General features: G+C 65.0%; 197 protein-coding genes, 12 tRNA genes and 1 pseudogene (2 of these 210 only partly in view). 146 read left to right on the top strand and 64 right to left on the bottom strand.

The genetic code is table 11. The features are described 5' to 3' along the window. The 5 genes from AC1G9C_RS14530 to rluB form a co-directional block, all read left to right on the top strand. On the top strand, nt 1–22 hold the final stretch of the coding sequence (locus AC1G9C_RS14530; protein WP_480410414.1) for a tryptophan--tRNA ligase. It extends 1,154 nt beyond the left edge of the window; 22 of the gene's 1,176 nt are visible here — the last part of the coding sequence; the start codon falls outside the window, past its left edge; its stop codon occupies nt 20–22. Between the two features lie 128 nt (nt 23–150). Continuing rightward, nucleotides 151–849: a segregation and condensation protein A gene (locus AC1G9C_RS14525; RefSeq protein WP_177342873.1), complete on the top strand. Its 699-nt coding sequence runs from the start codon at nt 151–153 to the stop codon at nt 847–849. Continuing rightward, nucleotides 846–1,637: an SMC-Scp complex subunit ScpB gene (gene scpB, locus AC1G9C_RS14520; RefSeq protein WP_457787457.1), complete on the top strand. Its 792-nt coding sequence runs from the start codon at nt 846–848 to the stop codon at nt 1,635–1,637. The genes AC1G9C_RS14525 and scpB overlap by 4 nt, the downstream gene beginning before the upstream one ends. 97 nt (nt 1,638–1,734) lie before the next feature. Beyond that, nucleotides 1,735–1,917 (top strand): DUF1289 domain-containing protein, encoded by a 183-nt coding sequence (locus tag AC1G9C_RS14515; RefSeq protein WP_021442447.1) that lies wholly within the window; start codon nt 1,735–1,737, stop codon nt 1,915–1,917. Between the two features lie 82 nt (nt 1,918–1,999). Continuing rightward, on the top strand, nt 2,000–3,157 hold the full coding sequence (rluB, locus tag AC1G9C_RS14510) for a 23S rRNA pseudouridine(2605) synthase RluB (protein ID WP_122108515.1): 1,158 nt from the start codon (nt 2,000–2,002) through the stop codon (nt 3,155–3,157). Between the two features lie 102 nt (nt 3,158–3,259). On the opposite strand, the gene AC1G9C_RS14505 is transcribed toward rluB, so the two are convergent. From AC1G9C_RS14505 to AC1G9C_RS14485, 5 genes are all read right to left on the bottom strand, one after another. Beyond that, nucleotides 3,260–4,186, bottom strand: coding sequence for a GGDEF domain-containing protein (locus AC1G9C_RS14505; protein WP_021444341.1), 927 nt, complete (start codon nt 4,184–4,186; stop codon nt 3,260–3,262). Nucleotides 4,187–4,428: 242 nt separating this feature from the next. Next, the gene (locus tag AC1G9C_RS14500) at nt 4,429–5,169 is read right to left on the bottom strand and encodes a YciK family oxidoreductase (protein ID WP_021444340.1); all 741 of its coding nucleotides are present in this window, start codon (nt 5,167–5,169) and stop codon (nt 4,429–4,431) included. Nucleotides 5,170–5,223: 54 nt separating this feature from the next. Continuing rightward, nucleotides 5,224–5,895 carry an N-acetylmuramic acid 6-phosphate phosphatase MupP gene (gene mupP / locus AC1G9C_RS14495; RefSeq protein ID WP_122108513.1) on the bottom strand — a complete coding sequence of 224 codons (672 nt, stop codon included), beginning with the start codon at nt 5,893–5,895 and terminating at the stop codon, nt 5,224–5,226. Next, on the bottom strand, nt 5,895–6,593 hold the full coding sequence (gene ubiG, locus AC1G9C_RS14490) for a bifunctional 2-polyprenyl-6-hydroxyphenol methylase/3-demethylubiquinol 3-O-methyltransferase UbiG (protein ID WP_122108512.1): 699 nt from the start codon (nt 6,591–6,593) through the stop codon (nt 5,895–5,897). Before ubiG ends, mupP begins: the two co-directional genes overlap by 1 nt. A gap of 159 nt (nt 6,594–6,752) precedes the next feature. After that, nucleotides 6,753–8,072, bottom strand: a complete 1,320-nt coding sequence (locus AC1G9C_RS14485) for a TRZ/ATZ family hydrolase (protein ID WP_457787455.1) — start codon at nt 8,070–8,072, stop codon at nt 6,753–6,755. 169 nt (nt 8,073–8,241) lie between these two features. Between AC1G9C_RS14485 and mtnA the strand changes: the two genes are divergently transcribed. From mtnA to AC1G9C_RS14315, 34 genes are all read left to right on the top strand, one after another. Continuing rightward, nucleotides 8,242–9,318, top strand: a complete 1,077-nt coding sequence (mtnA, locus tag AC1G9C_RS14480) for an S-methyl-5-thioribose-1-phosphate isomerase (protein WP_480407947.1) — start codon at nt 8,242–8,244, stop codon at nt 9,316–9,318. Between the two features lie 322 nt (nt 9,319–9,640). Then, nucleotides 9,641–12,409 (top strand): DNA gyrase subunit A, encoded by a 2,769-nt coding sequence (gene gyrA / locus AC1G9C_RS14475; protein ID WP_021445088.1) that lies wholly within the window; start codon nt 9,641–9,643, stop codon nt 12,407–12,409. A 122-nt stretch (nt 12,410–12,531) separates the two neighbouring features. Next, nucleotides 12,532–13,617, top strand: a complete 1,086-nt coding sequence (serC, locus tag AC1G9C_RS14470; protein ID WP_480407946.1) for a 3-phosphoserine/phosphohydroxythreonine transaminase — start codon at nt 12,532–12,534, stop codon at nt 13,615–13,617. Nucleotide 13,618: 1 nt separating this feature from the next. Then, nucleotides 13,619–14,713 carry a prephenate dehydratase gene (gene pheA / locus AC1G9C_RS14465; RefSeq protein WP_021445090.1) on the top strand — a complete coding sequence of 365 codons (1,095 nt, stop codon included), beginning with the start codon at nt 13,619–13,621 and terminating at the stop codon, nt 14,711–14,713. A gap of 97 nt (nt 14,714–14,810) precedes the next feature. Beyond that, the gene (hisC, locus tag AC1G9C_RS14460; protein WP_480407945.1) at nt 14,811–15,920 is read left to right on the top strand and encodes a histidinol-phosphate transaminase; all 1,110 of its coding nucleotides are present in this window, start codon (nt 14,811–14,813) and stop codon (nt 15,918–15,920) included. Beyond that, complete coding sequence (locus AC1G9C_RS14455) at nt 15,917–18,157, top strand: bifunctional prephenate dehydrogenase/3-phosphoshikimate 1-carboxyvinyltransferase (protein WP_480407944.1); 2,241 nt, start codon at nt 15,917–15,919, stop codon at nt 18,155–18,157. Before hisC ends, AC1G9C_RS14455 begins: the two co-directional genes overlap by 4 nt. Further along, a complete protein-coding gene (cmk, locus tag AC1G9C_RS14450; RefSeq protein ID WP_021445093.1) occupies nt 18,154–18,819 on the top strand; it encodes a (d)CMP kinase in 666 nt (221 codons plus the stop codon). The genes AC1G9C_RS14455 and cmk overlap by 4 nt, the downstream gene beginning before the upstream one ends. A 146-nt stretch (nt 18,820–18,965) precedes the next feature. Beyond that, entirely contained in the window at nt 18,966–20,648 is a 1,683-nt protein-coding gene (gene rpsA / locus AC1G9C_RS14445; protein WP_021445094.1) for a 30S ribosomal protein S1, read from the top strand. Between the two features lie 363 nt (nt 20,649–21,011). Next, a complete protein-coding gene (gene ihfB / locus AC1G9C_RS14440; protein WP_003243558.1) occupies nt 21,012–21,296 on the top strand; it encodes an integration host factor subunit beta in 285 nt (94 codons plus the stop codon). A 228-nt stretch (nt 21,297–21,524) separates the two neighbouring features. Then, entirely contained in the window at nt 21,525–22,829 is a 1,305-nt protein-coding gene (locus AC1G9C_RS14435) for a Wzz/FepE/Etk N-terminal domain-containing protein (protein ID WP_480407943.1), read from the top strand. Nucleotides 22,830–23,291: 462 nt separating this feature from the next. Further along, complete coding sequence (locus tag AC1G9C_RS14430; RefSeq protein ID WP_480407942.1) at nt 23,292–24,722, top strand: MBL fold metallo-hydrolase RNA specificity domain-containing protein; 1,431 nt, start codon at nt 23,292–23,294, stop codon at nt 24,720–24,722. Nucleotides 24,723–24,863: 141 nt separating this feature from the next. Next, nucleotides 24,864–25,928 (top strand): LPS O-antigen chain length determinant protein WzzB, encoded by a 1,065-nt coding sequence (locus tag AC1G9C_RS14425; RefSeq protein WP_480407941.1) that lies wholly within the window; start codon nt 24,864–24,866, stop codon nt 25,926–25,928. A 117-nt stretch (nt 25,929–26,045) separates the two neighbouring features. Next, nucleotides 26,046–27,350 carry a UDP-N-acetyl-D-glucosamine 6-dehydrogenase gene (wbpA, locus tag AC1G9C_RS14420; protein ID WP_480407940.1) on the top strand — a complete coding sequence of 435 codons (1,305 nt, stop codon included), beginning with the start codon at nt 26,046–26,048 and terminating at the stop codon, nt 27,348–27,350. Nucleotides 27,351–27,422: 72 nt separating this feature from the next. Further along, nucleotides 27,423–28,373 carry a UDP-N-acetyl-2-amino-2-deoxy-D-glucuronate oxidase gene (gene wbpB / locus AC1G9C_RS14415; protein WP_480407939.1) on the top strand — a complete coding sequence of 317 codons (951 nt, stop codon included), beginning with the start codon at nt 27,423–27,425 and terminating at the stop codon, nt 28,371–28,373. Between the two features lie 7 nt (nt 28,374–28,380). Beyond that, on the top strand, nt 28,381–28,965 hold the full coding sequence (locus AC1G9C_RS14410; protein WP_480407938.1) for an acyltransferase: 585 nt from the start codon (nt 28,381–28,383) through the stop codon (nt 28,963–28,965). 2 nt (nt 28,966–28,967) lie between these two features. Continuing rightward, on the top strand, nt 28,968–30,080 hold the full coding sequence (locus AC1G9C_RS14405) for a DegT/DnrJ/EryC1/StrS family aminotransferase (protein WP_480407937.1): 1,113 nt from the start codon (nt 28,968–28,970) through the stop codon (nt 30,078–30,080). Nucleotide 30,081: 1 nt separating this feature from the next. Then, on the top strand, nt 30,082–31,140 hold the full coding sequence (gene rfbB / locus AC1G9C_RS14400) for a dTDP-glucose 4,6-dehydratase (protein WP_480407936.1): 1,059 nt from the start codon (nt 30,082–30,084) through the stop codon (nt 31,138–31,140). 13 nt (nt 31,141–31,153) lie between these two features. Then, nucleotides 31,154–32,017: a glucose-1-phosphate thymidylyltransferase RfbA gene (gene rfbA, locus AC1G9C_RS14395; protein WP_480407935.1), complete on the top strand. Its 864-nt coding sequence runs from the start codon at nt 31,154–31,156 to the stop codon at nt 32,015–32,017. After that, entirely contained in the window at nt 32,014–33,039 is a 1,026-nt protein-coding gene (locus AC1G9C_RS14390) for a TDP-N-acetylfucosamine:lipid II N-acetylfucosaminyltransferase family protein (protein ID WP_480407934.1), read from the top strand. Before rfbA ends, AC1G9C_RS14390 begins: the two co-directional genes overlap by 4 nt. 4 nt (nt 33,040–33,043) lie before the next feature. After that, on the top strand, nt 33,044–33,616 hold the full coding sequence (locus AC1G9C_RS14385; RefSeq protein WP_480407933.1) for an acyltransferase: 573 nt from the start codon (nt 33,044–33,046) through the stop codon (nt 33,614–33,616). Then, nucleotides 33,603–34,733, top strand: coding sequence for a dTDP-4-amino-4,6-dideoxygalactose transaminase (rffA, locus tag AC1G9C_RS14380; RefSeq protein WP_480407932.1), 1,131 nt, complete (start codon nt 33,603–33,605; stop codon nt 34,731–34,733). The genes AC1G9C_RS14385 and rffA overlap by 14 nt, the downstream gene beginning before the upstream one ends. Beyond that, nucleotides 34,730–36,148 (top strand): lipopolysaccharide biosynthesis protein, encoded by a 1,419-nt coding sequence (locus AC1G9C_RS14375; RefSeq protein WP_480407931.1) that lies wholly within the window; start codon nt 34,730–34,732, stop codon nt 36,146–36,148. Before rffA ends, AC1G9C_RS14375 begins: the two co-directional genes overlap by 4 nt. Before the next feature lie 257 nt (nt 36,149–36,405). After that, nucleotides 36,406–37,398, top strand: a complete 993-nt coding sequence (locus AC1G9C_RS14370; protein WP_480407930.1) for an EpsG family protein — start codon at nt 36,406–36,408, stop codon at nt 37,396–37,398. Between the two features lie 92 nt (nt 37,399–37,490). Continuing rightward, the gene (gene wecB, locus AC1G9C_RS14365; protein ID WP_480407929.1) at nt 37,491–38,564 is read left to right on the top strand and encodes a non-hydrolyzing UDP-N-acetylglucosamine 2-epimerase; all 1,074 of its coding nucleotides are present in this window, start codon (nt 37,491–37,493) and stop codon (nt 38,562–38,564) included. 30 nt (nt 38,565–38,594) lie between these two features. Beyond that, on the top strand, nt 38,595–39,887 hold the full coding sequence (locus tag AC1G9C_RS14360; RefSeq protein ID WP_480407928.1) for a glycosyltransferase family protein: 1,293 nt from the start codon (nt 38,595–38,597) through the stop codon (nt 39,885–39,887). 10 nt (nt 39,888–39,897) lie between these two features. Continuing rightward, nucleotides 39,898–41,130 (top strand): glycosyltransferase family 4 protein, encoded by a 1,233-nt coding sequence (locus tag AC1G9C_RS14355; RefSeq protein WP_480407927.1) that lies wholly within the window; start codon nt 39,898–39,900, stop codon nt 41,128–41,130. After that, on the top strand, nt 41,130–41,987 hold the full coding sequence (locus tag AC1G9C_RS14350) for a dTDP-4-dehydrorhamnose reductase family protein (protein ID WP_480407926.1): 858 nt from the start codon (nt 41,130–41,132) through the stop codon (nt 41,985–41,987). The genes AC1G9C_RS14355 and AC1G9C_RS14350 overlap by 1 nt, the downstream gene beginning before the upstream one ends. Before the next feature lie 31 nt (nt 41,988–42,018). Continuing rightward, entirely contained in the window at nt 42,019–43,029 is a 1,011-nt protein-coding gene (locus AC1G9C_RS14345) for a polysaccharide biosynthesis protein (RefSeq protein ID WP_480407925.1), read from the top strand. Next, nucleotides 43,022–44,149: a non-hydrolyzing UDP-N-acetylglucosamine 2-epimerase gene (gene wecB / locus AC1G9C_RS14340; protein WP_480407924.1), complete on the top strand. Its 1,128-nt coding sequence runs from the start codon at nt 43,022–43,024 to the stop codon at nt 44,147–44,149. Before AC1G9C_RS14345 ends, wecB (AC1G9C_RS14340) begins: the two co-directional genes overlap by 8 nt. 19 nt (nt 44,150–44,168) lie before the next feature. Next, nucleotides 44,169–45,125, top strand: a complete 957-nt coding sequence (locus AC1G9C_RS14335; protein WP_480407923.1) for a UDP-glucose 4-epimerase family protein — start codon at nt 44,169–44,171, stop codon at nt 45,123–45,125. After that, on the top strand, nt 45,126–46,142 hold the full coding sequence (locus AC1G9C_RS14330) for an MraY family glycosyltransferase (protein ID WP_480407922.1): 1,017 nt from the start codon (nt 45,126–45,128) through the stop codon (nt 46,140–46,142). Next, nucleotides 46,139–46,726, top strand: coding sequence for an acetyltransferase (locus AC1G9C_RS14325; protein WP_480407921.1), 588 nt, complete (start codon nt 46,139–46,141; stop codon nt 46,724–46,726). The genes AC1G9C_RS14330 and AC1G9C_RS14325 overlap by 4 nt, the downstream gene beginning before the upstream one ends. 9 nt (nt 46,727–46,735) lie before the next feature. Further along, entirely contained in the window at nt 46,736–48,739 is a 2,004-nt protein-coding gene (locus tag AC1G9C_RS14320) for a polysaccharide biosynthesis protein (RefSeq protein ID WP_480407920.1), read from the top strand. 92 nt (nt 48,740–48,831) lie between these two features. Further along, the gene (locus AC1G9C_RS14315) at nt 48,832–49,155 is read left to right on the top strand and encodes a ComEA family DNA-binding protein (RefSeq protein ID WP_021445111.1); all 324 of its coding nucleotides are present in this window, start codon (nt 48,832–48,834) and stop codon (nt 49,153–49,155) included. A 471-nt stretch (nt 49,156–49,626) separates the two neighbouring features. On the opposite strand, the gene AC1G9C_RS14310 is transcribed toward AC1G9C_RS14315, so the two are convergent. Together AC1G9C_RS14310 and AC1G9C_RS14305 are read right to left on the bottom strand one after the other, a co-directional pair. Further along, nucleotides 49,627–49,702 (bottom strand) — tRNA-Asn (locus AC1G9C_RS14310). Between the two features lie 259 nt (nt 49,703–49,961). Further along, nucleotides 49,962–51,158 (bottom strand): amino acid aminotransferase, encoded by a 1,197-nt coding sequence (locus tag AC1G9C_RS14305; RefSeq protein WP_480407919.1) that lies wholly within the window; start codon nt 51,156–51,158, stop codon nt 49,962–49,964. A 236-nt stretch (nt 51,159–51,394) separates the two neighbouring features. Here AC1G9C_RS14305 and uvrB point away from each other — a divergent pair, with 236 nt between their 5' ends. Further along, on the top strand, nt 51,395–53,410 hold the full coding sequence (uvrB, locus tag AC1G9C_RS14300) for an excinuclease ABC subunit UvrB (protein ID WP_122108489.1): 2,016 nt from the start codon (nt 51,395–51,397) through the stop codon (nt 53,408–53,410). A 70-nt stretch (nt 53,411–53,480) separates the two neighbouring features. Here uvrB and AC1G9C_RS14295 read toward each other — a convergent pair whose 3' ends face one another. The 3 genes from AC1G9C_RS14295 to AC1G9C_RS14285 are packed head-to-tail and all read right to left on the bottom strand — an operon-like array spanning nt 53,481 to nt 57,004. Continuing rightward, nucleotides 53,481–54,371 (bottom strand): EamA family transporter, encoded by an 891-nt coding sequence (locus AC1G9C_RS14295; protein ID WP_397496840.1) that lies wholly within the window; start codon nt 54,369–54,371, stop codon nt 53,481–53,483. A 43-nt stretch (nt 54,372–54,414) separates the two neighbouring features. Beyond that, nucleotides 54,415–55,965 (bottom strand): MDR family MFS transporter, encoded by a 1,551-nt coding sequence (locus AC1G9C_RS14290; protein WP_480407918.1) that lies wholly within the window; start codon nt 55,963–55,965, stop codon nt 54,415–54,417. After that, the gene (locus AC1G9C_RS14285) at nt 55,955–57,004 is read right to left on the bottom strand and encodes an HlyD family secretion protein (protein WP_480407917.1); all 1,050 of its coding nucleotides are present in this window, start codon (nt 57,002–57,004) and stop codon (nt 55,955–55,957) included. The genes AC1G9C_RS14290 and AC1G9C_RS14285 overlap by 11 nt, the downstream gene beginning before the upstream one ends. A gap of 104 nt (nt 57,005–57,108) precedes the next feature. On the opposite strand from AC1G9C_RS14285, the gene AC1G9C_RS14280 reads away from it, so the two are divergent. The 10 genes from AC1G9C_RS14280 (at nt 57,109) to AC1G9C_RS14235 (ending at nt 62,080) form a co-directional block, all read left to right on the top strand. After that, on the top strand, nt 57,109–58,029 hold the full coding sequence (locus tag AC1G9C_RS14280) for a LysR family transcriptional regulator (protein ID WP_480407916.1): 921 nt from the start codon (nt 57,109–57,111) through the stop codon (nt 58,027–58,029). 33 nt (nt 58,030–58,062) lie between these two features. Then, entirely contained in the window at nt 58,063–59,544 is a 1,482-nt protein-coding gene (gene gltX, locus AC1G9C_RS14275; RefSeq protein WP_480407915.1) for a glutamate--tRNA ligase, read from the top strand. Nucleotides 59,545–59,721: 177 nt separating this feature from the next. Further along, nucleotides 59,722–59,797 (top strand) — tRNA-Ala (locus tag AC1G9C_RS14270). Nucleotides 59,798–59,857: 60 nt separating this feature from the next. Continuing rightward, nucleotides 59,858–59,933: transfer RNA gene (locus AC1G9C_RS14265), tRNA-Glu, on the top strand. A gap of 49 nt (nt 59,934–59,982) precedes the next feature. Further along, a tRNA-Ala gene (locus AC1G9C_RS14260) sits at nt 59,983–60,058 on the top strand. A 47-nt stretch (nt 60,059–60,105) separates the two neighbouring features. Beyond that, nucleotides 60,106–60,181 (top strand) — tRNA-Glu (locus AC1G9C_RS14255). Nucleotides 60,182–60,228: 47 nt separating this feature from the next. Next, nucleotides 60,229–60,304, top strand: a tRNA-Ala gene (locus tag AC1G9C_RS14250). A gap of 48 nt (nt 60,305–60,352) precedes the next feature. Beyond that, nucleotides 60,353–60,428 (top strand) — tRNA-Glu (locus AC1G9C_RS14245). Between the two features lie 261 nt (nt 60,429–60,689). Beyond that, on the top strand, nt 60,690–61,229 hold the full coding sequence (locus AC1G9C_RS14240; protein ID WP_397488467.1) for a TetR/AcrR family transcriptional regulator: 540 nt from the start codon (nt 60,690–60,692) through the stop codon (nt 61,227–61,229). An 11-nt stretch (nt 61,230–61,240) separates the two neighbouring features. After that, a complete protein-coding gene (locus AC1G9C_RS14235) occupies nt 61,241–62,080 on the top strand; it encodes an alpha/beta hydrolase family protein (RefSeq protein WP_021445406.1) in 840 nt (279 codons plus the stop codon). On the opposite strand, the gene AC1G9C_RS14230 is transcribed toward AC1G9C_RS14235, so the two are convergent. Beyond that, complete coding sequence (locus AC1G9C_RS14230) at nt 62,050–63,966, bottom strand: sensor domain-containing diguanylate cyclase (protein ID WP_480407914.1); 1,917 nt, start codon at nt 63,964–63,966, stop codon at nt 62,050–62,052. The two genes, AC1G9C_RS14235 and AC1G9C_RS14230, sit on opposite strands and share 31 nt — an antisense overlap. Before the next feature lie 203 nt (nt 63,967–64,169). On the opposite strand from AC1G9C_RS14230, the gene AC1G9C_RS14225 reads away from it, so the two are divergent. Then, complete coding sequence (locus tag AC1G9C_RS14225) at nt 64,170–64,619, top strand: acyl-CoA thioesterase (protein WP_397488463.1); 450 nt, start codon at nt 64,170–64,172, stop codon at nt 64,617–64,619. 7 nt (nt 64,620–64,626) lie between these two features. Here AC1G9C_RS14225 and AC1G9C_RS14220 read toward each other — a convergent pair whose 3' ends face one another. Continuing rightward, entirely contained in the window at nt 64,627–65,022 is a 396-nt protein-coding gene (locus AC1G9C_RS14220) for a hypothetical protein (protein ID WP_457787430.1), read from the bottom strand. A 93-nt stretch (nt 65,023–65,115) separates the two neighbouring features. Between AC1G9C_RS14220 and AC1G9C_RS14215 the strand changes: the two genes are divergently transcribed. Together AC1G9C_RS14215 and AC1G9C_RS14210 are read left to right on the top strand one after the other, a co-directional pair. Then, nucleotides 65,116–66,072, top strand: coding sequence for a tRNA dihydrouridine synthase (locus tag AC1G9C_RS14215; RefSeq protein WP_457787428.1), 957 nt, complete (start codon nt 65,116–65,118; stop codon nt 66,070–66,072). Nucleotides 66,073–66,274: 202 nt separating this feature from the next. Further along, nucleotides 66,275–66,724, top strand: coding sequence for an Hsp20 family protein (locus tag AC1G9C_RS14210; RefSeq protein ID WP_021445401.1), 450 nt, complete (start codon nt 66,275–66,277; stop codon nt 66,722–66,724). Between the two features lie 84 nt (nt 66,725–66,808). Here AC1G9C_RS14210 and AC1G9C_RS14205 read toward each other — a convergent pair whose 3' ends face one another. Together AC1G9C_RS14205 and AC1G9C_RS14200 are read right to left on the bottom strand one after the other, a co-directional pair. Then, nucleotides 66,809–70,105, bottom strand: coding sequence for a sensor domain-containing protein (locus AC1G9C_RS14205; protein WP_480407913.1), 3,297 nt, complete (start codon nt 70,103–70,105; stop codon nt 66,809–66,811). A 103-nt stretch (nt 70,106–70,208) separates the two neighbouring features. Beyond that, entirely contained in the window at nt 70,209–71,096 is an 888-nt protein-coding gene (locus tag AC1G9C_RS14200; protein WP_021445399.1) for a LysR family transcriptional regulator, read from the bottom strand. Nucleotides 71,097–71,317: 221 nt separating this feature from the next. On the opposite strand from AC1G9C_RS14200, the gene leuC reads away from it, so the two are divergent. From leuC to AC1G9C_RS14125, 15 genes are all read left to right on the top strand, one after another. Next, nucleotides 71,318–72,745: a 3-isopropylmalate dehydratase large subunit gene (leuC, locus tag AC1G9C_RS14195; RefSeq protein WP_480410413.1), complete on the top strand. Its 1,428-nt coding sequence runs from the start codon at nt 71,318–71,320 to the stop codon at nt 72,743–72,745. A gap of 11 nt (nt 72,746–72,756) precedes the next feature. Further along, nucleotides 72,757–73,404, top strand: coding sequence for a 3-isopropylmalate dehydratase small subunit (leuD, locus tag AC1G9C_RS14190; protein ID WP_457787424.1), 648 nt, complete (start codon nt 72,757–72,759; stop codon nt 73,402–73,404). A 100-nt stretch (nt 73,405–73,504) separates the two neighbouring features. Beyond that, complete coding sequence (leuB, locus tag AC1G9C_RS14185; RefSeq protein ID WP_480407912.1) at nt 73,505–74,587, top strand: 3-isopropylmalate dehydrogenase; 1,083 nt, start codon at nt 73,505–73,507, stop codon at nt 74,585–74,587. Between the two features lie 55 nt (nt 74,588–74,642). Beyond that, on the top strand, nt 74,643–75,755 hold the full coding sequence (gene asd, locus AC1G9C_RS14180) for an aspartate-semialdehyde dehydrogenase (protein ID WP_021445394.1): 1,113 nt from the start codon (nt 74,643–74,645) through the stop codon (nt 75,753–75,755). 179 nt (nt 75,756–75,934) lie between these two features. Beyond that, nucleotides 75,935–76,945 (top strand): aspartate-semialdehyde dehydrogenase, encoded by a 1,011-nt coding sequence (locus AC1G9C_RS14175; RefSeq protein ID WP_480407911.1) that lies wholly within the window; start codon nt 75,935–75,937, stop codon nt 76,943–76,945. A gap of 155 nt (nt 76,946–77,100) precedes the next feature. Then, a complete protein-coding gene (locus tag AC1G9C_RS14170) occupies nt 77,101–79,941 on the top strand; it encodes a motility hub landmark protein FimV (RefSeq protein ID WP_480407910.1) in 2,841 nt (946 codons plus the stop codon). An 8-nt stretch (nt 79,942–79,949) separates the two neighbouring features. Then, nucleotides 79,950–80,813: a tRNA pseudouridine(38-40) synthase TruA gene (gene truA / locus AC1G9C_RS14165; RefSeq protein WP_031303078.1), complete on the top strand. Its 864-nt coding sequence runs from the start codon at nt 79,950–79,952 to the stop codon at nt 80,811–80,813. Between the two features lie 43 nt (nt 80,814–80,856). Beyond that, complete coding sequence (locus AC1G9C_RS14160) at nt 80,857–81,492, top strand: phosphoribosylanthranilate isomerase (RefSeq protein ID WP_480407909.1); 636 nt, start codon at nt 80,857–80,859, stop codon at nt 81,490–81,492. Between the two features lie 117 nt (nt 81,493–81,609). After that, on the top strand, nt 81,610–82,494 hold the full coding sequence (gene accD, locus AC1G9C_RS14155) for an acetyl-CoA carboxylase, carboxyltransferase subunit beta (RefSeq protein WP_480407908.1): 885 nt from the start codon (nt 81,610–81,612) through the stop codon (nt 82,492–82,494). After that, entirely contained in the window at nt 82,491–83,768 is a 1,278-nt protein-coding gene (gene folC, locus AC1G9C_RS14150) for a bifunctional tetrahydrofolate synthase/dihydrofolate synthase (protein WP_480407907.1), read from the top strand. The genes accD and folC overlap by 4 nt, the downstream gene beginning before the upstream one ends. Before the next feature lie 15 nt (nt 83,769–83,783). Further along, the gene (locus tag AC1G9C_RS14145) at nt 83,784–84,401 is read left to right on the top strand and encodes an SPOR domain-containing protein (protein WP_122108469.1); all 618 of its coding nucleotides are present in this window, start codon (nt 83,784–83,786) and stop codon (nt 84,399–84,401) included. 82 nt (nt 84,402–84,483) lie between these two features. Next, on the top strand, nt 84,484–84,996 hold the full coding sequence (locus AC1G9C_RS14140; protein WP_021444698.1) for a CvpA family protein: 513 nt from the start codon (nt 84,484–84,486) through the stop codon (nt 84,994–84,996). A gap of 87 nt (nt 84,997–85,083) precedes the next feature. Further along, a complete protein-coding gene (purF, locus tag AC1G9C_RS14135; RefSeq protein ID WP_021444697.1) occupies nt 85,084–86,592 on the top strand; it encodes an amidophosphoribosyltransferase in 1,509 nt (502 codons plus the stop codon). 138 nt (nt 86,593–86,730) lie between these two features. Beyond that, the gene (locus AC1G9C_RS14130; RefSeq protein ID WP_021444696.1) at nt 86,731–87,942 is read left to right on the top strand and encodes an O-succinylhomoserine sulfhydrylase; all 1,212 of its coding nucleotides are present in this window, start codon (nt 86,731–86,733) and stop codon (nt 87,940–87,942) included. A 2-nt stretch (nt 87,943–87,944) separates the two neighbouring features. Further along, the gene (locus AC1G9C_RS14125; RefSeq protein WP_480407906.1) at nt 87,945–88,721 is read left to right on the top strand and encodes an SDR family oxidoreductase; all 777 of its coding nucleotides are present in this window, start codon (nt 87,945–87,947) and stop codon (nt 88,719–88,721) included. Nucleotides 88,722–88,808: 87 nt separating this feature from the next. Here the strand turns inward: AC1G9C_RS14125 and AC1G9C_RS14120 are convergent, their stop codons facing one another. Further along, nucleotides 88,809–90,473 (bottom strand): electron transfer flavoprotein-ubiquinone oxidoreductase, encoded by a 1,665-nt coding sequence (locus AC1G9C_RS14120; protein WP_480407905.1) that lies wholly within the window; start codon nt 90,471–90,473, stop codon nt 88,809–88,811. Nucleotides 90,474–90,797: 324 nt separating this feature from the next. Here AC1G9C_RS14120 and AC1G9C_RS14115 point away from each other — a divergent pair, with 324 nt between their 5' ends. Next, entirely contained in the window at nt 90,798–91,547 is a 750-nt protein-coding gene (locus AC1G9C_RS14115; protein WP_012018936.1) for an electron transfer flavoprotein subunit beta/FixA family protein, read from the top strand. After that, a complete protein-coding gene (locus AC1G9C_RS14110) occupies nt 91,548–92,477 on the top strand; it encodes an electron transfer flavoprotein subunit alpha/FixB family protein (RefSeq protein ID WP_021444692.1) in 930 nt (309 codons plus the stop codon). A 76-nt stretch (nt 92,478–92,553) separates the two neighbouring features. Here the strand turns inward: AC1G9C_RS14110 and AC1G9C_RS14105 are convergent, their stop codons facing one another. Then, nucleotides 92,554–93,486 (bottom strand): alpha/beta fold hydrolase, encoded by a 933-nt coding sequence (locus tag AC1G9C_RS14105; RefSeq protein WP_480407904.1) that lies wholly within the window; start codon nt 93,484–93,486, stop codon nt 92,554–92,556. 115 nt (nt 93,487–93,601) lie between these two features. On the opposite strand from AC1G9C_RS14105, the gene AC1G9C_RS14100 reads away from it, so the two are divergent. The 8 genes from AC1G9C_RS14100 (at nt 93,602) to AC1G9C_RS14065 (ending at nt 100,896) form a co-directional block, all read left to right on the top strand. Further along, nucleotides 93,602–94,435 carry a substrate-binding periplasmic protein gene (locus AC1G9C_RS14100; RefSeq protein WP_480407903.1) on the top strand — a complete coding sequence of 278 codons (834 nt, stop codon included), beginning with the start codon at nt 93,602–93,604 and terminating at the stop codon, nt 94,433–94,435. 9 nt (nt 94,436–94,444) lie between these two features. Next, on the top strand, nt 94,445–94,798 hold the full coding sequence (locus AC1G9C_RS14095; protein ID WP_122107137.1) for a DUF4398 domain-containing protein: 354 nt from the start codon (nt 94,445–94,447) through the stop codon (nt 94,796–94,798). Beyond that, entirely contained in the window at nt 94,798–95,610 is an 813-nt protein-coding gene (locus AC1G9C_RS14090; RefSeq protein WP_480407902.1) for an OmpA family protein, read from the top strand. Before AC1G9C_RS14095 ends, AC1G9C_RS14090 begins: the two co-directional genes overlap by 1 nt. A gap of 194 nt (nt 95,611–95,804) precedes the next feature. Further along, entirely contained in the window at nt 95,805–97,274 is a 1,470-nt protein-coding gene (locus AC1G9C_RS14085; protein ID WP_122107136.1) for an aminotransferase-like domain-containing protein, read from the top strand. Between the two features lie 66 nt (nt 97,275–97,340). After that, nucleotides 97,341–99,059: a vWA domain-containing protein gene (locus tag AC1G9C_RS14080; protein ID WP_480407901.1), complete on the top strand. Its 1,719-nt coding sequence runs from the start codon at nt 97,341–97,343 to the stop codon at nt 99,057–99,059. Continuing rightward, nucleotides 99,056–99,628, top strand: coding sequence for an RNA polymerase sigma factor (locus tag AC1G9C_RS14075; RefSeq protein ID WP_480407900.1), 573 nt, complete (start codon nt 99,056–99,058; stop codon nt 99,626–99,628). Before AC1G9C_RS14080 ends, AC1G9C_RS14075 begins: the two co-directional genes overlap by 4 nt. Beyond that, the gene (locus AC1G9C_RS14070; protein WP_480407899.1) at nt 99,625–100,308 is read left to right on the top strand and encodes a hypothetical protein; all 684 of its coding nucleotides are present in this window, start codon (nt 99,625–99,627) and stop codon (nt 100,306–100,308) included. Before AC1G9C_RS14075 ends, AC1G9C_RS14070 begins: the two co-directional genes overlap by 4 nt. A gap of 93 nt (nt 100,309–100,401) precedes the next feature. Then, entirely contained in the window at nt 100,402–100,896 is a 495-nt protein-coding gene (locus AC1G9C_RS14065) for a hypothetical protein (protein WP_480407898.1), read from the top strand. A 48-nt stretch (nt 100,897–100,944) separates the two neighbouring features. On the opposite strand, the gene AC1G9C_RS14060 is transcribed toward AC1G9C_RS14065, so the two are convergent. The 8 genes from AC1G9C_RS14060 to AC1G9C_RS14025 form a co-directional block, all read right to left on the bottom strand. Further along, a complete protein-coding gene (locus AC1G9C_RS14060) occupies nt 100,945–102,771 on the bottom strand; it encodes a long-chain-acyl-CoA synthetase (RefSeq protein ID WP_480407897.1) in 1,827 nt (608 codons plus the stop codon). Between the two features lie 291 nt (nt 102,772–103,062). Further along, nucleotides 103,063–103,887, bottom strand: coding sequence for an SDR family oxidoreductase (locus tag AC1G9C_RS14055; protein ID WP_480407896.1), 825 nt, complete (start codon nt 103,885–103,887; stop codon nt 103,063–103,065). A gap of 60 nt (nt 103,888–103,947) precedes the next feature. Then, nucleotides 103,948–105,936 (bottom strand): acetyl/propionyl/methylcrotonyl-CoA carboxylase subunit alpha, encoded by a 1,989-nt coding sequence (locus AC1G9C_RS14050; protein ID WP_480407895.1) that lies wholly within the window; start codon nt 105,934–105,936, stop codon nt 103,948–103,950. 165 nt (nt 105,937–106,101) lie between these two features. Beyond that, nucleotides 106,102–106,899, bottom strand: coding sequence for an isohexenylglutaconyl-CoA hydratase (atuE, locus tag AC1G9C_RS14045; protein ID WP_480407894.1), 798 nt, complete (start codon nt 106,897–106,899; stop codon nt 106,102–106,104). Nucleotides 106,900–106,909: 10 nt separating this feature from the next. Further along, nucleotides 106,910–108,070 carry a citronellyl-CoA dehydrogenase gene (gene atuD / locus AC1G9C_RS14040; RefSeq protein WP_129483337.1) on the bottom strand — a complete coding sequence of 387 codons (1,161 nt, stop codon included), beginning with the start codon at nt 108,068–108,070 and terminating at the stop codon, nt 106,910–106,912. 25 nt (nt 108,071–108,095) lie between these two features. Further along, on the bottom strand, nt 108,096–109,712 hold the full coding sequence (atuC, locus tag AC1G9C_RS14035; RefSeq protein ID WP_480407893.1) for a geranyl-CoA carboxylase subunit beta: 1,617 nt from the start codon (nt 109,710–109,712) through the stop codon (nt 108,096–108,098). Between the two features lie 4 nt (nt 109,713–109,716). Further along, a complete protein-coding gene (locus AC1G9C_RS14030; RefSeq protein ID WP_480407892.1) occupies nt 109,717–110,586 on the bottom strand; it encodes an SDR family oxidoreductase in 870 nt (289 codons plus the stop codon). A 17-nt stretch (nt 110,587–110,603) separates the two neighbouring features. After that, nucleotides 110,604–112,391: an acyclic terpene utilization AtuA family protein gene (locus AC1G9C_RS14025; RefSeq protein ID WP_480407891.1), complete on the bottom strand. Its 1,788-nt coding sequence runs from the start codon at nt 112,389–112,391 to the stop codon at nt 110,604–110,606. Between the two features lie 241 nt (nt 112,392–112,632). Between AC1G9C_RS14025 and AC1G9C_RS14020 the strand changes: the two genes are divergently transcribed. The 3 genes from AC1G9C_RS14020 to AC1G9C_RS14010 all read left to right on the top strand — a co-directional run bounded on the left by AC1G9C_RS14020 (nt 112,633) and on the right by AC1G9C_RS14010 (nt 115,176). Next, the gene (locus AC1G9C_RS14020; RefSeq protein WP_397496806.1) at nt 112,633–113,256 is read left to right on the top strand and encodes a TetR/AcrR family transcriptional regulator; all 624 of its coding nucleotides are present in this window, start codon (nt 112,633–112,635) and stop codon (nt 113,254–113,256) included. A gap of 243 nt (nt 113,257–113,499) precedes the next feature. Continuing rightward, complete coding sequence (locus tag AC1G9C_RS14015; protein ID WP_480407890.1) at nt 113,500–114,282, top strand: substrate-binding periplasmic protein; 783 nt, start codon at nt 113,500–113,502, stop codon at nt 114,280–114,282. A 138-nt stretch (nt 114,283–114,420) separates the two neighbouring features. Continuing rightward, nucleotides 114,421–115,176 (top strand): substrate-binding periplasmic protein, encoded by a 756-nt coding sequence (locus AC1G9C_RS14010; RefSeq protein ID WP_256217983.1) that lies wholly within the window; start codon nt 114,421–114,423, stop codon nt 115,174–115,176. Here AC1G9C_RS14010 and AC1G9C_RS14005 read toward each other — a convergent pair. Genes AC1G9C_RS14005 through AC1G9C_RS13985 form a run of 5 tightly spaced genes read right to left on the bottom strand, consistent with a single transcriptional unit; the run spans nt 115,127 to nt 119,696 of the window. Further along, nucleotides 115,127–115,885 (bottom strand): CPBP family intramembrane glutamic endopeptidase, encoded by a 759-nt coding sequence (locus AC1G9C_RS14005; RefSeq protein WP_480407889.1) that lies wholly within the window; start codon nt 115,883–115,885, stop codon nt 115,127–115,129. The two genes, AC1G9C_RS14010 and AC1G9C_RS14005, sit on opposite strands and share 50 nt — an antisense overlap. Before the next feature lie 30 nt (nt 115,886–115,915). Beyond that, nucleotides 115,916–117,298 (bottom strand): hypothetical protein, encoded by a 1,383-nt coding sequence (locus tag AC1G9C_RS14000; RefSeq protein ID WP_480407888.1) that lies wholly within the window; start codon nt 117,296–117,298, stop codon nt 115,916–115,918. Beyond that, nucleotides 117,282–117,449, bottom strand: a complete 168-nt coding sequence (locus AC1G9C_RS13995) for a DUF2897 family protein (RefSeq protein ID WP_021444814.1) — start codon at nt 117,447–117,449, stop codon at nt 117,282–117,284. The genes AC1G9C_RS14000 and AC1G9C_RS13995 overlap by 17 nt, the downstream gene beginning before the upstream one ends. A gap of 55 nt (nt 117,450–117,504) precedes the next feature. Then, nucleotides 117,505–118,302 carry an ethanolamine ammonia-lyase subunit EutC gene (eutC, locus tag AC1G9C_RS13990; protein ID WP_397496802.1) on the bottom strand — a complete coding sequence of 266 codons (798 nt, stop codon included), beginning with the start codon at nt 118,300–118,302 and terminating at the stop codon, nt 117,505–117,507. Continuing rightward, nucleotides 118,302–119,696 carry an ethanolamine ammonia-lyase subunit EutB gene (locus AC1G9C_RS13985; protein ID WP_480407887.1) on the bottom strand — a complete coding sequence of 465 codons (1,395 nt, stop codon included), beginning with the start codon at nt 119,694–119,696 and terminating at the stop codon, nt 118,302–118,304. Before AC1G9C_RS13985 ends, eutC begins: the two co-directional genes overlap by 1 nt. Nucleotides 119,697–119,895: 199 nt before the next feature. Here AC1G9C_RS13985 and fusA point away from each other — a divergent pair, with 199 nt between their 5' ends. The 4 genes from fusA to AC1G9C_RS13965 all read left to right on the top strand — a co-directional run bounded on the left by fusA (nt 119,896) and on the right by AC1G9C_RS13965 (nt 124,761). After that, nucleotides 119,896–121,935, top strand: a complete 2,040-nt coding sequence (gene fusA, locus AC1G9C_RS13980) for an elongation factor G (RefSeq protein ID WP_480407886.1) — start codon at nt 119,896–119,898, stop codon at nt 121,933–121,935. 192 nt (nt 121,936–122,127) lie between these two features. Beyond that, on the top strand, nt 122,128–122,829 hold the full coding sequence (gene pyrF / locus AC1G9C_RS13975) for an orotidine-5'-phosphate decarboxylase (RefSeq protein ID WP_021442191.1): 702 nt from the start codon (nt 122,128–122,130) through the stop codon (nt 122,827–122,829). Between the two features lie 151 nt (nt 122,830–122,980). After that, nucleotides 122,981–123,742: an SDR family oxidoreductase gene (locus AC1G9C_RS13970; protein ID WP_122107116.1), complete on the top strand. Its 762-nt coding sequence runs from the start codon at nt 122,981–122,983 to the stop codon at nt 123,740–123,742. Nucleotides 123,743–123,858: 116 nt separating this feature from the next. Further along, nucleotides 123,859–124,761 (top strand): bile acid:sodium symporter family protein, encoded by a 903-nt coding sequence (locus AC1G9C_RS13965; protein ID WP_480407885.1) that lies wholly within the window; start codon nt 123,859–123,861, stop codon nt 124,759–124,761. A gap of 84 nt (nt 124,762–124,845) precedes the next feature. Here the strand turns inward: AC1G9C_RS13965 and AC1G9C_RS13960 are convergent, their stop codons facing one another. Both AC1G9C_RS13960 and AC1G9C_RS13955 read right to left on the bottom strand, forming a co-directional pair. Continuing rightward, nucleotides 124,846–126,036: a benzoate/H(+) symporter BenE family transporter gene (locus tag AC1G9C_RS13960; protein WP_480407884.1), complete on the bottom strand. Its 1,191-nt coding sequence runs from the start codon at nt 126,034–126,036 to the stop codon at nt 124,846–124,848. Further along, nucleotides 126,036–126,647 (bottom strand): LysE family translocator, encoded by a 612-nt coding sequence (locus AC1G9C_RS13955; protein WP_480407883.1) that lies wholly within the window; start codon nt 126,645–126,647, stop codon nt 126,036–126,038. The genes AC1G9C_RS13960 and AC1G9C_RS13955 overlap by 1 nt, the downstream gene beginning before the upstream one ends. A 145-nt stretch (nt 126,648–126,792) precedes the next feature. On the opposite strand from AC1G9C_RS13955, the gene AC1G9C_RS13950 reads away from it, so the two are divergent. Beyond that, nucleotides 126,793–127,443 carry a hypothetical protein gene (locus AC1G9C_RS13950; protein WP_480407882.1) on the top strand — a complete coding sequence of 217 codons (651 nt, stop codon included), beginning with the start codon at nt 126,793–126,795 and terminating at the stop codon, nt 127,441–127,443. 166 nt (nt 127,444–127,609) lie between these two features. Here the strand turns inward: AC1G9C_RS13950 and AC1G9C_RS13945 are convergent, their stop codons facing one another. Further along, entirely contained in the window at nt 127,610–128,749 is a 1,140-nt protein-coding gene (locus AC1G9C_RS13945) for an alkane 1-monooxygenase (RefSeq protein ID WP_480407881.1), read from the bottom strand. Nucleotides 128,750–128,981: 232 nt separating this feature from the next. Here AC1G9C_RS13945 and AC1G9C_RS13940 point away from each other — a divergent pair, with 232 nt between their 5' ends. From AC1G9C_RS13940 to ligA, 4 genes are all read left to right on the top strand, one after another. Beyond that, entirely contained in the window at nt 128,982–129,641 is a 660-nt protein-coding gene (locus tag AC1G9C_RS13940; protein WP_021442184.1) for a GntR family transcriptional regulator, read from the top strand. Between the two features lie 6 nt (nt 129,642–129,647). Then, nucleotides 129,648–133,136, top strand: a complete 3,489-nt coding sequence (gene smc / locus AC1G9C_RS13935) for a chromosome segregation protein SMC (RefSeq protein ID WP_480407880.1) — start codon at nt 129,648–129,650, stop codon at nt 133,134–133,136. A gap of 203 nt (nt 133,137–133,339) precedes the next feature. Beyond that, nucleotides 133,340–134,167 carry a cell division protein ZipA gene (gene zipA, locus AC1G9C_RS13930; RefSeq protein WP_021442182.1) on the top strand — a complete coding sequence of 276 codons (828 nt, stop codon included), beginning with the start codon at nt 133,340–133,342 and terminating at the stop codon, nt 134,165–134,167. Nucleotides 134,168–134,225: 58 nt separating this feature from the next. Next, nucleotides 134,226–136,667, top strand: coding sequence for an NAD-dependent DNA ligase LigA (gene ligA / locus AC1G9C_RS13925; RefSeq protein ID WP_480407879.1), 2,442 nt, complete (start codon nt 134,226–134,228; stop codon nt 136,665–136,667). A 184-nt stretch (nt 136,668–136,851) separates the two neighbouring features. Here the strand turns inward: ligA and AC1G9C_RS13920 are convergent, their stop codons facing one another. From AC1G9C_RS13920 to AC1G9C_RS13900, 5 genes are all read right to left on the bottom strand, one after another. Beyond that, the gene (locus AC1G9C_RS13920) at nt 136,852–137,220 is read right to left on the bottom strand and encodes a glutaredoxin family protein (protein WP_480407878.1); all 369 of its coding nucleotides are present in this window, start codon (nt 137,218–137,220) and stop codon (nt 136,852–136,854) included. Between the two features lie 69 nt (nt 137,221–137,289). Further along, complete coding sequence (gene folE / locus AC1G9C_RS13915; RefSeq protein WP_021445284.1) at nt 137,290–137,835, bottom strand: GTP cyclohydrolase I FolE; 546 nt, start codon at nt 137,833–137,835, stop codon at nt 137,290–137,292. 92 nt (nt 137,836–137,927) lie between these two features. Beyond that, nucleotides 137,928–138,485 (bottom strand): Smr/MutS family protein, encoded by a 558-nt coding sequence (locus AC1G9C_RS13910; RefSeq protein ID WP_480407877.1) that lies wholly within the window; start codon nt 138,483–138,485, stop codon nt 137,928–137,930. Between the two features lie 198 nt (nt 138,486–138,683). Further along, complete coding sequence (locus AC1G9C_RS13905; RefSeq protein WP_480407876.1) at nt 138,684–139,004, bottom strand: hypothetical protein; 321 nt, start codon at nt 139,002–139,004, stop codon at nt 138,684–138,686. An 81-nt stretch (nt 139,005–139,085) separates the two neighbouring features. Continuing rightward, nucleotides 139,086–139,682, bottom strand: a complete 597-nt coding sequence (locus AC1G9C_RS13900; RefSeq protein WP_122107092.1) for a cysteine hydrolase family protein — start codon at nt 139,680–139,682, stop codon at nt 139,086–139,088. Between the two features lie 155 nt (nt 139,683–139,837). On the opposite strand from AC1G9C_RS13900, the gene AC1G9C_RS13895 reads away from it, so the two are divergent. Continuing rightward, the gene (locus AC1G9C_RS13895) at nt 139,838–139,972 is read left to right on the top strand and encodes a hypothetical protein (protein WP_021444180.1); all 135 of its coding nucleotides are present in this window, start codon (nt 139,838–139,840) and stop codon (nt 139,970–139,972) included. A 98-nt stretch (nt 139,973–140,070) separates the two neighbouring features. Here the strand turns inward: AC1G9C_RS13895 and nhaD are convergent, their stop codons facing one another. After that, nucleotides 140,071–141,270: a sodium:proton antiporter NhaD gene (gene nhaD, locus AC1G9C_RS13890; protein WP_177342899.1), complete on the bottom strand. Its 1,200-nt coding sequence runs from the start codon at nt 141,268–141,270 to the stop codon at nt 140,071–140,073. 265 nt (nt 141,271–141,535) lie between these two features. Here nhaD and prmB point away from each other — a divergent pair, with 265 nt between their 5' ends. After that, the gene (gene prmB / locus AC1G9C_RS13885) at nt 141,536–142,456 is read left to right on the top strand and encodes a 50S ribosomal protein L3 N(5)-glutamine methyltransferase (RefSeq protein ID WP_021444178.1); all 921 of its coding nucleotides are present in this window, start codon (nt 141,536–141,538) and stop codon (nt 142,454–142,456) included. Between the two features lie 117 nt (nt 142,457–142,573). Here prmB and AC1G9C_RS13880 read toward each other — a convergent pair whose 3' ends face one another. After that, a complete protein-coding gene (locus tag AC1G9C_RS13880; RefSeq protein ID WP_480407875.1) occupies nt 142,574–143,377 on the bottom strand; it encodes a hypothetical protein in 804 nt (267 codons plus the stop codon). A gap of 43 nt (nt 143,378–143,420) precedes the next feature. Further along, a complete protein-coding gene (locus AC1G9C_RS13875; protein WP_480407874.1) occupies nt 143,421–144,413 on the bottom strand; it encodes an alpha/beta hydrolase in 993 nt (330 codons plus the stop codon). Between the two features lie 123 nt (nt 144,414–144,536). On the opposite strand from AC1G9C_RS13875, the gene aroC reads away from it, so the two are divergent. From aroC to AC1G9C_RS13850, 5 genes are all read left to right on the top strand, one after another. Continuing rightward, entirely contained in the window at nt 144,537–145,628 is a 1,092-nt protein-coding gene (gene aroC / locus AC1G9C_RS13870; protein ID WP_480407873.1) for a chorismate synthase, read from the top strand. Between the two features lie 88 nt (nt 145,629–145,716). Continuing rightward, nucleotides 145,717–146,880, top strand: coding sequence for an MFS transporter (locus tag AC1G9C_RS13865; RefSeq protein WP_480407872.1), 1,164 nt, complete (start codon nt 145,717–145,719; stop codon nt 146,878–146,880). Beyond that, nucleotides 146,877–147,416 carry an acireductone dioxygenase gene (locus tag AC1G9C_RS13860; protein WP_457787384.1) on the top strand — a complete coding sequence of 180 codons (540 nt, stop codon included), beginning with the start codon at nt 146,877–146,879 and terminating at the stop codon, nt 147,414–147,416. Before AC1G9C_RS13865 ends, AC1G9C_RS13860 begins: the two co-directional genes overlap by 4 nt. A gap of 43 nt (nt 147,417–147,459) precedes the next feature. After that, complete coding sequence (locus AC1G9C_RS13855; protein WP_021444394.1) at nt 147,460–147,651, top strand: PLDc N-terminal domain-containing protein; 192 nt, start codon at nt 147,460–147,462, stop codon at nt 147,649–147,651. Then, nucleotides 147,651–148,205: a histidine phosphatase family protein gene (locus AC1G9C_RS13850; protein ID WP_480407871.1), complete on the top strand. Its 555-nt coding sequence runs from the start codon at nt 147,651–147,653 to the stop codon at nt 148,203–148,205. The genes AC1G9C_RS13855 and AC1G9C_RS13850 overlap by 1 nt, the downstream gene beginning before the upstream one ends. A gap of 19 nt (nt 148,206–148,224) precedes the next feature. Here AC1G9C_RS13850 and AC1G9C_RS13845 read toward each other — a convergent pair whose 3' ends face one another. From AC1G9C_RS13845 to AC1G9C_RS13835, 3 genes are all read right to left on the bottom strand, one after another. Further along, nucleotides 148,225–148,722 (bottom strand): methylated-DNA--[protein]-cysteine S-methyltransferase, encoded by a 498-nt coding sequence (locus AC1G9C_RS13845; RefSeq protein ID WP_021445731.1) that lies wholly within the window; start codon nt 148,720–148,722, stop codon nt 148,225–148,227. 5 nt (nt 148,723–148,727) lie between these two features. Continuing rightward, the gene (locus AC1G9C_RS13840; protein ID WP_480407870.1) at nt 148,728–149,606 is read right to left on the bottom strand and encodes a DNA-3-methyladenine glycosylase family protein; all 879 of its coding nucleotides are present in this window, start codon (nt 149,604–149,606) and stop codon (nt 148,728–148,730) included. 117 nt (nt 149,607–149,723) lie between these two features. Next, nucleotides 149,724–150,749, bottom strand: a complete 1,026-nt coding sequence (locus tag AC1G9C_RS13835; protein ID WP_480410412.1) for an AraC family transcriptional regulator — start codon at nt 150,747–150,749, stop codon at nt 149,724–149,726. A 102-nt stretch (nt 150,750–150,851) separates the two neighbouring features. On the opposite strand from AC1G9C_RS13835, the gene AC1G9C_RS13830 reads away from it, so the two are divergent. The 5 genes from AC1G9C_RS13830 to AC1G9C_RS13810 all read left to right on the top strand — a co-directional run bounded on the left by AC1G9C_RS13830 (nt 150,852) and on the right by AC1G9C_RS13810 (nt 155,423). Then, complete coding sequence (locus AC1G9C_RS13830; protein WP_480407869.1) at nt 150,852–152,327, top strand: flavin-containing monooxygenase; 1,476 nt, start codon at nt 150,852–150,854, stop codon at nt 152,325–152,327. Further along, nucleotides 152,311–153,240, top strand: a complete 930-nt coding sequence (locus AC1G9C_RS13825; protein ID WP_480407868.1) for an alpha/beta hydrolase — start codon at nt 152,311–152,313, stop codon at nt 153,238–153,240. The genes AC1G9C_RS13830 and AC1G9C_RS13825 overlap by 17 nt, the downstream gene beginning before the upstream one ends. Then, the gene (locus AC1G9C_RS13820; RefSeq protein ID WP_480407867.1) at nt 153,240–154,001 is read left to right on the top strand and encodes an SDR family oxidoreductase; all 762 of its coding nucleotides are present in this window, start codon (nt 153,240–153,242) and stop codon (nt 153,999–154,001) included. Before AC1G9C_RS13825 ends, AC1G9C_RS13820 begins: the two co-directional genes overlap by 1 nt. A gap of 266 nt (nt 154,002–154,267) precedes the next feature. Then, nucleotides 154,268–154,612: a ribonuclease E inhibitor RraB gene (locus AC1G9C_RS13815; protein WP_021442273.1), complete on the top strand. Its 345-nt coding sequence runs from the start codon at nt 154,268–154,270 to the stop codon at nt 154,610–154,612. Between the two features lie 103 nt (nt 154,613–154,715). Beyond that, the gene (locus AC1G9C_RS13810) at nt 154,716–155,423 is read left to right on the top strand and encodes a type 1 glutamine amidotransferase (protein WP_480407866.1); all 708 of its coding nucleotides are present in this window, start codon (nt 154,716–154,718) and stop codon (nt 155,421–155,423) included. A gap of 558 nt (nt 155,424–155,981) precedes the next feature. Here AC1G9C_RS13810 and AC1G9C_RS13805 read toward each other — a convergent pair. Both AC1G9C_RS13805 and acnA read right to left on the bottom strand, forming a co-directional pair. Beyond that, nucleotides 155,982–157,547 (bottom strand): methyl-accepting chemotaxis protein, encoded by a 1,566-nt coding sequence (locus tag AC1G9C_RS13805; protein WP_480407865.1) that lies wholly within the window; start codon nt 157,545–157,547, stop codon nt 155,982–155,984. A gap of 143 nt (nt 157,548–157,690) precedes the next feature. Beyond that, a complete protein-coding gene (gene acnA / locus AC1G9C_RS13800) occupies nt 157,691–160,432 on the bottom strand; it encodes an aconitate hydratase AcnA (RefSeq protein ID WP_480407864.1) in 2,742 nt (913 codons plus the stop codon). 192 nt (nt 160,433–160,624) lie between these two features. On the opposite strand from acnA, the gene rlmM reads away from it, so the two are divergent. Beyond that, on the top strand, nt 160,625–161,680 hold the full coding sequence (gene rlmM, locus AC1G9C_RS13795) for a 23S rRNA (cytidine(2498)-2'-O)-methyltransferase RlmM (RefSeq protein WP_480407863.1): 1,056 nt from the start codon (nt 160,625–160,627) through the stop codon (nt 161,678–161,680). A gap of 91 nt (nt 161,681–161,771) precedes the next feature. Here the strand turns inward: rlmM and AC1G9C_RS13790 are convergent, their stop codons facing one another. Further along, entirely contained in the window at nt 161,772–161,969 is a 198-nt protein-coding gene (locus AC1G9C_RS13790) for a hypothetical protein (RefSeq protein ID WP_480407862.1), read from the bottom strand. Nucleotides 161,970–162,250: 281 nt separating this feature from the next. Here AC1G9C_RS13790 and tusA point away from each other — a divergent pair, with 281 nt between their 5' ends. Next, nucleotides 162,251–162,490, top strand: a complete 240-nt coding sequence (tusA, locus tag AC1G9C_RS13785; protein ID WP_031302689.1) for a sulfurtransferase TusA — start codon at nt 162,251–162,253, stop codon at nt 162,488–162,490. 22 nt (nt 162,491–162,512) lie between these two features. On the opposite strand, the gene AC1G9C_RS13780 is transcribed toward tusA, so the two are convergent. After that, nucleotides 162,513–163,580: a DUF3080 domain-containing protein gene (locus tag AC1G9C_RS13780; RefSeq protein ID WP_480407861.1), complete on the bottom strand. Its 1,068-nt coding sequence runs from the start codon at nt 163,578–163,580 to the stop codon at nt 162,513–162,515. Between the two features lie 36 nt (nt 163,581–163,616). Further along, nucleotides 163,617–164,990, bottom strand: coding sequence for an MATE family efflux transporter (locus AC1G9C_RS13775; protein WP_397496771.1), 1,374 nt, complete (start codon nt 164,988–164,990; stop codon nt 163,617–163,619). A 149-nt stretch (nt 164,991–165,139) separates the two neighbouring features. On the opposite strand from AC1G9C_RS13775, the gene pdxB reads away from it, so the two are divergent. The 3 genes from pdxB to AC1G9C_RS13760 all read left to right on the top strand — a co-directional run bounded on the left by pdxB (nt 165,140) and on the right by AC1G9C_RS13760 (nt 167,378). Next, complete coding sequence (gene pdxB, locus AC1G9C_RS13770; protein ID WP_480407860.1) at nt 165,140–166,270, top strand: 4-phosphoerythronate dehydrogenase PdxB; 1,131 nt, start codon at nt 165,140–165,142, stop codon at nt 166,268–166,270. Between the two features lie 167 nt (nt 166,271–166,437). Next, nucleotides 166,438–166,923, top strand: a complete 486-nt coding sequence (locus AC1G9C_RS13765; RefSeq protein ID WP_021444509.1) for a glutathione peroxidase — start codon at nt 166,438–166,440, stop codon at nt 166,921–166,923. Beyond that, nucleotides 166,920–167,378, top strand: coding sequence for a MarR family winged helix-turn-helix transcriptional regulator (locus AC1G9C_RS13760; protein WP_021444510.1), 459 nt, complete (start codon nt 166,920–166,922; stop codon nt 167,376–167,378). The genes AC1G9C_RS13765 and AC1G9C_RS13760 overlap by 4 nt, the downstream gene beginning before the upstream one ends. A gap of 43 nt (nt 167,379–167,421) precedes the next feature. Here the strand turns inward: AC1G9C_RS13760 and AC1G9C_RS13755 are convergent, their stop codons facing one another. After that, on the bottom strand, nt 167,422–169,743 hold the full coding sequence (locus AC1G9C_RS13755) for a hybrid sensor histidine kinase/response regulator (RefSeq protein ID WP_122107068.1): 2,322 nt from the start codon (nt 169,741–169,743) through the stop codon (nt 167,422–167,424). A gap of 106 nt (nt 169,744–169,849) precedes the next feature. Here AC1G9C_RS13755 and AC1G9C_RS13750 point away from each other — a divergent pair, with 106 nt between their 5' ends. Together AC1G9C_RS13750 and AC1G9C_RS13745 are read left to right on the top strand one after the other, a co-directional pair. Further along, on the top strand, nt 169,850–170,740 hold the full coding sequence (locus AC1G9C_RS13750; RefSeq protein WP_480407859.1) for an ATP-binding protein: 891 nt from the start codon (nt 169,850–169,852) through the stop codon (nt 170,738–170,740). Continuing rightward, nucleotides 170,737–171,219, top strand: coding sequence for a GAF domain-containing protein (locus AC1G9C_RS13745; RefSeq protein WP_480407858.1), 483 nt, complete (start codon nt 170,737–170,739; stop codon nt 171,217–171,219). Before AC1G9C_RS13750 ends, AC1G9C_RS13745 begins: the two co-directional genes overlap by 4 nt. Nucleotides 171,220–171,308: 89 nt before the next feature. Here the strand turns inward: AC1G9C_RS13745 and AC1G9C_RS13740 are convergent, their stop codons facing one another. Both AC1G9C_RS13740 and AC1G9C_RS13735 read right to left on the bottom strand, forming a co-directional pair. Further along, nucleotides 171,309–171,965: a glutathione S-transferase family protein gene (locus AC1G9C_RS13740; RefSeq protein WP_480407857.1), complete on the bottom strand. Its 657-nt coding sequence runs from the start codon at nt 171,963–171,965 to the stop codon at nt 171,309–171,311. 40 nt (nt 171,966–172,005) lie between these two features. Beyond that, a complete protein-coding gene (locus AC1G9C_RS13735) occupies nt 172,006–172,773 on the bottom strand; it encodes a hypothetical protein (RefSeq protein WP_031303554.1) in 768 nt (255 codons plus the stop codon). Nucleotides 172,774–172,995: 222 nt separating this feature from the next. On the opposite strand from AC1G9C_RS13735, the gene AC1G9C_RS13730 reads away from it, so the two are divergent. The 10 genes and pseudogenes from AC1G9C_RS13730 (at nt 172,996) to AC1G9C_RS13685 (ending at nt 181,428) form a co-directional block, all read left to right on the top strand. Beyond that, a tRNA-Glu gene (locus AC1G9C_RS13730) sits at nt 172,996–173,071 on the top strand. Nucleotides 173,072–173,098: 27 nt separating this feature from the next. Next, nucleotides 173,099–173,174 (top strand) — tRNA-Gly (locus AC1G9C_RS13725). A 44-nt stretch (nt 173,175–173,218) separates the two neighbouring features. Then, a tRNA-Glu gene (locus AC1G9C_RS13720) sits at nt 173,219–173,294 on the top strand. 21 nt (nt 173,295–173,315) lie between these two features. Continuing rightward, a tRNA-Gly gene (locus AC1G9C_RS13715) sits at nt 173,316–173,391 on the top strand. 211 nt (nt 173,392–173,602) lie between these two features. Beyond that, on the top strand, nt 173,603–173,836 hold the full coding sequence (locus tag AC1G9C_RS13710; RefSeq protein ID WP_480407856.1) for a hypothetical protein: 234 nt from the start codon (nt 173,603–173,605) through the stop codon (nt 173,834–173,836). A gap of 252 nt (nt 173,837–174,088) precedes the next feature. Next, a pseudogene (locus tag AC1G9C_RS13705) lies at nt 174,089–174,432 on the top strand (Hsp20/alpha crystallin family protein); the annotation flags it as partial. A 98-nt stretch (nt 174,433–174,530) separates the two neighbouring features. Continuing rightward, the gene (clpK, locus tag AC1G9C_RS13700) at nt 174,531–177,374 is read left to right on the top strand and encodes a heat shock survival AAA family ATPase ClpK (protein ID WP_480410411.1); all 2,844 of its coding nucleotides are present in this window, start codon (nt 174,531–174,533) and stop codon (nt 177,372–177,374) included. A gap of 290 nt (nt 177,375–177,664) precedes the next feature. Further along, complete coding sequence (locus AC1G9C_RS13695; RefSeq protein WP_021441646.1) at nt 177,665–178,135, top strand: phosphate-starvation-inducible PsiE family protein; 471 nt, start codon at nt 177,665–177,667, stop codon at nt 178,133–178,135. A 322-nt stretch (nt 178,136–178,457) separates the two neighbouring features. After that, complete coding sequence (locus AC1G9C_RS13690; protein ID WP_480407855.1) at nt 178,458–180,239, top strand: monovalent cation:proton antiporter-2 (CPA2) family protein; 1,782 nt, start codon at nt 178,458–178,460, stop codon at nt 180,237–180,239. Nucleotides 180,240–180,459: 220 nt separating this feature from the next. Beyond that, the gene (locus AC1G9C_RS13685; RefSeq protein ID WP_480407854.1) at nt 180,460–181,428 is read left to right on the top strand and encodes an LLM class oxidoreductase; all 969 of its coding nucleotides are present in this window, start codon (nt 180,460–180,462) and stop codon (nt 181,426–181,428) included. 150 nt (nt 181,429–181,578) lie between these two features. On the opposite strand, the gene AC1G9C_RS13680 is transcribed toward AC1G9C_RS13685, so the two are convergent. The 3 genes from AC1G9C_RS13680 to AC1G9C_RS13670 all read right to left on the bottom strand — a co-directional run bounded on the left by AC1G9C_RS13680 (nt 181,579) and on the right by AC1G9C_RS13670 (nt 185,581). Beyond that, nucleotides 181,579–182,400, bottom strand: a complete 822-nt coding sequence (locus tag AC1G9C_RS13680) for a CmcJ/NvfI family oxidoreductase (protein WP_457787362.1) — start codon at nt 182,398–182,400, stop codon at nt 181,579–181,581. Nucleotides 182,401–182,572: 172 nt separating this feature from the next. Continuing rightward, on the bottom strand, nt 182,573–182,980 hold the full coding sequence (locus AC1G9C_RS13675) for a PA2817 family protein (protein ID WP_480407853.1): 408 nt from the start codon (nt 182,978–182,980) through the stop codon (nt 182,573–182,575). Between the two features lie 153 nt (nt 182,981–183,133). Continuing rightward, nucleotides 183,134–185,581: an acyl-CoA dehydrogenase gene (locus AC1G9C_RS13670; protein WP_480407852.1), complete on the bottom strand. Its 2,448-nt coding sequence runs from the start codon at nt 185,579–185,581 to the stop codon at nt 183,134–183,136. Between the two features lie 143 nt (nt 185,582–185,724). On the opposite strand from AC1G9C_RS13670, the gene AC1G9C_RS13665 reads away from it, so the two are divergent. The 5 genes from AC1G9C_RS13665 to AC1G9C_RS13645 all read left to right on the top strand — a co-directional run bounded on the left by AC1G9C_RS13665 (nt 185,725) and on the right by AC1G9C_RS13645 (nt 192,505). Next, a complete protein-coding gene (locus AC1G9C_RS13665; RefSeq protein ID WP_480407851.1) occupies nt 185,725–186,387 on the top strand; it encodes a transglutaminase-like domain-containing protein in 663 nt (220 codons plus the stop codon). A 157-nt stretch (nt 186,388–186,544) separates the two neighbouring features. Continuing rightward, a complete protein-coding gene (locus tag AC1G9C_RS13660) occupies nt 186,545–187,477 on the top strand; it encodes an ABC transporter ATP-binding protein (RefSeq protein WP_122107062.1) in 933 nt (310 codons plus the stop codon). After that, nucleotides 187,474–188,268, top strand: a complete 795-nt coding sequence (locus AC1G9C_RS13655; protein WP_021442092.1) for an ABC transporter permease — start codon at nt 187,474–187,476, stop codon at nt 188,266–188,268. The genes AC1G9C_RS13660 and AC1G9C_RS13655 overlap by 4 nt, the downstream gene beginning before the upstream one ends. Before the next feature lie 149 nt (nt 188,269–188,417). Beyond that, nucleotides 188,418–189,434 (top strand): efflux RND transporter periplasmic adaptor subunit, encoded by a 1,017-nt coding sequence (locus tag AC1G9C_RS13650; protein ID WP_480407850.1) that lies wholly within the window; start codon nt 188,418–188,420, stop codon nt 189,432–189,434. A gap of 2 nt (nt 189,435–189,436) precedes the next feature. Then, nucleotides 189,437–192,505 (top strand): efflux RND transporter permease subunit, encoded by a 3,069-nt coding sequence (locus tag AC1G9C_RS13645; protein WP_480407849.1) that lies wholly within the window; start codon nt 189,437–189,439, stop codon nt 192,503–192,505. A 92-nt stretch (nt 192,506–192,597) separates the two neighbouring features. On the opposite strand, the gene AC1G9C_RS13640 is transcribed toward AC1G9C_RS13645, so the two are convergent. From AC1G9C_RS13640 to AC1G9C_RS13615, 6 genes are all read right to left on the bottom strand, one after another. Continuing rightward, nucleotides 192,598–193,263 (bottom strand): response regulator transcription factor, encoded by a 666-nt coding sequence (locus AC1G9C_RS13640; RefSeq protein WP_021442089.1) that lies wholly within the window; start codon nt 193,261–193,263, stop codon nt 192,598–192,600. A 23-nt stretch (nt 193,264–193,286) separates the two neighbouring features. Next, entirely contained in the window at nt 193,287–193,865 is a 579-nt protein-coding gene (locus AC1G9C_RS13635) for a PQQ-dependent catabolism-associated CXXCW motif protein (protein ID WP_021442088.1), read from the bottom strand. 129 nt (nt 193,866–193,994) lie between these two features. Continuing rightward, nucleotides 193,995–194,786 (bottom strand): ABC transporter permease, encoded by a 792-nt coding sequence (locus tag AC1G9C_RS13630; RefSeq protein ID WP_480407848.1) that lies wholly within the window; start codon nt 194,784–194,786, stop codon nt 193,995–193,997. Beyond that, the gene (locus tag AC1G9C_RS13625) at nt 194,783–195,595 is read right to left on the bottom strand and encodes an ABC transporter ATP-binding protein (protein WP_480407847.1); all 813 of its coding nucleotides are present in this window, start codon (nt 195,593–195,595) and stop codon (nt 194,783–194,785) included. Before AC1G9C_RS13625 ends, AC1G9C_RS13630 begins: the two co-directional genes overlap by 4 nt. After that, the gene (locus AC1G9C_RS13620) at nt 195,592–196,557 is read right to left on the bottom strand and encodes a YVTN family beta-propeller repeat protein (RefSeq protein WP_480407846.1); all 966 of its coding nucleotides are present in this window, start codon (nt 196,555–196,557) and stop codon (nt 195,592–195,594) included. The genes AC1G9C_RS13625 and AC1G9C_RS13620 overlap by 4 nt, the downstream gene beginning before the upstream one ends. 70 nt (nt 196,558–196,627) lie before the next feature. Continuing rightward, nucleotides 196,628–197,803 (bottom strand): ABC transporter substrate-binding protein, encoded by a 1,176-nt coding sequence (locus AC1G9C_RS13615; protein ID WP_480407845.1) that lies wholly within the window; start codon nt 197,801–197,803, stop codon nt 196,628–196,630. Between the two features lie 158 nt (nt 197,804–197,961). On the opposite strand from AC1G9C_RS13615, the gene AC1G9C_RS13610 reads away from it, so the two are divergent. The 4 genes from AC1G9C_RS13610 to AC1G9C_RS13595 all read left to right on the top strand — a co-directional run bounded on the left by AC1G9C_RS13610 (nt 197,962) and on the right by AC1G9C_RS13595 (nt 200,941). Next, a complete protein-coding gene (locus AC1G9C_RS13610; RefSeq protein WP_480407844.1) occupies nt 197,962–198,399 on the top strand; it encodes a cupredoxin domain-containing protein in 438 nt (145 codons plus the stop codon). Beyond that, nucleotides 198,400–199,665: a HAMP domain-containing sensor histidine kinase gene (locus AC1G9C_RS13605; RefSeq protein WP_480407843.1), complete on the top strand. Its 1,266-nt coding sequence runs from the start codon at nt 198,400–198,402 to the stop codon at nt 199,663–199,665. Next, nucleotides 199,662–200,312 carry a response regulator transcription factor gene (locus tag AC1G9C_RS13600; protein ID WP_480407842.1) on the top strand — a complete coding sequence of 217 codons (651 nt, stop codon included), beginning with the start codon at nt 199,662–199,664 and terminating at the stop codon, nt 200,310–200,312. The genes AC1G9C_RS13605 and AC1G9C_RS13600 overlap by 4 nt, the downstream gene beginning before the upstream one ends. Nucleotides 200,313–200,536: 224 nt before the next feature. Beyond that, nucleotides 200,537–200,941, top strand: a complete 405-nt coding sequence (locus tag AC1G9C_RS13595) for a GFA family protein (protein ID WP_480407841.1) — start codon at nt 200,537–200,539, stop codon at nt 200,939–200,941. A gap of 260 nt (nt 200,942–201,201) precedes the next feature. Here the strand turns inward: AC1G9C_RS13595 and AC1G9C_RS13590 are convergent, their stop codons facing one another. Together AC1G9C_RS13590 and exaA are read right to left on the bottom strand one after the other, a co-directional pair. Beyond that, nucleotides 201,202–201,855: a pentapeptide repeat-containing protein gene (locus AC1G9C_RS13590; RefSeq protein ID WP_480407840.1), complete on the bottom strand. Its 654-nt coding sequence runs from the start codon at nt 201,853–201,855 to the stop codon at nt 201,202–201,204. A gap of 105 nt (nt 201,856–201,960) precedes the next feature. Continuing rightward, the gene (exaA, locus tag AC1G9C_RS13585) at nt 201,961–203,823 is read right to left on the bottom strand and encodes a quinoprotein ethanol dehydrogenase (RefSeq protein WP_480407839.1); all 1,863 of its coding nucleotides are present in this window, start codon (nt 203,821–203,823) and stop codon (nt 201,961–201,963) included. A 289-nt stretch (nt 203,824–204,112) separates the two neighbouring features. On the opposite strand from exaA, the gene pedF reads away from it, so the two are divergent. The 4 genes from pedF (at nt 204,113) to AC1G9C_RS13565 (ending at nt 207,387) form a co-directional block, all read left to right on the top strand. Further along, nucleotides 204,113–204,532, top strand: coding sequence for a cytochrome c-550 PedF (gene pedF, locus AC1G9C_RS13580; RefSeq protein ID WP_480407838.1), 420 nt, complete (start codon nt 204,113–204,115; stop codon nt 204,530–204,532). 148 nt (nt 204,533–204,680) lie between these two features. Next, complete coding sequence (locus AC1G9C_RS13575) at nt 204,681–205,553, top strand: substrate-binding periplasmic protein (RefSeq protein WP_480407837.1); 873 nt, start codon at nt 204,681–204,683, stop codon at nt 205,551–205,553. 21 nt (nt 205,554–205,574) lie between these two features. Next, complete coding sequence (locus AC1G9C_RS13570) at nt 205,575–206,324, top strand: quinoprotein dehydrogenase-associated SoxYZ-like carrier (protein WP_480407836.1); 750 nt, start codon at nt 205,575–205,577, stop codon at nt 206,322–206,324. Between the two features lie 136 nt (nt 206,325–206,460). Continuing rightward, on the top strand, nt 206,461–207,387 hold the full coding sequence (locus tag AC1G9C_RS13565; protein ID WP_480407835.1) for a quinoprotein relay system zinc metallohydrolase 1: 927 nt from the start codon (nt 206,461–206,463) through the stop codon (nt 207,385–207,387). 29 nt (nt 207,388–207,416) lie between these two features. Here the strand turns inward: AC1G9C_RS13565 and AC1G9C_RS13560 are convergent, their stop codons facing one another. Beyond that, entirely contained in the window at nt 207,417–207,803 is a 387-nt protein-coding gene (locus AC1G9C_RS13560) for a hypothetical protein (protein ID WP_122107050.1), read from the bottom strand. Between the two features lie 217 nt (nt 207,804–208,020). Between AC1G9C_RS13560 and AC1G9C_RS13555 the strand changes: the two genes are divergently transcribed. The 12 genes from AC1G9C_RS13555 (at nt 208,021) to AC1G9C_RS13500 (ending at nt 221,546) form a co-directional block, all read left to right on the top strand. Beyond that, nucleotides 208,021–209,796: a methanol/ethanol family PQQ-dependent dehydrogenase gene (locus AC1G9C_RS13555; RefSeq protein WP_480407834.1), complete on the top strand. Its 1,776-nt coding sequence runs from the start codon at nt 208,021–208,023 to the stop codon at nt 209,794–209,796. A 307-nt stretch (nt 209,797–210,103) separates the two neighbouring features. Continuing rightward, a complete protein-coding gene (exaC, locus tag AC1G9C_RS13550; protein WP_480407833.1) occupies nt 210,104–211,624 on the top strand; it encodes an acetaldehyde dehydrogenase ExaC in 1,521 nt (506 codons plus the stop codon). 291 nt (nt 211,625–211,915) lie between these two features. Next, nucleotides 211,916–211,987, top strand: coding sequence for a pyrroloquinoline quinone precursor peptide PqqA (gene pqqA, locus AC1G9C_RS13545; RefSeq protein WP_003243383.1), 72 nt, complete (start codon nt 211,916–211,918; stop codon nt 211,985–211,987). A 48-nt stretch (nt 211,988–212,035) separates the two neighbouring features. Next, nucleotides 212,036–212,950, top strand: a complete 915-nt coding sequence (pqqB, locus tag AC1G9C_RS13540) for a pyrroloquinoline quinone biosynthesis protein PqqB (protein WP_480407832.1) — start codon at nt 212,036–212,038, stop codon at nt 212,948–212,950. 29 nt (nt 212,951–212,979) lie between these two features. After that, nucleotides 212,980–213,732 carry a pyrroloquinoline-quinone synthase PqqC gene (gene pqqC / locus AC1G9C_RS13535; RefSeq protein ID WP_480407831.1) on the top strand — a complete coding sequence of 251 codons (753 nt, stop codon included), beginning with the start codon at nt 212,980–212,982 and terminating at the stop codon, nt 213,730–213,732. 85 nt (nt 213,733–213,817) lie between these two features. Then, the gene (pqqD, locus tag AC1G9C_RS13530; protein WP_021446380.1) at nt 213,818–214,096 is read left to right on the top strand and encodes a pyrroloquinoline quinone biosynthesis peptide chaperone PqqD; all 279 of its coding nucleotides are present in this window, start codon (nt 213,818–213,820) and stop codon (nt 214,094–214,096) included. Continuing rightward, nucleotides 214,068–215,222, top strand: a complete 1,155-nt coding sequence (pqqE, locus tag AC1G9C_RS13525; protein ID WP_480407830.1) for a pyrroloquinoline quinone biosynthesis protein PqqE — start codon at nt 214,068–214,070, stop codon at nt 215,220–215,222. Before pqqD ends, pqqE begins: the two co-directional genes overlap by 29 nt. Next, nucleotides 215,210–217,171 carry an alpha/beta hydrolase family protein gene (locus AC1G9C_RS13520; RefSeq protein WP_480407829.1) on the top strand — a complete coding sequence of 654 codons (1,962 nt, stop codon included), beginning with the start codon at nt 215,210–215,212 and terminating at the stop codon, nt 217,169–217,171. The genes pqqE and AC1G9C_RS13520 overlap by 13 nt, the downstream gene beginning before the upstream one ends. A gap of 76 nt (nt 217,172–217,247) precedes the next feature. Further along, nucleotides 217,248–218,411, top strand: coding sequence for an alcohol dehydrogenase-like regulatory protein ErcA (ercA, locus tag AC1G9C_RS13515; protein ID WP_480407828.1), 1,164 nt, complete (start codon nt 217,248–217,250; stop codon nt 218,409–218,411). Next, nucleotides 218,395–220,119: a hybrid sensor histidine kinase/response regulator gene (locus tag AC1G9C_RS13510; protein WP_480407827.1), complete on the top strand. Its 1,725-nt coding sequence runs from the start codon at nt 218,395–218,397 to the stop codon at nt 220,117–220,119. The genes ercA and AC1G9C_RS13510 overlap by 17 nt, the downstream gene beginning before the upstream one ends. Before the next feature lie 87 nt (nt 220,120–220,206). Continuing rightward, on the top strand, nt 220,207–220,608 hold the full coding sequence (locus tag AC1G9C_RS13505) for a PA2779 family protein (RefSeq protein WP_021441980.1): 402 nt from the start codon (nt 220,207–220,209) through the stop codon (nt 220,606–220,608). Continuing rightward, on the top strand, nt 220,593–221,546 hold the full coding sequence (locus tag AC1G9C_RS13500; RefSeq protein WP_480407826.1) for a PA2778 family cysteine peptidase: 954 nt from the start codon (nt 220,593–220,595) through the stop codon (nt 221,544–221,546). The genes AC1G9C_RS13505 and AC1G9C_RS13500 overlap by 16 nt, the downstream gene beginning before the upstream one ends. Before the next feature lie 48 nt (nt 221,547–221,594). Here AC1G9C_RS13500 and AC1G9C_RS13495 read toward each other — a convergent pair whose 3' ends face one another. Then, nucleotides 221,595–222,878 carry an NAD(P)/FAD-dependent oxidoreductase gene (locus tag AC1G9C_RS13495; RefSeq protein WP_480407825.1) on the bottom strand — a complete coding sequence of 428 codons (1,284 nt, stop codon included), beginning with the start codon at nt 222,876–222,878 and terminating at the stop codon, nt 221,595–221,597. 185 nt (nt 222,879–223,063) lie between these two features. On the opposite strand from AC1G9C_RS13495, the gene AC1G9C_RS13490 reads away from it, so the two are divergent. Continuing rightward, nucleotides 223,064–223,140: transfer RNA gene (locus AC1G9C_RS13490), tRNA-Val, on the top strand. Between the two features lie 282 nt (nt 223,141–223,422). Further along, nucleotides 223,423–224,054 carry the beginning of a threonine--tRNA ligase gene (thrS, locus tag AC1G9C_RS13485; RefSeq protein WP_480407824.1) on the top strand. The gene runs 1,291 nt beyond the window's last position, so 632 of the gene's 1,923 nt are visible here — the first part of the coding sequence; it begins with the start codon at nt 223,423–223,425; its stop codon lies off the right edge, out of view.

Genomic DNA, 224,054 nt, shown 5'->3' with positions numbered 1-224,054 from the left:
CATGGGCCTGAAGTACCGATGAAGGAGCCGCAGCCGATGAGCGAATCCGTCGACAGCCAGGCCGGCGCGCAGCAGGAACTGCCCTTCGCCCTGGTCTACGGCGAGGCGGTCACCGAGCTGCCGCTGGACCTGTATATCCCGCCGGACGCCCTGGAGGTGTTTCTCGAAGCCTTCGAGGGGCCGCTGGACCTGCTGCTGTACCTGATCCGCAAGCAGAACATCGACATCCTCGACATCCCGGTGGCGGAAATCACCCGCCAGTACATGGGCTACGTCGAGCTGATGCACACCGTGCGCCTGGAGCTGGCCGCCGAGTACCTGGTGATGGCCGCCATGCTCGCCGAGATCAAGTCGCGCATGCTGCTGCCGCGCTCGGCCGAGGCCGAGGAGGAAGAGGACGATCCACGTGCCGAGCTGATCCGCCGGCTGCAGGAGTACGAGCGCTTCAAGGCCGCCGCCGAGGGCCTCGACGAGCTGCCGCGGGTCGGCCGCGACGTCGTCGTGCCGCGCCTGGACGCTCCCGAGGCGCGTGCGCGCAAGCTGCTGCCAGAGGTCAGCCTGGAAGAGCTGCTGCTGTCGATGGCCGAGGTGCTGCACCGCGCCGACATGTTCGAGAGTCACCAGATCACTCGCGAGGCGCTGTCCACCCGCGAGCGCATGAGCGAGGTACTCGAACGCCTCAAGGGCGGCGCTTTCGTGCCCTTCGTCGAGTTGTTCGCCGCCGAGGAGGGGCGCCTGGGGGTGGTGGTGACCTTTATGGCGGTGCTCGAATTGATCAAGGAATCCCTGGTCGAGCTGGTGCAGAATGAGCCCTTCGCCGCCATCCACGTCCGAGCCCGAGCCGAATGAACCTGACCGACCCCCGCGAACTGGCCCAGTTGCTCGAAGCCTTTCTGCTGGCTTCCGGCAAGCCGCAGTCCCTGGAGCGCCTGTACGAGCTGTTCGAGGAGGGCGAGCGACCGGAGCCGGCGCAGTTCAAGGCGGCGCTGGAGCTGTTGCGCGATTCCTGCGAGGGGCGCGCCTTCGAGCTCAAGGAGGTCGCCTCGGGTTACCGCCTGCAGGTGCGCGAGCGTTTCGCCCCCTGGGTCGGCCGGCTGTGGGAGGAACGTCCGCAGCGCTACTCGCGCGCGCTGCTGGAAACCCTGGCGCTGATCGCCTACCGCCAGCCCATCACCCGCGGCGAGATCGAGGACGTGCGCGGCGTGGCGGTCAACAGCAACATCACCAAGACCCTGCTCGAGCGCGAGTGGATTCGCGTGGTCGGCTACCGCGACGTGCCCGGGCGCCCGGCCATGTTCGCCACCACCAAGGGCTTTCTCGACCACTTCAACCTGAAAAGCCTCGACGAGCTGCCGCCGCTGGCCGCCCTGCGCGAGCTGGAACCGGAGCCCGAGCTGGCCCTGGACGACGACGCCGAGGTGCCGGCAGGGCTGCAGGCGCGCGCCGACCTGGCGCTACAGGAAGGCGGCGAAGTCGCCGAACCGCGCGAGGAAACCAGCTTCCGTAGCCTGCTGGCCGAACTGGACACCATGGAGCAGGGGTTGAAGACCGATTTCGACGACCTGCGCCTGGTCGAAGACGAGGAGCAGGGCGACGAGCGTATGGCCGACCTGGATGCCGACGAGTCGTTGCATTGAGTCTGTTTAAGCGCGGCATGCAATTCTTCAATCCCGCCTAGGCGCCTGCTGTCTATATCCTTGCCCGCATTCGATCAATGCCCGCAAGGTGGCCGTCATGAGCAAGAGTCCCTGCATCAAGGTCTGCGAATTCGAGCAGGATATCTGCCTGGGCTGCGGTCGCAGCCGCCAGGAAATCAAGGGCTGGAAGCGTTTGGACAAGGCCGGGCGGCGGGCGCTGCTGGCCGAGGCCGACATGCGCCTGCTGGCGCTGCAGGCGACCGGCCGGCGCAAGTTGTAACTCTCGGCTACCCTAAGAGTCCTGCCGCGCGTATGATTCGCGCCCCTTCGATCATCCGTTACTACACCGGGAGGTGCCCAAGATGACAGAGCACGAACAACCGCGTCCTGCAGGCGAGAAACTGCAGAAAGTCCTGGCTCGTCTGGGCCTGGCCTCGCGTCGCGAGATCGAGACCTGGATCGGCGAAGGTCGGGTCAAGGTCAATGGCGCCACCGCCAGCCTCGGCCAGCGCGTCGACAGCCATGACGCCATCGCCCTCGACGGCCGCCTGCTCAAGCGCGAAGAGATCGCCGGCTCGGTGCGCCGCGTGCTGATCTACAACAAGCCGGACGGCGAAATCTGCACCCGCGACGATCCGGAAGGCCGGCCCACCGTGTTCGACCGCCTGCCGCGGCCGAAAGAGGGGCGCTGGATCAATATCGGTCGCCTCGACATCAACACCACCGGGCTGCTGCTGTTCACCACCGACGGCGAACTGGCCAACCGCCTGATGCACCCCTCCTATCAGATGGACCGCGAGTACGCCGTGCGCGTACGCGGCGAAGTCACCGAGGAGATGCTGGAGAACCTCAAGCGCGGCGTCATGCTCGAGGATGGCCCGGCCAAGTTCACCGACATCAAGGAAGCGCCCGGCGGCGAGGGCTTCAACCACTGGTACCACTGCGTGGTGATGGAAGGCCGCAACCGCGAGGTGCGTCGTCTGTGGGAGTCCCAGGGGCTGGTGGTCAGTCGCCTGAAGCGGGTGCGCTTCGGTCCGGTATTCCTCACCTCCGAGCTGACCATGGGCCGCTGGCGCGAGATGGACCAGCGCGAGGTGGACATCCTCAGCGCCGAGGTCGGCCTGACCCCGCAGGCGCTGCCGGCGATGAAGGAGAAGGTGCGCGAGAAGCTCGATCGTCTGCAGCGCAAGTCGGCCAAGCCGGTGGACCCGCGGGCCAAGCGCGTGCTGCGCCCGGCCGCGGACGAGGCGGCCGGAGAAGGCGCCCGTCCAGCCCGTGCGCCGCGTTCGCAGGGCGGTGAACAACGTCCGCAGCGCGCGCCACGCAAGGACAGCGGCGAGCGTCGCGAGGGTGGTCGCGGCACGCCGGTGGCCGAGCGACCGAGCGACGTGAAGAAACGCCAGCCGCGCCCGGCGGTGGAGCTGGCCGAGCGTCCCGCGCGCAAACCGCGCCCGGCTGCGCCGAGCAAGCGTCCGCCGGCCGGCGACGGCCAGCGTCCGGGCTTCGGCCGCAAGCGCTAAGCGTCAGCCAGAAAAAAGGGGCCTCCGTATGGGGCCCCTTTTTTGTCCTGCCATTCGTGTTTGTCACCCTTGGGGCTACGAATCTGCAGCTTGCCGCGGCCTCTATCCCGCCATGGTCAGGCGATTGCGTCCCTCGCGTTTGGCGATATACAGGGCGCCGTCGGCGCGGCGCAGCAGGCTTTCGCTGGACTCGCCCGGCAGCAGGCTGGCGCAGCCGAGGCTGATGGACACCTCGATCGGCCGGCCGCCGTCCAGGCACTGCAGTTCCAGCACGGCGTAGCGCAGGCGCTCGCCGACCAGCGCCGCGGCCTCGCGGCAGGTGTTGGAGAGCACCACGAGAAACTCCTCGCCGCCGTAGCGGAACACCATGTCGATATTGCGCAGCTGGTTCTTCAGGGTCTGCGCCACGGCCTTGAGTACCTCGTCGCCGAGGGCGTGGCCGTGGCTGTCGTTGATCTGCTTGAAGTGATCGATATCCAGCATCAGCAGCGACAGCGGCTGCAGGTTGCGCCGGGCCAGGTCCACCTCGCGCTGCAGTACCTGGTCCATGGCGATGCGGTTGCCGGTGTCGGTCAGCGGGTCGCGTAGCGCGTTCTGCAGCGCGGTGCGGTAGAGCAGGGCGTTGCGCAGCGGAAACAGCAGGCAGGCCAGCAGCGATTCCAGTTGCGCCAGTTCGTCGTCGGCAAAGCGCAGCTTGCGGCGGAAGATCAGTTCGCCCAGGTACTCGCCCTCGTGGCTCAGGCGGTAGCCGGCCGAGTGCGGCGCCCGTTCGCCCAGCTCCAGGCGCAGGTCGTGGGTCGGATGGGCGAAGGCCAGGGCATCGAGCGGCACCAGGCGCTGCACTTCGCGGAAGAACAGGCTGACGATGCGCTCGGCGTCCAGGCTGGTCTGCAGCTGTAGGCCCAGCTGCTGGCGCAGCTCGACCAGGCTGGCGGGCTTGAGTGGCAGGTTGCGGTTGCCGGTGAAGCCCAGACGCTGCAGCTTGGCCGCGTCGAAATCGATGGTGTTGGTCTGGTTGGGGGGAACCATGGAGCTGATCCTCTGGCGCGATGTAGCGACGACGAGAGGGTTAGAGCGAATTTCATGCCAGCTGGTTCAAATGCGGCGAAAGCCCTGTGAAGTCAGTCACTTATGTATCGTGAAAGGTGGCCAATGGCCGGCTTTTGCCGGTTGTCCGGCGGGGAGGTGGCAATCTGATGCCGCTTGCGCCGGCGGGCGGCGGATTTCTGTCGCGGCGTAACCCGGCGGCGGGCGCCGGGTCTGCCTTAGCTTTACTGGGCGTCGAAGGCCTGGCCGTTGACGCCGCTGCTGTCCGGGCCCATCAGGTAGAGGTAGACCGGCATGATCTCCTCCGGCAGCGGACGGCTGGCCGGGTTCTCGCCCGGATAGGCCTGGGCGCGCATGGCGGTGCGGGTGGCGCCGGGGTTGACGCTGTTGGCGCGCACGTTGCCGATGCCGTCCAGTTCGTCGGCCATCACCTGCATCAGGCCCTCGGTGGCGAACTTGGATACCGCGTAGGCGCCCCAGTAGGCGCGGCCCTTGCGCCCGACGCTGCTGGAGGTGAACAGCACCGAGGCGTCGTCCGACAGCTTGAGCAGCGGCAGCAGGGTGCTGCTGAGCATGAACATGGCGTTGACGTTGACGTGCATCACGCGCATGAAGTTGTCGCCGGAGAGCTGCTCCAGCGGCGTGCGCGGGCCGAGGATCGAGGCATTGTGCAGCAGGCCGTCGAGGCGGCCGAATTCGTTCTCGATCATCACCGCCAGTTCGTCGTACTGGTGCGGCAGGGCGGTTTCCAGGTTGAAGGGAATCACCACCGGTTGCGGATGGCCGGCGGCCTCGATCTCGTCGTAGACCTGGCTGAGGTTGGCTTCGGTCTTGCCCAGCAGCAGCACGGTGGCGCCATGGGCGGCGAAGCTCTTGGCCGCCGCCGCGCCGATGCCGCGACCGGCGCCGGTGATCAGGATCACCCGGTCCTTGAGCAGGTTGGGGCGGGCTTGATAGTCGAACATGGATCGTATCTCGTGATGGCGTAGGTTGGGTTGAGCGCAGCGAAGCCCAACGAGTCAGCAGCTGCAGAGCGCGCGGTCGAGCACGGCGCGCAGCTCCAGCGGGTGGTCGACCACCACGTCGGCACCCCAATGGCGTGGGTTGTCGTCGGGGTGGATATAGCCGTAGGTGACCGCCGCGGTCTTGCAGCCGGCGGCGCGGCCAGACTCGATGTCGCGCGCATCGTCGCCGATGAACAGCACTTCGCCGGGCTGCACGCCGAGCTGCTCGCAGGCCAGAAGCAGCATGTCCGGCGCCGGCTTGCTCTGTTCGACGTGATCCGGGCAGACCAGCACGGCCGAGCGCTGGGCCAGGCCCAGGCGCTGCATGATCGGCTCGGCGTAGCGCAGCGGCTTGTTGGTGGCCACGCCCCACAGCAGGCGCGCCTGCTCGATGTCGCCGAGCAGGGCGTCGATGCCGTCGAACGGGCGGGTCAGCACCGCGCAGTGCTCCTGGTAGCGTTCGAGGAATTCCTGGCGCAGGGCCTCGAAGGCGGCCGAGTCCGGGTCGTCGGCGAAGGCGCAGGCGACCATGGCGCGGGCGCCGCCGGAGACCTGGTCGCGAATCGCCTTGTCCGCCAGCGGCGGCAGGCCGCGGGCGGCGCGCATGGCCTGGGTGATGGCGATGAAGTCCGGCGCCGAGTCGAGCAGGGTGCCGTCCATGTCGAAGAGAACCGCGCGCAGGCGCATCAGGCCTCCTTCAGGGTCTGGATCATGTAGTTGACGTCGACGTCGGCTTCCAGCTTGTAGTGCTTGGTCAGCGGGTTGTAGGTCAGGCCGACGATATCCTTGACCTCCAGGCCGGCGGCGCGGCTCCAGGCGCCCAGCTCGGAGGGGCGGATGAATTTCTTGAAATCGTGGGTGCCGCGCGGCAGCAGGCGCAGCAGGTACTCGGCACCGATCACCGCGAACAGGTAGGCCTTGGGATTGCGGTTGATGGTGGAGAAGAACACCTGGCCGCCGGGCTTGACCAGTTTGTGGCAGGCGCGGATCACCGAGGACGGGTCGGGCACGTGTTCGAGCATCTCCAGGCAGGTGACCACGTCGAACTGGCCGGGCAGTTCCTCGGCCAGGGCTTCGGCGGTGCTCTGCCGGTACTCCACCTCGACGCCGGACTCCAGCTGGTGCAGCTGGGCCACCGACAGCGGCGCCTCGCCCATGTCGATGCCCATCACCGTGGCACCGCGCTGGGCCATGGCCTCGCTGAGAATGCCGCCGCCGCAGCCGACGTCCAGCACGCGCTTGCCGGCCAGACCGACGCGTTCGTCGATCCAGTTGACCCGCAGCGGGTTGATGTCGTGCAGGGGTTTGAACTCGCTCTGAAGGTCCCACCAGCGATGGGCCAGGGCCTCGAATTTGGCGATTTCGGCGCGGTCGACGTTGCTCATAGGGTTCTCTGCAAAAGCCTTGAATTCGGTGTGCCGCCCATGTTGCCAGTTTCGGCGGCGGCATTGGGCGACGCGGGGACTCTCAATGTATGTCAGTTTGTCGCAGTCGTATCGGTGTTGTGGCCTGGACGGACCGCTATTTCCTGGGTTTCAGCCGGATTACCGCTTGGCGATCCGCTCGCCCCAGGCCCTGGCCCGGGCGATCAGCTCGTCTTCGTCCATGCGCGTCAGGCGGCGCTCGTCGAGCAGCTGCTTGCCGCCGACCCACAGGTGCTTCACGCAGTCGCGGCCGCTGGCGTAGATCAGCTGCGACACCGGATCGTAGATCGGCTGCTGGGCCAGCCCCGAGAGGTCGAAGGCGACCAGGTCGGCCAGCTTGCCGACTTCCAGCGAGCCGATCTGGGCGTCCAGGCCGAGCGCGCGGGCGCCGCCCAGGGTAGCCATGCGCAGCGCGCTGTGGGCGTTCAGGGCGGTGGCCGAGCCGGCCACGGCCTTGGCCAGCAGCGCGGCGGTGCGGGTCTCGCCGAGCAGGTCGAGGTCGTTGTTGCTCGCCGCGCCGTCGGTGCCGATGGCGACGTTGACCCCGGCCTGCCACAGGCGCTCGACCGGGCAGAAGCCGCTGGCCAGCTTGAGGTTGGATTCCGGGCAGTGGATCACGCTGCAGTTGTGCTCCACCAGCAGCGCCAGGTCGGCGTCGTCGATCTGGGTCATGTGCACGGCCTGGAAGCGCGGGCCGAGCAGGCCGAGCCGGGCCAGGCGGGCCAGCGGCCGCTCGCCGCGCTGGGCCAGGGCCTCGGTCACTTCCTGGGCGGTCTCGTGCACGTGCATATGGATGCCGGCGTCCAGCTCGTCGGCCAACACGCGGATCTGCTCGAGCTTGTCGTCGCTCACCGTGTAGGGGGCGTGCGGGCCGAAAGCGATGCGGATGCGCGGGTGCTGCTTGAGGTCGTCGAACAGCTGCAGGCCCTTGCGCAGCGCCTCGGCGGCGTCGCGCGCGCCGGGGATGGCGAAGTCCAGCACGGGAATGGTGATCTGCGCGCGCATGCCGGCGTTGTGCACCCGCTCGGCGGCGACCTGCGGGTAGAAGTACATGTCGGAGAAACAGCTGATGCCGCCCTTGAGCTGCTCGGCGATGGCCAGGTCGGTGCCGTCGCGGACGAAGGCCTCGTCGACCCACTTGGCCTCGGCCGGCCAGATGTGCTCGTGCAGCCAGGTCATCAGCGGCAGGTCGTCGGCGATGCCGCGCAGCAGGCTCATGGCGGCGTGGCCGTGGGCGTTGACCAGGCCGGGGGCGAGCAGGCAGTCCGGCAGTTCGCGCACCTCGCGGGCGGGCTGGCGCAGGGCCTCGGCGCGCGGCGCGAGCAGGACGATGCGGCCGTCGCGGATGCCCAGGGCATGTTCGCGCAGCACCACGCCGGCCGGCTCCACGGGCACCAGCCAGGTGGGCAGGAGCAGCAGGTCGAGAGGGGCGTCGGGCATGGTCGGCGGTCCGCTTGGCGTGAAGGTTGCGTGTGAAGGTCGCCAGTGTATAGAGGAACATCCGGCGCTTGAAGTCGAAGGCCGGCGCGGCGCGGCTGGATTCTTCGGTCGGCAGCTGCTTGTCTGCGTATAATCCGCGATTTTTTGGCGGCGAAGGGCGAGGTGTGCGATGCGCGAGCAATTGCTGGCGGCGGAGAAGGTTCAGGCAATCGACTGGCGCGACGGCGCCCTGTACCTGCTCGATCAGCGTCGGTTGCCGCAGCGCCAGACCTGGCTGCGCTTCGATTCGGCGGCAGCGGTGGCCGAGGCGATCACCGACATGGTGGTGCGCGGTGCGCCGGCCATCGGCATCGCCGCCGCCTATGGTCTGGTGCTGGCGGCGCGTGCGCGGCTGCAGGCCGGCGGCGACTGGCGCGCGGCGCTGGAGGCCGACTTCGCCCGGCTCGGCGAGTCGCGGCCGACCGCGGTCAACCTGTCCTGGGCGCTGCAGCGCATGCGCGAGCGCCTGCAGCGGCTCAAGGACGGCGAAGAGGTGCTGGCCCAGCTCGAAGCCGAGGCCGTCGCCATCCACACCAGCGACCGCGAAGCCAACCTGACCATGGCCCAGCTGGGCATGGAGCTTATCCGCAAGCATCAGGGCAATCCGCAGGTGCTGCTGACCCACTGCAACGCCGGCGCCCTGGCCACCGGCGGTTTCGGCACCGCACTGGGGGTGATCCGTGCGGCTCATCTGCAGGGCCTGGTCGAGCACGTGCATGTCGACGAGACCCGGCCCTGGCTGCAGGGCGCGCGCCTGACCGCCTGGGAGCTGGCCGGCGACGGCGTGCCGGTGAGCCTGAACGCCGACGCCGCGGCGGCGCACCTGATGAAGACCAAGGGCATCAGCTGGGTGATAGTCGGCGCCGACCGCATCACCGCCAACGGCGACGTGGCCAACAAGATCGGCACCTATCAGCTGGCGGTCAACGCCATGCACCACGGCGTGCGCTTCATGGTGGTGGCGCCCAGCTCGACCATCGACATGGCGCTGGACAGCGGCGAAGACATCGTCCTGGAGGAGCGTGACGGCGCCGAGCTGCTGGAAGTCGCCGGGCAGCGGGTGGCGGCGGAGGTGGCGGTGGTCAATCCGGTGTTCGACGTGACGCCTGCCGATCTGATCGATTACATCGTGACCGAGAAAGGTGTGGTCGAGCGTCCGGACAGCGCCAAGATGGCCCAGTTGATGTGTCGCAAGCGTCTGCACTGAGCTGGCTGTGCTGCTTCGCTTAAGGTGAGGCGGTGTCGTTCGCGGCGTCCATCGGCGCTCGACCCTCGCCATTCGCGGCGGGCTGGCCCGCCGTCCTCTCGTCCCGCCCTGGGCCGGTTCCGGGGTAGGTGTGCGGCACGCTTTGTGGTAATCTCCGGCAGTTTTCAAGGGGGCTGCTCGCGGCCGCCTTCACTGCATCGAATCGTGGCATAACTCGTTGATTTGTCGTGAGTCGCTGATGGCCTGAGGCCATGGCGACGTACTCCATGGCGTTCAGGAAGAATGACGCGGAGTTTCACCAGAAAAAGGAACCAGGCTTCTCATGGGCGAACTGGCCAAAGAAATCCTCCCGGTCAATATCGAAGACGAGCTGAAACAGTCCTACCTCGACTACGCGATGAGCGTGATCGTCGGGCGTGCACTGCCGGACGCGCGCGACGGCTTGAAGCCGGTGCACCGTCGCGTGCTGTTCGCGATGAGCGAGCTGGGCAACGACTGGAACAAGCCGTACAAGAAGTCCGCCCGTGTGGTCGGTGACGTGATCGGTAAGTACCACCCGCACGGCGACACCGCCGTGTACGACACCATCGTGCGCATGGCCCAGGACTTCTCCCTGCGCTACATGCTGGTGGACGGCCAGGGCAACTTCGGTTCGGTGGACGGCGACAACGCCGCGGCCATGCGTTACACCGAGGTGCGCATGGCCAAGCTGGCGCATGAGCTGCTGGCCGACCTGGACAAGGAAACCGTCGACTGGGTGCCCAACTACGACGGCACCGAACAGATTCCGGCGGTGATGCCGACCAAGGTGCCGAACCTGCTGGTCAACGGCTCGTCCGGTATCGCCGTGGGCATGGCCACCAACATCCCGCCGCACAACCTCGGTGAAGTGATCGACGGCTGCCTGGCGCTGATCGACAACGCCGACCTGACCGTCGACGACCTGATGCAGTACATCCCGGGTCCCGACTTTCCCACCGCCGGCATCATCAATGGCCGCGCCGGTATCATCGAGGCCTATCGCACCGGTCGCGGGCGTATCTATATCCGCGCCCGCGTCGAAGTCGAGGACATCGACAAGGTCGGCGGCCGCCAGCAGCTGGTGGTCACCGAGCTGCCGTACCAGCTGAACAAGGCGCGTCTGATCGAGAAGATCGCCGAGCTGGTCAAAGAGAAGAAGATCGAAGGCATCACCGAGCTGCGCGACGAGTCCGACAAAGACGGCATGCGCGTAGTGATCGAGCTGCGTCGTGGTGAAGTGCCGGACGTGGTGCTGAACAACCTGTACGCCCAGACCCAGATGCAGAGCGTGTTCGGCATCAACGTGGTGGCGCTGGTCGACGGCCAGCCGAAGACGCTGAACCTCAAGGACATGCTCGAGGTGTTCGTCCGTCACCGCCGCGAAGTGGTGACCCGGCGTACCGTCTACGAGCTGCGCAAGGCGCGCGAGCGCGGCCATATCCTTGAAGGTCAGGCGGTCGCCCTGTCCAACATCGACCCGGTGATCGAGCTGATCAAGGCCTCGCCGACCCCGGCCGAAGCCAAGGAGCGCCTGATCGCCACCGCCTGGGAATCGTCTGCCGTGGAGGCCATGGTCGAGCGCGCCGGCGCCGACTCCTGCCGCCCGGAAGGCCTGGATGCGCAATACGGCCTGCGCGACGGCAAGTACTACCTGTCGCCGGAGCAGGCCCAGGCCATCCTCGAGCTGCGCCTGCACCGCCTGACCGGCCTGGAGCATGAGAAGCTGCTGGCCGAGTACCAGGAAATCCTCCAGCTGATCGGCGAGCTGATCCACATCCTGACCAGCCCCGAGCGGCTGATGGAAGTGATTCGCGAGGAGCTGGAGAAGGTCAAGGCCGAGTTCGGCGACGCCCGCCGTACCGAAATCGTCGCTTCGCGCATGGATCTGACCATCGCCGACCTGATCACCGAAGAAGAGCGCGTGGTCACCATCTCCCACGGCGGCTACGCCAAGAGCCAGCCGCTGGCCGCCTACGAGGCGCAGCGCCGCGGCGGCAAGGGCAAGTCGGCCACCGGGGTGAAGGACGAGGACTACGTCGAACACCTGCTGGTCGCCAACAGCCACGCCACCCTGCTGCTGTTCTCCAGCAAGGGCAAGGTCTACTGGCTGCGCACCTTCGAGATTCCCGAGGCGTCGCGTACCGCGCGCGGTCGTCCGCTGGTCAACCTGTTGCCGCTGGACGAGGGCGAGCGCATCACCGCGATGCTGCAGATCGACCTGGAAGCCCTGCAGCAGAGCGCCGGCGCCGACGAAGATCTGGACGACGAAGGCGTGCTGATCGAAGGCGAAGTGGTCGAGGCCGAAGCGCCTGCCGCCGAGCCGGCCGAAGACGGCGAGACCGAACTGGCCAACGACGAGCCGACCGGCGCCTACATCTTTATGGCCACCGCCTTCGGTACCGTGAAGAAGACCCCGCTGGTGCAGTTCAGCCGTCCGCGCAGCGCCGGTCTGATCGCGCTGAAGCTGGAGGAGGGCGACACCCTGATCGCCGCGGCCATCACCGACGGCGCCAAGGAAGTCATGCTGTTCTCCGACGGCGGCAAGGTCATCCGCTTCCAGGAAAAACACGTGCGTATCATGGGCCGTATTTCCCGTGGCGTGCGCGGCATGCGCCTGCCGGAAGGCCAGCGCCTGATCTCCATGCTGATCCCCGAAGCCGGCGCGCAGATCCTCACCGCCTCCGAGCGCGGCTATGGCAAGCGTACCCACCTGGGCGACTTCCCCCGTCGCGGTCGCGGCGGCCAGGGCGTGATCGCCATGGTCAGCAACGAACGTAACGGCAAGCTGGTCGGCGCCATCCAGGTGCAGGACGGCGAGGAAATCATGCTGATCTCCGACCAGGGTACCCTGGTGCGTACCCGCGTCGACGAGGTCTCCAGCTCCGGTCGCAATACCCAGGGCGTGACCCTGATCAAGCTGGCCAAGGACGAGACCCTGGTCGGCCTGGAGCGGGTGCAGGAACCGACCGTGGTCGAGGACGAGGAGCTGGTCGAAGGCGAGGAGGGCGCCGAAGTCGCCGAATCCGCCGAGGCGCCGGTCGCCGACGCCGAGGACGGCAGCGAGGAGTGAAATCGGGCTCCGTGGGGGCTTCAGCCGCGACTGTCGCCGCTGAAGCGCCCCCGCAGGCGCGGTGACAGTGTGGACATGCCATCGCCTGGTGGTGGCGTTCTGTGAATCTGAGAGAGACAGACGTGAGCAAGCGAGCTTTTAACTTCTGCGCCGGCCCGGCCGCGCTGCCGACCGCCGTACTGGAACGCGCCCAGGCCGAGATGCTCGACTGGCAGGGCAAGGGCCTGTCGGTGATGGAAATGAGCCACCGCAGCGACGAGTACGTGGCCATCGCCAGCCAGGCCGAACAGGACCTGCGCGACCTGCTCGCCGTGCCCAACGACTACAAGGTGCTGTTCCTCCAGGGCGGCGCCAGCCAGCAGTTCGCCGAGATTCCGCTGAACCTGCTGCCGGAAGACGGCGTGGCCGATTACGTCGAGACCGGCATCTGGTCGAAGAAGGCCATCGAGGAAGCGCGTCGCTACGGGCGCATCAACGTCGCCGCCAGCGCCAAGGCGCACGACTACTTCGCCATCCCGGGGCAGAACGACTGGCAGCTGTCCAAGGGCGCGGCCTACCTGCACTACTGCAGCAACGAGACCATCGGCGGCCTGCAGTTCGACTGGGTGCCGCAGACCGGCGACACCCCACTGGTGGCGGACATGTCCTCGGACATCCTCTCGCGCCCGCTCGACGTCTCGCAGTTCGGCCTGATCTACGCCGGTGCGCAGAAGAACATCGGCCCCAGCGGCCTGGTGGTGGTGATAGTGCGCGAGGACCTGCTCGGCCGCGCCCGCTCCAGTTGCCCGACCATGCTCGACTACAAGGTCTCGGCCGACAACGGCTCGATGTACAACACCCCGGCCACCTATTCCTGGTACCTGTCCGGCCTGGTGTTCCAGTGGCTCAAGGAGCAGGGCGGCGTCGAGGCCATGGAGCGTATCAACCGCGCCAAGAAGGACCTGCTGTACAAGGCCATCGACGGCAGCGATTTCTACAGCAACCCCATCGCCCACAACGCCCGTTCCTGGATGAACGTGCCGTTCCGCCTGGCCGACGAGAAGCTGGACAAGGTCTTCCTCGCCGGCGCCGACGCGCGCGGCCTGCTCAATCTCAAGGGCCATCGCTCGGTGGGCGGCATGCGTGCCTCCATCTACAACGCGGTCGGGATGGATGCGGTCGAGGCGCTGGTGGCCTATATGGCCGAGTTCGAGAAGGAGCATGGCTGAGATGTCCGAGCAGGAACTGCAGGCCCTGCGCCTGCGCATCGACAACCTCGACGAACGCATCCTCGAGCTGATCAGCGACCGCGCGCGCTGCGCCGAAGAAGTGGCGCGGGTGAAGATGAAGGAACTCAAGGAAGGCGAGTCGCCGGTGTTCTACCGCCCCGAGCGCGAGGCCCAGGTGCTCAAGCGCATCATGGAGCGCAACCAGGGCCCGCTGGGTAACGAGGAAATGGCGCGGCTGTTCCGCGAGATCATGTCCTCCTGCCTGGCCCTGGAGAACCCGCTGAAAGTCGCCTATCTCGGTCCCGAAGGCACCTTCAGTCAGGCCGCGGCAATGAAGCATTTCGGCCATGCCGTGATCAGCGTGCCGATGGCGGCCATCGACGAGGTGTTCCGCGAAGTGGCCGCCGGTGCGGTGAACTTCGGCGTGGTGCCGGTGGAGAACTCCACCGAGGGTGCGATCAACCACACCCTCGACAGTTTCCTCGAGCACGACATGGTGATCTGCGGCGAAGTCGAGCTGCGCATCCACCATCACCTGCTAGTCGGCGAGACCACCAAGACCGACAAGATCACCCGTATCTATTCCCACGCCCAGTCCCTGGCGCAGTGCCGCAAGTGGCTGGATGCGCACTACCCGAACGTCGAGCGCGTGGCGGTCTCCAGCAACGCCGACGCCGCCAAGCGGGTCAAGAGCGAGTGGAACAGCGCGGCCATCGCCGGCGACATGGCGGCCAATCTGTACGGCCTGACCAAGCTGGCCGAGAAGATCGAGGACCGTCCGGACAACTCCACGCGCTTTCTCATCATCGGCAGCCAGGAGGTGCCGCCGACCGGCGACGACAAGACCTCGATCATCGTCTCCATGCGCAACAAGCCGGGCGCGCTGCACGAGCTCCTGGTGCCGTTCCACAACAACGGCATCGACCTGACCCGCATCGAAACCCGGCCGTCGCGCAGCGGCAAGTGGACCTACGTGTTCTTCATCGATTTCGTCGGTCACCACCGCGACCCGCTGATCAAGGACGTGCTGGAGAAGATCGGCCAGGAGGCCGTGGCGCTCAAGGTGCTGGGCTCCTATCCGAAGGCGGTGCTGTAACCCCGCGCCCTCGTAGGAGCGGCTTGAGCCGCGATATTGGCGACTGAAGTCGCTCCTGCGAGGCCTGTGGCGCTCGGTCGAGACAATGAGGTTTGTGATGAGTTGCGATTTCCTAGCCCTGGCCCAGCCAGGCGTGCAGAAGCTGTCCCCCTATGTGCCGGGCAAGCCGGTCGACGAGCTGGCCCGCGAGCTGGGTCTGGATCCGGCCGGTATCGTCAAGCTGGCCAGCAACGAGAACCCACTCGGCCCCAGCGCCAAGGTGCTGGCGGCGATCCGTGCCGAACTGGACGAGCTGACCCGTTATCCGGATGGCAATGGCTTCACCCTCAAGACCGCGCTGGCCGCCCGCTACGGCGTGGGCGCGGCGCAGGTCACCCTGGGCAACGGCTCCAACGACATTCTCGAACTGGTCGCCCGCGCCTACCTGGCGCCGGGGCTTAACGCCGTGTTCAGCGACTACGCCTTCGCCGTCTACCCCATCGCCACCCAGGCGGTCGGCGCGCAGGGCAAGGTGGTGCCGGCCAGGGACTACGGCCACGACCTGGACGCCATGCTGGCGGCCATCGACGCCAATACCCGCGTGGTGTTCATCGCCAACCCCAACAACCCGACCGGCACCTGGTTCGGCCCGGCGGCGCTAGACGCTTTCCTGGCCAAGGTGCCGGAGTCGGTGCTGGTGGTGCTGGACGAGGCCTATATCGAATACGCCGAAGGCGATGAGCTGCCGGATGGCCTCGATTACCTGGCCCGCTACCCGAACTTGCTGGTTTCGCGCACCTTCTCCAAGGCCTATGGCCTGGCGGCGTTGCGCGTGGGCTATGCGATCAGCTCGCCGGCCATCGCCGATGTGCTCAACCGCGTGCGCCAGCCGTTCAACGTCAACAGCCTGGCCCTGGCCGCCGCCTGCGCGGCGCTCGCCGATGCCGAGTACCTGGCCGAGAGCCGTCGCCTCAACGATGCCGGCATGCAGCAGTTGCAGGACGGCCTGCGCGCGCTGGGTCTGAGCTGGATTGCCTCGAAGGGCAACTTTATTGCCGTCGACTTCGGTCGCGACACCGCGGCGATCAACCAGGCGCTGCTGCGCGAGGGCGTGATAGTGCGGCCGATGGCCGGCTACCGCATGCCCCATTTCCTGCGCGTATCCATCGGCCTGCCGCAGGAGAACGCGCGCTTCCTCGAGGCCCTGGCCAAGGTGTTGTCGGCGTGACTGTCACCGCAGTGCAATCGAGCGCCCCTAAGATCGGCCGCCTGGTGGTGGTCGGCCTCGGCCTGATTGGCGGCTCCTTCGCCAAGGGCCTGCGCGAGCGCGGCCTGTGCCGCGAGGTGGTGGGCGTCGATCTGGATGCCGAGTCGCGGCGCCTGGCGGTGCAGTTGGGCGTGGTCGATCGCTGCGAGACCGATCTGGCCGCCGCCTGTCAGGGGGCCGATGTGATCCAGCTGGCGGTGCCTATTCTGGCCATGGAGAAGCTGCTGGCCGAGCTGGCCAAGCTCGATCTTGGCGATGCGGTGCTGACCGATGTCGGCAGCGCCAAGGGCAATGTGCTGCGCGCCGCGCGCCTGGCCTTCGCCGGCAAGAAGGTGCGGCTGGTGCCGGGCCATCCCATCGCCGGCTCCGAGCAGAGCGGGGTGGAGGCGGCCAAGGCGACGCTGTTCCGCCGCCACAAGGTCATCCTGACGCCGTGCGAGCACAGCGACGAGGCGGCCCTGGCGCTGGTGGAAGGCCTGTGGCGCGAGCTGGGTGCGGATGTCGAGTCGATGGAGGTGGAGCACCACGATCAGGTGCTCGCCGCCACCAGCCACCTGCCGCACCTGTTGGCCTTCACCTTGGTCGACTCGCTGGCCAAGCGCAGCGAGAACCTGGAGATTTTCCGTTACGCCGCCGGCGGCTTTCGCGACTTCACGCGGATCGCCGGCAGCGATCCGGTGATGTGGCACGATATCTTCCTCGCCAACCGCGAGGCCGTGCTGCGCACCCTGGACACCTTTCGCGACGACCTCGACGCCCTGCGCGACGCGGTCGACGCCGGGGATGGGCATCAACTGCTGGGCGTGTTCACCCGCGCCCGCGTGGCCCGCGAACATTTCAGCAAAATTCTGGCCCGCAGGGCCTATGTGGACGCTATGCACTCGACCGATCTGATTTTCCTGGCAAAACCCGGTAGCAGCCTGTCCGGACGCATTCGCGTGCCCGGCGACAAGTCCATCTCGCACCGCTCGATCATGCTCGGCTCGCTGGCCGAAGGCACCACCGAGGTCGAGGGCTTCCTCGAAGGCGAAGACGCCCTGGCCACCCTGCAGGCCTTCCGTGACATGGGCGTGGTGATCGAAGGCCCGCACCACGGTCGGGTGACCATTCATGGTGTCGGCCTCAATGGCCTGAAGGCGCCGGCCGGCCCGCTGTACATGGGTAACTCCGGCACCTCCATGCGCCTGCTCTCCGGCCTGCTCGCCGCCCAGCCGTTCGACACCACCCTGACCGGCGACGCCTCGCTGTCCAAGCGTCCGATGAACCGCGTGGCCAAGCCGCTGCGTGAAATGGGCGCGGTGATCGAGACCGGCCCGGAAGGGCGTCCGCCGCTGACCATCAAGGGCGGCCAGCGCCTGACCGGCATGGACTACGAGATGCCGATGGCCAGCGCCCAGGTCAAATCCTGCCTGCTGCTGGCCGGCCTGTACGCCGCCGGCAAGACCTCGGTGACCGAGCCGGCGCCGACCCGCGACCACACCGAGCGCATGCTGCGCGGCTTCGGCTACCCGGTCAGCGTGGAGGGCAGCACCGCCACCGTCGAGTCCGGGCACAAGCTCAGCGCCACCCGTATCGAAGTGCCGGCCGATATTTCCTCGGCGGCCTTCTTCCTGGTGGCGGCGAGCATTGCCGAAGGTTCCGAACTGGTGCTGGAGCACGTCGGCATCAACCCGACCCGCACCGGGGTGATCGACATCCTCAAGCTGATGGGCGGCGATATCAGCCTGGAAAACCAGCGCGAGGTGGGCGGCGAGCCGGTGGCCGATATCCGCGTGCGCTCGGCCAAGCTCAAGGGCATCGATATTCCCGAAGACCTGGTGCCGCTGGCCATCGACGAATTCCCGGTGCTGTTCATCGCTGCCGCCGCTGCCTCCGGCCGTACCGTGCTGCGCGGCGCCGAGGAGCTGCGGGTCAAGGAGTCCGACCGTATCCAGGTCATGGCTGACGGTCTGGTCGCCCTGGGCGTGAAGGCCGAGCCGACTCCGGACGGCATCGTCATCGAAGGTGGCGCCATCGGCGGCGGCGAAGTCTGGGCGCACGGCGACCACCGTATCGCCATGTCCTTCAGCGTCGCCTCGCTGCGTGCCAGCGCGCCGATCCGCATTCACGACTGTGCCAACGTCGCCACCTCCTTCCCCAACTTCCTCGCCCTGGCGGCCGAAGTCGGCATCCAGGTGGCCGAAGAGGGCAAGGCATGAACGCCCCGGTGATCACAGTCGACGGGCCGAGCGGTTCCGGCAAGGGCACGCTTTGTGCCCTGCTGGCCAAGCAGCTGGGTTGGAACCTGCTCGACTCCGGTGCGCTGTACCGCCTGCTGGCCTTCGCCGCCGGCAACCACGGCATCGACCTGACCAACGAGGAGGCGCTCAAGCAACTGGCCGCCCACCTCGACGTGCAGTTCACCGGCAAACGCATCGTACTCGAAGGCGAGGAAGTGACCGACGCCATCCGCAACGAACAGATCGGCGCCGGCGCGTCCATGGTCGCCTCGCTGCCGGCGGTGCGCGAGGCGCTGCTGCAGCGCCAGCGCGCCTTCCAGGAGGCGCCGGGGCTGGTGGCTGATGGCCGCGACATGGGCACCGTGGTATTTCCCGATGCGCCGTTGAAGGTCTTCCTCACCGCCAGCGCCGAGGAGCGTGCGCGTCGCCGCTACTTGCAGTTGAAGGCCAAGGGCGATGATGTTAATCTCGCGAGTCTTCTCGACGAGATTCGGGCGCGCGACGAGCGCGATACCCAGCGCGCGGTGGCACCGCTCAAGCCGGCTGCCGACGCAATCCTGCTGGATTCCACCGAGCTGTCCATCGAGCAAGTGTTAGAGCGCATTCTGCGCGAGGTCGCCGATCGCGATCTCGCCGGGTAAGAGCCACAGCTGCCTAAGCTGACCGGCTCGCAAGGAGGCATGCGGGAGACCAGTCCTAGTCCCGCAGGCCTCTTTTTACATGAACGAACCCACATTGTCTGGAGTGTGGTTTGGGCGAATCCCCGCCCTTGACAACAGGAATCAACATGAGCGAAAGCTTTGCAGAACTTTTTGAAGAAAGCCTGAAATCCCTCGACATGCAGCCGGGCGCCATCATCACCGGCATCGTCGTCGACATCGACGGTGACTGGGTTACCGTCCATGCCGGTCTGAAGTCCGAGGGCGTCATCCCGCTCGACCAGTTCTTCAACGAACAAGGCGAGCTGACCATCAAGGTCGGTGACGAAGTCCACGTTGCGCTGGACGCGGTTGAAGATGGCTTCGGTGAAACCAAGCTGTCCCGCGAGAAAGCCAAGCGCGCTGAGTCCTGGCTGGTTCTGGAAGCTGCGTTCAACGCTGAAGAAGTGGTCAAGGGCGTTATCAACGGTAAGGTCAAAGGCGGCTTCACCGTTGACGTCAACGGCATCCGCGCGTTCCTGCCGGGTTCCCTGGTCGATGTCCGTCCGGTGCGTGATACCACTCACCTGGAAGGCAAAGAGCTCGAGTTCAAGGTCATCAAGCTGGACCAGAAGCGCAACAACGTTGTCGTTTCCCGCCGCAGCGTGCTGGAAGCCGAGAACAGCGCCGAGCGCGAAGCCCTGCTGGAATCCCTGCAGGAAGGTCAGCAGGTCAAAGGTATCGTCAAGAACCTCACCGACTACGGCGCCTTCGTGGACCTGGGCGGCGTAGACGGCCTGCTGCACATCACCGACATGGCCTGGAAGCGCATCAAGCACCCGTCCGAGATCGTCAACGTTGGCGACGAGATCGACGTCAAAGTCCTGAAGTACGACCGCGAGCGCAACCGTGTCTCCCTGGGTCTGAAGCAGCTGGGCGAAGATCCGTGGGTTGCCATCAAGGCCCGTTACCCGGAAAACACCCGCGTCATGGCCCGCGTCACCAACCTCACCGACTACGGCTGCTTCGCCGAGCTGGAAGAAGGCGTGGAAGGCCTGGTACACGTGTCCGAAATGGACTGGACCAACAAGAACATCCACCCGTCGAAAGTCGTTAACGTCGGCGACGAAGTGGAAGTCATGGTTCTGGACATCGACGAAGAGCGTCGTCGTATCTCCCTGGGTATCAAGCAGTGCAAGACCAACCCGTGGGAAGACTTCTCCGGTCAGTTCAACAAGGGTGACAAGATCTCCGGCACCATCAAGTCGATCACCGATTTCGGTATCTTCATTGGTCTGGACGGCGGCATCGACGGCCTGGTTCACCTGTCCGACATCTCCTGGAACGAAGCCGGCGAAGAAGCCGTGCGTCGCTTCAAGAAGGGCGACGAGCTGGAAACCGTCATCCTATCGGTTGACCCGGAGCGCGAGCGCATCTCCCTGGGTATCAAGCAGCTGGAAGACGATCCGTTCAGCAACTACGTCTCGATCAACGACAAGGGCACCATCGTCCGCGGCGTCGTGAAGGAAGTGGATGCCAAGGGCGCCATCATCGACCTGGGCAACGAGATCGAAGCTACCCTGAAAGCCTCCGAAATCAGCCGTGACCGCGTTGAAGACGCGCGCAACGTCCTGAAAGAAGGCGACGAAGTCGAAGCCAAGATCATCAGCGTCGACCGCAAGTCCCGCGTTATCAGCCTGTCCATCAAGTCGAAAGACGTCGAGGACGAGAAGGACGCGATGAAGGAACTGCGTAACAAGCAAGACGTTGAAAGCACCGGCCCGACCACCATCGGTGATCTGATCCGTGCTCAGATGGAAAACCAGAACTAAGTTCGGGTAACTCCATCAAGAAAAGGGCGACCCTCGGGTCGCCCTTTTTGTTTCTCGCCTTCCTGAATCTCGCCACTGTCGAGATGGATTTACCCGCAAGCCTCGCGCGTGAAGCGCCATGGCTGTGGGGTAGGGCGGAAGCGTTTTTCGCCGGCATGCGTAAAAAGGTGTGGTAGATGCCCGATGCCGCCATGGCCCGCGCGGCGTTGCCGAGCAAGGGCTTGCGCGCATGCGCTCGGCGATATAAGGCGATCACTCCCCAGATTGCGCTAACACCTTGTTTTTTAGGCTGTTCAAATGCTGATCAGCATGCTAAAACCACTCTATCGAGTGATCTAGCCGCTTGAAAAAGAAGGGAAAACCATGACCAAGTCGGAGTTGATCGAAAGAATTGTCACCCACCAAGGTCAGCTGTCCTCCAAGGATGTCGAGCTGGCCATCAAGACCATGCTGGAACAAATGTCCCAGGCATTGGCCACTGGCGACCGCATCGAAATTCGCGGCTTCGGCAGTTTCTCTCTCCACTACCGCGCCCCGCGCGTGGGTCGCAACCCGAAAACCGGCCAGTCGGTGCGCCTGGACGGCAAGTTCGTGCCGCATTTCAAGCCAGGCAAAGAGCTGCGTGATCGGGTTAACGAAGATGAGTAAGTCGAGGTTGACCGATAAGTCAGCACAAATCGTCGACTGGCTCACATTTTGTCAAGACTTGTATTCATCTGCTGTGATGGCACAATGCCTCGAAATTTGATGCGGCAATGAGGCGGCGCGTGTCTTTCCTCTCTATGGGGAGGCGGTGTCGGCTGTTGTGGGGCAACAACAAAAATAACAAGGATGTTGTCTCGTCGCCGCTTGTCTCACAGCAGATGGATGCTCTTAGTGAACGCAATTGCCCCTGTGGTTTCCCAGTCAGCGAGTGACGAAATCGATCTGGCGGAATTGTTCCGCTCAATCTGGCAACAAAAAACGTTGATCATGCTGGTGACTCTGTTGAGTGGCCTGCTGGCCGCCGCATACGCCTTTCTGGCGACGCCGGAATATCAAATACAAAGTGTACTGCGCCCTGCGCAAATAAAAGACTTGGACGCTTTGAACCGTACAGGTGTGTACAAGCTGAGTCCAGATCAGGCGATGCAGCGTGTAGGGGTAGCGCTGGATTCGTATGAGCGGCGGCTGGAGTTCTTCCGTGCCAACCAGGGGCTATTCGAGGAGCTGCGCGAGCCCAATCGTACGCTGGAGCAGACTTTCGAGAGCTTCAACCGCGATGCATTCAAGATGCTCCAGCCCGATCCTAAGAAGGCCGATAACCTCAGTTCATTCGTGGGCATCCAGCTCACTTACCCGAGCGGGGTTGATGGCGTTGCTTTGCTCAATGGTCTAGTCGAGTACTCCCTGGAGTCGGAGCGTGAACGCATCGAGGCCGATCTCAGTGTCGTCATACAGAACCGTCTCGACCATCTGGAGCGCAGAATTGCCGCTGCGCGGGCTAGTTACGACGCGGACAAGGAGGCCCGGATCGCCAAGCTGCTTGAGGCTGACAACCTGAAGCGCGCCGAATTGCTGGATGAACTCAAGGCGTTGCGCCAGCAGCTTAAAACCCGTCGTGACAACCGTGTTGCTCAGCTGGACGAGGCTATTCGAATCGCCAGATCGCTTGGTATTCGCAAGCCGACTACGCCTTCTGCCTTGGGCGAGGGGGAGCGTGGTGCACAAGGCAGCGTGATTCGCACCGAGGTCAACAACCAGCAGATTCCGCTCTATTTCATGGGTAGCGAGGCGCTGGAGGCCGAGCGTGACACCCTGCTGCAGCGCCGCTCGGACGACTTTACCGAGCCTCGCATCGCGCAGATTGCCGCAGAGCTGCACTTGCTGGCGCAGAATCGCCAGGTCGAGATTCTCCAGAAGCGAGAGAATGAAGATCTCTTCCTCAAGAATCTGGCCGCCTGGCGTGAGGAGGCCGCGACCCTGCGTAACCTTTCCGTCGATGTCACAAACCTCAAGTTGGTGACCGTGGATCAAGTGGCAATCGACCCGCTGAAGCCGATCAAACCCAAAAAGGCGCTGACTCTGGCGCTCGGCCTGGTTCTTGGTGGCATGCTTGGGCTGTTCATGGCCTTGCTGCGCAACCTGATGAGTGGAGCGCAGTCGCAACGCCAGTATGGCCAGGTCGCCGGAGCTTTTTGATCGAGCATGCCTGGTTGGAGCTCGGAGGGGTTTATCGTGCCTGAAGGCAATTTTCAGGTTCGTCTAAGGAAACTCTGAAATATCCGTCATTCCCGCGCAGGCGGGAATCCAGAACGTGCATAGTCCTTGGGCTTCCGCTTTCGCGGGAGTGACGATAGAGGGTTTTCTAAGAACTTCCCTAATCGCTTTGTTGTGGCAATTTGTCGATATGTAAAAAACAGTCCGAGCGGGTAATATGGGGCGCCAGCTTGGGGCAAGCGGTCGGTGTTGGCCATGAAGGTGTTTCGGTCACCGGATCGACATTCAGGCAACACCATGCAGTTCGGGGCGTCGCTGTTAATTGTCATGCGCCCCTTGGGGCGTGATCAGTTCGGCATCCTCGGCCAATAGGCATGCTGCCGCGACTGCACGTATCTACCGCGGCCATCTCAGATTGTTAACGGACTAACACGAACCAACGCCATGGAACATCCCAACATAGTGCATCACGGCGCCGTTTCCGGCGTGACGGGCTCCTGCCATCAGTTGCAGATGGATGCCGAGCACGCGCTTCTGGTCGATTGTGGCTTGTTTCAGGGGGCTGAGACCTCGCCCGAAGGTCGGGCCGGGGCCGGTCGTCTCGATATCGATTTCTCCCTGGCGGGTATCAGGGCGCTGATCGCCACTCATGTGCATATCGATCACGTCGGGCGTATTCCCTACCTGCTGGCCGCAGGATTCAAGGGCCCCATCCTCTGCAGCGAACCTTCGGCGAAACTCCTGCCCATCGTGCTGGAGGATGCCTTCAAGCTCGGCTTCAGCCGCGATCAGGCCAAGGTGGAGCGTTACCTCAAGCTGATCGAGCAACGCATCGTCGCCTTGCCTTACAAAACCTGGTTCAACCTGGTCGATAGCGCGCAGCTGACGGCGCGGATTCGCCTGCAGCGCGCCGGCCACATCCTCGGCTCGGCCTATGTCGAAGTAGACCTGCACTACCCCCTGACGGGCGAGCGCAATCGCGTGGTGTTCTCCGGCGACCTGGGTGCGCCCCACGCACCGATACTGCCGGCGCCGAAGGCGCCCCAGCGTGCCGATATCCTGGTCATCGAAAGTACCTATGGCGATCGTCTGCACGAAGACCGCCGCAATCGCCGCAAACGCCTCGAACAGGTGCTCGAGCAAGCCCTGGCCGACCGGGGCACGGTGCTGATTCCGGCCTTCAGCATCGGCCGTACCCAGGAGCTGCTCTACGAACTGGAAGAGATCCTGCATCGCAGGGCGTCCAGCAAGCGGGCGCCTGTAAATGGCATCGACTGGCACAATCTACCCATCATTCTCGACTCGCCCCTGGCGAGCCGTTTCACCCGCGTCTACCGGGAACTTGAACCCTTTTGGGATGCCGAAGCGCTGGCACGAGTCAGAAGTGGGCGTAAACCGCTGGCCTTCGACAACCTGCTGACGGTGGACAGTCATCAGGCTCACCTGGCCATGGTCAAGCGCCTGGTGCAAACGGCGCAGCCGGCCATCGTCATCGCCGGTAACGGCATGTGCTCCAGCGGTCGCATCGTCAACTACCTCAAGGCCATGCTCGGCGATGCCAGGCACAACGTTCTGTTTGTCGGCTACCAGGCCGACGGTACGGTCGGGAGGCAGATCCAGCGCTTCGGATCGCGAGGTGGATTCGTGGTAATGGACGGACAGCCCTATGACATTCGGGCGCAAATTCATACCATAGGCGGCTATTCGGCCCATGCCGACCAGAATGGATTGCTCGGATTCGTTACTCGGATGCGCCATTGGCCGTCAGAGATTCGGATCGTGCATGGCGATCCGGCGGTCAAGCAGGTGCTGGCAGATGCATTGCGACGGGGTTACAGCCAGAGAAGTCGCGCCGTGGAGGTTGTAATACCCTAGAGTCCCCGCTCGTTACGGGGCGCAGCGGCATCGCAGAGTGCCTCGCTCGTTAACCCTGATTATCTAGAGCCCGGTCGGTTGCAAACCAAGAGAGGTTGCCGCCGTGGCCTGAGCCAATGTCAAGAAGAAGTGGAGCCCAAGTTGAACCCCAATTCCCCGGCTAACCCAAGCAATGAGCAAGATGAAATCGATCTGATTGAGTTGTTCCAAGGCCTCTGGGCGCAGAAATGGCTGATTGCCGCTTTCACGGCAGTTGCAGTGGCTGGCGCTGCGGCCTTTGCCTTTCTCAGTACACCGACCTATGAGGCCAGATCGGGGGTGTTGTCGCCACGTCTGAGTGATATCGCCGGCTACAATCTGGGGCGTAGCGAAGCCAAGCTGGCTGAGTTCAAGGTTGGGGACGTTTATGCGGTGTTCAAGCGCAACCTGCTTTCCGATGGGGTCAAGCGCGAACTTTTTCTGGGTGCCTATTTACCCAGTTTGAGCGAAGCGGAAGCCGGCGGAGCTCAGGATCGGCTTTGGGTCAGATTCAGCAATCTGCTAGCGGTGCGAGCTCCGGATACCAAAAACAACCCGGACTATTTCACCATCACGGTGCAGCATGAGGATCCGCAAACTGCCGCTGACTGGGCCAATCGCTACGTAAGTATGGTGGTGGAAAAAACCGAGGTCGAAATGAAGGCCAACCTGTTGGCCGAGATCGGCACCAAGGCGCAGTCCATCGAACGGCAGATCGAGGTGCTACGTACCAGTGCGCAGAAGCGCCGGGAGGACCGCATTACTCGTTTGCGTGAGGCCCAGCAGGTTGCAGAGGCTGTCGGCATCGATGCTCCCCAGGTCACGACCGGCAAGACCTCATCTGACGGCGATCTGGCCGAGTTCATGGATGGTAACTTGATGTATATGCGTGGTGCCAAGGCCATACGTGCCGAGTTGACCGTGCTGGAGCAGCGCAAGAATGATGACCCCTTTATCCCCGAGTTGCGCGGGCTGGAGAGTCAGTTGGAGTTTCTCAAGCGTGTAGACGTCAACCCTGACAACGTTTCGGTATATACCCTGGACAGCAGTGCCGAAGTGCCGCAGACACCGATCAAGCCGAAGAAGGTGCTGATTCTGGCGCTGGGGTTGGTGCTGGGCGGGATGCTTGGTGTTTTTGTCGCGTTGATTCGATCCATGCTATCTAAGCGGGGTGTGAGGCCGAACTAACAGTGGTAGAAGGTACGGCTCTTATTGCCGAGAAATGATTTCCTTTATAACTCGCTTTCGGTTTTTCCGCGGGCTAGTAGTACCTATCATTTATATTCAATGAGCTATGGTTGGTTTATGTATAAAGCAGCGATTGAGCGTTATAAGACCAAGGAAGCAGTGATTGGTATTGTCGGCTTAGGCTATGTTGGTTTGCCGCTGATGCTGCGTTACAACGCGATTGGTTTTAATGTTCTTGGTATCGACATTGACGAGGCTAAAGTCACGAAGCTCAACGCTGGCGAAAGCTATATCGAGCATATTCCTGCTGAGAAAATCCTGGCTGCACGTGCTAGTGGATTCGCTGCTACTAGCGATTTCAGTCGTGTCGCTGAATGTGATGCTTTGATTCTTTGTGTTCCGACTCCGCTGAACAAGTACCGCGAGCCGGACATGAGCTTTGTAATCAACACGACCGAGGCACTCAAGCCATATTTGCGCGCAGGTCAAGTTGTTTCACTGGAGAGCACCACTTACCCGGGTACTACGGAAGAGGAACTCTTACCGCGTGTGCAAGAGGGTGGCCTGGTGGTAGGGGAAAGTATCTTCCTCGTCTATTCGCCTGAGCGGGAAGATCCGGGCAATCCAAATTTTGAAACGCGTACTATTCCCAAAGTTATTGGTGGTCATACACCAGCGTGCCTGGAAGTTGGTATTGCGTTGTACGAGCAGGCGATTGATCAGGTGGTGCCGGTAAGCTCGACGAAAGCAGCAGAAATGACCAAGCTGCTGGAGAATATTCATCGTGCAGTCAATATTGGTCTGGTCAATGAGATGAAGGTCGTTGCTGACCGGATGGGCATTGATATTTTCGAGGTGGTGGATGCAGCAGCAACCAAGCCGTTCGGTTTCACCGCCTACTACCCGGGGCCGGGCCTAGGGGGGCATTGCATTCCCATCGATCCCTTCTATCTGACCTGGAAGGCTCGTGAATATGGTCTGCACACCCGTTTCATTGAACTGTCCGGTGAGGTCAATCAGGCGATGCCGGAGTATGTCCTGAGCAAGTTGATGGACGGGCTTAATGACAGTGGCAAGGCGCTCAAGGGGAGCCGAGTCTTAGTGCTGGGCATCGCCTACAAAAAGAATGTGGATGATATGCGCGAATCTCCCTCTGTGGAGATCATGGAACTGATCGAAGCTAAGGGAGGGCTTGTCGCCTACAGTGACCCCCATGTGCCGGTCTTCCCGAAAATGCGCGAACACCATTTCGAGCTGAGCAGCGAGGCATTGACGGTAGAAAACCTGGCCAGCTTTGATGCGGTGGTGCTAGCCACTGATCACGACAAGTTCGACTATGAGCTGATCAAGCAGCATGCCCGCCTGATCGTTGACAGCCGTGGTAAATACCGTAGTCCGGCCGAGCACATCATCAAGGCCTGATTGGTCGCCATGCAGTTCCTGCCCTGCGAGGCTCTAGTGCTTAGTAGGGCGACTGTTTCATAAGGAATATCCATGAAGAATTTCGCCCTGATCGGCGCAGCCGGTTACATCGCCCCCCGTCACATGCGGGCTATCAAGGACACCGGCAATGTGCTGGTTTCTGCCTACGACATTAACGACTCAGTCGGTATCATCGACAGCATCTCTCCCCAAAGCGAGTTCTTCACCGAGTTTGAGCGTTTTCTTGAGCACGCTCACCGTATCAAGCGTGACCCGGCAACCGCACTCGATTATGCATCTATCTGTACGCCGAATTACCTACACCATGCCCACATTGCCGCAGGTCTGCGCTTGGGATGTGATGTGATTTGCGAAAAACCATTAGTGCCAACGCCGGAAGTCTTGGATGAGCTGACGCTGATCGAACGAGAAACCGGTAAGCGCGTCTACAATATTCTACAGTTGCGCCATCATCAGGCGATTCTCGACCTGAAAAGTAAGGTTGCCCGTGAAAACGCTAGCCATAAGTACGACGTTGAGCTGACCTACGTCACCAGTCGCGGAAAGTGGTATATGGAGAGCTGGAAAGGCGATCCGCGTAAATCCTTCGGCGTTGCAACCAATATTGGTGTGCATTTTTACGACATGCTGCATTTCATCTTCGGCAAGCTGCAGCGTAACGTGGTGCATTTTTCCGCTGAGAACAAAGCCGCCGGTTACCTAGAGTATGAGAAGGCTCGGGTCCGCTGGTTCCTATCGATTGATGCGAATGACTTGCCTGATTCGGTAAAAGGCAAGAAACCTACTTACCGTTCCATCACCGTTAACGGTGAGGAAATGGAATTCTCTGAAGGCTTTACGGACCTGCATACCACCAGTTATCAGGAAATACTCGCGGGCCGTGGCTATGGCATCGATGACGCTCGGCATTGTGTGGAAACTGTCAACACGATCCGCTCCAACGCTGTCATTGGTGCTCAGAACGATGAAGGCCATCCATTTCTCAAGAACCTGAGTTACTGAGGCGTCCATGGGCTATCAGGTACATCCATCCGCCATTATCGATGAGGGCGCCCAGATCGGCGATGGTTCGCGGATTTGGCACTTCGTGCATGTCTGCGGCGGTGCGCGCATTGGCAAGAGCGTGTCACTGGGTCAGAACGTATTCGTTGGCAATAAAGTGGTAATTGGTGACCACTGCAAAGTACAGAATAACGTTTCGGTCTACGACAACGTGACCCTTGAAGAAGGAGTGTTTTGCGGACCGAGCATGGTATTCACTAACGTCTACAACCCACGATCACTGATTGAGCGCAAGAACCAATACCGCGATACCTTGGTGCAGCAAGGCGCAACACTTGGCGCCAACTGCACCATCGTCTGTGGCGTAACCATTGGCGCATTTGCTTTTGTCGGGGCAGGGGCGGTGGTTAACAAGGATGTACCTGCTTATGCATTGATGGTCGGAGTTCCGGCGCGCCAAATCGGCTGGATGAGCGAGTTCGGTGAGCAACTGGAGCTACCCATTTCCGGAGAAGGGCAGGTTGTTTGTCCGCACACTGGCTCATGCTATGTGTTGAGTGGCAATAGACTGAACAAAATGGATGCGCAGTGAAAATGATTGAATTCATCGACCTGAAGGCTCAACAAGCCCGTATCAAGGACAAGATTGATGCTGGTATCCAGCGGGTCTTGGCTCATGGCCAGTACATCCTTGGTCCGGAAGTTGCGGAGTTGGAGGAGAAGCTTGCGGCCTTTACTGGTTCCAAGCATTGCATTACCTGCGCCAATGGCACCGATGCTTTGCAGATCGCACAGATGGCGTTAGGGATTGGCCCCGGAGATGAGGTCATTACCCCTGGATTCACTTATATAGCTACCGCCGAGACAGTGGCCTTGTTGGGCGCAAAGCCAGTCTATGTGGATATTGATCCCCGAACATATAACCTCGATCCGATGTTATTGGAAGCAGCCATCACTCCGCGGACTAAGGCAATTATCCCGGTATCTCTCTATGGTCAGTGCGCCGACTTCGATTCTATCAACGCTATTGCCGCCAAATACGGTATCCCGGTAATCGAAGATGCTGCACAGAGCTTTGGCGCCACATACAAGGGCAAGCGTTCTTGTAACCTGACCACTATTGCTTGCACCAGCTTCTTCCCTAGCAAGCCCTTGGGTTGTTATGGCGACGGCGGTGCGATTTTCACCAATGACGATGAGTTGGCAAAAGTGCTGCGCCAGATCGCTCGGCATGGCCAGGATCGCCGCTATCACCATATCCGAGTGGGAGTGAATAGCCGTTTGGACACCCTGCAGGCTGCCATTCTGTTGTCCAAGCTGGATATCTTCGAAGACGAAATTGCTCTGCGCCAGCAGGTTGCAGCTCGCTACAACGAGCTATTGGCACCTGGCAGGGCTGATGGCCTTGCGAGCAGGGCTTCTGGCATCATTGCCATCCCCCACATCGAACCTCACAACACAAGTGCTTACGCCCAGTACACCATTCGTGTCCGTGATCGGGAGGTCGTTCAGGAACATCTGAACAAGGTCGGCATCCCCACTGCTGTGCATTACCCGATTCCGTTGAATAAACAGCCGGCTGTGGCTGATAGGGCTGCTAGTTTGCCGATAGGTGATGAAGTGGCAGAACAGGTGATGAGTCTGCCTATGCATCCATATATGGATGCTGAAGTGGTCGAGAAAATCGTGCAGAGCCTGGTTAAATAGAATGAAGATTATCGTAACGGGTGGTGCTGGTTTCATCGGTTCGGCGGTCATCCGCCACATTATTCGTAACACCGACGACACTGTGGTCAACCTCGACAAATTGACCTATGCGGGAAATCTTGAATCGCTGGTCGATGTAAGCGACAGCGAACGTTATGTTTTTGAAAGAGTAGATATTTGCGACCGTGCTGCGCTAGAGCGTGTGTTTCGCGAGCAGCAACCCGATGCGGTAATGCATCTGGCTGCAGAGTCCCATGTCGATCGTTCAATCGACGGGCCGGCTGCTTTCATCGAAACCAACATCGTCGGCACCTACACGCTTCTGGATGTCTCTCGCCATTACTGGCAAGGTCTGGATGAAGCGCGCAAGGCGGCTTTCCGCTTCCACCACATCTCAACTGATGAGGTGTACGGTGACCTGGAAGACCCCGAAGAGCTGTTCACCGAAATCACTCCTTATGCCCCGAGTTCACCCTACTCGGCAAGCAAGGCCAGTTCCGACCACTTGGTGCGCGCTTGGCGTCGTACCTACGGTCTACCGACGTTGGTTACCAACTGCTCGAACAACTACGGGCCGTATCACTTTCCTGAAAAGCTCATCCCGCTGATGATCCTCAATGCCTTGGAGGGCAAGGCACTACCGGTTTACGGCAAAGGTAATCAAGTGCGCGACTGGCTCTATGTGGAGGACCACGCCCGTGCCTTGTACAGAGTGGTGACCGGGGGCAAAGTGGGGGAGACTTACAATATCGGTGGTCACAACGAGAAGCAGAACATCGAGGTCGTGCATACCCTTTGCGAATTACTCGATGAATTATGCCCCGACTCACCGTATTGCCCGCACGCCTCATTGATCACACATGTTCAGGATCGCCCTGGCCACGATCTGCGTTACGCCATCGATGCTAGCAAGATCCAGCGAGATTTGGGCTGGACGCCAGAGGAAACCTTCAAATCGGGCATTCGCAAAACTGTCGAGTGGTACCTGAAGAATCTGGAATGGTGTCGTCGCGTGCAAGACGGTAGTTATCAACGCGAACGCCTAGGCGTCTCGGCATGAGGACTGGCAACTTATGAAAGGTATTATTCTCGCCGGGGGTTCGGGTAGCCGGCTGTATCCTATTACCAAAGGTGTGTCCAAGCAGTTACTGCCGATCTACGACAAACCTATGGTGTATTACCCGCTGTCAGTACTTATGCTCGCCGGCATTCGTGACATCCTGTTGATCAGCACTCCGGATGACATTGGTGGTTTTCAGCGCCTGCTTGGTGATGGCAGTGAATCCGGTATTCGGCTCAGCTACGCCGTACAGCAAAGCCCTGATGGACTGGCGCAAGCGTTCATCATTGGCGAAGAGTTCATTGGTAGCGATTCGGTATGCCTGGTGCTGGGCGACAATATCTTCTACGGACAGGGATTTGGTCCTTTACTGCGCGATGCAGCCAGCCGTAGCAAAGGTGCGACCGTGTTCGGTTACCACGTCAAGGATCCAGAGCGTTTTGGTGTGGTCGAGTTCGATGCCGATAAACGTGCCATTTCCATCGAGGAAAAGCCGCTTAAGCCCAAGTCTAACTATGCAGTGACTGGCCTGTATTTCTATGACAACGACGTAGTCGAGATCGCCAAACAGGTAAAACCTTCTGATCGCGGTGAGTTGGAAATCACCAGTGTCAACCAGGCCTATTTAGAGCGTGGTGATCTAAGCGTCCAACTACTCGGACGCGGTTTCGCTTGGCTCGACACTGGTACTCATGAAAGCCTGCTAGAAGCCAGTCATTTTGTCGAAACTATCGAAACACGGCAGGGTTACAAGATCGCATGCTTGGAAGAAATCGCTTTCTATAATGGCTGGCTGAATGCCGACGAGTTGCGGAAAATCGGCCGGGCTTTAAGTAAGAACAGTTACGGTCGATATCTGTTGTCCTTGATAAAATGAAGATTGTTCATATAGCAGCTCCTCAAACCTTCACAACGTCATTCTTTCGCCTTGTTGAGAAGGAATTTGAGCATGCGCAGCATTTCATACTGAGTCATGCAGCGACTGATGAGTGGTCCGAAGATTTGAAAATAAAAAACAAAAACTTAGCCGGGCTTAGCTGGTTCTTGGAGTTTATTTGGTCTTTGTATCGCGCAGATAGAGTAATCATTCATGGCCTCTTTGATCGTTATGTAATAATTCTGTTGGCCTTGCAGCCTTGGCTTTTGAAAAAAAGCTACTGGATGATCTGGGGGGCAGATTTATATGCCTATGAGACTGGTCCTCGGAGTTGGAAGTGGAAGCTAAAAGAGTTTTTTCGACGTCCTGTGATTAAGAATATGGGCCACTTGGTTACCTATGTAGACGGTGATGTAGAATTGGCGCGTAATTGGTATAGGGCTACAGGTAAATACCATGAGTGCATTATGTATACCAGTAATATATATCGTGAGTACGCTGTAAAAGGCGAGGCGCATGAGTTGATCAATATTCAGGTCGGTAACTCGGCAGACCCAAGTAATAATCATCTCGAAATTTTTGAGAGGCTCGCTCCGTTTCGCAATCAAGAAATTGCAATTTATGTACCTTTGGCCTATGGAAGCCGGGAGTATGCTCAGTCAGTAATCAGCGCGGGGAGAGATCGGTTTGGTGTTAAATTCAAACCTCTAACCGACTTTATGCCGTTTGATCAATATTTGGATTTTCTTGGGAAAATTGATATTGCCATTTTCAATCACAAGCGCCAACAGGCTATGGGTAATATCATAACCCTCTTAGGGTTAGGTAAGAAGGTTTATATGAGAAGTGATATTACCCCTTGGCTCATGTTTAAAAGAAAAGGGGTGAAGGTTTATGAAAGCTCGGAAATTGAACTGAGTTTGATGGACGAGCGCTCCATGAGGCATAATCAGGAAGCAATAAGAGCTAATTTCTCAGAGAAATTAATAGTTGATCAGCTGAAAAAAATATTTGAGGCGTAAATTCATGGCTTACTACTCAGATGAGCAGCTCAATCAGATGGGTTTTCGATATCTTGGCAGAAATGTCAAGGTCAGCGATAAAGCAAGTATCTATAATGTCGATCAAATTGAGATTGGTGATAATTCCAGGATTGACGACTTTTGTGTCATATCAGGCAGGGTTCGAATTGGTAAGTTTTGCCACATAACGCCCATGTGTCTGGTGGCTGGCGGAACTCCCGGTATATTCTTTTCTGATTTTTGCACGCTAGCATATGGGGTAAAAGTATTTTCCCAGTCAGATGATTATAGTGGCACGACACTGACCAACTCTTTGGTTCCCCGTAAGTTTAAGAGGGAAATTTTCGAGGAAGTGACATTTGGTAAGCACGTCATCGTTGGTGCTGGCTCTATAATATTTCCAGGGGTTCATGTTGCTGAAGGTTGCTCTGTTGGCGCTATGACATTGGTCAACAAAAGTACCTTGCCGTGGGGGGTCTATGTAGGTAATCCGGCACGCCGGGTCAAAGAAAGAAAGCAAGATCTACTTGCGCTGGAACAAAAATTTCTAGAAGAGATTTCCAATGATCCCATTTAACAAACCGCCCTACACCGGTAACGAAGATCAGTATGTGCTTGCTGCTATGCGCAGCCCGAAAATCTCGGGCGATGGAGAGTTCAGCAAGCGCTGCCAGGCATGGTTTGAGGAGAGGTTAGGATGCAAAAAAGCACTTCTGACGCCTTCCTGCACGCACGCGCTAGAGATGGCAGCTTTACTTATCGATGTGCAAGCTGGTGATGAAATCATCATGCCAAGCTACACGTTTGTCAGTACAGCAAATGCCTTTGTCTTGCGTGGTGCGAAGATCGTTTTCGTCGATATTCGCCCGGATACTATGAATATTGATGAAAGCCTGATCGAAGCGGCGATTACATCTAAGACCAAAGCCATCGTGCCTGTCCACTATGCGGGCGTAGCCTGTGAGATGGACGCCATCATGGACATAGCCTCCCGTTACCAGCTCTTTGTCATTGAAGATGCTGCTCAAGGCATGATGGCTACTTACAAAGGCCGTCCGTTGGGCAGTATCGGTCATATGGGGGCTTTCAGTTTCCACGAAACCAAGAACTACACCAGCGGCGGCGAAGGTGGCCTACTGATTATCAACGATGAACGCTTTATAAATCGCGCTGAAATCATCCGGGAAAAAGGCACTAACCGCAGTCAGTTTTTCCGCGGCATGATAGACAAATACAGCTGGGTCGATATTGGTAGCAGTTATCTGCCCTGTGATATTCAAGCAGCCTTCCTGTGGGGGCAATTAGAGAAGTCTGAGGAAGTCAATCAGAACCGTTTGCAGCTTTGGAGTGCATATTACGATGCACTACTTCCATTAGCTATTGATGGAAAGATCACGTTGCCGTCAATGCCGGAAGGCTGTGTTCATAATGCGCATATGTTCTATTTAAAGGTTAGCAGCCTTGATGAGCGAGCACTCTTTCTTGAGAGTTTGAAAAGGCGTGGCGTGCATAGTGTTTTTCATTATGTCCCGCTACATTCAGCTATTGCCGGCCCGCAGTTCAGTCGGTTTCACGGTGAGGATCGCTATACAACCAAGGACAGTGAGCGTTTGATTCGCCTGCCTATTTGGTATGGTATGCAAGCGCGTGAAAGAGAGCAGGTCATTGACTCGGTCCTAGAGTTTTTCGCTTGAACGCAAAGAAAGTTGCCTCTTTTGCCGTTGGTCCCATCGGAGGGGCCGCTTTAGGCTTTATCACACTACCAATTATTACCTGGTTTTATTCGGCTGAGGATATCGGCCGGATTGCCATGTTACAGGTGGTTTCCAGTTTCTGCGTCCTGCTATTCAGTCTAGGTCTGGATCAGGCGTATGTCCGTGACTACCACGAATCGGTACATAAGCCCGCGCTATTCAAGGCTGCCTTGTTACCGGGCTTGCTACTACTTGCTATGGGCTTGACGTTTTGCTTTGTAGTGCCTGATTTTATTTCGCAAGCTCTCTTTTCCGTGGGCAGTGTACTGATCAGTGTTCTGGTTGCGTTGTGTTTTGGGGCCACGTTTGTTTCGCGTTTTCTGTCCTTGATCTTGCGCATGCAGGAAAAGGGCTTGGCATTTTCGATGAGCCAAGTTTTGCCTAAGTTACTTTTTCTTTCTGTGATCGGTGTTTACATCCTCTTTTCATTTGGCTTTGATTTTCTCTATCTGGTAATTGCTCAGACGCTTTCAGTTGTGGCTGTTACCCTGGTTTATGGCTGGAATACTCGTCAGGAGTGGTTGGCAGCATTAAGTCAAAAAATTGATACAGAAAAGCTGAAATCCATGCTGCGCTTTGGCGCGCCTCTGATAATGGGGGGAGTGGCGTTTTGGGGGTTGACGGCTATGGATAAGGTTTTTTTGCGTAGTTTCTCCACTTTCGAAGAATTGGGTATCTATTCAGTGGCGTCCAGCTTTGCCGCCGCCGCTGTCATTTTGCAGAGCATCTTCTCGACCGTCTGGGCACCAACGGTCTACAAATGGGCTGCACAAGGTATCAATACCGAACAGATAGATCAGATTACGGAGTACGTATTGGTTGCAGTGGTTACTCTATTCTCGCTGGCCGGGTTCTTTTCCTGGATCATCACCTATTTGTTACCGCCCTCGTATGCAAGCGTTCAATATGTTCTTGTGGCCTGCATGGCTTACCCGTTGTTCTACACTCTTGCAGAGGCAACGGGGGTCGGCTTGGGTATTGCTCGGAAAAGCACCTATGCGATGATGGCTTCGATTATCGCAGTTATGGTCAATCTAGTTGGCAATTATTTTCTTGTCCCTATATATGGAGCATCTGGCGCGGCCATATCGACGGCCTTTGCTTTTTGGATTTTCTTTGTTGCTCGTACAGAACTATCAAGTTTGGTATGGCGCCGATTACCACGACTAAAATTCTATGGCATGACTCTGATCTGTTTAGCGGTCTCAGTCTGTTTTGCTCTCATAGGAGAAAAATTTCATTTGGTTTTTATTGGTATTTGGGGGGCAGTTCTTTTTCTCACGTTTTGTATATTTGGTAGAGCTCTTAAAGAAGGAGTGGCTCAGTTAGGAGTTTTGATAAGCAGGAGGGTGTAGTGCTCAGAGGTTGACGCTTCCAGTGATAAGTGATAGGTAATAAAATTTATATGGAAGGGGCAAATTTTAAAACTTCTAATATTGGCTGTTTCTAAATGGTGCCTGCTAAGACCGTGCAGTAAAGCGCACTTATTGATCCGCGGTTGCTGTAATTAAAGGTCGTGAGATAAAGTATGTTTGTATATGCGTCGTTTTTTCTCTCAATGGTAGGGTTTTTGCTCGTTGCGCGGAAACTGCCTAAGCGACAGTCGTCGGTTGTGATATATATTGTGCTTGCAAGCTTGATATTGTTTGCTGGCCTTCGTGGTCTGGTTGGCTCTGATACGTTGTCGTATCTCCGCGCTTATGGGGGGCTGTCAAACGACGATTATATCTTATATTTGCTTAGCACTATGGAGCCGTTATTTGTTGCTTTTTTGGTGGGGCATAAATATTTATTTGATAATGCCTTTCTCTATCTTTTTATGATGTCGGTTTTTCAGGTTCTTTTGCTTTGGAAAGTGTGTGAGAATAGTTCGGATAGATGTCTTTTTTTAGTGGCATATGTTTTGCTTTTTTATTTGAATTTTCATTTCAATATTGCTAGGTCTGCAATTGCATCTATGCTGTTTCTGTATTCCTTGTGCAGTAAGTCTCGTTCGGCTGGTCTGTTAGCTGCGGTTCTGGCTCCGGGGTTTCATGTTTCTGTCTTGTTGTTTTACCCTTTGCTTCTTCCTCGTTTAGGCGTGAAATATTTTTCAGTAATTGTGTTTTTTTGTCTTGCTGCTGCTGCCGTCTTCTATCAAGAGGTATATGACTTCTCTCTAAAATTTAAATTTTATGCAGATTACTTGCGAAGTGGTGCGTCAGGGGTTTCGATTTATGGGTTGTTAGTCATAGTTAATGTTGTTACCTCTGTTGTTTTATTGTCCAGGGCGAATTTTTTGTTTTTCGGTAGCGCTTTGTTCTTGATCGTTTCGGTTGTGCTTTATGGGTATCATCCTATCGCATATAGGTTTGTGACAATTGCTCTTTTGCTGTATTTGTTTTTCTTGTTGGAGGCTCTTGCTCGCTTAAGGTATTCGTGGGGGTATATGTTTTTTTGGGCTCCAGTAATTTTGACATTTGGTGTTGTGGTGCAAGGCATAGCGAACGAGGCTGATATATTGAATGAAAGAATAAGTGCGGGAGAACCACTTGAAGGGGCATTGAATTCAACTTATATTCCTTATGAGTTTTATTGGGATGATGAGTTGTTGGGGGTGGAATGAAATTCGTCGACTCCTTGTTATAAGTTTCTTATAAGAATTTAGCTTCCCAGTTAGTTGGGGTTCCTGTCTCGGCTATAAACATTGAGGTGATCATGAAGATTTTGACTGTAGTCGGTGCTCGTCCGCAATTTATTAAGGCGGCCACGGTCAGTCGTATTATTGGAAGTACGACCTGTTGCTCAGAGGTCATGGTGCATACCGGGCAGCACTTTGATGCGAATATGTCGGATGTCTTTTTTCAAGAGTTAGATATCCCGAAGCCTCATTACAATCTCGGAATAGGTGGAGGAACGCACGGTCAGAATACAGGGCGGATGCTTGAATCCATTGAGGCGGTAATGCTCAAGGAGAAGCCGAATGCTGTTCTGGTCTATGGCGATACCGACTCGACCCTAGCGGGCGCCTTAGCGGCAGCCAAGATCCATATTCCGATAGTTCATGTGGAGGCAGGGCTACGATCACATAACAGGCGCATGCCGGAAGAAGTCAATCGACAGTTGACTGATCACGTCAGCACTTTGCTCCTGACGCCTAATCAAGGCGCTGTCGAAAATCTGGCTGCGGAGGGAATTCGCGGCCCGCAAGTAAGGAATGTTGGAGACGTTATGTTCGATGCAGCGCTATTTTTTGGCGACAAGGCAGAGCGCACCAGCATAATCCTTGATCGTCTGAAACTGACCTCGAAAAGCTACATCTTGGCAACGGTGCACCGGCAGGAAAATACGGATGATGTGGTGCGTCTTGGCCGTATACTTGCAGGTTTTGCCAGAATGGATAAGCCTGTGGTACTGCCTTTGCACCCTCGCACTCGCATGCGTCTTGAAGGTTTTGCTTTGCAAGTTCCAGACAACGTTTTGGTCGTGGAGCCGCTGGGTTACATCGATATGGTTATGTTGGAAAAGCACGCATGCGTAATTGTGACCGACTCCGGCGGCGTGCAGAAAGAGGCTTTTTTTCATGCAGTGCCGTGTCTGACTCTGCGTGATGAAACAGAGTGGGTCGAACTAGTTGAAATGGGTTGGAACTCCCTAGCTTCACCCGGAGATAAGGACTTTTTGGATAAGATCAATCGTCTTCCAGTTGCGGGGAAAGGCGGCTTATTTCCTTACGGGAGCGGAAATGCGGCAAGTCTGGTAGTTGAGGCAATTATTCAGGCCTCTTATTGATTGTGCTATTTGCTTGGGAAAGTAGGCTTCATGAATATTCTTGTGATTTCCAGCTACTTTGGTCCGGAAACGTCTGTTGGCGTTCTAAGGATTAATGCCTTCGTTAAATACTGGACTGAGCTGGGCCATAAAATTTATGTCGTTACAATGCCCTATTCGGGAGAGTTGCCGGATGGTATCAAGGGGAACCCTGATGTCGAAATTTTCCAGGTGCCTCCTTTCTTTATCGGTGGCCGGCAGTCCGGAGGAGTACAGGGTTACTCGAAAGGTGCTAAGGGCTTTTTAAAGAAGTTGTTAAGCTTTCAGTACTGGTTGAAAAGAGAGTTTCTTTCGAATTACCTGGATCCCAGAGTTTTGTGGTGGCCGCGGGCATCATTCTTTATTTGCAAAAAATTGGTTGGTCGTGTGGGGTTTGATTTCATGTTTTCCACTGTGCCTTCCTACACTGCGCACTCTGCAGCTGCCGCAGTCAAGTACTTCAATAAGGATTTGTTATGGGTAGCGGATTACAGGGATCTCTGGTTTGGTAATCCAATATTTCCAGGGTGTGCACTGGTTCGGTTTCTAGAAAAGCGCCATGAAAGAGCTGTTTTGAGGGGGGCAGACATGATAGTTTCGATTAATGACCCCTTGGTTTCAGAACTTAAAACTATACATGGTGAGAGAAAGTATCTGGTTATTCCGAATGGATTTGATGATCGTGAGGTCGATGTTTTTAACGGGATAGAGGTTTCAGAAAAGGCTGCGGGTATTAATATTGTTTATGCTGGTAGTATTCTGCCGGGGCTTCAAGATCCTACTCCATTGTTTCAAGCGTTGAAGGAGTTAGTGATGGAGAGGAAAATCAAGGAAGGAGATGTTTCGATTAGTTTTTATGGTGATTATTCTGCGCTCGATAGTTTTCCGCTTTGCAGTGATGAGGTTTTAGTAGGGTTTATAAAATTATGCGGAAAGGTAGCTCGTCAAGAAGTATTAAGCATTCAGAAGGGAGCTGACTTTTTACTTTTTCTAGGCTCCAAACCTGTTGCCAGTGGTGTTGGTTCCACTGCCGGTGTAGTTAGTGGGAAGATATTTGAGTATTTGATTTCTGGTTCAGAGGTTATGGCTGTCGGGGTCACGGAAGATATGTTGGTCGCAGAAATGCTGAATAAGTCTGCTGCTGGAGATTATTACGGAGTTGATGTTGAAAAATTGAAGAAAAGATTACTTGATGCGCTTGTTTCTGGAGTAAAAAAAGTTGAGCCGAATATGCATTATCTTAATCAGTTCAGGCGAAGCGTCCAGTCTAACAGACTGATCACTGAAATCCAGAGAATCATATAGTTGGGCTGTTGTGAAATTATTGCTCGTCTCCCAATATTTTTGGCCTGAAAGCTTCATCATTAACGATGTAGCACGCACACTCGCTGCGCAGGGACATGAAGTAGTCGTCGCCACCGGCAAGCCCAACTACCCGGACGGGGAGGTTTTCCCCGGTTACCGGGCGGGCGGGATTCAGCGTGACCTTTTTGCGGAAATGGTGGAGGTGGTCCGAGTTCCGCTATGGCCGCGAGGTAAGGGCGGTGCTGGCAATTTGATCCTGAATTACCTCTCGTTTGTTCTCTGCGGCCTAGTCTTTTTCCCCTGGTTGCTGAGGAAGCGCGAGTTCGATGCCATACTGGTTTTCGCGCCGTCGCCGATTACCCAGGTTATTCCGGCCATTCTTCTCAAGTGGTTGAAGAAAGCTCATTTGGCTGTATGGGTTCAGGATCTGTGGCCGGAAAGCCTGGCGGCCACGGGGTTCGTAAGAAACCGACATCTTCTCAAGGGGGTTGGTTATCTCGTTAAGGGAATTTATGCGGGATGCGATCGCCTGCTAGTTCAGTCGCGGGCATTCGTCGAGCCCGTCGCGCGCTATGCGCGGCGGGAAAAAATTATCTATTACCCCAACTCAATGGATATTCAGGCACCAGGCAAAGCCGTGGAGAGCATTTCTCCCGAATTGACCGGGGAGCTTGAGCAGCATTTCAGTGTTGTTTTCGCAGGCAACCTGGGGACGGCCCAAGCTGTCGAGACTCTACTCAAAGCCGCTCTCGAACTGAGAGACGATCCGGAAATCCGCTTGGTACTGGTTGGCAGTGGCAGCCGGCTTGCTTGGTTACAGGCGCAGAAGCAGGCGTACCAGTTGGATAACTTGCTTTTGCCTGGGCGTTTTCCAATGGAGGCGATGCCGCAGATTTTCGAGCGCGCAGCTGCCTTGCTGGTATCGCTCAAGGATGAGGAAATCTTCGCCCAGACGATACCGAGCAAGATCCAGGCTTATCTTGCGGCTGGGCGACCGGTTATCGCTTCCTTGCGTGGCGAGGGAGCACGGGTCGTGGCCGAGGCGGGAGCGGGGGAGGCTTGTCAACCGGATGATCCTACCGCGTTGGCGGCATTGATCCGCTCCATGAAAAGTCGACCTGCTGCCGAGCTGCATGCCATGGGGCTGGCGGGCAAGGCATATTTCAATGAACACTTCGAGATGAGTAGCCAGGTGAGGCGCTTGGTGGAGATTCTTGAGGCTCAGGGCAAGGGGCGATATTGATGCGCATATTGGTGTTGGGCATAACCGGCATGCTGGGTAGTGCCGTATATAGAACGTTTCGCCACGATCCGGCGTATGAAGTCTGGGGCACAATGCGCAGTGCCGGGGCGTTGCGGCATTTCTCCGAGCAGGGTAACGAACGCCTGCTGACTGGGGTCGATGTACTCGATCAGGATGCGCTGGTCAGTGTGCTGGAGCGTGTCCGACCCGATGTCGTCATCAACTGTGTCGGTTTGATCAAGCAGCTGGCTGATGCCAACGATCCACTTTCGGCCTTGCCAATTAACGCGATGCTGCCGCATCGGTTAGCGAAGCTCTGTGGCTTGGCGGGCGCTCGGCTGATCCATGTGAGCACGGATTGTGTGTTCTCTGGCCGTAAGGGGATGTATACCGAGGCTGACCTGTCGGATGCGGAAGATCTCTATGGCAAGTCGAAGTTCATTGGCGAGCTGCATGAGGTGCCGCACGCGATTACGCTGCGTACGTCCATTATCGGCCATGAGCTGGGTACTAACTTTTCGTTGATTGACTGGTTTCTTTCACAAAGTGGTCCGGTTAAGGGCTATGCAAAAGCCATATTCTCGGGCCTGCCCACTGTCGAACTGGCTCGGGTGATGAAAGATTATGTGATCCCGAATCCCGGGCTGCACGGTCTTTATCATGTGTCGGTCGAGCCGATCGACAAGTTGTCGCTGCTCAGACTGGTGGCCGAGGTTTACGGACACAAGATTCAGATCATTCCAGACGAGCAGGTCTGTATCGACCGCTCGTTGGATTCTTCCCGCTTCTGTCAGGCTGCGGGTTACCTACCCCCTGCCTGGCCCGAGTTGGTCAAGATGATGCGCGACCAGCGTTAACTTTTTATATTTCCGAGTGTGGTGACTGTTTATGTTCGATGACAAAGTCTTGATGATTACCGGCGGTACCGGCTCCTTCGGTAATACCGTGTTGAAACGCTTCCTCGATACCAATGTCAAGGAAATTCGGGTGTTCAGCCGGGACGAGAAGAAGCAAGAGGATATGCGCATTGCTCTGGCCAATGACAAGGTCAAGTTCTATATCGGTGATGTGCGCGATTACGACAGCATTTCGCAAGCCATGGTTGGTGTTGACTATATTTTTCATGCTGCTGCGTTGAAGCAGGTGCCATCCTGCGAGTTCTACCCGATGGAAGCGGTACGTACCAATGTCATTGGCACGGAGAATGTGCTGAACGCGGCGATTGCCACTGGCGTCAAGCGTGTGGTGGTACTGAGTACGGACAAGGCGGTGTACCCGATCAATGCTATGGGCATCTCCAAGGCCATGGCGGAGAAACTCATGGTCGCCAAGTCGCGGATGATTCCAGAGTCCGGTCCGGTTATTTGTGCGACTCGCTACGGTAATGTGATGGCTTCGCGTGGCTCGGTGATCCCGCTGTTCATCAGCCAGCTCAAGAGTGGCGAGCCGCTGACCGTCACCGATCCGAACATGACCCGTTTCTTGATGTCGCTGGAAGACTCCGTGGATCTGGTCCTGCATGCCTTCGAGCATGCCGAACAGGGCGACATCTTTGTGCAGAAGGCCCCAGCCTCGACGGTTGCGGACCTTGCGCAGGCGCTCAAAGAGCTGTTTTCCCGCGACAACCCGGTAAAGGTGATCGGCACTCGGCATGGCGAGAAGCTGTATGAATCGCTGATTTCCCGCGAGGAAATGGCCAAGGCTGAAGACATGGACCGTTATTACCGAATTCCTGCGGATAACCGCGACCTCAACTACAAGAAGTTTTTCGTCGAGGGCGAGCAACATATTTCCGAACTGGACGACTACACCTCGCACAATACCGAGCGTCTGAGCATTCAAGGCATTAAGGATGTACTGCTCAAGCTGGACTACATTCAGGAGCAGCTCGATGCTTAAGGTGATGACGCTGGTCGGCACCCGTCCGGAGCTGATCAAGATGAGCCGCGTGATCGCGGAGTTGGATAAGCAGGTTCAGCATGTGCTGGTGCATTCGGGGCAGAACTACGACTTCGAACTTAACCAGGTTTTTTTCGATGATCTGGAGATTCGCAAGCCGGATCATTTCCTCGGGGCTGCCGGCGATACGGCGGCGAAGACCATCGCCGAAGTGATCGCCAAGGCCGATGAGGTGTTCGAGCTGGAACAACCCGATGCGCTCTTGCTGTATGGCGACACCAACACCTGCCTGGCGGTGATAGCGGCCAAGCGCCGGAAAATCCCGGTCTTCCATATGGAGGCGGGTAATCGTTGTTTCGATCAGCGTGTGCCGGAGGAGTTGAACCGCAAGGTTCTCGACCATCTGAGCGATATCAATATGGTGCTGACCGAACATGCGCGCCGTTACCTGATCGCCGAGGGCATTCGCCCGGAAACCATCATCAAGACCGGTTCGCACATGGAGGAAGTGCTGGATTACTACATGCCGCGTATCCAGGCTTCGGATGTACTGCAGCGCGAAGGGCTGGAGGAGGGCAAATTCTTCATCGTCAGTACCCATCGGGAAGAGAACGTCGATACGCCCGAGAATCTTCGCGACCTGTTGGAAACCCTGCGGGCGCTAGCTGAAACCTACCAGTACCCGATCATCGTCTCCACGCATCCCCGTACCCGTAAGCGTTTGGAGGCATTGGGCGAGTCGCTGGATCATCCGCTGATTCGCTTCGTCAAACCCTTTGGTCTGCTGGATTACATCAAGCTGCAGATGGCGGCCTTCTGTGTGCTTTCTGATAGCGGCACTATTACGGAAGAGGCTTCGTTGCTCAATTTGCCAGCCATTACCATTCGCAATGCCCACGAACGGCCTGAGGGTATGGACGAAGGTACGTTGATCATGAGTGGCTTGAGATCGGAACGTGTACTGGATGCAGTACGTGTAGTGACCAGTCAGCATGACCGGGCTCGTCGAGTGATGCCTGTGGTGAAGGATTATCAGGCTGGTCCTGTATCGAAACAGGTGGTCAGGGTGGTGCTTAGCTATACCGACTATATCAATCGTACGGTCTGGTCGAAGGTCTGAGCGCTAAAGAGGTAGATGCATGCGAGTTTTATTGACCGGCGCCACCGGCTTTGTCGGAAGAGGGCTGTTGGAAAGGCTGTCAACTCAGGGTGGTTTGCAACTTCGTGCCGCGGTACGGCGGCAGGAGTCAGCGTTTCCTGAGTCGGTCACGGTCGTGCAGGTTGCGGATCTGAGGGGGGATACGGATTGGCGCCAGGCCTTGGAGGGTGTCGAGGCCGTTATTCATAGTGCCGCTCGTGTTCATGTCATGGACGATCAGGCCGAAGATCCTCTAGCCGAGTTTCGTGCGGTCAATGTTGCTGGCACTTTGAATCTGGCTCGTCAGGCGGTTAGTGCTGGAGTAAAGCGCTTCGTTTTTATCAGCTCGATCAAGGTCAATGGTGAGGGAACCGCACTTGGTAAGCCCTACACAGCGGACGATACGCCGATGCCCGTCGACCCTTACGGCATTTCCAAGTTGGAGGCCGAGCAGGGCTTGCAGGCACTCTCGCAAGAAACCGGGATGGAGGTGGTGATTGTTCGGCCGGTCCTGGTCTACGGGCCAGGCGTCAAAGCCAACTTTCGCAGCATGATGAACTGGTTGAAGAAAGGCGTCCCGTTGCCATTAGGTGCCATTCACAACAAGCGCAGTATGGTCGCGCTGGACAATCTGGTTGATCTGATCGTGACCTGTATCGACCACCCGAAGGCGGCCAATCAGGTGTTCTTGGTCAGCGATGGGGAGGATCTGTCCACGACCGAGCTGCTGATACGTACCGGGCAGTCTCTGGCTAGGCCGGCCAGGCTCCTGCCCATACCGACCTTCATGTTGGCGATAGCCGCTCGATTACTGGGTAAGCCCGGTATTGCCCAGCGTCTGTGTGGTTCGCTGCAGGTCGACATCGGCAAAACCCGTGCGTTGTTAGGCTGGCAGCCGCCTGTGACGGTCGATGAAGCGTTGGCCAAAACTGCTCGCCATTTCCTGGATCAGTACTAAATGTCTCTCTGGTTATTTTTGCCGGTTGTGGCCGGCCTGGCTTTGGCTTTGACCGGTGTTTTGCGTCGGTATGCCTTGGCTCGCAGCATCATCGATATCCCCAATGCACGTAGCTCGCATACGGTGCCTACGCCGCGCGGTGGGGGAGTGGCCATCGTGGCAAGTTTTCTTCTGGCTCTGCCTTTGGCCGCTGTATCTGGTTTGGCAAGTTGGTCGGTCGTCGTGGCGCTGTTGGGGGCAGGAGCAGGGATTGCTCTGCTGGGTTTTCTCGATGACCACGGTCATATCGCTGCGCGTTGGCGGTTGTTGGGGCATTTCGTCGGGGCCATTTGGGCCTTGTTCTGGCTGGGCGGGCTGCCGCCGCTGAGCCTGTTCGGCATGAGCTTTGACCTGGGCTGGCTGGGGCATGCGTTGGCCGCGCTCTACCTGGTTTGGTTGCTCAATCTCTACAACTTTATGGACGGTATCGACGGTATCGCCAGTTTAGAGGCCATCTGCGTATGTATCGGCGGCGCTTTGCTCTTCGTCTTATCCGGGCATGCGGACGAAGCGGCCTTGCCGTTGCTGATGGCGGCGGCTGTCGCCGGCTTTCTGTTCTGGAATTTTCCACCCGCTCGCATTTTCATGGGGGATGCCGGTAGTGGCTTTCTGGGCGTCTCCCTGGGCATTTTGTCGCTTCAAGCGGCTTGGGTGGCGCCGCAGTTGTTGTGGAGTTGGCTGATTTTGCTCGGCGTGTTTGTGGTGGATGCGACCTTCACCCTGTTGCGGCGTTTATTGCGCGGCGACAAGGTTTATGAGGCGCATCGCAGCCATGCTTATCAATATGCCTCACGCCGGTTTGGTCGACATTTGCCCGTAACCCTGGCGGTCGGTGCGATCAATCTGCTGTGGTTGCTACCCATTGCCCTGTGGGTTGGCGCGGGGGGGCTTGATGGGGGGCTGGGCGTAGTACTGGCCTATACACCCCTATTGGCCTTGGCCGTCAGGTTTCGGGCTGGCGAACTGGAGCGTAAATGAAGTCGGAGCGTACTTTACTGGTGCTGGGGGCTGGCGGTCATGGTCAGGCGGTTGCCGAGGCGGCATTGCTATCCGGTGATTGGCAGCGTGTGTTGTTCGTGGATGATCGCTGGCCGCAACTGACGGAGTCGTCTGGCATTGCGGTAGTCGGCAATCTGCAGTCTGTGGCCGCCTTGTCATGCGAGGTCGATGCCGGGATCGCGGCCGTGGGCAACAATGCGCTGCGTCAGCGCTGGCAGGAGGCGCTCACTGCTGCACAGATCCCGCTGGGGCGTGTGGTGCACCCGCGAGCTTGGATTAGCCCTAGGGCTGAAGTTGGGGGTGGTTGTGCCGTTATGGCCATGGCTGTGGTAGGCACCAATGCGCGCCTCGGAGACGGTGTTATTGTGAATGCCGGTGCGATTGTCGATCACGATGCGGTGGTGGCGGATTTCGCGCATCTGGGCGTCGGCGTCAGTTTGGCTGGCGGAGTTCGGGTAGGGGCTGCGGCTTGGTTACAGGCCGGCTGCAATGCAGGTTACGGGGTTGTGGTTGAGCGTGGTGTCGTTGTTCTTTCCGGCACTGCCCTGACTTCCATGGAGTAAGGATCGGATATGGTTTGGCATCGGGTTGATCAGTTTCGTCAGCAGCTGTTGCGCTTGCCCCGGCGGAAAAAGCGCGTGCTGCAGGTGGTTGTCGATGTAGTTTTGGTCTGGATCGCCCTGTGGTTGGCCTTTGTTGTGCGCTTGGGCGACTTCGGTGCCGTGCATCCCTTTGCCGGGCATGGCTGGTTGTTCATCAGTGCACCGCTGATTGCACTGCCTTTGTTCATTCGCTTTGGCATGTACCGGGCTGTAATGCGCTATCTGGGTAACGATGCGCTGGTTGCTATTGCCAAGGCTGTTTCGCTTTCGGCCCTTATATTGGCCTTGGTGGTGTACTGGTACCGGGAAAGCCCTATAGCGATACCGCGCTCGATGGTCTTCAACTACTGGTGGCTGAGCCTCGTCCTGCTGGGTGGCCTGCGTCTGATGATGCGGCAGTTCTTTATGGGCGACTGGTTCGATCCCAATGTGAGAACGAATGTTGCTCGCGGTGATGGTCGTGTGCGCGTGGCTATCTATGGCGCTGGCGCGGCAGGCAATCAGTTGGTCGCCGCTTTGCGGATGGGGCGCTCCATGTTGCCGGTAGCTTTTATCGACGATGATTCTTCGATTGCCGGCCGGATAATCGCCGGTCTGCGAGTGTACAAGCCCAAGCATATCCAGCAGATGATCGACGAAACCGGGGCCGAAGAGGTGTTGCTGGCTATCCCTTCGACCTCGCGTGGTCGCCGCCGGGAGATGTTGGGCATGCTGGAAGCTTACCCGTTGCACGTCCGTTCGGTGCCGGGATTCATGGATTTGGCCAGTGGCAAGGTCAAGGTCGATGATCTGCAAGAGGTGGATATCGCCGACTTGCTCGGCCGTGATGCGGTACCGCCACAGCGGGAGTTGTTCGAGCGCTGCATCAAGGGGCAATCGGTATTGGTGACTGGTGCGGGCGGCTCGATCGGTTCGGAACTGTGCCGGCAGATTCTGTCCTCTGGCGCCCGGGTTCTGATCCTATTCGAGCACTCCGAGTTCAACCTCTACAACATTCATCGCGAGTTGGAGCGGCGCATCGTGCGTGAGTCGCTGAGCATTCAGCTGGTACCAATACTTGGCTCGATTCGTAATCCGGTGCGGCTGCAGGATGTATTGCGTACTTGGCAGGTCAATACCGTTTATCACGCCGCAGCCTATAAGCATGTGCCGATGGTCGAGCACAATATCGCTGAAGGGGTGCTGAACAACTTGTTGGGGACGTTGTATACCGCGCAGGCGGCGATCAAGGCTGGTGTGGCGAATTTTGTCTTGATCTCAACGGACAAGGCGGTGCGTCCGACCAATGTGATGGGGAGCACCAAGCGGCTGGCTGAGATGGTCTTGCAAGCCTTGAGTCGTGAGGCCGCGCCCGCGCTGTTCGGCGACGTAGGTGTGCATCAGGTCAACAAGACTCGTTTCACCATGGTGCGCTTTGGTAATGTCCTGGGGTCATCGGGCTCTGTGATCCCCTTGTTTCGTGAGCAGATCAAGCGCGGCGGCCCGGTCACGGTGACCCATCCGAACATCACCCGCTACTTCATGACTATCCCGGAGGCTGCGCAGTTGGTGATTCAGGCGGGCTCGATGGGGAAGGGCGGCGATGTATTTGTGCTCGACATGGGGTCGCCGGTCAAGATCGTCGATCTGGCGGAGAAGATGATCAGGCTGTCCGGTCTCAGCGTGCGCTCTGAGTCCAATCCGCATGGAGATATCGCCATCGAGTTTTCCGGTTTGCGTCCAGGTGAAAAGCTCTACGAGGAATTGCTGATCGGCGATAACGTGCAACCGACCGAGCATCCCATGATTATGCGGGCCAATGAGGAGTATCTTGCTTGGGACGTGTTCAAGGAGCGCCTAGCCTCCTTGCTTACTGCGGTTGAAGCAGATGACTTTGTGCGAGTTCGGCAGTTGCTGCGCGAAACTGTGAGCGGTTATGTGCCGGACGGTGAAATTGTCGATCACATTTATATCCAGCGTCGAACCGATGCATGAGAGGTAGTTTGACAATCGGAGAGTAGCGTCTAGTTTTTCCTTCGTGGAGCTTGGAAGTCCCACATGGATCAACTCACGAAAGGATGCACATCATGCTGAAAGCCCGTCTTTCTTCCCTGCTGTTCGCTGTTCTCGCTTCTCTCTCCCTGGCTGCCGTGGCCGCCGAAACGCCGAAATCCGAAAGCGCCAAGCCGGCTGCCGTGCAGGTGGCGCAGGTGGCCGTGGTCAACCTGAACACCGCCGATGCGGATACCCTGCAGCGCGAGCTGGCGGGTATCGGCGAGACCAAGGCCAAGGCGATCGTGGCGTACCGTGAGGAACACGGTAACTTCGCGTCGGTCGACGAGTTGCTGGAGGTCAAGGGGATTGGCCAGGCGACGCTGGAGAAGAATCGCGACAAGTTGAGTGTGAACTGACGCCTGGCGGCGTTGCCATTTGGGCCGGTCCTTGACCGGCCTTTTTGCATTTAGGCGGCGTATTTTGTCGGCGCCAGGCCTTGGCTCTCGAGTGCTGCCAGTTCGCACGGCGCACCCTAGGTTGGGTGTCCACAGGCAATAAAAAACCAGCGGTTAGGCTGGGTTTTCGAATATGGCTCCGCGACCTGGACTCGACGGCGTCAGCCGAACGCGCTTTAGCACGGCCCCGAAGGGGTGAGCGCAGCGAATAACCTGGGACAGGGTCCCTGGCGAGAGTCCACAGGCAATAAAAAACCCAGCGGTTAGGCTGGGTTCTCAAATTTGGCTCCGCGACCTGGACTCGACGGCGTCAGCCGAACGCGCTTTAGCGCGGCCCCGAAGGGGTGAGCGAAGCGAATAACATGGGACAGGGTCCCTGGTGAGAGTCCACAGGCAATAAAAAACCCAGCGGTTAGGCTGGGTTCTCGAATTTGGCTCCGCGACCTGGACTCGAACCAGGGACCCAATGATTAACAGTCATTTGCTCTACCGACTGAGCTATCGCGGAACAACGGCGCGTATGTTACTGATTAAAAAAGAGAAGTCAACACTTTGCAGTGACTTCTAGGTGGCCAGGATTCGGGGCGTTCAGCGTTGGTGTCGTGGGAAGGGGCTTTAGTCGCGACAGATCGCGGCTACGACTGCATGGAGGCAGGAGGTAGAGTGACGCAGGACGCCAAAGCCGAAAGCCGCTCCTACGTTGCGTTGTTGTGCGGCGCATAAAAAAACGCCGGCTTCGAGCCGGCGTTTTTGTTTATCGCAGAGGCTTATAGCACGGCATGAATCGCGCGGGTGACGCTGTCCAGGTTGCCTTTGTTCAGCGCGGCGACGCAGATGCGACCGGTGCCGACGGCATAGATACCGAACTCGTTCTTCAGCCGCTCGACCTGCTCCACGGTGAGGCCGGAGTAGGAGAACATGCCGCGTTGCTCGGCGACGAAGCCGAAGTCGCGCTTGGCGCCCAGGGCGGCCAGTTGCTCGACCATGGCCAGGCGCATGCCGCGGATGCGCTCGCGCATTTCGCCCAGCTCGGCTTCCCACATGGCGCGCAGCTCGGGGCTGTTGAGCACGCTGGCGACCACGGTGGCGCCGTGGGTCGGCGGGTTGGAGTAGTTGGTGCGGATCACGCGCTTGAGCTGCGACAGCACGCGCCCGGCTTCTTCCTGGCTGCTGGTGACGATGGACAGCGCGCCGACGCGCTCGCCGTACAGCGAGAAGGACTTGGAGAAGGAGCTGGAAACGAAGAACTCCAGGCCGGATTCGGCGAACAGGCGCACCGCTTCGGCGTCCTGTTCGATGCCGTCGCCGAAGCCCTGGTAGGCGATGTCGAGGAAGGGCACATGCTCGCGCTCGCGCAGCACTTCCAGCACGGCCTTCCAGTCGTCCAGCTGCAGGTCGACGCCGGTCGGGTTGTGGCAGCAGGCGTGCAGCACGACGATGGAGCGCGCCGGCAGGTTGCGCAGGTCTTCGAGCAGGCCGCCGCGGTTGACGCCGTTGCTGAAGGCGTCGTAGTAGCGGTAGTTCTGCACCGGGAAACCGGCGGATTCGAACAGCGCGCGGTGGTTTTCCCAGCTCGGGTCGCTGATGGCCACGACCGAGTCGGGCAGCAGGCGCTTGAGGAAGTCGGCGCCGATCTTCAGCGCGCCGGTGCCGCCGAGGGCCTGGGTGGTGATCACGCGGCCGCCTTCGAGCAGGGCGGAATTGGCGCCGAACAGCAGTTTCTGCACCGCCTGGTCGTAGGCGGCGATGCCTTCGATCGGCAGGTAGCCGCGCGGTGCGTGGGCCTCGATGCGCGCCTTCTCGGCCTCGGCTACGGCGCGAAGCAGCGGAATTCGCCCCTCCTCGTTGTAGTAGACGCCCACGCCGAGGTTGACCTTGGTGGTGCGGGTGTCAGCGTTGAACGCTTCGTTGAGGCCCAGGATGGGATCGCGCGGAGCCATTTCGACGGCGGAGAAGAGACTCATGATGGATGCGGCAGCTCGAAGGTGAGGGTGGGAGGCCAGGCGACCCCGAAAACTCGCGCTAGGGGGTCGCGTAAACGGGGCGCTAGTATAGCGACCCTGAGTCTAGGGGGCGACAGCGCAAACGCCTGAATTAAGGGCTTTCGCCAGGTAATTCGAGCGGGTTTGTCCATCGCCCGCAGTTAGCAGCTTTGACGTAGTCTGTCAGGGCGCGTCACAGCCGTTTGTCGAGGTCAGTCATGACGGAATTTCAACTGGTAACCCGCTTCAAGCCGGCCGGCGATCAGCCGGAGGCGATCCGGCAGATGGTCGAAGGCCTGGAGGCGGGCCTGTCGCACCAGACCCTGCTCGGTGTGACCGGTTCGGGCAAGACCTTTTCCATCGCCAACGTGATCGCTCAGGTGCAGCGCCCGACCCTGGTGCTGGCGCCGAACAAGACCCTGGCCGCGCAGCTGTACGGCGAGTTCAAGGCGTTCTTCCCGCACAACGCGGTGGAGTATTTCGTCTCCTACTACGACTACTACCAGCCGGAAGCCTATGTGCCGTCGTCCGACACCTTCATCGAGAAGGATGCCTCGATCAACGACCATATCGAGCAGATGCGCCTGTCGGCGACCAAGGCGCTGATCGAGCGGCCGGACGTGATAGTGGTCTGCACCGTCTCCTCGATCTACGGCCTGGGCAGCCCCGAGGAGTACCTGAAGATGGTGCTGCACCTCGACCGCGGCGACAAAATGGATCAGCGCGACCTGCTGCGCCGCCTGGCTGAGCTGCAGTACACGCGCAACGACCTGGATTTCGCCCGTGCCAGTTTCCGCGTGCGTGGCGACGTGATCGATGTGTTCCCCGCCGAATCCGAGCTGGAGGCGATCCGCGTCGAGCTGTTCGACGACGAAGTCGAGAGCATCAGCGCCTTCGACCCGCTGACCGGCGAGGTGATCAAGAAGCTGCCGCGCTTCACCTTCTACCCCAAGAGCCACTACGTCACCCCGCGCGAGACGCTGCTCGGCGCGGTGGAGAATATCAAGGTCGAGCTCAAGCAGCGTCTGGACTACCTGCGCGGTGCGGGCAAGCTGGTGGAGGCGCAGCGCCTGGAGCAGCGCACCCGCTTCGACCTGGAGATGATCCTCGAGCTGGGCTACTGCAACGGCATCGAGAACTACTCGCGCTACCTCTCCGGGCGCGGTCCCGGCGAACCGCCGCCGACCCTGTACGACTACCTGCCGGACGAGGCGCTGCTGGTGATCGACGAGTCTCATGTCTCGGTGCCGCAAGTCGGCGCCATGTACAAGGGCGACCGTTCGCGCAAGGAAACCCTGGTGGAGTACGGCTTCCGCCTGCCGTCGGCGCTGGACAACCGGCCGATGCGCTTCGAGGAGTGGGAGGCCGCCAGCCCGCAGACCATCTTCGTCTCGGCCACGCCAGGGCCCTACGAGGCCGAGCATGCTGGGCGCGTGGTCGAGCAGGTGGTGCGCCCCACCGGTCTGGTCGACCCCGAGGTGGAGGTGCGCCCGGCGCGCACCCAGGTCGACGACCTGCTGTCGGAGATCCGCCTGCGCGTGGCGGTCGAGGAGCGGGTGCTGGTCACCACCCTGACCAAGCGCATGGCCGAGGACCTCACTGACTACCTGGGCGATCACGACGTCAAGGTGCGCTACCTGCACTCGGACATCGATACCGTGGAGCGGGTGGAGATCATCCGCGACCTGCGTCTCGGCGCCTTCGACGTGCTGGTCGGCATCAACCTGCTGCGCGAGGGCCTGGACATGCCCGAGGTGGCGCTGGTGGCGATTCTCGATGCGGACAAGGAGGGCTTCCTGCGCAGCGAGCGCTCGCTGATCCAGACCATCGGCCGCGCCGCGCGCAACCTCAACGGCAAGGCGATCCTCTATGCCGATCGCATCACCGGCTCGATGGAGCGTGCCATCGGTGAGACCGAGCGGCGCCGCGACAAGCAGATCGCCTTCAACGCCGCCCATGGCATCGTGCCCAAGGGGGTGAAGAAGGACGTCCAGGACATTCTCGAAGGCGCCACCGTGCCCGGCGCGCGCAGCAACAAGCGCAAAGGCATGGCCAAGGCGGCGGAGGAGAGCGCCCGTTACGAGAGCGAACTGCGTTCGCCGAGCGAGATCGCCAAGCGCATCCGCCAGCTGGAAGAGAAGATGTACCAGCTGGCCCGCGACCTGGAGTTCGAGGCCGCGGCGCAGCTGCGCGACGAGATCCACAAGCTGCGCGAGCGCCTGTTGCAGGTGTAGCCCGGATGCAATCCGGGGCGGATGTTAAGGCGGGAGATTTCCCCGGATTGCATCCGGGCTACGTGAGCCGTTAGCGCCGGCCAAAGATGATCAGCATCACCCCGCCCAGGGTGATCGCGCAGGCCAGCAGCGCCAGCAGGCTCAACTGTTCGCCCAGCAACAGGTAACCCAGCAGCAGCGCCACCACCGGGTTGACGAAGGCGAAGGTGGCCACCAGGCTCGGGCGCACCTCGCGCAGCAGCCAGAAGTAGGCCGGGTACACGCCCAGGCTCACCGGCAGCACCAGGTAGGCCAGCCACAGCCAGGCCTGGCTAGAGGTGGCGGCCAGCTGCAGGCCTCGCCAGTCGCCGTGCCAGAGGCCGAACAGGCCGAGCAGCAGGGCGCCGATCAGCATCTGCAGGCTCAGCCCCAGCCAGCTGGAGCGAAACGCCGGGCGGCCGCGCAGCAGCCACACGCCGCAGGCCCAGATCAGCGTCGCCGCCACCACCAGGGCGCCGGCCAGCCATTGTTCGGCGCTGGCCGCGCTGCCCAGGGCGTTGTTCATCAGCAGCACGATGCCGCCGCAGGCCAGCGCCAGGCCGGCCAGCACCCAGAGCGGCGGGCGTTCGCCGAGCAGCCATTCCAGCGCCACGCTCCACAGCGGCAGGGTGGTGTAGAGCATCGCCAGCATGCCGGTGGGCAGGTACTGGTTGGCGTAGATCAGCGCGCCCTGGCCGACCGCGATCAGCGACAGGCCGCCGATCAGCACGCCGCCCCAGTCGCTGCGCTGCAGGCGCAGTTGCCCGCTCAGCGCCACCCACAGCAGCGCCAGGCCGCCGGCCAGGGCGAAGCGCAGGCAGCCGATGACGAAGGGCGGCAGCTCGCGCAGGAGGAAATGGTTGGCCAGGTAGGTGGTGCCCCAGCCGATGTAGATGGTGGCGAAGGCACCGATCAGCAGCAGGGCGCGGGAGGTTCTGAGCATGCAATACCGCAACGAAAAAACGCGCCGCAGTGGGCGCGTATGGTCAGTGGGCGGCGCCACCTGTGGCGCCGGCCGGCAGGCGGCGGGTCAGCAGCATGGCGAGCATGCTCAGGCCCAGGGCGATGCCGATGAAATGAAAGGCGTCATTGTAGGCCATGATCGCCGCCTGCTGGTGGGCGATTTCGCTGAGCTTGGCCAGCGCCGCCTGCTCGCTGCCGAGCGTCTGGGTCAGCAGTTGCAGGCGTTCGTCCAGCTGCGTATTGGTCGGCACCAGGGCTTCGCGCAGGTAGTCGAAATAGACCTTGGCGCGGGCATCCAGCAGGGTCGCGAGCAGGGCGATGCCGATGGCGCCGCCGAGGTTGCGCAGGATGTTGAACAGGCTCGAGGCCGAGCCGGCGTCCTGTGGCAGCACGTAGGCGGTGGCGATCAGCGACAGGGTCACCATCACCAGCGGCTGGCCGAGCGCGCGGATGAGCTGGATGTGCTGGAACTGTTCGCCGGCGAAGTTCGGCTCGAGCACGCCCGAGGCGAAACTGGCCGCACCGAACAGGGCGAAGCCCAGGGCGCACAGCCATTTCGGCGAGATGAATGTCATCAGCTTGGGCACCAGCGGAATCAGCAGCAGCTGCGGCAGGCCCATCCACATGATCACCTCGCCGATCTGCAGCGCGTTGTAGCCCTGGATCTGCGCCAGGTACAGCGGCAGCACGTAGATCGAACCGTACAGGCCCGCGCCCAGGCCGAGACTGGCGATGCTGGCCAGGGCGAAGTTGCGCTCGCGCAGCACGCCGAGGTTGATCAGCGGGTTGGGTTTCGACAACTGCAGGATGACGAACAGCGCCAGGCTGATCAGGGCGATGCTGCCCAGGCCCTGGATCAGGCTCGACTCCAGCCAGTCCTTGCGGTGGCCTTCCTCGAGAAACACCTGCAGGCAGCCCAGGCCCAGGCCGAGGGTGAGGATCCCGGCGTAGTCGGTGGTGCGCAGCAGCGGCCAGTGCGGCGCCTTCTTCTCCAGGCCGTAGAGCAGCCCGGCGATCATCAGCAGGCCCGGCGGCACGTTGATGTAGAAGATGTACTGCCAGCCCCAGTTCTCGGTCAGCCAGCCGCCCAGTGTGGGGCCGATGGACGGGGCGAAGGTGGCGGTGATGGCGAACAGCGCCATGCCCTTGGCGCGGTGGTGCTCCGGCAGCTTGATCAGGGTCAGGGTGAAGGCCAGCGGGATCAGTGCGCCGCCGGTGAAGCCCTGCAGGGCGCGGAAGACGATCATGCTCTCCAGGTTCCAGGCCATCGAGCACAGCAGCGAGGAGGCGAGAAAGCCGAGCGACACCCACAGCGCCAGGCGCCGCGCCGAGAGCAGCTGCACCAGCCAGGCGGTCAGCGGAATCATGATGATCTCGGCGACCAGGTAGGAGGTGGAGATCCACGAGCCTTCCTCGAGGGTGGCAGCCAGCGCGCCCTGGATGTCCTTGAGCGAGGCGTTGGTGATCTGGATATCCAGCACCGCCATGAAGGCGCCGAGCATGGCGCTCATCACCGCGATCCAGTCGCGCCGGCTGGGCTCCGCCGTCGGGCGCAGCAGGGCATCAGCCGCCATGCTGGGCGTCGTCGCGGATGTCGACATGCACCTCGACCGACATGCCGGGGCGGATCAGCCCCTGCAGCGGGTGGTCGGCGGCGAAGGTCAGCTTGACCGGGATGCGCTGCACCACCTTGGTGAAGTTGCCGGTGGCGTTGTCCGGCGGCAGCAGGCTGAACTGCGCGCCGGAGGCGGCGAACAGGCTGTCGATGCGGCCCTCGATGGGGGTGTCGGGGTAGCTGTCGAACACCAGCTCGGCGCGCTGGCCGGGGCGCATGCGGCCGATCTGGGTTTCCTTGAAGTTGGCCTGCACCCAGATGTCGCGATCCGGCACCAGCGACAGCAGGTAGCTGCCGCTCTGCACCACCTGGCCTTCGCGCGCCGCACGCTGGCCGACGAAGCCGCCGATGGGCGCGTGGATCCGGGTGCGGGCGAGATCCAGCTCGGCCTGCTCCAGGTCGACGCCGGCGGCGAGGATCAGCGCGTCGAGGCGTTTCACCTCGGCCTCCAGCGCCGCGGTCTGCTGGCGCTGCGCCTGCAGGTCGGCGGCGGCCTTGGCCCGCTGCGAGCGTGCCACGCGCTGGTCGGCGGCCAGGGTGGTGACCCGCTCCTCGGAGACGTAGCCGGGCTTGCGCAGGGCCTGGGCACGGCCGAGATCGAGCTGGGCGCGTTCCAGGGTGGCCTGGCTGGCGGCCACTTCAGCCTGGCTGGCGGCGATCAGGCTGCTCTGCTGCGCCAGCTTGCTGCGTGCCTGGTCGAGTTGCGCCTGGTAGTTGGCCAGGGCGGCGCGGGCGCGCTGGCGGGCCAGGCGGAAATCGCTGTCCTCCAGCACCGCCAGCAGCGCGCCGGCCTCGACGTGCTGGTTGTCGCGCACCAGCACCCGCTCGATGCGCGCGTTCAGCTGGCTCGATACCCGGGTGATCTCGCCCTGCACGTAGGCGTTGTCGGTGCTCTGCAGGTGACGGCCGAGCAGCAGCCAGTGGCCGAACAGGGCGGCGGCCAGCAGGCCGAGCAGGGTGGTGAAGAGCAGGAGGCGGCGTTGCAGGGGGGCGGGCATGCGAGGGCTCGGCTTGGGTGAAAAGTGTAAGCAAATTTAACGATGTTCCCTTTTCGCTAGTAGCCGGTAGACTTGGCAAACTTTGTTGCTTGTGGGGAACAATCATGGGGCTGGACGACGCGCTGATCTTCACCCGCGTGGTGGAGTGCTACAGCTTCACCCAGGCGGCCAGCAGCCTGGGCATGCAGAAATCCACGGTGAGTCGGCGCATCGCCTTGCTCGAGGAGCGCCTCGGCGTGCGCCTGCTCAACCGCACCACGCGCAAGCTGCGCCTGACCGAGGTGGGCCAGGCCTACTACGAGCGTTGCCGGCAGATCATGCTCGACTTCGCCGAGGCCGAGCAGGCGGTGATGCAGCTGCAGCGCGAGCCCTCGGGGCTGCTGCGGATCAGCGCGCCGATCGAGTTCGGCCAACTGTTTCTCGGCCGCGTGCTCGGCGAGTTCATGCGCCAGTACCCGCAGATCAGCGCCGAGGTGGAACTCAGCTCGCGCCTGGTCGATCCGCTGGAGGAGGGCGTGGACATCGCCATCCAGGTCGGCCAGCCGCAGGACTCCACGCTGATCGCGCGCAAGCTGTTCGAGAGCGGCCGGCGCCTGTGCGCCAGCCCGGCCTACCTGGCGGCGCACGGCACACCGCGCAGCGTCGCCGAGCTGGAGGGGCATCGCGCCATCCTCCTGCAGCACGACGCGCCGCGTTACTGGCCGCTGCTCGGCGAGAGCGTGCCCTGCCAGCGGGTGCTGACCTGCAACAACATCACCTTCGCCCGCGAGGCGGCGCTGGCCGGCGCCGGCATCGCCGGCCTGCCGCTGATGATCAGCGACGAGGCGGTGCGCGCCGGTCGTCTGGTCGAGCTGCTGAGCCAGGCGCGCCTGCCGCTGGGCGAGGTCTATGCGGTCTATCCTTCGCGGCGGTTCCAGGCGATGAAGGTCAAGGCCTTCCTCGATTTCCTCATGGCCAGCCTGCCGCTCAGCGGCGGTGGCCTGCTGGAGCCCGGCGCCCCCGGCCTGTTAACATCGCCGGCTTGATTGAACCCACGCTTCGACTGTCCGAGAGCCTTCATGACCACCGTTCGTACCCGTATCGCGCCATCGCCGACCGGCGATCCCCACGTCGGCACCGCCTATATCGCGCTGTTCAACCTGTGCTTCGCCCGTCAGCACGGCGGTCAGTTCATCCTGCGCATCGAGGACACCGACCAACTGCGTTCGACCCGTGAGTCCGAGCAGCAGATCTTCGACGCCCTGCGCTGGCTGGGTATCGAGTGGGACGAGGGTCCGGACGTCGGCGGCCCGCACGGCCCGTACCGGCAGAGCGAGCGCGGCGCGATCTACAAGCAGTACTCGGACGAGCTGGTCGGCAAAGGCCATGCCTTCCCCTGCTTCTGCAGCGCCGAGCGCCTCGACGAGGTACGCGCGCAGCAGATGGCCAACAAGGAAACCCCGCGCTACGACGGTCACTGCATGCACCTCGATCCGGCCGAGGCGCAGCGCCGCATCGCCGCCGGCGAGTCGCACGTGGTGCGCATGAAGGTGCCGAGCGAGGGCGTCTGCGTGGTGCCGGACATGCTGCGTGGCGACGTCGAGATTCCCTGGGATCGCATGGACATGCAGGTGCTGATGAAGGCCGACGGCCTGCCCACCTACTTCCTGGCCAACGTGGTCGACGACCACCTGATGGGCATCACCCACGTGCTGCGCGGCGAGGAATGGCTGCCGTCGGCGCCCAAGCTGATCAAGCTCTACGAATACTTCGGCTGGGAGCAACCGGCGCTGTGCTATATGCCGCTGCTCAGAAATCCTGACAAGAGCAAGCTGTCCAAGCGCAAGAACCCCACCAGCATCACCTTCTACGAACGCATGGGCTACCTGCCGCAGGCCATGCTCAACTACCTCGGCCGCATGGGCTGGTCGATGCCGGACGAGCGCGAGAAGTTCTCCCTGGACGAGATGATCGAGCACTTCGACATCAACCGCGTGTCGCTGGGCGGACCGATCTTCGACCTGGAAAAACTCTCCTGGCTCAACGGCCAGTGGCTGCGCGAGCTGCCGGTGGAGACCTTCGCCGCCGAAGTGCAGAAGTGGGCGCTCAATCCCGACTACCTGATGCAGATCGCGCCGCACGTGCAGGGCAGGGTGGAGACCTTCAGCCAGATCGCACCGCTGGCCGGCTTCTTCTTCTCCGGCGGCCTGAACCTGGACGCCAAGCTGTTCGAGCACAAGAAGCTCTCGCCCGACCAGGTGCGCCAGCTGATGCAGCTGATCCTGTGGAAGCTCGAAGCCCTGCGCCAGTGGGAGAAGGAGCGCATCACCGGCTGCATCCAGGCGGTGGTCGAGCACCTGGAGCTGAAGCTGCGCGACGCCATGCCGCTGATGTTCGCCGCCATCACCGGCCAGGCCAGCTCGGTGTCGGTGCTCGATGCCATGGAAATCCTCGGTCCGGACCTGACCCGCTTCCGTCTGCGCCAGGCGCTGGAGCTGCTCGGCGGCACCTCGAAGAAGGAAGCCAAGGAGTGGGAGAAGCTGCTGGCGAGCATCGCCTGAGCTGGGGTGTGCCGCGCGCACCGCGGCACTCTCGGTTGTGGCGGTGCGCACGGCGCACCCTACGGGACGTCGCGCGACCCTAAGTAGTTGTTCTAGTGGCAAAAACTTTTGGCTGGCAGGAAAAATGTTGTTGACAGCCAATCGGGGCGCTCTTAACATGCGCCCCGTCCTCGAGATGGGGCTATAGCTCAGCTGGGAGAGCGCTTGCATGGCATGCAAGAGGTCAACGGTTCGATCCCGTTTAGCTCCACCAATCTCGACTCCTTCGGGAGTGCCAGAATCGGTTTAGACCGATTCACGATCAGGGTCTTGCGTCCCCTTCGTCTAGTGGCCTAGGACACCGCCCTTTCACGGCGGTAACAGGGGTTCGAGTCCCCTAGGGGACGCCACTTATTCCAGCCGCAACGCTCAGGCGTTGCAGCCAGACCGCAAGGTTTCGGGGCTATAGCTCAGCTGGGAGAGCGCTTGCATGGCATGCAAGAGGTCAACGGTTCGATCCCGTTTAGCTCCACCAAACACCGACAAGGCCAGCAGGTGCTGGCCTTGTCGTTCGAAGGTTACGTCCCCTTCGTCTAGTGGCCTAGGACACCGCCCTTTCACGGCGGTAACAGGGGTTCGAGTCCCCTAGGGGACGCCATTTTCCAGTCGCAGCGCGCAAGCGTTGCGAGCCGACCGCAAGGTTTCGGGGCTATAGCTCAGCTGGGAGAGCGCTTGCATGGCATGCAAGAGGTCAACGGTTCGATCCCGTTTAGCTCCACCAATCACACGCAAGGCCAGCCTAGTGCTGGCCTTGTCGTTCGAAGGTTCCGTCCCCTTCGTCTAGTGGCCTAGGACACCGCCCTTTCACGGCGGTAACAGGGGTTCGAGTCCCCTAGGGGACGCCATTTTCCTTTCCGCATTTGCGGGTTTCGAGGGTTGCTTCTCCGGAGGCAGCCCTTTTTTGTGTTCGCCCTCCCTGGCGGCCGCGCTGCGGGCCGCCACTCCTCTGGGCAGCCCTGCGGGCCGTGCTTGCGGTGCTGGAACTCCCAGGCTTTTCCCGCTCCCGACTGTTTTTCGCGCGTTTTTGCCGACCAATGGCATGTCCCCAGGCTTGCGCTTGAATATGATGGTCGTAATATTGTGTCCATCATATCAAGGAGGCTGTCATGAGCGAGCGCAAGAGCAGAACCCGTGAACGCATTCTCGCCGCCGCCGGGCGCGTGCTGGCCGAGCGCGGCCCGGGCGATCCTGCGGTGGCCGAAGTGATGGCCGCGGCGGGGCTGACGGTGGGCGGTTTCTATGCCCATTTCGCCAGCAAGGAGGCGCTGATGCTGGAGGCTTTCCGTCAGTTGCTCGGGCGGCGCCGGGCGCGCCTCGCCGAGATCGACGCCAGCCTCGGCGGGCGCGAGCGGCGCGTGCTGTTAGCGGCCTTCTACTTGTCGCGCAAGCACCGCGATGCGCAGGACGAGCGTTGCCCCTTGCCCAGTTCGCTGGGCGAGATCGAGCGCTTGCCCGAGGGCTTTCGGCAGGCGCTGGCCGAGCATGTCGAGCTGATGACGGCCTTGATGAGCGAGACGCCGGAGGAGGCCGACGCAGCGTTGGCCGATCTGGCGCTGATGGTGGGCGGTCTGGCGGTGGCGCGGGCATTGGGCCCGGGCGAGTTGTCCGACCGGGTGTTGCGGGCCGCCAAGGCGGCGGTGAACTGAGGAGAAGCCAGATGAAACAGATGACCTGGGTACGTGGCGTCAATGCGACGCTGGGATGGGTGGCTCCGCAATTGCTGGCGAGCCGCCTGCGTGAACGTTTCATGACCCCGCGCAACCTGCCGCCGCGCGACTGGGAGTTGCCGCTGCTGGCCAGCGCCGAGCGCATCACCCTGCGTTTCGGCCTGTCGGCGTTACGCTGGGGCAGCGGGCCGGCGGTGCTGCTGATGCACGGCTGGGAAGGGCGGCCGACCCAGTTCGCCGTACTGATCCGCGGTCTGGTCGACGCCGGCTATGCCGTGGTGGCGCTGGATGGCCCGGCCCATGGCCGTTCGCCGGGGCAGGAGGCCAACGTGGTGCTGTTCGCCCGCGCGCTGCTGGAGGCGGCCAGCGAACTGCCGCCGCTGCACGCAGTGATCGGTCATTCCATGGGCGGGGCCAGCGCCCTGCTGGCGACGCAGATGGGCCTGCGCAGCGCGGCGCTGGTCAGCATCGCCGCGCCGAGCCGGATTCTCACCGTGCTGCGCGGTTTTGCCCGGCACATGGGGCTGCCGGCGGTGGCGCGCTCGCGCTTTATCCGTCTGGTGGAAGAGAAGGCCGGCATGCCGGCGGCGCATCTCGATGTGCAGCGCTATCAACTGGAGCTGCCGGGGCTGATCGTGCATGCCGAGGACGATCCGCTGGTGCCGGTGAGCGAGGCCGAGCTGATCCACCGGGCCTGGTTCGACAGTCAGCTATTGCGCCTGCCGGCGGGTGGTCATCAGCGACTGCTTGGCGATCCGCGGCTGCTGCAGGCGGTGCTCGCGCTGCTGAGCGAGGTGCGTCAGGCGCCGTCGAGGGCGCTGGCCTCGTAGCTGACCACGCGGTTGCGCCCGCCGGCCTTGGCCCGGTACAGCGCACGGTCGGCCAGGTCCAGCCAGCGTTCGCCGCAGCCGGCGTCGTCGGGGATGCCGGCGTGCAGGCCGATGCTCAGGCTCAGGGCGATGGACTGGTTCTGGTACGGGCAGGGCTGGCGGGCCAGGTCGTCGCGCAGTTGCTCGGCCAGGTCGAGGGCGCCGGCCAGGTCGGTGTTGTCGAGCAGGGCGACGAACTCTTCGCCGCCGAAGCGCGCCAGCAGGTCGCTGCTGCGCAGGCGCTGCTGGATGCGCTGGGCGGCATGGCGCAGGCAGGCGTCGCCGGCGAGGTGGCCATGGCGGTCGTTGACCTGCTTGAAGTGATCCAGGTCGAGCATGAGGATGGCCAGCGGTTGCCGGCTGCGTTCGGCGCGGGCGCAGGCGCGCTCCAGTTCCTCGCTCAGGGTCTGGCGGTTGAACAGCCCGGTCAGGCCGTCGCGGCGATTCAGCTCGGCCAGGCGCAGGTTGGCGTTGGACAGCTGTTGCAGGGTTTCCTGCAGCGCCGCGGTGCGCTCCTGCACGCGCTGCTCCAGGCCGTCGCTGATCTGCGTCTGCAGCTGCAGGCGAGTGGCCTGTTCGTGGCGCAGCTGGCGCTCTTGGGCGATCAGCCGGGCCTGGGCCTGGCGTTCGGCGTTCTGCGCCTGGCGGATGCGCGCGGCCAGAGCCACGGAGAACACCGTCATCTCGATCAGACCGCCGATCTGCTGGGCGTGCAGGGTCAGCAGCGAGTAGGGCAACAGGCCGGTGCCGGCGAGGATGCTGGCCAGGCTGGCGGCGATCAGCACGCACCAGCCCAGGGCGAACAGACGGGCGGCGGCGTAGCCGGCGCGCCAGCGCAGCAGGGTGATGACGAAGGCGATCGGGGCGCAGGCCGCCACCAGGGCGAAGCTGCCGATCAGCGCGACCTGGTAGGGGCCGACCAGAGCCAGGCCGATCACCGCCAGGCAGCAGGCCAGCAGCGCGGCGACCACCCAGCGGTACAGCGGCGAGCCGTTGTTCAGCTCGAGCACGCTGTAGGTGAAGAAGATGCCGAACAGGGTGGCCAGCGCCGAGCTGAGCGGGAAGCTCAGCTGGTGCCAGGCCAGGGCCTCGGGCCACAGCCACTGCAGGGCGAAGCCGAGCTGGATGAACTGGTAGAGGCTGAAGCTGGCGACGAACAGGCTGTACCAGAGGTAGCTGCGGTCGCGGGTGATGCAGAAGATCGACAGGTTGTAGATCAGCATCGCCGCCAGGGCGCCGAAGAACAGTCCCTGCAGCAGCAGGCTGCGTTGCTCCAGGTGGTCGAAGGCTTCGCGGGTCATCAGGCTGGCGCTGAGGTTGGCCGAGCCGTCGGTCTGCATGCGCAGCCACAGCCGGCGCGTTTCGCCGGGCGCCAGGTCCAGCGGCAGGGCCAGCTGGCGGTGTTCGATCCAGCGCCAGGCGAAGGGGCGCTGGTCGCCGGCGCGGTACACCCGGTCTTCATCCAGGCCGTAGGCGTCCAGTTGGTCCAGCAGCGGGTTGCCCACCAGCAGTATCCAGCCGAGCGAGCGCGCATGCGGGTTGTGCAGATCCAGGCGCAGCCAGTAGGCGCTGCCGCCGTAGCCGAAGCTGGCGTCGCGGCGGCCGACCGCCTGCCACGCCGAGTCGGGCAGGGCGCGCACCTGGGTGAAGTCGGCCAGGCCCTGCGGGTCTTGCCAGACCTGCATGTACGGGCCGGGCAGCACGCGGGCCTGGCCGCTCGGCAGCGGCAGGCTGTCCGCCCAGCCCAGGGCGGGTAGCAGGAGCAGCATCAGCAGGCGCAGGACGGCAGTCAATTGCTCGATTCTCGGGCTCGCGGGCGAGGTTGACGCATTATGGCGTGCTGGCATGACGCTATGAAAGCTCGGCGCTGCAGCGAGCGGGTAGGCGGCGTATCATTCGGGGCTTGGATGGCGTGATGGCGGGTGGCGATGCCGCTGCCCAGCGCGACAGGATTCGGGAGAGCAACGATGAAACTGTGGATGGACGAGATGCCATGTCTGGCCGCTGCCGGCGGCCCCTGCGGCCCGATCGGCGGCGCGGGGGGGCGAGCATGAACTGGGACCTGCCCACCCCCTTCGTCATCGACCTGCAGGTGGCGGCCGAGGACATCGACGGCCTCGGCCATGCCAACAATGCGGTCTACGTCAGCTGGCTGGAGCGCTGCGCCTGGCGTCATTCGCAGTTTCTCGGCCTGGATCTGGCCGAGTATCGCCGACTGGATCGCGCCATGGCGGTGCTGCGCCACGAGATCGACTACCTGGCCAGCGCCTACGAAGGCCAGCAGCTGCAGATGGCCACCTGGATCGTCGAGTCCGACCAGCGCCTGAAGATGGATCGGCGTTTCCAGCTGCTGCGCCCCGAGGATGGCGTGACCCTGCTGCGGGCCAAGACCACCTTCGTCTGCATCGAGCTGTCCAGCGGGCGGCCCAAGCGTATGCCGGCGGAGTTCGTCGAGGGCTACGGCCAGGCGCTGCTGGAGCGCTATCCGCTGGAGCTGTAGCACCGCGCTAGTTGAGCAGCGGGGCGAGGAACGCCTGGCCCGGCTCGACTATCACGGCGAACTGGCGGGTCTCGCCCGAGCCTAGCAGCACCGACTGCGCCGGTCCCGGCCCGCGCCCGGCGCAGTAGCCGGCCGGGGAAATGGCCACGGCGAGGCTCAGCTCGCCGCTGGGCAGGTCGAGGCTGGTGCGCTCGCCCGGGCCCAGTTTCGCCACCACCTGCCGATTGACGTAGAGCTCCACGTCGCAGGCATTCGGCGCGTTGTTGTCGCGGCTGAAGATCAGCCGCCCCGGGCCGTCGGGCGCCGGGTTCGGCGGTACCACCTGCACGCCCCGCGGCAGGGCGTCGGCAGCCTGGGCGAGGCTGCCGGCCAGGCACAGGGCCAGTAGCGAGTGACGCAGCATGCTGGATCTCCTTTGCGTTTCCTGCAGTGTGGACCATCTTGCGCCGCGCGCGCGGCGCCTTAAACTGTGCGCCCGTTTTCTCCGGACACTCCCATGCAAATCGCCCTGGCACCCATGGAGGGGCTGGTCGACGATATCCTGCGCGACGTGCTGACCCGTATCGGCGGCATCGACTGGTGCGTCACCGAGTTCATTCGCGTCAGCGAGCGCCTGCTGCCGGCTGCCACCTACCGCAAGCTCGCCCCCGAGCTGTTCGCCGGCGCTCGCACCCGCGCCGGCACGCCGATGCGCGTGCAGTTTCTCGGTTCCGACCCGCAGTGCCTGGCCGACAACGCGGCCTTCGCCTGTACCCTCGGCGCACCGGTGATCGACCTGAATTTCGGCTGCCCGGCCAAGACGGTGAACAAGTCGCGCGGCGGCGCGGTATTGCTTAAGGAGCCGGAGCTGCTCCACGCCATTGTCCGCGAGGTACGGCGCACGGTGCCGGCGGCCATCCCGGTGACGGCGAAGATGCGCCTGGGCTTCACCGACAAGGAGGGCGCCCTGGACTGCGCGCGCGCCCTGGCCGAGGGCGGCGCCAGCCAGATCGTGGTGCACGCGCGGACCAAGGTCGAAGGCTACAAGCCGCCGGCGCACTGGGAGTGGGTGGCGCGGGTGCAGGAGGCGGTGGCGGTGCCGGTATTCGCCAACGGCGAGGTGTGGACGCTGGACGACTGGCGGCGCTGCCGCGAGATCAGCGGGGTGGACGACATCATGTTGGGGCGCGGGCTGGTGTCGCGCCCCGGCCTGGCCCGGCAGATCGCCGCGGTACGGGCCGGCGAGCAGCCGCAGGAGATGAGCTGGGACGAGCTGCAGCCGCTGCTGCTGGACTTCTGGCTGCAGGCCCGGCGCAAGCTGGCGCCGCGCTATGCGCCTGGGCGCCTGAAGCAGTGGCTGGCCATGCTCACGCGCAGCTATCCGGAGGCGGTGGCGCTGTTCGCCGAGGTACGCCGCGAGCAGGATTGCGCGCGCATCGATCGGTTGCTCGGCGCGGCGACGGAGCCGGCCTAGGGGCACCGCGCCAGGCTGGCGAGCAGTGCGCGAAGCTCGCTGCGCATGGCGCACCCCAGGGGAGCGGCGTGGCGCCCTCGATCTGTAAACGAATTTTTCAGGCGCTTGAAAATTCTCCGGGCGACCTCAGTTAAGGGCTTGCGGGATGCCGAAGTCGGGTTCCGCACTGTGATCCCTTGCTGAATCATTCAGGAGAATTGTCATGAGCAACGTACTGTCCCTGGCCCCCCTGTTCCGCCAGTCCATCGGTTTCGACCGGTTCAACGATCTGTTCGAGTCCGCCCTGCGCAGCAACGACGGCGGCAGCTCCTACCCGCCCTACAACGTCGAGAAGCATGGCGAGGACCACTACCGTATCGTGGTCGCGGCCGCCGGTTTCCAGGATGAGGACCTCGAGCTGCAGGTCGAGCGCGGCGTATTGACCGTCAGTGGCGGCAAGCGCGAGCGCGGCGCGGAGAACGTCAGTTACCTGTATCAGGGCATCGCCCAGCGCGCGTTCAAGCTGTCCTTCCGCCTGGCCGACCATATCGAGGTCAAGGGCGCCAACCTGGTCAACGGCCTGCTCAACATCGAGCTGGAGCGCATCGTGCCGGAAGAGGCCAAGGCCAAGCGCATCCCCATCGGCAATCAGCGTCCGGCGCTGGAAAGCTGAACCGCGGCCGAGCCCCGCTGAAGAAGGCGCCCACCCGGGCGCCTTCTTCGTTTCTGCGCCATGTCGGTCGCGAGCGCTGCCGGGCTAAGGCTGTCGGGCCGGCCCTCGGCCGAGCAGGGCGCGGAAGGCTTCCTGCGGCAGCGGCTTGCTGAACAGGTAGCCCTGGTACAGGTGGCAACCCTGGCGCTGCAGGAAATCCAGTTGCTCCTGCTGCTCGACGCCCTCGGCGATCAGCGCCAGGCCCAGGCTGCGCGCCATGGCGACGATGGCGCGGATGATCTCGGCGTCGTTGGGGTCGTGGGTGGCGTCGCGGACGAACGACTGGTCGATCTTCAGCATGTCCACCGGCAGGCGCTTGAGGTAGGTCAGCGAGCTGTAGCCGGTGCCGAAGTCGTCCATGGCGAAGCTGACGCCGTGCTTCTTCAGGCGCAGCATCTTGCCCACGGTGTCGTCGATGTTCTGGATGACGATGCCTTCGGTGATCTCCAGCTTGAGCATGGCGTTGGGTAGCTGGCTGTCGCGCAGGCAGCCGGCCACGCGCTCGACGAAGTCGTGCTGACGGAACTGCCGCGGGCTGATGTTGACGCACAGGCTGAAGCGCTCGGCATCGATCAGGCCGTCGGCCAGCAGGCGGGCGCAGAGGTGGCAGGCCTCGGCCAGCACCCAGCCGCCGACTTCGAGGATCAGCCCGCTTTCCTCCAGCACCTGGATGAACTGCGCCGGCGACTGCGCGCCGAGCTGCGGGTGCTGCCAGCGCAGCAGGGCTTCGGCGCCGACCACCTGGCCGTCGCGGGCATCGACCTGCGGCTGAAAGTGCAGCTCGAACTCGCCGCGGGCCAGGGCCAGGCGCAGATCGTTCTCCAGGCGCAGACGGGCGCTGGCGGCCTCCTGCATGGTGCTGCGAAACAGCTGGATGGCGTTGCGACCGGAGTCCTTGGCGCGGTACAGGGCGATGTCGGCGCGCTTGAGCAGGTCGGCCGGGGTGTCGCCGTGATCGGGAATCAGGGCGACGCCGATGCTCGGCGTGACCTGCAGCTGATGGCCGTCCAGCAGCATCGGCTCGGCCAGCAGGCGGCGCAGCTTCTCCGCCACCTGGCGCACCTGGCGGGTGACTTCCGAGCGCTTGCCCTCCAGGCCGGAGAGCAGCACCACGAACTCGTCGCCGCCCAGGCGCGCCACGGTGTCTTCCAGGCGCACGCTGGCTTCCAGGCGCGCGGTGACCAGGCGCAGCACGGCATCGCCGACCGGGTGGCCGAGCGAGTCGTTGATGTGCTTGAAGTGGTCGAGGTCGATGAACAGCAGTGCGCCGCGCAGCTCGTGGCGCTTGAGCAGGGCGATCTGCTGGGTCAGGCGATCCATCAGCAGGGCGCGATTGGGCAGGTTGGTCAGGGCGTCGTGGTAGGCCAGATGCTGCACCTGCGCCTGCGCCAGCTTCAGTTCGCTGATGTCGCGTGCGGTCAGCAGCAGGCAGGCGACGCCGTTGAGCTCAATGGGTTGCACCGAGACCTCGACCAGGCGCACGCCGCCGTCGCGGTGCTGACCGTGCATCTCCATGTGCAGCACCTGGCCATTCTGCGCCAGGTGTTCGAGCATCTGCAGGCGTTCCTCGGGGTAGGCCCAGACGCTCAGCTCGAAGGCGGTGCGGCCGACCACCTCGTCCGGGGTGTAGCCGGTGAGGCGGGTGAAGCCCTCGTTGACCTCGATGTAGCGCGCGGTGTCGCGCTCGGTGATGGTGATGGCGTCCGGGCTGGAGTGGAAGGCCTTGGCGAATTTCTCCTCGGAGGCGCGCAGGCGCTGCTCGCGCAGCACCCGCTCGCTGATGTCGACCAGGGTGCCGACCATGCGCAGCGGCTGGCCGCCTGCGTCGCGGTGCAATTTGGCAGTGCTTTCCAGGTAGTGCAGCGCGCCGTTGGGGTGGCGCACCCGGTAGGTCACCTGATAATTGGCGCTGCGCCCCTCGCGCAGGGCGACGTAGGCCAGACGCATGGCCTGGCGGTCTTCCAGCGGCACGCAGCGGAAGAACTCGCGAAAGTCGTCGTCGAAGGGGCAGGCGTCGAGGCCGTGCAGGGCGGCGGCGCGGGCGCTGCCGAACAGGCGGTTGCTGGGGATGTGCCAGTCCCAGGTACCCAGGTCGGCCGACTCCAGCGCCAGCTTGAGGCGCTCCTGGCTTTCCTGCAGGGCCAGCTCCTGGGCGCGCTGGGCGGTGATGTTGCGCACCGTCAGCACCAGACAGCGCTGGCCGTCGAGCTCGATCTCGCCGCCGAACAGCAGGTTGATGCTGGCGCTGCCGTCGCGGCTGAACAGACGCACTTCGAGGTTGTTCAGGCGCCCGGCCTGCAGGGCGTCGAGCATGCGCTGGCGGTCACCGGGGTCGGCCCAGATGCCCAGCTCCAGCGAGGTGCGGCCGAGCGCCTCGGCGCTGCTCCAGCCGAACTGCTGCTCGAAGCTGGGGTTGACCTCGATAAAGCGGCCAGTCGCCCGATCGGTAATCGCCACGGCGTCGGGGGTGTGCATGAAGGCCTTGGCGAACTTTTCCTCGCTGTTGCGCAGGGCGGTTTCGGCGCGCATGCGTTCGCTGGTGTCGAGGAAGGTGCAGAGCAGCAAGCGTTCGCCCTGCAGCTCGATGTACTGACTCGACAGCACGCCGTCGAGGATGCGCCCGGCGCGGGTGCGCAGCTGCACTTCCTGGATCAGCGGCTCGCGGCTCAGCGGCGCCTGCCGGCGCAGGTAATCGCGCTGCTCGGCATGCACCCAGAGGTCGAGGTCGAGGGTGCTGCGGCCGAGAATCTCCGCGGCGGGCCAGCCAAAGGCGTGGGTGAAGTGCTGGTTGGTCTCGAGGATCTCGCTGGTGTCATAGCGCACCAGCAGCATGATGTCCGGGCTGAGGCGGAACAGGCTGGCGAAGCGTTCTTCCGAGGCACGCAGGGCCTCGGCGCGCGCCTGTTGCGAGCTGATGTCGCGGATCACGCCGAACATGCGCCGGCGGCCGTCGGCATCGCGCGACAGGCTGCCGCTGATCTCCAGCCAGTGCAGGCTGCCGTCCGGCCAGCGGATGCGGTGGCGCAGGGCGCGGCCCTCGTCGTTGCCGGCGAGGATGGCGTGGAATTGCTGCAGCACCGCGCCGCGTTCTTCCTCCGGAATCAGCTCGATGTAGTCGACGCTGCGGGTCAGCGGGCGGGCGGGGTCGAGGCCGAACAGCGCCTGGGCGCCGCGCGACCAGTTGACCCGGCCGCTGTCGATATCCCAGAACCAGGCCCCCAGCTGCGCGCCGTTCAGCGCCGCCAGCAGGCGTGGGGCGTCCTGCCAGGTCTGTTCGAATTCGGCGGGATCCATCGCCGGGATATGCGGTAGGGGCGGGGTCTGGTCAGTGGATCTGGCCATGGCCGGGCCATCCTCCAGTGGGCGCGATGCGCGTGACGGACGTTCGGGTCATGCGTGTGCCTTTTTTATCGTTATGCCGCCACGTTAGCCGCAGCTTGGCCAGCTATGCAAGGCTGTGGCTGTCGCGCTGGGCGTCGAGCAGGGCCATGAAGGCTTTCGCAGCGTTCGACAGGGTGCGCTCGGTGTGCAGGATGTAGCCGAGCTGGCGCGACAGCTGGATGCCCGGCAGGGCCAGCGGCACCACCTGGTCGTCGAGCATGGTGCGCGGCAACACGCTCCAGGCCAGGCCGATGGAGACCATCATCTTGATGGTCTCCAGGTAGTTGGTGCTCATGGCGATGTTCGGTGTCAGGCCCTGGGCCTCGAACAGGCGCTGCACGATATGGTGGGTGAAGGTGTTGCCGCCGGGGAACACCGCCGGGTGCCGCGCCACGTCGGGCAGGCCGATGGCGGCGCTGCGCGCCAGCGGGTGTTCGGGGGCAGCGACGAAATCCAGCGGATCGTTCCACACCGGCACCGCGCGCACCGGTTCGCGGGTTTCCGGGGCCAGGGTGATCACCGCCAGTTCGGCGCGGCCGTGGAGGATCTCCTCGTAGGCCACTTCGGAGTCGAGGAACTGGATATCCAGCGCCACCTGCGGATGGGCACGGGTGAAGGCGCGCAACAGGGCGGGGAGGCGGTGCAGGCCGATATGGTGGCTGGTGGCCAGGGTCAGGCGGCCGCTGACCTCGCCGGCCAGGTTGGTCAGCGCGCGGCGGGTGTCGTCCAGCACGTTGAGGATCTGGTAGGCGCGCGGCAGCAGGGCGCGTCCTGCCTCGGTCAGGCCGATCTCGCGGCCGAGGCGGTCGAACAGGCGTACGCCAAGCTGTTGCTCGAGGCCGGCAATGCGTTTGCTCACCGCCGGCTGGGTCAGGTGCAGGCGCTCGCCGGCTTCGGAAAAACTGCCGGTTTCGGCGATGGCGAGAAAGGCGTTGAGGTTGGCCAGATCCATAGAAACAGCTCCAAAGGGTGGGCCACGAGCCGCAAGCCGAGCCGCTGGGTCTTGGCTGGCGGCCTGTCGCTTGAAGCTTGCGGCTTTTGGGGATTCCTTTGTGGAATCCTTGGGATAAAAAATATGAATTTGAGTTATTCGTCCCGGGATCATAGCATTCTCCCCATAAGCCGCAGGGCCATTTGCCCGGGCATAGAAAGACGCTGATGAGGGACTCGCTGATGGCCGGCAAAACGCTCTACGACAAGCTTTGGGAAATGCACGAGGTCAAGCGCCGCGACGACGGCTCGTCCTTGATCTACATCGATCGCCACATTCTCCACGAAGTGACCTCGCCACAGGCCTTCGAGGGTCTGCGCCTGGCCGGGCGCAAGCCGTGGCGCATCGACGCCAACATCGCCACCCCGGACCACAACGTGCCCACCACCCAGGCCGAGCGCCGGGGCGGCCTCGAGGCCATCGCCGACGAAGTCTCGCGCATCCAGGTGCAGACCCTGGACGAGAACTGCGACGACTTCGGCATCCTCGAGTTCAAGATGAACGACGTGCGCCAGGGCATCGTCCACGTGGTCGGCCCGGAGCAGGGCGCCACCTTGCCGGGCATGACCGTGGTCTGCGGCGATTCGCACACCTCCACCCATGGCGCCTTTGGCGCGCTGGCCCACGGCATCGGCACCTCCGAGGTCGAGCACGTGCTCGCCACCCAGTGCCTGGTGGCCAAGAAGATGAAGAACATGCAGGTGCGCGTCGAAGGCAAATTGCCGTTCGGCGTCACCGCCAAGGACATCGTCCTCGCCGTGATCGGCAAGATCGGCACCGCCGGCGGCAACGGTCACGCTCTTGAATTCGCCGGCAGCGCGATCCGCGACCTGTCCCTGGAAGGGCGCATGACCATCTGCAACATGTCCATCGAAGCCGGTGCCCGCGTCGGCCTGGTGGCGGTGGACGAGAAGACCATCGCTTACGTCGAGGGTCGCCCGTTCGCGCCCAAGGGCGCCGACTGGGACAAGGCCGTGGCGCAGTGGCGGACCCTGGTCTCCGATGCCGACGCGGTGTTCGATACCCTGGTCGAGCTGCGCGCGGAAGAGATCAAGCCGCAGGTATCCTGGGGCACCTCGCCGGAAATGGTCCTGGCCGTCGACCAGAAGGTGCCGGATCCGGCCGTCGAGAGCGACCCGGTGAAGAAGGACTCGATCACCCGCGCCCTGAAATATATGGGCCTGACCGCAAACCAGGCGATCACCGATATCCAGCTCGATCGTGTGTTCATCGGCTCCTGCACCAACTCGCGCATCGAAGACCTGCGTGCCGCCGCCGAGGTGGCCAAGGGCCGCAAGGTCGCCGCCACCGTCAAGCAGGCGCTGGTGGTGCCGGGCTCCGGCCTGGTCAAGGCACAGGCCGAGGCCGAGGGGCTGGACAAGATCTTTATCGAGGCCGGTTTCGAATGGCGCGAGCCGGGCTGCTCCATGTGCCTGGCGATGAATCCGGACAAGCTGGGCAGCGGCGAGCATTGCGCGTCCACCTCCAACCGCAACTTCGAGGGCCGCCAGGGCGCCGGTGGGCGTACCCACTTGGTCAGCCCGGCCATGGCCGCCGCTGCGGCGGTAACCGGCCGCTTTATCGACGTGCGCGAATTGATCCAGGCCTGAGGAATAGAGAGATGAAAGCCTTTACCCAACACACCGGCCTGGTCGCTCCTTTGGATCGTGCCAACGTCGATACCGACCAGATCATTCCCAAGCAGTTCTTGAAGTCGATCAAGCGCACCGGCTTCGGCCCCAACCTGTTCGACGAGTGGCGCTACCTGGATGTCGGCCAGCCGAACCAGGACAACTCCAAGCGTCCGATCAACAAGGATTTCGTGCTCAATTTTCCGCGCTACCAGGGCGCCAGCGTGCTGCTGGCCCGCGAGAACTTCGGTTGCGGCTCGAGCCGCGAGCACGCGCCTTGGGCGCTGGAGGAATACGGTTTCCGCGCGATCATTGCGCCGAGCTTCGCCGATATCTTCTTCAACAACAGCTTCAAGAACGGCCTGCTGCCGATCATCCTCAAGGAGGATGAGGTCGATGCGCTGTTCCAGCAGTGCGAAGCCAGCGAGGGCTACCAGCTGACCGTCGACCTGGCGGCGCAGACCGTGACCCGCCCCGATGGCGTGCAGTACGCCTTCGAAGTCGATGCCTTCCGCAAGCACTGCCTGCTCAACGGCCTGGACGACATCGGCCTGACCCTGCAGGATCAGGAGGCGATCAGGGCCTTCGAAGCCAAACACCAGCAGAACAGCCCCTGGCTGTTCGGCGCGATCAAGTAATACATGAAGGTAGGGTGGACGGCGCTTTATCCATCCATCGGGCTGGGTTTCGGTGGATGAGAACAGCGTCATCCACCCTACGGATTGATTGAGGAATGCAATGAGCAAGCAGATTCTGGTTCTCCCCGGCGACGGTATCGGCCCGGAAATCATGGCCGAAGCGGTCAAGGTGCTGAACCTGGCCAATGACAAGTACGCCCTGGGTTTCGAGCTGAGCTTCGATGACCTGGGCGGCGCCGCCATCGACCGTTACGGCGTGCCGCTGGCCGACGAGACCCTGGTGCGCGCCAAGGCCGCCGATGCCGTGCTGCTCGGTGCCGTTGGCGGGCCAAAGTGGGACACCATCGATCCGGCCATCCGTCCGGAGCGCGGCCTGCTGAAGATCCGTTCGCAGCTGGGCCTGTTCGGCAACCTGCGTCCGGCCATCCTCTATCCGCAACTGGCCGAGGCTTCCAGCCTCAAGCCTGAGGTTGTGGCAGGGTTGGATATCCTTATCGTGCGTGAGCTGACCGGCGGCATCTACTTCGGCCAGCCGCGCGAGAGCAAGGTGCTGGAAAACGGCGAGCGCATGGCTTACGACACCCTGCCGTACAGCGAGAGCGAGATCCGCCGCATTGCCAAGGTCGGTTTCGACATGGCCATGGTGCGTAACAAGAAGCTGTGCTCGGTGGACAAGGCCAACGTGCTGGCCTCCAGCCAGCTGTGGCGTGCGGTGGTCGAGGAAGTGGCCAAGGACTATCCGGACGTCGAGCTGAGCCACATGTACGTCGACAACGCCGCCATGCAGCTGGTGCGCGCGCCCAAGCAGTTCGACGTGATGGTCACCGACAACATGTTTGGTGACATTTTGTCCGATGAGGCTTCGATGCTCACCGGCTCCATCGGCATGCTGCCGTCGGCATCCCTGGATGCCAACAACAAGGGCATGTACGAGCCGTGCCACGGCTCCGCGCCGGACATCGCCGGCAAGGGCATCGCCAACCCGCTGGCCACCATTCTCTCGGTGTCCATGATGCTGCGTTACAGCTTCGGCCAGGCCGCTGCCGCCGACGCCATCGAAAAAGCCGTGAGCCTGGTGCTGGATCAGGGCCTGCGTACCGGCGACATTTGGTCCGAAGGCAAGACCCGCGTCGGCACCTCGGCCATGGGTGATGCGGTAGTCGAAGCGCTGCGTAGTCTGTAATCTTCCAGTCCCGCCGGGGTGGTTCCGGCGGGCTGCTTATATAGGTGTAGTCGTTATGAAACGTGTAGGTCTGATCGGTTGGCGTGGCATGGTCGGTTCCGTGCTTATGCAGCGCATGCTGGAAGAGCGGGACTTCGACCTGATCGAGCCGGTGTTCTTCACCACCTCCAATGTCGGCGGCCAGGGCCCGGCCATTGGCAAGGACATTGCCCCGCTGAAGGACGCCTACAGCATCGACGACCTGAAAGGCCTGGACGTGATCCTGACCTGCCAGGGCGGCGACTACACCAACGAAGTCTTCCCCAAGCTGCGCGAAGCCGGCTGGCAGGGTTACTGGATCGACGCGGCTTCCAGCCTGCGGATGGACGACAGCGCGGTGATCGTGCTCGATCCGGTCAACCGCAAGGTGATCGACCAGGCGCTGGACGCCGGCAGCAAGAACTATATTGGCGGCAACTGCACCGTCAGCCTGATGCTGATGGCCCTGGGTGGCCTGTATGAGGCCGGCCTGGTCGAGTGGATGAGCGCCATGACCTACCAGGCTGCTTCCGGTGCCGGCGCGCAGAACATGCGCGAGCTGATCAAGCAGATGGGCGCGATCAACGGCGCCGTCGCCGATGAGCTGGCCGATCCGGCCAGCGCTATCCTCGACATCGACCGCAAGGTGGCCGAGGCCATGCGCGGCGAAGCCTTCCCGGTGGACAACTTCGGCGTGCCGCTGGCCGGCAGCCTGATCCCCTACATCGACAAGGAGCTGCCCAACGGTCAGAGCCGCGAAGAGTGGAAGGCCCAGGCCGAGACCAACAAGATCCTCGGCCGCTTCAAGAACCCGATCCCGGTCGATGGCATCTGCGTGCGCATCGGCGCCATGCGCTGCCACAGCCAGGCGCTGACCATCAAGCTGAACAAGGATGTGCCGATGGGCGATATCGAAGGCCTGATCAGCCAGCACAATCCCTGGGTCAAGCTGGTGCCGAACAGCCGCGAAGCCAGCATTCGCGACCTCGGCCCGACTGCTGTCACCGGTACCCTGAGCGTGCCGGTCGGTCGTCTGCGCAAGCTCAATATGGGCTCGCAGTACCTGGGCGCCTTCACTGTCGGCGACCAACTGCTGTGGGGCGCGGCCGAGCCGCTGCGGCGCATGCTGCGCATCCTGCTGGAGCGCTAAATCCGCGCTGGCTGCAAGCCGCAAGTAACAGCCTGAAAAGCCCGCTGCCTCGGCAGCGGGGCTTTTTGCTTCTGGTGCATCTTGGGGGACACATGTCTGTGCGCCGGCGGGTCCGGCCGATTGCCTGGGCGAGAGGGCGCGGTTACAGTGCGGCTCCTCCCGCGTCACAGGTCCATCCCATGAGTCAGTCCTTCAATATCGCCCTGGTCGGCGCCACCGGTAGCATCGGCGAGGCGCTGGTCGAACTGCTCGAAGAGCGCGATTTTCCGGTCAAGGAACTGCATCTGCTGGCCAGCAGCGAGTCGGCCGGGCAGAGCCTGTCCTTTCGTGGGCGCCAGGTGCGGGTCAGGTCGCTCGATGCCTTCGATTTCGCCCAGGTGCAGCTGTCCTTCTTCGCCGCCGGCGCCGATGTCACGCGGGCCCAGCATGAGCGGGTGCTGGCCGCGGGCTGCTCGCTGATCGACCTGAGCGCCGCCTTGCCGCTGAGTCAGGCGCCTTGCGTGCTACCTGAAGCCGGACTGGACAGCTTGCCGGCGCGGCATGCCCCCTGGCTGCTCAGTTCACCGACGCCTTGCGCGGTGGCGACCGCGCTGGTGCTGACGGCGTTGCGCCCGCTGCTGCAGCCGCGCCAGGTGCAGCTGACCGCCATGCTGGCGGCGTCCACCCTCGGTCGCAGCGGAGTGCAGGAGTTGGCGCGGCAGACCGCCGAATTGCTCAATGGTCGTCCGCTGGAACCCAAGGGCCTGGACCGGCAGGTCGCGTTCAACCTGCTGGCACAGGTCGGGGCGCTGGACGAGCAGGGCCATGCCGAACTGGAGAAGCGTCTGGCGAGTGAGCTGCAGCAGTTGCTCGGCGTGCCGGATCTGCCGGTATCGGCGACCTGCGCCCTGGCGCCGGTATTCTTCGGCGACAGCCTGGCGCTCGGCGTGCAGGTCGATGGCGAGGTGGATGTGGCTGCCGTGTCGCGCTTGCTGGAAGCCGCGCCGGGGATCGAGCTGGTGGAGGCGGGCGACTATCCGACGGCGGTGGGCGATGCGGTTGGCCAGGATCAGGTCTATGTCGGGCGCGTGCGTAGTGGCGTCAGCGATCCGCGCCAACTCAATTTGTGGATTGCGTCTGATAATGTAAGAAAAGGCGCTGCCCTGAATGCTGTGCAAATAGCCGAGTTGTTGATAAAACACTATCTGTAAAAGATACTTACCTAGAAATTTGAAGAATCTTTCTAGCTTGGCAATACTGGCTGAGTTGATTGCTGAATGGGGAGCCGCTCCTGGGGCGGATGCAGGCAGCAGTTATCAAGACCCTCTCGCATGCCGAGAAAAAAGATAAAACAAGGGATAACGCTATGGTTCGGGTTCGCAAACTAGTGCTGGCAATTGCAGCGGCTTCTGCCCTGTCTTCCGGTATGGCGCATGCGCTGGGGTTGGGTGAAGTTACCCTGCAGTCCTCGCTGAATCAGCCGCTGGTAGCGGAAATTGAATTGCTGGAGGTGCGCGATCTGGCCTCCAACGAGGTGATTCCCAACCTGGCGTCCCCCGAAGAGTTCGTCAAGGCCGGCGTCGATCGCCAATACTTTCTCACCGACCTGAAATTCACCCCGGTACTCAAGCCCAATGGCAAGAGTGTGATTCGCGTCACTTCGAGCAAAGCGGTACGCGAACCTTATCTGAACTTCCTGGTGGAAGTGCTCTGGCCGAATGGTCGGTTACTGCGCGAATACACCCTGCTGCTCGATCCGCCGCTGTACTCCCCGCAAACCGCGGTGGCCGCCGCGCCGCAACTGCCGATCGCCGCGCCGGCACCAGCGCCGCGTCCCGCCGTTGCGCCGGCGCCCGTCAGTGCCGCGCCGGCACCGGCTCCGCGTCCGGCTGCACCGGCACCGGCCTCGCGGGCCATCTCCGGCAACGAATACAAGACCACCGCCAACGACACCCTGTGGGAAATCGCCCAGCGCGTGGGCGGCGGCTCGGTCAACCAGACCATGCTGGCCATCCAGGATCTCAACCCGGATGCCTTTATCGGCGGCAACATCAACCGCATGAAGAGCGGCCAGGTACTGCGCCTGCCCGATGAGCAGCAGATCCGCAGCCGCAGCAATGCCGAGGCCGTGGCCCAGGTCGCCGAACAGAACGCCGCCTGGCGCGAAGGGCGCGCCGTCGCCTCGCGTCAGCTGGATGCCACCCGCCGCACTACTGCCGGCGCAGCGCCAGCGACCGCACAAAGCGGCGACAGCCTGAAACTGGTGGCGGCCGAGGCCGGCAAGGCCACCAGCGGCAGCGACAGCGGTTCGGTCGACAGCAAGGCGCTGACCGACAAGCTGGCCGTGACCCAGGAGAGCCTCGACTCGACTCGTCGCGAGAACGCCGAACTGCAAAGCCGCGTCGGCGATCTGCAGAGCCAGCTGGACAAGCTGCAGCGTCTGATCGAACTCAAGGACAGCCAGTTGGCCAAGCTGCAGGCCGATATGGCGGCGGGTGCTGCCGCACCGGCAGCGCCGGTCGCAGCGGAGGAGGCGGCCAAGCCGGCTGCCGAACCGGCGCCGCCGACCACGGAGGCGGCGACCACGCCTGTGTCGCCGCCCGAAGGGGCGGCCCCCGACTACAACTACAGCGAGGAGCCGGCTGCGCCTGTCGAAGACAGCGCCGCCGCGGCACCCGAACAGCCGGCCAGTGAGCCGGCTGCTGTCGTTGCACCACCTGCTCCGGCCAAGGCGGTCGAACCGGCTGAGCCGGCCAAGCCGGAAGCGGCCAAGCCTGCCGCTCCTGCACCGACTCCGGCGCCGGCCCCGCAAAGCTTTATCGACGACCTGCTGGCCAACCCCATGACCCTGGGCCTGGCCGGTGGTGGCGCATTGCTGCTGCTGCTGGTCGGTCTGATGGCGCTGTCGCGGCGCAATGCCATGAAGGAAGCCGAGCTGCACGAAGAGCTGGCCGACGAAATGGCACAGGACGGCAGTTTCGCCGTCGACCTCGACATGCCGGAAGACAGCTTCGCCGGTCTCGGCGACGAGGCCAAGCCGGCTGTGCCGGCCGCAGCCGGCGAAGAGCGGGTGACCGCGCAAACCGGCGATGCCCTGGGCGAAGCCGATATCTATATCGCCTACGGCCGTTTCAACCAGGCCGCCGAGTTGCTGCAGAACGCCATCAACGACGAGCCGCAGCGTAGCGACCTGCGTCTGAAGCTGATGGAAGTCTATGCCGAGCTGGGCGACCGCGAAGGCTTCGCCCGTCAGGACAACGAACTGCGCGAGATCGGCGGCGTCAATGCCGAGGCCGAGCAGCTGAAAGCCAAGTACCCGGCCATAGCCGCCTTCGTCGGCGCCAGCAGCGTTGCCGCGGCGAGCGCCGCTGACGACCTGGGCGACTTCAGCCTCGACGACCTGAGCCTGGACGAGCCGAGCAGCGAAGCGCCGGTTGCCGCCGGCGGCGACCTGGACGATGCCTTCGATCTGAGCCTGGACGAACTGGAGGCGGACTTGGATCGCGACATGCAGGCCGCGCAGGGTGACGCTGGCAGCCTGTCGCTGGATGACGACCTGGACTTCGGTCTGGTCGACGAGCCGGCGACGGCAGCGGCCAGTGACGATCTGGATTTCGACCTGGCCCTGGGCGACGACAAGGTCGAGCTGTCGCAGCCTGGCGACGACCTCGGCGAGTTCAGCCTGGATCTGGACGAGTCCGCCCCGGCGACTGCCGACGAGGCCGACGATTTCCTCCTCAGCCTCGACGAAGACAGCGTGCCGGCAGCTGCCGAGCCCGCCGACGAGCTGGCCGATCTGAGCCTGGATCTGCCGGAAGAAAGCGCCGCCGCCGATCTCGAACTGCCGGCGGATTTCGATCTGTCCCTCGGCGAGGAGCTGCAGGCGCAGCCCGAGGTCGAGGCCGACAGCTTCGCCGCGCAACTGGATGAGGTGACCGCCGAGCTGGATCAGTTGGCCGGTAGCCTGGAACAGCCGGAAGAGGAGCTGCTGCAGCCGGTCGACAGCCTGGCCGGCGAGCTGGATGGCGACGACGACTTCGATTTCCTCTCCGGCACCGATGAAACCGCGACCAAGCTGGATCTGGCGCGCGCCTATATCGACATGGGCGACACCGAAGGCGCTCGCGACATCCTCGACGAAGTGGTCGCCGAGGGCAGCGAGACCCAGCAACAGGAAGCCCGTGAGATGATTGCCAAGCTGGTTTGATGGATTACATGTCTGACGCAGTACCTGCCGCGGCCGCCGAAATGGCGGCCGCTGGCTTTTCCAGAATCGCCCTCGGTCTCGAGTACAAGGGCACGCGCTATCGCGGTTTCCAGCGCCAGAGCGGCAAGGTGGCATCGATCCAGGGCAGCCTGGAACAGGCGCTGTCCAAGGTTGCCGGCGGCGAACCGGTGAGCATCCTCTGCGCCGGACGCACCGATGCCTCGGTGCACGCCAGCGGCCAGGTGGTGCATTTCGACACGGCCGTCGAGCGCCCGCTGCACGCCTGGATCATGGGCGCCAATATGAACCTGCCCAAGGACATCAGCGTGACCTGGGCGCAGGTGATGCCGGCGCATTTTCATGCGCGCTTTTCGGCCATGGCGCGGCGCTACCGCTACGTGATCTACAACGACCCGATTCGCCCGGCGCATATGGCCGAGGAAGTCACCTGGAACCATCGGCCGCTGGATGTCCGGCGCATGCAGGAGGCCGCCCGGGTGCTGGTCGGCACTCACGATTTCAGCGCTTTCCGCGCCACCCAGTGTCAGGCCAAGTCGCCGATCAAGACGGTGCATCACCTGCAGGTGATCGAGCACGGCCGCTTCATCGTTCTCGATATCCGCGCCAACGCGTTCCTTCATCACATGGTGCGCAACATCGCCGGTGTGCTGATGGCCATCGGCGCAGGCGAGCGGCCGGTGGAGTGGGCGCGCGAGGTACTGGAACGCGGCGAGCGTCGCACCGGGGGGGTGACCGCGCATCCCTACGGCCTGTATCTGGTGCAGGTGGAGTATCCGGACGAGTTCCAGTTGCCGCAGCGTTACCTCGGCCCGCATTTCCTTTCCGCCCTGGCGGACGTGCGGCAGGTCTAGGCCTTTGCTACCATCCAGCGCTTTGCAGCAGGGGAGTACGCCCGTGTCAGTCGTGCGCAGCAAGATCTGCGGCATCACCCGCATCGAGGACGCCCTGGCGGCGGTGGCGGCAGGGGCCGATGCCATCGGCCTGGTGTTCTATGCGAAAAGCCCGCGGGCGGTCAGCGTCGAGCAGGCGGCTGCGATCCTGCACGCGTTGCCGCCGTTCGTCACCAGCGTCGGTCTGTTCGTCGATATGCCGCGCGCCGAGTTGCAGGCGTTGTTGCAGCGCCTGCCGCTGGATCTGCTGCAGTTTCACGGCGACGAGTCGCCGGCCGACTGCGAGGGACATGGTCGTCCCTACATCAAGGCCCTGCGCGTGCGCCCCGGCGAAGATGTGGCGGCGGCGATGGCGCCCTATGCAGGTGCGCGCGGCATCCTGCTGGACACCTTCGTCGAGGGCGTGCCCGGCGGCACCGGTGCCACCTTCGACTGGGCGTTGGTACCGCGCCAGGCCGCCAAGCCGATCATCCTCGCCGGCGGCCTGGCGGCGGGCAACGTCGCGGCGGCGATCCGTCAGGTGCGGCCCTATGCGGTGGATGTCAGCGGCGGCGTCGAGGCGAGCAAAGGCATAAAGGATGCAGGCAAGATTCGCGCGTTCGTGCAGGCAGTGCGCGACGCTGGATGTGACGACGCCTGAGGCGCGGCCGTCCATTAGCCTGTCACGCCGCCAATGGCGGTGGAAACGAATTGCTGGCGGTGGGCGCCCACAGGTGAGCCGCCCCACCCGAACCAACGGTTATGGAGAAATGACAGCATGAGCAACTGGTTGGTAGACAAACTCATCCCCTCGATCATGCGTTCCGAGGTGAAAAAGAGCTCGGTGCCCGAGGGGCTGTGGCACAAATGTCCGTCCTGTGAAGCCGTGCTCTATCGTCCCGAGCTGGAAAAGACCCTCGACGTCTGCCCCAAGTGCAACCATCACATGCGCATCGGCGCGCGCGCCCGTCTCGACCTGTTCCTCGATGCCGATGGTCGCGAGGAAATCGGCGCCGAGCTGGAGCCGGTGGACCGCCTGAAGTTCCGCGACAGCAAGAAGTACAAGGATCGCCTGGCCGCCGCGCAGAAGCAGACCGGCGAGAAGGACGCGCTGATCGCCATGCGCGGAACCCTCGAAGGCATGCCGATCGCCGTGTGCGCCTTCGAATTTTCCTTCATGGGCGGCTCCATGGGCGCCATCGTCGGCGAGCGTTTCGTCCAGGCTGCCACCGTTGCCCTGGAGCAGCGTTGCCCGCTGGTGTGCTTCTCCGCCTCTGGCGGTGCGCGCATGCAGGAGGCGCTGATCTCGCTGATGCAGATGGCCAAGACCTCGGCCGCCCTGGCGCGTTTGCGTGAAGAGGGCCTGCCGTTCATCTCCGTGCTGACCGACCCGGTCTACGGCGGCGTCTCCGCCAGCCTGGCCATGCTCGGCGACGTGATCGTGGCCGAGCCCAAGGCGCTGATCGGCTTCGCCGGCCCGCGGGTGATCGAACAGACCGTGCGCGAGAAGCTGCCGGAAGGCTTCCAGCGCAGCGAATTCCTGCTGGAGCACGGTGCCATCGACATGATCATCCCGCGTGCCGAGCTGCGTCCGCGTCTGGCGCGCCTGCTCGCGCAGCTGATGAATCGCCCCTCTCCGGTTTCCCTGCCGGCCACTGCATGACCGAGCGTAGCCTGGGCGACTGGCTCGCCTACCTCGAGCAGCTGCATCCCTCGGCCATCGACATGGGCCTGGAGCGCTCGCGCGAGGTGGCGCAGCGTCTCGGCCTGGGCAAGCCGGCGCCGCTGGTGATCACCGTGACCGGCACCAACGGCAAGGGCTCCACCTGTGCCTTCGTCGCCAGTCTGCTGCGTGCGCATGGACGCCGGGTCGGCGTCTACAGTTCGCCGCATCTGCTGCGTTACAACGAGCGGGTGGTCATCGATGGCTGCGAGGCCAGCGACGCCGAGCTGTGCCAGGCCTTCGCCGCGGTGGAGGCGGCGCGCGGCGAAACCTCCCTGACCTATTTCGAAATGGGTACCCTGACGGCCTTCTGGCTGTTCGAGCGCGCGGCGCTGGATGCCGTGGTGCTGGAGGTCGGCCTGGGCGGCCGGCTGGATGCGGTGAATCTGGTGGATGCCGACCTGGCACTGGTCACCAGCATCGGTCTGGATCATGCCGACTGGCTGGGCGACACACGCGAGTCGGTGGCCTACGAGAAGGCCGGCATCCTGCGCGCCGGCAAGCCCGCGCTGTGCGGCGATCTCGACCCGCCGCAGCCGCTGCTCGATCAGGTGGCGCGGCTGGATGCGCCGTTCTTTCTGCGCGGCCGCGATTACGACCTGAGTATCGGCGCGCAGGCTTGGTCCTGGTACGGCCTCGATGCGCGTGGGCAGGTGCTGCGTCTGGAACAGCTGCCGCTGCTCGATCTGCCGATGGAAAATGCCGCCCTGGCGCTGCAGGCCTATGCCTTGCTGGAGCTGCCCTGGGATGCCGCGCAGATCGCCCAGGCGCTGGCGGCGACGCGGGTTACCGGGCGTCTGGACCGGCGCACGCTGGATTGGCGAGGCAAGTCACTCACACTGTTGCTCGATGTTGGGCATAATCCCCATGCCGCCGAATACTTGGCGCAGCGTCTGCAAGCCCGGCCGCCGATTGGGCGCCGTTGGGCGGTGTTCGGTCTGTTGGCCGACAAGGACCTGCCCGGGGTGGTGGCACCGCTGCTCGATCAGGTTGCCGGCTGGGCTGTGGCGCCGCTGGCTACGCCGCGTTCGCGCCCGGCCGCCGAGCTGGCCGCGCAGTTGCAGGCCCGGGGGGCGGCGGTGACGCTGCACGCGGACGTGCGCGCCGCGCTGGAAGCCCAGTGCGAGCAGGCGGCACCCGGCGACGAGATTCTGCTGTTCGGATCGTTTTTCTGCGTGGCCGAGGCCCTGGACTGGCTGGCCCGCCCAGCTTGAAAGGGGAGTAGGGGGATGGCATTGCTGGACAAGGGGCTCAAGCAGCGCATGGTCGGCGCGCTGGTGCTGGTGGCGCTGGCGGTGATTTTCCTGCCGATGCTGCTGTCGCGCGAGGACGAGATGCGTCGGGTGGTGGTGGACGCCCCGGCGATGCCGCAGGCGCCGGTGATGCCGGAAATCGTCGTGCAGCCGGCCGAGGTGGTCGAACCCGAAGCCTTGCCGCAGGAGCCGATTCCGCCCGAGGAGGTGCCGCCGCAGCCGCTCGAGACGCCGCCGCAGCCCGAGGTGCAGCCGGCAGTGCCGGCACCCGCGCCGAGCCAGCCCGAAGCGGCCAAGGCCGAGACGCTCGCCAGCGCGCCGGCCAAGCCCGCCAGTCGGCTGGACGCCAACAGCCTGCCGATCAGCTGGTCGGTGCAGCTGGCCAGCCTGTCCAGCCGCAGCGGCGCGGAAAACCTGCAGAAGACTCTGCGCAGCCAGGGCTACAACGCCTATATCCGCACCTTCGACGGCATGAACCGAGTGTTCGTCGGGCCGCTGATCGAGCGCGCCGAAGCCGAGCGTCTGCGCGACCAGCTCAATCGCCAGCACAAGCTCAGCGGTTTCGTCGTGCGTTTCCAGCCCGAGGCGGGTTGAGAACAGGACTTTGCATCGCCCGGTTACCCGATGCGCCGGGCTCTGCTAAAATGCTTCGCCTTTTCCGCTGGTAGGCCGCACCGTGGTATTCACCTGGGTCGATTGGGCGATCATCGCCGTCATCGCCGTCTCGAGTTTGATCAGCCTCAAGCGTGGCTTCGTCAAGGAAGCCCTGTCGCTGCTGACCTGGATCATCGCGGGTATTGTCGCCTGGATGTTCGGCGGCGCGCTGGCCCAGCACCTCGTCGAATTCATCGAAACTCCGTCCGCACGGGTGATCGCCGCCTGTGCCATTCTGTTCGTCGCCACCTTGCTGGTCGGCGCCCTGGTCAATTTCCTCATCGGCGAGCTGATTCGCGTGACCGGCTTGTCCGGCACCGACCGTTTCCTCGGCATGGTGTTCGGCGCCGCCCGCGGCGGTCTGTTGGTGGTGCTGCTGGTCGGGCTGATCAGCCTGGCGCCGGTGGAGCAGGACACGTGGTGGCAGCAGTCGCAACTGGTGCCGCATTTTCTGATGGTCGCCGACTGGTCGAAGAACCTCATTCTGGGGTGGTCCGGTCAGTGGTTTTCCGGTGGGATCGGCTCACCCAGCTGATCCGCCATAAAAGAGCGCCTGCCCTGGCCCAAACCGCCGTGGCAGTCGCTGAAGTTAGCCTGAACTATCTAGCAGGGGTCGTGGCACATGTGTGGCATCGTCGGTATCGTCGGCAAGTCGAACGTCAATCAGGCGCTGTATGACGCGCTCACCGTCCTTCAGCATCGCGGCCAGGACGCTGCCGGCATCGTCACCAGCCATGATGGCCGGCTGTTCCTGCGCAAGGACAACGGCCTGGTGCGCGACGTGTTCCAGCAGCGCCACATGCAGCGCCTGGTCGGCCACATGGGCATCGGCCACGTGCGCTACCCCACCGCCGGCAGCTCCAGCTCGGCCGAGGCGCAGCCGTTCTACGTCAACTCGCCCTACGGCATCACCCTGGCGCACAACGGCAACCTGACCAACGTCGAGCAGTTGGCCAAGGAAATCTACGAGTCCGACCTGCGCCACGTGAACACCAACTCCGACTCGGAAGTGCTGCTCAACGTGTTCGCCCACGAGCTGGCCCAGCGCGGCAAGCTGCAGCCGACCGAGGAAGACGTGTTTGCCGCGGTCAGCCACGTGCACGAGCGCTGCCTGGGCGGCTACGCGGTGGTGGCGATGATCACCGGCTACGGCATCGTCGGTTTCCGCGATCCCAACGGCATTCGCCCGATCGTCTTCGGCCAGCGCCACACCGACGAAGGCGTCGAATACATGATCGCCTCCGAGAGCGTGTCGCTGGACGTGCTCGGCTTCACCCTGATCCGCGACCTGGCGCCGGGCGAAGCGGTGTACATCACCGAGGAAGGCAAGCTGTTCACCCGTCAGTGCGCACAGAATCCCAAGTACGCGCCGTGCATCTTCGAGCACGTCTACCTGGCGCGCCCGGATTCGATCATGGACGGCATCTCGGTGTACAAGGCGCGCCTGCGCATGGGCGAGAAGCTGGCCGACAAGATCCTCCGCGAGCGTCCGCAGCACGACATCGACGTGGTCATCCCGATTCCCGACACCAGCCGCACCGCCGCTCTGGAACTGGCCAACCGCCTGGGCGTGAAGTTCCGCGAAGGCTTCGTCAAGAACCGCTACATCGGCCGTACCTTCATCATGCCCGGCCAGGCGGCGCGCAAGAAATCCGTGCGGCAGAAGCTCAACGCCATCGAACTGGAGTTCCGCGGCAAGAACGTGATGCTGGTGGACGACTCCATCGTCCGCGGTACCACCTGCAAGCAGATCATCCAGATGGCCCGCGAAGCCGGGGCTAAGAACGTCTACTTCTGCTCGGCGGCGCCGGCGGTGCGTTATCCGAACGTATACGGCATCGATATGCCCAGCGCCCACGAGCTGATCGCCCACGGCCGCAGCACCGAGGAGGTCTGCGAGCTGATCGGCGCCGACTGGCTGGTCTACCAGGACCTGCCGGACCTGATCGAGGCGGTCAGCGGCAGCAAGAAGATCAAGATCGACAACTTCGACTGCGCGGTGTTCGACGGCAAGTACGTCACCGGCGATGTCGACGAGGCCTACCTGGACAAGATCGAGCAGGCGCGCAACGACGCCAGCAAGGTCAAGTCGCAGGCGGTCAGTGCCATCATCGATCTGTACAACAATTAACTCGGGCGGGCAGGGCGGGGTTCTGCCTGGTTTGATGGTGCGCGCAGCGCACCCCGACCCGTAGCCCGGATGCAATCCGGGGGATATCACAGAGGATTTCCCGGATTGCATCCGGGCTAGATTGCGTGAGGTAGCGATATGACACTGGAATGGGATGCCGGCAGGCTCGATAGCGATCTCGACGGCGTGGGCTTCGACACCCTGGCGGTGCGCGCCGGCCAGCGCCGCTCGCCCGAGGGCGAGCACGGCGAGGCGCTGTTCCTCACCTCCAGTTACGTGTTCCGCACCGCCGCCGACGCCGCCGCCCGCTTTGGCGGCGAGGTGCCGGGCAACGTCTACTCGCGCTACACCAACCCCACCGTGCGCACCTTCGAGGAGCGCATCGCCGCCCTGGAAGGCGCCGAACAGGCGGTGGCCACCGCCTCGGGCATGTCGGCGATCCTCGCCATCGTCATGAGCCTGTGCAGCGGCGGCGACCATGTGCTGGTCTCGCGCAGCGTGTTCGGTTCCACCATCAGCCTGTTCGAGAAGTACCTCAAGCGCTTCGGCGTCGAGGTCGACTACGTGCCGCTGGCCGATCTGGAAGCCTGGCAGGGCGCGTTCAAGGCCAACACCAAGCTGCTGTTCGTCGAGTCGCCGTCCAACCCGCTGGCCGAACTGGTGGATATCGCCGCCCTGGCCGAGATCGCCCATGCCCGCGGCGCGCTGCTGGCGGTGGACAACTGCTTCTGCACCCCGGCGCTGCAGCAGCCGCTGGCGCTGGGCGCCGATATCGTCATGCACTCGGCGACCAAGTACATCGACGGCCAGGGCCGTGGCCTCGGCGGCGTGGTGGCCGGACGCAGCGAGCAGATGAAGGAAATCGTGGGCTTTCTGCGTACCGCAGGCCCGACCCTGAGCCCGTTCAATGCCTGGCTGTTCCTCAAGGGCCTGGAGACCCTGCGCATCCGCATGCAGGCGCAGAGCGACAGCGCCCTGCAGCTGGCGCAGTGGCTGGAGCAGCAACCGCAGGTCGAGCGGGTCTACTACGCCGGCTTGCCCAGCCACCCGCAGCACGAGCTGGCGAAGCGGCAGCAGAGCGCCTTCGGTGCGGTGCTCAGTTTCGAGGTGGCGGGCGGTCGCGACGCCGCCTGGAAGGTGATCGACGCCACCCGGGTGATTTCCATCACCACCAACCTGGGCGACACCAAGACCACCATCGCCCACCCGGCGACCACCTCCCATGGTCGCCTGAGCCCGCAGGAGCGGGCCAATGCCGGCATTCGCGACAACCTGATTCGCGTCGCCGTGGGCCTGGAAGACCTGGCTGACCTCAAGGCCGATCTGGCACGCGGCCTGGCCGCGCTCTGAGCATGCTGGAGTGGGGCAGCGGCGCCGCGCCGAATAACGGCCGGGTCGCGCTGGTCAGCGGTGCGGCCCGCGGCATCGGCCTGGGCATCGCGGCCTGGCTGATCACCGAGGGCTGGCGGGTGGTACTGGCCGACATTGACCGCGAGCGCGGCTCGAAGGTGGCGCGCGCGCTGGGCGATAACGCCTGGTTCGTCGCCATGGACGTGGCCAAGGAGGATCAGGTCAGCGTCGGCGTCGCCGAGGTGCTCGGCCAGTTCGGCCGCCTCGATGCGCTGGTGTGCAACGCCGCCATTGCCGACCCGCACAACCCGCCGCTGGAGGTGCTCGACCTCAAGCGCTGGAATCGCCTGCTGGCGGTCAACCTGACCGGCGCCATGCTCCTGGCCAAGCATTGCGCGCCTTACCTGCGCGGTCATCGTGGGGCCATCGTCAATATCGCCTCGACCCGCGCCAGCCAGTCCGAGGCCAATTGCGAGGCGTACGCCGCGAGTAAAGGCGGCCTGGTTGCGCTGACCCACGCCCTGGCCGTCAGCCTCGGCCCGGAGGTGCGGGTCAATTGCGTCAGCCCCGGCTGGATCGATGCCCGCGACCCGTCGCAGCAGCGCCGCGAGCCGCTGTCGGTGTTCGATCACGCGCAGCACCCGGTCGGCCGTGTCGGCGCGGTGGAGGATGTCGCCGCCCAGGTCGCCTGGCTGCTGTCCGATGCCGCCGGTTTCGTCACCGGCCAGGAGTTCGTGGTCGACGGCGGCATGAGCCGCAAGATGATCTATCAGGATTGAGCGCCTTAGGACGGGTGAAACCCGTCTGCGGCGTGGAAGCAGAAACGAAAAAGGCTCCCGAAGGAGCCTTTTTCATGCATGGCCGAATTACATGTTGGGGTAGTTCGGCCCGCCGGTGCCTTCTGGCGCGACCCAGGTGATGTTCTGGGCCGGGTCCTTGATGTCGCAGGTCTTGCAGTGCACGCAGTTCTGCGCGTTGATCTGGAAGCGTTTCTCGCCGTCTTCCTGAGTCACCACCTCGTACACGCCGGCCGGGCAGTAGCGCTGCGCCGGTTCGTCGTACAGCGGTAGGTTCTTCGCCAGCGGGATGCTCGGGTCGGTGAGCTTCAGGTGGCAGGGCTGCTCTTCTTCGTGGTTGGTGTTGGAGAGGAACACCGAACTCAATTTGTCGAAGCTCAGTTTGCCGTCCGGTTTCGGGTAGGCGATCTTCGCGCACGCGGCGGCCGGCTTCAGGCAGGCGTAGTCCGGTTTGTTGTCGTGCAGGGTGAAGGGCGCTTTGCCGCCGAAGATGTTCTGGTCCAGCCAGTTGATACCGCCGCCGACGATGGCGCCGTACTTGTGGATGGCCGCGCCGAAGTTGCGGCTGCGGAACAGTTCGTCGTACAGCCAGCTGGCCTTGAAGCCCTCGACGTAGCCGTTCAGCTCGTCGCCGCCTTCGCCGCCGCCGAGCAGGGCCTGGGCCACGGCGTCCGCCGCGAGCATGCCGGACTTCATCGCGGTGTGGCTGCCCTTGATCTTGGCGAAGTTCAGGGTGCCGAGGTCGCAGCCGATCAGCGCGCCGCCGGGGAAGACCATCTTCGGCAGCGAATTCAGGCCGCCCTTGCAGATGGCGCGGGCGCCGTAGGCCACGCGCTTGCCGCCTTCCAGGTACTGGGCGATCACCGGGTGGTGCTTGTAGCGCTGGAACTCGTCGAACGGCGACAGGTGCGGGTTGGCGTAGGACAGGTCGATGATCAGACCCACCACGACCTGGTTGTTCTCCAGGTGGTAGAGGAAGGAGCCGCCGGTGTTCTCGGTGCCCATGATGTCCATCGGCCAACCGGCGGTGTGCACCACCAGGCCTTGTTCATGCTTGGCCTGGTCGATGTCCCAGATTTCCTTGATGCCGATGCCGTAGTGCTGGGCGTCGGCTTCGCTGTCGAGCTTGTACTTGTTGATCAGCTGCTTGCCGATATGGCCACGGCAGCCTTCGGCGAACAGGGTGTACTTGCCGCGCAGTTCCATGCCCGGGGTGTAGTAGCCTTCCTTGGGGTTGCCTTCGCGGTCGACGCCCAGATCGCCGGTGACGATGCCGCGCACCACGCCGTTGTCGTCGATCAGCGCTTCCTGAGCGGCGAAGCCGGGATAGACTTCCACGCCGAGGTTTTCCGCCTGCTGGGCTAGCCAGCGGCACAGATTGCCCAGGGAAATGATGTAGTTGCCTTCGTTGTGCATGGTTTTCGGCACAAAGAAGTCGGGAATTCGGGTAGCCTTGTCGGCGTCGCGCAGCAGGTAGATGTCGTCGCGCTTGACCGGGGTATTGAGCGGGGCGCCCAGTTCCTTCCAGTCGGGGAACAGTTCGTTCAGGGCGCGCGGCTCGAAGACCGCACCGGAGAGGATATGCGCGCCGACTTCGGAGCCTTTCTCGACCACGCAGACGCTGATCTCCTGGCCCGCTTCAGCGGCTTTCTGCTTCAGTCGGCAGGCGGCGGACAGGCCGGACGGGCCGGCGCCGACGATGACGACGTCGAACTCCATAAATTCGCGTTCCACAGGCTATCTCCTACTCAAGGCTCTTCGATGTTTTATGTTGGAGGGCGCGGCTCGGTCCCTAAGCGATGCGGGCGCATTATATCTACACCCTCCCAACGGGCCAATACAAACGTTTGTTTGAATTTTCTGTAGGCCTGTTAGAATCCTACTACATCGCGGATGACCGGCCGGTTCGCTGTATTGACCGAGCCAGGCCGCGGGGTCAAGATACGGGCGGTTTTGCGCTCGCCGTCTGGGCTGAAAGGTCGGTTCCGGCCGATTTTGCATCACCGGCCAGGCTCGCCTTGGCGACATTCTTATTCACCGGAGAGTAACGAGGAATCCATGAAGGTTCTTGTAGCTGTCAAACGAGTGGTTGACTACAACGTCAAGGTTCGCGTCAAGGCGGACAACAGTGGCGTCGACCTCGCCAACGTCAAGATGTCGATGAACCCCTTCTGCGAGATCGCCGTGGAGGAAGCCGTACGTCTGAAGGAGAAGGGCGTGGCGAGCGAGATCGTCGTCGTCTCCATCGGCCCGGCCACCGCTCAGGAGCAGCTGCGTACCGCGCTGGCCCTCGGTGCCGACCGCGCCATCCTGGTCGAGTCCAACGACGAGCTGAACTCCCTGGCCGTGGCCAAGCTGCTCAAGGCCGTGGTCGACAAGGAGCAGCCGCAGCTGGTGATCATGGGCAAGCAGGCCATCGACAGCGACAACAACCAGACCGGCCAGATGCTCGGCGCGCTGACCGGTTTCGGCCAGGGCACCTTCGCCTCCAAGGTCGAGGTGGCTGGCGACAAGGTCAACGTCACCCGTGAAATCGACGGCGGCCTGCAGACCGTCGCGCTGAACCTGCCGGCGATCGTCACCACCGACCTGCGCCTGAACGAGCCGCGCTATGCGTCGCTGCCGAACATCATGAAGGCCAAGAAGAAGCCGCTGGAAACCGTTACCCCGGACGCCCTGGGCGTTTCCACCGCCTCCACCGTCAAGACCCTGAAAGTCGAAGCGCCGGCTGCTCGCAGCGCTGGCATCAAGGTCAAGTCCGTGGCTGAACTGGTCGAGAAACTGAAGAACGAGGCGAAGGTAATCTAAATGACTATCCTGGTTATCGCTGAACACACCAATGCCGCCCTGGCTGCCGCGACCCTGAACACCGTTGCCGCTGCCGCGAAGATCGGTGGCGACATCCACGTACTGGTTGCCGGTAGCGCCTGTGGCGCTGCTGCCGAAGCTGCTGCCAAGATCGCTGGCGTAGCCAAGGTGCTGGTGGCCGACAACGCCGCCTATGCCAACCAGCTGCCGGAAAACGTCGCACCGCTGGTAGCCGAGTTGGGCAAGGGCTACAGCCACATCCTGGCTGCCGCCACCAGCAACGGCAAGAACATCCTGCCGCGCGTCGCCGCTGCCCTGGACGTCGACCAGATCTCCGAGATCATCGCCGTCGAAAGCGCTGACACCTTCAAGCGTCCGATCTATGCCGGTAACGCCATCGCCACCGTGCAGTCCTCGGCTGCCATCAAGGTGATCACCGTGCGTAGCACCGGTTTCGACGCCGTCGCTGCCGAAGGCGGCAGTGCTGCCGTTGAGGCCGTTTCCGGCCCGGCCGATGCCGGCAAGTCCGCCTTCGTCGGTGAAGAGCTGGCCAAGTCCGATCGTCCGGAGCTGACCGCTGCCAAGATCGTCGTGTCCGGCGGCCGTGGCATGGGCAATGGCGACAACTTCAAGCACCTGTACGCCCTGGCCGACAAGCTCGGCGCCGCCGTCGGTGCCTCGCGCGCCGCGGTCGACGCCGGCTTCGTGCCGAACGACATGCAGGTCGGTCAGACCGGCAAGATCGTCGCGCCGCAGCTGTACATCGCTGTCGGTATCTCCGGCGCGATCCAGCACCTGGCCGGCATGAAGGACTCCAAGGTGATCGTCGCGATCAACAAGGACGAAGAGGCGCCGATCTTCCAGGTGGCCGACTACGGCCTGGTCGCCGACCTGTTCGAAGCCGTACCGGAGCTGGAAAAGCTGGTCTAAGCCGCTTTCTCCGCTGCGAAAAGAACCCGCTCCTTGGAGCGGGTTTTTTATTGGCGATCGGTCAAATACGAGTGACTCACGGCGGCGTCAGCCCCTCCAGAAAACGCCGGTAGAGCAGGGCGCTTTCCTGCGGTCGCTCCAGCATCGGCGTATGGCCGACGTCCGGCATCACCACCACGCTGGGCTGGCGCAACAACGGCCGCATCACCTCGATGCTGGACACATGCAGCACGCGGTCCTGCTCGCCCCACAGCAGCAGGGTCGGGGCCTGGATTTTCGGCAGTTCCGGCTCCAGCGGGATATAGCGCTCGACCAGTTGCTGGAATACCCGCTCGTAATGCTCGCGGTTGGCCATCGACCGTTCGGCCAGGTGGCGCCGGAGCGAGTCGGGCAGGTAGGGCGGCTCGACGAAGACGAACTGCAGCAGGCGCTGGAAGTCTTGCGGCTGCCTTACCACCAGCGGGTTGGGTGCGCCGCGTTCGAGCAGTTCGAAGAGTTCGCTCTTGCTCGGTGCCTCGACCCCGGCGTTGTCGAACAGCGCCAGCGAGCGCACCCGCTGCGGGTAGCGCGCGGCAAAGAGGGCGGCGATATGCCCACCCATGGAGTTGCCCAGCAGATGGGCGCGATCGATATCCAGCGCGTCGAGGATGCTCGCCAGGCGTTCGGCCTGGGTGCCGACGTCGTAGCTGCCGACGGGGCGGTCGCTGTCGCCGAAGCCGGGCAGGTCGAGGGCGATCACCCGATAGCGATTCGTCAGCTGGCGGGAAAAGCGCAGCCAGTTATCCTTGTCCGCGGCGAAGCCGTGGATCAGCACCAGGGTTTCGCCCTTTGCCGGCCCTCCCTGGTAGTAATGGATGTTAAGATCGCCGGCACGCAGCTGTTCGTGGCTCAGTCCGGCGCGCTGCTGCTCGATCAGGCGCAGGCTGGCCAGCTGGGTCGCCGGAAATAAGTAGAGCGTCGCGGCGGCAGCGGCGAGCAGCAGCATCAGGCCGAACAGCAGTTTTTTCATGGCGCGTCCTTATCGCGAATTATTATGGCGGCGCCATTAAGCTAGCATGAACATGGATGGTTTCCCGGGCTTGCCCACCTTCCTTGTCGATCACCGCATGAACCGAGAGTAGCCAATGCCCGAGCGTTGTCTGTTTAAGTCCCTGCTGCTGTGGTTCGCCCTGGCGCTGATGCCGGCAGCCGCCCTGGCGGTGGGCAAGTGCGAGCGCCTGGTGGCGACCGGCAATCCCGAGTATCCGCCCTACCTGTGGCGCGATCCGCAGAATCCGCAGCAGCTGATCGGCGCCAACGCCGACCTGCTCAAGCACCTGGCCAAGGAGCTCGGTCTGGTGGTGGACGTGATCCACACCGGGCCCTGGTCGCGGGCGCAGGACGAGGTGCGCACCGGGCGGGTCGACCTGATCGCCGGCGCCTTCCTCACCCTGCCGCGTCTGGAGAGCATGGACTACGTGCATCCGGCCTTCTTCTTCACCCCCAGCGTGGTCTGGGTGCGCAAGGGCGAAGGTTTCCCCTACGGCAGCTGGGTCGACTTGCAGGGGCGCACCGGCGACACCCTGGTGGGCAACAGCTTCGGCCAGCAGTTCGATACCTACGCCAAGCAGCACCTGACCCTGGAGGGTGTGTCCAGCCTGACCCAGGCGTTCCAGAAGCTGCTGCTCGGGCGCACCGACTACGTGCTCTACGAGCGCTACCCGGGCCTGGCGTTGGCCGAAACCCTGGGCATGGACGACGACCTGGAGGTGCTGGAACCGCCGATCTCCAGCGAAGGTCTGTTCCTCACCCTGTCGCATAACTCGGCGTGCAACGAGCCCTGGCTGCGCGGACAGCTGGCGCGGAAAATGACAGAATTGGTCGCCGCCGGCCTGCCCGAGCAGTTGTTGCAACGCAACCTGGAGCTGTGGAAGGCCCAGCAGATGCAGCCCGACCCGGTCGGCGACGTCAATCAGTAGGAAACTCTCGTGATAAATCGACCCCTTTGCGCGCTGCTGCTGGCGCTGGGCCTGACGGCCTGCGCCAGCGATCCGGCGCCCACCGAACAACTGCGTCTGACCGAACAGGCGCTGGCCCAAGCCAAGGCCCTGGGCGTGGCCCGCGAGCAATCGGCGCCGTTGAGCCAGGCCGAAGACAAGCTGGCCCAGGCCCAGGCCGCGCTGCACGACGGTCGCCACAAGCAGGCCCGGCTGCTGGCCGAGCAGGCCGAACTGGACGCCCGTCTGGCCGAGGCCGAGCACCTCAATGGCAAGGGGCGCGAGCAACTGGCCGAGCTGAACCAGCGCATCGGTCGTCTGCGCCAGCAACTGGGGGCCATGTGATGAGCCGCTCGATGCCCATCGCCGCCCTGCTGCTGGCGGCCACCTCGCTCGGCGGTTGCGCGGCCCAGCAGCCGGCCAGCGACCAGGCCCTGGAAGCGGCGCGCACCAGCTTCCAGACGGTCAAGGAAGATCCCAACGTCCTGCGTGCGGCGCCCAAGGACGTGATTCGCGCGGGCGAATCGCTGGCGCGGGCCGAGCGGCTGTCCAGCTACTGGGGCAGCGGCGCGGACGTGCGTCACTATGCCTACCTCAGTCAGCGTTATGCCGAGATCGCCCGTCAGCACAGCGAGATCGCCCTCAACCAGGAGCGCGTGGCCAAGCTCGAGCTGGAGCGTGAGCGCCTGCAGCTGACCCTGCGCGAGGCCAAGCTGCTCAGCGTGCAGCAGCACAATGGCTGGCTGGAGGAACAGATGGTCAGCCTCGCCGCCAGCGAGACCGAGCGCGGTCTGGTGATGACCCTGGGCGACATGCTGTTCGACGCCGGGCGCGCCGAACTGCAGCCGGCGGCCAACCGCACCGTGCTCAAGCTGGTGCAGTTCCTGCAGATCAACCCGCAGCGGCGGGTGCGTATCGAGGGCTATACCGACAACACCGGCAGCGCCGAGGAGAACCTCGAACTGTCGCGCGCGCGGGCGCAGAGCGTGGCCGATCTGCTGGTGGACCTGGGCATCGACGCCAAGCGCCTGCAGGTGGTCGGCTACGGCGTCGACTTCCCGGTGGCGGAAAATGCCTCGGCGCGCGGGCGGGCGCAGAACCGTCGGGTGGAGATCGTCTTCTCCGACGAGCGTGGCCAGCTCGGCGCCGAACGCTAGATCTGCCCGGCTGCACACGAACCCCGGCCTGGCCGGGGTTTTTCGTTTCTGCGCCTGTCTGGCCGCAATCGCCTGGGCATAATGCATACAGCTGCCGTACGAATACTGTATGGCCGACACTGTTCTGAACTGTGCCAGTACACTTTCGGGTAAATCGGCTACTGTTATGGTTCAGCGACCCGAAGGAGACGGCCATGACCAATCTGTTGCTCTACCAGCGCATCGCCCAGCAGTTGGCCGAGGACATTCGTCGGGGTGTCTACCAGCCGGGCGAGCGGGTGCCCTCGGTGCGCAAGATGAGCGCGCAGCTCAACGTCAGCCATGCCACCGTGCTGCAGGCCTACGCCAATCTGGAAGACCAGGGGCTGATCCGCGCGCGGCCGCAGTCCGGCTTCTACGTGCATCAGACACCGGCGCTGACCGCGCCGACCCCGGATATCGCGCGGGTCGAACGCCCCGGCCTGGTCACCCGCAGCAGCATCATCAACCAGGTGCTCACCGAGTCGCGCCGCGAGGGGGTGTTCCCGCTGGGCGCCGCGGTGCCGCACGTCGACTACCTGCCGGTGCGCGCGCTGCACCAGCAACTGGCCAAGGTCACCCGTTTCCACAGCCCGCGCGCCTTCAGCTACATGTTCAGCCCCGGCTTCGAGCCGCTGCGTCGGCAGGTGGCGATCCGCATGCGCGACGCCGGGGTGGTGGTCGACCCGTCCGAGGTGGTGATCACCCACGGCTGCGTCGACGCCCTGCAGATGAGCCTGCGCGTGCTGACCCAGCCGGGCGACCTGATCGCCGCCGAGTCGCCGACCTACTACGGCCTGCTGCAGCTGGCCGACCTGCTCGGCCTCAAGGTGATCGAGATTCCCAGTGACCCGACCACCGGCATCAGCCTGGAGGCCCTGCAGCTGGCGGCCAACCAGTGGCCGATCAAGGCGCTGGTGCTCACCGCGCGGCTGTCCAACCCGCTCGGCGGCACCGTTCCCGAGGAACGCCAGCGTCAGTTGCTGCGCCTGGCCGGCGACTACGACATCCAGATCATCGAGGACGATATCTACGGCGAGCTGATGTTCGAGCAAGGGCCGACCAAGGCGCTCAAGTCGCACGATCGCGACAGCCGGGTGATCTACTGCTCGAGCTTCTCCAAGACCCTGTCGCCCGGCGTGCGCATCGGCTGGATAGTCGCCGGCAAGTACCAGGACGAGATCCAGCGCCTGCAGACCTTCACCACCCACTCGGCGTGCAGCGTGACGCAGATGGCGGTGGCCGCCTACCTGGAAAACGGCGGTTACGACCGCCACCTGCGTTTCATCCGCCAGGAGTACCGCAAGAACCTCAGCGCCTTCCAGCTGGCGGTGCAGCAGTATTTCCCCGACGGTACGCAGATGACCCGGCCCAAGGGCGGCTTCATCCTCTGGGTCAGCCTGCCGGTGCGGGTCAATACCAAGGACCTGCACGTGCGCGCGCTGCAGCAGGGCATCTCCATCGCCCCCGGGCTGATCTTCAGCAACACCGAGCAGTTCAACCATTGCGTGCGGCTGAACTGCGGCATCCCGTGGAACCGCGAGGCCGAGCGCGCGCTGATGACCCTGGGCATGCTGGCCAGCCAGCTGTGCCAGGAGGTGAGCGGCGGCTTGTCGCTGGAGCGGGCGGGCGGCATAGCGGTTTAACCCGAATCGGGCAGGGGCTGCGTCTACCTGAGCGAAGGTTCCATGCCATTGCTCAGGAGCTGCACCATGTCCGCTTATTCCGTACTGCTCGTTCGTCCGCTCGCCGCCGGTTTCGCCGCCGGTGTGTTGCTCGCCCTGGCCGCCTGCAGCGTCTCGGGCCCCGAAGCCGAGGCGCAGGGCAAGCCCGCCGCGCCGGCCGCCGCGCTGCACGACAGCCTGGCGGCGCCAGTCGCCGCCGAGGCGCGTGCCGAGCTGACGCGCAAGCGCGAGAGCCTACTGCCCAACCATGTCGCCCCTGTCCCCAACCCCATGCTCGATACCTTGCCGCCGGGCTACCGCGACGTGGCGCGCGAGCAGTACCAGACCTACGCGGACAACCCGGTATTCGCCGTGTCGGAGACGCCGGTATCGACCTTCAGCATCGACGTGGACACCGGCAGCTACGCCAACGTGCGGCGTTTCCTCAATGGCGGGCAACTGCCGCCGAAGGACGCCGTGCGCCTGGAAGAGCTGGTCAACTACTTCCCCTACGCCTACCCGTTGCCGCAGGGCGACGCGCCTTTTGGCGTCAGCACCGAACTGGCGGTCACGCCCTGGAATCCCGACACGCGCCTGCTGCGTATCGCCATCAAGGCGTCGGACCGCAGCGTGGATGAGCTGCCGCCGGCCAACCTGGTGTTTCTGGTGGATGTCTCCGGCTCGATGCACCGCCGCGAAGGCCTGCCGATGGTGCAGGGCACCCTGAAACTGCTGGTCGACCAGTTGCGCCCGCAGGACCGCGTGTCGCTGGTCACCTATGCCGGCGCCAGTCAGGTGGTGCTGGACTCCACGCCCGGCAGCGACAAGGCGGCCATTCGCGCGGCGATCGACCAGCTGACCGCGGGCGGCTCCACCGCCGGTGAGTCGGGCATTCAGCTGGCCTATCGGCAGGCGGGCAAGCACCTGATCGACGGCGGCATCAATCGCATCCTGCTGGCCACCGACGGCGACTTCAACGTCGGCATCAGCGACTTCGACAGCCTCAAGCAACTGGCCGCGGACAAGCGCAAGAGCGGCGTGTCGCTGACCACCCTGGGCTTTGGCGTGGACAACTACAACGAGCGCCTGATGGAGCAGCTGGCCGATGCCGGCAACGGCAACTACGCCTATATCGACAACCTGCGCGAGGCGCGCAAGGTGCTGGTCGACCAGCTCGGTTCGACCCTCGCCACTGTGGCCAGCGACGTCAAGCTGCAGCTGGAATTCAACCCGGCCGAGGTCAGCGAATACCGCCTGCTGGGCTACGAGAACCGTGCGCTCAAACGCGAGGATTTCAGCAACGACAAGGTCGATGCCGGCGAGATCGGCGCAGGGCATACGGTCACCGCGCTGTACGAGATCGTGCCGGCTGGTGGCAAGGGCTGGCTGGAGCCATTGCGCTATCAGAGCAGCATTCAACCGGCTGGAAAGAGCGGCGAGCTGGCCTGGCTGCGGATTCGCTACAAGGCGCCGGGGGAAGCGAGCAGTCGCCTGCTGGAACGACCCATTGCGCGTGACGAGGCGAAACCGGTTGCGGCCGCCAGCGAGGATCTGCGTTTCGCCGCAGCGGTGGCCGCCTTCGCCCAGCAGCTCAAGGACGGCCGCTACACCGGCGACTTCGATCTGGCGCAGAGCATCGCGCTGGCCCGCTCGGGCAAGGGCGAGGATCGCTTCGGCCTGCGCGGCGAGTTCATCCAACTGGCCGAAATCGCCCAGAGCCTGCAAACTGCAGGCTCCATTTCCAGCCCTGTACGAGCGCTGCAGTGAACGCACCCCTCACGGACGACGACGCCGCCCTGTTGCGGCGTTACCGCCACGGCGACGCCGCGGCCTTCAACGCGCTGTACCAGCGCCATCGCTTGGGCCTGTTCCGCTTCCTGCTTGGCCTGTGCGGCGACCACGCCCTGGCCGAGGAAGTGTTCCAGGAAACCTGGATGAGCCTGGTGCGCAGCCAGAGCGAACAGCGCGAGGCGGTGTTGTTCAAGACCTGGCTGTACCAGATCGCCCGCAACCGGCTGATCGACCATTGGCGCAAGACTGGCAGGCACCAGGCCGGCCACGACGCGTACGATGAAGGCCAGCACGCCCAGGCGGACCCGCAGCCGGGCCCGGAGCAGCAGCTCGGCCTGAGCCGCGACAGCCAGCGCCTGCAGGCCGCGCTGGCGGACCTGCCGGCCGACCAGCGCGAGGTGTTCCTGCTGCGCGCCCATGGCGACCTGGAACTGAACGAGATTGCCGAGTTGACCCGCACGCCGGCCGAGACGGTCAAGAGCCGTCTGCGTTATGCCCTGCAGAAACTGCGCCGGCTGCTGGCCACCGAGGAGTTGTCCGCATGACCCACGATCGAGAAACACTGGACCACGAACAGGCGCTGCTGGCGCATTTTCGTGCCCATGGCGAAGGCGAACCCTCGGCCGAGCTGGATGCACGCATCCTGGCGGCGGCAAGCGCGGCCGCCCGTGAGGCGAAGCAGGCCGAAGCCGTCAGCGACAAGGCTGGCTGGCCGCAGCGTTTGCACCAGTGGCTATTCGGTAGCGGCCGGCAGCGCTGGTCGGTGGCGGTAGCCGGGCTGGCCTGCGTCGGCATCGGCGCCAGCCTGACCTGGCGCACCCTGGAGCAGGCCCCGGAGGCCTTCGATGCCGTGCCGCCCAGCGTGGCCATGAGCCCAGCTGCGCCAGCCCCCGCGCCGATGGCGGCCAAGCGTGCTGCCGAGGGCGAGTCGGTGGCGCGCATGGCCGCTCCTCAGGAACGGATGAAGGCCGAGGTCATGGCACGCTCGGCGCCACCTGCCGCGATGGCCGACGCGCCGATGGCCAGCACCGCGGCCATAGCGCCCATGGCCGAGTTGGTGAGCCAGAGCGAGCCACGCGAGGCCTTGCTGCGCCTGCTGGAGCTGCGGCGTACGGGCAAGCAGGCCGAGGCAAAGCGTTTGCTGGAGCAGTTGCAGGCCGATTATCCGCAACTGGATATCGAAGCCGAGCTGAGCCATCTGGCTGCCGAGCCGCCTCAGGAATGAAGGGCGAGGTAAAAGTCGTGTAAGCCGGCTTGCCAGCCAGGCACGGGCAGGGGAGCATGAGCGCATCGTCGACCGAGTTACCCTTGCCCCATGATGCGTAAGTCCCTTCCGTTGCTGCTGTGCCTGGCTTGGCTGAGCGCCTGCGAGCGTACGGCGGAGCCTGTGGCGCAGCAGCCCGAGCCTGTTCCGGCGCCGCTTGCCGCGCCGGTCGAGGCGCCTGCAGTCGAGGTTGCCAAGCCTGAGCCCGTCGAGCCGGCGTCGCCGGTCGAAGCCGCCGAAGTCAAACCAGCCGCGCCTGGCAAACCTCAGGCCGCCGCCAAGCCCAAGCCGGCCGCCGCGCCGCAGCCCAAGCCCGAACCCGAGCCGAAACCGGCGCTGGATCTGAGCGTGCCGCAGGAGCTGTTCGAGCAAGCGTTGGAGAGCGAAACCCGCGAGGAACTCTCGCCACTGCTGCCGCCCCTGTTCGGCGACAAACCCGAGACTGTCAGCCCCTTCCAGCTCAGCGGTCGGCTGATCAGCAACGAGCGGGTGGACGACTACTGGGAGTCCATCGAAGGCGCCGAGTTGCAGTTCGAGTTCAAGCAGTAGCGCAGCCGGTGCGCGGCGCACCCTAGCGGTCGCCGGGTGTTCGAACGTTCAGAAGCGATAAGCCTGGCGCGCGATGGCCGCATGCAGCTCGTCATCCAGCGGCTGGAAGCTCGCCGTGCCGGGCAGGCGCACGTAGAGCGGCCCATCGACCCGGCTCGGGTCGTAGCCGGCCTGCTTGAGGTCGGTCTTCTTGTACTTGAAAGTGCCGGTGGTCTCCACCTCGCCGAGCAGGCGCACGAACAGCGGCACGGCGTAAGCCGGCAGTTCGCGATCCAGGTGCGTGGCCAGCGCGGCGCCGTCCAGCTCAAAGCCTGGCGCCAGGCGCAGCGCGGCCATGCCGCAGCGGCCATTGGTACCGGGAATCTCCACACCGTAGACCACCGCGTCTTCCACCCCGGCGAAGGCGCCGAGCACGTTTTCCACCTCGGTCGTTGAAACGTTCTCGCCCTTCCAGCGGAAGGTGTCGCCGAGGCGGTCGACGAACTGCGCGTGCTTGCAGCCGATGTCGCGCATCAGGTCGCCGGTGTTGAACCAGGCGTCGCCCTTCTTGAACACGTCGCGCAGGATCGCCGCCTCGCTCTTGGCCGGGTCGGTGTAGCCGTCGAACGGCCACTTGGCACTGATCTCGCTGATCAGCAGACCCGCTTCGCCTTTGTCGGCCTTCTGCAGAAAGCCCTTCTTGCCGCGCAGCGGCCGATCATTCTCCAGGTCGTAGCGGACGATGGCGTAGGTGGCCGGGGTATAGCCGACGGTGTTGTCGAAGTTAAAGACGTTGGTGAAGCCGATATTGCCCTCGCTGGAGGCGTAGAACTCGGTGATCTGCTCGACGCCGAAGCGCTGCTTGAACTCGGCCCAGATCGACGGGCGCAGGCCGTTACCGATCATGCAGCGCAGGCTGTTGTTCTTTTCGATGTCTGTTTCCGGCTGATTGAGCAGGTAGCGGCACAGCTCGCCGATATAACCGAAGCAGGTGGCCTGGTAACGCGCCACGTCGCTCCAGAAGGCGCTGGCGGAGAACTTGCGGCGCAGGGCGATGGCCGCGCCGCCGGCGAGGGCCGCGCTCCAGCATACGGTGACGGCGTTGTTGTGGTAGCAGGGCAGGGTGAGGTAGAGCACGTCGTGCTCGTTCAGGGTCAGGCCGGAATGGCCGAAGCCGCCATAGGCCTTGATCCACTTGCCATGGCTCATGATCGAGGCCTTGGGCAGGCCGGTGGTGCCGGAGGTGTAGATCAGAAAGCAGGGATCCTTCATCCGCACCAGGGCGCTGTCCGGCGGGTTGCCTTCGGCCTGGCCGCGTGCCAGCTGCATTGGGTTGCGCCAGCCGTCCGGCGCCTGCCCGGCGTCCTCCAGGCAATCCTGGTCGGCCACCCAGTAGCGCGGCGCATCGGGGTTGTCGAGCTGCCCGGCGACCTCGGTGAAGGCCGCCTGCAGCTCGGCGCCGATCACCAGGAAGCCCGGCTCGACCAGGTTCAGGCTATGGGCCAGCACCTTGCCGCGCTGGGTGGTGTTGACCAGCGCGCCGACTGCGCCGAGCTTGCTCAGGGCGGCGAGGATGGCCAGCAGCTCCAGGCGGTTCTCCAGCATCACCGCAACCACGCTGCCGTGACCCACGCCCTCGGCCTTGAAGGCCCAGGCCAGGCGATTGGCCCAGGCGTTGAACTGGCGGTAGCTGAGCCGGCGTTGCTCGTCCAGCAGCGCCGGACGCTCGGGATGCAGCTGCGCGGCGCGCTGCAGCGCCCAGGCCAGCGACAGCTTCTTCTCGCGGTTGCGGATGCCGGCGTAGTACAGGCCGCGCAGCATGCGCGGCACGCGCGGCAGGTGCTGCGGCAGGTGGGCGAGGAAGCGAAAGGGCGAAATCAGATCGGCTTGGCTCATGGGGCTCGCACTTGAACTGTTATGAATTGGAGGCGAGTTCTGACTCTAGTCAGCCTGGCGCGCACCAGCCATGGCTCTGGTGCGTTCAGCGGCGGGCAGATCGGCAAATAGCCGAGGCTTTCGGTGAGCAAGTCGGCTGTCCGTAGCCCGGATGAAATCCGTGGGTGGCTGGCGCATTCTTCCCGGATTTCATCCGGGCTACGAAACCGAAACGACATTCCCTTTCCCACAGCCCTTTTCCCAGGAATGGGAGAGGGGAGCAGAGTAGCGTCGATGCACCCAGTGGGGCGTTCAATCAACGAACAGGTCGGGTACCAGGCTGCCGCCAGCGGGATCGAAACGGTACTGCTCGAAGTCGGTGACGCCCCGTTCACGCAGGATGTCCTCGTCGATCAGCAGGCGCCCGCTGAGGCTGCGGCCTTCGCTACTCAGGATGGCGTGGGCGGCGTCGGCCATGATGGCCGGGGTGCGCGCGCGCTTGAAGGCGTCGCGGCTGCCCAGTTCGAACTCGATGGCGGCGGTGGCGATCATGGTCTTGGGCCACAGCGAGTTGACGCTGATGCCGTATTTCTTGAATTCCTCGTTCATGCCTAGGGTGAGCATGCTCATGCCGTACTTGGTGACGGTGTAGGGGCCGTGCTGGGCGAACCACTTGGCGTCGAGGTTGAGCGGTGGCGACAGGTTGAGGATATGCCCGCCGGGGCTCTTTTTCAGATAGGGCAGCGCTGCCTGGCTGCACACCATCACCGCGCGGGTATTGATCTGGTACATCAGGTCGAAGCGCTTGGGTTCCAGCCGTTCCACGCCCACCAGCTTGATCGCCCCGGCGTTGTTGACCAGCGCGTCGATGCCGCCGAAATGCTCAGCGGCACGGGCCATGGCGGCGGCCACGGCCTGTTCGTCGCGCACGTCCAGTTGCAGGGCCAGGGCCTGGCCGCCAGCGGCCTCGACCTCGGCGGCGACGCTATGGATGGTGCCTGCCAGCTTCGGGTGTGGCTCGGCGCTCTTGGCCGCGATGACGATATTGGCGCCGTCGGCGGCGGCCTTGAGGGCGATCTCGCGGCCGATGCCACGGCTGGCGCCGGTGATGAACAGGGTCTTGCCGGAAAGTGACATGGGCGTTCCTCTTGTTGTTCTAGTCGTAGGGTGGATGGATGAAGCGCCATCCACCCTGCATCAGGCTTCTGCTGCTTCGATCTCCACCAGCAACTGGCGGCTCTTCACCTGGTCGCCCTGGCTCACGCCGACGCGGCGGACGATGCCGTCGACGCCGGCCTTGAGCGGGTGTTCCATCTTCATCGCTTCCAGCACCACCAGCAGTTGTCCCTTGCTTACGCTGGCGCCCTCGGCGATCAGTACGTCGACGATGGCGCCATCCATCGGTGCCTTCACCGCGCCGCTGCTGGCGGCGTTCTGCCCGCCGGCCGGCTCGTGGGTGATGTCCTGCAGTTCCAGGTTGCCGTGTTCACCGTACAGCCACAGGCGCTCGCCGTCGCTGTGATAGGCCTGGCGGCGGCGCACGCCGTCCAGTTCCAGGCTCAGCCAGCGGCCGTCGCTGGCCAGCAGGCGCACAGACAGCTGCTCCTCGCCCCGACGCACGCGCAGCTGCGCCTGCGGGCCGCTGGCGAGCACGTCCAGTTCCACGGCGTGCTTGTGTTCGCCCTGCTTGAGAACGAAGCGCCAGGGCGCGCTGCCGGCGCTGCGCCAGCCGGCGAGGCCGGGCTGGTGCGCGCGGGCGGCGGCCGAGGCCTGGTAGAGCAGGGCAGCGGCCACGGCCAGCTCGGCCAGGCTGGCGGTGTGCGGCTGCAGGCTGGGATCGCCTGCGAAGTGTTCGGCGATAAAGGCGGTGGTGGCGTTGCCGGCGGCGAACTCCGGGTGCTTGAGCAGGTTGGCGAGGAAGCGCTGGTTGCCGTTCACCCCCAGCAGCACGCAGTTCTCCACGGCGCGCAGCAGCTTGCGCCGGGCTTCGTCGCGGGTTTCGCCGTAGGCGATGACCTTGGCCAGCATCGGGTCGTAGAAGGGCGTTACGGCCTGGCCTTCGACCAGGCCGTGGTCGATGCGCACGCCGCTCAGCAATTCCGGCTCCCAGCGCAGTACCTGGCCGGTTTGCGGCAGGAAGCCGGCGGCCGAATCCTCGGAGTACAGGCGCACCTCCATGGCATGGCCGGTGAGGCGAATGTCATCCTGCTGCAGCGGCAGGGGCTGGCCCTCGGCCACGCGAATCTGCCAGGCCACCAGGTCCTGGCCGGTGATCAGCTCGGTGACCGGGTGCTCCACCTGCAGGCGGGTGTTCATTTCCAGGAAGAAGAATTCGCCGCTGGCATCGAGCAGGAATTCCACGGTGCCGGCGCCGACGTAGTTGACCGATGCCGCCGCCTTCACCGCGGCCTCGCCCATGGCGCGGCGCAGCTCGGGCGTCATCACCGGGCAGGGCGCTTCCTCGACCACCTTCTGGTGGCGGCGCTGCACCGAGCAGTCGCGCTCCCCGAGGTAGAGGATATTGCCGTGCTGGTCGCCGAAGACCTGGACCTCCACATGGCGCGGGCGGATCACCGCGCGCTCGAGGATCAGCTCGCCGGAGCCGAAGGCATTCTGCGCTTCCGAGCGGGCGGTGCGGATCTGCCCCAGCAGTTCGGCGGATTCCTGCACCAGGCGCATGCCACGGCCGCCGCCACCGGCGCTGGCCTTGATCATCAGCGGGTAGCCGATGCGCTCGGCCTCGCGGGCCAGGGTCTCGTCATCCTGGGCGGCGCCTTCGTAGCCGGGAATGCAGGGCACGCCGGCCTCCAGCATGGCGATCTTGGACAGGCGCTTGCTGCCCATCAGGTGGATGGCTGCCACGGTCGGGCCGATAAAGACGATGCCGGCTGCTTCACAAGCGCGGGCAAAGTCGGCGTTCTCGGAGAGGAAACCGTAGCCGGGGTGGATGGCGTTGGCGCCAGTCTTGCGCGCGGCCTCGATGATGGCGTCGATGCGCAGGTAGGACTGGCTGACCTGGGCCGGACCGATGCACAGGGCTTCGTCGGCGACCTGCACATGGCGGGCATCGCTATCGGCCTCGGAGTACACCGCCACGGTGCGGTAGCCGAGCTCGATGGCGGTGCGCGTCACCCGGCAGGCGATCTCGCCGCGGTTGGCGATCAGGATCTTGTTAAAGGCGGGCATCTGCGTGCTCCTGTCAGGCGTTCCCGGATTGCATCCGGGCTAGGGCGTTCTTGCGTAGGGTGGATCACGCTTCACCGATCCACCGTTTGGTGACCTGAATTGGTGGATGTAAAAAGCGACATCCACCCTACGGGGTTTACCGGCAATGCCAGTCCGTCCGATCCATCATTGCGCCCACTTCGGCTTGCGCTTCTGCACAAAGGCCAGGGTACCCTCGACGCCCTCGGTGCCGGTCACGGCCGCGGCGAACTGCTCGGCGGCGCGGTCGAGCAACGGGCCGAGGGCTTCGTGTTCGCTGGCCAGCAGCAGTGCTTTGGTATGGGCGTTGGCCTGGGGCGCGCACTGGCGGATCTGCGCCAGGGTCTCGTCCAGGCGCTGCTGCAGGGCGGCGTCATCGTGCTCGCAGTAGTGCACCAGGCCCAGGCGCAACGCCTCGGCGCCGTCGAAGCGGGCGGCGGTGAGGGCCAGGCGGCGCGCCTGGGTCAGGCCGATGCGCCGCACCACGAAGGGGGCGATCTGCGCCGGGAGGATGCCGAGGGTGGTTTCCGGCAGGCCGAACTTGGCGCCGCTCGCCGCGATGGCCACGTCGGACACGCAGGCCAGGCCGAAACCACCGCCGAGCACGGCGCCTTCCAGCACCGCCACCAGTACCTGCGGAGCGGCCTGGGCCTCCTCCAGCAGCGCACCGAAGGCGCGGTTCAGCTCGCGGTAGGCGTCGCCGCCGCGGGCTCTGGCGCCGGCCATGTCCTTGATATCGCCGCCGGCGCAGAAGTGGCCATCGGCACCGCGCAGCACGAGGGCGCGCACGCCGGCGTCGTGGCGCACGGCCTCCAGGGTGGCGCGCAGTTCGCCGACCATGGCCAGGCTCATGGCGTTGCGGCTGTCCGGGCGGTTGAGGGTGACGTAGAGCACGCCCTCGACCTGCTCCAGCAGCAGGGTCTGGCAATTCGGCAGTTCGGCCATGGTCGCCTCCTCAGCCCTTTTTCTTGCCGGGCAGGATGCCCATCAGCTTGCAGATGATGCCGAGCATGATTTCGTCGGCGCCACCGCCGATGCTGACCAGGCGCACGTCGCGGTAGGCGCGCGACACCGGGTTGTCCCACATGAAGCCCATGCCGCCCCAGTACTGCAGGCAGGCGTCGGACACCTCGCGGCCCAGGCGGCCGGCCTTGAGCTTGGCCATGGACGCCAGCTTGGTCACGTCGCGCCCTTTCACGTACTGCTCGGTGGCCTGATAGACCAGTGCGCGCAGGCACTCGATCTCGGTCTGCAATTCGGCCATGCGGAAGTGGATGACCTGATTGTCGATCAGCGGTTGGCCAAAGGTGTGGCGCTGCTTGCAGTAGTCGATGGTGCTGTCGACGCAGTGCTCCAGGCCCTTGATCATGTTGGCCGCGCCGAACAGGCGCTCTTCCTGGAACTGCAGCATCTGCATCATGAAACCGGCGCCTTCGGCCCCTATGCGGTAGCGCTGCGGCACGCGCACGTTGTCGAAGAACACCTGGGCGGTCTCCGAGCTGCGCATGCCCAGCTTGTCCAGGTGCGGGCTGACGCTGATGCCCGGCGTCTTCATCGGCACCATGATCAGCGACTTGTTGACGTGCGGCTTGTCGTCGCTGGTATTGGCCAGCAGGCAGATAAAGTCGGCCGATGGCGAGTTGGTGATCCACATCTTGCTGCCGTTGATCACATAGTCGTCGCCGTCCTTGCGCGCCGTGGTCTTCAGGCCCGCCACGTCGGAGCCGGCGCCGACTTCGGAGACGCCGATGCAGCCGACCATCTCGCCGGTGATGGCCGGGCGCAGGAACTCTTCGCGCAGCTCGTCGGAGCCGAAGCGCGCCAGGGCCGGGGTGCACATGTCGGTCTGCACGCCGATGGACATGGGGATGCCGCCGCAATGGATGGTGCCGAACTCCTCGGCAGCGACGATCGAGTAGCTGTAGTCCAGACCCATGCCACCGAATTTCTCCGGCTTGGAGATGCCCAGCAGGCCCAGCTCGCCGGCCTTCTTGAAGATGTCGTGGATGGGGAAGCGGCCTTCCTTCTCCCAGGCGTCGACGTGCGGATTGATTTCCTTGTCGACGAAGTTACGGACGGTGCGGCGCAGTTCTTCGTGTTCCTGGGTGAAGATCATTGTTGTTGTGCTCCGATGATGAGGGTCAGAAACGGGCGACGCCGAAACGATTGGATTTCAGGGGCCGCAGATTGGCTTCGGCGCAGATGTCGAGCAAGAAGCCCAGCAGCTTGCGCGTATCGCGCGGGTCGATCAGGCCGTCGTCCCACAGGCTGGCGGTGCCGTACAGCGCGGTGGACTGGCTGTCGAGCTTCTGTGCGGTCATCTGTTCCAGCATATCGAGCATTTTCGGATCGGCTTCCTTGCCTTCCTTGGCGTGCTTTTCCTCGGTGACGATGCGCAGCACCTTGCCGGCCTGGGCGCCGCCCATCACGGCGGTCTTGCTGTTGGGCCAGGCGAAGATAAAGCGCGGGTCCAGTCCTCTCCCGCACATGGCGTAGTTGCCGGCCCCATACGAGCCGCCGACGACGATGGTCAGCTTGGGCACTGTGGCGTTGGCTACGGCCTGGATCATCTTCGAGCCGTGCTTGATCACGCCGTTCTGCTCGGACTCGGTGCCGACCATGAAACCGGTGGTGTTGTGAAAGAACAGGATCGGCGTATTGCTCTGCTCGCACAGCTGGATGAACTGCGCCGCCTTGGCCGCGCCCTGTGGGGTGATCGGGCCGTTGTTGCCGATAAAGCCGCAGGCCTGGCCTTCGATCTGCAGGTGGCCGCAGACGGTCTGGCTGTCGAACTCGTTCTTGAAGTCGAGAAACGCCGAGCCGTCGGCGATACGCGCGATGATCTCGCGCACGTCGTAGGGCTTCTTGGCATCTGCCGGCACCAGGCCCAGCAACTCCTCTGCCGGGTACAGCGGCTCGCGCCAGGTGCGTTTCTCACGTGCCGGCAGCTGCTGGTTCCACGGCAGCATGCCGACTATCTCGCGCGCCAGGCGCACGCCATCGGCGTCGTTCTCGGCCAGGTACTCGGCGGTGCCGGCGACCTGGGCGTGCATCTCGGCGCCACCCAGTTGCTCGTCGGTGGCGATCTCGCCGGTGGCGGCCTTGAGCAGTGGCGGGCCTGCAAGGAACATCTTGGCCTTGCCGCGCACCACCACCACGTAGTCCGACAGGCCGGGCTGGTAGGCCCCGCCGGCGGTGCTGGAGCCGTGCACCACGGTGATCTGCGGCAGGCCCATGGCGGACATGCGCGCCTGGTTGGCGAAGCCACGTGCGCCCTCGACGAAGATGTCGGCGGCGTAGTTGAGGTTGGCGCCGCCGCTCTCGGCCAGGGTCACCACCGGCAGCTTGTTCTCGAAGGCGATCTGCTGCAGGCGCAGGGATTTTTTCAGGCCCGTGGGGGAGATGGTGCCGCCCTTGATCGCGCTGTTGTTGGCGATCACCAGGCAGCGCACGCCGGCGATGTAGCCGATGCCGGCGATCAGGCCACCGCCGGCCTGGCTGCCGTCCTTGTCGTCGTGCAGCTTGTAGCCGGCCAGCGAGGCCAGTTCGAGAAAGGGCGCGCCAGCATCGAGCAGCAGGTTGAGGCGTTCGCGCGGCAGCAACTGGCCGCGCTTGTCGAACTTGGCCTTGGCCTCCTGCGCCTTGTCCAGCACCTTCTGCTCGACGTCGCGGAAGGCCGCAACGGCCGCCAGCATGGCCGCGCGGTTCTGCGCGAAGGCGTCGCCATGCACGTCGATTTCCGATTGGATCACGGGCATCGCCTTACTCCTGATCTTTCAGTACATCGGGCAGGTAGGCCCGGTGGAAACCGTTGTAGGGCTCGCTGTTTCTCGCCTTGCCCAGCGTCCAGGCACGGGTGCCCTGGCTGGCCGCACCGTCGATGCGGATGGTGTTGCCGCTGATGAAGTTGGCGCCGGGGCTGAGCAGAAAGACGATGGCGGCGGCCACCTCGGACTCGCTGCCGATGCGCTGCAGCGGCACGTGATCCTTGAGGTTGCGGATCATGTTCTTCATCGACTCGGGGTAGGTGTCCATACCGCTGGAGGCGATCCAGCCCGGCGCCACGGCGTTGACTCGCACCCCGGCGTGGCCCCACTCGTAGGCGGCGGTCTTGGTGAAGTTCTCCATACCCGCCCGCGCCGCCCCCGAATGGCCCATGCCGGGCATGCCGCCCCACATGTCGGCGAGCATGTTGACGATGGCGCCGCCGTGCTTGCTCAGGCTTTGCAGGAAGACTTCCTTGGCCACCAGGAAACCGCCCACCAGGTTGGTGCGCACCACGGTCTCGAAGCCTTTCTGGTTGATGCCGATCAACGGCGCGGGGAACTGGCCGCCGGCGTTGTTGACCAGGTGATGGATGCGTCCGCGCTGCGCGAGCACCGCGCCGACCATGGCCTTCACCGCCTCTTCGTCGCGGATGTCGCAGACCTGGAAGCTGGCGCTGCCGCCGTCCTCGGTGATCTCGATGCAGGTCTTCTCCAGCTTTTCCTGCTTGCGTCCGACCAGCACCACGTGGGCGCCGAGATGGGCCAGCTCGTGGGCCACGCAGCGACCGATACCGCTGCCGCCGCCGGTAACCAGGATGGTCTGGCCTGCGAAAAGGCCAGGTTTGAAGACGGAGTCGTAGCTCATCGTTCTGGTTGTCCTTGTTACAGGCTGTCGGCCAGTGCGCGCGGCACCGGTACCGGGAATTCCAGCAGCTGCTGGGCAAAGGCCTTGCCCTGCGGGTCGATACGCAGGCTGGCCACGCCGCCACCGCCCAGGGCATTTTCCAGCAGGAAGTTGAGGCTGTGGCTGCCCGGCAGGTGCCAGCGGCTGACCTTGCCGGCTTGCGGATCCAGGACATGGCCCATCCATTGCGCCACGGCTTCGGGCGTCAGCGCAGCGGCGATCCACGCCAGGTACTCGGGCTTTCTCGCCATCACGCCGATATTGCTGTGGTTGCCCTTGTCGCCGGAGCGGGCCACGGCCAGTTGCACCAGCGGCACGCTGGCCTCGGCGCTGCCGGCCGGGGCGGGCAGGGCGGCCGCGGCGGCGATCCGGGCGGCGTCGAATTCGGCCACTTCCGGCAGGGCGACCGGCTGGCGCTGGCCGTCGATTTCCACTGCCAGCTCGCAGGCGCTCTTGTCCACCAGGAAGCTGAACAGGCGGATCACCGGGTACACGGTGGGGCGGCCGCCGACTATGCCGGTCAGGCCCGGCGCCATGCCGGTGGCGGCCTGGGCGATCTCGCGGGAGAACAGCACCAGGGCCTCCTTCTTGGCGTGGCGCACGGCGATCTTCACCACCACCTCGCGGCAATCCCGGCGCCGACCGTGCGGGCCGTAGGTGGCCTCGCTACCCAGCAACTCGATGCTGACTTCCTGGTAACGGCCCCAGCCACGTTCGGCGAACAGCGCTTCGGTCTTGGCGATGATCGCCTGGCTGACCCGCTCGGCCTTGGCCACCGCGTCGATGCCGGCGAGCAGGCAGCTGGCGGTGCAGCGGAAGCCGTCCGGGTGGGTGGCGCTGACCTTGTACTGCGCGGTCGGCGGCAGGCCGCGCGCGCCCTTGAGCTCGACGCGGTCGGCACCGACCTGGCTCAGCTCGACGGCGGTGAAATCGCAGACCACGTCCGGCAGCAGATAGGTGCGCGGATCGCCGATCTCGTAGAGCAGCTGCTCGCCGACGGTAAAAGGCGTGACCAGGCCGCCGGAACCCTCCGGCTTGGTCACGACGAAACGGCCGTCGTCTTCGACCTCGACGATGGGGAAGCCGATGTGTTCGTAGTCCGGCACCGCGCGCCAGTCGGTGAAGTTACCGCCGGTGCACTGCGCGCCGCATTCGATGATGTGCCCGGCCAGCGCGGCCTGGGCCAGCTTGTCGTAGTCGCTCCAGGCCCAGCCGAACTCGTGCACCAGGGCGGCGCTGACCACGGCGCTGTCGACCACGCGGCCGGTGATGACGATGTCGGCGCCCTGTTCCAGCGCGGCGACGATGCCCGGCGCGCCCAGGTAGGCGTTGACCGACACGCAGAAGGGCGGCAGCGGTGCGCCGCTGAACATCTCGCGGGTGCCGGCCTTGACCAGCTCGCCGAGTTTGGGCTGCAGGTTGTCGCCGTGCAGCACGGCGATCTTCAGCTTCACCCCGGCCTGCTCGCACGCCGCCTCGAGGGCCGCGGCGCAAGCCGTGGGGTTGACCCCGCCGGCGTTGCTGATCACGCGGATCTTCTTCTGCGCGATCTCGCCCAGCAGCGGCGCGAGCACCTCGACGAAGTCGCGGGCGTAGCCCTCGTCCGGCTTCTTCATGCGGGCGCCGGCCATGATCGACATGGTGATCTCGGCCAGGTAGTCGAACACCAGGTAATCCAGCTCGGCCCCCCGCACCAGCTGGGCGGCGGCGGTGCAGGTGTCGCCCCAGAAGGCGGAGGCGCAGCCGATGCGTAGGGTTTTGCTCATGGCGATGGCCCGTCACAGGTTGGGAAGCTGAAACCAACACTACCAAGCAAGCGCTTGGTTGAAAAGTCGGAAAAGAGGGCTTTCCCGCCAAAAGTGCGGCCAAGCGCTTGCTTGGTCAGGCGCGGGGGCATAAATTTCATCGCATATATTTCATCAAGTAAGACAAGCACTTGCCGTTGGCTTGCAGAATCCGTGAAAGCAACGGGCCGCCGCGGCGCAGCCAATACCAGGAGAAGTCAGCGTGGACGAACACAAGGCCCAGGCGGTGATGCAGGAGCTGGTCAGCGGTGGCCACGTCACCGACCCGGACAGCGCCCGGGGCAAGCTGCTGCAGATGGCCGCCCACCTGTTTCGCAGCAAGGGCTTCGAGCGCACCACGGTGCGCGACCTGGCCGGCGCGGTGGGCATCCAGTCGGGCAGCATCTTTCATCACTTCAAGAGCAAGGACGAGATCCTCAAGGCGGTGATGGAGGAAACCATCCTTTACAACACCGCCTTGATGCGCGCTGCGCTGGCCGAGGCGCAGGGCACCCGCGAGCGCCTGCTGGCGCTGATCCGCTGCGAGCTGCAGTCGATCATGGGCGGCACCGGCGAGGCCATGGCGGTGCTGGTGTACGAGTGGCGCTCGCTGTCGGACGAGGGCCAGGCGCAGGTGTTGGCGCTGCGCGATACCTACGAGCAGATCTGGCTGCAGGTGCTGGGCGAGGCCCGCGAGGCCGGTTACTTCCAGGGCGATCCCTTTATCCAGCGACGTTTCCTCACCGGTGCGCTGAGCTGGACCACCACCTGGTTCCGCCCGCAGGGGCCGATGAGCCTCGATCAACTGGCCGAGGAGGCCTTGTCGCTGGTGTGCAAGGACGGATGAAAAAACTGGTCTAGGCTCTAGCAGGCGGTTGAAAAACTACCTGCGTTGCCATCGCGGCGTTAAAAAAGGCTCAAAATGCTCATTTACACCTCGTAAACTCCGCTTTTTCGCCTGTTTTTGCCTTGCGCTGGCTGCCTCGCCTACGTTTTTCAACGGCCTGCTAGAGCAACTGCCGCTGCGTCGGCTTCGAACACGGGACGTTCGCCTGATTTCCGCTCTGTGTTCCGTGACGAGAGGTCGAGTTTGCGTGCGTTAGCTGTTTGCCTGTTTGCCTGCCTGTTGCTGCACGCCGTTGCTGCCGATGCCACGCAGCAGGTGCGCGTCGGCGGCTATCACTTCCCGCCCTATCTGTTCAAACCCGAGGCGCCGCAGCCGCGCGGCCTGGTGCCGGAGCTGCTGCAGGCGCTGAACCGCCTGCAGGACGAGTATCGCTTCGTGCTGGTGCCGACCTCGGCCACGCGGCGTTACCGCGATCTGGAAAACGGGCGCTACGACCTGATCCTGTTCGAGTCCAGCCAGTGGGGCTGGCAGGACACGCCCCATCTCGGCCTGCCGCTGGATATCGAGGATGCCGAGGTCTACGTCGCCGCCGCTGCACCGGGGCGCGGCCAGGAGTACTTCGCCGATTTCGCCGGCAAGCGCATGGCCCTGTACAGCGGCTATCACTATGGCTTCGCCGGCTACAACGCCGACCAGGACTACCTTGGGCGCACCTTCAAGGCGGTGCTGACCTATTCCCACGACAGCAACCTGCGCCTGCTGCAACGGCAGCGTGCCGATGTCGCGGTGATCACCCGTTCCTATCTGCAGCTGTACCTGGAGCGCTATCCGGAGGCGGCGGCCGGCTTGCTGGTATCCGAGCGCTTCGACCAGGTCTACCGGCACCAGGTGCTGCTGCGCCCGGACGGCCCGCTGACGCCGCAGCAGATGGCGCAGCTGCTGGAAAGATTACAGGCCGATGGCGAATTGATGAGGCTATTGCGTCGTTACCACCTGACCCTCGGCGATAAAACCGCGCCGGACTGAAAACCCTCTGGTCGCTCGGGGCGCGACTGGAGTAGGCTGCCGTTTACTAGAAGAAGGATTTTTGGGGGAGTCGATATGCGGCGCTTGCGGCAGTGGATTGGCTTGGGCTTGGCTGCGACCGGTCTGCTGTTCGCCGGCATGCTGGCCGCCGCCGAGGTGGTGCACGTCGGCGGCGCGCATTTCCCGCCCTACGTGGTCAAGTCCAACCTGCAGGAGTCCAGCGGGCTGCTGCCGCAGTTGCTGGAGGCGCTCAACCGCGAGCAGAGCGACTACCACTTCGTCATGCTGCCGACCGCCATCGTCCGCCGCTTCAGCGACCTGCAGCGCGGGCGCATCGACATGGCCATCTTCGAGAATCCCGGTTGGGGTTGGCAGGGCATCGACTTCGAGGCGGTGGACATGGGCCTGGAAGACGCCGAGCTGTTCGTCGCCCGCGACGAGGAGCTGCGCGGCCAGGACTACTTCGACCAGCTGCAGGGCAAGCGCCTGGCGCTGTACCGCGGCTATCACTACGGCTTCGCCGACTTCAACAGCGACCCGGAGTTTCTCACCAAGACCTTCAACGCCAACCTCGGCCATTCCCACGACAGCAACCTGCTGATGGTGCTGCGCGGCCGCGCCGATATCGCCCTGGTGACCCGCTCCAACCTCTACGACTTCATCAAGCGCAACCGCGAGCACGCGCGGCAGTTGCTGATCTCCGAACGCATCGACCAGGTCTACCGCCACCATGCGCTGATCCGCCCCGGCGCGCCGCTCAGTGCCGCCCGATTCGCCGAGCTGCTCGAGGCGTTGCGCGCCAAGGGCGAGCTGGCGCGAATCTTCTCGCCCTACCGCATCGCCGTCATGCCAGCCGCAGCGGATAGCTCAGCAGCAGGATATGCAGCAGATTGACCGCGCCGTGCAGGGCGATGGCCAGGCTCAGGCGCCCGCTGTAATGCAAGGCCAGGCCGTAGCCCAGGCCGGCGATGCCCGCCACCAGGGCGAACAGCGGGCTGAACGGCAGGTGCGCGGCGCCGAATAGCGCGGCCGTCAGCAGCAGCCCCGGCCAGGCGCCCAGACGCTGGATCAGCGCGCGCTGCAGCAGGCCGCGAAACAGCAGCTCCTCGGCCAGTACCGCCACCCCCAGGTTCACCGCCAGCCACAGCAGCAGGCCGTCCGGCCATTTCGGCTGCCAGCCCACCATTCCCAGCGCCAGGGCCAGCGTGGGCACCGCCAGCAGGGTGGCGAGACAGGCCCAGCCGGCGCGCGACCGGGAGAGCGTCGGCGCGCGGCGCTGGCCCAGCCACCAGGCCAGCAAGGTAGCGCCCAGCAGCAGCTTGTCCCAGGACAGGCGCAGGGCGTAGGGCGCGGCGTCCGTGCTGATCCGTCGCGGCTCCCACAGGGGCCAGGGGCTGAAGCCCGGCAGCAGGTGGGCGGCTAGGGCGATGCCGGCGACCAGCACCGCGCTCAGCCACAGCCAGCTGGGCAGCAGACGTTCGCCGCCGAATACGAGGCCGACGAACAGCGCGCCAAGCAGCAGACCGACAGGCTCGATAAAACCCAGGGCATGACCGAGGGCCAGGGCGAAGGCGGGCAGCAGCAGGCGTAGATGCAGGGGCATGGCACTTCCTTGTGGTGGGGGGTGCGCAGTCTATTCGGCCGCGGTTGTGGCGGTAAATCCGAAGTACTGCTGCAACAGGTCGGGATCGTCGAAGTGGGCACGGCCGATAAAGGCCGTGGCGTGGCGCCCCCATTGGCGCATGGCGCCCGCCGAGCGCACCCCGGACGGCCACAGCAGCCAGCGCTCCAGGCGCTCGCTGCCCGGCACCAGGCCGTGGCGGTCGTAGAGGCTGCGCCGGCCCTGCGGGTGCGGCAGGCTGCGCAGTTCGTCCAGCGCGGCGAAGCCGTAGGTCAGCCATGGCCGCGCGGGGCGTCGGCCGTCGACCCACAGCAGGCGGTGATCGCCGCCGCGCAGCCACAGACTCGGCGCCGTGCCGCCGGCGATATCCAGGCGTAGCGCACTGCGTGCCTCGGCTTGTGCCGGCTGGCGCAAGCGCAGCGGCGAGTCCGCCGGCAGGAAGAAGGCATGCCAGCAGCCGCAGGGGTGGATGCTGTCGTAGAGCAGGGCGCGGCCACGCTCGTCGAGGGTGACGCGCCAGATCAGGCCGTCCAGCTCGCCAGCGTAGAGATCCAGGGGATGCGCCGCGGGGCGCTGGGCGAACCAGAACTGGTAGATCAGCTGCAGGTGCCAGCGGCCGTTCAGCCGGCTCCAGCCGAGCTGGCGATAGAGCCGCGGCTCGATGTCGGCGAAACGGCGTCGGCCGTCGCCGGCGAATCCCGGGCTGCCGATGCGGTCGGCGCGGCTGCGCTGCTCGATCAGCAGCTGCGGCGCGTGGCGGGCGAACAGCGCCTGGCGCTGCGCGGCGTCGGGCTGCGGCAGGCCGAGGGCATCGTGCGCCAGCGCTGCGACTGGCGGCGCGGTTCTGGCCGGCGGCTGGTAGTTCAGCCACTGGGGGCCGTCGGCGGGGGCGCGCGCGGCGGCACTTTCGGCCTGCCAGGCGGCGATGGCACGACGGTAGACGGGCGCCGCCAGCGGATAGAGGCCGAGCCACCTGGCCCAGGGGCGATAGTCGTCCGCGACGCGGGCGGCCTGGCGCAGGCGCTCGAAGGCGGCGGCGTCGGTCAGCAGGCGGGCCTGCTGGCGCTGGCGGCAGGTCTCCAGCGCCGCGCTTGGCGCGCTGCCCAGCGTCGCCTGTTCCACGGCCTGGGCGTCGCGGTCGTTGGCGGCCAGCTGCGCCAGCCACAGGCGGCGCTGTTCGGCGCTGTGCGCCTGCTCGCCCAATGCGGTGGCGAGGCGGTCGCTGCGCAGGCCGGGAAACCCCGCAATCAGGCGGTAGCGGCTGTCGCGTGCGGCAGCGCTGGCGCTCTGCCAGGCGGCGAAGGCCTGGGAGCAGTCCTCGTCGGTCGTCGGCGGCGCCTGCCCGGCGCAGCCGGCGAGCAGGGCCAGCAGCGCCAGGCTAGCGCTCGCGCGCATCCTTGGCATCCTGCTCGGCGTTGCGCTCACGGATGCGTTTGAGCTGCTCCTCGCTCAGCGGCAGCTTCTTCGCCGTGTCGCGCAACAGCAGCAGGCTGCCGAGGATGGAGCCCAAGGCCAGGGCCAGGATAAGCCAGGCGTACCAGGGCATGGTGAGTTCCTCTGAAGTGGCGGGAACTCCACCTTAACCTGCCGCCGGCGCCTTGTCAGGCGGGCGGCAGTGCCTGCAGCGTGCTGTCGTCCTTCAGCTGCACCCCGCTCAGTCGCAGGCGCAGCGCCTGGCGCGTCAGGTAGTCGAGCTTGTGCGCCGCCAGGGCGTAGGGCAGGCCTTCGGGGCGCACGTTGGAGATGCAGTTGCGCGCGCTGTCCGGGCAGCCGATGCGCGGCGCGTGGGTCAGGTACAGGCCGAGGCTGTCCGGCGAGGACAGTCCCGGGCGTTCGCCGATCATGACGATCACCAGGCGCGCGCGCAGCGCCTCGCCGATGCCGTCGCCGATGGCCACGCGACCCTGCTCGGCGAGCACCACCGGGGTATTGGCCCAGTCGGTGGCGAAGCGTTCGCGAAAGGCCAGCAGCAGCGGCAGGGCGTGGCGCTGCACGGCGATGGCCGACAGGCCATCGGCCAGGACGATGGCCAGCTCCGGCGCCGGCAGCTCGTGCTGCAGCTGCACGCGGCAGTCGTCGTGCAGGTGGCGGCCGTGATCCGGGCGCAGCAGGTAGCTCTGGCGGTCCTCGGCGTTGCTGCGCACCTTCAGCGTACGAAACCCGGCGCCGTGCAGCTGCTGCTTGAGTTCGGCGAAGTCCAGCGGGCGGTGCACGGCGTCGCGCGCCTGGGCGTGGGCCAGGCCGAACCTGAGCACCTCGGCGGTGGGCAGGCTGCAGCCGACGCGGCCGAGGGCGATGCGCGCCGAGGTGTGGGCGCGCAGCTCGTCCCAGGGGTTGGCCTGGGCCAGCTCTACCTGGGCCAGCTCTATGCCGGCCTGGGCCGGCTCGGACTCGTTCATCAGGCGGCTCCGGAAATCTGCGGCAGTTGCTTGAGCAGGTGATGGCCGCGGCCGATCTCGCGCAGGCGGCCGCCGGGTTCGGTGATGGCCATGCGCGCCAGCCAGGCGTCGAACTCGGGGGCGCGTTTCAGGCCCAGCACCTTGCGCAGGTACAGGGCATCGTGGAACGAGGTGCTCTGGTAGTTGAGCATGATGTCGTCGGCGCCGGGGATGCCCATGATGAAGTTGATCCCGGCCGCGCCGAGCAGGGTCAGCAGGTTGTCCATATCGTCCTGGTCGGCCTCGGCGTGGTTGGTGTAGCACACGTCGCAGCCCATCGGCAGGCCCAGCAGCTTGGCGCAGAAGTGATCCTCCAGGCCGGCGCGGACGATCTGCTTGCCGTCGTAGAGGTATTCCGGGCCGATGAAGCCGACCACGCTGTTGACCAGCAACGGGCGGAATTCGCGGGCCACGGCGTAGGCGCGGGCCTCGCAGGTCTGCTGGTCGACGCCATGGTGGCCGCCGGCCGACAGCGCGCTGCCCTGGCCGGTCTCGAAGTACATGCAGTGGTCGCCGAGCGTGCCGCGACCCAGCGACAGCGCCGCCTCGTGCGCCTCGCGCAGAATCGCCAGGGACACGCCGAAGCCGGCGTTGGCCGCCTCGCTGCCGGCGATGGACTGGAACACCAGGTCCACCGGCGCGCCGGCCTCGATGGCCTGGATCTGCGTGGTGACGTGGGTCAGCACGCAGCTCTGCATGGGGATGTCGAAGTGCTGGCGCACCTCGTCCAGCATCTGCCACAGGCGCATCAGGGTCGGCAGCGAATCGCTCGCCGGGTTGATGCCCACGCAGGCGTCGCCGGCGCCGTAGAGCAGGCCGTCGAGCAGGCTGGCAGCGATGCCGCGCACGTCGTCGGTGGGGTGGTTGGGCTGCAGGCGCACGGCCAGATGACCGGGCAGGCCCAGGGTGTTGCGAAAGCGGGTGACCACCTGGCATTTCTTCGCCACCAGGATCAGGTCCTGGTTGCGCATCAGCTTGCTCACCGCGGCCACCATCTCCGGCGTCAGCCCCGGCGCCACGGCGGCCAGGCGCGCGCTGTCGGTGCGCTCCAGCAGCAGCCAGTCGCGCAGGTCGCCCACGCTCAGGTGGCTGATCGGGGCGAAGGCGGCGGCGTCGTGGCGGTCGAGGATCAGCCGGGTGACTTCGTCCGCTTCGTAGGGGATCAGCGCCTCGTCGAGAAAGCGTTTGAGCGGCACCTCGGCCAGGGCCAGCTTGGCCGCCATGCGCTCTTCATAGGTGCCGGCGGCGAGCCCGGCCAGGTAGTCGCCGGAGCGCGCCGGGCTGGCCTTGGCCAGCAGGGTCTTGAGGTCGGCGAAGCGGTAGACCAGGCGGCCGACGGTGGTCTGGTAGGGCATGGCTGCAACCCGTGCGGAGAACGACGGGATTACCGTGCAGCGGCCGTGCCAGGCGTTGCGGCGCCGCGCCGGCTGCGGCTGTGGCCCGGGACGGGCGCCGGGCTGGTGCATTGGCGATGGCGGTGCACCGCTAGGGGGCCTGGCGGGCGCCGGCGCCTGCCTATACTTCAGGCATTCCCCGCCCAGCATGGAGGCCACCATGAGCCATCCCGCCGTCGAATCCATCCGCTGCGTGGCGTTGGTGGGCCATGCTCAAAGCGGTAAGACCAGCCTGGCCGAGGCCTTGTTGCAGGCCAGCGGCGCCATCGCAACGGCCGGCAGCGTGGAGCGTGGCGACAGCCAGTGCGACTTCGATCCCCTCGAGCGCGAGTACCGCCATTCGCTGGCGTCGGCGCTGGTGCATTTCTGCTACGGCGCGGCCGAGGTCAACCTGGTCGACACCCCCGGCTCTCCCGACTTCGTCGGCCAGGCCCTGCCGGCCCTGGCCGCGGTGGACACCGCGCTGGTGCTGGTCGATGCCCAGGCCGCAGCCGTCGAGCCCAGCACCCGACGCATGATGGCCTGGGCGGCCGAGCGTGGCCTGTGCCGCATGCTGGTGGTGAACAAGATCGACGCCGAGCGGGTCGACCTGCCCGGCCTGCTGGCCGCCCTGCGTGAGGCCTTCGGCAAGGAGGTGCTGCCGCTCAACCTGCCGGCCGACGATGCCCGCCGGGTGGTGGACTGCTTCTTCAACCCCGAGGGGCAGGCCGACTTCTCCTCGGTGGCCGAGGCCCACCAGGCGCTGGTGGACCAGGTGGTCGAGGTGGACGAGGCGCTGATGGCGCGTTACCTGGAGCAGGGCGTGATCCGCCCGGAGGAGTTGCACGCGCCCTTCGAGCAGGCGCTGCGCGAGGGGCACCTGATCCCGCTGTGTTTCGTCTCGGCGCGCAGCGGCGCCGGGGTGGTCGAGCTGCTCGAGGTGCTGGAGAAGCTGGCGCCCAACCCGCTGGAGGGCAATCCGCCGGTTTTTCTCGACGAGCGCGGCAAGGCCTTCGCCACGCTGGCTGAGCCCGATCGCCATGTGTTGGCCCAGGTGTTCAAGGTGGTGATGGATCCCTTCGTCGGCAAACTCGGCATCTTCCGCCTGTACCAGGGCACGCTGCGGCGCGATGCCCAGCTGTACGTCGGTGCGCTGCGCAAGGCGGTCAAGGTCGGTCACTTGCTGCGCCCGCAGGGCCGGCGTTACGAGGAGGTGGCGCAGCTGCTGCCCGGCCAGTTCGGTGCCCTGGCCAAGGTGGAGGACCTGGAGTTCGGCGCGCTGTTGCACGACTCCCACGACGAGGATGCGCTGCAGTTCAAGCCGCTGCCCCTGCCGCAGCCGATGCAGGGGCTGGCCGTCGCGGCCAAGCGCCGCGGCGACGAGCAGCGCCTCGCCGAGGTGCTGGGGCGCCTGCTGGCCGAGGATCCCTGCCTGCGCCTGGACTACCACCAGGACACCCAGGAGACGGTGCTGCGCGGCATGGGCGAGTTGCACCTGCGCTACCTGCTCGATCGCATGGCCGGCACCTACAAGCTGGAAGTGGAGACCCGCCCGCCGCGCGTGCCCTACCGCGAGACCATCAGCCGCGCGGCCGAGGGCCACTACCGGCACAAGAAGCAGAGCGGCGGCGCCGGCCAGTTCGGCGAGGTGTACCTGCGCATCGAACCACTGCCGCGTGGCGCGGGCTTCGAGTTCGTCGACCAGATCAAGGGCGGGGTGATCCCCGGGCAGTTCATTCCCTCGGTGGAGAAGGGCGTGCGCTCGGTGCTGGCCGCCGGCCCCCTGGCCGGTTGCCCGCTGGAAGACGTGCGGGTCTGCGTCCACGATGGCAAGAGCCACCCGGTGGATTCCAAGGACGTGGCCTTCCAGGCCGCCGGCCGGCGGGCGATGCTCGAGGCCCTGCGGGCCGCCGGTGGCATAGTGCTGGAGCCGCTGGTCAACATCGAGGTGGTGGCGCCGCAGGGCCGCCTGGGCGACATCACCTCCGACCTGACCAGCCGCCGCGGCCAGGTGCTCGGCACCGACTCGCTGGGCCCGGACCAACTGCTGGTGCGCGGCCTGGTGCCGCTGGCCGAGCTGGAGGGCTATGCCGGACGGCTCAAGGCGATCACCGCCGGGCAGGGGAGCTACAGCCTGGCGCTCAGCCACTACGAGCAGGTACCGGTCGAGGTACAGCAGCGCCTGGCGCGTGAATACCGGGCAACGCCGGAAGAGGACTGAGTCCCTAGCCGCTCAGATGCAACCTGGGAGACTGTTGCCAAGCGCTGCGCTTGATCCGGGCCATGAGCACAATCCGCCAAGGCTCGGCAAGGGAGGATCAACAACGCGTCATCCAGCCTATGCCGGGGCGCCGCTCCGGCGGCCTGTGTTTGCGCTACAATGCGCGGCGTTTTTGACCTGCCGAGACCCGCCATGCCCGCCTGCCAGACCCCGATCATCGTCGCCCTCGACTTCCCCAGCCGTGACGCCGCCCTGGCCCTGGCCGACCGCCTCGACCCCGCGCTGTGCCGGGTCAAGGTGGGCAAGGAGCTGTTCACCCGCTGCGGCCCGCAGGTGGTCGAGGCGCTGCAGGCCAAGGGGTTCGAGCTGTTCCTCGACCTGAAATTCCACGACATCCCCAACACCACGGCGATGGCGGTCAAGGCCGCCGCGGAGCTGGGCGTGTGGATGGTCAACGTGCACTGCTCCGGCGGCCTGCGCATGATGGCCGCCTGCCGCGAGGAACTGGACAAGCTCAGCGGGCCCAAGCCGCTGCTGATCGGCGTCACCGTGCTGACCAGCATGGAGCAGCAGGACCTGGCCGGCATCGGCCTGGACCTGCCGCCGCAGCAGCAGGTGCTGCGTCTGGCCGGCCTGGCCGCCGAAGCCGGCCTCGACGGCCTGGTCTGCTCGGCGCAGGAAGCGCAGGCGCTGAAGGTCGCGCAACCGCGCCTGCAGCTGGTCACCCCGGGTATCCGCCCGGCCGGCAGCGCCGCCGACGACCAGAAACGCATCCTCACCCCGCGTCAGGCGCTGGACGCCGGCTCCGACTACCTGGTGATCGGCCGGCCGATCAGCCAGGCCGCCGATCCGGCGCAGGCGCTGGTTGCGGTGGTGGCCGAACTCGGCGCCTGATTGGGGCGCTGCATCCATCCGACTGATAAAGGCCCGCGGGCCTTTATCAGTTCCCTGCATGATCCTGCACTCCAAAGCCTGATAGTGCTGCTCGCCGCCCGGCGCGCTGGCTAGACTCGTCGCGACTTTCAATCGCTGCGAGGAAGCAGATATGAGTATGACCTTCTCCGGCCAGGTCGCCCTGGTCACCGGCGGCGCTGCCGGCATCGGCCGCGCCACTGCCCTGGCATTCGCCGCCGAGGGCCTCAAGGTGGTGGTTTCCGACGTCGACGCCGCGGGCGGCGAGGGCACCGTCGAGCTGATTCGCGCGGCCGGCGGCGAGGCGCGTTTCGTGCGCTGCGACGTGACCCGTGACGCCGAGGTCAAGGCGCTGATGGAAGCGGTGATCGCCGCCTACGGCCGCCTCGACTACGCCTTCAACAACGCCGGCATCGAGATCGAGAAGGGCAAGCTGGCCGAGGGCAGCGAGGCCGAGTTCGACGCCATCATGGGCGTCAACGTCAAGGGCGTGTGGCTGTGCATGAAGCACCAGATTCCGCTGCTGCTGGCCCAGGGCGGCGGCGCCATCGTCAACACCGCCTCGGTGGCCGGCCTCGGCGCGGCGCCGAAGATGAGCATCTACGCCGCCTCCAAGCATGCGGTGATCGGCCTGACCAAGTCGGCGGCGGTGGAGTACGCGAAGAAGAAAATCCGCGTCAACGCCGTGTGCCCGGCGGTGATCGACACCGACATGTTCCGCCGCGCCTACGAGGCCGACCCGAAGAAGGCCGAGTTCGTCGCCACCATGCACCCGGTCGGGCGCATCGGCAAGGTCGAGGAGATCGCCACCGCGGTGCTCTACCTGTGCTGCGACAACGCGGCCTTCACCACCGGCCATGCGCTGGCGGTGGATGGCGGCGCTACCGCAATCTGAGCCTCTAGCTCGGCGTTTGGCGACGCCCCTGGGCTATCGTTGGCTCGCAGGGCCACTGTGTTGGGTGGCCCTGACTGCGCAAAATCCTGCCAGGTTCAACCGGAGCGATAACCCTGATGACCGCCGATCCCTTGCTGACGCTGTTTCTCCCCGCCGCACTGGGCATCATCATGCTCGGTCTCGGCTTGTCGCTGAGCCTGGCGGACTTCGCCCGGGTGGCGAAATTCCCCAAGCCCGTGCTGATCGGCCTGGCCTGCCAGCTGCTGCTGTTGCCGCTGGCCTGCTTCTTCCTGGCCAAGGCCTTCGGCCTGGCGCCGGCGCTGGCGGTGGGGCTGATGCTGCTGGCCGCCTCGCCGGGCGGAACCACGGCCAACCTCTACAGCCACCTGGCGCATGGCGACGTGGCGCTGAACATCACCCTGACCGCGGTCAACTCGGTGGTGGCGATCCTCACCATGCCGCTGATCGTCAACCTGTCGCTGGCCTATTTCATGACCGCCGAGCAGGCCATCCCGCTGCAGTTCGCCAAGGTGGTGCAGGTGTTCGCCATCGTCCTCGGTCCGGTGGCCATCGGCATGTGGTTGCGCAGCCGCTTCCCCGGTTTCGCCGAGCGCATGCAGAAACCGGTGAAGATCGTCTCGGCGCTGTTCCTGCTGCTGATCATCCTGCTGGCGGTGGTCAAGGACTGGCGCACCTTCGTCGACTACGCCCCGGCGGTGGGCGGCGCGGCGCTGGCCTTCAACCTGCTGAGCATGGCGGTGGGCTACTGTGTGCCGCGCCTGCTCAAGCTCAACCTGCGCCAGGCGATCGCCATCGCCATGGAGATCGGCATCCACAACGGCACCCTGGCCATCGCCCTGGCGCTCAGCCCGGCGCTGCTGAACAACCCGACCATGGCCATTCCGGCGGCCATCTACAGCCTGATCATGTTCATCACCGCGGCGCTGTTCGGCCTGTGGGTCAACCGCGTGCACGGCGCCGAGCTGACAGGGCCGGTGGCGCCGGGGGAGCGGGCGTAGTGCGTAGGGTGGATGGCGCTTCATCCATCCACCACTTCTGACGCCAAGGGTGGATGAAAAGAGCGTCATCCACCCTACGCGACCTCAACGCTTGCCGGCGTTGAGAATCGCCAGGGTCAGCAGGCCGGCGACTATGCCCCAGAACGCCGAGCCGACGCCGAGCAGGCTCATGCCCGAGGCAGTGACCAGGAAGGTGATCAGCGCCGCTTCGCGCTCGTTGGGCTCGCTCATGGCCTGGGTCAGGCCGCCGATGATCGAGGCGAACAGCGCCAGCGCGGCGATGGACAGGATCAGCGCCGCCGGCAGCGCGGCGAACAGCGCCGCCAGGGTGGCGCCGAAGATCCCGGCGATGCCGTAGAACACCCCGCACCAGACCGCCGCGGTGTAGCGCTTGCGCGGGTCTTCGTGGGCTTCCGGGCCGGCGCAGATCGCCGCGCTGATCGCCGCCATATGGATGCCGTGGCTGCCGAACGGCGCCATCAGGATCGACACCAGGCCGGTGCTGGTCAGCAGCGGTGACGCCGGCACCTCGTAGCCGTTGGCGCGCAGCACGGCCATGCCCGGCAGGTTCTGCGAGGCCATGGCGACGATGAACAGCGGAATGCCGATGCTGATGGCGGCGGCGAGGGAGAAGCTCGGCGTGGTCCACTCCGGCGTGGCCAGCTGCAGCTGGAAGCCGCTGAAATCCAGCAGGCCGAAGACCCCGGCCAGCAGGCTGCCAACGATCAGCGCGGCGAGCACCGCGTAGCGCGGCCACAGGCGCTTGCCGAACAGGTAGGCGAGCAGCATGGCGACCACCAGCACGGGCTGCTGCTCGGCGGCCACGCAGATTTCCAGGCCGATCTTGAACAGCACGCCGGCCAGCAGGGCGGCGGCGATGGAAGCGGGGATACGCCGCATCAGGCGGTCGAAGGTGCCGGTCAGGCCGATCAGCACGATCAGCCCCGAAGCCAGGATATAGGCGCCGATGGCCTCGCCGTAGGACACCTGCGGCAGGCTGGTGATCAGCAGCGCCGCGCCTGGGGTGGACCAGGCGATCATCACCGGCGCGCGGTAGCGCAGCGACAGCACGATGCAGCACAGCGCCATGCCGATCGACAGCGCCCAGATCCACGAGGAAATCTGCCCGCTGCTCAGGCCGGCGGCCTGGCCGGCCTGGAACATCAGCACCAGCGAGCTGGTGTAGCCGGTGAGCATGGCGATGAAGCCGGCGACCACGGCCGAGGTGGAGGTGTCCGCCAGCGGGCGCAGGCGGGCGGGGGCGGCGTCTTGCATCAGAACAGTCCCGTGTCGACGAGGATGGGGTAGAGCGAGGCGACCAAGAGTAACGCCATGCCGATATTGAAGGCGCGCAGCGCACGCGGATTGTCCAGCCAGCTGCGCAGCAGGCTGCCGGCCACGGTCCACAGGCCGACGCTGGGGCAGTTGACCAGGGCGAACAGCGCGGCGATCAGCAGCACGTTGCTGACGAAGCCTTCCTGCGGCGTGTAGGTGGTGATGGCGCCGATGGCCATGATCCACGCCTTGGGGTTGACCCACTGGAAGGCCGCCGCCTGGAGGAAGGTGAAGGGCTTGGCCGCCGATCTGGCGCTGCCCTGCGGCGCGCCGGCCTGGGCGATCTTCCAGGCCAGGTAGAGCAGATAGGCGGCGCCGACGTAGCGCAGCACCTGGTGCAGCACCGGCAGGCGTTCGAACAGCTGGCCCAGCCCCAGCCCCACCGCAGCCACCAGCAGCATGAAGCCCAGGCTGATGCCGAGCATGTGCGGGATGCTGCGGCGCACGCCGAAATTCACCCCGGAGGCGAGCAGCATCATGTTGTTGGGCCCAGGCGTGACCGAGGTGACGAAGGCGAAGGCGACGAAGGCGAGCAAGAGTTCGGCGGTCATGGGGGTTCTCCGGTGACAGGCCATCAGCCTATGGCGCCGCCGGGGCGGCGTCGCGGTACAGCCACCTGCGGGTTGAACCGTACAGTCTGGTCAAGCGCCGCGCGCCTGGTTAGCCTCAGGGTTTTCCCGGATCAGGACAGGCCCGATGCAACCGGACAACCCCTATAGCGCGCCGCAGGCGGACCTGCTCGACGCGACACGCGCCCCCCGCCTGCAGGGCTGGAGCGCGCGCCAGCTGCAGGTGCTCGGCTGGCTGGCGCTGGTCTCGGTGCTGACCAACGCCCTGATGTTTGGCTTGCTGGTGGCCAGCGGTCTGCTAGAGGAGGGCGAGGCGCAGCTGCTGCTGGCCTACACCGACTGGCTGAACCTGGCGCTGGTGCTGCTCGGCTGCTACCTGCTGCTGCGGTTCAAGGCCTTCGCCGAGGCGCGTTTCGCCGCCAGGGGGCTGGGCGTGCCGATCTGGGCGCTGGTGGCGGTGACCCTGCTGCTGGAGGTGCTCGATGCTCTGTTCGGCGAGCGCCTGTTCGCCGCCCTGGATTGGCCGACCGCGAGCTATATCGGCGTGCTCTGCCTGATGGGCGCCTGCACCGCCTGGCTCGGTGTGCGCCTGCTCAAGGTCGACTACCCCTATCCGGCGCTGCGGGTGATGGCCTGGCTCGACCTGGTCGGCGGCCTGATGCTGGTCAGCGTGCTTCTGATGCTGGTGGCCGTGCTGCCGCTGCTCGGCGCCGGCGTGGCGTTGATGCTGGTGTTCTTCAGGGGCGCCGCCGAGCTGCAGGAGCCGGCGGCGCACTAGCAGGCCGTTGAAAAACGTAGGCGAGGCAGCCAGCGCAAGGCAAAAACAGGCGAAAAAGCGGAGTTTACGAGCTGTAAATGAGCATTTTGAGCCTGTTTTTAACGCCGCGATGGCAACGCAGGTAGTTTCTCAACAGCCTGCTAGCAGGTTGCCAGGCCTTCGCCGGCTAGGGCTGGGCCAGCTGCGACTGGCCCAGCTGGTGCTCCTCGCCGGCGTAGTAGGCGCGCACCTTGGGGTCCATCACTGCGCGCCACAGCGGCGGAATCAGCGCCAGGACGATCATCCCGGCATAGCCGTTGGGCAGTTGCGGGCTGTCGTCGAAGTGGCGCAGCACCTGGTAGCGACGCTTGGCGTAGGCGTGGTGGTCGGAATGGCGCTGCAGATGGAAGAGGAACAGGTTGGTCAGCAGGAAGTTGCTGTTCCACGAGTGGTGCGGGTTGGTGCGCTCGTAGCGGCCGTTGTCCAGTTTGCGCCGGTGCAGGCCGTAGTGCTCGACGTAGTTGACTATCTCCAGCAGGGTGAAGGCCATGACCGCCTGGCCGAGGAAGAACAGCGCGCCGAGCCAGCCGAACGCCAGGCCGAAACCGAGCAGCAACAGGGCGCTGATGGCGTACCACCAGATCAGCTCGTTGCGCCAGTGCAGGGCCGGCAGGCCGCGACGTTTGAGGCGCTCGGCCTCCAGCTTCCAGGCGTTGAGGAAGTTGTGCTTGTAGGCGTGCGGCAGGAAGGCGTACAGGCTCTGGCCGAAGCGCGAGGAGGAGGCGTCCTCGGGGGTGGAGACGTGCACGTGATGGCCGCGTACGTGCTCCACCTTGAAGCCGGCGTAGCACACCGCGGCCAGCAGCAGGCCGCCGGCGCGCTGTTCCAGCTGCGGATCCTTGTGGATCAGTTCGTGCGCCACGGTGATGCCGATGGCGCCCATCACCGTGCCCACCGACAGCACCCAGCCGAGCTGGCCGAGCCAGCTCCAGGCCTGGTAGTTGACGAACACCCAGCCGCTCCAGACCAGCATCGCCAGCAGCAGCGGCACCGTGGCCAGGCTCAGCAGGCGGTAGTAACCCTGGGCTTCCAGGGCCGGCACCTCGCTGCTTTCCTCCGGGTTGGCCGGGTCGCGGCCGACCACGAAATCCAGCAGCGGAATCACCCCGAACACCACGGTGATCACCAGCCAGGCCCAGGCGTCGGCGTGGGCGCTGCCCAGCGACCAGTAGTAGCTGAGCGGAATGCCGAGCACCGGCACCAGCCAGATCCAGTAGCCGACCTTCTTCAGGGCGATCATCCAGGGGGAGGGCAGGCGTTCGAACATGGGCGGCTCCGGCTTGTTATCGTGGTGGGTACTGATGTCTGATTGTAGGACAATCTGTTTTCGAGACTAGCCGTCCGGGGCCCACCTTTAGATCAGAAAGCCGCCCGCCGGGGCGCTTGGCCCGGTAACACCCTGTGTTACACTCGCCGCTCGATTTTCCGCCGCCGCCCAGCAATGGCGGGGCTCTCAGACTCGACCGCCTGCCCCTGGATCGACGCAAATAAGGAATGTCATGACGTTCAAGGCCCCGGACAGCCTCGCCGAGCAAATTGCCCATTACCTGGCCGAACGCATCATTCGCGGCGAGCTCAAGGAGCGCGAGCGCATCCAGGAGCAGAAGGTCACCCAGGCGCTCAACGTCAGCCGCGGATCGGTGCGCGAGGCGCTGCTGATTCTCGAGCGTCGCCACCTGATCGTGATCCTGCCGCGTCGCGGCGCCCAGGTCACCGAACTGACCCCGCACAAGGTGCAGAGCCTCTACGGCCTGGTGATCGAGCTGTATATCCTGCTGGCCCGCGCGGTGATCGAGCGCTGGCAGGCGGAAAGCGATCTGGCGCCCTTCGTCGACATTCAGCAGCGCCTGCTGGACAGCCTGCAGCGCGGCGATATCGGCGCCTTCGTCGAGAACAGCTTCGACGTGATGCGCGCCGCCTTTCCCTTCGCCGACAACCCCTACCTGCAGGAAACCCTGGAGAACCTGCTGCCGGCCATCAGCCGCACCTATCACCTGGCGCTGGAGCGGCGCAAAGGCGAGATGGGTCAGTTCATGAATACCTTCGCCAGCCTGCTGCAGGCGATCATCGCCCGCGACCACGGCCGCGCCCGCGAGGTGCTGCTGGCTTACGGTCAGCACAACTGCCAGCTGGTGCTGGCGACCCTGGCCGAGCGCTAAGCCCCGATGCGCCTGAAAAGCATCAAGCTGGCCGGCTTCAAGTCCTTCGTCGACCCGACGACCGTCAGTTTTCCCAGCAACATGGCGGCGGTGGTCGGGCCCAACGGCTGCGGCAAGTCCAACATCATCGACGCCGTACGCTGGGTGATGGGCGAGAGTTCGGCGAAGAACCTTCGCGGCGAGTCGATGACCGACGTCATCTTCAACGGCTCCAACACGCGCAAGCCGGTGACCCAGGCCTCCATCGAGCTGATCTTCGACAACAGCGACAATTCGCTGGTGGGTGAGTACGCCGCCTTCGCCGAGATCTCCATCCGCCGCCGGGTGACCCGCGACGGGCAGAACACCTATTTCCTCAACGGCACCAAGTGCCGCCGCCGCGACATCACCGACATCTTCCTGGGAACGGGGTTAGGGCCGCGCAGCTACTCGATCATCGAGCAGGGCATGATCAGCAAGCTGATCGAGGCCAAGCCCGAGGAGCTGCGCAACTTCATCGAGGAAGCCGCCGGCATCTCCAAGTACAAGGAGCGCCGCCGCGAGACCGAGAACCGCATCCGCCGCACCCAGGAAAACCTGGCGCGCCTGACCGACCTGCGCGAAGAGCTGGAACGCCAGCTCGAACGCCTGCACCGTCAGGCCCAGGCGGCGGAGAAGTACCAGGAATACAAGGCCGAGGAACGCCAGCTCAAGGCCCAGCTGCTGGCCCTGCGCTGGCAGACCCTGAACCAGCAGGTCGGCAGCCGCGAACAGGTGATCGGCGACCAGGAAGTGGCTTTCGAGGCGCTGGTGGCCGAGCAGCGCAGCGCCGATGCCGCTATCGAGCGCCTGCGCGACGGCCACCACGAACTGAGCGAGCGCTTCAACCTGGTGCAGGGGCGCTTCTACTCGGTGGGTGGCGATATCGCCCGCGTCGAGCAGAGCATCCAGCACGGCCAGCAGCGCCTGCGCCAGTTGCAGGACGATTTGCGCGAGGCGGAAAAGGCGCGCCTGGAAACCGAATCCCACCTCGGCCATGACCGCACGCTGCTGGCCACCCTCGGCGAAGAGCTGGAGATGCTGTTGCCCGAGCAGGAGATGACCGCCGCCGCCGCCGAGGAGTCCGCCGCCGGCCTGGAAGAGGCCGAGGCCGCCATGCACGGCTGGCAGGAGCAGTGGGACGGCTTCAACCAGCGCAGCGCCGAGCCGCGCCGGCAGGCCGAGGTGCAGCAGTCGCGCATCGCTCAGCTGGAGCAGAGCCTGGAACGTCTGGCCGAACGCCAGCGCCGCCTGGGCGAAGAATTGCAGCAACTGGCGGCCGACCCCGAAGACGCCGCGATCCTGGAACTGAACGAACAGCTGGCGGCTGGCGAATTGGAGCAGGAGTCGCTGCAGGCAGCCGAAGAGCAGCAGGCCGAGCGCCTGCAGCAGCTGCGCGAGGAGCTGCAGCAGGCCGGCCAGGCTCAGCAGCAGGCCCAGGGCGAATTGCAACGGCTGAACGGTCGCCTGGCTTCGCTGGAGGCCCTGCAACAGGCCGCGCTCGATCCGGGGCAGGGCGCCGGCGACTGGCTGCGCGAGCAGAATCTGCAGCAGCGTCCGCGCCTGGCCGAAGGCCTGCGCGTGGAAGCCGGCTGGGAGCTGGCGGTGGAAACCGTGCTCGGCGCCGACCTGCAGGCGGTGCTGCTGGATGATTTCGCCGGGCTGGATTTCACCGCGCTTCAGCAGGGCGAACTGCGCCTGGCCAGCCCGGCTGCGGGCGGCGCGCGCCACGCCGGCAGCCTGCTGGACAAAATCGAATCCAAGCATGACCTGTCGCCCTGGCTGGCCAGCGTACGCCCGGTGGAGTCGCTGGAGCAGGCCCTGGCGGCGCGCGCCCAGCTGGCCGAGGGCGAAAGCCTGATCAGTCGCGACGGCTACTGGGTCGGCCGACATTTCCTGCGTGTGCGCCGCGCCGCCGAGGCCGACAGCGGCGTGCTGGCCCGCGGCCAGGAGCTGGAACGCCTGCAGCTGGAGTGCGAGGAGCGTGAAGCGGCCCTGGCGCAACTGGACGAGCGCCTGCTGGCGCTACGCGACCAGCAACGCCGCCAGGAGGAGCTGCGCGAGCAGCAGCGTCGCCAGTTGCAGGACAGCAGCCGCCAGCTGGGCGAGCTCAAGGCGCGGCTGTCCGCCAGCCAGGCCAAGGCCGAGCAACTGGGGCTGCGCCGCCGCCGTCTGGATGGCGAGCTGCAGGAAGCGGCCGAGCAGCGCGAGATCGAGCAGGAGCAACTGGGCGAAGCGCGCCTGCAATTGCAGGATGCGCTGGACGCCATGGCGCTGGATAACGAGCAGCGCGAAAGCCTGCTGGCCAGCCGCGACAGCCTGCGCGAGCGCCTCGACCGGGTGCGCCAGGAGGCGCGCCAGCACAAGGATCACGCCCATCAGCTGGCGGTGCGGGTCGGCTCGCTCAGGGCGCAGCACGACTCCACCCGCCAGGCGCTGGAGCGCCTGCAACTGCAGGCCGAACGCCTGCATGAGCGGCGCGAGCAGCTGTCGCTGAATCTGGAAGAAGGCGAGGCGCCGCTGGAGGAGCTGCGCATCAAGCTCGAGGAACTGCTCGAACGACGCATGGCGGTGGACGAAGAGTTGCGCCAGGCGCGTCTGGCCCTGGAAGACGCCGACCGCGAACTGCGCGACGCCGAGAAGCGCCGCAGCCAGGCCGAGCAGCAGGCGCAACTGCTGCGCAGCCAGCTGGAGCAGCAGCGTATGGACTGGCAGTCGCTCAACGTGCGGCGCAAGGCCCTGGCCGATCAGCTCGCCGAGGACCACTACGACCTGCACGGGGTGATCGCCACCTTGCCGGCCGAGGCCACGGAAAGCGCCTGGGAAGAAGAGCTGGAGCGCATGGCCGCGCGCATCGCCCGGCTCGGGCCGATCAACCTGGCGGCCATCGACGAGTATCAGCAGCAGTCCGAGCGCAAGCGCTACCTGGATGCGCAGGACGCCGACCTGGTCGAGGCGCTGGACACCCTGGAAAACGTCATCCGCAAGATCGACAAGGAAACGCGCAACCGTTTCAAGGACACCTTCGATCAGATCAATGGCGGTCTGCAGGCACTCTTTCCAAAAGTTTTCGGCGGCGGCAACGCTTATTTGGAACTCACCGGCGAAGATCTACTCGATACCGGTGTAACCATCATGGCGCGGCCCCCGGGCAAGAAGAACAGCACCATTCATTTGCTCTCCGGCGGAGAGAAGGCTTTGACCGCTTTGGCACTGGTGTTTTCCATCTTCCAGCTCAATCCGGCGCCGTTCTGCATGCTGGACGAAGTGGATGCGCCGCTGGACGATGCCAACGTGGGTCGCTACGCGCGCCTGGTCAAGGAGATGTCGGCGACGGTGCAGTTCATCTACATCACCCACAACAAGATCGCCATGGAAATGGCCGATCAGCTGATGGGCGTCACCATGCATGAGCCGGGCTGCTCGCGCCTGGTGGCGGTGGACGTCGAGGAGGCGCTGGCCATGGTGGAGGCATGATGTTGCCGGGCTGGCTGAACACAGGCAAAACTCCATGTGGGTGCCGGTGTAAAGTTGCCTTTCGTCGTGCTAGCTTATTGCCCACTTTTGTTACACGCGGAAAACGTCAGATAGAACATGGAGTTGGCGCCGCGTTTATAGTCGAGTCAGGGTCCGTTTGACTGGATCTTTCTTCACCAGAATTTTTAGGGGTTAGGTATTTCATGGAATTCGGTCTGCGCGAATGGCTGATCGTTATTGGCATCATCGTTATCGCTGGCATTCTGTTCGACGGCTGGCGGCGCATGCGTGGCGGCAAGGGGCGCTTGAAGTTCAAGCTCGACCGTAGTTTCGCCAACATGCCCGATGACGACGGCGACCCCGATCTGCTCAGCCCGCCACGGGTGATCAAGCGCGACCTCGAACCGCAACTGGACGAGGACGACCTGCCATCGATGAGCGCCAAGGATCTGCCGCGTCGTCCTCGCAGCGAGCCGCAGCAGGGCGACCTCAACCTGGCGGTCGACGAGCCGGTGCCGACCCTGCTCAACCCGGTCGACGACGAAGTCGAAGCCAAGGATGCGAAGAAAACCGCCAAGCCGGCCGCCGAGGCTGCGCCGGTGGAGGAAGTGCTGGTGATCAACGTGGTCGCCCGCGACGACATCGGTTTCAAGGGCCCGGCACTGCTGCAGAACATCCTCGAAAGCGGCCTGCGTTTCGGCGAGATGGACATCTTCCACCGCCACGAGAGCATGGCCGGCAACGGCGAGGTGTTGTTCTCCATGGCCAACGCCCTCAAGCCCGGCACCTTCGACCTCGACGACATCGAAGGCTTCAGCACCCGCGCGGTGAGCTTCTTCCTCAGCCTGCCCGGCCCGCGTCATCCCAAGCAGGCCTTCGACGTGATGGTCGCCGCGGCGCGCAAGTTGGCCCACGAACTGGGCGGCGAGCTGAAGGACGACCAGCGCAGCGTGATGACCGCGCAGACCATCGAGCACTACCGCCAGCGCATCGTCGAGTTCGAGCGCCGGCAGCTGACCCACAAGCGCTGACAGCAACCGCATTGCAAAAGAGCAGCTCAGGCTGCTCTTTTCGTTTGAGAGACCGAAGATGACCGACGCCGCCCAACGGAATGCCGCCCAACGTATTGCCGAACTGCGCAACGAACTGGGTGCGCACAACTACCGCTACTACGTGCTGGACCAGCCAAGTATTCCCGACGCCGAGTACGACCGCCTGTTTCGCGAACTGCAGGCGCTGGAGGCCGAGCATCCCGAACTGGTGACCCCCGAATCGCCGACCCAGCGCGTCGGCGGCGAGGCGCTCGACGCCTTCGGCGAGGTGCGCCACGAGATCCCCATGCTCAGCCTGGGCAACGCCTTCGAGGAGGACGACCTGCGTGCCTTCGACCGCAGCGTGCGCAGTGGCCTGGGTCTTGCCGGCGGCGACCTGTTCGGCGGCGGCGCCGAGGTGGAGTACAGCTGCGAACCCAAGCTCGACGGCCTGGCCGTCAGCCTGCGCTACGAGCACGGCCAACTGGTGCGCGGCGCCACCCGCGGCGACGGCAGCACCGGCGAGGACATCAGCGCCAACGTGCGCACCATCCGCAACGTGCCGCTGCGCCTGCAGGGCGAGGGCTGGCCGCAGGTGCTGGAGGTGCGCGGCGAGGTGTACATGCCCAGGGCCGGCTTCGACGAACTCAACGCACGCCAGGCCGCGGCCGGCGCCAAGACCTTCGCCAATCCGCGCAACGCCGCGGCCGGCAGCCTGCGTCAGCTCGACCCGAGGATCACCGCCAGCCGCCCGCTGGAGTTCTGCTGCTATGGCGTCGGCCAGGTCAGCGGCGAGCTGCCGGCCACCCAGATCGGTATGCTCGAGCAGCTCAAGGCCTGGGGCATCCCCATCAGCCGCGAGCTGAAGCTGGCCAAGGGCGTGGAAGCTTGCCTGGACTACTACCGCGATATCGGCCAGCGGCGCATGGAGCTGCCTTATGACATCGACGGTGTGGTGTTCAAGGTCAACCACATCGAGGACCAGCAGCAGCTGGGCTTTCGCGCGCGCACGCCGCACTGGGCCATCGCCCACAAGTTCCCGGCGCAGGAGGAGCTCACCGAGCTGCTCGACGTCGAGTTCCAGGTCGGCCGCACCGGCGCCGTCACCCCGGTGGCGCGGCTCAAACCGGTCAAAGTGGCCGGCGTCACCGTGGCCAATGCCACCCTGCACAATATGGACGAGGTGGCGCGCCTGGGGTTGATGATCGGCGATACGGTGATCATCCGCCGCGCCGGCGACGTGATCCCTCAGGTGATGGCCGTGGTGCCGGAGCGGCGCCCGGCCGATGCCCGCCCGGTACGGGTTCCCGAGCAGTGCCCGGTGTGCGGTTCGGCGGTGGAGCGCACCCAGCTGGTCAAGCGCAGCAAGGGCAAGGAGAGCGTCAGCGAGGGCTCGGTGTACCGCTGCATCGGCCGCCTGAGCTGCCAGGCGCAGCTCAAGCAGGCGATCATCCACTTCGTCTCGCGCCGCGCCATGGATATCGAGGGCCTCGGCGAGAAGAGCGTCGAGCAGCTGGTGGACGAGGGCCTGGTGAGTTCGCCGGCCGATCTCTACACCCTGAGTTTCGAGCAGATCGTCGGCCTGGAAGGCTTTGCCGAGCTGTCCAGCAACAACCTGCTGGCGGCCATCGCCGATAGCCGCAAGCCGACGCTGGCGCGTTTTATCTACGCCCTGGGCATTCCCGATGTTGGCGAGGAAACCGCCAAGCTGTTGGCCCGCGCCCTGGGCTCGCTGGCGCGCATCCAGCAGGCGCTGCCCGAGGTGCTGACCTGGCTGCCGGACGTGGGCCTGGAAGTGGCGCACGAGATCCACAGTTTCTTCGCCGACGCGCACAACCAGGCCGTGCTGGAGAAACTGGTCTATGACAACGACGCGCCACTCGGCGTATTGCGCGAGGATGCCGGGCTGAGCGCGGAGTTCACCGCCTGCGCCAGCCTGGCCGAGCTGCTGGGCAAACTGAATATCGCCTCGGTCGCCGCGACCGGCGCCCAGAAGCTGGTCGATGAAGCGATCAGACGTCTGGCTGTCACCGGCGTGAGCAATGCGGAGAATGCCGTGCGCCTGGAGCATGTCATCGAACTCAGTCAGGACTGGCTGGACCTGTCGGTGCTCAAGGGGCTCAACGAAAAGGCCAAGCAGGCCGTGCGCGAATTCTTCGCCGACCCGGCCAAGGTCGCCAAGGCTCGCGCCATCGAGCAGCAGTTGCTGGATTTCGGCATGCACTGGAGCTGCGAGAAGAAGGTCGCCGAAGGTCTGCCCCTGGCCGGGCAGACCTGGGTGCTGACCGGCACCCTGGAACTGATGAGCCGCGATGTGGCCAAGGGCAAGCTGGAAGGCCTGGGCGCCAAGGTAGCCGGTTCGGTGTCGGCCAAGACCCATTGCGTGGTGGCCGGCCCGGGCGCCGGCTCGAAACTGGCCAAGGCCAGCGAGCTGGGCGTGAAGGTATTGGACGAGGCGCAGTTCCTCGAACAGCTCAAGGCTTACGGCGTCGAGCCCTGATATTGCAGGAGCCGGCTTGCCGGCGATTCCTTACGCAGAAGCATCGCCGGCAAGCCGGCTCCTGCGAAAAGCTTTGCCGTACTGGGTAATGCTTTTCGCTCGATAAGTAAGCTTCCCTCTCCCCGAAGGGGCGAGGGGGCTGACGGAGGGGCATCAGTGCCTAAGTGCAGAGCCGTCTGAACGCTCAGCCGGCGAAGCGCTGCTCCAGATAGGCGATGATCGCCTTGGACTCGTACAGCCAGGTGCTCTGGCCGTTTTCCTCGATGCGCAGGCAGGGCACCTTGATGCGGCCGCCCTGCTGTTCCAGGGCCTGGCGATGCTCGGCGTCGTGCTTGGCGTCGCGCAGTTGCACCGGCAGGTTCAGGCGGTGCAGGCTGCGCCGTACCTTGACGCAGAACGGGCAGGCGTGGAACTGGTACAGCGCCAGGTCGGCGCTGGCGCGTTCCACCTCGGCCTGCGCCGCGGCGCTGCGCTGGAGTTTACGCGGGCGGCTGATCCAGTCGACGAACACGACGATCTGGCCGAGGCCAATGCGAAGGGCCTTGAGCAACATGGTTTCTACTCCTGAAATGCCGACGGCCGTTCAGCGTCGTGAACGGCCGTCGTGGTGGGGGGCTGCGCCTTAGCCGATCAGGCTGAGGAATTCGCTGCGGGTCGCCGGGTTTTCACGGAATTCGCCAAGCATCACTGAGGTGACCATGGACGAGTTCTGCTTCTCCACGCCGCGCATCATCATGCACATGTGCTGGGCCTCGATGACCACCGCCACGCCGAGGGCACCGGTGACCTGTTCGATGGCCTCGGCGATCTGCCGGCTGAGGTTTTCCTGGATCTGCAGGCGGCGGGCGTACATGTCGACGATGCGCGCCACCTTGGACAGGCCGAGCACCTTGCCGTTGGGGATATAGGCGACGTGGGCCTTGCCGATGAACGGCAGCAGGTGGTGCTCGCACAGCGAGTACAGCTCGATGTTCTTGACCAGCACCATCTCGCTGTTGTCGGAGCTGAACAGCGCGCCGTTGGTCACTTCCTCCAGTGTCTGCTGGTAGCCGCGGCAGAGGTACTGCATGGCCTTGGCCGCGCGCTTGGGGGTATCCAGCAGGCCTTCGCGAGAGGCGTCCTCGCCGAGCTGGCCGAGGATCGCGGTGTAGTGTTGTTCCAGGGACATGGAAAATCCTGTTGGGTATCGAAGGGCGCAGGGTAGGGCGCCGATGGGCGCCTGGCAAGAGCGCCGGGCGCCAGAATCATGGGCCGGGCGGGTTACTCGTCGCGGCCGTCCATCATGGTGCGCTTGAGGATGATGTACACCGCGCCGGTGCCGCCGTGCTTGGCCAGGCAGGAGGCGAAGCCGAGCACCTGCGGGTGCTGGCGCAGCCAGGTGTTGACGTGGCTCTTGATCATCGGCCGGCGGCCGTCCATGCGCACCGCCTTGCCATGGGTCACGCGCACGCAGCGCACCTCCAGCTTGGCGGCTTCGGCGAGGAACTCCCACAGCGTGTCGCGCGCCTTCTCCACGCTCATGCCGTGCAGGTCGAGGCTGCCGTCGAAGGGGATCTGGCCGAGCTTGAGCTTGCGCATCTGGCCTTCCTGCACGCCGTTGCCGGCCCAGTACAGCGCGTCTTCGGCGCCGACGTCGATGACGAACTGGTCGGACAGGCCGTCCACCTTGATCTCGCCCTGGCTGATGCTGGCGGCCTGGCGCAGGGTGCTGAACTGCTGGCGATCGGGCTTGGGTTTGCCGGTGTCGGCGCGGTCGTGCTTGAGCGGCTTGACGCCGCGCAGCTCGGCCTGGAACAGGGAAAGGTCGTCGTCTTGCATCGGTGGCTCCGCGAAACAGACGGGCATTTTATGGCCTGCCATCCCTGACGGCCACCCTTCGGGCCGTCGCTGCGCGACGTTAAAAATGGCTCCCGGCCATTTTTTATGGCCTGCCGTCCCTGACGGCCACCCTGCGGGCCATCGCTGGGCGAGGTTAAAAAATAGCGCCAGGCTATTTTCTAGCCCGCTCGCGGCGTTTCAGTCGCGCTTTTTCAGCAGATGTGGCGACAGGGCGAGGTCGCGCGGCTGGCGCAGGCGCCGGCGGCAGCGGCGCCAGAAGGCGATGCCGGCCCACAGCAGCAGCAGGCCGAGCAGCAGCAGGACGCCGGCTTCGCCGGTGGAGTCGTTGAGCGTGCCCAGCACCGGGGCGCGCCCGGCCAGCGAGGCGATACCGGCCATCGCCAGAAGGATGCCGAAGGTGGCCAGCAGCGCGCCCAGCGCCGCACCGATACGCAGGCGCCAGTGTTTCGGCTGGCGCGGGCGCAGGCGGCGGGCATCGAAATCGTCGGACAGCTTCATGCCGATTTCCTTTGGGGTGTCGGCGCTATGACCGGACATTAGCGCCGGGGTTCCGCCATGCTGGCAGCACTGTGACGGCGGTCAGATCAGCGCCTTGGCTTGCGGCACCAGGGTGGCGAAGTTGTCGGCCAGGGCGATCATCTCGATGCGGTGCACCTGCGCGGCGGCGATCACGCTGCCATCGGGGGCCGGCAGGTCGCGGGTGGCGCAGGCGGCGTCGACCAGGGTGCAGCGATAGCCATAGTCCTTGGCGGCGCGCACCGTGGTGCTGACGCTGGAATGGGTCATGAAACCGCAGACGATCAGGTCGAGATGGCCAAGCGCCTGCAGCCGGTCGTGCAGTTCGGTGCCGGCGAAGGCGTTGGGCAGGCGTTTCTCCACCACGATCTCGCCGGCCAGCGGGGCCGCTTCCGGCAGATGGCGGCCGCGCGGGCCGCTGGGGTCGAGCAGGCCGCCGGGAATGCCGAGGTGCTTGACGTGGACGATGGCGCTGCCGGCGGCGCGGGCGGCGGCCAGCAGGCTGGCGATCTCGGCCAGGGCGGCGTCCAGGCCGGGCAGGGCGAGCACGCCGCTGCGGTATTCTTCCTGAGCATCGATGATCAGCAGGGTCGCATTGCCCAGACTGGCCGGAGCGTGGCCACGACCGGTGAGCTGGAACATGGTTTGCGGATGGGACATCTCGGGCTCCTGGCTGATGGTGATGATGTGCCATTGTCCGCTTGCCAGAGCGCGCTGTGAACCTCTTGTGCGCCATTACTTGCTCGGCCGTGGAGCGCGGAGCAGAATCGGAACCGTCCCGAAGGACTCGGGGTCGCATGCAAAAGGAGTTGCCCATGTCGCTGTTTTCGCAATTGTCCCCGCATTTCTGGCTGCTGTTCTCCATCGCCGTGGCCATCGCCGTGTTGCGCGAACTGCGCCGGCCGCCGGATGGGCCCGGCTGGTCGCGCAAGGAGCGCGAGCGCCCCTGATCAGCCGATGCCGGTGCGTTAAGCGTTGGCTATGTCCCCAAGCCGGGCAAACGAAAACGCCCCGCAATTTGCGGGGCGTTTGCCGTTGCGCGAGGGCCTCAGCCGCCGAGGCCGAGCCACTGGAACTGCAGGTACCAGATGCCCAACGAGCCGAGGAAGTTGACCAGGATCGCCGGCAGGAACTTCAGGTGCACGCCGAAGCTGTAGCTCTTGTCCAGGCTCATGGCCATCACCCCGGCGGCCGAGCCGACCACCGTCAGCGAACCGCCGATGCCTACCATCAGCGCGTTCAGCGCCCACTGGTCGAGGCCCAGCTGCGGGTTGGCCATCAGCGCTGCGGCTTCCACCGGCACGTTGTCCATTACCCCGGAGGCGACGCCGAGCACCACGTTGACCAGGGTCGGATCGAGGATCTCGAACAGGCGCGCGATGTAGGACAGCCAGCCGACGTGGTTGAGGCAGGCCACCGAGGTGATGATGCCGATGAAGAACAGCAGGGCGTTCCACTCTACCTTCTGCAGCTGCTCGTGCCAGCGCGTCTCGATGCCCATGCGGGTCAGCAGCCAGCTGTACAGGGCGACCAGGCCGAGGCCGATGCCGATGGCGAACTCGATGCCGACCTTGAGCACGATGTTGCACAGCACCGCGCCGATCACTGCGATGAAACCCACCAGCGCCAGACCGGCGCCGCCCGGCTTGAGCCGGCTCTCGCTGGCGTCGACCTTGCGGATCAGCTGCTGGCCGTCCAGCTGGCGCAGGTAGAACAGGTGCAGGGTGGCGGCGCACAGCATCCAGCCGATCAGCGCCGAGGGGATCAGCAGCAGCAGGCCGGCGATGCTGATCTTGCCGGCCAGCACCACCATCAGGCTGGTGGAGGTGCCGAGGAACCAGACCCCGGAGTTGGACGCCACCACGATGTTGCACAGCGCCACATGGGTGTAGCGCTGGTGGCTGGAGATGCTGGTGATGGTCTTGCCAAAGATCATCGCCGTGGTGAAGTTGTTGAGAAAGGGCGACAGGGTCGCCGACAGCGCGCCGGTGGCCCAGAACATGCCGCGGGCACCGAGACCCTTGCGCAGCAGGTAGCCGTTCAGTGCGGTGAACACGTTCCGCTCGTTGAGCAGCTCGACCACCATCCACATGAAGGCCATGAAGGCGATCAGGCCGAACAGTTCCTCCTTGGTCTCGCTCTGGGCGTGGAGGAAATACTGGAAGCCGTTGGGGTCGGTGAGGGCGTAGTGGACGCCGATGACGATCAGGCCGGACATCATGAACATGGCCGGCTTGAACTTATCCATCTCCAGTTGTGCTTCAAAAACTATCAGCGTCATGCCAATAAGGAATATCGCCAGCACGAGCAAGCCCGTGAGCGAGAAGGGGTCGATGACCATTGGGGGTTCTCATTAGGAAGGGATGGGAAGGGTTAAGAAATCGTTGCAAATTATAACGATGTGACCCCTCGTCTGGCAGCAGTCGAACTACGACTTAACGGCATTTATTTATGGCCATGCGCCCCGTGCCTGCCCTGGGCTAAACTGCGCCGTTTTCACCCGGAGATCGCCCGTGACCCTCCCCGCTACCCGTTTACGCACCTTGCGCGACTACATCCGCTGGGCCGTCAGCCGTTTCCAGGCCGAGCAACTGTTCTTCGGCCATGGCACCGACAATGCCTGGGACGAGGCGCGCCAACTGGTGCTCGGTGCCTTGCACCTGCCCTGGGAAATGTCCGATGCCTACCTCGACTGCCGCCTGGAGGACGATGAGCACGCCCATCTGCAGGCGCTGCTCAAGCGCCGCATCGAGGAGCGCGTGCCCACCGCCTACCTGCTCGGCGAGGCCTGGTTCTGCGGGCTGCCCTTCGTCGTCGACGAGCGCGTGCTGGTGCCGCGCTCGCCGATTGCCGAGCTGATCGAGGCGCACTTCGCCCCCTGGCTGCCGGCTGAGCCGGCGCGGGTGCTCGACCTGTGCACCGGCTCGGGCTGCATCGGCATCGCCTGCGCCTACGAGTTTCCCGAGGCCGAGGTGGTGCTGGCCGATCTGTCGTTCGAGGCGCTGGAGGTGGCCAACCAGAACATCGAGCGCCATGGTCTGGAAGAGCGCGTCTACTGCGTGCAGGGCGACGGCTTCGCCGGGCTGCCGGGGCAGCGCTTCGACCTGATCGTCTCCAATCCGCCCTACGTCGATGCCGAGGATTTCGCCGACATGCCGGCCGAGTATCAGCACGAACCGGCCATGGGCCTGGCCTGTGGCGACGATGGGCTGGACCTGGTGCGGCGCATGCTGGCCGAGGCCGCCGACCATCTCACCGAGCGCGGCCTGTTGATCGTCGAGGTGGGCAATAGCCAGGTGCATGTCGAGGCGCTGTACCCGGAGGTGGACTTCACCTGGCTGGAGTTCGCGCGCGGCGGCCACGGCGTGTTCCTGCTGGCGGCCCAGCAGTGCCGCGAGCATCAGGCGCTGTTCCGCTCGCGGGTCGAGGGCTGATTCGCACGGCTGACGACGGACAGGCGTAGGGTGGATGACGCTTTTTTCATCCACCACGATGACCTGATCGGTGGATGGGTGAAGCGCCATCCACCCTACGATGATCCGACAATGACTCTAGCGCGTGGCGATCCAGATCAGCAGCCCGGCCTGGAACAGGCAGAAGGCCACCAGGCAGCTTATGGTGAAGCGTAGGCCGCTGTCCTCGCGCCTGAATCGCGCGACCTTCTCCTCCAGCTTGCGCACCTGCACGTCCTGCTCGCGCAGGCTCTGATCGGCCTGCTGCAGCATGGCGGCGGCGTCCAGCAGCTCGATGATCTGCACCTTCTCGGCCTGCCAGTCGCCGTGCAGCGAACTGACCCGCGGCGCGCTGTAGAACGGCTTGAGCTGCAGCGGGTCGCTGTATTCGATGGCAAAGCCTTGGGCCTTCAGGGCATGGTCGCGGCGGGCGCGCGCCGCTTCGTTGAAGTTGTCCCGGGTCGGCAGGGCGCCGCCCTCGACCTGGTAATGGGCGTACTGCTTGCGCGCCCAGGCGATGCCCTGGGCCAGCAGGAAGCGCCCCAGGCCGCGGTTGGCCGGCTCCACGCTCAGGCCCTTGTCCGGGCCGAAGCGCACCTCCTTGCGTTGATGATCGGCCCAGACCTCCAGCAGGTTCTGTTCGCGGTGCAGGCGCTGTCCCGGCACTTGCAGGCTCAGGCGCAGCAGGCTGTGGTCCTTGGCATGGCGCTCCACGCGGCCGAGCTGGACGAAGCGCAGCGGCCGCGGGCCGGTGTCGCGGTCCACCGGCAACGGCGCCAGGCGCAGCAGGCTGAACTGCTCGGCCGGCAGGTCGGCCCAGGGATGGGGGGCGGCCGGCGCTTCGCCGCTCTGTTGGGCGTCGACCGGCGCGGTTGCGGGGGGAGAGGCGGGTTGCTCGCTCATGTGGGGGCCTGTGCGCTAAAGCTGAAACTGCTGTGTAGGCAGGTTATCGGCCGCTTTGCCTCGCACTGGAGCGAATAAAGGCGACGATGCGTTCGCCCAGGGCGCGGGCCAAGGGTAGCTGCGGATCGTCGTAGGAGGCCAGCTGTTCGTGCCAGGGCAGCGGAGTGATGCGCAGCACGTGGTTCATGCCGGGGATCAGCGCCAGCTCGGCATCCGGCTTCGCCTGCTGCAATGCCACGGCGTTGTCGAGACCGACCTGGGCGTCGTGGCTGCCCTGCACGATCAGCGCCGGAATCCGCAGCGCGGCGAAGGCCTCGGCCGGGCGCTGGCGCAGCAGGCTGATCAGGTAGGGCTGCACGCTCGGTCGCAGCAGCACCTGCAATGCCTTGGGCACCTCGGCTTGCTCCTGACCGCGGATCAGGCTGGCCAGGATCTGCCGGCTCTCGGCCAGCAGCGGCGGCGGCAGACGCATGGCCAGCTGGGCGTCGAGCACCTGGCCGATGGGGTAGGCGGGGCCGGCGATGGACACCAGCGCCTCGGCGCCGCTGCCGGCGGCAGCCAGGCTGGCGATCAGCGCGCCTTCGCTGTGGCCGATCAGGATCAGCCGGTCGAAGCGCGGATCGCCCTCGAGCAGGCGTCCCCAGGCCTCGGCATCGGCGACGTAGCGTTCGATGCTGAGGTCGCGTTCGTCGGGCGTGGCGGCACGGCTGGCGGCTACGCCGCGCTTGTCGTAGCGCAGGCTGGCGATGCCGTGGCGCGCCAGCAGCTGGGCCAGCTTCTTCAGCGCGTCGTTATGGCCGCCCTCGGGGTTGTTGCCGTCGCGGTCGGTGGGGCCGGAGCCGGCGATCAGCAGCGCCACCGGCACCGGCTCGTCGCTTTGCGGCACCAGCAGGCTGCCGTACAGGGTGCCCTGGTCGGTGTCCAGGCTGATGGGCAGTTGTCGGGTGGTGTTGGCCTGGGCCAGGCCGGTTATCAGGGCAAGGGGCAAGAGCAGGGTTCGCAGCATGATCGGGGCAGGGTGGTGGCAGACCGGCATTGGACGCCGGTCGCCGACCAAGGTTCGGGGTGAACTGCAAGGTCGCCGCGGGTATACTCGCCCACCTCGTTAAGCGGCCTGCGCAGCGGCAGGTCGGGGCTGAATTTCGCGGAGCGTCTTCCCATGTCCGGCAATACCTACGGCAAGCTGTTCACCGTCACCACCGCCGGCGAAAGCCATGGCCCGGCCCTGGTCGCCATAGTCGACGGTTGTCCGCCGGGCCTGGAACTGTCGCTGGAGGACATACAGCGCGATCTCGACCGGCGCAAGCCGGGCACCAGCCGCCACACCACCCAGCGCCAGGAAGACGACGTGGTGGAGATCCTCTCCGGGGTGTTCGAGGGCAAGACCACCGGTTGCGCCATCGGCCTGCTGATCCGCAACACCGACCAGAAGTCCAAGGACTACTCGGCGATCAAGGATCTGTTCCGCCCGGCCCACGCCGACTACACCTACCACCACAAGTACGGCATCCGCGACTACCGTGGCGGCGGCCGCAGCTCGGCGCGCGAGACCGCCATGCGCGTGGCCGCCGGCGCCATCGCCAAGAAATACCTGGCGACCCAGGGCATCGTGGTGCGCGGCTATATGAGCCAGCTCGGTCCCATCGAGATTCCGTTCAAGACCTGGGACAGCGTCGAGCAGAACGCCTTCTTCAGCCCCGACCCGGACAAGCTGCCCGAGCTCGAGGCCTATATGGATCAGTTGCGCCGCGACCAGGATTCGGTCGGCGCGAAGATCACCGTGGTCGCCGAAGGGGTGATGCCGGGCCTCGGCGAGCCGATCTTCGACCGCCTGGACGCCGAACTGGCCCACGCGCTGATGAGCATCAACGCGGTCAAGGGCGTGGAGATCGGTGCCGGCTTCGCCAGCGTTGCCCAGCGTGGCACCGAGCACCGCGACGAGCTGACCCCCGAAGGCTTCCTGTCGAACAATGCCGGCGGCATCCTCGGCGGCATTTCCAGCGGCCAGCCGATCGTCGCCCACCTGGCGCTCAAACCCACTTCCAGCATCACCACGCCGGGGCGCTCGATCGACGTCGACGGCAACCCGGTGGAGGTGATCACCAAGGGTCGCCACGACCCCTGCGTGGGCATTCGCGCCACCCCCATCGCCGAGGCGATGATGGCCATAGTGCTGATGGATCACCTGCTGCGTCATCGCGCGCAGAACGCCGAGGTGCGCGTTACTACCCCGGTGCTGCCGCAGCTGTGACCGCTTGCGTAGGTTGGGTTGAGCGCAGCGATACCCAACAACCGCGGCCCCGGCTGTCGCTGCGCTCGACCCGGGCTAAGACCAGGCCATGATCGCCGCGTTGCCTTACTGGCGCCTGTCCGGCTTCTACTTCTTCTACTTCGCCCTGCTCGGCGCCACGGCGCCGTTCCTCGCCCTGTACTTCGACCACCTGGGCTTCTCGCCGGCGCGCATCGGCGAGCTGGTGGCCATCCCCATGCTGATGCGCTGCCTGGCGCCGAATCTGTGGGGCTGGCTCGGCGATCACAGCGGCCAGCGCCTGCTGATCGTGCGCCTCGGCGCGCTGTGCACCCTGGTGTGCTTCGCCGGCATCTTCGTCAGCCACAGCTATGCCTGGTTGGCGCTGATCATGGCCGCGCACGCCTTCTTCTGGCATGCGGTGCTGCCGCAGTTCGAGGTCATCACCCTGGCCCACCTGCGCGAGCAGGCCGCGCGCTACAGTCAGATCCGCCTGTGGGGCAGCATCGGTTTCATCGTCGCGGTGGTCGGCCTGGGCCGCCTGTTCGAGTGGCTGAGCCTGGACGCCTACCCCTGGGCGCTGGTGCTGATCATGGCCGGCATAGTCGCCGGCAGTTTCTGGGTGCCCAACGCGCAGCCGCTATCGCGACCCGGCAGCGCCGAGCAGGGCGGTTTTCTGTGCCAGCTGCGTCGCCCCGGCATCCTCGCCTTCTACGCCAGCGTCGGCCTGATGCAACTGAGCAACGGGCCCTACTACACCTTTTTGACCCTGCACCTGGAGGCGCTCGGCTACGGCCGCGGCACCATCGGCATGCTCTGGGCCCTGGGCGTGGTGGCGGAGATTCTGCTGTTCCTGGTCATGGCGCGGCTGCTGCAGCGCTATTCGCTGCGCGCGGTGCTGCTGGCCAGCTTCCTGATCACCGCCGTGCGCTGGCTGCTGCTGGGCAACCTGGCTGACCAGCTGGCGATCCTGCTGCTGGCGCAGTGCATGCACGCCGCCACCTTCGGTGCCTTCCACGCCGCCAGCATCCACTTCATCCAGCGCAGCTTCGAAGGCGGCCAGCAGGGCCAGGGCCAGGCGCTGTACGCCACCCTGGCCGGCATCGGCGGTGCCCTCGGCGCGCTGTATGCCGGCTACAGCTGGAACAGCATCGGCCCGGCCTGGACCTTCGCCCTGGCCAGCCTGGCGGCGCTGGCCGCAGCCGTTATCATTGCCACTCGTCTGCCCCCGGAGTCCGAGCGAGAATCCCCATGACCAGCCTGAGCGTTCACCTGCAAACCTCCCCGCAGCTGCCGAACAAGGTGCTGACCCACGCCGAGGACATCGCCAGCACCCTGGCCGAGGTCGGCGTGCGCTATCGCCAGTGCCCGCCGCCGGCGACGCTGCGCCCCGGCTGCAGCGAGCAGGAGTTCGACGCCGCCTGCGGCGCCTGGCTGCAGGATCTGCGCGGCGAGGGCGGCTACCGCCAGCACGAGCTGCTCAGCCTGGAGCGCAACCACCCGCGCAAGCTCGAGCTGCGCGCGCGCTACCTCGACGAGCAGACGCAGCCGGCCGCCAGCGCCTGGCTGTTCGTCGGCGGTTTCGCCCAGCTCAGCCTGCACCTGGGCGAGTACGTCTATGTGCTGCAGGGCGAGCGCGGCGATCTGCTGGAGCTGCCGGCGGACACCCGCCACTGGTTCGACCTGGGCGAGGAGCCGCACCTGCTGCTGGTGCGCCTGAGCGCCACGGCGGAAGCGCCAAGCCTGACCGGCGACCAGATTGCCAGCCGTTTTCCGCGTCTGGGCGACTGAGTGGCTATCCTCTGAGGGCAACCCTTCACACAGGAGTGTCGTCATGGGTTCCACCCTCAATGGGCTGATCGGCCTGATCATTCTGGCCCTGGATATCTGGGCCATCATCAACGTGGTGAAAAGCAGCGCCGAAACCGGGATCAAGATTCTCTGGGTGCTGCTGATCATCTTCCTGCCCGTGCTGGGGCTGATCATCTGGGCGCTGGCCGGGCCGCGCGGCAACGTCAGGCTGTGATGCGCATCTGGCTGCTGGTGCTGCTGCTGGCGCCGCTGTGGACCTTGGCAGCGCAGCCGTCCGACGCCTGGCAGGCGCTGCGCGAGGGGCGGGCGCTGCTGATCCTGCGCCATGCCACGGCGCCGGGAGTCGGCGATCCGGCGCATTTCCAGCTGGGCAACTGCAGCACCCAACGCAACCTCAACCAGCAGGGCCGCGAGGAGTCGCGGCGCTGGGGCGAACTGCTGCGCCGCCAGGGCATCGAGCGGCCGCGGCTGCTCAGCAGCCGCTGGTGCCGCGCGCTGGATACCGCCAGGGGCATGGGCCTGGGCCCGGTGCGGCCGCTACCGGCGCTGGACTCCTTCTTCGAGCAACGCGACGCCGCCGAGGCGCAGACCGCCGAGCTGATTCGCGCGGTCAACCTGCTGCCGCCGGGCGAGCCGCTGGTGCTGGTGTCGCATCAGGTCAATATCACCGCGCTGACCCGGGTGTTTCCCGCGTCCGGTGAGGGGCTGATCCTGGCCTTGCCGCTGCGCGCGGCGCCGCAAGTGCTGGCGCGTATCGCGCCGCCCTGAGCGTCGGTACGCAGGGCGGTCAAAGCGCCAGTTGCGTCTGCTGCGACGGCAGCGCGCCTTCCAGTTCCAGCAGCAGTTGCTTGCGCGGCAGGCCGCCGGCGTAGCCGGTAAGGCTGCCGTCGCGGCCGATCACCCGGTGGCAGGGGATGACGATGGACAGCGGGTTGGCGCCGTTGGCGGTGCCCACCGCGCGCACCGCCTGCGGCCGCGCGATGGCGGCGGCCAGGTCGCTGTAGCTGCAGGTGCGACCGTAGGGAATGCGCTGCAGGGCCTGCCATACCGCCTGCTGAAAGGGCGTGCCACGCGGCGCCAGGCGCAGCTCGAACTGGCGGCGACGGCCGGCGAAATACTCGTCCAGCTGCCGGCACGCATCATCCAGCTCGCCGCCGGCCTGTCGCCAGTCTTCGCCGATGCGCCAGGGGCGGCTGTCGAGCTCCATCAGCAGCAGCTGCAGGCCGTTTTCGTCGCCAGCGAGAAACAGCGGGCCGAGGGGGCTGTCGTGGTGGCGGTAGTACATGGCGTTCAGCCTCCCGAATAGTTGTGCCACAGGTGCGCGGCGGCGTAGGCACGCCAGGGCCGCCAGGCTTCGGCACGGGCCTTGAGGCGGCGCGCATCGATGCCGCCGGCGCCCCACAGCGGCGCCTTGAGCAGGCCCAGGTCGCTGGCGGGAAAGGCGTCGGCCTCGCCGAAGGCGCGCAGGGCGATGTACTCGGCGGTCCAGGGGCCGATGCCGGGCAGGGCGCACAGACGTTCGATCAGCGCCGCGCTGCCGTCGTCGAGATTCAGTTGCAAGCTGCCGTCGGCGATGCGCGCGGCGAACTGCTGCAGGCTCTGCACCCGTTTGCCGGGCATGCCGATCGCGGTCAGATCGGCCGTGGCGATGGCCTGCGGGCTGGGAAACAGCGTGGCGACGCCGGGGCAGCCGGGCAGGTTCAACGGCGTGCCGAGGCGCTGCACCAGGCGACCGACCAGGGTCACCGCCGCCTTGACCGTGACCTGCTGGCCGACGATGGCGCGCACCGCCTGCTCGAACGGGTCGAAGGCCACCGGCAGGCGCAGGCCGGGGTTGCGCTGCAGCAGCGGCGCGAGCAGGGCGTCGCCGCTGAGGTGCGCGGCAATCGCCTGCGGCTCGGCGTCGAGATCGAACATCCGCCGCACGCGCTGCTGCAAGGCCTCCAGGGCAATGGGCGCGGCGCTGCAGCAGCGCAGTTCGAGGGCGTTCTGCCCGGGCAGCGGTGTCACCCGCAGCCAGCCGCTGGCGCCGGCCAGGATGAAGCTGCGGCTGTAGCTGTCCGGCGTCAGGCATTCCAGCCCCGGCACCGCGCGCAGGGCGAAGTGGGCATGGAACTGCGGCCAGTGCCAGGGCGGCAGGTAGGGCAGGAGCAGGCTGATATTGTGCATGGCTTGCACCTTAGCCGCGTCGGGCGGCGCTGTCAGCGTGAAGATGGCTTTCAAACACGATCGAGCCCAGGTGCGTACTTTAGGCAAAGGCGGACATAGGGCGCTGATCGGTTCGCTCTACGAAATAGGCTCGCCGCGCTGGTAGCGCCCCGGCGTGGTGCCTTTCCAGCGCTTGAAGGCGTGGATGAAGTTGGACAGCTCGCCATAGCCCAGGCGTTCGGCGACTTCCTCCAGGCTCAGGCCGCCGGCGGCCAGCAGCTCCTCGGCCAGGGCCTGACGCACCTCGTCCTGCAGGGCGCGAAAGCTGCTGCCTTCGTCGATCAGGCGGCGGCGCAGGGTACGGCTGCTCAGGTGCAGGCGGGCGGCGACCCGTTCCATGTCGCTCATCTGCCCTGGCGCCTGCAGCAACAACTGGCGCACGCGGCCGGCCAGGCCCTGGTGCCACTGGTGGCGAGCGAGGATCGCCTGGCATTGCTGCTCGCAGGCGCTGACCAGCTGCGAATTGGCCCGCGGCAGCGCAACATCCAGCAGCCCGGCGGCCAGGCCGATGCGATTGGCCGCGGCAGCAAAATGCGGCGCCAGGCCGAAGACCTCGACGAAGGGCGCGACCTCGGCCGGCGCCTGCTGGCGCAGCTCCAGGCAGGTCAGCGGCAGCGGGGCGCCGAGCAGTTCGCGCACTATCAGCTGGGCGCCGACCATATCGCGCTGGACGATAAAGGGCCGCAGCTCCTCGTCCAGCGCGCCGTCGTCAAAGCGCAGGCTGGCGGTGACGCCGTCTTCGTCCAGGCTGATGCGGGTGAAGGCGTAGGTCAGACCGTGGTAGCGCAGCCCCAGTTCGGCCGCCTGGCGCGCGGTGGCGCTGCTGAGCATGGCGTAGCCCCAGGCGCCGTAGCTGGTCAGGTGGTAGCGCCGACCGGCCTGCAGGCCGAGGTCGGCGACCGCGGGCAGGGCCTGCACCAGGTTGGCGATCAGCTGCAGCTCGCGGCCGGCGTCGATCTCGCCGTGCGGGGCGGCGAGCTGCACCGCGCTCAGGCCGGTATCGCGCAGGCAGGTGTCCAGGTCCAGGCCGAGGTCGAGCCCCAGCTGGGTGAGCAACTGCATGCTGGTGATGCTGCGGCGTGCGGGCCAGGGTGGCGACATCAGGCTGTCCGAAAATCACAATCGATTGACCGACTATGCCATAACCGGCGGTGGCCGGCGCAAGTAGCATCCGCTTATCGCCACTCATTGGTCGGGGAGACCACAATGCATAACAACCCCCGCACGGGCGCGCCCTGGCGCGTGCTGATCATCGGCAGCGGCTTCGCCGGCCTGGGCCTGGCCATGCAGCTGCGCAAGGCCGGCCAGGACGACTTCCTGCTGCTGGAAAAGGCCGGCGAAGTCGGCGGCACCTGGCGCGATAACGACTATCCCGGCGCCGCCTGCGACGTGCCTTCGCACCTCTATTCGTTTTCCTTCGAGGCCAAGCACGACTGGTCGCGCAAGTACCCGCCGCAGGCGGAAATCCACGCCTATATCCTGCAGTGCGTGGACAAGTACCGGCTGCGCCCGCAGATCCGCCTCAACGCCGAGGTGCAGGGCGCCGAGTTCGACGCCGCGCGCGGGCTGTGGCGGGTCGAGCTGGTCGGCGGCGAATGCCTGGAGACCCAGGCGCTGGTCAGCGCCTGCGGCCAGCTCAACCGCCCGGCCTATCCGCAGTTGCCGGGGCTGGAGCGCTTTCGCGGCGAGGCCTTCCATTCGGCGCGCTGGCGGCATGACCTGGATCTGACCGGCAAGCGCGTGGCGGTGATCGGCACCGGCGCCTCGGCGATCCAGTTCGTCCCGCAGATCCAGCCGAAAGTGGCGAGGCTGAGCCTGTTCCAGCGTTCGGCGGCCTACGTGCTGGCCAAGCCGGATCGCGCCTACCGCGCCTGGGAAATCGCCCTGATGCGCCGCGTGCCGCTGCTGCAGCGGGGCGACCGCCTGCTCAAGTACCTGCACCACGAGGTGCGCGCGCTGGCCTTCGTCAGCCTGCCCTGGCTGATGCGCTCGATGCGCGGCCGTTTCACCCGCCACCTGGCGCGGCAGATGCCCGATGCCGGCAAGCGCGCGCAGCTGCAGCCGGACTACCCCATGGGCTGCAAGCGCATCCTGATCAGCAACGACTACTACCCGGCGCTGGCCCAGGCCAATGTCGAGATCGTCGACTCGCCGATCCGCGCGGTGCGCGAGCGCGCGCTGGTCAGCGCCGACGGCCGCGAGCATCCCTGCGACGTGCTGATCTACGGCACCGGCTTCACCGCCAGCGATTTCCTCGCGCCGATGCGCATTCGCGGCCTGAACGGCCTGGAGCTCAACCAGGCCTGGAAGGATGGCGCCGAGGCCTACAAGGGCATCAGCGTCAGCGGCTTTCCCAACCTGTTCCTGCTCTACGGGCCCAATACCAACCTGGGCCACAACTCCATCCTCTATATGCTGGAGAGCCAGTACCCCTACGTGCTCGGCTGCCTGCAGGCGCTGCGCGAGCAGGGGCTACGCTACCTGGACCTGCGGCCCGAGGTGCAGCGGCGCTACAACCAGCGCCTGCAGCACCTCACCCGCCGAACGATATGGGCGCAGGGCTGCAGCAGCTGGTATCAGAACGCCTCCGGCAAGCACACCAACAACTGGCCGGGCTACACCTTCACCTACCGCCACCTGACCCGCACCCCGGAGCTTGCCGACTATGACTGCGTCCGCTGATTTCACCGCCCCCGCCGCCGAGCAGATGCTGCTGCGCCGCGTGCTGCGCGGCTTCCTGCGCCTGCTGTTTCGCGGCCTGGTGCGCCCGCCGATGCCGATAGCCGGGCAGCGCCTGGTGTTGCGCCTGCTCACCGCCATCACCCTGACCCCGCGCGGAGTCACGCGCAGTGCCGCGACCCTCGGCGGGCGGCCCTGCGAATGGCACCGGCCGCCGGCCAGCAGCGGCAACGTGCTGCTCTACCTGCACGGCGGCGCCTTCATGATCGGCGGGCCGGCTACCCATCGCGGCATCTGCGCCAGCCTGGCCAAGCGCGGCGGCCTGGACGTCTGCGCGCTGGACTACCGCCTGGCGCCGGAGCATCCCTATCCGGCGGCGCGCGACGACGTGGTGGCGGCTTACCGCGCGCTGCTGGACGCCGGCTACCGGCCCGAGCAGATCGCCATCGGCGGCGATTCGGCCGGCGGCAACCTGAGCCTGGTCGGCAGCCTGCGCATCGATGAACTGGGCCTGCCGGCACCGGCGGCGCTGGTGTGCTTCTCGCCGGCCACCGATTTCACCGGCGAAGGCATGCACCAGCCGCCGGCCGGCGACCCGCTGATCCATCCCAGCTGGATCGAGCAGGCCGCCGCGCTGTATTGCCCGGCCGATCTGCCGCGCAACGATCCGGATATGTCGCCGTTGTTCGCCGATCTGAGCCGCCTGCCGCCGACCCTGATCCAGGTCGGCGAGGACGAATTGCTGCTGAACGACAGCCTGCGCCTGGCCGAGCGCGCCCAGGCCACCGGTGCCAGCGTGCGCCTGGAGCGTTATCCGGGGCTGTGGCACGTGTTCCAGGCCCATGTCGGCATGCTGCGCGCGGCGGATTACGCCATCGCCCGGGTGGTGGCCTTCCTGCGCGAACGGGGGCTGTGATGGACAACATCCTCATCAGCGGCGCCGCCTCGGGCATCGGCGCGGCCACCGCGCGGCTGTTCCACGCCCGTGGCTGGCGGGTCGGCCTGCTCGACGTCGACGCCAAGGCCCTGGCCGTGCTGGCGGCGGAACTGGGTGGGGTCTGGCACGCCGAACTGGACGTGGTCGACGCCGGCGCGGTCAAGGTCGCCCTGGCCGACTTCTGCGCCCTGCACAACGGCCAGCTGCGCCTGCTGTTCAACGGCGCCGGCATCCTGCGCACCGGCGCCTTCGAGACCATCGAACTGGAGCAGCACGCGCGCCTGTTGCAGATCAACCTGCTCGGCGTGCTCAATTTGAGCCACGCCGCATTTCCTTATCTCAAGGCCACGCCCGGCGCACAGGTGATCAACATGGGCTCGGCCTCGGCGGTCTACGGCGTGCCGCAGCTGGCCAGCTACTCGGCCAGCAAGTTCGCCGTGCGCGGCCTGACCGAGGCGCTGGAGCTGGAATGGCGCGCCCATGGCATCCGCGTCGGCGACCTGATGCCGCCGTTCGTCAACACGCCGATGGTCGCCAGCCAGGGCGAACCGCCGCCGGTGATGCGCCGCCTCGGCGTGCGTCTGCAGGCCGGACAGGTCGCCGAAGCCGCCTGGCAACAGGCTCAGGGCGCTGCGGTGCACCGCCCGGTGGGCCTGCAGTTCCGCCTGCTCTACGCATTGGGGCAGATCACCCCGGGCTGGATCAATAGAGCGATCATGGCCTGGCTCAGCCGGAGCTGATTGCGGGCTGGCCAATCGCCGCCGGTCGCCGGCTTTGTCACAAGGCCTTTCCGTTGCAGGCGAATCCGGCGGCCAGCGGCTAACCTGCAAGGGACGGTTTTCAGCCTGGTGTCCTGCCGGGCAGTCGTCGATGTGCGTCAACAGACACATCAAGCAGTCTGCTTGATTCTCGGGGCGGCGCCGCCAAGGTGCCGCGACACCGCCGAAGTTGGGCGGTCGCAATGGGAAAGCGGTCAATCCATCCATCGCCTGAGAGGAGGTCGTTTATGAGCACAGCCTTCCACGAAGACGCCAGCACCTCGGTGCTGCGCCGGATGAAAGAAGGGGGGTTCGACTTCGCCCAGTTTCACCCGATCGAGTTCTACGCCATCTTTCCCGATGAGGAGCGGGCCCGCATGGCAGCCAGGAATTTTCGCGGCGAGTCGCTCAACGCCCAGGTTTCCGCCCGCGAGGACGGCGCCTGGCACCTGCAGATCAGCAAAGTGATGTACGCCACCCATGCCGGTATCGGCGCATTCGAACATGACCTGGAGTCCATCGTCCTGCCCCTGGGCGGCAAGCTGGACGGCTGGGGCGTTACCCAGGAGGTGAAGGCGTCCGCTGCCCGTTAGGGCATTGTCTCGACAGTCCATCGGCCGGCCCGCGCGGCCGGTCGATGGCGCCAACCGTCAGCGCGTCTCGACTTGCCCGAGGCCATCGCGCAGACTGCGCGGCATGGCCGACATCCTGATCCTCACCCATATCGACTATTGCCCGCCCGCTCACCTGGCGCGGGTGCTGCAAGCGCGCGGCTGCGCCTTCGAGGTGCTGCGCGCCGACCTCGGCGAACTGCGCGGCTACGACCTGGAGCGACCCAGGGCGGTCGCGGTGATGGGCGGGCCGATGAGCGTCAACGACCCGCTGCCCTGGATCGCCGAGGAAGTCGCGGCGCTGCAGCGCTTTATCGCCCGCGACATTCCCATCGTCGGCCACTGCCTGGGCGGCCAACTGCTGGCCAAGGCCCTGGGCGCCGGCATCAGCCGCATGCCCTATACCGAAGCCGGCTGGCAGGCCATGCAGCGCCGCAGCGAGGCGGCGGACAGCCCCTGGCTGGCGCACCTACCCGAGCACTTCAGCATCTTCCAGTGGCACGGCGACACCTTCGCCCTGCCAGCGGGGGCGCAACAGCTGTTGGGCAGCCGCTGGTGCGACAACCAGGCCTTCGCTTGGGGCGACAAGGTGCTGGCCCTGCAGGGCCACCCGGAGATGACCGAAGAGCTGATCGAGCTCTGGCTCGACGACTGGGCCCACCTGCTCGACTCCAGCCAACCCAGCCAGCAGAGCATCGCCGCGATGCGCGACAACCTGGGCGAAAAGGTAAGGGCGCTGAACCAGGTGGCCGAGGGCTTCTACGCCCACTGGCTGAAGCTGGCCGGGCTCTGAGTTCGAACCCTATCGTAGACCGGATCGGTGGACTGCTGGGTGAAGCATCTGTACCTGTTGCTGCTCCGATCCTGCTGTTGTAGGCGCGAATTTATTGGCTATGTCTGCGTTAAGTGTTGGGAGTTGGTGCAAAGGTCCGTAGGGTGGGCTTTAGCCCACCAACGGTGGTCAGCGTGGGCTAAAGCCCACCCTGCAAGGCTGAAACAGTGATTATTCCCGCGCAGACGGGACAGCAGCTTTATCGCTGAACAGCGCTTGCGCTGGCCCGAAGGGAAATAATCCAGGACCTCCTTAGGGCCTAGACTCCCGCGTTCGTGGGAGTGACGGTAAATGGCCTGCGCAGAGCTTCTATAGACGAATATGATCGCGCTGACGACGGGCTTGAAAAGCGGCGGCGGTAAAAGAGCAGAGCGATAGGCCGGTTATACGCCAGGCAGGCGGGACACCGGCAAGTGGCGTTTATGTGAGCGCGGGAAGCGGGGAGGCGAGCAAGCTCGCTCCTGCGGGAAGTGGCGGGGCAGGAAGGCGCAGCGGTTGGCCCGCTGCGCCTTTTGCGTTTCAGCGGTTGAAGCGTTCGACCAGGGCGTACTGGCCCTGGGCGGTGCCGGTCAGGGCTTCGCTGAGTTTGGCGGTGCTTTGCGCTTCGCCTGCGGTCTGGTCGGCCAGTTGGGCGATGGTGGTGATGTTCTGGTTGATCTCGTCGGCCACGGCGCTCTGTTCCTCGGCGGCGGCGGCGATCTGGTTGGCCATGTCGGCGATATTGGCCACCGCGTCGCTGATGCCGGCCAAGGCCTGGTCGGCCTGGAGCACGCGCTCGACGCCTTCGTCGGCCTGCTTGCGGCCGATTTCCATGGTCATCACCGCTTCTTCGGCGGTGCGCTGCAGCTTGGCGATCAAGGCGTGGATCTGGCCGGTGGATTCGGCGGTGCGCTGGGCCAGGGAACGAACCTCGTCGGCCACCACGGCGAAGCCGCGGCCCATTTCGCCGGCGCGGGCGGCTTCGATGGCGGCGTTGAGGGCGAGCAGGTTGGTCTGGTCGGCGATGCCCTTGATCACGTCGACCACGCCGCCGATCTCGTTGCTGTCCTGGGCCAGGCGGGTGACGGTTTCGCCGGTATCGCCCACCGATTGCGACAGGCGCTGGATGGCTTCGCGGGTTTCCGCGGCGATGCCGCGGCCTTCGCCGGTGAGGCGGTTGGCCTCCTGGGTGGCGATGGCGGTGCGCGCCACGTTGCTGGCCACTTCCAGGGTGGTGGCGGCCATTTCGTTCACCGCGGTGGCGACCTGTTCGGTTTCCTGGCGCTGGCGTTCCAGGCCGGCGGAGCTGTTGTGCGCCAGCTTGTCGGCCTCGCGGGCCTGCTGGGTGAGCTGTTCGGCGGTGTCCTGCAGGCGCGTCAGGCAGGTCTTCAGGCGCGCTTCCTGGCTGAGCATGGCCATCTCCAGGCGCGCTTCGGCGCCGCGGCTGTCGGTGTACATCTGCGCGATCAGCGGGTCGGAGGTGGTCTGTTCGGCCAGGCGCAGCAGGCGCTTGATGCCGCGGGTCTGCCAGGCGATGCCGGCCAGGCCCAGGGGGATGGAGAGTGCGGCGGCGAGGGCGAAGCCCCAGCCGCTGCCGAACCAGTGGCCGATCAGGAAGCCGATCTGGCTGACCAGGATGAACGGCAGCCAGGCCTGCATCACCGGCAGCCAGGCATCGCGTTTGGGAATGGCGGTCTTGCCGGCATTGACCCGCGCATAGAGGGCCTCGGCGCGGCGCACCTGCTCGGAGCTGGGTTTGACCCGCACCGATTCGTAGCCGACCACCTGGTTGTTCTCGGTCATCGGCGTGACGTAGGCGTTGACCCAGTAGTGGTCGCCGCTCTTGCAACGGTTCTTGACGATGCCCATCCACGGCCGGCCCTGTTTCAGGGTGCTCCACATGTGCTCGAACACCGCCGCCGGCACGTCCGGATGGCGCACGATGTTGTGCGGCGCGCGCAGCAGTTCCTCGCGGGAGAAACCGCTGATTTCGACGAAGGCGTCGTTGCAGTAGGTGATCTGGCCCTTGAGGTCGGTGGTGGAGATCAGGCGCTGCTGCGCAGGGAAGGTGCGCTCGCGCTGAGTGACCGGTTGGTTATTACGCATGGCAGGTATCCGTCGTTGTTATGCCCTCTGCATCGGCCGCAAGGCGGCGAAGTTGAGGGAGAAATCCGTGGCGCGCAGTGTAAACGGATTCTGCCTGGCGTCACCCTTTCGTCGCGACCCGGGCCGTCCCTGGCCCGCTCGTTCTAGTTGGCGATCATCTGCCGCAGCACGTAATGCAGGATGCCGCCGGCCTTGAAGTATTCCACCTCGTTGAGGGTGTCGATGCGGCACAGCAGTTCGACCTCCTCGCGCTGGCCGTTTTCGCGGACGATGGCCAGCGACAGCGGCATATGCGGGTGCAGTTCGACGCCGTCGAGGCCGTGGATGCCGAGCTTCTCGCGGCCGGTCAGGCCCAGGCTCTTGCGGTCGCAGCCGGGCTTGAACTGCAGCGGCAGCACGCCCATGCCCACCAGGTTGGAGCGGTGGATGCGCTCGAAGCTCTCGGCGATCACCGCCTTGACCCCCAGCAGGTTGGTACCTTTGGCCGCCCAGTCGCGGCTCGAGCCGGTGCCGTACTCCTTGCCGGCGATCACCACCAGCGGCGTGCCCGCTTCCTGGTAGCGCATGGCCGCGTCATAGATCGACAGCTTGTCGCCACTGGGAATATGCAGAGTGTTGCCGCCTTCCTCGCCACCGAGCATTTCGTTCCTGATGCGGATATTGGCGAAGGTGCCGCGCATCATCACCTCGTGGTTGCCGCGGCGCGAGCCGTAGGAGTTGAAGTCCGCGGGCGCCACGCCCTGTTCGCGCAGGTAGCGCCCGGCCGGGCTGTCGGCCTTGATGTTGCCGGCCGGCGAGATGTGGTCGGTGGTCACCGAGTCGCCGAGCAGGGCGAGGATGCGCGCCTCATGGATATCGCCGATATGCGGCGGATCGCCGGCGATGTCCTCGAAGAACGGCGGGTGCTGGATATAGGTGGAGTCCGCCTGCCAGACGTAGGTGTCGGCCTGCGGCACCTCGATGGCCTGCCACTGTGCGTCGCCGGCGAACACCTCGGCGTATTCCTTGCGGAACATGGCGGTATCGACCTTGGCGATGGCCTCGGCGATCTCCGCCTGGCTCGGCCAGATGTCTCTGAGGTACACCGGCGCGCCGTCCTTGCCGGTGCCCAGCGGCTCCTGGCTGAGGTCGAGGCGCACGCTGCCGGCCAGGGCGTAGGCCACCACCAGCGGCGGCGAGGCCAGCCAGTTGGTCTTCACCAGCGGGTGCACGCGGCCCTCGAAGTTGCGGTTGCCGGACAGCACCGAGGCGACGCTCAGGTCGGCCTGGGTGATGGCCTGTTCGATGGGCTCGCGCAGCGGCCCGGAGTTGCCGATACAGGTGGTGCAGCCATAGCCCACCAGGTCGAAACCGAGCTTCTCCAGGTAGGGCGTCAGGCCGGCGGCGTTGAAGTACTCGGTGACCACCTTGGAGCCGGGCGCCAGCGAGCTCTTGACCCAGGGCTGGCGCTGCAGGCCTTTGTCCACGGCCTTCTTGGCCAGCAGGCCGGCGGCCATCATCACGCTGGGGTTGGAGGTGTTAGTGCAGGAGGTGATGGCGGCGATCACCACCGCGCCGTGCTTCAGGCGATAGGTCTGGCCCTCGTCCTGATAGTCCACCCCGCCACTTTGCTGGCCGCCGCCGACGGCTGTGCCGCCCCCCCCTTCGTTGAGCAGGCGACCGTCTTCCTTGGCCGTGGGCTTGAGCTGCAGGCCGAGGAAATCGTTGAAGGCCTGGGCGACCTGACCGAGGGCGACGCGGTCCTGCGGGCGCTTCGGCCCGGCCAGGCTGGCTTCGACGCTGCCCAGATCGAGGCTCAGGTTATCGCTGAACAGCGGCTCGGCGCCGGGCTCGCGCCACAGGCCCTGGGCCTTGCAGTAGGCCTCCACCAGCTGCACTGTGGCTTCCGGGCGGCCGGACAGGCGCAGGTAGCCGAGGGTGATGGCGTCGACCGGGAAGAAGCCGCAGGTGGCGCCGTATTCCGGGGCCATATTGGCGATGGTGGCGCGGTCGGCCAGCGGCAGGTCGGCCAGGCCGTCGCCGTAGAATTCGACGAACTTGCCCACCACGCCCTTGCTGCGCAGCATCTGGGTGACGGTGAGCACCAGGTCGGTGGCGGTGATGCCTTCCTTGAGCCTGCCGCTGAGCTTGAAGCCGATGACTTCCGGAATCAGCATCGACACCGGCTGGCCGAGCATGGCCGCTTCCGCCTCGATGCCGCCGACGCCCCAGCCGAGCACGCCGAGGCCGTTGATCATGGTGGTGTGCGAGTCGGTGCCGACCAGGGTATCGGGGTAGGCGAGGGTGGCGCCGTCCTCCTCCTTGGTCCATACGGTGCGCGCCAGGTATTCCAGGTTGACCTGGTGGCAGATGCCGGTGCCCGGCGGCACCACGCTGAAGTTGGCGAAGGCGTGCTGGCCCCAGCGCAGGAAGGCGTAGCGCTCGCCGTTGCGCTGCATTTCCAGCTCGACGTTGTCGTGGAAGGCGCTGGAGGAGGCGTAGCGGTCGACCATCACCGAGTGGTCGATGACCAGGTCCACCGGCGACAGCGGGTTGATCCGCTGCGGGTCGCCGCCGGCCTTGGCCATGGCGTCGCGCATGGCGGCGAGGTCGACCACCGCCGGCACCCCGGTGAAGTCCTGCATCAAGACCCGCGCCGGGCGGAACTGGATCTCCCGCTCGGAGCCGCGCTTGTCCAGCCAGTCGGCCATGGCCTGCAGGTCGGCGGCGCTGACGGTGTGGCCGTCTTCGCAGCGCAGCAGGTTTTCCAGCAGCACCTTGAGCGACTTGGGCAGGCGGTCGATGTTGCCGAGGCGCTGGGCCGCCTCGGGCAGGCTGAAGTAGTGGTAGGTGGCGTCGCCGATCTTCAGTTCGCGGCGGCAGTTCAGGCTGTCGAGGGAGGGCATTGCACTTCTCCTTGAGGCCCGTACGGTCGGGCCGTTTCTGATGACTGCAGAGCGTTCAAGCTAGTTGCCTATGAGCGGTCTGGCCAGCGTTCATTCGGGATTCGCTGCTGGCAATCTGCCTAGCACTGGACAGGAAGGTCGCGTCCGCGGTTCCCGCCTCGGGTATCATGCGCGGCCCAAGGAGACGTCTCGATGAATACCCTGTTTTTCCATTGCCGCCCCGGTTTCGAAGGCGAGGTCTGCGCCGAGATCGCCGAGCTGGCCGCGCGTCTGGACGTGGCCGGCTACTCCAAGGCCAAGCCCGGCGGCGCTTGCGCCGAGTTCATCTGCAGCGAGGCCGGCGATAGCGCGCGGCTGATGCGCGGCGTGCGGTTCAACAGCCTGATCTTCCCGCGCCAGTGGGCGCGCGGCGCCTTCGTCAGCCTGCCGGAGAGCGAGCGCATCGGCGTGCTGCTCGAGGCTTTGGCCGACTACCCGCAGTGCGGCAGCCTGTGGCTGGAAGTGGTGGACACCAACGAGGGCAAGGAGCTGTCGACCTTCTGCAAGAAGTTCGAGGCGCCGCTGCGCAAGGCCCTGCGGGGGGCCGGCAAGCTGGTGGACGACGCCAGCAAGCCGCGTCTGCTGCTGACTTTCAAGAGCGGCCGCGAGGTGTTCGCCGGCATCGCCGAGGCGGACAACCAGGCGATGTGGCCGATGGGCATTCCGCGGCTGAAGTTCCCCCGCGAGGCGCCGAGCCGCTCGACGCTCAAGCTGGAGGAGGCCTGGCACCACTTCATCCCGCGCCAGCAGTGGGATCAGCGCCTGGCCCCGGGCATGACCGCGGTGGATCTGGGCGCGGCGCCCGGCGGCTGGACCTGGCAGCTGGTCAACCGGGAAATCCGCGTCACCGCCGTGGACAACGGGCCGATGGCCGAGAGCCTGATGTATTCGGGGTTCGTCGTGCACCAGCGTGCCGATGGTTTCCTGTTCCGCCCACGCCATCCGGTGCACTGGATGGTCTGCGACATAGTCGAGAAGCCGGCGCGCACCGCTGCGCTGATCGAGACCTGGCTGGGCGAGGGGCTGTGCCGCGAGGCGGTGGTCAACCTCAAGCTGCCGATGAAGCAGCGCTACGCCGAGGTGCGCCGCCTGCTCGAGCGCATCGAGACGGGCTTTGCCGCGCGCGGGGTGAAAGTGGCGCTGGCCTGCAAGCAGCTGTATCACGACCGCGAGGAAGTCACCTGCCATCTGCGCCGGCTGGGCAAGTAGCGGCGATATCCGGCGGGACCTCGTAGGCTGCGCCGGGCGCACCAGGGGCAGCCGACAGGTGCGCACGACCTGGGCGACGCCGCGGCATCCATCACTCGGCTTCTGGGCGCTTTTCGGCCTCTGGCCCTTGCACCCTGATCCAGTAGCTCTGCTTGTGCCCGCGCGCCTCGAAGGTGCGCGCCAGCGCCTCGGCGGCGGCGCGGTCGAGGCCGTCGCGGACGACGAACTCGTTGCCGTTGTCGTCCAGGCGGACCAGGCACCAGAGTTGCGGCGGTTGGCGATCGGGCATGGGCGGGGCCTCGGCTGCGTCCCCACAGATTAGCCCGGCGCAGCAGCGTCGGGCTGGTATTCAACCGAGCCCGGGCAAACGCCCGGCCCGGGCTCCCGCGGCGCCCCGGGCTCCGCCCGGAACTGGCGTGCAGGCTGTCCCTAACCCGCCGGAGCGCAGGCACTGTGCCGTAGATGCCGGGCGGGCGCCGCCCATCCAAGGTTGTGCGGGCAAGGTGACCTGGAGGTCAGCTTTGCGCGACAATGCCCGCCTGCCAGTGGAGCCCCCTTATGTCCGATGCCCTGACCCTGTCCCACGACGATCTGCTCGATGCCAGCGGCTTGAACTGCCCCGAGCCGGTGATGATGCTGCACAACAAGGTGCGCGACCTGCAGCCCGGCGGCCTGCTCAAGGTGGTGGCCACCGACCCCTCGACCCGCCGCGACATTCCCAAGTTCTGCGTGTTCCTCGGCCACGAGCTGCTCGGCCAGGCCGAGGAGGACGGCACCTACCTGTACTGGATCCGCAAGAAGGCGGAATAGGCCGGAGGTCCGCAGACCGTCGCTAGGCGTCGCCCGGGACGCCGCTCCAGCCCGCTTGCCCCGGCGCCAGTCCGCAGCTGTTCAGCAGCGCCTGCCAGGCCTTGACGTGACGCGCGGTGGCGGCGCGGAAATCCATCCACAGCGAGTCCCGTTCGCCGGCCAGGCGCTCCAGATAGGCGCCTGTCGCCGGCGGTATGCCGTCGATGCCCTGCAACTGTCGCAGCGCCGCCTGCCATTGCTGGCCGCGCTGGTCGACGGCAGCCAGGTAGGGCTGCAGGCCGCCGGCGTAGAACTTGACGAAGATGTTCTGCAGGATGCGCCCGCGCGGCGTCGCCTGGCCCAGCGGGCACAGCGGCCGGCGTTGCTGGCGTTGCTCGAGCAGCTCGCTGGCGGCGTCGAGGCTGTGGCGCAGGCTGGCCAGGCTGGTGATCAGCTGGCCGCCCTGGTCGCTGGCGTACAGCGCGAAGAACAGCGGCTCCAGCCGTTCGGCAGGCGGCGGCAGGCGCTGCGGCAGTCCGGCGCCGATGGCCGCCAGTTGCTCCAGGGCGTCCAGCGCGGCGCCGTCCTCGGCGAAGGCGACTGGTAGCGCCTGGTCGGCGAAGCGCAGGTAGCGTTCGACCTCGCGGCTGCCGTTGAGGGCATTCCAGAACACCGCCGGCAGTTGGCCGCGCTTGTCGGCAGCCAGGCGCTGCAGGGTGGTCTTCAGGCCGGCGTCGTCCTGCAGGTGCGGCAGGCAGGCGTCGATGGCGCGCAGCAGGTCACCCTCGTAACCCAGGCGCTGGCTGGGCACCAACTGCTTGCCCAGGCTGCTGTTGCGCTGGCTGATCAGCTGCTGCAGGTGCGGGCAGCGCCGCGCGTCGATCACCAGATCGAGCAGGCCGATACGCAGCTCGGGCAGCGCCAGCAGGCGCTCGCGTCGCGGCGGCAGGCGGTACTGGCTGGCGCTGCGGCTGTCGAAGGCGACGAAACCGTCGCTCTCCAGCGCCCGATCCAGACGCTGGAGGTAGTCGGCCTGCAGCGCCAGGCCGTTATCGGCCGGGCCGCAGGCGGCGAGCAGCAGTGGGCAGAGGAGCAGGACGAGTCGCTTCATGCCGCCAGTGTATGGCCTCGGCGCGCCGGGTTCGACTCAGGCCGTCGCACGAATCCGTTTGCGCGCGCTGCGTGCCAGGCGCACCGCCAGCATCAGCGCGGCGCAGGTCAGGCCGACCACCAGGCCCTGCCACAGCCCGCTGGGACCGCTGGGTTCGCCCAGCCAGTCGGAGAGCCCCAGCGCATAACCCACCGGCAGGCCGATGCCCCAGTAGGCGAACAGCGTCAGCAGCATGGTGATGCGCGTGTCCTGGTAGCCGCGCAGGGCGCCGGCGGCGGTGACCTGGATGGCGTCGGAGAACTGGAACAGTGCCGAATAGACGATCAGCGTCGCCGCCACCGCGATCACCGCCTTGTCCGGGGTGTAGATCTGCGCGATCTGCTCGCGCAGCAGGAGCATCAGGCTGGCCGACAGGCAGGCGTAGCCCAGCGCCGCGCCCATGCTCACCCCGGCGGCGAAGCGCGCCTCGCGCGGCTGGCCACGGCCCAGCGCCTGGCCGACCCGCACGGTGGCGGCCATGCCCAGCGAGTAGGGGATCATGAACACCATGGAGCTGAAGTTCAGGGCGATCTGGTGGCCGGCGACCACGGTGGCGCCAAGGCCGCCGATCAGCAGGGCGATCACCGCGAAGATGCTCGATTCGGCGAACACCGCCACGCCGATCGGCACGCCGATGGCCAGCAGGCGCTTGATCACCGCCCACTGCGGCCGCTCGAAGCGGGCGAACAGGGCACTGGGGCGGTAGTAGGGCGCCCACTTTACCCATATCAGCATGCCGATCAGCATGAACCCCATCACCAGCGCCGTGGCCCAGCCGCAGCCGACGCCGCCCATGGCCGGCAGGCCGAACTTGCCGTAGATGAAGATGTAGTTGGCCGGGATGTTCAGCAGCAGGCCGAGGATGCCCAGCACCATGCTCGGCCGGGTGTGGCCGAGGCCGTCGCTGAAGCAGCGCAGCACGTGGTACAGCGCTACCGCCGGGAAACCGCAGGCCACCGCGCGCAGGTAGCCCATGGCCGGGGTGATCAGCGCCGGCTCGATGCCCATGTAGCGCAGGATGAACTCGGCGTTCCACAACAGTGCCGCGGCGCCGCCGCCGACCGCCAGGGCCAGCCACAGTGCCTGGCGCACCAGCGGGCCGATGGCCGCCTCCTCGCCGGCGCCGAAGCGCTGCGCCACCTTGGGCGTGGTGGCCAGGAGGATGCCGGTCATCAGCAGGAACACCGGCACCCAGATGGAGTTGCCCAACGCCACGGCGGCCAGGTCCCGCGGGCTGACCCGCCCGGCCATCAGGGTGTCGACGAAGCCCATGGCGGTGTGCGCCAGCTGGGCGATGATGATCGGCGTGGCCAGGACGAGCAGGCTGCGCAGCTCCGTGCGCACGCGCCCCAGGCGGTTCTCGGCAGACATGAGGGTTCTTCGGTTGGGCGGAAAACCGCGTAGTCTACGCCCTGACGCCTTGGTCAGGAAAGCGCGCCGTGCCGCTCTGCGCGGCGGCATACGGGGCGACGCTGGCGCCGCGCTGGCATAGAATGGCGGCCTGATCCGCGGAGCCCGCCATGCATATAGTCGCCGACGAAAACATTCCCCTGCTCGACGAGTTCTTCGCCGCCTTCGGCAGCATCCGCCGGCTGCCCGGCCGGGCCATCGCGGCGGCCGATGTGCGCGACGCCGATCTCCTGCTGGTGCGTTCGGTGACCCGCGTCGACCGCGCGCTGCTGGAAGGCAGCCGCGTGCGTTTCGTCGGCACCTGCACCATCGGCACCGATCATCTGGATCTCGACTACTTCGCCGAGGCCGGCATCGCCTGGAGCAGCGCGCCGGGCTGCAACGCCCGCGGCGTGGTGGACTACGTGCTGGGCAGCGTGCTGACCCTGGCCGAGCGCGAAGGCGTCGATCCGGCCACGCGGGTCTATGGCGTGGTCGGGGCAGGGCAGGTCGGCGGGCGCCTGGTCGAGCTGCTGCGCGGCCTGGGCTGGCAGGTGTGGGTGTGCGACCCGCCGCGGCAGGCGGCCGAGGGCGGCGATTTCGTCGACCTCGAGCGGATAGTCGCCGAGTGCGAGGTGATCAGCCTGCATACGCCGCTGGACGCCGGCACCCGCCATCTGTTCGATGCCGCGCGTCTGGCAGCGCTCAAGCCCGGCGCCTGGCTGATCAACGCCAGCCGCGGCGCGGTGGTGGACAACGCCGCGCTGCGTCAGCTGCTGCCGCAGCGGCCGGATCTCAAGGCGGTGCTCGACGTCTGGGAAGGCGAGCCGCAGGCCGACGTCGAACTGGCCGCGCTGTGTCAGCTGGCCACCCCGCATATCGCCGGCTACAGCCTGGACGGCAAGCTGCGCGGCACGTCGCAGATCTACCAGGCCTGCTGCCGCGCCCTCGGTCTGCCCGAACAGGTGCGCCTGGCCGACTTGCTGCCGGCGCCCTGGCTGAGCGAGGTGACGCTGGACGGCACTGCCGACCCGGCCTGGGCGCTGGCTGCCCTGTGCCGCGCGGTGTACGACCCGCGCCGCGACGATGCGGATTTCCGCCGCAGCCTTATCGGCGACGCCGAGGCACGCCGCGCCGGCTTCGACCGTCTGCGCAAGCACTACCCGATGCGCCGCGAACTCGACGGCCTGCGCGTGCGCCTGCAGGGCGAGGCGCCCGAGCTGGCGGCGCTGGTACGGGCGTTGGGGGCTACCCTCGCATAGGGAACCGCCGGGCCGCCCAGGCCGCGCGCACCGATTGTCGAGGGCAAAGGCAGGTGGGGCCGCATGACGCACTATCCATGCGCCTTATCGTTGAGCAATTAAATTGCACGCAATCTAATTGCTCGCTATTTTGTTCGGCACATCCCGCCCACTTCAGGACGACTCCCATGAGCAACGCACTCTTCGATATCCCGGTCACCACCATCAAGGGTGAGCAGAAGACCCTGGCCGATTTCGGCGGCAAGGCCGTGCTGGTGGTCAACACCGCCAGCAAGTGCGGCTTCACCCCGCAGTACAAGGGTCTGGAAAGCATCTGGCAGCAGTACAAGGACAAGGGCCTGGTGGTGCTGGGCTTTCCCTGCAACCAGTTCGGCAAGCAGGAGCCGGGCGACGAGGGAGCGATTTCCGAGTTCTGCGAGCTGAATTTCGGCGTCAGCTTCCCGCTGTTCAAGAAGGTCGACGTCAATGGCGCCGATGCCCATCCGCTGTTCGTCCAGCTGAAGAAGCGTGCCCCCGGCCTGCTCGGCAGCCAGGGCATCAAGTGGAACTTCACCAAGTTCTTGATCGGCCAGGACGGTCAGGTGATCAAGCGCTTCGCCCCGACCACCAAGCCGGAGGAGCTCTCCAGCGAGATCGAAGCCCTGCTCAAATGACCGCTTTCGATAGCGCCCAACTGCAGCTGGACAACCAGCTGTGCTTCAAGCTCTACGCCGCCTCGCGTGCGGTGATTCGCGCCTACAAGCCGATGCTCGACGCGCTGGGCCTGACCTACCCGCAGTACCTGGCGATGCTGGTGCTCTGGGAATGGCAGGCGCAGGCGCCCGAGCAGCCGACGCTGAAGGCCCTGGGTCAGCGCCTGCAGCTGGACTCCGGCACCCTCACGCCGCTGCTCAAGCGCCTGGAGCAGATGGGCCTGGTGCAACGCCGCCGCGCCGCCCACGACGAGCGCGAGGTGCACCTGGCCTTGAGCGAGGCGGGCAGGGCGTTGCAGGCGCGGGTGGCGCCGCTCAAGGCGCAGCTGCTGTGCCAGTTCGGCGGCGAGGAGCTGGCCGAGCTGGACGGCTTGCGCCAGCGCCTGGATCGCCTGCTGAGCCGACTCGGCACCTAGGGTGCCGCGGGGCCGCCCAGGTCCTGCGCGCCAGCCGCAGTGCTCAACGCGTGACCGCGGCCGGCAGCCAGGTATCGAGCAGGGCGGCCAGCTCCTCGCGGCGGAAGGGCTTGGCCAGGTAATCGCTCATGCCGGCGGCGCGGCAGCGTTCACGCTCGTCGGACAGCGCATTGGCGGTCAGCGCGACGATCGGCAGGTCCGGCCAGCGGCCGTTGCGGCGAATCCGCCGGCTGGCCTCATAGCCGTCCATCACCGGCATGTTGCAGTCCATCAGCACCAGGTCGACGGCCTCGCGCTCCAATAGGTCCAGGGCTTCGCCGCCATGCCCGGCGACCAGCACCTGGCAGCCCAGCTTGGCCAGCATGCCCTTGGCCACCAGCTGGTTGACCGGGTTGTCCTCCACCAGCAGCACCCGCGCCGAGCGCTCGCTCGGCGCCTGGGCGTGGGGTGTGCCGCCGGCGCTCGGCGCATCGCTGTGGAGGATATGGCGGAGCATCTGCAGCAGGCCGGCGCGCGCCAGCGGGCGGGCGATCTGCTGCAGCGGGGCGAGGCGCTGGGCCTGATCAAGGGGCAGGAAGTTGCCGTAGGCGGTGACCAGCAGCACCGGCGTGTTCAGCGTTGGTCGCAGGCCGAGCAGGCATTCCGGGCAGTCGCTGATCAGCAGGTCGGCGTCCACGCCGAGCAGGCTGGCGTCGGTGTCCAGGCGCCGGTAGTGCAGGCCCCAGGCCGGCAGCCACTGGCTGAGCACCTGGTGCAGGCCGCTGCTGGCCGGGGTGAGGGCGACGATGCGGCCGTGCAGGGTCGGTTGCGCCGCCGCCTCGGCGTGCGCCGGCAGCGGCAGCTCGGCGCAGAACTCGCTGCCGAAGCCTTCCTTCGATTGCAGGCCGAGGCTGCCGTGCATGGCCTCGCACAGGCGGCGGGTCAGCGCCAGGCCGAGGCCGGTGCCGCCGTACTCGCGGGTGATGCCCACCTCGGCCTGGGCGAACGGCTGGAAGATGCGCGCCTGGGCGTCTTCGGCGATGCCGATGCCGGTGTCGCGCACGCGGATGCGCACGCCGTCCGCGCTGCGCGATACCTGCAGGTCGACGCGGCCGAAGCGGGTGAACTTCAGCGCATTGGACAAGAGGTTGCTGACGATCTGCCGCACCCGGGTAGGGTCGCCGACGACCTGGGCGGGCAGGTCGGGGGCGATCAGGCAGGTCAGCTCCACCGCGCCGGCGGCGTTCTGCGACAGCAGGCTGGCGGTTTCCTCGGCCAGCACGCCGAGGTCGAAGGGAATCTGCTCCAGCTCCAGCTGGCCGGCCTCGAACTTGGACAGGTCGAGGATGTCGTTGAGCAGCTCCACCAGTACCTTGCCGGAATCGTGGGCGATGCCCAGCTGCTGGCGTTGCTCGGCGCTGAGCGGGCCGTCCAGGGCCAGGGCGAGCATGCCCAGCAGGCCGTTGAGCGGGGTGCGGATCTCGTGGCTCATGTTGGCGAGGAAGGCCGAGCGGGCCTGGGCCATGTTCAGTGCGGTGGTGCGCGCCAGTTCCAGCTCGCGGTTGGACTGGCTGAGGCGGGCGTTGGCGGCCTTGAGCTCGGCGGTGCGCGCCGAGACGATGTTCTCCAGCTCGGCCAGGTACTGGGTCAGGCGATCCTCGGCGTTGCGCCGCTGCTCGATCTCCTGGGCGATGCTCGACAGCTGGCGGTTGGTCACCTCGACCAGGGTGCCGATCTCGTCGCGTTCGTGGCCCTTGGGGCAGGGCACCGGGCGATGCTGCGGGTCCTGCGGGTTGCGCTCGCTGAGCGCGCGGATCACCCCCACCAGCGGCTTGGTCAGCATGAAGTAGAACAGCACCAGGAGGATCAGCGACAGCAGCAGGCTGCGGGCGAAGCCGGTCAGCAGGGTCAGCAGCGAGCGGCGCAGGAAGTGGCTGCCGAAGGCGTAGGTGTCCACCTCCAGGCGCAGCTCGCCGAGCGCTTCGTTGGGCGCGTGGGCGACGTAGAGCGGATCCTGGAACTGGCGCTGGGCGCCGAACAGGCTGTCGCTGAACACCCGGTAGCGGCTCTCGCTGCGCGGCCGGCTGACGCTGGCCAGCACCAGGCCGCTGTTGTCGATCAGTTCGGCGCGGGTCACCGCCGGCGAACGCAGCAGGCCGAGCACCAGTTCCTGGGCCAGTTCGGCGTCGATGTTGTAGGCGATACGGGCGGCGGGGTTGTGGCTGATTTCCAGCAGCGCGCGAATCTCGCGGTTGATGGAGGCCTCTTCGCTGGCATAATCGATCGCCACCTGGGTGACGCTGAGCAGCGTGCCGAGGATGAACGCCACCAGCACGGTCAGGCCGGCCTGTCGGAACGACAGGCGATGGGTGAGCGATATATCCATGGCGGCGGGCGTGGTCTCTGATCCGTGGCGCCTGCCAAGCATAGCCGATAGCGGCGCCGGACCGGCAGAGCCCGCAGCGTGCGGCCCTGCGCAAAAGGAGTAGAGCGTGGATTCCCGATTGCAGAGCTTTCTGGCGCGTGCCGAGCAGGTGCTGGCGCGCCTCGAACCCCTGTTGCCCGCAGTGCGGGCGGAACTGGACTGGAACCGGAGCCTGGCCGCGCGCTGGCCGCGCGACGGCCGCAGCGGTTTCCTGCAGCCCCTGGCGGTCAGCCTCGACCTCGGCCTGCACGACCTGCTTGGCATCGACGCCCAGCGCGAGCAGCTGGCGCGCAACACCCGCCAGTTCGTCGCCGGCCTGCCGGCCAACCACGCGCTGCTGTGGGGCGCGCGCGGCACCGGCAAGTCGTCGCTGGTGCGCGCGCTGCTCGCCGAGCACGCGGCGGCCGGTCTGCGCCTGATCGAGATCGAGCGCGATCACCTGGCCGACCTGCCGCGGGTGGTGGAGCAGCTGGCGCGCCTGCCGCAGCGTTTCGTGCTGTTCTGCGACGACCTCTCGTTCGAGGCCGGTGAGGGCGATTACCGGGTGCTCAAGAGCGTGCTCGACGGCTCGCTGGAGCGCGCGCCGGACAACGTGCTGTTGTACGCCACCTCCAACCGCCGACACCTGATGCCGGAGAAGCAGAGCGACAACGAGAACTGGCAGATGGTCGACGGCGAGCTGCACCCCAACGAGGCGGTGGAGGACAAGATCGCCCTGTCCGACCGTTTCGGCCTGTGGCTGTCGTTCTACCCCTTCAGCCAGGAACACTACCTCGACGTGGTGCGCCACTGGGTCGAGGTGCAGGCGGCGTCGGCCGGCCTGCGCTGGCAATGGAGCGAGGCGCTGGAGAAGGCCGCGATCCGCTGGGCCCTGGGTCGCGGCAACCGCAACGGCCGCTGCGCCTTTCAATTCGCCCGGCATTGGGTCGGGCTGCAACTCTTGGAGCAAGACGCATGATCGACCTTTCCCAGACCGGCTCCGGGCTGGACGGCTACCCCCTGCTGGCGGCGCAACTCGAAGCGCTGCTCGCCGGCGAGCGCGACTTCATCGCCAACGCCGCGCAGTTTTCCGCCTTCCTGTTCCACGAACTGGCCGACCTGAACTGGGCCGGGTTCTACCTGGCCCAGGGCGAGCAACTGGTGCTTGGCCCCTTCCAGGGCAAGGTGGCCTGCGTGCGCATTCCCTTCGGGCGCGGCGTGTGCGGCGCGGCGGCGGCGAGCCGGCAGACCCAGCGGGTGGGGGACGTGCACGCCTTCGCCGGGCATATCGCCTGCGACAGCGCCTCCAATAGTGAGCTGGTGGTACCGCTGATCAAGGACGGCCGGCTGATCGGCGTGCTGGACCTGGACAGTCCGCTGAGCGGGCGTTTCAGCGAGGTCGATCAGGCCGGCATCGAGGCGCTGGCGGCGATCTTTCTGGCGGCGACAGATTGTTGAGTCGCCAGGCAGCCCCGGATTGCATCCGAGCTACTGAGGATTAAGTCGGGTAGTCGATTAGGGTGGACAACGCGCAGCTTGTCCACCGATCAACGCGCGCGGATCTTCTCCAGGGTGCGCAACTCGCGCGGTAGCAGCTGCTGCACCGAGGCGCGCGCCGTGATCCGGGCGTAATGTGCGGCCAGGTGCGGCCAGCGCGCCGCATCCAGCGTCTCGCCGCCGTGCTGCATATTGATCAGCTGGCAGGTGAGGGCGAGGTCGGCCATCGACAGGCGCTCGCCGACCAAGTACTCGGCGTCCCCCAGCACGCCCTCCAGATAGTCGAAATGCCCCGGCAGTTTCTCCAGCGTGGCCTGCACCTTGGCCTCATCGCAGGGCTGGCCCAGGCTGGGTTTCAGCGTGCGGTTGCGAAACACGCCGAAGGTGCATAGCGGAGCGAGTTCGTAGTCGGCGTACTTTTCCAGCCAGCGCACCTGAGCGCGCTGCGCCGCGCCTTCACCGTACAGGGCCAGGCGTGCGGGGTAGCGCTCCTCCAGGTACTGGCAGATGACGCTGGAGTCGGCCAGGGTCAGGTCGCCGTCGCGAAACGCCGGGATGCGCCCCAGCGGATTGAGCTCGCGGTACCAGTCGGGCTGGCCGAACGGGGTGACCACCTCCAGCTGGTAGTCCAGGCCCTTTTCCAGCAGGCACAGGCAGAGTTTGCGGACGAAGGGGGAGAGCGGCGCCCCGTAGACGGTCAGACTCATCGGAACTCCTTATGGGGTACGGCGGATCGCTTGGCAGACGCTAGTCGTAGATATTCTTCTTCTTCCAGTCGTCGTCATCCAGGCTCTTCAAACCTTCGGTCAGCTCGCTGGGCGCATCGGCCGAGGGCTGCACCTTGTCCAGCACCAGGGCGTTGGCGCTCGCCAGTTGCTGCTCGAAGTGCTTGAGCTGGGTCTGGTACAGCGCCGGTTCCGGTTGTTTGCGCAGGTACTGCACGCCGCGCTCGAAGGCCAGGCGCGCCTGGCCCGGCTGGTTCTGTTGCAGGGCCTGCTGGCCGAGGTTGCCGAAGAACTCGATATGCAGCTGCACCAGCATCTGGCGGATCTGCTGGAGCCAGTGCTTGCCTTCATTGGCCGGCAGCAGACCGATCTGCGCCGAGCCGGTGATCAGGGCGTGCAGGTTTTCCAGAAGGTAACGCACGTCCTTGGCCTTGGCTTCGTTGAGGATGGGTTGCGGGGCGTTGTTCACCGGGATCGACTCGCCCCGGGCCACCAGCGCCTTGAGTTCATCGATGCGACCCTTGAGGCCGGCGTTGCCCTTGTCCAGCGGCAGCAGGCGCTCGCTCAGTTGCAGTTGCAGGCGGCTGAGCAGCAGTTTCAACGCTGCGCTCATCAACTGGCCGGGCATCTTTTCCGAGACGTCCAGGCAGCGGCGGATACGGTCGTTGAGATCGGCTTTCTGCCGGGCTTTTTCCAGCTTGCTGTTCTCGACCATGTGATTGACGTAGGCGATCACGATCAGCAGCGCGATGCCTCCGACTATCAGCAGGGTAATCACGAGTGGGGACACTGCTTGAACCTCTCGAGTGCTGGTTTTTCGTCCGAGTGTAGTGGCTTGGCTGCAAGGCTCCTAGTGCCACGTCAATTTATGGCCTGAAGTCTTTGATTTTGAAAAATTTTTAGAGAGAGGTTGACGACCTCCTAAAGCCTCCCTAGAATGCGCGCCACTTCCAGCGCAATGCTCGAAACAGAGCGAGGGAAGCCGGAAAAGCTGTTGTAAGTTCCGGGCTGCGTCCCCTTCGTCTAGTGGCCTAGGACACCGCCCTTTCACGGCGGTAACAGGGGTTCGAGTCCCCTAGGGGACGCCACTTTCCACGGGGAAGTGGGTTGTACATGCGGGAATAGCTCAGTTGGTAGAGCACGACCTTGCCAAGGTCGGGGTCGCGAGTTCGAGTCTCGTTTCCCGCTCCAGATTCGCCAGGCTTACTGCGGCAGGCGGGCAACCAAGTTCCAAGGTCCCCTTCGTCTAGTGGCCTAGGACACCGCCCTTTCACGGCGGTAACAGGGGTTCGAGTCCCCTAGGGGACGCCATTTTCTGTACCAAGTTGTATTGCGGGAATAGCTCAGTTGGTAGAGCACGACCTTGCCAAGGTCGGGGTCGCGAGTTCGAGTCTCGTTTCCCGCTCCAAATTATGATCTACAGGCATCCAGCACAGTCTGAAGATCGTTGAAAAAAGGGCCTTACGGCCCTTTTTTCGTTTCAGCGATAGCTAGCGGAATCTGCCCCCGGCCAGGTGTTTAAAGTCCACCTCTGCGGGGCGTGGTTTCCGGATGGTTGCCGGAGGAGTGCGGCCGGCGAGGCAAGCATCGGGTCCGGACTCTTGTTCAGGAGTTCGTTCATGGCACTTGCTGGTGTCGTCGTCCGGCAGGCCCGCCCCACCGGCGCAGACTATCCCCCTGACGTTGACGGCCTTTCTTTGGCGATATCCGCCAGGATCGACCGCAAGCAGAAGCTCCGGGCTGTCCGTTCGGCCATGGAGAACAGCTGGCTCGCACACCCCGGGCTGGACTTCAAGGACGGGCGGCAAAGCACGCGCATCCTCGACAAGAACCTGCTGCCCTGGGCGCCCTAACGGCGCGCACCGTCGAGTGCTTCCACGCCAACCAGCGGGTGGCCAGTCGCTCGCGGCACGCTTCCAGCGCAGCAGCTTCCGTTCCGCCTGGCACAGGAATGCCGCTGGTGCCTGGTGTGTGCTGTTCGACGATGATGGAGCGCTCGGGAGCTGAATCCGCGCCCGCCTTCTGAGCTAGATTAAGTCGCTTGACTTCTAGCCTGCCAAGCGCAGACTTTGTCAGGTATTGCAACAGTCCCCTTGGGCTTGGCTGGATTTGGTTTTCTGGCGCTTGCCGTGCCGCGCTTGCCGTTCGACTGGCGAGGCATGCTGCAGCTGGCGCTGGATTCTCAGGAAACCAATAAGCAGTACAAGATGTCCTTCGACGTTCCCGGTGTCGAAGAAAAGGACTTCCAGATCACGCCCGACAACGACCTGCCGATGGTGCGAGGTGAAAGCGCCAGGAGCTGGAGAAGAAGGAAGGCGGCTTCCCTCGTGTCGAACGCCCCTACGGCAGTTTCCAGCGTGCACTGAACCTGCCTGACGATGCCAACCAGGATTCGAAGCGCGAAGCAAGTGCACCTAAGCACGGCCGTTCGATTCCGATTGGTAGCTAACTCGGAAAGTCCCTTGCGGTCGCCACGAAATCCAACCAGGAGACGAGGTGCCGCGGCCTGCTGCACCTCGTCATCCGAATGACCCGAGGAGCGTCCGCATGGCCAGGAAACAGTGCCAAATCTGCGGCCAACCCGCCACCGCGCGGGTGGAAGCCAATCTCAATGGTCGCCGCACCACCATGCTGTTGTGTGACGATCACTACCGCCAACTGGTGCGCCAGCAAAAACGCGCCATTTCCCCGCTGGAAGCCCTTTTCGGCTCGCGCAGCGGCTTGTTCGAAGATTTTCTGGGCAGCGATTTCTTCCGCATCGGAGAAGAGTCGGCACCGGCTGCAGCCGATGCCGATGAAGTGGTCGATGCGTCGTTTGGCGAACCAGCCTCCACAGCATCTGGCACGCCGCGCCGTCGCGGCAGCGGGCTGGCCAGCCGCATCAGCGAACACTCCGAGGCCCTGTTGCAGGAAGCTGCCAAGCGTGCCGCGGACTTCGGTCGCTCCGAAGTCGATACAGAACACCTGTTGCTGGCGCTGGCCGACAGCGACGTGATCAAGACCATCCTGAGCCAGTTCAAGATCAAGGTCGATGACCTCAAACGCCAGATCGAAGCCGAAGCCAAGCGCGGCGACAAGCCGTTCGAAGGCGAGATCGGCGTGTCGCCGCGGGTGAAGGATGCGCTCAGTCGCGCCTTCGTCGCCTCCAATGAATTAGGACACTCCTACGTCGGGCCCGAGCACTTCCTGATCGGCCTGGCCGAAGAGGGCGAAGGGCTGGCCGCCAGCTTGCTGCGCCGCTATGGCCTCACGCCGCAGGCCCTGCGTCAGCAGGTAAACAAGGTGGTCGGCAAAGGTGCGGAGGATGGCCGCGCCGAGACGCCGACCAATACCCCGGAGCTCGACAAGTATTCGCGCGATCTCACCAAGATGGCCCATGCGGGCAAGCTGGATCCGGTCATCGGCCGCGCGCAGGAAATCGAAACCACCATCGAGGTGCTGGCGCGGCGCAAGAAGAACAACCCCGTATTGATCGGCGAGCCTGGCGTGGGCAAGACCGCCATCGTCGAGGGGTTGGCACAGCGCATGGTGGCCGGCGAGGTGCCCGAGACGCTGCGCGACAAGCGCCTGGTCGAGCTGAACATCAATTCCATGGTGGCCGGCGCGAAGTACCGTGGCGAGTTCGAGGAGCGCGTGCAGAAGGTGCTGAAGGAGATCTCCGAGCACCAGGGCGAGATGATCCTCTTCATCGACGAGGTGCACACCATCGTGGGCGCCGGCCAGGGTGGTGGCGAAGGCGGGTTGGACGTGGCCAACGTCTTCAAGCCGATGATGGCGCGTGGTGAGCTGAACCTGATCGGCGCGACGACGCTCAACGAGTACCAGAAGTACATCGAGAAGGACGCCGCGCTGGAGCGGCGCTTCCAGCCGGTCATGGTGCCCGAGCCAACGGTGGCGCAGACCATCATGATCCTGCGCGGCCTGCGTGATACCTTCGAGGCGCACCACAAGGTCAGCATCACCGAGGACGCGATCATCGCGGCCGCCGAGCTGTCCGATCGCTACGTCACCGCGCGCTTTTTGCCGGACAAGGCCATCGATCTGCTCGATCAGGCTGCCGCCCGCGTGAAGCTGTCGGCGACGGCCCGCCCCGTTGCGGTGCAGGAGTCGGAGGCCGAACTGCACCAGTTGCGCCGGGAGCAGGACTACCTGGCTTCCCGCAAGCAATACGACAATGCGGCGGAGGTCGGCAAGCGCATCGAAACCAAGGAAGCCGAACTCAAGACGCAGGTCGAGGACTGGGAACGCGAGCGCGGCTCGGGCAGCGCCGAAGTCAAGGCGGAGCACGTGGCGCAGATCGTCTCGCGCCTGACCGGCATCCCGGTCAATGAGCTGACGGTGGAGGAGCGCGAGAAGCTGCTGCACCTGGAGCAGCGGCTGCACGAGCGCCTGGTGGGGCAGGACGAGGCGGTACGGGCGGTGGCGGATGCAGTGCGGCTGTCGCGCGCGGGTCTGCGCGAAGGCAGCAAGCCCGTGGCCACGTTCCTGTTCCTGGGCCCCACCGGCGTCGGCAAGACCGAACTCGCCAAGGCGCTGGCCGAATCCGTCTACGGCAATGAGGGCGCCCTGTTGCGCATCGACATGTCGGAGTACGGCGAGCGTCATACCGTGGCGCGGCTGGTGGGCGCTCCGCCGGGCTACGTCGGCTATGACGAAGGCGGCCAGCTCACGGAGAAGGTCCGTCGCAAGCCCTACAGTGTGCTGCTGCTCGACGAGATCGAGAAGGCCCACCCCGACGTCTACAACATCCTGCTGCAGGTGTTCGACGACGGGCGGCTCACCGACGGCAAGGGTCGCGTGGTGGACTTCACCAACACCATCATCATCGCCACCTCCAACCTGGGATCCGACATCATTCAGCGCCGGCTGAAGGCGCGCGGAGCGGCCGGCGAGGAGTACGAGAAGACCAAGGCAGAGGTGATGGACGTGCTGCGCGGGCACTTCCGCCCCGAGTTCCTCAACCGCATCGACGAGCTCATCGTGTTCCATGCGCTGGGCAGGGAGGAGATCCGCCACATCGTCGGCCTGCAACTCGATCGCGTGGCCCGCAGTGCCGCGAGCCAGGGGGTGACGCTGACGTTCGATGGGACGCTGGTCGATCACTTCGCGGAAGAAGGTTACAAGCCCGAATTCGGTGCCCGCGAGCTCAAACGGCTGATTCGCAGCGAACTGGAAACGGCACTGGCGCGCGAGATACTCGGCGGCGGCATCGGCAAGGGTGATCACGCCTGTGCACGTTGGGACGACAAGGCGGAGCGGGTCGCCTTCGACCGCAAGCCAGACGCTGCGGCCAGCGCCGAAGCTCCCGCCGAATCTGCGCAACCGCCAGGCTCGTCCAAGGAGCCGAGCAAGGGGGCGCGCAAGAAGAAGTCCGAAAGTGGTAAAGCATGAAGCGCGGGGCTGCCCTGATCCTGAACATTCGAGACGGGCAGCCCGTGCTTTCTCTTTGATGCGCCGGGCACCTCTCGGGTCGAGCCCGGCCTATCCAAGTACGACGTTCCCTGCGCGCGCGGGGTGGAGCACCTGGCTGCGCGACCTCCTGTCGTGACGACCTGGCGCGGCTGCCGACATCGCCCGCGACATGTTCACGCGCTTCGGCATGGACGAAGGCCTGGGCTGGCGCAAGAGGCGCAGCGACCGCGATTTCTCGTAGGAATGGCCTGTTTCTGAAGGAGTGGCGCATGAGCAACAGCAATCAGACCGGGACGACACTCGAACGACTTCGTCGTGAATGGGCGGTGATGACGTTTTACGAACGCTTCGAGCAGGCCGTCGCCATCATCCTTTCAGCGGTGATCGCGGTGATTATCCTGGTCTCGCTGGTGCAGCTGATTCACATTGTCTTCAGCCTGCTGATCATCGATGCATTCAACCCGCTCGACCACAAGATCTTCCAGACTGTGTTCGGCATGATCATGACGCTCCTGATCGCGATGGAATTCAAGCATTCCATCGTGCGCGTGGCCTTGCGCCGTGACAGCATCATTCAGGTCAAGACGGTCATCCTGATCGGGTTGATCGCGCTGTCCCGCAAGTTCGTGGTCCTGGATCCCGATGTCAGCCCGGCCAAAGTCGCGGCACTGGCTGGCGCCACCCTGGCCCTGGGTCTGACCTACTGGCTGTTGCGTGAGCGCGATGACCGCATTGCCTAGGACGCCATGCCTGACAGCGAGTGGCCCAGGCGACAAACGTCGAGTCTGGCCACGGCATCGCTTGAGCAGCCAGATAGCGCTGCCGGTTTGGACTTTGATCGGTATCGCCGCACTCGCCGGCGGCCTTTTACTCGGCGAAAGGGGGCTGTGGATCGCCCCGGGAGCAAGCCGACTTGCCTCGTTATTCGAACCGGCGGCAGCTGCGGCGCCGACGCTGAAGTTGTATGGCGCGCGTGCCATCCGGTCGGGTGAAGCACCCGAAATCGGGGCTGTACGAACGTTTACCTGTAACCGCTCCTGACATGGGCTGAGGGTCAAGGCTATGGCCGCTGAAGGCAACGCAGGACAATTATTGGGTGTCATCACGTTGCTCGCTGCGGCCGTGGTGGCAGTGCCGCTGCTCAAACGCATCGGGTTCGGCTCGGTGCTGGGTTACCTGGTGGCGGGGATGATGATTGGCCCCTTCGGACTGCAATTGATCCATGACCCCCACACCATCATTCAGGTGGGCGAGCTGGGTGTGGTGATGTTTCTTTTTGTGATTGGACTGGAGCTGAAACCCTCGCACCTATGGGAGCTGCGTGGGCAGATCTTTGGGTTGGGCAGCCTGCAGGTGGTGGTCTGTGCTTTTCTGCTCACCTTTGTCGGTATGGCCTTTGGTTTCCCCTGGCAGGTGTCGTTTGTGTGCGCAGCCGGTTTTGTACTCACATCCACGGCCTTGGTTATGCAAGTCCTCTCGGAACGCGGTGACATAACCGAGCCGAGGGGGCAGCGCATCGTGTCCATTTTGCTGTTTGAAGACCTGTTGATAGTGCCGTTACTGGCGGTGGTGGCATTTCTGGCGCCCACTGAATTGGTGCATGAGCCCACGTCACCGCTTTGGCAGCGTATCGGTATCGCCGCCCTGTCCTTGGGCGCACTGGTGGCCATCGGATTGTGGCTGCTCAATCCACTGTTTCGGGTATTGGCCCAAGCCCGGGCGCGCGAGGTGATGACCGCCGCCGCGCTACTGGTGGTGCTGGGGGCAGCGCTGCTGATGGAAGTCGGCGGGCTTTCAATGGCGATGGGGGCGTTCGTTGCCGGTGTGCTGCTATCGGAATCCACATTTCGCCACCAGTTGGAGGCCGACATAGAGCCGTTTCGCGGCCTGCTGCTGGGGCTGTTTTTTCTTGGCGTCGGCATGGCCTTGGATCTGCAAGTGGTGGTCACGAACTGGATGCTCATCACCTCTGGTGTGCTGGCGCTGATGGTGGTCAAGGCACTGTGTATTTATGCGGTCGCGCGCCTCGCGAAGAGCTCCCATGGCGATGCGCTGGATCGTGCAGTGCTTATGGCGCAGGGTGGCGAATTTGCTTTTGTGTTGTTTGCCGAGGCGCTCAAGCTCAGGGTCATCAGCCCCGAAGTCAACGCCAATATGACGGCTATCGTGGTGCTCTCCATGGCCATTACGCCGGTGGCCTTACTGCTGTACAGGCGTTTTGCCCGCGCACAGAGCGTTTCGATGGCCGGTGTGGAAACCGCACAGAATCTGCAAGGTAATGTACTCATCATCGGCTTTGGCCGCGTTGGCCAGATTGCCTGCCAGGCACCGCTCGCTCAGGGAGCGAAACTTTCCATTATCGAGATAGATCCGGAGGTGATCCGCGCTGTGGAGCCCTATGGTTTCAAGGTCTATTACGGTGATGGTGCCCGCCATGAAATATTGCACGCTGCCGGTGCCCATCACGCCCGCGCCATCATCGTTTGTGTGGATGATAAAAAGGCCGCGACACGCATAGTCGAAAGTACGCGGCACTACTGCCCGCAGGTGCAGTTGGTGGTGCGTGCCTTTGACCGCGAGCACGCGCTGGAGCTGGTCAAGCACGACGCCGACTACATAGTGCGGGAAACCTTTGAGGCCGCGCTGCTGCTCGGCCGTCAGGCCGTGCTGACGCTGGGGGCGTCGGAACTCGAAGCCGACGCGGTAACCGACGAAGTGCGCAAACGCGATGCCGAACGTTTTGCCCTGGAAACAGCGGGTGGTCTGTTTGCCGGGCGAGCATTGGTACTGGGAAACATCGAGCATATCGAACCGCCGAACCAAGAAGCGCGGGACACCCAGTGAGCACTCATTCGGGATCGTATAGGTCTGTCGCCGTCGACCGTCTCGCTCTGTATCGCTGCCTTGCAGCGGGGGTAGCTGGTGACCTCGCAACGCATCGCCCCCGGGCCATTGCAAACGCCCAGCGCGGAGCTCCAGGTGGCCTTGATAACGCTGATTTGATATCCGCTCGCAGGGATGTCTTTCAGCTCCTCAACATCTTTTGAAATAGGTAGGAGGGCGTATGTTCACTCCGAATTCCATTCCCTATCAGCGACAACCTGGCTTTCAGCGCACTTACCGCCAAGGCCGCTTGACCCTGGGTCTTTTCTTTCCCCTCGAAGCCTTTGCCGGTGATACGCCGAGCATGCTCGACCAGGTGAGCCTGGCTCAACGTGCCGACAAGCTGGGTTTCTCTGCCCTCTGGTTTCGCGACGTGCCGTTACGCGACCCCAGCTTCGGTGATTCGGGTCAGGTCTTCGACCCCTGGGTCTACCTGGGTTTTATGGCGGCACACACACACTCGATTGCGCTGGGTACCGCCTCGATCATCCTGCCAATCCGCAATCCCCTGCACACCGCCAAGGCCGCTACCAGTGTCGATCAGCTCAGCGGTGGCCGCCTGTTACTCGGTGTGGCTTCCGGTGACCGACCGGTGGAGTTTCCCGCATTCGGTGTCGACCCGGAGCGACGCGACAGCCTGTTCCGCGAATACCTCGAGGTATTTCGCGAGGCTCAGCGCAGCAGTTTCATGCCTTTGACCTGGTCCGGCGGGACGCTTGAGGGCGCGGATCTGATTCCCAAGCCGACCACGGCGGAAATTCCTTTCTTTGTCACCGGCCATAGCCGCCAGACACTGGAATGGATTGCCCGCTACAGTCATGGCTGGATCAGTTATCCGCGCGCCCCGAAGACGCAGCAGCTGATTGTCGAGAACTGGCGCACTGCGGTTCGTGCCGAATGCGGTGAGCTGTTCAAGCCCTTCACCCAGTCGCTATACATCGACCTGACCGATAACCCGCAGACACCACCACGATCGATCCACCTGGGCTATCAACTAGGGCGATATCACCTGATCTCATTGCTGGAAAGCTTGCAGGAGATCGGCGTTAACCATGTGATCATCAATCTGAAGTACGGCCAACGCCCTGCAGGCGAGGTGATCGAGGAACTCGGTCAGTTCGTTCTGCCCAACTTCGTCCTGGCAACATGAGGCGGCATGGTGCTGGATAGCTACGCCCCGCTGACAGCCGTCGTCGGCACCTGGGTCAATCCCTACCGACGAGGGGCGGCCGATCCCTGGTAAAGCGCGGGGGAGGGGGGCAAGTACCGCCCAGGGAGATCCACGTCAGGTGACCAGGACCTAGTCAAAGAAGGCCAGGGTGCGAACCTCGATACTCTCGCGCGGCGGGGCTCCCGGCGGCGTATTGGGATCCTGGAAGGCGGTGTGGGGGGTGAAGCGGGCACGGCCGTCGTGACGCGAGTCATACCCCTTGATCAGCAAGACTTCGTCACGGCGCATGTCCGGAAAATAGTACCAGCGCTGGTGCGGATTGTAGGCCAGGTGGTAGATCTCACCGATCCGATCCGGATAGACCAGGTCGGTGGCCAGCAGGTCATTGGGGTCTAGCGTCGAGGCGTCCAGCACGGCCAGCGGCGAGCGCTTGACGGGCCCGCTCATCGGGCGCCAGAGGTTGATCTGAGCCACTGGCATCGCTGCCAGTGCGGCGGCCTGATCCCCGCCCAGCACGTCGCGGACACGCTCAGGCCCCGAGCGCTCGGTGTAGTCATTGTGCACACGGCTGGCTGGCCCACGAATATCCCGCCGCTCGGCGTCGCTGCGCCTGGTGTGGTCGAAGACGACGACCCGACTCGCGCCCGTCAACTCCATGATCAAGGCCTTGACCTCGTCGTAGTAGAGGTTTTCCACCGAGGTATCGTCGTAGAGGTCGGCGACCAGCGTATCCCGGCGATGGAATTCAAAGCCCTGCTTGTCCAGAGAAAGGCTGTCTGCCAACGGACGACCGTTGTGTATCGTGACCTCGCGCTCCTCCTGCTCGGCAAAATAGTGCGGTTCGCTGTCGCCGGTCAGCGCCTCGGTGTGCACATAGGGCTTCGCATCGTGCTTGACCAGGTAGGTGAGTGTTGCGATGACGCTAGCGGGCATATCAGTTGTGCGTTTCAAGTAATGCCTCCCAGTCTGCTGACCGCACCCGGTGTGGTGTCACCGTGGCTGCGCTGTAGCTTGCATGTAGGCTCCCTCGCTCAATCATATGCCCTCGAACGGGTACTTTTAAATGCGCCCGTAGCGCTCCAACCCTGACTCCAGTTCCTTGATGGCGCGTGAAAGGGGCGATTCAGTGCCTGGGGCTGTCGGTGGACAGGGCCAGCAGCTGCTTTTCCTGGTTCCAGTCGAACGGCTCGTCGTTCTGCTCGGCCTCGAAGCGGCGCTCGTCGAGGGCCTGGTACAGGGCGATTTCCTCGTCGGGCATGAAGTGCAGGCAGTCGCCGCCGAAGAACCACAGCAGGTCGCGCGGCACCAGGTGGGCGATCTGCGGGTAGCGATGGAAGATCTGGCTGATCAGGTCCTGGCCCAGGTACTGGCTGGACATCGGGTCGCGCGGCAGCTCGGCGAGCAGCTCGTCGTAGCGCTCGAGAAACAGCGCGTGGCTGTCGTCCAGGACCTGCTCGGCTTCGCCCAGGGCGACCAGGATGCCGCGCAGATGGTTGAGCAGGGCGAGGTGGTGTTCGAGGTGGCTGGCCATGGTGCGATTCCTGTTGGGTAAAACGGGCGCAGGAGTATAGAGAGCCTGGCGCCCGCTGTCCCGTTTCACCGGGCCGTGGTCGCTGTATGCGTAGCCCGGATGAAATCCGGGAAATCCTGCACATCTCTCCCGGATTGCATCCGGGGTAGGGTGTTAGCGCACCTTGCCGCGGCCGAGCTTGAGTTCCTCCTTGGCGAAGTCGTCGACGTCGATCACCCGCCGGCGCGCCGCTTCGGCGGCCTGCAGGCGCTGGCCCGCCTCGCCGTCGAGCAGGCCGGTGGCGATGGCCGCGGTGATGGCATCCTGGCCGGGGGCCGGTTGCAGGCTGCCGTCCTTGAGCGCCTGCTGCAGGCGTTTGCGCGCATCGCGGCTGGCGTCGATCAGCTGCAGCGCGTGTTGCAGGGCGCCGACCGCATCCTGCTCGGCTTGCGGCCGGTAGCAGCCGGCAAGCAGCGCCTCCAGCGCCGGATCGCCGGCCGGACGGCCGAGAATCGCCGCCACTTCGGCGTCCAGCGCGTCGCTCGGGCCGCGGTGACGGCGGCCGAGGGGGAACACCAGGATCTTGAGCAGGCAGCCGAAGGCGCGATTGGGGAAGTTGGCCAGCAGCTCGGCCAGGGCCCGTTCGGCGTGGAACAGGTTTTCCTCCATGGCCCAGCGCACCAGCGGCTGCACGGCTTGCGGGTAGTCCAGGTCGTGGTAGCGCTTGAGCGCCGCCGAGCCCAGGTAGAGGTGGCTGAGCGCATCGCCCAGGCGCGCGGACAGGCGTTCGCGGCGCTTCAGCTCGCCGCCCAGCAGCATCATGCTGCTGTCGGCGCACAGGGCGAAGGCCGCGGCCAGGCGGCCGAGGGCGCGGAAGTAGGCTTGGCTGAGGTTGTCGCCGGGGGCCTGGCCGAAGCGCCCCAGGCTCAGGCCGAGCAGCAGGCTGCTGGCGGCGTTGCCGACGGCGAAGCCGATATGGCGCAGCAGCAGGGCATCGAACTCGGCCAGCGCCTGGTCCTTGTCGTCGCGCCCGGCCAGGGCCATTTCCGCGAGCACGTAGGGATGGCAGCGGATGGCGCCCTGGCCGAAGATCATCAGGTTGCGCGAGAGGATGTTGGCGCCTTCCACGGTGATGGAGATCGGCGCGCCTTGCCAGGCGCGGCCCAGGTAGTTGCTCGGGCCCATGATGATGCCCTTGCCGCCGTGCAGGTCCATGGCGTGGCTGACGCACTCGCGGCCGCGTTCGGTGAGGTGATACTTGAGGATGGCCGACAGCACCGAGGGCTTCTCGCCGAGGTCGACGGCACCGGCGGTGAGGATGCGCGCGCTGTCCATCAGCCAGGTGTTGCCGCCGATGCGCGCCAGGGCCTCCTGAATGCCTTCGAAGGCGGCCAGCGGCACGCCGAACTGTTCGCGGATCTGGCTGTACTGGCCGCTGACCAGGCTGGCGAGCTTGGCCGCACCGGTGCCGCCGGCGGGCAGGGAAATGGAACGACCGACCGACAGACAGTTCATCAGCATCATCCAGCCCTTGCCCAGGTACTCCTGGCCGCCGATCAGGTAATCGAGCGGGATGAACACGTCCTTGCCGCTGTTCGGCCCGTTCATGAAGGCAGCGCCCAGCGGCAGATGGCGACGGCCGATCTCCACCCCGGGGGTGTCGGTGGGCACCAGCGCCAGGCTGATGCCGAGGTCTTCCTCTTCGCCCAGCAGGTGCTCGGGGTCATAGGCCTTGAAGGCCAGGCCGAGCAGGGTGGCCACCGGCGCCAGGGTGATGTAGCGCTTCTCCCAGTTCAGGCGCAGGCCGATGACTTCCTCGCCGTGCCACTGGCCCTTGCAGACGATGCCGGTGTCCGGCATGGCGCCGGCGTCGGAGCCGGCCAGCGGGCCGGTGAGGGCGAAGCAGGGAATGTCCTCGCCGCTGGCCAGGCGCGGCAGATGGTGCTGGCGCTGCGCATCGGTGCCGTAGTGCAGCAGCAGTTCGGCCGGGCCCAGGGAGTTGGGCACCATCACGGTGGAGGCCAGGTCGCCGCAGCGGGTGGCCAGTTTCATCGCCACCTGCGAGTGGGCGTAGGCGGAGAAACCCTTGCCGCCGTATTGCTTGGGGATGATCAGGGCGAAGAAGCCGTGCTGCTTGATGTGCTGCCAGGCTTTTTCCGGCAGGTCCAGCTGCTGGCCGACCTGCCAGTCGTTGACCAGGGCGCAGAGTTCTTCGGTGGGGCCGTCGATAAAGGCCTGTTCCTCGTCCGTCAGCTGCGCCTTGGGGTAGGCCAGCAGCTTGTCCCAGTCGGGGCGGCCGCTGAACAGCTCGCCGTCCCACCACACGGTGCCGGCCTCAATGGCGTCACGCTCGGTATCCGACATCGGCGGCAGCACACGCTGGAACCAGGCGAACAGCGGGCCGCTGAACAGCTGGCGGCGCAGATCGACCAGCAGCACGAAGGCCGCCACGGCACCGGTGAGCGCCCACAGCAGCAGTTGCAACCAGCCCGGCACCGGGCTCAGCAGCGCCATGGCCAGCAGGTAGGCGGCGGTGATGCCCAGCGCGGGCAGGGCGGCGCTGCGGCTGTGGGCCAGGTAGGCCACGCCGAGCAGCAGGACCAGTAACCAGATAACGAGCATGTGTGTTCCTCCATGAGTGACAGCGGACGACGCCACGAGCTTAGTCGCGAATTGGCGGCAAGGCGGGGCAGCTTGGCCGGATCGCCGTTTTTATGGCGCGATCGGCGCGCTTAGACTGGGGCAAACCCTTGGGAGCACGACCCATGCAGACTTACCTGCAACCCGGCCGCTTCATTGACAGTGACCACCCTGCGCTAATCGAGTTCGCCGAGCGTTGGCGCGGCGCCGGGCGCGATCCGCGCGACCAGGCCGTGGCGCTGTACCGCGCGGTGCGCGACCAGGTCCGCTACAACCCCTATGTGTTCAGCCGCGAGCCGCAGACGCTGAAGGCCAGCCACGCGCTGCTCGCCGGCGAGTCCTACTGCGTGCCCAAGGCCAACCTGCTGGCGGCCTGCGCGCGGCATTGCGGTATCCCGGCGCGCATCGGCCTGGCCGACGTGCGCAATCACCTGTCGACGCCGCGCCTGCTGCAGTTGCTGCGCAGCGAGGTGTTCGCCATGCACGGCTACACCGAGCTGTATCTGGACGGGCGCTGGGTCAAGGCCACGCCGGCCTTCAACGAGGCGCTGTGCCGGGTGTTCAAGGTGGCGCCGCTGGAGTTCGACGGTGTCCACGACAGCGTCTTCCATCCCTATAACGACAAGGGCGAGCGCTATATGGAGTACCTGGTCGATCACGGCCAGTTCGCCGACTTGCCCGAGCAGCTGTTCTTCGACCACCTGCAGCGCTGCTATCCGCATCTGTTCGCCGCCGACGCGGCATTCATGAGCGGCGACATGCAGGCCGAGGCGGCTGCTATCGACTGAATCGATAGTCAAGATCGCCAGGGCGGGCTTTTCTCCGCGCGTCGGCCTGGGTAGGGTGCAGGTCGGCATGCGCCGATGGCCGCAACAACCGGTTGCAAATCGTCGCCCCTACCCCCATCTATGCTGACTCCACCCTAGCGCGGGAAACCCCATTTTCATGAGCTCCGCCCTGACCATCCGCCAGTTGACCAAGACCTATGGCAACGGCTTCCAGGCTCTGCACGGCATCGACCTGGACGTCGCCGAAGGCGACTTCTTCGCCTTGCTCGGCCCCAACGGCGCCGGCAAGTCCACCACCATCGGCATCCTCTCCACCCTGGTGAACAAGAGCGGCGGCACGGTCGAGGTGTTCGGCCACGACCTCGACCGCGAGCCGTCGGCGCTCAAGCGCTGCCTGGGCGTGGTGCCGCAGGAATTCAACTTCAACCAGTTCGAGAAGGTGTTCGACATCGTCGTCACCCAGGCCGGCTACTACGGCATTCCGCGCAGCATCGCCAAGGCACGCGCCGAGCAGTACCTGACCCAGCTGGGCCTGTGGGACAAGCGCAACGTTGCCTCGCGCGAGCTGTCCGGTGGCATGAAGCGCCGCCTGATGATCGCCCGCGCGCTGGTGCACCAGCCGCGCCTGCTGATCCTCGACGAACCCACCGCCGGGGTGGACATCGAGCTGCGCCGCTCGATGTGGAGCTTTCTCACCGAGCTGAACCAGCAGGGCATCACCATCATCCTCACCACCCACTACCTGGAGGAGGCCGAGCAGCTGTGCCGCCACATCGGCATCATCGACCACGGCCGCATCGTCGAACACAGCAGCATGAAGGACCTGCTGAAGAAGCTGCACGTCGAGACCTTCCTGCTCGACCTCAAGGACACCCACGCGGTGGCGCCGCAGCTGCAGGGCTACCCGGCGCGGCTGCTCGACGACCACACCCTGGAGGTGCAGGTGGAGAAGAGCCAGGGCCTCAATGCGCTGTTCCAGCAGTTGGCGCAGCAGCAGGTGGAGGTGCTCAGCCTGCGCAACAAGACCAATCGCCTGGAGGAGCTGTTCGTCTCCCTGGTGGAAAAGAACCTGGCCAAGGTGGCGCCATGAATACCCAGTACCTCAACAGCGAATTCGCCGCCAACCTGGTGGCCCTGCGCACCATCGTCCACCGCGAGGTGCGCCGTTTCCTGCGCATCTGGCCGCAGACCCTGCTGCCGCCGGCGATCACCATGGTTCTGTACTTCGTCATCTTCGGCAACCTGATCGGCCGGCAGATCGGCGACATGGGCGGCTTCAGCTATATGGAGTACATAGTGCCGGGGCTGATCATGATGTCGGTGATCACCAACAGCTACGGCAACGTGGTGTCGAGCTTCTTCGGCAGCAAGTTCCAGCGCAACGTCGAGGAGCTGCTAGTGTCGCCGGTGTCGCCGCACACCATCCTCGTCGGCTTCGTCGTCGGCGGCGTGCTGCGCGGCCTGGCGGTGGGCTTCATCGTCACCCTGCTGTCGCTGTTCTTCACCCACCTGCAGGTGCACCACCTGGGCGTGACGGTGCTGGTGGTGCTGCTGACCGCGACCATCTTCTCCCTGGGCGGCTTCGTCAACGCGGTGTTCGCGCGCAACTTCGACGACATCTCGATCATCCCCACCTTCGTCCTCACGCCTTTGACCTACCTGGGCGGGGTGTTCTATTCGATCACCCTGTTGCCGCCGTTCTGGCAGGCGGTGTCGATGGGCAACCCGATCCTGCATATGGTCAACGCCTTCCGCTACGGCATCCTCGGCGTGTCGGACATCCGCATCGGCGTGGCCATCGGTTTCATGCTGCTGGCCACTGCGGTGCTGTACACCCTGTGCATTCGCCTGCTGGTCAGCGGCCGCGGCATGCGTCAGTAAGGATTTCGCCAGAAGCGCTGGGCCGCGCCTGGCGAGGCCCCAGGCCGCCAGGGATGGCAGGCCGTAAAAACATAGGGAAATATCTTGCCCCGCTGTCATTGAGGGAGCAGAAGGTTAGACTCGGCTTATACATACAAGAGGGGTTGTATATGGCCGTGCTGCTGCGTTCCCTGCCACTGCTGTTGTCGGCGCTGCTGGCCGGTCAGGTGCTGGCCGCCGATGGACCGGTGGTGGAAGTGGTGCCGGTCAAGCAGATGGCGGTGCGCGACGAGCTGATCACCTTCGGCTCGCTGCGCTCCGACGAGTCGGTGATGATCCGCCCGGAAATCGAAGGGCGTCTGGCCGGCCTGCATTTTCGCGAGGGCCAGGCGGTGACCGCCGGCGACCTGCTGGTCAGCCTCGACGATGCCATCGCCCGTGCCGAGCTGGCCCAGGCGCGCGCCAACCTCGACCTCGCCGAGAAGAACTACCAGCGCGCGCAGATGCTGTTCCAGCGCGGCGCCAGCAATGCCCAGGCCCTCGACGAGGCGCAGAGCCAGTTGCAGGCCGCCCGCGCCAGCCAGGCGCTGGCCCAGGCGCGGCTCGACAAGACCCAGATCAAGGCGCCCTACGACGGCGTGCTCGGCCTGCGCCAGGCCAGCGTCGGCGACTACCTCAGCGCCGGGCAGAACATCGTCAACCTGGAAGTGCTCGACCCGCTGAAGGTCGACTTCCGCATCCCGCAGAAGGCCGTGGCCCAGGTACGCCTGGGGCAGACGGTGGAAATCAGCCTGGACACCTATCCGGGCGAGCGCTTCCAGGGCGAGATCTTCGCCATCAACCCGCGTCTGGACGAAGTCGGCCGCAGCCAGGCGATCCGCGCCCATATCGGCAACGACGACCGCCGTCTGCGCCCCGGCCAGTTCGTCCGCGTCTCGGTGATCCTCGCCGAGCGCCCCGAGGCGCTGGTGATTCCCGAGGAGGCGGTGATGCCGGTGGGCGAGCAGCTGCTGGTCAACCTGGTGGTGGACGGCAGCGTCGAGCAGCGCGAAGTGCGCCTGGGCAAGCGTTTCGACGGCCTGGTGGAGGTGCGCGAAGGCCTCGAAGGCGACGAGACGGTGATCAGCGCTGGCTGGCAGAAGGTGCGCCCGGGCCTGGCGGTGCGCAGCAAGAGCGGGGAGCGCTAGCGGTGATCCTCTCCGATATCTGCATCCGCCGGCCGGTGTTCGCCACCGTGCTGTCGCTGATCGTGGTGCTGCTCGGGCTGATGGCCTACGACCGCCTCAGCGTGCGCGAATACCCCAATATCGACGTACCCATCGTCACGGTGAACGTGATCTACCCCGGCGCCAGCCCGGAGATCATGGAGTCGCAGGTGGCGCAGCCGATCGAGGACGTGCTGTCCGGCATCGAGGGGCTGGATTTCGTCAGCTCCATCAGCCGCTCGGAAAATACCCAGATCACCGCCCAGTTCCGCCTCGGCAGCAATGCCGACGAGGCGGCCAACGACGTACGCGACCGTCTCGGCCGGGTGCGCGGTCTGCTGCCCGACGAGATCGACGAGCCCATAGTGCAGAAGGTCGAGGCCGACGCCCAGCCGGTGATCTGGATTGCCACCTACAGCGACCGCTACAACGCCATGGAGATCACCGACGTGCTGGAGCGGGTGATCAAGGATCGCCTGCAGACCATTCCCGGCGTGTCCGAGGTGCAGATTCGCGGCGCACGCACCTTCGCCATGCGCATCTGGCTCGACCCGGAGAAGCTCGCCGCGCACAACCTCACGGTGCAGGACGTGGAAGACGCCCTGCGCCGGCAGAACGTGGAGATTCCTGCCGGGCGCATCGAATCGCGCGAGCGCGAGTTCACCGTGCTGTCGGAAACCGACCTGAGCACGCCCGAGCAGTTCAACGAGCTGATTCTCGACGATTCGCAGGGTTACCTGCTGCGCCTGGCCGACGTCGGCCATGCCGAAATCGGCGCGCGCGACGAGCGCAGCGTGGTGCGCTTCAACGGTCGCCCGGCGGTGTCCATGGGCATGATCAAGCAGGCCACGGCCAACCCGCTGGACATCTCCGCCGGCCTCGAGGCGGCCCTGCCGGAGATCCGTGCGCTGCTGCCCGAGGGCATGCACATGACGGTGGCCAACGACAACTCGCTGTTCATCCGCGAGTCCATCGACAACGTCTTCATCACCATCTGGGAAGCGGTGGGGCTGGTCATCCTGATCATCTTCATCTTCCTCCGTTCGCTGCGCGCCACCATCATCCCGCTGGTGACCATCCCGGTGTCGCTGATCGGCGCCTTCGCCCTGATGAGCCTGATGGGCTTTTCCATCAACACCCTGACCCTGCTGGCCATGGTGCTGGCCATCGGCCTGGTGGTGGACGATGCCATCGTCATGCTGGAGAACATCCACCGCCATATCGAGGCGGGGATGAAACCCATGCAGGCGGCGTTCAAGGGCAGCCGCGAGATCGCCTTCGCGGTGATCGCCATGACCCTGACCCTGGCCGCGGTGTTCGCCCCGATCGGCTTCATGCAGGGCACCACGGGGAAACTCTTCACCGAGTTCGCCTGGACCCTGGCCGGCGCGGTGCTGGTGTCCGGTTTCGTCGCCCTGACCCTGACGCCGATGATGTGCGCGGTGCTGCTCAAGCCGCACCAGGCCGGCGAGCGCCACAGCCGGCTGTACAACCTGATCGAGAACTTCCTCAACGCTGTCACCTACAGCTACAAGCACAGCCTCGATAGTGCCCTGCGTACCTGGCCGCTGGTGCTCGGCGTGCTGCTGCTGGCCTTCGTGGTCTGCGCCTGGCTGTTCAACGGGCTGCGTTCGGAGCTGGCGCCGACCGAGGACACCGGCACCATAGTCGGGGTGTTCAACGGCCCGGACGGCGCCACCATCGACTACACCGCGCGCTACGCGCGGGAGGTGGAGGCCGCCTACGCGAGCATCGCGGAAACCAACCGCTACATGGTCATCGCCGGCTTCCCCACGGTGGCCCAGGGCATTTCCTTCATGAAGCTGGAGGACTGGGCGGATCGCAGCCGCAGCCAGTTCGAGATCCGCAACGAGCTGCTGCCCAAGCTGCAGGATATCGCCGGCATGCGCGTGTTCCCGGTCAACCGCCCGCCCCTGGGGCAGAGCGCGCGCAACCAGCCGATCAACCTGGTGATCCGCTCGTCGATGGAGTACGCCGAGCTGCAGGGCTACGTCGAGCAGCTGCTCGAGCGGGTGCGCGACTATCCGGGGCTGGAGAGCCTGGACAGCGACCTCAAGCTCAACACGCCGCAGCTCAAGGTGGCGGTCAATCGCGAGCAGGCGGTGGCGGTGGGCACCGATGTGGCGCTGATCGGCCGCAGCCTGGAAAGCCTGTTCGGCAGCCGCCAGGTGACCCGCTTCAAGCAGAGCGGCGAGCAGTACGACGTGCTGGTGCAGTTGCAGGACATCGACCGCAGCAACCCGCAGGACCTGGATCGGGTCTACGTGCGCGATCGCGAGGGCGGCATGGTGCAGCTGTCCAACCTGATCTCGGTGCGCGAGACCGTGGCGCCGCGCGAACTCAACCACTTCAACCAGCTGCGCGCGGTCACCGTCACCGCCAACGTCGGCAGCGGTTACACCCTGGGCGAGGCGCTGGACCATCTGGAGGCTGCCGCGCGCGAGGTATTCCCGCCCGACACCCAGTACGACTACACCGGCACCTCGCGCGACTTCAAGGAATCCAGCGCCGGCATCGCGCTGATCTTCGCCCTGGCCCTGGCCTTCATCTTCCTGGTGCTGGCGGCACAGTTCGAGAGCTTCAGCGACCCCCTGATCATCCTGTTCAGCGTGCCGCTGTCGATGGCCGGCGCCTTGCTCGCCCTGACCCTGTTCGGCGGCACCCTGAACATCTACTCGCAGATCGGCCTGGTGACCCTGATCGGCTTGATCACCAAGCACGGCATCCTCATCGTCGAGTTCGCCAATCACCTGCTGCGCGAGGGCAAGGAGCTGCGCGCCGCGGTGATCGAGGCGTCGGTGCAGCGCCTGCGGCCGATCCTGATGACCACCGGGGCCATGGTCCTCGGTTCGCTGCCGCTGGCCATCGCGACCGGCGCCGGCGCCGAGAGTCGCCAGCAGATCGGCCTGGTAATAGTCGGCGGGCTGCTGGTCGGCACCTTCTTCACCCTCTACGTGATTCCCACCCTGTACCTGCTGCTGCGCCGCTGGGCGCCGCTGCGGATGATCGACGAGGAGCCGGCCGTTTCGTAGCCCGGATGCCATCCGCGAGCGACCAGCGGGGCAGGAAGCGTCCCCGGATTGCCTCCGGGCCATCAGGTGTTAGGGCGTGCTGACGCCGCGGATCAGCGGCGCAGGTAGGCGGCGAAGTCGATGTCGCCGGCGGAGAGAATGGCCTGCACCCGGTTGTGCACGCCCAGCTTGCGCAGGATCGCCGAGACATGGGCTTTGACCGTGGTTTCGGCGATATCCAGGCTGTAGGCGATCTGCTTGTTCGACTCGCCCTTGGTCATGCGTTCGAGCACCAGCAGCTGCTTGCGTGTCAGCGCCTGCAGCAGCTCCGGCGGGATGCTGTGGTGGTCGGTGTGGTGGCGGTGGCCGCCGCTCTTCTGCGAGCGGATGATGTCCGGCGGCAGGTAGACGTTGCCGTCGAGGATCTGCGCGATGGCCTCGGTCATCTGCGCCCGCGGCGAGGACTTGGTGATGAAGCCCACCGCGCCGTAGGTGATGGCCTGCAGCACGATCTGCTTGTCCTGCTCGGCGGAGACGATCACCACCGGGATGGTAGGCGCCTCGTTGCGCAGGTTCATCAGCCCGCCCAGACCGTGCATGCCGGGCATGTTCAGGTCGAGCAGGATCAGGTCGAGATCGTCGTGCGCCTGGGTCAGTTCCAGGGCGCTGTCCAGGTCGGCGGTTTCCATGATCTCGCTGCCGGGGAAGCCGTCGGCGATGACGTTGTGGATGGCCTCGCGAAACAGCGGGTGGTCGTCGGCAATCAGAATCTTGTACATGGCCTTTCACCTCGTTGTTGTGATTATGGTGCGGCGTTGGGGATGAAGAAAGCGCCGGGCAGTTCGGCTGGCTGGGCGGGCACCAGGGGCAGGCCGGCCTGCTCCCAGGCGTCGATGCCGTCACGGTACCAGTACAGCTGGCGGTAGCCCAGGCGGTAGGCGCGGCGCGTGGCGTTCCAGCTCAGCCAGCAGTCGGAGCGGCAGTAGAACACCAGCGGCCAGTCCGGGTCGCCCTGGCTGGCGTTGCGCAGGTGCAGCTCGAAGTAGCGCTGCCAGCGCGGCTCGAGCCGGCCGTCGCCGGTGTTGGCCAGCCACAGGCTGCCGGGCAGGTTGGCGTGGGCCTCGTCCTCGACGAAGCGACCGTTCAACCAGGTGCGGCGGTAGACGTCGATCAGGCGGGTGTGCGGCTGTTCGCGCAGCAGGCGCTGCAGGGCCGGGGTGTCGAGGGTGCGCGCGCCGTCGAGGGCGGCCGGGGTGGGGCTGCGGTATTGCGTCTGGCGATAGCCGTCGGCGGCGAACAGGGCGACCTCGGCCAGCGTCACGGGCGCTAGCAGGCTGGTGCCGAGGAGCAGCCCCGCGTGCAGGGCAAGGCAGTGTTTCATGACCGTGGGCCTCTGTTCTTTTTATGCAGGTATTAGAGGCCCGGACTGCTGCGTTGGAAATTCTACGATGGAGAGCAAAAGCAGTACCAAAGTAGTAGAAGTCGTAATGGCCAGCGGCCAGAAGGTGGCTCAACCGGCCTTGCGCAGCGCCGCGTGCTGCGGGTTGAAGCTGGCCACGGCGAGCAGCGTCAGCAGCAGGGTCAGGCCGCTGCAGATCAGCAGCGCATCGAGGTGCAGGCGCAGGTACAGGGCGTTGCGCACCAGCTCCACGGCATGGGTGAAGGGGTTGAGCGCGCACAGCCAGTACAGCCACTCGCTGGATTCACGCATCTTCCACAGCGGGTAGAGCGCGGACGAGAGGAAGAACAGCGGGAAGATGACGAAATTCATCACCCCGGCGAAATTCTCCAGCTGACGGATGCCGTTGGACAGCAGCAGGCCCAGGGCACTGAGCAGCAGCGCCACCAAGAGCAGCGCCGGCAGGGCGGCGAGCAGGCCCCAGGCTGGCGGCTGCACGCCGTAGACCCAGGCGATGGCCAGAAAGGCATAGACCTGCAGCAGCGAGATCAGCGCCGTGGCCAGCAGCTTGGCGGCGAGCAGGAAGGCGCGCGGCAGCGGGCTGGTGAGCAGCACGCGCATGCTGCCCATCTCGCGGTCGTAGACCATCGCCAGCGAGCCCTGCATGCCGTTGAACAGCAGGATCATGCAGGCCAGGCCGGGCACTATGTAGGTGTCGTAGGTGATGTAGGTGTCGTAGGGCTCGATGATGGCGATGCCCAGCGCCGCCCGGAAACCGGCGGCGAATACCAACAGCCACAGCAGCGGCCGCACCAGGGCGCTGAGAAAGCGCGAGCGCTGCAGGATGAAGCGCAGCCATTCGCGCAGGACGATGCCGCGCAGGCAGTACCAGTAGGCGCTCATGCTTGTGGTTCCTCGGCGAGATGTTCGCGGCTGAAGCCGCTCCTAGGGGACTGGGCGTCCAGGTTCGGCCGAATCGCCTCGCGCACATAGCCGCGGCCGAGGGCCTCGTCGCCGGTCAGGCGGGCGAAGCTGGTGGCCAGGTCGCCGAACTCGGCGGCCTTGCCGCGGGCCACGGGCTCGCCGCGATGCAGGATCAGCAGCTCGTCGGCGGGCTCGATCTCGTCCAGCAGGTGGGTGGTCCACAGCACGCTCAGGCCCTGCTCGCGGCACAGGTTGCGCACATGCCGGCCGAGGGCCTGGCGGCTGGCCGGATCGAGCCCGGCGCTGGCCTCGTCGAGCAGCAGCAGGCGCGGCTGGTGCAGCAGGGCGCGGGCGATCTCCACGCGGCGGCGGTGGCCGCCATTGAGCGTGCGCACCTTGTCGTGACGACGCTCGGCGAGATCCTGGCGCAGCAGCTCTTCGTCGATACGCGCCTGCGCCTGGCGCCTGGGCATGCCGTGCAGGGCGGCGTGGTAGGCGAGGTTCTGCTGCACCGACAGGTCTAGATCCAGCGTGCTTTGCTGGAACACCACGCCAAGCTGGCGCAGCGCCTGGCGTGGCTCATCGCGCAGGCTGTGACCGAAGATGCGGATGTCGCCCTGCTGCAGCTCATACAGGCGGGTGAGCAGGGCGATCAGGGTGGACTTGCCGGCGCCGTTGGGGCCGAGCAGGGCGGCGAAGCGTCCGGGTGCCAGCTCGAAGGCCAGGTCGTTCAGCGCCTGGCGCGCCCCGTAGGCGAAGCCGACGCCGCTCACCTGCAGGGCGTTCATGGCGTCACCACCACGCCCCAGGGATAGCGGCCGACCTTGATCGACTTGCTCACCTTGAGCGAGTCGACATCGATCACCGACACATCGCCGCTGACCCCGTTGGTGGTCAGCAGGCGCTGCTGGTCCGGGGTAAAGGCCATATGCCAGACGCGCCGGCCCACCAGCAGGTAGTCGAGCACCTCGTAGCTCTGCGCATCGACCACCGCCACGTGGTTGGCCGGGCCGAGGGCGACGAAGGCGTACTTGCCGTCGTCACTGAGCTTGACCCCCACCGGCTGCACCTTGTCCGGGTGCACGCCCTTGATCGCGAAGCGCAGCACCTTGAGGATCTCGCGCGCCTCGACGTCCATCACCGTGACCGTGCCGCCGATCTCGGCCGAGGCCCACAGGCGCTTGCCGTCCTGGTCGAACTCGACATGGCGCGGGCGCTGGTCGACCAATGTGTTGTCCACCAGTTGCTGGGTGCTGGTGTCGATCCAGTGCAGCATGTTGGTGGTCTCGCTGGTGTTGACCGCCCACTTGCCGTCCGGGCTGACCGCCATGCCTTCGGGCTCGACGCCCACCTCGATCTGCGCCAGCACCTCGTCGCTCTGGGTGTCGACCACGGTGACCAGCGCATCGTCCTCGTTGGAGATGTACAGCCAGCGGTCGTTGCGGTGCAGGGCGAACTGCTCGGGGTCGGCGCCGGAGGGCAGCTCCTTGACGATCTGGCGCGTGGCCAGGTCCATCACCTGCACCCGGTCCGAATCGCTGGCGCAGATGTACAGCAGCTTGTTGTCGGAGGAGAGCAGCAGCCCGCGCGGGCGCATGCCGACGGCCAGGGTATCGGTGACCTCCAGCGTGTCCAGGTCGATCACGCTGATGCTGTCGTCCTTCTCGTTGGACACATAGGCGGTGGCGGCCAGGGCCGAGTGGCAGGCCAGGCCGAAGGCGACGGCGCAGGCGAGACGGGTAAGGCGCATGGGGTTGATCCTCTTTTTATGTGGTTTTTTGCCGGTGCGCACGGCGCACCCTAGGGTCGGGTGCGCACCATCAATTCGCGTTACCGGCCAGGTCGCAGCTCACTTCCGGGCGGTCGTAGCCGAGGCTGTCCATCTCGTTGCTGGGATGCAGGAAGCCGTCCTGCGGTGAGGTGCTGACCAGGGCGCGCGGGTGAACCAGTGGGATGGGTTGGCGCAGCTCGCCGTTCCACGGGCGGAAGCTCAGCTTGCGGCCCTTGAAGCCGTCCAGCGGCAGTTGTTCGTTCAGCAGTAGGCGGCGGATGGCCTGCGGCTCGGCGGCGCGCTGCTTGGTGATGGCCGTGGCCAGGCTGCGCACAGCCATCCAGGCGGCGAAGTCGCGGTCGTTCATCCAGCGCCCGGCCAGTGCCTCGAAGCGCTTCTGCAGTTGCGCGGCGCCGAAGGTCTCCACGCTCTTGTGCCAGGCGGTCGGGGTCAGGCCCTGGGTGCCGGCCACCGGGCGCGGGTACCAGGTGTTGTAGGGCAGGTACTCGCCGAAGTCGCCGCGCTCGTCGGCCACCAGCACCACGTCGTACTCGCTGGCCTGGGTGAACAGCGGCATCTCCGCCTGGGCGCTGCGGCGCTGGTCGTTGTCGAAGCTCCAGGGCTTCTCCGCGACGATTTTGTGGCCGAAGCGCTTGGCCGCACGCTTGAGCGCGTCGGCGTAGGCGAGGTCGCCCTCGGTATTGCCGGTCACCAGCAGCCAGCGCGTCCATTTGCGCACGGCGAGAAACTGCGCCAGGGCATCGGCCAGCATGGCGCGGCTGGGCAGGGTGTGCAGCAGGTTGCCCAGGCACTGTTCGCGGCGCAGGCCATCGTCGGCGCTGCCGGCGTTGAGCAGCAGGCTGTCGGGCAGGCGCTGGCTGAGCTGGCGCAGGGTCGCGGCGGGGGCGTTGACCACAAATAGGCGAATGCCTTGCGCATGCAGGTCATCGGCCGTGGTCAGTAGAGTCGCCGCATCCTCGCTCTCGGCTGCCTCGAGGCTGTAGCTCTGCTTGAGAAAACGCCCGGTGCTGTTGCTGTCGGCGATCGCCAGCTCGGCGCCGCGTCGGCCGGCATCGGTTGGTTCGGGGATGACGTTGGACAGCAGCGGGCCGCGCGGCGGCAGGTGGGCCAGGTAGCCGATGCGTATCTGCAGGTCGCTGGCACAGGCAGCGCCGGCGCAGAGCAGGGCGAGAACTAGCAGGGCGGACTGGCGAATCTGGCGCATGGGGCGGCTCCCGGTCGGATGGCCCCAGCATAGGAACAGCCCCCGTCTCGGGAAATATGCCCAAAGTACCAGTGCGCCGGTACCAAGGTAGTAAACCGCAAAGGTCGCCCGCTCCCTAGCATGGTCACCAGGCTCATAAAAACAACAGGTGAACCCCCATGCGCATTATCAAAGTCCTTACGCTGCCGCTGCTGCTGATCCTCAGCCTGCTCGGCGTCGACAGCCTGCACGCCGCCGGCGATATGACCCGCCGGCCGGTCGCCTTGCCCGACCTGGTGCTGGGCAGCGAGGAAAGCGACTACGCCATGTCGCAGCGCGAGTACCAGCTGCAGACCGGCCAGGCCTACCAGCTCAAGATCATCGCCAGCGGGCAAAAGGAGTACGCCTTCCAGGCGCCCGAGTTCGCCACGTCCATCTACCTGCGCAAGGTCGAGGCCGGCGGCGTGGAGATCAAGGCGGTGACCCTCACCGAGCTGGAGTTCGAGGACGCCGGCGAGGCGGAGATCTTCTTCCTGCCGGTCAAACCGGGCAAATACCGCTTCTACGCCAAGGGCCTGGAAGGCAAGGGCATGCTCGGTCATTTCGTGGTCAAGTAGATGACCGCCCTCGGTCGCATCAACTTCGGCGTCAGCCTGCTGTTCGCGCTGGTGACCCTGGCCGGCTTGGCGCTGCTGCTGCGCCAGGCCAGCCACGATGTGCGCCGCGAGTTGCTGGCGGCCGAGGCGGTGGTCGAGTACCTGGGCGAAGTGGCGCGCAACAACCCGGCCAGCCTGCGCCCCGAACTGACCGACAACCTGCGGCATATCCGCGTGAACTGGCTGCGCCCGGGCGAGCCGGTCGACCCGCAGACGGGCAGCGGCCTGCCGCAGTGGGTCGCCCGGCAGCTGCTGGAGCCGACCCTGCTGGTGGCCGACGTCTGGCCGCTGGACGATGGCCGCGAACTGCGCATCGCCCTCGATCCGTCCGACGAGATCGAGGAAATCCAGGATTCGCTGCTGCAACTGCTGCTGCTCAGCGCCTTCGCCCTGGCCCTGAGCCTGCTGACCATTCGCTTCGCCGTACGCCGCGGCCTGCGCGTGCTCGACGAGCTGCTGGCCGCCCTGAGCCAGGTCGGCGCCGGCCACTTCGACACCCGCCTGCACCACCATGGCCTGGCCGAGGCGCAGCGCCTGGCCGGCCACTTCAACGCCATGGCCACCACCCTGCAGCAGGTGCAGGCGGACAACGCCGAGCTGACCCAGGCGCTGCTGGAGCTGCAGGAGCGCGAGCGCGCCCACCTCGGCCAGACCCTGCACGACGACCTCGGCCAGTACCTCAGTGGTATCCGCGCCCAGGCCTGCCTGCTCAAGGTGATCGCCGAGCGGCCGCAGCAGGTGCAGGACACCGCGCGCCTGCTGGACGACAACTGCGAGCGCCTGCAGCAGGGCTTTCGCCGCCTGATCCGCGACCTCTATCCGGTGGTGCTGGAACGCCTGGAACTGGGCCCGGCCTTGCAGCAACTGGCCGCCGACTGGCAGCAGGCGCAAGGCACTCGCTGCCGCTTGCAACTGGGCGAGCAGTTGCCGAGCTTGCCGCTGGCGAGCAAGGCCCATCTCTATCGGCTGGTGCAGGAGGCGCTGACCAACGTCGCCCGGCATGCCGACGCCAGCGAAGTGCGCATCCGTTTGCAGCGACGCGGTCAGGGGCTGCGCCTGCTGGTGCGTGACAACGGTCGCGGTACGGCTTTGCCGCTGCGCCCCGGCATCGGCCTGCGCTCGATGCGTGAACGCAGCCGCAGCCTCGGTGGCGAACTGCGCCTGCATAGCCGGCCGCAAGCGGGCTGGGCGCTGTGCCTGAACATTCCTCTGGAGGCGATGCGATGAAGGTGCTACTGGTGGACGATCACGCCGTGGTGCGCCAGGGCTACGCCAGCCTGCTGCGTGCCCTGTTGCCGGAGGTGCAATTGCGCGAGGCCAGCGATGGTGAACAGGCCCTGCAGCGGGTGCAGGAAGAGATACCCAACCTGGTGATCATGGATATTGGCCTGCCCGGCATCAGCGGCCTGGAAACCACCCGCCGCCTGCGCCAGCGCCTGCCGCAACTGCGCGTGCTGTTCTTCAGCATGCACGACGAACTGCCCCTGGTACGCCAGGCGCTGGACGCCGGCGCCATCGGCTACCTGACCAAGAACTCGTCGCCGGAAGTGCTGGTGGAGGCAGTACGCCGCACCGCCGCCGGCCACGCCTATATCGAACAGCAACTGGCCACCCAGCTCGCCTGCAACCCCACCAGCAGCGACGGCCTCGACCCTCGCCTGCGCGAACTGACTCAGCGCGAGTTCGAAATATTCGTCATGCTCGCCCGCGGCCTGCCACCGAGGCAGATCGCCGAGAAGCTGTGCATCAGCGGCAAGACCCTGTCCAACTACCAGACCTTGGTAAAGAACAAATTGCGGATCGCCTCGCAGGCCGAGTTGGTGCATCTGGCTATCGACAGTGGGGTGGTCAGGGTGGGGTTGGAGAGTGCCTGAGAGGGTGAGGGCGGCCGCATTGGCTTGTCTGTTAATTGAGCGCACTGTCACCGCCGGCCCAGTTGTGTAGCCCGGATGAAATCCGGGATGTCTTGGCTGGTAGTTCTCGCATTTCGTCCGGGTTACGTCTCCGGTGCCTTCGTTGAGTCCTTCACTTGATGCCATGCAACGGGCTAAAGTCCCACGCCTGATTTGGCATTCTCCCAATGGTAGTGAGGTTCGCAATGCACGCTGGCAGTTGTTTGTGCGGTTCCGTTCAGTATCTGATTCGTGGCGAGCTTGGCAGTGCAGTGTTCTGTCATTGCGCCCGTTGCCGCAAGGCCAACGGTTCGGCCTTTGCGGTCAATGCCGCGGTGGCGGAGGCCGATTTCGAGGTCTCGCAGGGACAGACCTTGCTCAAGTCGTTCAGCACCGCCGAGGGCGTACATCGACTGTTCTGCGGGGAGTGCGGCTCACCTATCGTCAGCAAGCGCGACAGCATGCCTGGCGTTCTGCGTCTGCGCGTTGGCACGCTCGATACACCCATCGGCGATTCCCGGCCCAATGCGCATATCTTCGTTGCATCGAAGGCCGAATGGGACGAGATCCATGATGAGTTGCCGCAGTTCGCCGAGCGGCCCGTTTCGTAACGGATGAAGTCTGGGGGTAACCCCGCGGCTCATGCGGGTAATTATCTGCCGCTTTTTAGGAGCTGACTTGCCCGCGATCTGTTCGAGAGCCAAGGCAACGCCAGCGAGTAGCCCGGGCATTCTCTTGCCTGCGGTGGATGAAAAAAGCGTCATCCACCCTGCGCAAGGGCTGAGTAGAGTGGACAACGCGAAGCTTGTCCACCAAGCACCCGACCAGCCCACTCGCAAGAAACTGACCCAGCCTAGCGTTGCGTCGCGTTTCAATCCCAGCCCTGCGGACATTGCACGCACCCCGGCATATTGGCGTCCTGAAAGTTGCCGAAGCGGATGCGGGCGCCGCTGAGGTTGGCGTTCTCCAGATTGGAGCCGGCCAGTTTCACTTCCTGCAGGTTGGCGTCTTGCAGATGTGCGCCCTTGAGGTCGGCCTTGCTCAGCCAGGTCATTTCCAGGTTGGCGGCCTGCAGCTGGACGTTGTGCAGCTTGGCGCCGGAGAGGCGGGCGAACTCCAGGTTGGCGGCGCGCATGTCGGCGCCTTCGAACTGCGCGGCCTGGGCGAACAGGCCCCAGCCGTTGATGGCCACCAGGCTGGCGCCGGACAGGTCGGCCAGGCGCAGGTTGCTCTGTTGCAGGCTGGCGCGGTTGAGCTTGGCGCCGCGCAGCTTGGCCTGTTCCAGATTGGCCAGGTCGAGGTTGACGTGGCGCAGGTCCGCGCCGGACAGGTCGGCGCCGGAAAGATTCATGCGGCGCATGTCCAGGTTGCGCAGGTCGGCGCCGCGCAGGTTGGCGTTGGGGCATTGGCTGTCGGGTTCGATGCGGCAGCCGTTGATCTGCGGCACGCCGTCGCTCTCGGCGCCGATGGCGTGGCTGCCGATGACCAGTAGCAGCACCGGGATAAGCAGAGGCAGGTAGTTCATGGCGAGTCCTCGGGGGGATTGTCTGATTCGCTTGATTCGCGGCTGAAGCCGCTCCTACGGACCAAAGCGCATGGCGCACCCAGAGGTGCGCCATGCGCTGGGCCATCAGCGTTTGGCGCTGGCCTTGTCCCAACTCGGCAGCTTGAACACCCAGAAGGAACCGCCCTGGGCGACCGGCTTGGTCAGCTCGGCCATGTCGCCGCCCCACAGCGGTACGGCGCCGCCGTAACCGGCGGTCACGCCGATGTACTGCTCGCCGTCCTGTTCCCAGGTAACGGGCGGGGAGATGATCCCGGTGCCAACTTGGAACTTCCACAGCTCCTTGCCGTTCTTGGCGTCGAAGGCCTTGAAGTAGCCGTCGCCGGTGCCGGTGAACACCAGGTTGCCCTTGGTGGCGAGGACACCGGCCCACAGCGGCAGGCGCTCCTTGTGTTCCCAGGCGACCTGGCCGGTGGTCGGGTTCATCGCGCGCAGGATGCCGACGTGGTCGTCGTACAGACGCTTGATGCGAAAGCCCATGCCCAGGTAGGCGGAGCCTTTTTTGTAGGTGGCTTCCTCGGCCCAGTAGTCCTCCTTCCAGTGGTTGGCCGGGACGTAGAACAGACCGGTGTCCTGGCTGTAGGCCATGGGGTTCCAGTTCTTGCCGCCGAGGAAGGGCGGGGAAACCTCGACCACTTCACCCTTGCTTTCGCCCGGCTTGGGCTTGGGCGGACGCTGGCCTTCGACTTCCACCGGGCGACCGGTTTCCAGGTCGATGTGGCTGGCCCAGGTGATCTTGTCGACGAAGGGGAAGGCGTTCTTCAGTTTGCCGTTGGCGCGGTCGACCACGTAGAAGAAGCCGTTGCGGTCGGCGTGGGCGGTGGCCTTGGTGACCTTGCCGTCCTTGTCCTTGTAGTCGAACAGCACCAGCTCGTTGTTGCCGGAGAAGTCCCAGGCATCGTTGGGGGTGTGCTGGTAGAACCACTTCACCTCGCCGGTGGTCGCGTCCACACCGACCTGGCCCGAGGTGTACAGGCTGTCGTAGTCCTTGGGGTCGCCACCGTCGCTGGTACGCGCCCAGCCGTTCCACGGCGCCGGGTTGCCGGCGCCGATGATGATGGTGTTGGTCTCGGCATCGAAGCTCGCGCTCTGCCACGGCGCGCCGCCGCCCTGGCTCCATGCTTCCTTCTTGCCGGTCGGGTGGTTGGGATCATCCGGCCAGCTCGGCGCTTTCACGTCGCCGGTCGGGGTGCTGTCCTTGCCGTTCAGGCGGCCCATATGGCCCTCGACGAAGGGGCGCATCCAGACTTCTTCACCGGTATCCGGGTCGCGGGCGAACAGCTTGCCGACCACGCCGAACTCGTCACCGGAGCTGCCGTGAATCAGCAGCACCTTGCCGCTCTTGCCGTCCTTCACGATGGTCGGCGCACCGGTCATGGTGTAGCCGGCGGCGTGGTCGCCGAACTTCTTGTTCCAGACCACCTTGCCGGTGTCCTTGTTCAGCGCCACTACGCGGGCGTCGAGGGTGCCGAAGTAGATCTTGTCGCCGTAGATGGCGGCGCCGCGGTTGACCACGTCGCAGCAGGGGCGGATGTCGTCGGGCAGGCGATGGCTGTAGGTCCACAGGCGCTTGCCGGTCTTGGCGTCGAGGGCGAACACCCGCGAGTAGGAGCCGGTCACGTAGACCACGCCGTCGTGGATGATGGCCTGGGACTCCTGGCCGCGCTGCTTCTCGTCACCGAAGGAGTAACTCCAGGCCGGGGCGAGCTTGAACACGTTGTCGGCGTTCACCTGAGCCAGCGGGCTCCAGCGCTGGGCGTTGGTGCCCATGCCGTACTGCAGCACGTTGCTGGTGGTGCGGTGGTCGTTGGCGATGTCGTCCCAGGTGACCGGCTTGGCCTGCAGCCCCTGGCTCAGCGCCAGGCCGCCGGCCAGCATCAGGGCAAGCGCCAGGGGACGCGGGGTGCTGGGTAGGTTTCTTGTTGTCATGGTTGTGCTTCCCGTTGAAGAAAGTGATCGCCGCAGTGGCAAGTCGATGGTGGTACCCGGCCACCCTGGCGCCTACGGAAAAACTCCCGCCTTTGCCGGGAGGATTTCCCGATCGGCCCATGACTTGGCCTTGCTTCCAAGGCATCGCCAACACCCCCTCACAAGCCCTACTACCAAGGGATTAGAACGCGACCACCAAAGCAGCATTCGGCGTCTTGCGCGGCCTTTCTAAGATGGCCCCACGAGCTCCGTACGAGCCGTCTTGCGTGCATTCGATGAGGTCCTAGCCATGAACAAGAAACTCAATTCCACCCTGGCCCTGGTGCTGCTGGCCGCATCCACCCAGCTCTGGGCGCATGGCGACGTGGTACCGCAGGCGGTCAACACCGAAGGCCTGGAGCCGCTGGGCGAGGAATGGCTGGAGGAGAACCCCTACCGCGACAACCCGCGCGCCATCGAGATCGGCGCCTCGGCCTACAACCAGAATTGCGCCGCCTGCCACGGCCTGGAAGCCAAATCCGGCGGTATCGCCCCGGACCTGCGCCTGCTCGAGCTGGGCGCCATGGGTGACGAATGGTTCAAGGAGCGGGTAATCAACGGGGCGGTGCGCGATGGCCGCGTGTACATGCCGAAGATGGCCGACTTCCTCAGTCAGGAAGCCCTGTGGGCGGTGCGTACCTACCTGGAGAGCGTGCACGTCGAGGAGTAAGAGCTTGATGATAAATCTGCTGCGCTCGGCAGGTCGCGCTTCGGCGGTGCTCGCAATGCTCATGTATTTCAATACACTCCGCTTGCTGCGCTCCGGCGAAACGCGACCTGCCTTCGCTCGCGACGATTTCTTCACCATCTCTAGGAGCATGCGCCGGCTGATCCTGTTGTGCGGCCTGCTGCTGTGCCTGGGCACGGCGCAGGCGCAGGTGCGCGACTTCGATCACATCAACGAGTCCGGCACCCTGCGCGTGGCGCTGTACCAGAACTTCCCGCCCTACAGCTACGAGCAGGACGGCCAGCCCCGTGGTGTCGACTACGAGCTGGCGCAGGCGCTCGCCAAGGGCCTGGGGCTGCGACTCGAGCTGATCTGGGCGCCGCCGGGCGAGAAGCTCGACGACGACCTGCGCGACTATATCTGGCGCGGCCGCGTCACCGCGCAGGGTGAGCTGGCCGACCTGATGTTGCGCGTGCCCTACGACCGCGAGTTTTCCTACAAGCGTAACGAGCTGGGCGAGCTGATCAACGAACTGGTGGTGATGTTCGGCCCCTACCAGCGCGAACGCTGGCAACTGGCGCATGACCGCCGCCGGCTGGCCGAGGTACCGAGCATCGCCGTGCTGCGTCAACATCCGGTGGGGGTGGAGGTGGAGAGCGTGCCCTCGTTCTACCTCAGCTCGGTGCAGGGCGGCATGCTCGGCAAGCAGACCCATCACTACCCGACGCCGCAGCTGGCCTTCGCCGCCATGCGGGCCGGCGAGGTGGACGCGGTGATGGCGCTGCGTGGCGAGGTGGACTGGCTGCTGCACGAAGCCGGCGACCCGCAGCTGGCGCTGGCGGAGAACGCCTACCCGGACATGGGCCGGCAGATCTGGGAGATCGGCATGGCGGTGCACGAAAGCAATCGGCAACTGGCCTATGCGGTCGAGGAACAGCTGGAAAACCTGATTCTCGATGGCTCGCTCGAGCGTCTCTATGCGCGCTATGGGCTGCGCTACGAGAAGCCTGAACAGTACCAATAGGGCGCGAGCCGGAGGTGGGCGATGGATTGGCGGACCCTGGTGTTGCTGGCCCTCTTTGCCTGGGCCTGGGAAGCGCGGGCGCAGCCCGCCGATCCGGTCACCTCGGTGATGTGGGATTACTACCACCAGCGCCTGCTGAATGGCGAGCCTTTCGTCTTCGACGACAAGGTTCGCCTCGAGGTGCCGCCTTTTGCCGAGGATGCACGCCAGGTGCCGATCCAGATCGACGCCAGCGCTTACCGCGGCAAGGTCAAGCGCATCCTGGCCTGGGCCGAACTCAATCCCATCCCGCGAATTGTCGATTTCACCCCCGGCGCGCAGCTGGAGCCGAGCCTGGCCATCCGCATTCGCGTCGAGCAGGCCACGCCGATCCGCGCCGCGGTGCTCACCGACGATGGCCTCTGGCATGTCGGTTCGGCCCGCATCGAAGCCGCGGGCGGCGGCTGCACGGCGCCCAGCGTGGTGCGCGCCGAGGCCGGTTGGGAAGAGCGCCTGGGCCAGGTGCTGGGCAAGCGCTTCGTGCGCGGCGAGGGCAGCCGCCTGCGCCTGCAGGTCGCGCACCCGATGGACAACGGCCTGGTCGACGGCATCCCCGAGTTCTATATCGAACAGGCCGAGCTGCGCGGGGAGGGCGGCCAGGTGTTGGGGCGCATCGAGCTGTTTCCGGCGGTCAGCGAGAACCCGACGCTGAGCTTCGATCTGAACGGCAATCGGCACGCCGAGCTGTGGCTGCGCGACAACAATGGCAACGAATTCCAGGCCGCGTTCTAACCAGGGCTCCATACGTCGTGAAATGCCGCGGCGCGACGCAGCGTTGGGCTTCGCGGCGCTCAGCGCCAAGCTACCGACGAACGCTGCAGTGGAGTCCACCGGAATACGCGGTGGCTGGGATTACAGGGGGAAGACCATGCGCTGGATGCTGTTGCTGTTAGTCCTGGCCACTGGCCTGGCTCACGCCGAGTTGAACTACCAGCTGCAACCCCGACAGATCGCCGATGGCGTCTGGCTGGTGGAGGGCAGCACCGACAATTTCGCGCCGGATAACGGCGGCAATATCCTCAACGTCGGCTTTATCGAAACCGCTGACGGCGTGCTGGTGATCGACAGCGGCCCCTCGCGTCGTTACGGCGAGGCGCTGCGCCAGAGCATCGAGAAAACCACCGGCAAGCCGGTGGTGCGCGTGCTGCTGACCCACCATCACCCCGATCATGCGCTGGGCAACCAGGCCTTCGCCGATGTGCCCATCGCGGCGCTGCCTGAGACCACAAGGTTGTTGGCCGAGCAGGGCGATGCCATGGCGGAGAACATGTACCGCCTGGTGGGCGACTGGATGCGCGGCACCGAGGTGGTATTGCCCACCGAGGACCTGCACGAAGGCGCGCTGGAAATCGGCGGCCGGCGCCTGCAGCTGCTGGCGCTGCGCGGCCATACCGGCGCCGACCTGGCGATTCTCGACGAGCGCACGGGCGTGCTGTTCGCCGGCGATCTGCTGTTCTACCAGCGCGCATTGACCACGCCGAACAGCCCCGGGCTGGACGTCTGGCTGGCCGATCTGGATCGCCTCGAAGCGCTGCCCTGGCAGCAGATCGTGCCCGGCCATGGCCCCGTCGCCACGGACGCGGCGCCCTTCGCCCAGATGCGCGACTACCTGGGCTGGCTCGATGGGCTGCTGCGCGACGGGGCGGAGCAGGGCGCGGAGATGAACGAGCTGATCCGCGCGCCCATCCCGGAGCGCTTCGCCCAGGTCAGCCTGAGTCGCTACGAGCTGATCCGCAGCGTCAGCCACCTCTACCCGCGTTACGAGCGCAACGCCATGGGGCGGGTGGATCGGTAGGGGGCGTCGCGCGCAGCGGCTGTCAGGGTTTAGAGCTCTTCGTCGTCGCGAATCAGCACGTAGCGGCGACCCTGCTCGGTTTCTTCGTGGTCGTAGACGTAATACATCACCACTTCGCCCAGGCTGGCCTGCACGGCCAGGTAGTCGCCGCTCTCGGCCATGAAGAATGCCTTGGTGGCCGGTTTGGCCAGGCACTCGATATGGGCGGTGACGAAGTGCGTGGGATCTTCCTCGCCGAAATAGTCCTCGCGCTGGCGCGCATCCCAGTCGACGGGCGGCTCGAAGGCGCCGGTGAAGATCACCTTGGCGTCGCCCAGATCCAGCTCCTCGCCGTCCGGGTCCTGCTCGTCGGGGCGATAGACAGTGCAGTCCAGGGCATCGGGATGGTTGAGGATTTCCTGGCGAGGGTGGGGCACGGGCGTCTCCGATCAATAGGTGCGGGCGGCCCAGTGTCGGGCAAAGCCCTGGCCGCCGCAATCCTCATGATTGCAGCCTGTGGGGCAGGTATTGCTACCAAGGAAGGAGGAAAATCGGCTGGGGGTGCAATTGTTGGGTGGCCGGGGCGGGCGAAGAATTTGCGGCAGACCGGGAAATTTTCCCGGCAATAACAATGAACCCGCAGAGGTAGCCGCAATGAAACACACCGGTCTTCGCCAGCCCTTGATCCTCACCGCGCTGTGCGCGGCGATGCTGTTGCCGTCCGCCGCCGCGCTGGCGGTCACCGACGCCGAGATTCTCAAGGACGCCAGCACCACCGACGAGATCGTCACCAACGGCCTCGGCCTGCAGGGCCAGCGCTACAGCCCGCTGAGCATCCTCAACGAGCAGAACGTCAAGGAGCTGCGCCCGGTGTGGACCATGTCCTTCGGCGGCGAGAAGCAGCGTGGCCAGCAGGCGCAGCCGCTGATCAAGGACGGCGTGATGTACGTTACCGCCTCCTACTCGCGGGTGTTCGCCGTCGATGCACGCACCGGCCGCGAGCTGTGGCAGTACGAGGCGCGCCTGCCGGACGATATCCGTCCCTGCTGCGACGTGATCAACCGCGGCGTCGCCCTGTACGACGACCTGGTGATCTTCGGCACCTTGGATGCCAAGCTGGTGGCGCTGAACAAGGACACCGGCAAGGTGGTCTGGCGCAAGAACGTCGCCGATCACAAGGCGGGCTACTCGATCACCGCCGCGCCGCTGGTGGTCAATGGCAAGCTGATCACCGGCGTCTCCGGCGGCGAGTTCGGCGTGGTCGGCAAGATCGAGGCCTATGACCCGAAGAACGGCGAGCTGCTGTGGAGCCGCCCGACCGTCGAAGGCCACATGGGTTACGTCTACAAGGACGGCAAGGCGGTCGAGAACGGCATCAGCGGCGGTGAGGCCGGCAAGACCTGGCCGGGCGACCTGTGGAAGACCGGCGGCGCCGCGCCCTGGCTGGGCGGCTACTACGACGCCGACACCAACCTGCTGTTCTTCGGCACCGGCAACCCGGCGCCGTGGAACTCGCACCTGCGTCCCGGCGACAACCTCTATTCGTCCTCGCGCCTGGCGCTGAACCCGGACGATGGCAGCATCCAGTGGCACTTCCAGACTACCCCGCACGACGGCTGGGACTTCGACGGCGTCAACGAGCTGATCTCCTTCGACTACCAGGAAGGCGGCAAGACCGTGAAGGCCGCGGCCACCGCGGACCGTAACGGCTTCTTCTACGTGCTCGACCGCACCAACGGCAAGTTCATCCGCGGCTTCCCCTTCGTCGACAAGATCACCTGGGCCAAGGGCCTGGACAAGAACGGCCGGCCGATCTTCGACGACAGCAACCGTCCGGGTTCGCCCAGCGCGGCGGAGAAGGGCAAGAGCGTGTTCGCCGCGCCGGCCTTCCTCGGCGCGAAGAACTGGATGCCCATGGCCTACAGCCAGGACACCGGCCTGTTCTACGTGCCGTCCAACGAGTGGGGCATGGACATCTGGAACGAGGACATCGCCTACAAGAAGGGCGCGGCCTACCTGGGCGCCGGCTTCACCATCAAGCCGCTCAACGAGGACTACATCGGCGTGCTGCGCGCCATCGATCCGAAGACCGGCAAGGAAGTCTGGCGCCACAAGAACTACGCGCCGCTGTGGGGCGGGGTGCTGACCACCAAGGGCAACCTGGTGTTCACCGGCAACCCGGAAGGCTACTTGCAGGCGTTCAACGCCAAGACCGGCGAGAAAGTCTGGGAATTCCAGACCGGCTCGGGCGTGATCGGCTCGCCGGTGACCTGGGAAATGGACGGCGAGCAGTACGTCTCGGTGCTGTCCGGGTGGGGTGGTGCGGTACCGCTGTGGGGCGGCGAGGTGGCCAAGCGCGTCAAGCACCTGAACCAGGGCGGCATGCTGTGGACCTTCAAGCTGCCGAAGGAACTGGTGGCCAAGCGCTGATCGGTTGATGCGTCAGACGATGGCCGGACTCTGTCCGGCCATCGTCGTTTCTGGGGCTTGCCGCTGCATCGGGAGATTTTCCGCCGGGCGGAACGCAAGACCAGGCAGGCGGGTCTAGCCTTTAGCGTCCATAGCCTCTTATCTCGCTGCCGAAGGCCCGTGCCAGACCGCTCGCCGCTCTACTACCAAATGACTAGGCGATCTGTGCCATGGGCGCATACCGAGGTTTCCGGGGGCTTCCTAAGATCGAACCATGACTCGCTTGCCCGATTGGCAGCGGGCTCCGACAACAAGAGAGGTCAGCATCATGATTTACGCGAAACCGGGTACCCCAGGCGCCGTCGTCAGCCTCAAGCCGCGCTACGGCAACTACATCGGCGGCGAATTCGTCGCCCCGCTCAGTGGCCAGTACTTCAGCAATACCAGCCCGGTCGACGCCTCGGTGATCGCCGAATTCCCCCGTTCCAATGCAGCCGACATCGACAAGGCGCTGGACGCCGCCCACGCCGCCGCCGACGCCTGGGGCCGCACCAGCGTGCAGGAGCGCTCGCACATCCTGCTGAAGATCGCCGACCGCATCGAAGCCAACCTCGAGCTGCTGGCCGTGGCCGAGACCTGGGACAACGGCAAGGCCGTGCGCGAAACCCTGAACGCCGACGTGCCGCTGGCCGCCGATCATTTCCGTTACTTCGCCGGCTGCATCCGCGCCCAGGAAGGCAGCACCGCCGAGATCAACGACGGCACCGTGGCCTATCACTTCCACGAGCCGCTGGGCGTGGTCGGGCAGATCATCCCGTGGAACTTCCCGCTGCTGATGGCCGCCTGGAAACTGGCCCCGGCCCTGGCTGCCGGCAACTGTGTGGTGCTCAAGCCGGCCGAGCAGACCCCGCTGTCGATCACCCTGCTGGCCGAGATCATCGGCGACCTGCTGCCGCCCGGCGTGCTCAACATCGTCCAGGGCTTCGGTCGCGAAGCCGGTGAAGCCCTGGCCACCAGCAAGCGCATCGCCAAGATCGCCTTCACCGGCTCCACCCCGGTCGGCTCGCATATCCTCAAATGCGCCGCCGAGAACATCATCCCGAGCACCGTCGAGCTGGGCGGCAAATCGCCGAACATCTTCTTCGCCGACATCATGAAGGCCGAGCCGGCCTTTATCGAGAAGGCCGCCGAAGGTCTGGTGCTGGGCTTCTTCAACCAGGGCGAGGTGTGCACCTGCCCGTCGCGGGCGCTGGTGCAGGAGTCGATCTACGAGCCGTTCATGGCCGAGGTGATGAAGAAGGTCAAACAGATCAAGCGCGGCAACCCGCTGGACACCGAGACCATGGTCGGCGCCCAGGCCTCGCAGCAGCAGTTCGACAAGATCCTCTCCTACCTGGAAATCGCCCAGCAGGAAGGCGCCCAGGTGCTCACCGGCGGTGCGGCGGAGAAGCTCGACGGCGACCTGGCCAGCGGTTACTACATCCAGCCGACCCTGCTCAAGGGCACCAACCAGATGCGCGTGTTCCAGGAGGAAATCTTCGGCCCGGTGATCGGCGTGACCACCTTCAAGGACGAAGCCGAAGCGCTGGCGATTGCCAACGACACCGAGTTCGGCCTGGGCGCCGGGGTGTGGAGCCGCGACATGAACGTCGCCTACCGCATGGGCCGGGCGATCAAGGCCGGCCGCGTATGGACCAACTGCTACCACCTGTACCCGGCGCACGCCGCCTTCGGTGGCTACAAGAAGTCCGGCGTCGGCCGCGAAACCCACAAGATGATGCTCGACCATTACCAGCAGACCAAGAACCTGCTGGTCAGCTACGACATCAATCCGCTGGGCTTCTTCTAAGGCTCGCCAATCCCATAACGCGGCGCGCTCGCTCCGGCGCGCCGCCTCTTGCACGGCGACGAACCCTACCCGGGTGGATCTGCGGGCAGCCATGGCCTGAACGGCAGCAGATTCCTTATCGCGACGCGGCTTCGGCCGCGTTTTTTATTGCCGATGCACAGCTGTCCATAGGGTGGGCTTACCTACCAATGCCAGCCGAATCTCCTCCCAAAGTACCATTTGGCCGCCTGCCCGGCGGGGGCTTAATGGGGTTGCCGGAATGCCCCGGCTCAATAACAAGAGGACCGCACCATGTGGACTAAACCCGCCTACACCGACCTGCGTATTGGCTTCGAAGTGACCATGTACTTCGCCAACCGTTGATCGACCTTGGCCCCGGTTCGTCCGGGGCATCCCAATCGGTAACGCCCCATGCATATCCAGGTTCTCGGTTCCGCCGCCGGCGGCGGTTTTCCCCAGTGGAACTGCAACTGCCGCAACTGCCGCGGCGTGCGCGCCGGCACCCTGCGGGCGCAGCCGCGTACGCAGTCGTCCATCGCCCTTTCCGACGATGGCGGCGAGTGGGTCCTGTGCAACGCCTCGCCGGACATCCGCGCCCAGCTCGAGGCCTTCCCGGCGCTGCAGCCGGCGCGCCAGCTGCGCGACACGGCGATCGCCGGCATCGTCCTGCTCGACAGCCAGATCGATCACTGCACCGGCCTGTTGACCCTGCGCGAAGGCTGCCCGCACCAGGTCTGGTGCACCGAGATGGTCCATCAGGACCTGACCAGCGGCTTTCCGCTGTTCAACATGCTCAGCCACTGGAATGGAGGCCTGCAGCACCGGCTGATCGAACTGGACGCCAAGCCGTTCAGTATCCCGGCCTGTCCGGGGCTGAGCATTACCGCCATCGTCCTACGCAGCAGCGCGCCGCCGTATTCGCCGCACCGCGGCAATCCGCATCCGGGCGACAACATCGGCCTGTTCATCGAGGACCTGCGCACGGGGGGGACCTTGTTCTACGCCCCCGGCCTGGGCCAGGTGGACGAGCAACTGCTGGGCTGGATGCGCCGCGCCGACTGCCTGCTGGTGGACGGCACGCTGTGGCGCGACGACGAGATGCGCCGGTGCGAAGTGGGCGACAAGCTCGGCAGCGAGATGGGCCATCTGCCGCAGAGCGGCCCAGGCGGCATGCTCGAGGTGCTGGAGGGGCTGCCGGCGGCGCGCAAGATCCTGATCCATATCAACAACACCAACCCGATTCTCGACCTGGACTCGCCCGAGCGCGCCGAGCTGGAAGCCCGCGGCATCGAGGTCGCGTTCGATGGGATGAGCATCCACCTGTAACGGGCCGATAACAAAAATCCGGAGAGCCGATGAGCCAGCCTGCCATGAGCCCTGCCGAATTCGAGCAGGCGCTGCGCGCCAAGGGCGCGCTGTACCACATTCACCATCCCTACCACCGGGCCATGTACGAAGGCCGGGCCAGCCGCGAGCAGATCCAGGGCTGGGTGGCCAACCGCTTCTACTATCAGGTCAATATTCCGCTCAAGGACGCGGCGATCATGGCCAACTGCCCGGACCGCGAAACCCGCCGCGAGTGGATTCAGCGCATCCTCGACCACGATGGGGCTCCAGGCGAGGAAGGCGGCATCGAAGCCTGGCTGCGCCTAGCCGAGGCGGTCGGTCTCGACCGTGAGCAGGTGCTGTCGCAGGAGCTGGTATTGCCCGGTGTGCGCTTCGCCGTCGACGCCTACGTCAACTTCGCCCGCCGCGCCAGCTGGCAGGAGGCGGCCAGCAGCTCGCTGACCGAGCTGTTCGCGCCGACCATCCACCAGTCGCGCCTGGACGCCTGGCCGCAGCACTATCCCTGGATCGACGCGGCCGGCTACGACTACTTCCGCAAGCGCCTGAGCCAGGCGCGGCGCGACGTCGAGCATGGCCTGCGCATCACCCTCGAACACTACCGCACCTTTGATGGCCAGCAGCGCATGCTGAGCATCCTGCAATTCAAGCTCGACGTGCTGTGGAGCATGCTCGACGCCATGAGCATGGCCTACGAGCTGCAGCGCCCGCCGTACCACACGGTGACCACCGAGCGCGTCTGGCATCGGGGGATCGCGCTATGAAACCCGATGTATCGGTGCGCATGACGCACCCTGCGGTTGAGTCTTTTGTAGGGTGCGCCGTGCGCACCAGTCAGGAGCCCGAACGATGACTGCTGCCATCCTGCCCAATATCCCCGCCATCCGTCGCGGCTTCCGCCTGCAGTTCGAGCCGGCCCAAGGCTGCCATGTGCTGCTCTACCCGGAAGGCATGATCAAGCTCAACGACAGCGCCGGCGAGATCCTCCAGCAGGTCGACGGCAAGCGCTCGGTGGCCGAGATCATCGACAGCCTGCACCAGCGCTTCCCCGACGTGCCCGGCATCGACGAAGACATCCTGGCCTTTATGGAGGTGGCCCATGCTCAGTTCTGGATCGAGCTTCGCTAAAGCAGGTCATGAACCAGGGCCGCCGCTCTGGCTGCTGGCCGAGCTGACCTATCGCTGCCCATTGCAATGCCCGTACTGCTCCAACCCGCTGGATTTCGCCCAGCAGGGCGCCGAGCTCAGCACCGCCGAATGGATCGAGGTGTTTCGCCAGGCCCGTGAGCTGGGAGCGGCGCAGCTGGGCTTTTCCGGTGGCGAGCCGCTGGTGCGCCAGGACCTGGCCGAGCTGATCCAGGCGGCGCGCGGTCTGGGCTACTACACCAACCTGATCACCTCCGGCATCGGCCTGAGCGAAGCACGTATCGCCGAGTTCGCCGACGCCGGCCTCGATCATATCCAGATCAGCTTCCAGGCCGCCGACGAGGACGTGAACAACCTCCTGGCCGGCTCGAAGAAGGCCTTCGCGCAGAAGCTGGCGATGGCCCGTGCGGTCAAGGCGCACGGCTACCCGATGGTGCTGAACTTCGTCACCCACCGGCACAATATCGACAATATCGAGCGCATCATCGAGCTGTGCCTGGAACTGGAGGCGGATTTCGTCGAGCTCGCCACCTGCCAGTTCTACGGCTGGGCCGAGCTCAACCGCGCCGGCTTGCTGCCGACCCGCGCGCAGCTCGAACGCGCCGAGCGCATCACCCACCAGTGGCGCGACAGGCTGGCGGCCGAGAATCACCCGTGCAAGCTGATCTTCGTCACCCCGGACTACTACGAGGAGCGGCCCAAGGCCTGCATGAACGGCTGGGGCAATCTGTTTCTCGACATCACCCCGGACGGCACGGCGTTGCCCTGCCACAGCGCGCGGCAGCTGCCGGTGCAATTTCCCAATGTGCGCGAGCACAGCATCGAGCATATCTGGCGGCATTCCTTCGGTTTCAATCGCTTCCGCGGTGACGACTGGATGCCCGAGCCGTGCCGCTCCTGCGACGAGAAGCACAAGGACTTCGGCGGCTGTCGCTGTCAGGCCTTCCTGCTCACCGGCGACGCCAGCAATGCCGACCCGGTGTGCAGCAAGTCGGCCCACCATGGTGTGATTCTCGCTGCACGCCAGCAGGCCGACGAAGCGCCGCTGGGGCTGGAGACCCTGCAGTACCGCAACGAAAAGGCCTCGCGAATCATATGCAAGATCTAGGGTGCGCCAGGCGCACCGACCCCGACGATATCTGGAGCGCCGAACAGGCCGCAGCCGCCAGCGCCGACTTCGCCGAACTGCACGCCGCCCATGACGGCCTGCTGTGGGTGGCCTTCGATCCGCTGCAGGCCCGTTGCGGGTTGTTCTTCTGGCGCGATGGCGCAGTTTGCGAGCTGACCCCGCCGGGGTTTTCCGTACGCAGCCGCGTCTACGAGTACGGCGGCGGCGCCTGCTGTGCCACGGAGCAGGGCGTGGCCTTCGTCAACGAGCGTGATCAGCAGGTCTACCATCTGCCAATGGCGGGTATTTCCGTAGGAGCGGCATTAGCCGCGAACCACGATGAGCCAAAGGGCTTCGCGGCTAAAGCCGCTCCTGCGGGCCTTGAGCCTCAGGCGCTGACTGCCCGCTCCCACTGCCGTTATGGCGACCTGGCCTTCGTGCCCGCCTGGCAGGCGCTGCTGGCGGTGGAGGAGAGTCATGAGTGCGGCGCGGTACTGCATCGCCTGGTGCGCATCGGCCTCGATGGCCAGCGCGAGGTGCTGGTCGAGGGCGCCGATTTCTACGCAGCGCCGGTGGCGGACTCCATTGGCCAACGCCTGGCCTGGATCGAGTGGGATCGCCCGCACCAACCCTGGGTCGCCACGCGCCTGTGCCAGCGCGAGTCGGACCAGCCTACTCGGGTACTGGCCGGGCAGGCGTGTGATCGTTCTCTGCAGCAGCCACGCTTCGATGCGCAGCACCGCTTGTGGGTGTTGAGCGACAAGGCGGGCTGGTGGCAGCCCGAGTGCGTCGATCACGGCCTAGAGCTGCAAGCCGCGCCCCGCGATCATGCGCCGGCGCCCTGGCAACTGGGTGGCCGCACCTATCTGCCGCTGGAGCATGGTGAGCTGCTGCTGACCCGTTTCGAGCAGGGTGTAGGCATTCTGGTAGAGGGGCGCGGGGCCGCCCAGGTTGTGCGCACCAGCGATCTCAGCGGCAAACCAATCGGTGCGCACAGCGCACCCTACGCAGAGCGGCGGTTGGCCGAAGGGTTTACACGTTTCCGCAGCCTGGCTGCCGACAGCGAATATTTCTACTGCATCGCTGCCGCCCCGGATCGCCTGCCGGCGGTGCTTGCCATTCGCCGCAGCGATGGTGCACTGCGAATACTCTCTGGCGGCGAGCAGCCCTTGCCCGAACGGCAGCTTTCCCGCCCCGAGGCCCTGAGCTGCGAGGTAGGGCAGGGCGAACATTGCCATGGTTTTTTCTATGCGCCGATTGATGGGGCCGAGCGCCCGCCACTGGTGATCTTCCTCCACGGTGGGCCGACTTCGGCCTGCTACCCGGTGTTCGATCCGCGCATCGTCTTCTGGACGCTGCGCGGCTACGCCGTGCTCGACCTCAACTACCGCGGTAGCAGCGGCTACGGTCGCGCCTACCGGCTGCGTCTGGCGGGGCAGTGGGGGGCGCTGGAGGTCGAGGATATCCGCGCCGCCATCGACCAGTTGGCCGGCGACGGCGCTATCGATCCGGCGCAGGTGTTCGTCCGCGGTGCCAGCGCCGGCGGCTACAGCGCGCTGCGGGCGCTGGCCGAGCTGCCCAGGCTGCGCGGCGGCGCCAGTCTCTACGGCGTCAGCGACCCGCTGGCGCTGCGACGGGTCACCCACAAGTTCGAGGCGGATTATCTGGACTGGCTGATCGGCGATCCCGAACGGGATGCCGAGCGCTACCGGGCGCGCACACCGCTGCTGCAGGCCGAGCGCATCGCTGCGCCGCTGATCTTCTTTCAAGGCGGGCTGGACGCGGTGGTGGTACCGAGCCAGACCGAGGCCATGGTGGCGGCGCTGCGCCGGCGCGGTTTGCCGGTCGAGTATCACCTGTTCGCCGAAGAGCGCCACGGCTTTCGCCAGGCCGCCAATCTGGCCACGGCGCTGCGCGCCGAGCATGCCTTCTACCAGGCCCTGCGCTAGGCGTAGGTCGCATTGCATTGGCCGAGCAATGCAGTAGGCTGGAAGCCATTCCATAACAACAAGATCAGGCCGTTGCATGAGCCACGATTTGAGCCAACTGCGTAAATTCGTTTCCCCGGAGATCATCTTCGGCGCCGGCTCCCGGCACAACGTCGGCAACTACGCCAAGACCTTCGGCGCACGCAAGGTGCTGGTGGTGTCCGACCCCGGTGTAGTCGCGGCCGGCTGGGCCGGCGATATCGAGGCCAGCCTGCAGGCCCAGGGCATCGTCTATTGCCTGTACACCCAGGTCTCGCCCAACCCGCGGGTGGAGGAGGTGATGGCCGGCGCCGAGCTGTATCGCAGCGAGGGCTGCAACGTCATAGTCGCAGTCGGCGGCGGCAGCCCGATGGACTGCGCCAAGGGCATCGGCATCGTCGTCGCTCACGGTCGCAGCATCCTCGAGTTCGAGGGCGTGGATACCATCCGCGTGCCCAGCCCGCCGCTGATCCTGATTCCGACCACCGCTGGCACCTCGGCCGATGTCTCGCAGTTCGTGATCATCTCCAACCAGCAGGAACGGATGAAGTTCTCCATCGTCAGCAAGGCGGTGGTGCCGGACGTGTCGTTGATCGACCCGGAAACCACCCTGAGCATGGATCCCTTCCTTAGCGCCTGTACCGGCATCGACGCCCTGGTGCACGCCATCGAGGCCTTCGTCTCCACGGGCCACGGCCCGCTCACCGACCCGCATGCGCTGGAGGCCATGCGCCTGATCAACGGCAACCTGGTGCAGATGATCGCCAACCCGGCGGACATCGCCCTGCGCGAGAAGATCATGCTCGGCAGCATGCAGGCGGGGCTGGCCTTCTCCAACGCCATCCTCGGGGCGGTGCATGCGATGAGCCACAGCCTCGGCGGCTTCCTCGACCTGCCGCATGGCCTGTGCAACGCGGTGCTGGTCGAGCACGTGGTGGCCTTCAACTACAGCGCGGCGCCGGAGCGTTTCAAGGTCATCGCCGAAACCCTCGGCATCGACTGTCGCGGGCTGAACCACGCGCAGATTCGCCAGCGCCTGGTCGAGCACCTGATCGCCTTCAAGCATGCCGTGGGCTTCCGCGAAACCCTCGGCTTGCATGGCGTCGGCAGCTCGGACATTCCGTTCCTTTCCAGCCATGCCATGGACGATCCGTGCATCCTTACCAACCCGCGCGAGTCGACCCAGCGCGACGTCGAGGTGGTCTATGGCGAGGCGCTCTGACGAGGCGCTGGCCGGGCTGCTGGGGCTCAGCAGCCAGTCGGCGCGCAAGAGCCACTACCCCGAGCTGCTGGCGCGCCTGGAGGAGCTGGAAACCGAGCGCAACCGCTACAAATGGCTGTTCGAGCACGCCGTGCACGGCATCTTCCAGGCCAGCCTGCAGCAGGGCGTGCTGGCGGCCAACCCGGCCATGGCGCGCATGCTTGGTTACGACGATCCGCAGCAGGTGCTGTGGTCGCTGAACGACCTGGCGCGCCACCTGTTCGTCGGCGGCTTCGACGAGCTGGCGCGGATTCGCGAGCAGCTGGGCCGCGGCGCCGCCCTGGTCGGTTACGAAACCCAGTTGCGTCGGCGCGACGGCAGCGTCATCGACGTGTTGATGAACCTGCTGCTCAAGCCCGAAGGCGAGGGCCTGTTCGAGGGTTTCGTCGCCGACATCACCGAGCGCAAGCAGGCCCAGCAGCGCCTGCAACAGCTCAACGACGAACTGGAGCGCCGGGTCGCTGCACGTACCTACGAGCTGCTCGAATCCAACCGCAACCTGCAACGGCAGATCGAAGAGCGCGAGCGCATCGAGCAGGCCCTGCGCGAGGCGCGCGACGCCGCCGAGGCGGCCAACCGCAGCAAGGACAAGTACCTGGCCGCCGCCAGCCACGACCTGCTGCAGCCGCTCAACGCCGCGCGGCTGCTGATCTCCACCCTGCGCGAGCGCGAGCTGCCGAGCGCCGAGCTCAATCTGGTGGAACGCAGCCACCTGGCACTGGAAGGCGCCGAGGATCTGCTCACCGACCTGCTGGACATCTCCAAGCTGGACCAGGCGGCGATCAAGCCGGACCTCGACGTCTATCGCCTGGAGGAGCTGCTGGCGCCGCTGGCCTCGGAGTTCGACGGCGTCGCCGTGGCCCGCGGCCTGCGCCTGCGCGTGCGCATCGCCGACTGCGCGGTGCACGCCGATTTCCGCCTGCTCACGCGCATCCTGCGCAACTTCCTCAGCAACGCCTGTCGCTACACCGAACGCGGCGGCGTGCTGCTCGGCGCGCGGCGGCGCGGCCAGTTTCTCGAGCTGCAGGTGTGGGACAGCGGCCGCGGCATTCCCGCCGACCAACTGGACAAGATCTTCCTCGAGTTCAACCAGCTGGACGTCGGCCGCGCCACCGAGCGCAAGGGCGTCGGCCTCGGCCTGGCCATAGTCGAGCGTATCGCGCGCATGCTCGGTTATCCGGTGCAGGTGAGTTCGCAGCCGGGGCGCGGCTCGCTGTTCAGCATCCGCGTGCCGTTGGCTGCCGAGCGCCCGCAACGGCCGGCGCAGCCCATGCCGCAGCCGCTGCTCGGCGACCCGCTGCCGGGGCGGCGCCTGCTGGTGATCGACAACGAAGAGGCGATCCTGCACAGCATGGCCGCGCTGCTCGGCCAGTGGGGCTGCGAGGTGGTCACCGCACTGGATCTGCCCGAAGCGCTGCAACGCCTGCAGGGCAGGGCGCCGGAGGTGATACTGGCGGATTTCCACCTCGATCACGGCGTGCTCGGCTGCCAGGTGATCCAGCAGCTGCGCGAGGCGTTCGCCCGGCCGATTCCGGCGCTAATCATCAGCGCCGACCGCAGCGACGCCTGCCGCCGCGACCTGCAGGCGCTGGGCGCGCCGCTGCTGAACAAGCCGGTCAAGCCGGGCAAGCTGCGTGCGGTGCTCAGCCAGTTGCTGCAGGAAGTGTGAGCGGGTGCAGATTTTCGGGGTGAACCCGGACGCCTGCCATACTGTCTATTGGCTACCTAGCCGTCTCAGGAGACAACCACAATGACAATGTCCATGCACCCCGTTCTGCGCCGTCTGGCGTTCTTCACCGCATTGCTGCACCTGCTGCTGGTGGTGCAGATACCCGTCGCCAATGCGGCCATGATCGGCACCCACGAGGTGCTCGCCGAACAGCAGCACCAGGTGGATCAGGCGCAATTGATGGCCATGCTCGACGACGAGCAGGTCAAGGACAAACTGGTGGCCATGGGCGTCGAGCGCGAGCAGGTGGAGTCGCGTATCGCCAGCCTAACCCCGGCCGAGCTGGCGCAGTTCAACCAGCAGCTGGATCAGGCGCCCGCCGGTGCCGGCGTGGTCGGCATCATCGTGCTGTTCCTGGTGATCTTCATCATCACTGATATGCTGTGCGCCACCAACATCTTCAATTTCGTCAAATGCATCAATCGCTGATTCGCCTCGCCTGTATCGCTTCAGTCGTTCTACTCACAGCCTGCGCTCGGTCTCCGCTGTTATCGCCGGAGGCCGAGCGTTTGCCTGAGCGGGTCGAGCTGAGCGATGTGCCGTTCTTCCCGCAGGACGCCTACCAGTGCGGGCCGGCGGCGTTGGCCACCATGCTCAACCAGCGCGGCGTGCTGACCACCCCTGGCGTGCTCAAGGACAAGGTCTACCTGCCCGGTCGCGAAGGCAGTCTGCAGGTGGAGATGGTTGCCGCCGCACGCAGCCACGACATGCTGGTGTATCCGCTGCAGCCGCGTCTGGAGGCGCTGTTGGCCGAGGTGGCCGCCGGCAATCCGGTGCTGGTGCTGCAGAACCTGGCGTTCGACTTCTACCCGCAATGGCACTTCGCCGTGGTGGTCGGCTACGACCGTCGCGAGCGCACGCTGATCCTGCGCTCCGGCACCACGCGGCGCCTGGTGGATGATTTCGCCAGCTTCGACCAGAGCTGGGCGCGCGGCGGGCGCTGGGCGGTGCTGGCCTTGCCGCCGGAGCAATTGCCGGCGCAGGCCGACATGCGCGCCTGGCTCAAGGCCGCCAGCGATCTGGAGCAGACCGGGCGCAAGATGGCGGCGCAGCGTGCCTATCGACGCGCCACCCAGGCCTGGCCGGAGCAGGCGCTGAGCTGGTTCGCTCTGGCCAACAGCCGCTATGCCGAAGGTGATCGCCAAGGCGCCGAGCAGGCGCTGCGCGCCAGCCTGCAACGCGAGCCGGATTTCGCCGCCGGCTGGTTCAATCTGGCCCAGTTGCTCGGCGAGCAAGGCTGCGGTGAACGTGCGCAGCAGGCCCAGGCCTGCGCGCGGCGCCTGGCCCCGGAGGATGCGCGCTTTGCCGCGCCGCTGAAGGCGAGCGTCGCAACGGGTCAATGTCAGGCCTTGCCGGCCTGTCCATAAGGCAAACGAAAACGGCGCCCAAGGGCGCCGTTTTTGTTCCTGCGGTCGTTACACGCCCAGCTTGTCGCGCAGGGTGTAGTACCAGGCGCCGAGGGCGCTGAACGGTACCTGGAACATCCGCCCGCCGGGGAAGGGGTAGTGCGGCAGGTTGGCGAAGGCGTCGAAACGCTCGGCCTGGCCGCGCAGCGCCTCAGCCAGCACCTTGCCGGCCAGGTGGGTGTAGGTCACGCCATGGCCGCTGCAACCCTGCGAATAGTAGATGTTGTCGCCGAGGCGGCCGACCTGGGGCAGGCGCGACAGGGTCAGCAGGAAGTTGCCGGTCCAGGCGAAGTCGATCTTCACGTTCTTCAGCTGGGGGAAGGTCTTGAGCATCTTCGGCCGGATGATCGCCTCGATATTGGCCGGGTCGCGCGCGCCGTAGACCACGCCGCCGCCGAAGATCAGGCGCTTGTCGCCGGACAGGCGATAGTAGTCGAGCAGGTAGTTGCAGTCCTCGACGCAGTAATCCTGCGGCAACAGGCTGGCGGCCAGTTCGTCGGACAGCGGCTCGGTGGTGATCACCTGGGTGCCGCAGGGCATCGACTTGGCCGACAGCTCCGGCATCAGATTGCCGAGGTAGGCGTTGCCCGCCACCACCACGAACTTGGCCTTGATCCGCCCTTCGGGGGTGTGCACCACCGGGTTGGCGCCGCGGTCGATGCGGGTGGCCGGGGATTGCTCGTAGATCACCCCGCCGAGCGACTCCACCGCGGCGGCCTCGCCCAGGGCCAGGTTCAGCGGATGGATATGGCCGCCGCTCATGTCGAGCATGCCGCCGACATAGTTGTCGGTGGCCACCACCTCGCGGATGCGCTTGGCGTCCATCAGTTCCAGCTGGGTATGGCCGTAGCGCTCCCACAGCTTCTTCTGCGCTTCCAGGTGGCCCATCTGCTTGTCGGTGAGCGCGGCGAACACGCCGCCGTCCTTGAGGTCGCACTGGATGTCGTACTTGGCGATGCGCTCACGGATGATGCGCCCGCCCTCGAAGGCCATCTGCCCGAGCAGTTGCGCCTGCTTGGGGCCGACGCTGCGCTCGATCACGTCGATGTCGCGGCTGTAGCTGTTGACGATCTGTCCGCCGTTGCGCCCGGAGGCACCGAAGCCGACCTTGGCCGCCTCGACGATGCTCACTTTGAAGCCGTTCTCCAGCAGGAACAGCGCGGTGGACAGGCCGGTGTAGCCGGCGCCGACGATGCAGACGTCCGTTTCCACGTCACCTTGCAGGGCAGGGCGCTGGGGAACGGGGTTGGCAGAAGCGGCGTAGTAGGATTGTGGGTATGCCGTGTGCGCCATTTTGAACCTCTGTTCTTTATTTTTTACGAATGAGCCGATCCTACCTGAGTTGAAAATGCCCGGCTAGTGCCTGTGCAAAATATTCAACGAGCCTGGCTGAAATAAAAAATTTGGCCTATTTCAGTGAGTTAGCGAAAAAACCTGTTGACGGCCAAAAACTTCTGCGTAGAATGCGCACCCATCGAAGGCACATAGCTCAGTTGGTTAGAGCACCACCTTGACATGGTGGGGGTCGTTGGTTCGAGTCCAATTGTGCCTACCAAATCGATAAAAAGGGGTCGTTGATACGACCCCTTTTTTGTTGCTCGTCATTCGTGGCGGCAAAAACTTCCGGGAATTCCGCTCGGATATTGTCTGTGGTTGCTTGTCAGGGTTCAGGCTTTCTGAAAGCATCCGCACTCTTTACTTCCAGTGACTCTGGTTCGGTTCTGGTTGGCCCTTGGGGCTCCTGCCATCGTTCGGCAGGTATACCGCCGGATCGCTTCCTGGCTCATCCCAACCCACGTGACCTTTGGTAGGGGTCACCACTAGGAGAGGAGGCGCCATGCCCATCATTACTCTTCCCGACGGCAGTCAGCGTTCGTTCGATCATCCGGTTTCCGTGCTGGAGGTCGCCCAGTCCATTGGTGCGGGCCTGGCCAAGGCCACCCTGGCCGGTAAGGTCAATGGTCGCCAGGTCGATGCTTGCGACCTGATCGAGGCTGACGCGACCCTGCAGATCATCACGCCGAAGGACGAAGAGGGGCTGGAGATCATCCGCCACTCCTGCGCTCACCTGGTTGGGCATGCGGTCAAGCAGCTCTATCCGAACGCCAAGATGGTGATCGGTCCGGTCATCGATGAAGGCTTCTATTACGACATTGCCATTGACCGTCCTTTCACCCCGGAAGACATGGCGGCCATCGAAAAGCGTATGGCTGAGCTGATCGACAAGGACTACGACGTCATCAAGAAGATGACGCCGCGTGCCGAGGTCGTCGAGCTGTTCAGGGCGCGCGGCGAGGAATACAAGCTGCGCCTGATCGACGATATGCCGGACGAGCAGGCCATGGGGCTGTACTTCCATGAGGAGTACGTCGACATGTGCCGCGGTCCGCACGTCCCCAACACCCGTTTCCTCAAGGCGTTCAAGCTGACCCGTATTTCCGGTGCCTACTGGCGCGGTGATTCGAAGAA

The sequence above is a fragment of the Pseudomonas sp. ABa2 genome (genome assembly GCF_056676075.1).
The sequence above is the reverse complement of the archived record's forward strand: the minus strand, read 5'-3'. Positions and strand labels throughout refer to the sequence as shown.

What these genes read in the sequence shown, in the direction of transcription:
- scpB (WP_457787457.1), top strand. Translation starts at nt 846, where the DNA reads ATGAACCTGACCGACCCCCGCGAACTGGCCCAGTTGCTCGAAGCCTTT.
- AC1G9C_RS14515 (WP_021442447.1), top strand. Translation starts at nt 1,735, where the DNA reads ATGAGCAAGAGTCCCTGCATCAAGGTCTGCGAATTCGAGCAGGATATC.
- rluB (WP_122108515.1), top strand. Translation starts at nt 2,000, where the DNA reads ATGACAGAGCACGAACAACCGCGTCCTGCAGGCGAGAAACTGCAGAAA.
- AC1G9C_RS14505 (WP_021444341.1), bottom strand. Translation starts at nt 4,186, where the DNA reads ATGGTTCCCCCCAACCAGACCAACACCATCGATTTCGACGCGGCCAAG.
- AC1G9C_RS14500 (WP_021444340.1), bottom strand. Translation starts at nt 5,169, where the DNA reads ATGTTCGACTATCAAGCCCGCCCCAACCTGCTCAAGGACCGGGTGATC.
- mupP (WP_122108513.1), bottom strand. Translation starts at nt 5,895, where the DNA reads ATGCGCCTGCGCGCGGTTCTCTTCGACATGGACGGCACCCTGCTCGAC.
- ubiG (WP_122108512.1), bottom strand. Translation starts at nt 6,593, where the DNA reads ATGAGCAACGTCGACCGCGCCGAAATCGCCAAATTCGAGGCCCTGGCC.
- AC1G9C_RS14485 (WP_457787455.1), bottom strand. Translation starts at nt 8,072, where the DNA reads ATGCCCGACGCCCCTCTCGACCTGCTGCTCCTGCCCACCTGGCTGGTG.
- mtnA (WP_480407947.1), top strand. Translation starts at nt 8,242, where the DNA reads ATGCGCGAGCAATTGCTGGCGGCGGAGAAGGTTCAGGCAATCGACTGG.
- gyrA (WP_021445088.1), top strand. Translation starts at nt 9,641, where the DNA reads ATGGGCGAACTGGCCAAAGAAATCCTCCCGGTCAATATCGAAGACGAG.
- pheA (WP_021445090.1), top strand. Translation starts at nt 13,619, where the DNA reads ATGTCCGAGCAGGAACTGCAGGCCCTGCGCCTGCGCATCGACAACCTC.
- hisC (WP_480407945.1), top strand. Translation starts at nt 14,811, where the DNA reads ATGAGTTGCGATTTCCTAGCCCTGGCCCAGCCAGGCGTGCAGAAGCTG.
- cmk (WP_021445093.1), top strand. Translation starts at nt 18,154, where the DNA reads ATGAACGCCCCGGTGATCACAGTCGACGGGCCGAGCGGTTCCGGCAAG.
- rpsA (WP_021445094.1), top strand. Translation starts at nt 18,966, where the DNA reads ATGAGCGAAAGCTTTGCAGAACTTTTTGAAGAAAGCCTGAAATCCCTC.
- ihfB (WP_003243558.1), top strand. Translation starts at nt 21,012, where the DNA reads ATGACCAAGTCGGAGTTGATCGAAAGAATTGTCACCCACCAAGGTCAG.
- AC1G9C_RS14430 (WP_480407942.1), top strand. Translation starts at nt 23,292, where the DNA reads ATGGAACATCCCAACATAGTGCATCACGGCGCCGTTTCCGGCGTGACG.
- wbpA (WP_480407940.1), top strand. Translation starts at nt 26,046, where the DNA reads ATGTATAAAGCAGCGATTGAGCGTTATAAGACCAAGGAAGCAGTGATT.
- wbpB (WP_480407939.1), top strand. Translation starts at nt 27,423, where the DNA reads ATGAAGAATTTCGCCCTGATCGGCGCAGCCGGTTACATCGCCCCCCGT.
- AC1G9C_RS14410 (WP_480407938.1), top strand. Translation starts at nt 28,381, where the DNA reads ATGGGCTATCAGGTACATCCATCCGCCATTATCGATGAGGGCGCCCAG.
- AC1G9C_RS14405 (WP_480407937.1), top strand. Translation starts at nt 28,968, where the DNA reads ATGATTGAATTCATCGACCTGAAGGCTCAACAAGCCCGTATCAAGGAC.
- rfbB (WP_480407936.1), top strand. Translation starts at nt 30,082, where the DNA reads ATGAAGATTATCGTAACGGGTGGTGCTGGTTTCATCGGTTCGGCGGTC.
- rfbA (WP_480407935.1), top strand. Translation starts at nt 31,154, where the DNA reads ATGAAAGGTATTATTCTCGCCGGGGGTTCGGGTAGCCGGCTGTATCCT.
- AC1G9C_RS14390 (WP_480407934.1), top strand. Translation starts at nt 32,014, where the DNA reads ATGAAGATTGTTCATATAGCAGCTCCTCAAACCTTCACAACGTCATTC.
- AC1G9C_RS14385 (WP_480407933.1), top strand. Translation starts at nt 33,044, where the DNA reads ATGGCTTACTACTCAGATGAGCAGCTCAATCAGATGGGTTTTCGATAT.
- rffA (WP_480407932.1), top strand. Translation starts at nt 33,603, where the DNA reads ATGATCCCATTTAACAAACCGCCCTACACCGGTAACGAAGATCAGTAT.
- wecB (WP_480407929.1), top strand. Translation starts at nt 37,491, where the DNA reads ATGAAGATTTTGACTGTAGTCGGTGCTCGTCCGCAATTTATTAAGGCG.
- AC1G9C_RS14360 (WP_480407928.1), top strand. Translation starts at nt 38,595, where the DNA reads ATGAATATTCTTGTGATTTCCAGCTACTTTGGTCCGGAAACGTCTGTT.
- AC1G9C_RS14350 (WP_480407926.1), top strand. Translation starts at nt 41,130, where the DNA reads ATGCGCATATTGGTGTTGGGCATAACCGGCATGCTGGGTAGTGCCGTA.
- AC1G9C_RS14345 (WP_480407925.1), top strand. Translation starts at nt 42,019, where the DNA reads ATGTTCGATGACAAAGTCTTGATGATTACCGGCGGTACCGGCTCCTTC.
- wecB (WP_480407924.1), top strand. Translation starts at nt 43,022, where the DNA reads ATGCTTAAGGTGATGACGCTGGTCGGCACCCGTCCGGAGCTGATCAAG.
- AC1G9C_RS14335 (WP_480407923.1), top strand. Translation starts at nt 44,169, where the DNA reads ATGCGAGTTTTATTGACCGGCGCCACCGGCTTTGTCGGAAGAGGGCTG.
- AC1G9C_RS14330 (WP_480407922.1), top strand. Translation starts at nt 45,126, where the DNA reads ATGTCTCTCTGGTTATTTTTGCCGGTTGTGGCCGGCCTGGCTTTGGCT.
- AC1G9C_RS14325 (WP_480407921.1), top strand. Translation starts at nt 46,139, where the DNA reads ATGAAGTCGGAGCGTACTTTACTGGTGCTGGGGGCTGGCGGTCATGGT.
- AC1G9C_RS14320 (WP_480407920.1), top strand. Translation starts at nt 46,736, where the DNA reads ATGGTTTGGCATCGGGTTGATCAGTTTCGTCAGCAGCTGTTGCGCTTG.
- AC1G9C_RS14315 (WP_021445111.1), top strand. Translation starts at nt 48,832, where the DNA reads ATGCTGAAAGCCCGTCTTTCTTCCCTGCTGTTCGCTGTTCTCGCTTCT.
- AC1G9C_RS14305 (WP_480407919.1), bottom strand. Translation starts at nt 51,158, where the DNA reads ATGAGTCTCTTCTCCGCCGTCGAAATGGCTCCGCGCGATCCCATCCTG.
- uvrB (WP_122108489.1), top strand. Translation starts at nt 51,395, where the DNA reads ATGACGGAATTTCAACTGGTAACCCGCTTCAAGCCGGCCGGCGATCAG.
- AC1G9C_RS14295 (WP_397496840.1), bottom strand. Translation starts at nt 54,371, where the DNA reads ATGCTCAGAACCTCCCGCGCCCTGCTGCTGATCGGTGCCTTCGCCACC.
- AC1G9C_RS14290 (WP_480407918.1), bottom strand. Translation starts at nt 55,965, where the DNA reads ATGGCGGCTGATGCCCTGCTGCGCCCGACGGCGGAGCCCAGCCGGCGC.
- AC1G9C_RS14285 (WP_480407917.1), bottom strand. Translation starts at nt 57,004, where the DNA reads ATGCCCGCCCCCCTGCAACGCCGCCTCCTGCTCTTCACCACCCTGCTC.
- AC1G9C_RS14280 (WP_480407916.1), top strand. Translation starts at nt 57,109, where the DNA reads ATGGGGCTGGACGACGCGCTGATCTTCACCCGCGTGGTGGAGTGCTAC.
- gltX (WP_480407915.1), top strand. Translation starts at nt 58,063, where the DNA reads ATGACCACCGTTCGTACCCGTATCGCGCCATCGCCGACCGGCGATCCC.
- AC1G9C_RS14240 (WP_397488467.1), top strand. Translation starts at nt 60,690, where the DNA reads ATGAGCGAGCGCAAGAGCAGAACCCGTGAACGCATTCTCGCCGCCGCC.
- AC1G9C_RS14235 (WP_021445406.1), top strand. Translation starts at nt 61,241, where the DNA reads ATGAAACAGATGACCTGGGTACGTGGCGTCAATGCGACGCTGGGATGG.
- AC1G9C_RS14230 (WP_480407914.1), bottom strand. Translation starts at nt 63,966, where the DNA reads ATGCCAGCACGCCATAATGCGTCAACCTCGCCCGCGAGCCCGAGAATC.
- AC1G9C_RS14225 (WP_397488463.1), top strand. Translation starts at nt 64,170, where the DNA reads ATGAACTGGGACCTGCCCACCCCCTTCGTCATCGACCTGCAGGTGGCG.
- AC1G9C_RS14220 (WP_457787430.1), bottom strand. Translation starts at nt 65,022, where the DNA reads ATGCTGCGTCACTCGCTACTGGCCCTGTGCCTGGCCGGCAGCCTCGCC.
- AC1G9C_RS14215 (WP_457787428.1), top strand. Translation starts at nt 65,116, where the DNA reads ATGCAAATCGCCCTGGCACCCATGGAGGGGCTGGTCGACGATATCCTG.
- AC1G9C_RS14210 (WP_021445401.1), top strand. Translation starts at nt 66,275, where the DNA reads ATGAGCAACGTACTGTCCCTGGCCCCCCTGTTCCGCCAGTCCATCGGT.
- AC1G9C_RS14205 (WP_480407913.1), bottom strand. Translation starts at nt 70,105, where the DNA reads ATGGCCAGATCCACTGACCAGACCCCGCCCCTACCGCATATCCCGGCG.
- AC1G9C_RS14200 (WP_021445399.1), bottom strand. Translation starts at nt 71,096, where the DNA reads ATGGATCTGGCCAACCTCAACGCCTTTCTCGCCATCGCCGAAACCGGC.
- leuC (WP_480410413.1), top strand. Translation starts at nt 71,318, where the DNA reads ATGGCCGGCAAAACGCTCTACGACAAGCTTTGGGAAATGCACGAGGTC.
- leuD (WP_457787424.1), top strand. Translation starts at nt 72,757, where the DNA reads ATGAAAGCCTTTACCCAACACACCGGCCTGGTCGCTCCTTTGGATCGT.
- leuB (WP_480407912.1), top strand. Translation starts at nt 73,505, where the DNA reads ATGAGCAAGCAGATTCTGGTTCTCCCCGGCGACGGTATCGGCCCGGAA.
- asd (WP_021445394.1), top strand. Translation starts at nt 74,643, where the DNA reads ATGAAACGTGTAGGTCTGATCGGTTGGCGTGGCATGGTCGGTTCCGTG.
- AC1G9C_RS14175 (WP_480407911.1), top strand. Translation starts at nt 75,935, where the DNA reads ATGAGTCAGTCCTTCAATATCGCCCTGGTCGGCGCCACCGGTAGCATC.
- AC1G9C_RS14170 (WP_480407910.1), top strand. Translation starts at nt 77,101, where the DNA reads ATGGTTCGGGTTCGCAAACTAGTGCTGGCAATTGCAGCGGCTTCTGCC.
- truA (WP_031303078.1), top strand. Translation starts at nt 79,950, where the DNA reads ATGTCTGACGCAGTACCTGCCGCGGCCGCCGAAATGGCGGCCGCTGGC.
- accD (WP_480407908.1), top strand. Translation starts at nt 81,610, where the DNA reads ATGAGCAACTGGTTGGTAGACAAACTCATCCCCTCGATCATGCGTTCC.
- folC (WP_480407907.1), top strand. Translation starts at nt 82,491, where the DNA reads ATGACCGAGCGTAGCCTGGGCGACTGGCTCGCCTACCTCGAGCAGCTG.
- AC1G9C_RS14145 (WP_122108469.1), top strand. Translation starts at nt 83,784, where the DNA reads ATGGCATTGCTGGACAAGGGGCTCAAGCAGCGCATGGTCGGCGCGCTG.
- purF (WP_021444697.1), top strand. Translation starts at nt 85,084, where the DNA reads ATGTGTGGCATCGTCGGTATCGTCGGCAAGTCGAACGTCAATCAGGCG.
- AC1G9C_RS14130 (WP_021444696.1), top strand. Translation starts at nt 86,731, where the DNA reads ATGACACTGGAATGGGATGCCGGCAGGCTCGATAGCGATCTCGACGGC.
- AC1G9C_RS14125 (WP_480407906.1), top strand. Translation starts at nt 87,945, where the DNA reads ATGCTGGAGTGGGGCAGCGGCGCCGCGCCGAATAACGGCCGGGTCGCG.
- AC1G9C_RS14115 (WP_012018936.1), top strand. Translation starts at nt 90,798, where the DNA reads ATGAAGGTTCTTGTAGCTGTCAAACGAGTGGTTGACTACAACGTCAAG.
- AC1G9C_RS14110 (WP_021444692.1), top strand. Translation starts at nt 91,548, where the DNA reads ATGACTATCCTGGTTATCGCTGAACACACCAATGCCGCCCTGGCTGCC.
- AC1G9C_RS14105 (WP_480407904.1), bottom strand. Translation starts at nt 93,486, where the DNA reads ATGAAAAAACTGCTGTTCGGCCTGATGCTGCTGCTCGCCGCTGCCGCC.
- AC1G9C_RS14100 (WP_480407903.1), top strand. Translation starts at nt 93,602, where the DNA reads ATGCCCGAGCGTTGTCTGTTTAAGTCCCTGCTGCTGTGGTTCGCCCTG.
- AC1G9C_RS14090 (WP_480407902.1), top strand. Translation starts at nt 94,798, where the DNA reads ATGAGCCGCTCGATGCCCATCGCCGCCCTGCTGCTGGCGGCCACCTCG.
- AC1G9C_RS14085 (WP_122107136.1), top strand. Translation starts at nt 95,805, where the DNA reads ATGACCAATCTGTTGCTCTACCAGCGCATCGCCCAGCAGTTGGCCGAG.
- AC1G9C_RS14080 (WP_480407901.1), top strand. Translation starts at nt 97,341, where the DNA reads ATGTCCGCTTATTCCGTACTGCTCGTTCGTCCGCTCGCCGCCGGTTTC.
- AC1G9C_RS14070 (WP_480407899.1), top strand. Translation starts at nt 99,625, where the DNA reads ATGACCCACGATCGAGAAACACTGGACCACGAACAGGCGCTGCTGGCG.
- AC1G9C_RS14065 (WP_480407898.1), top strand. Translation starts at nt 100,402, where the DNA reads ATGCGTAAGTCCCTTCCGTTGCTGCTGTGCCTGGCTTGGCTGAGCGCC.
- AC1G9C_RS14060 (WP_480407897.1), bottom strand. Translation starts at nt 102,771, where the DNA reads ATGAGCCAAGCCGATCTGATTTCGCCCTTTCGCTTCCTCGCCCACCTG.
- AC1G9C_RS14055 (WP_480407896.1), bottom strand. Translation starts at nt 103,887, where the DNA reads ATGTCACTTTCCGGCAAGACCCTGTTCATCACCGGCGCCAGCCGTGGC.
- AC1G9C_RS14050 (WP_480407895.1), bottom strand. Translation starts at nt 105,936, where the DNA reads ATGCCCGCCTTTAACAAGATCCTGATCGCCAACCGCGGCGAGATCGCC.
- atuE (WP_480407894.1), bottom strand. Translation starts at nt 106,899, where the DNA reads ATGGCCGAACTGCCGAATTGCCAGACCCTGCTGCTGGAGCAGGTCGAG.
- atuD (WP_129483337.1), bottom strand. Translation starts at nt 108,070, where the DNA reads ATGATCTTCACCCAGGAACACGAAGAACTGCGCCGCACCGTCCGTAAC.
- atuC (WP_480407893.1), bottom strand. Translation starts at nt 109,712, where the DNA reads ATGCCCGTGATCCAATCGGAAATCGACGTGCATGGCGACGCCTTCGCG.
- AC1G9C_RS14030 (WP_480407892.1), bottom strand. Translation starts at nt 110,586, where the DNA reads ATGAGCTACGACTCCGTCTTCAAACCTGGCCTTTTCGCAGGCCAGACC.
- AC1G9C_RS14025 (WP_480407891.1), bottom strand. Translation starts at nt 112,391, where the DNA reads ATGAGCAAAACCCTACGCATCGGCTGCGCCTCCGCCTTCTGGGGCGAC.
- AC1G9C_RS14010 (WP_256217983.1), top strand. Translation starts at nt 114,421, where the DNA reads ATGCTGGCCGCCGCCGAGGTGGTGCACGTCGGCGGCGCGCATTTCCCG.
- AC1G9C_RS14005 (WP_480407889.1), bottom strand. Translation starts at nt 115,885, where the DNA reads ATGCCCCTGCATCTACGCCTGCTGCTGCCCGCCTTCGCCCTGGCCCTC.
- AC1G9C_RS14000 (WP_480407888.1), bottom strand. Translation starts at nt 117,298, where the DNA reads ATGCGCGCGAGCGCTAGCCTGGCGCTGCTGGCCCTGCTCGCCGGCTGC.
- AC1G9C_RS13995 (WP_021444814.1), bottom strand. Translation starts at nt 117,449, where the DNA reads ATGCCCTGGTACGCCTGGCTTATCCTGGCCCTGGCCTTGGGCTCCATC.
- eutC (WP_397496802.1), bottom strand. Translation starts at nt 118,302, where the DNA reads ATGAACGAGTCCGAGCCGGCCCAGGCCGGCATAGAGCTGGCCCAGGTA.
- AC1G9C_RS13985 (WP_480407887.1), bottom strand. Translation starts at nt 119,696, where the DNA reads ATGCCCTACCAGACCACCGTCGGCCGCCTGGTCTACCGCTTCGCCGAC.
- fusA (WP_480407886.1), top strand. Translation starts at nt 119,896, where the DNA reads ATGAGCCATCCCGCCGTCGAATCCATCCGCTGCGTGGCGTTGGTGGGC.
- pyrF (WP_021442191.1), top strand. Translation starts at nt 122,128, where the DNA reads ATGCCCGCCTGCCAGACCCCGATCATCGTCGCCCTCGACTTCCCCAGC.
- AC1G9C_RS13970 (WP_122107116.1), top strand. Translation starts at nt 122,981, where the DNA reads ATGAGTATGACCTTCTCCGGCCAGGTCGCCCTGGTCACCGGCGGCGCT.
- AC1G9C_RS13965 (WP_480407885.1), top strand. Translation starts at nt 123,859, where the DNA reads ATGACCGCCGATCCCTTGCTGACGCTGTTTCTCCCCGCCGCACTGGGC.
- AC1G9C_RS13960 (WP_480407884.1), bottom strand. Translation starts at nt 126,036, where the DNA reads ATGCAAGACGCCGCCCCCGCCCGCCTGCGCCCGCTGGCGGACACCTCC.
- AC1G9C_RS13955 (WP_480407883.1), bottom strand. Translation starts at nt 126,647, where the DNA reads ATGACCGCCGAACTCTTGCTCGCCTTCGTCGCCTTCGCCTTCGTCACC.
- AC1G9C_RS13950 (WP_480407882.1), top strand. Translation starts at nt 126,793, where the DNA reads ATGCAACCGGACAACCCCTATAGCGCGCCGCAGGCGGACCTGCTCGAC.
- AC1G9C_RS13945 (WP_480407881.1), bottom strand. Translation starts at nt 128,749, where the DNA reads ATGTTCGAACGCCTGCCCTCCCCCTGGATGATCGCCCTGAAGAAGGTC.
- AC1G9C_RS13940 (WP_021442184.1), top strand. Translation starts at nt 128,982, where the DNA reads ATGACGTTCAAGGCCCCGGACAGCCTCGCCGAGCAAATTGCCCATTAC.
- smc (WP_480407880.1), top strand. Translation starts at nt 129,648, where the DNA reads ATGCGCCTGAAAAGCATCAAGCTGGCCGGCTTCAAGTCCTTCGTCGAC.
- zipA (WP_021442182.1), top strand. Translation starts at nt 133,340, where the DNA reads ATGGAATTCGGTCTGCGCGAATGGCTGATCGTTATTGGCATCATCGTT.
- ligA (WP_480407879.1), top strand. Translation starts at nt 134,226, where the DNA reads ATGACCGACGCCGCCCAACGGAATGCCGCCCAACGTATTGCCGAACTG.
- AC1G9C_RS13920 (WP_480407878.1), bottom strand. Translation starts at nt 137,220, where the DNA reads ATGTTGCTCAAGGCCCTTCGCATTGGCCTCGGCCAGATCGTCGTGTTC.
- folE (WP_021445284.1), bottom strand. Translation starts at nt 137,835, where the DNA reads ATGTCCCTGGAACAACACTACACCGCGATCCTCGGCCAGCTCGGCGAG.
- AC1G9C_RS13910 (WP_480407877.1), bottom strand. Translation starts at nt 138,485, where the DNA reads ATGCAAGACGACGACCTTTCCCTGTTCCAGGCCGAGCTGCGCGGCGTC.
- AC1G9C_RS13905 (WP_480407876.1), bottom strand. Translation starts at nt 139,004, where the DNA reads ATGAAGCTGTCCGACGATTTCGATGCCCGCCGCCTGCGCCCGCGCCAG.
- AC1G9C_RS13900 (WP_122107092.1), bottom strand. Translation starts at nt 139,682, where the DNA reads ATGTCCCATCCGCAAACCATGTTCCAGCTCACCGGTCGTGGCCACGCT.
- AC1G9C_RS13895 (WP_021444180.1), top strand. Translation starts at nt 139,838, where the DNA reads ATGTCGCTGTTTTCGCAATTGTCCCCGCATTTCTGGCTGCTGTTCTCC.
- nhaD (WP_177342899.1), bottom strand. Translation starts at nt 141,270, where the DNA reads ATGGATAAGTTCAAGCCGGCCATGTTCATGATGTCCGGCCTGATCGTC.
- AC1G9C_RS13880 (WP_480407875.1), bottom strand. Translation starts at nt 143,377, where the DNA reads ATGAGCGAGCAACCCGCCTCTCCCCCCGCAACCGCGCCGGTCGACGCC.
- AC1G9C_RS13875 (WP_480407874.1), bottom strand. Translation starts at nt 144,413, where the DNA reads ATGCCGGTCTGCCACCACCCTGCCCCGATCATGCTGCGAACCCTGCTC.
- aroC (WP_480407873.1), top strand. Translation starts at nt 144,537, where the DNA reads ATGTCCGGCAATACCTACGGCAAGCTGTTCACCGTCACCACCGCCGGC.
- AC1G9C_RS13865 (WP_480407872.1), top strand. Translation starts at nt 145,717, where the DNA reads ATGATCGCCGCGTTGCCTTACTGGCGCCTGTCCGGCTTCTACTTCTTC.
- AC1G9C_RS13860 (WP_457787384.1), top strand. Translation starts at nt 146,877, where the DNA reads ATGACCAGCCTGAGCGTTCACCTGCAAACCTCCCCGCAGCTGCCGAAC.
- AC1G9C_RS13855 (WP_021444394.1), top strand. Translation starts at nt 147,460, where the DNA reads ATGGGTTCCACCCTCAATGGGCTGATCGGCCTGATCATTCTGGCCCTG.
- AC1G9C_RS13850 (WP_480407871.1), top strand. Translation starts at nt 147,651, where the DNA reads ATGCGCATCTGGCTGCTGGTGCTGCTGCTGGCGCCGCTGTGGACCTTG.
- AC1G9C_RS13845 (WP_021445731.1), bottom strand. Translation starts at nt 148,722, where the DNA reads ATGTACTACCGCCACCACGACAGCCCCCTCGGCCCGCTGTTTCTCGCT.
- AC1G9C_RS13840 (WP_480407870.1), bottom strand. Translation starts at nt 149,606, where the DNA reads ATGCACAATATCAGCCTGCTCCTGCCCTACCTGCCGCCCTGGCACTGG.
- AC1G9C_RS13830 (WP_480407869.1), top strand. Translation starts at nt 150,852, where the DNA reads ATGCATAACAACCCCCGCACGGGCGCGCCCTGGCGCGTGCTGATCATC.
- AC1G9C_RS13825 (WP_480407868.1), top strand. Translation starts at nt 152,311, where the DNA reads ATGACTGCGTCCGCTGATTTCACCGCCCCCGCCGCCGAGCAGATGCTG.
- AC1G9C_RS13820 (WP_480407867.1), top strand. Translation starts at nt 153,240, where the DNA reads ATGGACAACATCCTCATCAGCGGCGCCGCCTCGGGCATCGGCGCGGCC.
- AC1G9C_RS13815 (WP_021442273.1), top strand. Translation starts at nt 154,268, where the DNA reads ATGAGCACAGCCTTCCACGAAGACGCCAGCACCTCGGTGCTGCGCCGG.
- AC1G9C_RS13810 (WP_480407866.1), top strand. Translation starts at nt 154,716, where the DNA reads ATGGCCGACATCCTGATCCTCACCCATATCGACTATTGCCCGCCCGCT.
- AC1G9C_RS13805 (WP_480407865.1), bottom strand. Translation starts at nt 157,547, where the DNA reads ATGCGTAATAACCAACCGGTCACTCAGCGCGAGCGCACCTTCCCTGCG.
- acnA (WP_480407864.1), bottom strand. Translation starts at nt 160,432, where the DNA reads ATGCCCTCCCTCGACAGCCTGAACTGCCGCCGCGAACTGAAGATCGGC.
- rlmM (WP_480407863.1), top strand. Translation starts at nt 160,625, where the DNA reads ATGAATACCCTGTTTTTCCATTGCCGCCCCGGTTTCGAAGGCGAGGTC.
- AC1G9C_RS13790 (WP_480407862.1), bottom strand. Translation starts at nt 161,969, where the DNA reads ATGCCCGATCGCCAACCGCCGCAACTCTGGTGCCTGGTCCGCCTGGAC.
- AC1G9C_RS13780 (WP_480407861.1), bottom strand. Translation starts at nt 163,580, where the DNA reads ATGAAGCGACTCGTCCTGCTCCTCTGCCCACTGCTGCTCGCCGCCTGC.
- AC1G9C_RS13775 (WP_397496771.1), bottom strand. Translation starts at nt 164,990, where the DNA reads ATGTCTGCCGAGAACCGCCTGGGGCGCGTGCGCACGGAGCTGCGCAGC.
- pdxB (WP_480407860.1), top strand. Translation starts at nt 165,140, where the DNA reads ATGCATATAGTCGCCGACGAAAACATTCCCCTGCTCGACGAGTTCTTC.
- AC1G9C_RS13765 (WP_021444509.1), top strand. Translation starts at nt 166,438, where the DNA reads ATGAGCAACGCACTCTTCGATATCCCGGTCACCACCATCAAGGGTGAG.
- AC1G9C_RS13760 (WP_021444510.1), top strand. Translation starts at nt 166,920, where the DNA reads ATGACCGCTTTCGATAGCGCCCAACTGCAGCTGGACAACCAGCTGTGC.
- AC1G9C_RS13755 (WP_122107068.1), bottom strand. Translation starts at nt 169,743, where the DNA reads ATGGATATATCGCTCACCCATCGCCTGTCGTTCCGACAGGCCGGCCTG.
- AC1G9C_RS13745 (WP_480407858.1), top strand. Translation starts at nt 170,737, where the DNA reads ATGATCGACCTTTCCCAGACCGGCTCCGGGCTGGACGGCTACCCCCTG.
- AC1G9C_RS13740 (WP_480407857.1), bottom strand. Translation starts at nt 171,965, where the DNA reads ATGAGTCTGACCGTCTACGGGGCGCCGCTCTCCCCCTTCGTCCGCAAA.
- AC1G9C_RS13710 (WP_480407856.1), top strand. Translation starts at nt 173,603, where the DNA reads ATGGCACTTGCTGGTGTCGTCGTCCGGCAGGCCCGCCCCACCGGCGCA.
- clpK (WP_480410411.1), top strand. Translation starts at nt 174,531, where the DNA reads ATGGCCAGGAAACAGTGCCAAATCTGCGGCCAACCCGCCACCGCGCGG.
- AC1G9C_RS13695 (WP_021441646.1), top strand. Translation starts at nt 177,665, where the DNA reads ATGAGCAACAGCAATCAGACCGGGACGACACTCGAACGACTTCGTCGT.
- AC1G9C_RS13690 (WP_480407855.1), top strand. Translation starts at nt 178,458, where the DNA reads ATGGCCGCTGAAGGCAACGCAGGACAATTATTGGGTGTCATCACGTTG.
- AC1G9C_RS13685 (WP_480407854.1), top strand. Translation starts at nt 180,460, where the DNA reads ATGTTCACTCCGAATTCCATTCCCTATCAGCGACAACCTGGCTTTCAG.
- AC1G9C_RS13675 (WP_480407853.1), bottom strand. Translation starts at nt 182,980, where the DNA reads ATGGCCAGCCACCTCGAACACCACCTCGCCCTGCTCAACCATCTGCGC.
- AC1G9C_RS13670 (WP_480407852.1), bottom strand. Translation starts at nt 185,581, where the DNA reads ATGCTCGTTATCTGGTTACTGGTCCTGCTGCTCGGCGTGGCCTACCTG.
- AC1G9C_RS13665 (WP_480407851.1), top strand. Translation starts at nt 185,725, where the DNA reads ATGCAGACTTACCTGCAACCCGGCCGCTTCATTGACAGTGACCACCCT.
- AC1G9C_RS13660 (WP_122107062.1), top strand. Translation starts at nt 186,545, where the DNA reads ATGAGCTCCGCCCTGACCATCCGCCAGTTGACCAAGACCTATGGCAAC.
- AC1G9C_RS13655 (WP_021442092.1), top strand. Translation starts at nt 187,474, where the DNA reads ATGAATACCCAGTACCTCAACAGCGAATTCGCCGCCAACCTGGTGGCC.
- AC1G9C_RS13650 (WP_480407850.1), top strand. Translation starts at nt 188,418, where the DNA reads ATGGCCGTGCTGCTGCGTTCCCTGCCACTGCTGTTGTCGGCGCTGCTG.
- AC1G9C_RS13640 (WP_021442089.1), bottom strand. Translation starts at nt 193,263, where the DNA reads ATGTACAAGATTCTGATTGCCGACGACCACCCGCTGTTTCGCGAGGCC.
- AC1G9C_RS13635 (WP_021442088.1), bottom strand. Translation starts at nt 193,865, where the DNA reads ATGAAACACTGCCTTGCCCTGCACGCGGGGCTGCTCCTCGGCACCAGC.
- AC1G9C_RS13630 (WP_480407848.1), bottom strand. Translation starts at nt 194,786, where the DNA reads ATGAGCGCCTACTGGTACTGCCTGCGCGGCATCGTCCTGCGCGAATGG.
- AC1G9C_RS13625 (WP_480407847.1), bottom strand. Translation starts at nt 195,595, where the DNA reads ATGAACGCCCTGCAGGTGAGCGGCGTCGGCTTCGCCTACGGGGCGCGC.
- AC1G9C_RS13620 (WP_480407846.1), bottom strand. Translation starts at nt 196,557, where the DNA reads ATGCGCCTTACCCGTCTCGCCTGCGCCGTCGCCTTCGGCCTGGCCTGC.
- AC1G9C_RS13615 (WP_480407845.1), bottom strand. Translation starts at nt 197,803, where the DNA reads ATGCGCCAGATTCGCCAGTCCGCCCTGCTAGTTCTCGCCCTGCTCTGC.
- AC1G9C_RS13610 (WP_480407844.1), top strand. Translation starts at nt 197,962, where the DNA reads ATGCGCATTATCAAAGTCCTTACGCTGCCGCTGCTGCTGATCCTCAGC.
- AC1G9C_RS13605 (WP_480407843.1), top strand. Translation starts at nt 198,400, where the DNA reads ATGACCGCCCTCGGTCGCATCAACTTCGGCGTCAGCCTGCTGTTCGCG.
- AC1G9C_RS13600 (WP_480407842.1), top strand. Translation starts at nt 199,662, where the DNA reads ATGAAGGTGCTACTGGTGGACGATCACGCCGTGGTGCGCCAGGGCTAC.
- AC1G9C_RS13595 (WP_480407841.1), top strand. Translation starts at nt 200,537, where the DNA reads ATGCACGCTGGCAGTTGTTTGTGCGGTTCCGTTCAGTATCTGATTCGT.
- AC1G9C_RS13590 (WP_480407840.1), bottom strand. Translation starts at nt 201,855, where the DNA reads ATGAACTACCTGCCTCTGCTTATCCCGGTGCTGCTACTGGTCATCGGC.
- exaA (WP_480407839.1), bottom strand. Translation starts at nt 203,823, where the DNA reads ATGACAACAAGAAACCTACCCAGCACCCCGCGTCCCCTGGCGCTTGCC.
- pedF (WP_480407838.1), top strand. Translation starts at nt 204,113, where the DNA reads ATGAACAAGAAACTCAATTCCACCCTGGCCCTGGTGCTGCTGGCCGCA.
- AC1G9C_RS13575 (WP_480407837.1), top strand. Translation starts at nt 204,681, where the DNA reads ATGCGCCGGCTGATCCTGTTGTGCGGCCTGCTGCTGTGCCTGGGCACG.
- AC1G9C_RS13570 (WP_480407836.1), top strand. Translation starts at nt 205,575, where the DNA reads ATGGATTGGCGGACCCTGGTGTTGCTGGCCCTCTTTGCCTGGGCCTGG.
- AC1G9C_RS13565 (WP_480407835.1), top strand. Translation starts at nt 206,461, where the DNA reads ATGCGCTGGATGCTGTTGCTGTTAGTCCTGGCCACTGGCCTGGCTCAC.
- AC1G9C_RS13555 (WP_480407834.1), top strand. Translation starts at nt 208,021, where the DNA reads ATGAAACACACCGGTCTTCGCCAGCCCTTGATCCTCACCGCGCTGTGC.
- exaC (WP_480407833.1), top strand. Translation starts at nt 210,104, where the DNA reads ATGATTTACGCGAAACCGGGTACCCCAGGCGCCGTCGTCAGCCTCAAG.
- pqqB (WP_480407832.1), top strand. Translation starts at nt 212,036, where the DNA reads ATGCATATCCAGGTTCTCGGTTCCGCCGCCGGCGGCGGTTTTCCCCAG.
- pqqC (WP_480407831.1), top strand. Translation starts at nt 212,980, where the DNA reads ATGAGCCAGCCTGCCATGAGCCCTGCCGAATTCGAGCAGGCGCTGCGC.
- pqqD (WP_021446380.1), top strand. Translation starts at nt 213,818, where the DNA reads ATGACTGCTGCCATCCTGCCCAATATCCCCGCCATCCGTCGCGGCTTC.
- pqqE (WP_480407830.1), top strand. Translation starts at nt 214,068, where the DNA reads ATGCTCAGTTCTGGATCGAGCTTCGCTAAAGCAGGTCATGAACCAGGG.
- AC1G9C_RS13520 (WP_480407829.1), top strand. Translation starts at nt 215,210, where the DNA reads ATGCAAGATCTAGGGTGCGCCAGGCGCACCGACCCCGACGATATCTGG.
- ercA (WP_480407828.1), top strand. Translation starts at nt 217,248, where the DNA reads ATGAGCCACGATTTGAGCCAACTGCGTAAATTCGTTTCCCCGGAGATC.
- AC1G9C_RS13510 (WP_480407827.1), top strand. Translation starts at nt 218,395, where the DNA reads ATGGCGAGGCGCTCTGACGAGGCGCTGGCCGGGCTGCTGGGGCTCAGC.
- AC1G9C_RS13505 (WP_021441980.1), top strand. Translation starts at nt 220,207, where the DNA reads ATGTCCATGCACCCCGTTCTGCGCCGTCTGGCGTTCTTCACCGCATTG.
- AC1G9C_RS13500 (WP_480407826.1), top strand. Translation starts at nt 220,593, where the DNA reads ATGCATCAATCGCTGATTCGCCTCGCCTGTATCGCTTCAGTCGTTCTA.
- AC1G9C_RS13495 (WP_480407825.1), bottom strand. Translation starts at nt 222,878, where the DNA reads ATGGCGCACACGGCATACCCACAATCCTACTACGCCGCTTCTGCCAAC.